207 protein-coding genes, 1 tRNA gene, 2 other RNA genes, 1 pseudogene, 2 CRISPR repeat arrays and 2 riboswitches are annotated in these 230,686 nt (G+C 38.1%); of the genes and pseudogenes, 50 read left to right on the top strand and 161 right to left on the bottom strand.

All coding sequences use genetic code 11. The features are described 5' to 3' along the window. The first annotated feature begins 19 nt into the window (after window positions 1–19). Complete coding sequence (locus tag BN1243_RS18710) at window positions 20–1,015, top strand: NAD(P)/FAD-dependent oxidoreductase (RefSeq protein WP_062109404.1); 996 nt, start codon at window positions 20–22, stop codon at window positions 1,013–1,015. Between the two features lie 231 nt (window positions 1,016–1,246). Here the strand turns inward: BN1243_RS18710 and BN1243_RS18705 are convergent, their stop codons facing one another. Continuing rightward, window positions 1,247–1,609, bottom strand: coding sequence for a HesB/IscA family protein (locus BN1243_RS18705; protein ID WP_062109402.1), 363 nt, complete (start codon window positions 1,607–1,609; stop codon window positions 1,247–1,249). 183 nt (window positions 1,610–1,792) lie between these two features. Further along, the gene (locus BN1243_RS18700; RefSeq protein ID WP_062109400.1) at window positions 1,793–2,029 is read right to left on the bottom strand and encodes a YuzB family protein; all 237 of its coding nucleotides are present in this window, start codon (window positions 2,027–2,029) and stop codon (window positions 1,793–1,795) included. Window positions 2,030–2,236: 207 nt separating this feature from the next. Here BN1243_RS18700 and BN1243_RS18695 point away from each other — a divergent pair, with 207 nt between their 5' ends. Beyond that, window positions 2,237–3,304, top strand: a complete 1,068-nt coding sequence (locus BN1243_RS18695; protein ID WP_062109398.1) for an NAD(P)/FAD-dependent oxidoreductase — start codon at window positions 2,237–2,239, stop codon at window positions 3,302–3,304. 128 nt (window positions 3,305–3,432) lie between these two features. Here BN1243_RS18695 and BN1243_RS18690 read toward each other — a convergent pair whose 3' ends face one another. Next, a complete protein-coding gene (locus BN1243_RS18690; RefSeq protein ID WP_062109396.1) occupies window positions 3,433–3,756 on the bottom strand; it encodes a YuzD family protein in 324 nt (107 codons plus the stop codon). Between the two features lie 104 nt (window positions 3,757–3,860). Between BN1243_RS18690 and BN1243_RS18685 the strand changes: the two genes are divergently transcribed. Then, window positions 3,861–4,097, top strand: a complete 237-nt coding sequence (locus BN1243_RS18685; RefSeq protein ID WP_062109390.1) for a NifU family protein — start codon at window positions 3,861–3,863, stop codon at window positions 4,095–4,097. Between the two features lie 112 nt (window positions 4,098–4,209). Here the strand turns inward: BN1243_RS18685 and yutH are convergent, their stop codons facing one another. Continuing rightward, complete coding sequence (gene yutH / locus BN1243_RS18680) at window positions 4,210–5,211, bottom strand: spore coat putative kinase YutH (protein WP_062109389.1); 1,002 nt, start codon at window positions 5,209–5,211, stop codon at window positions 4,210–4,212. 101 nt (window positions 5,212–5,312) lie between these two features. Between yutH and BN1243_RS18675 the strand changes: the two genes are divergently transcribed. Further along, window positions 5,313–5,813: a phosphatidylglycerophosphatase A family protein gene (locus BN1243_RS18675; protein ID WP_062109387.1), complete on the top strand. Its 501-nt coding sequence runs from the start codon at window positions 5,313–5,315 to the stop codon at window positions 5,811–5,813. A gap of 921 nt (window positions 5,814–6,734) precedes the next feature. On the opposite strand, the gene BN1243_RS18670 is transcribed toward BN1243_RS18675, so the two are convergent. Both BN1243_RS18670 and BN1243_RS18665 read right to left on the bottom strand, forming a co-directional pair. Beyond that, a complete protein-coding gene (locus BN1243_RS18670; RefSeq protein WP_062109385.1) occupies window positions 6,735–7,502 on the bottom strand; it encodes a TIGR01457 family HAD-type hydrolase in 768 nt (255 codons plus the stop codon). A gap of 22 nt (window positions 7,503–7,524) precedes the next feature. Continuing rightward, entirely contained in the window at window positions 7,525–7,962 is a 438-nt protein-coding gene (locus BN1243_RS18665) for a DUF86 domain-containing protein (RefSeq protein WP_062109383.1), read from the bottom strand. A gap of 114 nt (window positions 7,963–8,076) precedes the next feature. Here BN1243_RS18665 and BN1243_RS18660 point away from each other — a divergent pair, with 114 nt between their 5' ends. Beyond that, a complete protein-coding gene (locus BN1243_RS18660; RefSeq protein ID WP_062109381.1) occupies window positions 8,077–8,376 on the top strand; it encodes a hypothetical protein in 300 nt (99 codons plus the stop codon). A 491-nt stretch (window positions 8,377–8,867) separates the two neighbouring features. Here the strand turns inward: BN1243_RS18660 and BN1243_RS18655 are convergent, their stop codons facing one another. Then, window positions 8,868–9,140, bottom strand: coding sequence for a YutD family protein (locus BN1243_RS18655; protein ID WP_062109380.1), 273 nt, complete (start codon window positions 9,138–9,140; stop codon window positions 8,868–8,870). 112 nt (window positions 9,141–9,252) lie between these two features. Between BN1243_RS18655 and BN1243_RS18650 the strand changes: the two genes are divergently transcribed. Then, entirely contained in the window at window positions 9,253–9,921 is a 669-nt protein-coding gene (locus BN1243_RS18650; protein WP_062109377.1) for a YhcN/YlaJ family sporulation lipoprotein, read from the top strand. A gap of 60 nt (window positions 9,922–9,981) precedes the next feature. Then, window positions 9,982–10,956: a M23 family metallopeptidase gene (locus tag BN1243_RS18645; protein WP_062109376.1), complete on the top strand. Its 975-nt coding sequence runs from the start codon at window positions 9,982–9,984 to the stop codon at window positions 10,954–10,956. A gap of 16 nt (window positions 10,957–10,972) precedes the next feature. On the opposite strand, the gene BN1243_RS18640 is transcribed toward BN1243_RS18645, so the two are convergent. The 16 genes from BN1243_RS18640 to BN1243_RS18570 all read right to left on the bottom strand — a co-directional run bounded on the left by BN1243_RS18640 (window position 10,973) and on the right by BN1243_RS18570 (window position 28,998). Further along, window positions 10,973–12,556: a Na+/H+ antiporter NhaC family protein gene (locus BN1243_RS18640; protein ID WP_062109374.1), complete on the bottom strand. Its 1,584-nt coding sequence runs from the start codon at window positions 12,554–12,556 to the stop codon at window positions 10,973–10,975. A gap of 698 nt (window positions 12,557–13,254) precedes the next feature. Continuing rightward, window positions 13,255–13,439: riboswitch (Lysine riboswitch) on the bottom strand. 76 nt (window positions 13,440–13,515) lie between these two features. Further along, window positions 13,516–14,274 carry a sporulation protein YunB gene (yunB, locus tag BN1243_RS18635; protein WP_062109372.1) on the bottom strand — a complete coding sequence of 253 codons (759 nt, stop codon included), beginning with the start codon at window positions 14,272–14,274 and terminating at the stop codon, window positions 13,516–13,518. Window positions 14,275–14,351: 77 nt separating this feature from the next. Next, on the bottom strand, window positions 14,352–14,654 hold the full coding sequence (locus BN1243_RS18630; RefSeq protein WP_062109370.1) for a YunC family protein: 303 nt from the start codon (window positions 14,652–14,654) through the stop codon (window positions 14,352–14,354). A 55-nt stretch (window positions 14,655–14,709) separates the two neighbouring features. Further along, window positions 14,710–16,077, bottom strand: a complete 1,368-nt coding sequence (locus BN1243_RS18625; RefSeq protein ID WP_062109368.1) for a bifunctional metallophosphatase/5'-nucleotidase — start codon at window positions 16,075–16,077, stop codon at window positions 14,710–14,712. Between the two features lie 144 nt (window positions 16,078–16,221). Then, window positions 16,222–17,619 carry a Fe-S cluster assembly protein SufB gene (gene sufB, locus BN1243_RS18620; protein WP_062109365.1) on the bottom strand — a complete coding sequence of 466 codons (1,398 nt, stop codon included), beginning with the start codon at window positions 17,617–17,619 and terminating at the stop codon, window positions 16,222–16,224. 20 nt (window positions 17,620–17,639) lie between these two features. Beyond that, window positions 17,640–18,074, bottom strand: a complete 435-nt coding sequence (gene sufU / locus BN1243_RS18615) for a Fe-S cluster assembly sulfur transfer protein SufU (RefSeq protein ID WP_062109363.1) — start codon at window positions 18,072–18,074, stop codon at window positions 17,640–17,642. Next, on the bottom strand, window positions 18,064–19,293 hold the full coding sequence (locus BN1243_RS18610) for a cysteine desulfurase (RefSeq protein WP_062109361.1): 1,230 nt from the start codon (window positions 19,291–19,293) through the stop codon (window positions 18,064–18,066). Before BN1243_RS18610 ends, sufU begins: the two co-directional genes overlap by 11 nt. Next, on the bottom strand, window positions 19,293–20,603 hold the full coding sequence (sufD, locus tag BN1243_RS18605; protein WP_062109359.1) for a Fe-S cluster assembly protein SufD: 1,311 nt from the start codon (window positions 20,601–20,603) through the stop codon (window positions 19,293–19,295). The genes BN1243_RS18610 and sufD overlap by 1 nt, the downstream gene beginning before the upstream one ends. Before the next feature lie 15 nt (window positions 20,604–20,618). Continuing rightward, window positions 20,619–21,404: a Fe-S cluster assembly ATPase SufC gene (sufC, locus tag BN1243_RS18600; RefSeq protein WP_154669965.1), complete on the bottom strand. Its 786-nt coding sequence runs from the start codon at window positions 21,402–21,404 to the stop codon at window positions 20,619–20,621. A gap of 220 nt (window positions 21,405–21,624) precedes the next feature. Next, on the bottom strand, window positions 21,625–21,777 hold the full coding sequence (locus tag BN1243_RS22395; protein ID WP_195892135.1) for a YuzK family famiily protein: 153 nt from the start codon (window positions 21,775–21,777) through the stop codon (window positions 21,625–21,627). A gap of 229 nt (window positions 21,778–22,006) precedes the next feature. Next, a complete protein-coding gene (locus tag BN1243_RS18595; RefSeq protein WP_062109355.1) occupies window positions 22,007–22,318 on the bottom strand; it encodes a thioredoxin family protein in 312 nt (103 codons plus the stop codon). 103 nt (window positions 22,319–22,421) lie between these two features. Then, entirely contained in the window at window positions 22,422–22,805 is a 384-nt protein-coding gene (gene gcvH / locus BN1243_RS18590; protein WP_062109353.1) for a glycine cleavage system protein GcvH, read from the bottom strand. An 81-nt stretch (window positions 22,806–22,886) separates the two neighbouring features. Continuing rightward, window positions 22,887–23,246: an arsenate reductase family protein gene (locus BN1243_RS18585; protein ID WP_062109352.1), complete on the bottom strand. Its 360-nt coding sequence runs from the start codon at window positions 23,244–23,246 to the stop codon at window positions 22,887–22,889. 228 nt (window positions 23,247–23,474) lie between these two features. Further along, window positions 23,475–25,265, bottom strand: coding sequence for an acyl-CoA dehydrogenase family protein (locus BN1243_RS18580; protein WP_062110777.1), 1,791 nt, complete (start codon window positions 25,263–25,265; stop codon window positions 23,475–23,477). Between the two features lie 163 nt (window positions 25,266–25,428). After that, window positions 25,429–26,604 (bottom strand): acetyl-CoA C-acetyltransferase, encoded by a 1,176-nt coding sequence (locus BN1243_RS18575; protein WP_062109350.1) that lies wholly within the window; start codon window positions 26,602–26,604, stop codon window positions 25,429–25,431. A gap of 21 nt (window positions 26,605–26,625) precedes the next feature. Further along, on the bottom strand, window positions 26,626–28,998 hold the full coding sequence (locus tag BN1243_RS18570; RefSeq protein WP_084782099.1) for a 3-hydroxyacyl-CoA dehydrogenase/enoyl-CoA hydratase family protein: 2,373 nt from the start codon (window positions 28,996–28,998) through the stop codon (window positions 26,626–26,628). A 249-nt stretch (window positions 28,999–29,247) separates the two neighbouring features. Between BN1243_RS18570 and BN1243_RS18565 the strand changes: the two genes are divergently transcribed. The 5 genes from BN1243_RS18565 to BN1243_RS18545 all read left to right on the top strand — a co-directional run bounded on the left by BN1243_RS18565 (window position 29,248) and on the right by BN1243_RS18545 (window position 31,717). Next, window positions 29,248–29,517, top strand: a complete 270-nt coding sequence (locus BN1243_RS18565; RefSeq protein ID WP_062109347.1) for a hypothetical protein — start codon at window positions 29,248–29,250, stop codon at window positions 29,515–29,517. 15 nt (window positions 29,518–29,532) lie between these two features. Further along, a complete protein-coding gene (locus BN1243_RS18560; RefSeq protein WP_230200255.1) occupies window positions 29,533–29,889 on the top strand; it encodes a spore coat protein in 357 nt (118 codons plus the stop codon). A gap of 142 nt (window positions 29,890–30,031) precedes the next feature. Then, window positions 30,032–30,238: a helix-turn-helix transcriptional regulator gene (locus tag BN1243_RS18555; RefSeq protein ID WP_062110772.1), complete on the top strand. Its 207-nt coding sequence runs from the start codon at window positions 30,032–30,034 to the stop codon at window positions 30,236–30,238. Continuing rightward, complete coding sequence (locus BN1243_RS18550; RefSeq protein ID WP_062109345.1) at window positions 30,238–30,702, top strand: DUF2178 domain-containing protein; 465 nt, start codon at window positions 30,238–30,240, stop codon at window positions 30,700–30,702. The genes BN1243_RS18555 and BN1243_RS18550 overlap by 1 nt, the downstream gene beginning before the upstream one ends. 103 nt (window positions 30,703–30,805) lie before the next feature. Further along, on the top strand, window positions 30,806–31,717 hold the full coding sequence (locus BN1243_RS18545) for a CPBP family intramembrane glutamic endopeptidase (protein WP_062109343.1): 912 nt from the start codon (window positions 30,806–30,808) through the stop codon (window positions 31,715–31,717). A gap of 258 nt (window positions 31,718–31,975) precedes the next feature. Here the strand turns inward: BN1243_RS18545 and BN1243_RS18540 are convergent, their stop codons facing one another. Further along, window positions 31,976–33,160, bottom strand: coding sequence for an FtsW/RodA/SpoVE family cell cycle protein (locus tag BN1243_RS18540; RefSeq protein ID WP_062109342.1), 1,185 nt, complete (start codon window positions 33,158–33,160; stop codon window positions 31,976–31,978). A gap of 169 nt (window positions 33,161–33,329) precedes the next feature. Here BN1243_RS18540 and BN1243_RS18535 point away from each other — a divergent pair, with 169 nt between their 5' ends. Next, a complete protein-coding gene (locus tag BN1243_RS18535; protein ID WP_062109340.1) occupies window positions 33,330–33,647 on the top strand; it encodes a thioredoxin family protein in 318 nt (105 codons plus the stop codon). Between the two features lie 437 nt (window positions 33,648–34,084). Here BN1243_RS18535 and opp4A read toward each other — a convergent pair whose 3' ends face one another. From opp4A to BN1243_RS18510, 5 genes are read right to left on the bottom strand one after another with little or no spacing between them, the layout of a single operon-like run. Beyond that, on the bottom strand, window positions 34,085–35,896 hold the full coding sequence (opp4A, locus tag BN1243_RS18530) for an oligopeptide ABC transporter substrate-binding protein (protein ID WP_062109338.1): 1,812 nt from the start codon (window positions 35,894–35,896) through the stop codon (window positions 34,085–34,087). Window positions 35,897–35,913: 17 nt separating this feature from the next. Further along, window positions 35,914–36,816, bottom strand: coding sequence for an ABC transporter permease (locus BN1243_RS18525; protein WP_407638898.1), 903 nt, complete (start codon window positions 36,814–36,816; stop codon window positions 35,914–35,916). 23 nt (window positions 36,817–36,839) lie between these two features. After that, window positions 36,840–37,802: an oligopeptide ABC transporter permease gene (gene opp4B / locus BN1243_RS18520; protein WP_062109334.1), complete on the bottom strand. Its 963-nt coding sequence runs from the start codon at window positions 37,800–37,802 to the stop codon at window positions 36,840–36,842. A 5-nt stretch (window positions 37,803–37,807) separates the two neighbouring features. After that, window positions 37,808–38,740 carry an ABC transporter ATP-binding protein gene (locus tag BN1243_RS18515; RefSeq protein ID WP_062109333.1) on the bottom strand — a complete coding sequence of 311 codons (933 nt, stop codon included), beginning with the start codon at window positions 38,738–38,740 and terminating at the stop codon, window positions 37,808–37,810. Continuing rightward, window positions 38,727–39,740 (bottom strand): ABC transporter ATP-binding protein, encoded by a 1,014-nt coding sequence (locus tag BN1243_RS18510; RefSeq protein ID WP_062109331.1) that lies wholly within the window; start codon window positions 39,738–39,740, stop codon window positions 38,727–38,729. Before BN1243_RS18510 ends, BN1243_RS18515 begins: the two co-directional genes overlap by 14 nt. 608 nt (window positions 39,741–40,348) lie before the next feature. Between BN1243_RS18510 and BN1243_RS18505 the strand changes: the two genes are divergently transcribed. From BN1243_RS18505 to opp4C, 5 genes are all read left to right on the top strand, one after another. Then, window positions 40,349–41,332, top strand: a complete 984-nt coding sequence (locus tag BN1243_RS18505) for an ABC transporter ATP-binding protein (protein WP_062109329.1) — start codon at window positions 40,349–40,351, stop codon at window positions 41,330–41,332. After that, complete coding sequence (locus BN1243_RS18500; protein WP_062109327.1) at window positions 41,329–42,336, top strand: ABC transporter ATP-binding protein; 1,008 nt, start codon at window positions 41,329–41,331, stop codon at window positions 42,334–42,336. The genes BN1243_RS18505 and BN1243_RS18500 overlap by 4 nt, the downstream gene beginning before the upstream one ends. A 77-nt stretch (window positions 42,337–42,413) precedes the next feature. After that, on the top strand, window positions 42,414–44,120 hold the full coding sequence (locus BN1243_RS18495) for a peptide-binding protein (RefSeq protein ID WP_062109325.1): 1,707 nt from the start codon (window positions 42,414–42,416) through the stop codon (window positions 44,118–44,120). 193 nt (window positions 44,121–44,313) lie between these two features. After that, entirely contained in the window at window positions 44,314–45,276 is a 963-nt protein-coding gene (locus BN1243_RS18490) for an ABC transporter permease (protein WP_062109323.1), read from the top strand. Continuing rightward, entirely contained in the window at window positions 45,276–46,169 is an 894-nt protein-coding gene (gene opp4C / locus BN1243_RS18485; protein WP_062109321.1) for an oligopeptide ABC transporter permease, read from the top strand. The genes BN1243_RS18490 and opp4C overlap by 1 nt, the downstream gene beginning before the upstream one ends. 85 nt (window positions 46,170–46,254) lie before the next feature. Here opp4C and BN1243_RS18480 read toward each other — a convergent pair whose 3' ends face one another. The 9 genes from BN1243_RS18480 to BN1243_RS18440 form a co-directional block, all read right to left on the bottom strand. After that, on the bottom strand, window positions 46,255–48,090 hold the full coding sequence (locus tag BN1243_RS18480; RefSeq protein ID WP_062109319.1) for an ABC transporter ATP-binding protein: 1,836 nt from the start codon (window positions 48,088–48,090) through the stop codon (window positions 46,255–46,257). Further along, window positions 48,087–49,808 carry an ABC transporter ATP-binding protein gene (locus BN1243_RS18475; RefSeq protein WP_062110770.1) on the bottom strand — a complete coding sequence of 574 codons (1,722 nt, stop codon included), beginning with the start codon at window positions 49,806–49,808 and terminating at the stop codon, window positions 48,087–48,089. Before BN1243_RS18475 ends, BN1243_RS18480 begins: the two co-directional genes overlap by 4 nt. Window positions 49,809–49,930: 122 nt before the next feature. Then, entirely contained in the window at window positions 49,931–50,953 is a 1,023-nt protein-coding gene (locus tag BN1243_RS18470) for a LacI family DNA-binding transcriptional regulator (RefSeq protein ID WP_062109317.1), read from the bottom strand. Between the two features lie 54 nt (window positions 50,954–51,007). Then, window positions 51,008–52,732, bottom strand: a complete 1,725-nt coding sequence (locus BN1243_RS18465) for an ABC transporter ATP-binding protein (RefSeq protein ID WP_062110768.1) — start codon at window positions 52,730–52,732, stop codon at window positions 51,008–51,010. A 122-nt stretch (window positions 52,733–52,854) separates the two neighbouring features. Beyond that, window positions 52,855–53,877 carry a LacI family DNA-binding transcriptional regulator gene (locus BN1243_RS18460; RefSeq protein WP_062109317.1) on the bottom strand — a complete coding sequence of 341 codons (1,023 nt, stop codon included), beginning with the start codon at window positions 53,875–53,877 and terminating at the stop codon, window positions 52,855–52,857. Window positions 53,878–53,959: 82 nt separating this feature from the next. Continuing rightward, on the bottom strand, window positions 53,960–54,799 hold the full coding sequence (locus BN1243_RS18455; RefSeq protein ID WP_084782096.1) for a sugar ABC transporter permease: 840 nt from the start codon (window positions 54,797–54,799) through the stop codon (window positions 53,960–53,962). After that, complete coding sequence (locus BN1243_RS18450) at window positions 54,796–56,160, bottom strand: sugar ABC transporter permease (protein WP_326569852.1); 1,365 nt, start codon at window positions 56,158–56,160, stop codon at window positions 54,796–54,798. Before BN1243_RS18450 ends, BN1243_RS18455 begins: the two co-directional genes overlap by 4 nt. Window positions 56,161–56,225: 65 nt before the next feature. Then, on the bottom strand, window positions 56,226–57,569 hold the full coding sequence (locus BN1243_RS18445) for a sugar ABC transporter substrate-binding protein (protein WP_062109316.1): 1,344 nt from the start codon (window positions 57,567–57,569) through the stop codon (window positions 56,226–56,228). Between the two features lie 66 nt (window positions 57,570–57,635). Continuing rightward, a complete protein-coding gene (locus tag BN1243_RS18440; protein ID WP_062109314.1) occupies window positions 57,636–59,219 on the bottom strand; it encodes an alpha-amylase family glycosyl hydrolase in 1,584 nt (527 codons plus the stop codon). 185 nt (window positions 59,220–59,404) lie between these two features. Here BN1243_RS18440 and BN1243_RS18435 point away from each other — a divergent pair, with 185 nt between their 5' ends. Continuing rightward, window positions 59,405–61,132: a glycoside hydrolase family 13 protein gene (locus BN1243_RS18435; RefSeq protein WP_062109311.1), complete on the top strand. Its 1,728-nt coding sequence runs from the start codon at window positions 59,405–59,407 to the stop codon at window positions 61,130–61,132. A gap of 152 nt (window positions 61,133–61,284) precedes the next feature. Here BN1243_RS18435 and melA read toward each other — a convergent pair whose 3' ends face one another. Both melA and BN1243_RS18425 read right to left on the bottom strand, forming a co-directional pair. Then, a complete protein-coding gene (gene melA, locus BN1243_RS18430; protein ID WP_062109309.1) occupies window positions 61,285–62,586 on the bottom strand; it encodes an alpha-glucosidase/alpha-galactosidase in 1,302 nt (433 codons plus the stop codon). Between the two features lie 165 nt (window positions 62,587–62,751). Next, window positions 62,752–64,476, bottom strand: a complete 1,725-nt coding sequence (locus BN1243_RS18425; RefSeq protein ID WP_268258075.1) for a glycoside hydrolase family 2 protein — start codon at window positions 64,474–64,476, stop codon at window positions 62,752–62,754. Between the two features lie 125 nt (window positions 64,477–64,601). Here BN1243_RS18425 and BN1243_RS18420 point away from each other — a divergent pair, with 125 nt between their 5' ends. Beyond that, on the top strand, window positions 64,602–65,507 hold the full coding sequence (locus tag BN1243_RS18420) for a helix-turn-helix domain-containing protein (RefSeq protein ID WP_062109306.1): 906 nt from the start codon (window positions 64,602–64,604) through the stop codon (window positions 65,505–65,507). Between the two features lie 87 nt (window positions 65,508–65,594). Here the strand turns inward: BN1243_RS18420 and BN1243_RS18415 are convergent, their stop codons facing one another. After that, window positions 65,595–66,617 carry a Gfo/Idh/MocA family protein gene (locus BN1243_RS18415; RefSeq protein WP_062109304.1) on the bottom strand — a complete coding sequence of 341 codons (1,023 nt, stop codon included), beginning with the start codon at window positions 66,615–66,617 and terminating at the stop codon, window positions 65,595–65,597. Between the two features lie 15 nt (window positions 66,618–66,632). After that, a complete protein-coding gene (locus BN1243_RS18410) occupies window positions 66,633–67,715 on the bottom strand; it encodes a Gfo/Idh/MocA family protein (protein WP_062109302.1) in 1,083 nt (360 codons plus the stop codon). A 104-nt stretch (window positions 67,716–67,819) separates the two neighbouring features. On the opposite strand from BN1243_RS18410, the gene BN1243_RS18405 reads away from it, so the two are divergent. The 3 genes from BN1243_RS18405 to BN1243_RS18395 are packed head-to-tail and all read left to right on the top strand — an operon-like array spanning window position 67,820 to window position 70,914. Next, entirely contained in the window at window positions 67,820–68,740 is a 921-nt protein-coding gene (locus BN1243_RS18405; protein WP_062109300.1) for a DoxX-like family protein, read from the top strand. Further along, window positions 68,670–69,359, top strand: coding sequence for a DUF4166 domain-containing protein (locus tag BN1243_RS18400; protein ID WP_326569851.1), 690 nt, complete (start codon window positions 68,670–68,672; stop codon window positions 69,357–69,359). The genes BN1243_RS18405 and BN1243_RS18400 overlap by 71 nt, the downstream gene beginning before the upstream one ends. Continuing rightward, window positions 69,328–70,914 (top strand): YndJ family protein, encoded by a 1,587-nt coding sequence (locus BN1243_RS18395; protein WP_062109296.1) that lies wholly within the window; start codon window positions 69,328–69,330, stop codon window positions 70,912–70,914. Before BN1243_RS18400 ends, BN1243_RS18395 begins: the two co-directional genes overlap by 32 nt. Before the next feature lie 688 nt (window positions 70,915–71,602). On the opposite strand, the gene BN1243_RS18390 is transcribed toward BN1243_RS18395, so the two are convergent. The 12 genes from BN1243_RS18390 to BN1243_RS18335 all read right to left on the bottom strand — a co-directional run bounded on the left by BN1243_RS18390 (window position 71,603) and on the right by BN1243_RS18335 (window position 81,325). Continuing rightward, on the bottom strand, window positions 71,603–72,244 hold the full coding sequence (locus BN1243_RS18390; RefSeq protein ID WP_062109294.1) for a hypothetical protein: 642 nt from the start codon (window positions 72,242–72,244) through the stop codon (window positions 71,603–71,605). Between the two features lie 223 nt (window positions 72,245–72,467). Further along, the gene (locus tag BN1243_RS18385; protein WP_062109292.1) at window positions 72,468–72,728 is read right to left on the bottom strand and encodes a metal-sensitive transcriptional regulator; all 261 of its coding nucleotides are present in this window, start codon (window positions 72,726–72,728) and stop codon (window positions 72,468–72,470) included. 60 nt (window positions 72,729–72,788) lie between these two features. Next, the gene (locus tag BN1243_RS18380) at window positions 72,789–73,589 is read right to left on the bottom strand and encodes a multinuclear nonheme iron-dependent oxidase (RefSeq protein WP_062109285.1); all 801 of its coding nucleotides are present in this window, start codon (window positions 73,587–73,589) and stop codon (window positions 72,789–72,791) included. Between the two features lie 16 nt (window positions 73,590–73,605). Then, window positions 73,606–74,205: a YdcF family protein gene (locus tag BN1243_RS18375; RefSeq protein WP_062109282.1), complete on the bottom strand. Its 600-nt coding sequence runs from the start codon at window positions 74,203–74,205 to the stop codon at window positions 73,606–73,608. Between the two features lie 22 nt (window positions 74,206–74,227). Then, entirely contained in the window at window positions 74,228–75,523 is a 1,296-nt protein-coding gene (gene murA, locus BN1243_RS18370) for a UDP-N-acetylglucosamine 1-carboxyvinyltransferase (protein WP_062109279.1), read from the bottom strand. After that, on the bottom strand, window positions 75,520–76,320 hold the full coding sequence (locus BN1243_RS18365; protein WP_062109277.1) for a DeoR/GlpR family DNA-binding transcription regulator: 801 nt from the start codon (window positions 76,318–76,320) through the stop codon (window positions 75,520–75,522). Before BN1243_RS18365 ends, murA begins: the two co-directional genes overlap by 4 nt. Window positions 76,321–76,705: 385 nt before the next feature. After that, entirely contained in the window at window positions 76,706–77,161 is a 456-nt protein-coding gene (locus tag BN1243_RS18355) for an NUDIX domain-containing protein (protein ID WP_062109272.1), read from the bottom strand. Window positions 77,162–77,458: 297 nt separating this feature from the next. Then, a complete protein-coding gene (locus tag BN1243_RS18350; protein ID WP_062109270.1) occupies window positions 77,459–78,067 on the bottom strand; it encodes an alpha/beta hydrolase in 609 nt (202 codons plus the stop codon). A 15-nt stretch (window positions 78,068–78,082) separates the two neighbouring features. Further along, on the bottom strand, window positions 78,083–79,069 hold the full coding sequence (locus tag BN1243_RS18345) for a ring-cleaving dioxygenase (RefSeq protein WP_062109268.1): 987 nt from the start codon (window positions 79,067–79,069) through the stop codon (window positions 78,083–78,085). 188 nt (window positions 79,070–79,257) lie between these two features. Beyond that, a complete protein-coding gene (locus BN1243_RS18340; protein ID WP_062109267.1) occupies window positions 79,258–79,713 on the bottom strand; it encodes a MarR family winged helix-turn-helix transcriptional regulator in 456 nt (151 codons plus the stop codon). Window positions 79,714–80,010: 297 nt separating this feature from the next. Then, on the bottom strand, window positions 80,011–80,094 hold the full coding sequence (locus BN1243_RS23110) for a putative holin-like toxin (RefSeq protein ID WP_407638897.1): 84 nt from the start codon (window positions 80,092–80,094) through the stop codon (window positions 80,011–80,013). Window positions 80,095–80,269: 175 nt separating this feature from the next. Further along, window positions 80,270–81,325 (bottom strand): Gfo/Idh/MocA family protein, encoded by a 1,056-nt coding sequence (locus BN1243_RS18335; protein ID WP_062109265.1) that lies wholly within the window; start codon window positions 81,323–81,325, stop codon window positions 80,270–80,272. A 219-nt stretch (window positions 81,326–81,544) separates the two neighbouring features. On the opposite strand from BN1243_RS18335, the gene BN1243_RS18330 reads away from it, so the two are divergent. From BN1243_RS18330 to BN1243_RS18320, 3 genes are all read left to right on the top strand, one after another. Next, entirely contained in the window at window positions 81,545–82,309 is a 765-nt protein-coding gene (locus tag BN1243_RS18330) for an ABC transporter ATP-binding protein (protein WP_062109263.1), read from the top strand. Next, complete coding sequence (locus BN1243_RS18325; RefSeq protein ID WP_062109261.1) at window positions 82,299–84,230, top strand: ABC transporter permease; 1,932 nt, start codon at window positions 82,299–82,301, stop codon at window positions 84,228–84,230. The genes BN1243_RS18330 and BN1243_RS18325 overlap by 11 nt, the downstream gene beginning before the upstream one ends. A 395-nt stretch (window positions 84,231–84,625) precedes the next feature. Next, window positions 84,626–85,051: an LAGLIDADG family homing endonuclease gene (locus BN1243_RS18320; protein ID WP_230200254.1), complete on the top strand. Its 426-nt coding sequence runs from the start codon at window positions 84,626–84,628 to the stop codon at window positions 85,049–85,051. 328 nt (window positions 85,052–85,379) lie between these two features. Here the strand turns inward: BN1243_RS18320 and ssrA are convergent. The 24 genes from ssrA to BN1243_RS18200 all read right to left on the bottom strand — a co-directional run bounded on the left by ssrA (window position 85,380) and on the right by BN1243_RS18200 (window position 112,246). After that, window positions 85,380–85,722, bottom strand: a transfer-messenger RNA (tmRNA) gene (gene ssrA, locus BN1243_RS18315). A gap of 207 nt (window positions 85,723–85,929) precedes the next feature. Further along, window positions 85,930–87,159, bottom strand: a complete 1,230-nt coding sequence (locus tag BN1243_RS18310) for an MFS transporter (RefSeq protein WP_062109259.1) — start codon at window positions 87,157–87,159, stop codon at window positions 85,930–85,932. A 21-nt stretch (window positions 87,160–87,180) separates the two neighbouring features. Further along, window positions 87,181–87,378, bottom strand: a complete 198-nt coding sequence (locus BN1243_RS18305) for a Gfo/Idh/MocA family oxidoreductase (protein ID WP_062109257.1) — start codon at window positions 87,376–87,378, stop codon at window positions 87,181–87,183. Window positions 87,379–87,398: 20 nt separating this feature from the next. After that, window positions 87,399–88,196 carry a sugar phosphate isomerase/epimerase family protein gene (locus tag BN1243_RS18300; RefSeq protein WP_062109255.1) on the bottom strand — a complete coding sequence of 266 codons (798 nt, stop codon included), beginning with the start codon at window positions 88,194–88,196 and terminating at the stop codon, window positions 87,399–87,401. Window positions 88,197–88,409: 213 nt separating this feature from the next. Next, window positions 88,410–88,877, bottom strand: coding sequence for an SsrA-binding protein SmpB (smpB, locus tag BN1243_RS18295; RefSeq protein WP_062109252.1), 468 nt, complete (start codon window positions 88,875–88,877; stop codon window positions 88,410–88,412). Window positions 88,878–89,047: 170 nt separating this feature from the next. Further along, entirely contained in the window at window positions 89,048–91,357 is a 2,310-nt protein-coding gene (rnr, locus tag BN1243_RS18290; RefSeq protein WP_062109250.1) for a ribonuclease R, read from the bottom strand. 21 nt (window positions 91,358–91,378) lie between these two features. Beyond that, on the bottom strand, window positions 91,379–92,125 hold the full coding sequence (locus BN1243_RS18285) for an alpha/beta hydrolase (RefSeq protein ID WP_062109248.1): 747 nt from the start codon (window positions 92,123–92,125) through the stop codon (window positions 91,379–91,381). A gap of 237 nt (window positions 92,126–92,362) precedes the next feature. Continuing rightward, entirely contained in the window at window positions 92,363–92,593 is a 231-nt protein-coding gene (gene secG / locus BN1243_RS18280) for a preprotein translocase subunit SecG (protein ID WP_062109245.1), read from the bottom strand. Window positions 92,594–92,709: 116 nt separating this feature from the next. Continuing rightward, window positions 92,710–94,569, bottom strand: a complete 1,860-nt coding sequence (locus BN1243_RS18275) for a discoidin domain-containing protein (protein ID WP_062109243.1) — start codon at window positions 94,567–94,569, stop codon at window positions 92,710–92,712. A 332-nt stretch (window positions 94,570–94,901) separates the two neighbouring features. After that, a non-coding RNA gene (gene ssrS, locus BN1243_RS18270) (6S RNA) lies at window positions 94,902–95,097 on the bottom strand. A gap of 91 nt (window positions 95,098–95,188) precedes the next feature. Next, complete coding sequence (locus BN1243_RS18265) at window positions 95,189–96,871, bottom strand: extracellular solute-binding protein (protein ID WP_195892134.1); 1,683 nt, start codon at window positions 96,869–96,871, stop codon at window positions 95,189–95,191. Window positions 96,872–96,967: 96 nt separating this feature from the next. Next, complete coding sequence (locus BN1243_RS18260) at window positions 96,968–98,569, bottom strand: extracellular solute-binding protein (RefSeq protein ID WP_062109239.1); 1,602 nt, start codon at window positions 98,567–98,569, stop codon at window positions 96,968–96,970. Next, complete coding sequence (locus BN1243_RS18255) at window positions 98,569–99,462, bottom strand: metallophosphoesterase family protein (protein WP_062109237.1); 894 nt, start codon at window positions 99,460–99,462, stop codon at window positions 98,569–98,571. The genes BN1243_RS18260 and BN1243_RS18255 overlap by 1 nt, the downstream gene beginning before the upstream one ends. A 341-nt stretch (window positions 99,463–99,803) precedes the next feature. Continuing rightward, entirely contained in the window at window positions 99,804–102,098 is a 2,295-nt protein-coding gene (locus BN1243_RS18250) for a helix-turn-helix domain-containing protein (RefSeq protein ID WP_062109235.1), read from the bottom strand. Window positions 102,099–102,164: 66 nt separating this feature from the next. Further along, on the bottom strand, window positions 102,165–102,989 hold the full coding sequence (locus BN1243_RS18245) for a sugar phosphate isomerase/epimerase family protein (protein ID WP_062109233.1): 825 nt from the start codon (window positions 102,987–102,989) through the stop codon (window positions 102,165–102,167). A gap of 328 nt (window positions 102,990–103,317) precedes the next feature. Further along, window positions 103,318–104,601: a phosphopyruvate hydratase gene (gene eno, locus BN1243_RS18240; RefSeq protein ID WP_062109232.1), complete on the bottom strand. Its 1,284-nt coding sequence runs from the start codon at window positions 104,599–104,601 to the stop codon at window positions 103,318–103,320. A 50-nt stretch (window positions 104,602–104,651) separates the two neighbouring features. Continuing rightward, on the bottom strand, window positions 104,652–106,190 hold the full coding sequence (gene gpmI, locus BN1243_RS18235) for a 2,3-bisphosphoglycerate-independent phosphoglycerate mutase (protein ID WP_062109230.1): 1,539 nt from the start codon (window positions 106,188–106,190) through the stop codon (window positions 104,652–104,654). Beyond that, a complete protein-coding gene (gene tpiA, locus BN1243_RS18230) occupies window positions 106,183–106,944 on the bottom strand; it encodes a triose-phosphate isomerase (protein ID WP_062109228.1) in 762 nt (253 codons plus the stop codon). Before tpiA ends, gpmI begins: the two co-directional genes overlap by 8 nt. Window positions 106,945–107,039: 95 nt before the next feature. Beyond that, on the bottom strand, window positions 107,040–108,224 hold the full coding sequence (locus tag BN1243_RS18225; protein WP_062109226.1) for a phosphoglycerate kinase: 1,185 nt from the start codon (window positions 108,222–108,224) through the stop codon (window positions 107,040–107,042). Window positions 108,225–108,324: 100 nt separating this feature from the next. Continuing rightward, window positions 108,325–109,332: a type I glyceraldehyde-3-phosphate dehydrogenase gene (gene gap / locus BN1243_RS18220; protein WP_062109224.1), complete on the bottom strand. Its 1,008-nt coding sequence runs from the start codon at window positions 109,330–109,332 to the stop codon at window positions 108,325–108,327. Window positions 109,333–109,396: 64 nt separating this feature from the next. Further along, window positions 109,397–110,431, bottom strand: a complete 1,035-nt coding sequence (locus BN1243_RS18215; protein ID WP_062109222.1) for a sugar-binding transcriptional regulator — start codon at window positions 110,429–110,431, stop codon at window positions 109,397–109,399. Window positions 110,432–110,656: 225 nt separating this feature from the next. Beyond that, window positions 110,657–110,896, bottom strand: coding sequence for a glutaredoxin family protein (locus BN1243_RS18210; protein ID WP_062109215.1), 240 nt, complete (start codon window positions 110,894–110,896; stop codon window positions 110,657–110,659). 175 nt (window positions 110,897–111,071) lie between these two features. After that, a complete protein-coding gene (locus BN1243_RS18205; protein WP_062109213.1) occupies window positions 111,072–111,974 on the bottom strand; it encodes a dihydrodipicolinate synthase family protein in 903 nt (300 codons plus the stop codon). Window positions 111,975–112,174: 200 nt separating this feature from the next. Then, window positions 112,175–112,246, bottom strand: a tRNA-Arg gene (locus tag BN1243_RS18200). A 330-nt stretch (window positions 112,247–112,576) separates the two neighbouring features. On the opposite strand from BN1243_RS18200, the gene clpP reads away from it, so the two are divergent. Beyond that, window positions 112,577–113,179: an ATP-dependent Clp endopeptidase proteolytic subunit ClpP gene (gene clpP, locus BN1243_RS18195; RefSeq protein WP_062109211.1), complete on the top strand. Its 603-nt coding sequence runs from the start codon at window positions 112,577–112,579 to the stop codon at window positions 113,177–113,179. Window positions 113,180–113,277: 98 nt separating this feature from the next. Here clpP and BN1243_RS18190 read toward each other — a convergent pair whose 3' ends face one another. The 11 genes from BN1243_RS18190 to hprK form a co-directional block, all read right to left on the bottom strand. Continuing rightward, the gene (locus tag BN1243_RS18190) at window positions 113,278–114,996 is read right to left on the bottom strand and encodes an ABC transporter ATP-binding protein (RefSeq protein WP_062109208.1); all 1,719 of its coding nucleotides are present in this window, start codon (window positions 114,994–114,996) and stop codon (window positions 113,278–113,280) included. 304 nt (window positions 114,997–115,300) lie between these two features. Further along, window positions 115,301–115,552 (bottom strand): HPr family phosphocarrier protein, encoded by a 252-nt coding sequence (locus tag BN1243_RS18185; RefSeq protein WP_062109206.1) that lies wholly within the window; start codon window positions 115,550–115,552, stop codon window positions 115,301–115,303. A gap of 6 nt (window positions 115,553–115,558) precedes the next feature. Then, window positions 115,559–116,524 carry a DNA-binding protein WhiA gene (whiA, locus tag BN1243_RS18180; protein WP_062109204.1) on the bottom strand — a complete coding sequence of 322 codons (966 nt, stop codon included), beginning with the start codon at window positions 116,522–116,524 and terminating at the stop codon, window positions 115,559–115,561. 63 nt (window positions 116,525–116,587) lie between these two features. Beyond that, window positions 116,588–117,556: a gluconeogenesis factor YvcK family protein gene (locus BN1243_RS18175; RefSeq protein ID WP_062109202.1), complete on the bottom strand. Its 969-nt coding sequence runs from the start codon at window positions 117,554–117,556 to the stop codon at window positions 116,588–116,590. 102 nt (window positions 117,557–117,658) lie between these two features. Further along, window positions 117,659–118,561 carry an RNase adapter RapZ gene (gene rapZ / locus BN1243_RS18170; RefSeq protein WP_062109200.1) on the bottom strand — a complete coding sequence of 301 codons (903 nt, stop codon included), beginning with the start codon at window positions 118,559–118,561 and terminating at the stop codon, window positions 117,659–117,661. 677 nt (window positions 118,562–119,238) lie between these two features. Further along, on the bottom strand, window positions 119,239–120,186 hold the full coding sequence (gene trxB / locus BN1243_RS18165) for a thioredoxin-disulfide reductase (protein ID WP_062109198.1): 948 nt from the start codon (window positions 120,184–120,186) through the stop codon (window positions 119,239–119,241). Window positions 120,187–120,303: 117 nt separating this feature from the next. Beyond that, complete coding sequence (locus BN1243_RS18160; protein WP_062109196.1) at window positions 120,304–121,809, bottom strand: tetratricopeptide repeat protein; 1,506 nt, start codon at window positions 121,807–121,809, stop codon at window positions 120,304–120,306. Between the two features lie 165 nt (window positions 121,810–121,974). Continuing rightward, a complete protein-coding gene (locus tag BN1243_RS18155; RefSeq protein ID WP_062109194.1) occupies window positions 121,975–122,520 on the bottom strand; it encodes an acyltransferase in 546 nt (181 codons plus the stop codon). Beyond that, window positions 122,517–123,167, bottom strand: coding sequence for a pyrophosphatase PpaX (gene ppaX / locus BN1243_RS18150; protein WP_062109192.1), 651 nt, complete (start codon window positions 123,165–123,167; stop codon window positions 122,517–122,519). The genes BN1243_RS18155 and ppaX overlap by 4 nt, the downstream gene beginning before the upstream one ends. Window positions 123,168–123,192: 25 nt before the next feature. Next, on the bottom strand, window positions 123,193–123,999 hold the full coding sequence (gene lgt, locus BN1243_RS18145) for a prolipoprotein diacylglyceryl transferase (protein ID WP_062109190.1): 807 nt from the start codon (window positions 123,997–123,999) through the stop codon (window positions 123,193–123,195). Window positions 124,000–124,022: 23 nt separating this feature from the next. After that, window positions 124,023–124,964 carry an HPr(Ser) kinase/phosphatase gene (gene hprK, locus BN1243_RS18140; RefSeq protein WP_062109188.1) on the bottom strand — a complete coding sequence of 314 codons (942 nt, stop codon included), beginning with the start codon at window positions 124,962–124,964 and terminating at the stop codon, window positions 124,023–124,025. A 287-nt stretch (window positions 124,965–125,251) separates the two neighbouring features. On the opposite strand from hprK, the gene BN1243_RS18135 reads away from it, so the two are divergent. Continuing rightward, window positions 125,252–125,935: an N-acetylmuramoyl-L-alanine amidase gene (locus BN1243_RS18135; RefSeq protein WP_062109187.1), complete on the top strand. Its 684-nt coding sequence runs from the start codon at window positions 125,252–125,254 to the stop codon at window positions 125,933–125,935. A gap of 67 nt (window positions 125,936–126,002) precedes the next feature. Here BN1243_RS18135 and BN1243_RS18130 read toward each other — a convergent pair whose 3' ends face one another. The 14 genes from BN1243_RS18130 to BN1243_RS18065 all read right to left on the bottom strand — a co-directional run bounded on the left by BN1243_RS18130 (window position 126,003) and on the right by BN1243_RS18065 (window position 142,942). After that, window positions 126,003–126,359 (bottom strand): phage holin family protein, encoded by a 357-nt coding sequence (locus BN1243_RS18130; RefSeq protein WP_062109186.1) that lies wholly within the window; start codon window positions 126,357–126,359, stop codon window positions 126,003–126,005. A gap of 2 nt (window positions 126,360–126,361) precedes the next feature. Then, window positions 126,362–127,543: a DUF4097 family beta strand repeat-containing protein gene (locus BN1243_RS18125; RefSeq protein ID WP_062109184.1), complete on the bottom strand. Its 1,182-nt coding sequence runs from the start codon at window positions 127,541–127,543 to the stop codon at window positions 126,362–126,364. Window positions 127,544–127,714: 171 nt separating this feature from the next. Then, a complete protein-coding gene (uvrA, locus tag BN1243_RS18120; RefSeq protein WP_062109182.1) occupies window positions 127,715–130,591 on the bottom strand; it encodes an excinuclease ABC subunit UvrA in 2,877 nt (958 codons plus the stop codon). A gap of 6 nt (window positions 130,592–130,597) precedes the next feature. Further along, a complete protein-coding gene (gene uvrB / locus BN1243_RS18115; RefSeq protein WP_062109180.1) occupies window positions 130,598–132,577 on the bottom strand; it encodes an excinuclease ABC subunit UvrB in 1,980 nt (659 codons plus the stop codon). Window positions 132,578–132,861: 284 nt separating this feature from the next. Further along, window positions 132,862–133,101 carry a DUF2198 family protein gene (locus BN1243_RS18110; RefSeq protein ID WP_084782089.1) on the bottom strand — a complete coding sequence of 80 codons (240 nt, stop codon included), beginning with the start codon at window positions 133,099–133,101 and terminating at the stop codon, window positions 132,862–132,864. A gap of 90 nt (window positions 133,102–133,191) precedes the next feature. Continuing rightward, complete coding sequence (gene phoU, locus BN1243_RS18105) at window positions 133,192–133,848, bottom strand: phosphate signaling complex protein PhoU (RefSeq protein WP_154669897.1); 657 nt, start codon at window positions 133,846–133,848, stop codon at window positions 133,192–133,194. A gap of 17 nt (window positions 133,849–133,865) precedes the next feature. Next, on the bottom strand, window positions 133,866–134,654 hold the full coding sequence (gene pstB, locus BN1243_RS18100; protein WP_154669964.1) for a phosphate ABC transporter ATP-binding protein PstB: 789 nt from the start codon (window positions 134,652–134,654) through the stop codon (window positions 133,866–133,868). Window positions 134,655–134,689: 35 nt separating this feature from the next. Beyond that, window positions 134,690–135,568, bottom strand: coding sequence for a phosphate ABC transporter permease PstA (gene pstA / locus BN1243_RS18095; protein ID WP_062109176.1), 879 nt, complete (start codon window positions 135,566–135,568; stop codon window positions 134,690–134,692). After that, a complete protein-coding gene (pstC, locus tag BN1243_RS18090; protein ID WP_062109173.1) occupies window positions 135,568–136,515 on the bottom strand; it encodes a phosphate ABC transporter permease subunit PstC in 948 nt (315 codons plus the stop codon). Before pstC ends, pstA begins: the two co-directional genes overlap by 1 nt. A 50-nt stretch (window positions 136,516–136,565) precedes the next feature. Continuing rightward, on the bottom strand, window positions 136,566–137,567 hold the full coding sequence (locus BN1243_RS18085) for a PstS family phosphate ABC transporter substrate-binding protein (RefSeq protein WP_062109171.1): 1,002 nt from the start codon (window positions 137,565–137,567) through the stop codon (window positions 136,566–136,568). 215 nt (window positions 137,568–137,782) lie between these two features. Then, window positions 137,783–139,555 (bottom strand): two-component system histidine kinase PnpS, encoded by a 1,773-nt coding sequence (pnpS, locus tag BN1243_RS18080; protein WP_230200253.1) that lies wholly within the window; start codon window positions 139,553–139,555, stop codon window positions 137,783–137,785. Beyond that, on the bottom strand, window positions 139,555–140,250 hold the full coding sequence (locus BN1243_RS18075) for a response regulator transcription factor (RefSeq protein ID WP_062109169.1): 696 nt from the start codon (window positions 140,248–140,250) through the stop codon (window positions 139,555–139,557). Before BN1243_RS18075 ends, pnpS begins: the two co-directional genes overlap by 1 nt. 254 nt (window positions 140,251–140,504) lie before the next feature. Next, a complete protein-coding gene (locus tag BN1243_RS18070; protein WP_062109166.1) occupies window positions 140,505–142,607 on the bottom strand; it encodes a heavy metal translocating P-type ATPase in 2,103 nt (700 codons plus the stop codon). A gap of 20 nt (window positions 142,608–142,627) precedes the next feature. Next, on the bottom strand, window positions 142,628–142,942 hold the full coding sequence (locus BN1243_RS18065) for an ArsR/SmtB family transcription factor (protein ID WP_062109164.1): 315 nt from the start codon (window positions 142,940–142,942) through the stop codon (window positions 142,628–142,630). Window positions 142,943–143,207: 265 nt separating this feature from the next. On the opposite strand from BN1243_RS18065, the gene BN1243_RS18060 reads away from it, so the two are divergent. Together BN1243_RS18060 and BN1243_RS22780 are read left to right on the top strand one after the other, a co-directional pair. After that, window positions 143,208–143,450, top strand: coding sequence for an indolepyruvate ferredoxin oxidoreductase subunit alpha (locus BN1243_RS18060; protein WP_195892132.1), 243 nt, complete (start codon window positions 143,208–143,210; stop codon window positions 143,448–143,450). Window positions 143,451–143,648: 198 nt separating this feature from the next. Beyond that, on the top strand, window positions 143,649–143,858 hold the full coding sequence (locus tag BN1243_RS22780) for a hypothetical protein (RefSeq protein WP_230200252.1): 210 nt from the start codon (window positions 143,649–143,651) through the stop codon (window positions 143,856–143,858). Between the two features lie 1,931 nt (window positions 143,859–145,789). On the opposite strand, the gene BN1243_RS18055 is transcribed toward BN1243_RS22780, so the two are convergent. Further along, window positions 145,790–146,539 (bottom strand): class I SAM-dependent methyltransferase, encoded by a 750-nt coding sequence (locus BN1243_RS18055; RefSeq protein WP_062109160.1) that lies wholly within the window; start codon window positions 146,537–146,539, stop codon window positions 145,790–145,792. A gap of 211 nt (window positions 146,540–146,750) precedes the next feature. Between BN1243_RS18055 and BN1243_RS18050 the strand changes: the two genes are divergently transcribed. Continuing rightward, the gene (locus tag BN1243_RS18050; RefSeq protein ID WP_062109158.1) at window positions 146,751–146,993 is read left to right on the top strand and encodes a DUF2642 domain-containing protein; all 243 of its coding nucleotides are present in this window, start codon (window positions 146,751–146,753) and stop codon (window positions 146,991–146,993) included. A 93-nt stretch (window positions 146,994–147,086) separates the two neighbouring features. Here BN1243_RS18050 and BN1243_RS18045 read toward each other — a convergent pair whose 3' ends face one another. After that, window positions 147,087–147,422 (bottom strand): metal-sensitive transcriptional regulator, encoded by a 336-nt coding sequence (locus BN1243_RS18045; protein WP_154669896.1) that lies wholly within the window; start codon window positions 147,420–147,422, stop codon window positions 147,087–147,089. A gap of 204 nt (window positions 147,423–147,626) precedes the next feature. Between BN1243_RS18045 and BN1243_RS18040 the strand changes: the two genes are divergently transcribed. Then, complete coding sequence (locus BN1243_RS18040; protein ID WP_062109149.1) at window positions 147,627–147,830, top strand: hypothetical protein; 204 nt, start codon at window positions 147,627–147,629, stop codon at window positions 147,828–147,830. A gap of 33 nt (window positions 147,831–147,863) precedes the next feature. Here BN1243_RS18040 and BN1243_RS18035 read toward each other — a convergent pair whose 3' ends face one another. From BN1243_RS18035 to BN1243_RS17950, 18 genes are all read right to left on the bottom strand, one after another. Next, on the bottom strand, window positions 147,864–148,304 hold the full coding sequence (locus BN1243_RS18035; protein WP_062109147.1) for a disulfide oxidoreductase: 441 nt from the start codon (window positions 148,302–148,304) through the stop codon (window positions 147,864–147,866). A gap of 4 nt (window positions 148,305–148,308) precedes the next feature. After that, window positions 148,309–148,974: a DsbA family protein gene (locus tag BN1243_RS18030; RefSeq protein ID WP_062109145.1), complete on the bottom strand. Its 666-nt coding sequence runs from the start codon at window positions 148,972–148,974 to the stop codon at window positions 148,309–148,311. Window positions 148,975–149,101: 127 nt separating this feature from the next. Beyond that, window positions 149,102–150,286 (bottom strand): PDZ domain-containing protein, encoded by a 1,185-nt coding sequence (locus tag BN1243_RS18025; RefSeq protein ID WP_062109143.1) that lies wholly within the window; start codon window positions 150,284–150,286, stop codon window positions 149,102–149,104. A gap of 167 nt (window positions 150,287–150,453) precedes the next feature. Beyond that, on the bottom strand, window positions 150,454–151,887 hold the full coding sequence (locus tag BN1243_RS18020; protein ID WP_062109140.1) for a S41 family peptidase: 1,434 nt from the start codon (window positions 151,885–151,887) through the stop codon (window positions 150,454–150,456). 123 nt (window positions 151,888–152,010) lie between these two features. Continuing rightward, window positions 152,011–152,985, bottom strand: a complete 975-nt coding sequence (locus tag BN1243_RS18015; protein WP_062109138.1) for a homoserine dehydrogenase — start codon at window positions 152,983–152,985, stop codon at window positions 152,011–152,013. Window positions 152,986–153,155: 170 nt separating this feature from the next. Further along, window positions 153,156–154,454, bottom strand: coding sequence for an O-acetylhomoserine aminocarboxypropyltransferase/cysteine synthase family protein (locus tag BN1243_RS18010; protein WP_062109137.1), 1,299 nt, complete (start codon window positions 154,452–154,454; stop codon window positions 153,156–153,158). A 115-nt stretch (window positions 154,455–154,569) separates the two neighbouring features. After that, a riboswitch (SAM riboswitch) is annotated at window positions 154,570–154,682 on the bottom strand. 90 nt (window positions 154,683–154,772) lie between these two features. Further along, window positions 154,773–155,375, bottom strand: coding sequence for a peroxiredoxin family protein (locus tag BN1243_RS18005; RefSeq protein WP_062109135.1), 603 nt, complete (start codon window positions 155,373–155,375; stop codon window positions 154,773–154,775). After that, complete coding sequence (locus tag BN1243_RS18000) at window positions 155,368–155,982, bottom strand: hypothetical protein (protein ID WP_062109133.1); 615 nt, start codon at window positions 155,980–155,982, stop codon at window positions 155,368–155,370. The genes BN1243_RS18005 and BN1243_RS18000 overlap by 8 nt, the downstream gene beginning before the upstream one ends. A 33-nt stretch (window positions 155,983–156,015) precedes the next feature. Further along, window positions 156,016–157,470, bottom strand: a complete 1,455-nt coding sequence (gene cls / locus BN1243_RS17995) for a cardiolipin synthase (RefSeq protein WP_062109132.1) — start codon at window positions 157,468–157,470, stop codon at window positions 156,016–156,018. Window positions 157,471–157,880: 410 nt separating this feature from the next. After that, complete coding sequence (locus BN1243_RS17990; RefSeq protein WP_062109131.1) at window positions 157,881–159,197, bottom strand: murein hydrolase activator EnvC family protein; 1,317 nt, start codon at window positions 159,195–159,197, stop codon at window positions 157,881–157,883. Between the two features lie 72 nt (window positions 159,198–159,269). Then, a complete protein-coding gene (ftsX, locus tag BN1243_RS17985; RefSeq protein WP_062109130.1) occupies window positions 159,270–160,160 on the bottom strand; it encodes a permease-like cell division protein FtsX in 891 nt (296 codons plus the stop codon). Further along, window positions 160,150–160,836, bottom strand: a complete 687-nt coding sequence (ftsE, locus tag BN1243_RS17980) for a cell division ATP-binding protein FtsE (protein ID WP_062109129.1) — start codon at window positions 160,834–160,836, stop codon at window positions 160,150–160,152. Before ftsE ends, ftsX begins: the two co-directional genes overlap by 11 nt. Window positions 160,837–161,320: 484 nt before the next feature. Further along, window positions 161,321–161,641: a cytochrome c551 gene (gene cccB / locus BN1243_RS17975; protein ID WP_062109128.1), complete on the bottom strand. Its 321-nt coding sequence runs from the start codon at window positions 161,639–161,641 to the stop codon at window positions 161,321–161,323. Window positions 161,642–161,851: 210 nt separating this feature from the next. Beyond that, window positions 161,852–162,950 (bottom strand): peptide chain release factor 2 gene (gene prfB, locus BN1243_RS17970; protein ID WP_154669895.1). Its coding sequence is split into 2 segments (ribosomal slippage): window positions 161,852–162,877 and window positions 162,879–162,950, totalling 1,098 coding nucleotides; the frame shifts between segments, so codons are not numbered across the junction. An 83-nt stretch (window positions 162,951–163,033) separates the two neighbouring features. After that, complete coding sequence (gene secA, locus BN1243_RS17965) at window positions 163,034–165,550, bottom strand: preprotein translocase subunit SecA (RefSeq protein WP_062109124.1); 2,517 nt, start codon at window positions 165,548–165,550, stop codon at window positions 163,034–163,036. A 130-nt stretch (window positions 165,551–165,680) separates the two neighbouring features. Further along, window positions 165,681–166,208, bottom strand: coding sequence for a chromate transporter (locus BN1243_RS17960; protein ID WP_062109122.1), 528 nt, complete (start codon window positions 166,206–166,208; stop codon window positions 165,681–165,683). Continuing rightward, window positions 166,205–166,771 carry a chromate transporter gene (locus BN1243_RS17955; RefSeq protein ID WP_062109120.1) on the bottom strand — a complete coding sequence of 189 codons (567 nt, stop codon included), beginning with the start codon at window positions 166,769–166,771 and terminating at the stop codon, window positions 166,205–166,207. Before BN1243_RS17955 ends, BN1243_RS17960 begins: the two co-directional genes overlap by 4 nt. A gap of 31 nt (window positions 166,772–166,802) precedes the next feature. Further along, entirely contained in the window at window positions 166,803–168,413 is a 1,611-nt protein-coding gene (locus tag BN1243_RS17950) for a gamma-glutamyltransferase family protein (protein WP_062109118.1), read from the bottom strand. A gap of 130 nt (window positions 168,414–168,543) precedes the next feature. Between BN1243_RS17950 and BN1243_RS17945 the strand changes: the two genes are divergently transcribed. Beyond that, the gene (locus tag BN1243_RS17945; protein WP_062109116.1) at window positions 168,544–168,732 is read left to right on the top strand and encodes a hypothetical protein; all 189 of its coding nucleotides are present in this window, start codon (window positions 168,544–168,546) and stop codon (window positions 168,730–168,732) included. 34 nt (window positions 168,733–168,766) lie between these two features. On the opposite strand, the gene hpf is transcribed toward BN1243_RS17945, so the two are convergent. From hpf to flaG, 6 genes are all read right to left on the bottom strand, one after another. Then, window positions 168,767–169,321 carry a ribosome hibernation-promoting factor, HPF/YfiA family gene (gene hpf, locus BN1243_RS17940; protein ID WP_062109114.1) on the bottom strand — a complete coding sequence of 185 codons (555 nt, stop codon included), beginning with the start codon at window positions 169,319–169,321 and terminating at the stop codon, window positions 168,767–168,769. A 469-nt stretch (window positions 169,322–169,790) separates the two neighbouring features. Then, a complete protein-coding gene (locus BN1243_RS22775; RefSeq protein ID WP_230200250.1) occupies window positions 169,791–169,943 on the bottom strand; it encodes a hypothetical protein in 153 nt (50 codons plus the stop codon). A 344-nt stretch (window positions 169,944–170,287) separates the two neighbouring features. After that, window positions 170,288–170,638, bottom strand: a complete 351-nt coding sequence (locus BN1243_RS17930; protein WP_062109111.1) for a flagellar protein FliT — start codon at window positions 170,636–170,638, stop codon at window positions 170,288–170,290. Next, window positions 170,638–171,042: a flagellar export chaperone FliS gene (fliS, locus tag BN1243_RS17925; RefSeq protein WP_062109109.1), complete on the bottom strand. Its 405-nt coding sequence runs from the start codon at window positions 171,040–171,042 to the stop codon at window positions 170,638–170,640. The genes BN1243_RS17930 and fliS overlap by 1 nt, the downstream gene beginning before the upstream one ends. 44 nt (window positions 171,043–171,086) lie before the next feature. Further along, window positions 171,087–173,132: a flagellar filament capping protein FliD gene (fliD, locus tag BN1243_RS17920; RefSeq protein WP_062109107.1), complete on the bottom strand. Its 2,046-nt coding sequence runs from the start codon at window positions 173,130–173,132 to the stop codon at window positions 171,087–171,089. Between the two features lie 34 nt (window positions 173,133–173,166). Next, complete coding sequence (gene flaG, locus BN1243_RS17915) at window positions 173,167–173,553, bottom strand: flagellar protein FlaG (protein ID WP_069201803.1); 387 nt, start codon at window positions 173,551–173,553, stop codon at window positions 173,167–173,169. Between the two features lie 269 nt (window positions 173,554–173,822). Here flaG and BN1243_RS22390 point away from each other — a divergent pair, with 269 nt between their 5' ends. Continuing rightward, window positions 173,823–173,966: a hypothetical protein gene (locus BN1243_RS22390; RefSeq protein WP_195892131.1), complete on the top strand. Its 144-nt coding sequence runs from the start codon at window positions 173,823–173,825 to the stop codon at window positions 173,964–173,966. Between the two features lie 66 nt (window positions 173,967–174,032). Here BN1243_RS22390 and BN1243_RS17910 read toward each other — a convergent pair whose 3' ends face one another. Continuing rightward, window positions 174,033–176,099, bottom strand: coding sequence for a sensor domain-containing phosphodiesterase (locus BN1243_RS17910; protein ID WP_062109105.1), 2,067 nt, complete (start codon window positions 176,097–176,099; stop codon window positions 174,033–174,035). 634 nt (window positions 176,100–176,733) lie between these two features. On the opposite strand from BN1243_RS17910, the gene BN1243_RS17905 reads away from it, so the two are divergent. The 5 genes from BN1243_RS17905 to BN1243_RS17890 all read left to right on the top strand — a co-directional run bounded on the left by BN1243_RS17905 (window position 176,734) and on the right by BN1243_RS17890 (window position 181,161). Then, entirely contained in the window at window positions 176,734–177,729 is a 996-nt protein-coding gene (locus BN1243_RS17905; protein ID WP_195892130.1) for a Gfo/Idh/MocA family protein, read from the top strand. A 27-nt stretch (window positions 177,730–177,756) separates the two neighbouring features. Continuing rightward, on the top strand, window positions 177,757–178,689 hold the full coding sequence (locus BN1243_RS17900) for an aldo/keto reductase (protein WP_062109101.1): 933 nt from the start codon (window positions 177,757–177,759) through the stop codon (window positions 178,687–178,689). Window positions 178,690–178,969: 280 nt separating this feature from the next. Then, window positions 178,970–179,278 (top strand): Gfo/Idh/MocA family protein, encoded by a 309-nt coding sequence (locus tag BN1243_RS22960; protein ID WP_326569850.1) that lies wholly within the window; start codon window positions 178,970–178,972, stop codon window positions 179,276–179,278. A 20-nt stretch (window positions 179,279–179,298) separates the two neighbouring features. Beyond that, window positions 179,299–179,958 carry a Gfo/Idh/MocA family protein gene (locus BN1243_RS17895; RefSeq protein ID WP_326569849.1) on the top strand — a complete coding sequence of 220 codons (660 nt, stop codon included), beginning with the start codon at window positions 179,299–179,301 and terminating at the stop codon, window positions 179,956–179,958. A gap of 222 nt (window positions 179,959–180,180) precedes the next feature. Further along, window positions 180,181–181,161, top strand: coding sequence for an NAD-dependent epimerase/dehydratase family protein (locus BN1243_RS17890; protein ID WP_062109099.1), 981 nt, complete (start codon window positions 180,181–180,183; stop codon window positions 181,159–181,161). Window positions 181,162–181,249: 88 nt separating this feature from the next. Here BN1243_RS17890 and BN1243_RS17885 read toward each other — a convergent pair whose 3' ends face one another. Next, window positions 181,250–182,014, bottom strand: coding sequence for a hypothetical protein (locus BN1243_RS17885; protein ID WP_062109097.1), 765 nt, complete (start codon window positions 182,012–182,014; stop codon window positions 181,250–181,252). Between the two features lie 317 nt (window positions 182,015–182,331). On the opposite strand from BN1243_RS17885, the gene BN1243_RS17880 reads away from it, so the two are divergent. Beyond that, window positions 182,332–182,793: an NUDIX hydrolase gene (locus tag BN1243_RS17880; RefSeq protein WP_062109095.1), complete on the top strand. Its 462-nt coding sequence runs from the start codon at window positions 182,332–182,334 to the stop codon at window positions 182,791–182,793. A 56-nt stretch (window positions 182,794–182,849) separates the two neighbouring features. Here the strand turns inward: BN1243_RS17880 and BN1243_RS17875 are convergent, their stop codons facing one another. The 20 genes and pseudogenes from BN1243_RS17875 to BN1243_RS17780 all read right to left on the bottom strand — a co-directional run bounded on the left by BN1243_RS17875 (window position 182,850) and on the right by BN1243_RS17780 (window position 209,208). After that, window positions 182,850–183,254 carry a globin domain-containing protein gene (locus tag BN1243_RS17875; RefSeq protein WP_062109093.1) on the bottom strand — a complete coding sequence of 135 codons (405 nt, stop codon included), beginning with the start codon at window positions 183,252–183,254 and terminating at the stop codon, window positions 182,850–182,852. Between the two features lie 197 nt (window positions 183,255–183,451). Further along, entirely contained in the window at window positions 183,452–185,203 is a 1,752-nt protein-coding gene (locus tag BN1243_RS17870) for a methyl-accepting chemotaxis protein (protein WP_062109091.1), read from the bottom strand. 33 nt (window positions 185,204–185,236) lie between these two features. Then, window positions 185,237–185,572 (bottom strand): hypothetical protein, encoded by a 336-nt coding sequence (locus tag BN1243_RS17865; RefSeq protein ID WP_062109089.1) that lies wholly within the window; start codon window positions 185,570–185,572, stop codon window positions 185,237–185,239. A gap of 274 nt (window positions 185,573–185,846) precedes the next feature. Continuing rightward, window positions 185,847–186,407: a DoxX family protein gene (locus BN1243_RS17860; protein ID WP_062109087.1), complete on the bottom strand. Its 561-nt coding sequence runs from the start codon at window positions 186,405–186,407 to the stop codon at window positions 185,847–185,849. Window positions 186,408–186,558: 151 nt separating this feature from the next. Then, window positions 186,559–188,382 carry a sensor histidine kinase gene (locus BN1243_RS17855; RefSeq protein ID WP_062109085.1) on the bottom strand — a complete coding sequence of 608 codons (1,824 nt, stop codon included), beginning with the start codon at window positions 188,380–188,382 and terminating at the stop codon, window positions 186,559–186,561. Between the two features lie 124 nt (window positions 188,383–188,506). Beyond that, the gene (locus BN1243_RS17850) at window positions 188,507–189,154 is read right to left on the bottom strand and encodes a response regulator (RefSeq protein ID WP_062109083.1); all 648 of its coding nucleotides are present in this window, start codon (window positions 189,152–189,154) and stop codon (window positions 188,507–188,509) included. A 143-nt stretch (window positions 189,155–189,297) separates the two neighbouring features. Beyond that, window positions 189,298–190,677 (bottom strand): sensor domain-containing phosphodiesterase, encoded by a 1,380-nt coding sequence (locus BN1243_RS17845; protein WP_062109081.1) that lies wholly within the window; start codon window positions 190,675–190,677, stop codon window positions 189,298–189,300. Between the two features lie 25 nt (window positions 190,678–190,702). Continuing rightward, entirely contained in the window at window positions 190,703–190,846 is a 144-nt protein-coding gene (sda, locus tag BN1243_RS21880; RefSeq protein WP_084782087.1) for a sporulation histidine kinase inhibitor Sda, read from the bottom strand. Further along, on the bottom strand, window positions 190,839–192,338 hold the full coding sequence (locus BN1243_RS17840; RefSeq protein ID WP_062109079.1) for a GGDEF domain-containing protein: 1,500 nt from the start codon (window positions 192,336–192,338) through the stop codon (window positions 190,839–190,841). Before BN1243_RS17840 ends, sda begins: the two co-directional genes overlap by 8 nt. Window positions 192,339–192,662: 324 nt before the next feature. Next, window positions 192,663–194,417, bottom strand: a complete 1,755-nt coding sequence (locus tag BN1243_RS17835) for a methyl-accepting chemotaxis protein (RefSeq protein ID WP_062109077.1) — start codon at window positions 194,415–194,417, stop codon at window positions 192,663–192,665. A 1,170-nt stretch (window positions 194,418–195,587) separates the two neighbouring features. Then, window positions 195,588–195,788, bottom strand: coding sequence for a YjfB family protein (locus BN1243_RS17825; protein ID WP_062109073.1), 201 nt, complete (start codon window positions 195,786–195,788; stop codon window positions 195,588–195,590). 30 nt (window positions 195,789–195,818) lie between these two features. After that, window positions 195,819–196,715 carry an HNH endonuclease gene (locus tag BN1243_RS17820; protein ID WP_062109071.1) on the bottom strand — a complete coding sequence of 299 codons (897 nt, stop codon included), beginning with the start codon at window positions 196,713–196,715 and terminating at the stop codon, window positions 195,819–195,821. A gap of 89 nt (window positions 196,716–196,804) precedes the next feature. Continuing rightward, on the bottom strand, window positions 196,805–197,425 hold the full coding sequence (locus BN1243_RS23105) for a methyl-accepting chemotaxis protein (RefSeq protein WP_407638896.1): 621 nt from the start codon (window positions 197,423–197,425) through the stop codon (window positions 196,805–196,807). 949 nt (window positions 197,426–198,374) lie between these two features. Beyond that, complete coding sequence (locus BN1243_RS17810; protein WP_084782084.1) at window positions 198,375–198,830, bottom strand: DUF2269 family protein; 456 nt, start codon at window positions 198,828–198,830, stop codon at window positions 198,375–198,377. Window positions 198,831–199,025: 195 nt separating this feature from the next. After that, a pseudogene (locus BN1243_RS22770) lies at window positions 199,026–199,259 on the bottom strand (Crp/Fnr family transcriptional regulator); the annotation flags it as partial. A 670-nt stretch (window positions 199,260–199,929) separates the two neighbouring features. Beyond that, the gene (locus tag BN1243_RS23100; protein WP_407638896.1) at window positions 199,930–200,550 is read right to left on the bottom strand and encodes a methyl-accepting chemotaxis protein; all 621 of its coding nucleotides are present in this window, start codon (window positions 200,548–200,550) and stop codon (window positions 199,930–199,932) included. Window positions 200,551–201,499: 949 nt separating this feature from the next. Then, on the bottom strand, window positions 201,500–201,955 hold the full coding sequence (locus BN1243_RS17795) for a DUF2269 family protein (RefSeq protein WP_084782084.1): 456 nt from the start codon (window positions 201,953–201,955) through the stop codon (window positions 201,500–201,502). Window positions 201,956–202,150: 195 nt separating this feature from the next. After that, the gene (locus tag BN1243_RS17790) at window positions 202,151–202,657 is read right to left on the bottom strand and encodes a DoxX family protein (protein WP_062109058.1); all 507 of its coding nucleotides are present in this window, start codon (window positions 202,655–202,657) and stop codon (window positions 202,151–202,153) included. A 389-nt stretch (window positions 202,658–203,046) separates the two neighbouring features. Next, window positions 203,047–204,960, bottom strand: a complete 1,914-nt coding sequence (locus BN1243_RS17785) for a beta-N-acetylhexosaminidase (protein WP_062109056.1) — start codon at window positions 204,958–204,960, stop codon at window positions 203,047–203,049. A gap of 267 nt (window positions 204,961–205,227) precedes the next feature. After that, complete coding sequence (locus tag BN1243_RS17780) at window positions 205,228–209,208, bottom strand: carbohydrate binding domain-containing protein (RefSeq protein ID WP_062109054.1); 3,981 nt, start codon at window positions 209,206–209,208, stop codon at window positions 205,228–205,230. Window positions 209,209–209,512: 304 nt separating this feature from the next. Between BN1243_RS17780 and BN1243_RS17775 the strand changes: the two genes are divergently transcribed. Further along, window positions 209,513–210,880 (top strand): extracellular solute-binding protein, encoded by a 1,368-nt coding sequence (locus BN1243_RS17775; protein WP_062109052.1) that lies wholly within the window; start codon window positions 209,513–209,515, stop codon window positions 210,878–210,880. Window positions 210,881–210,931: 51 nt separating this feature from the next. On the opposite strand, the gene BN1243_RS17770 is transcribed toward BN1243_RS17775, so the two are convergent. Further along, window positions 210,932–212,167, bottom strand: coding sequence for a hypothetical protein (locus BN1243_RS17770; protein WP_062109051.1), 1,236 nt, complete (start codon window positions 212,165–212,167; stop codon window positions 210,932–210,934). After that, window positions 212,154–212,711 carry a sigma-70 family RNA polymerase sigma factor gene (locus BN1243_RS17765; protein ID WP_062109049.1) on the bottom strand — a complete coding sequence of 186 codons (558 nt, stop codon included), beginning with the start codon at window positions 212,709–212,711 and terminating at the stop codon, window positions 212,154–212,156. The genes BN1243_RS17770 and BN1243_RS17765 overlap by 14 nt, the downstream gene beginning before the upstream one ends. A gap of 246 nt (window positions 212,712–212,957) precedes the next feature. Between BN1243_RS17765 and BN1243_RS17760 the strand changes: the two genes are divergently transcribed. Beyond that, window positions 212,958–214,010: a 2,3-butanediol dehydrogenase gene (locus BN1243_RS17760; protein ID WP_062109047.1), complete on the top strand. Its 1,053-nt coding sequence runs from the start codon at window positions 212,958–212,960 to the stop codon at window positions 214,008–214,010. 177 nt (window positions 214,011–214,187) lie between these two features. Here the strand turns inward: BN1243_RS17760 and BN1243_RS17755 are convergent, their stop codons facing one another. Next, entirely contained in the window at window positions 214,188–214,484 is a 297-nt protein-coding gene (locus tag BN1243_RS17755) for a helix-turn-helix transcriptional regulator (protein WP_062109045.1), read from the bottom strand. 121 nt (window positions 214,485–214,605) lie between these two features. Continuing rightward, on the bottom strand, window positions 214,606–216,219 hold the full coding sequence (locus BN1243_RS22765) for a GIY-YIG nuclease family protein (protein ID WP_230200249.1): 1,614 nt from the start codon (window positions 216,217–216,219) through the stop codon (window positions 214,606–214,608). Window positions 216,220–216,546: 327 nt separating this feature from the next. Here BN1243_RS22765 and BN1243_RS17745 point away from each other — a divergent pair, with 327 nt between their 5' ends. From BN1243_RS17745 to BN1243_RS17725, 5 genes are all read left to right on the top strand, one after another. Continuing rightward, window positions 216,547–216,909: a lmo0954 family membrane protein gene (locus BN1243_RS17745; RefSeq protein ID WP_069201802.1), complete on the top strand. Its 363-nt coding sequence runs from the start codon at window positions 216,547–216,549 to the stop codon at window positions 216,907–216,909. 17 nt (window positions 216,910–216,926) lie between these two features. Next, window positions 216,927–217,592, top strand: a complete 666-nt coding sequence (locus tag BN1243_RS17740) for a PspA/IM30 family protein (protein WP_062109044.1) — start codon at window positions 216,927–216,929, stop codon at window positions 217,590–217,592. A 199-nt stretch (window positions 217,593–217,791) separates the two neighbouring features. Then, window positions 217,792–218,508, top strand: coding sequence for a cell wall-active antibiotics response protein LiaF (gene liaF, locus BN1243_RS17735; RefSeq protein ID WP_062109043.1), 717 nt, complete (start codon window positions 217,792–217,794; stop codon window positions 218,506–218,508). Further along, on the top strand, window positions 218,505–219,536 hold the full coding sequence (locus BN1243_RS17730) for a sensor histidine kinase (RefSeq protein WP_062109042.1): 1,032 nt from the start codon (window positions 218,505–218,507) through the stop codon (window positions 219,534–219,536). The genes liaF (BN1243_RS17735) and BN1243_RS17730 overlap by 4 nt, the downstream gene beginning before the upstream one ends. A gap of 13 nt (window positions 219,537–219,549) precedes the next feature. Next, a complete protein-coding gene (locus tag BN1243_RS17725; protein WP_062109041.1) occupies window positions 219,550–220,185 on the top strand; it encodes a response regulator in 636 nt (211 codons plus the stop codon). A gap of 23 nt (window positions 220,186–220,208) precedes the next feature. Here BN1243_RS17725 and BN1243_RS22195 read toward each other — a convergent pair whose 3' ends face one another. Continuing rightward, a complete protein-coding gene (locus BN1243_RS22195) occupies window positions 220,209–220,361 on the bottom strand; it encodes a hypothetical protein (RefSeq protein WP_154669893.1) in 153 nt (50 codons plus the stop codon). Window positions 220,362–220,485: 124 nt separating this feature from the next. Continuing rightward, window positions 220,486–222,133: direct repeats of the CRISPR family, unit length 33 nt; unit sequence ATTTCAATCCACACTCCCAATACAGGGAGTGAC. Window positions 222,134–222,328: 195 nt separating this feature from the next. On the opposite strand from BN1243_RS22195, the gene liaF (BN1243_RS17720) reads away from it, so the two are divergent. The 3 genes from liaF (BN1243_RS17720) to BN1243_RS17710 are packed head-to-tail and all read left to right on the top strand — an operon-like array spanning window position 222,329 to window position 224,722. Next, a complete protein-coding gene (liaF, locus tag BN1243_RS17720) occupies window positions 222,329–223,045 on the top strand; it encodes a cell wall-active antibiotics response protein LiaF (protein ID WP_062109043.1) in 717 nt (238 codons plus the stop codon). Further along, entirely contained in the window at window positions 223,042–224,073 is a 1,032-nt protein-coding gene (locus BN1243_RS17715; protein WP_062109042.1) for a sensor histidine kinase, read from the top strand. The genes liaF (BN1243_RS17720) and BN1243_RS17715 overlap by 4 nt, the downstream gene beginning before the upstream one ends. Before the next feature lie 13 nt (window positions 224,074–224,086). Further along, complete coding sequence (locus BN1243_RS17710) at window positions 224,087–224,722, top strand: response regulator (protein ID WP_062109041.1); 636 nt, start codon at window positions 224,087–224,089, stop codon at window positions 224,720–224,722. Window positions 224,723–224,745: 23 nt separating this feature from the next. Here the strand turns inward: BN1243_RS17710 and BN1243_RS22190 are convergent, their stop codons facing one another. The 5 genes from BN1243_RS22190 to cas7c all read right to left on the bottom strand — a co-directional run. After that, complete coding sequence (locus BN1243_RS22190) at window positions 224,746–224,898, bottom strand: hypothetical protein (protein ID WP_154669893.1); 153 nt, start codon at window positions 224,896–224,898, stop codon at window positions 224,746–224,748. Between the two features lie 124 nt (window positions 224,899–225,022). After that, window positions 225,023–227,758: a CRISPR direct-repeat array (repeat unit 33 nt; unit sequence ATTTCAATCCACACTCCCAATACAGGGAGTGAC). Between the two features lie 159 nt (window positions 227,759–227,917). Beyond that, window positions 227,918–228,208, bottom strand: a complete 291-nt coding sequence (gene cas2 / locus BN1243_RS17705; protein ID WP_062109038.1) for a CRISPR-associated endonuclease Cas2 — start codon at window positions 228,206–228,208, stop codon at window positions 227,918–227,920. A gap of 9 nt (window positions 228,209–228,217) precedes the next feature. Continuing rightward, entirely contained in the window at window positions 228,218–229,249 is a 1,032-nt protein-coding gene (gene cas1c / locus BN1243_RS17700) for a type I-C CRISPR-associated endonuclease Cas1c (protein ID WP_062109036.1), read from the bottom strand. After that, on the bottom strand, window positions 229,246–229,875 hold the full coding sequence (cas4, locus tag BN1243_RS17695) for a CRISPR-associated protein Cas4 (protein ID WP_326569848.1): 630 nt from the start codon (window positions 229,873–229,875) through the stop codon (window positions 229,246–229,248). The genes cas1c and cas4 overlap by 4 nt, the downstream gene beginning before the upstream one ends. Before the next feature lie 16 nt (window positions 229,876–229,891). After that, window positions 229,892–230,686 (bottom strand): type I-C CRISPR-associated protein Cas7/Csd2 (cas7c, locus tag BN1243_RS17690; RefSeq protein WP_062109040.1); only part of this gene is annotated, 795 nt, incomplete at its 5' end.

Raw genomic sequence — 230,686 nt, 5'->3', positions numbered from 1 at the left:
ATTATGGGAGGGACTTTCTTTGAAAGAAGATCAACAAATATATGATATAACAATTTTAGGCGGAGGGCCAACTGGACTGTTTACTGCCTTTTATGGCGGGCTCAGAGATGCAAGTGTGAAAATCATTGAAAGTTTGCCAGAACTTGGTGGACAACTTGCTACTCTTTACCCTGAAAAATATATATACGATGTCGCTGGTTTTCCCAAAATCAAAGCCAATGATCTCGTTCATAATTTAAAAGAACAAATGGCTATGTTCTCCCCAACTATCTGCCTCGGCCAGTCTATTACAGAGGTCGAAAAGTTGGAAGACGGTACATTTAGGTTAGCTTCAGAACAAGAAGTTCACTATTCAAAAACTGTTATCATTACTGCCGGAATTGGCGCTTTTCAACCAAGACGCTTGGAATTAGAACAAGCTACGCAATTCGAGGGTCGCAATCTTCATTATTTCGTAGATAATATGGAACAATTTAGAGATCAGAAAGTTGCGATATTAGGCGGAGGAGATTCAGCAGTTGATTGGGCGCTAATGCTCGAGCCAATTGCAGAAAAAGTTACTTTGATCCACCGTAGAGATAAATTCCGTGCTCATGAAAGTAGTGTAACTCAACTACAGAATTCACGAGTAGAAATTTTAACTCCTTTTATAGCTGCTGATCTTGTATGTGATGACGAAGCAATTCGCGAGCTTCTTCTTGAAGAGGTTCGAGGAGAACGAAAGCTATCTGTCGAATTAGATTCATTAATTTGTAACTACGGATTTATTTCCTCTTTAGGTCCTATTAAAAATTGGGGGCTTGAAATTGAGAAAAACTCGATTGTAGTCAATAGTCGCATGGAAACGAATATCCCTGGTATATATGCTGCAGGCGATATTACGACCTACCCTGGAAAAGTGAAGCTGATTGCCACTGGTTTTGGTGAAGCTCCAACGGCTGTCAGCAACGCCAAAGCATTTATTGACCCTAAAGCAAGACTACAGCCGATGCACAGCACCTCAATGTTTGAGTAAGAAAAGCGCAAGACGACGTTTAGCGACGTACAAACTTTCTAGGATTCTGACGAGATATAGGAAATACGGCGAAGAATGAGCCGATGTTGACTTATCGTAGGATGAAACCGAAAGTTTGCTAGGCGCTGTCGTCTGAAGCTAGACACAGAAAAGCGCAATACGACGTTTTGCGACGTATAAACAAAAGGGTTGAACCCCAAAATCAGGTTCAACCCTTTAATATATTAATCATTAACATTTCTCTGGTGTACCTGTTACCTTTGCGGTCCGGAATGAAGAACCACAGCCACACGAAACGAGTGCATTGGGATTATCAATGGTAAAGCCGCCACCCATCATGGATTGTTTATAATCAATAACTGTGCCTGTGACAATGGGTGCACTTTCTTCATCGATTACCACAGGAATTCCATTTATTTCAAAAGATTGGTCTGATTCGGCTTTATCATGATCAAGACTCATTCCATAAGATAGTCCACTACAGCCACCACCATTTATGGAAAAACGGAAAAATGCATCTTCTTCTCCATTCTGCTTCATCATATCTTTAATTTGCATGACCGCCGCATCTGTCAAAGTAATTATGGCACTCATATCTTACACCCCCAATATGTTTGTGCTTAAGAGCTTGCTCCTGTCAGATTTAAAATTTTATCTGAGAAGCTTCCACTTTCTTTAAGTATATAACATCTTAATCCGTATTCTCAACTAACGAAATCATTTTGCTGAAATCCCCTAAGGCAGTTCTCAACCAAGTTGGGATTTTCTATAAGCTAATTAGAACATTGGATTTTCTTCTAAATATTGATAAATGGCTTTCACAAGCAATTCAGGTGTTTCGCCTGTGACAACATCACCATTGACAAGGGCATATAGAGATTCTGCACATTGATCACAATGATCTAGACATCCATATTCGATCACATCCAAATTTGGATCCTCTTCTAGCACTTGCATTGCCTCGTAACTCCCCATGCCCAAATTGCTTATGCAAAATTCAATAATCGGATTCATAAGCATCACCTCATCTACACCATAATCCTACTCGTTCCGCACCTTCTAGTCAAAGATGATGCCTTAGTTTTCGCCGACGTCTATTTTACAAGTTTGGTTGTATATCCCAATCGAATTCTGTATACTATTACGTGGATATATAACGTTTTCAACGGTTGATTAAGTTTTACCCCACCTCAAAGATAGATGGCAAAAAGGAGAATTTTGATGAAGAAACTGGTATTGCTCGGTGGCGGATATGGAAACATGCGCATTTTGCGTGAACTGTTGCCTAATCATCTTCCAGACGATTATTCTATTACATTAATTGACAGAGTTCCCTATCATAGTTTAAAAACAGAATATTATGCTCTTGCTGCTGGGACTGTTTCAGACCAAGAAGTTCGTGTACCTTTTCCAGAAGATGCCAATGTAAATATTCAATATGGAGAAGTTACTAAAATTGACCTAGATGACAATTTGGTCCACCTCGCTAATTCTTCCCCTATCGAGTACGACCAACTAATTATTGGCCTTGGTTGTGAAGACAAATATCATAATGTTCCTGGTGCTGATACGTTTACACACAGTATTCAAACCATTGCTGACGCAAGAGATACATACAAAAAGTTAAATAACTTACAAGCAAATTCCATTGTTAGTATCGTTGGCGGAGGACTCAGCGGTATTGAATTAGCTAGTGAACTCCGTGAGAGCCGTCCGGACTTAGTGATCAAACTTTTTGATCGTGGCAAAACAATTCTTTCTTCATTTCCAGAACGAATTAGCCTTTATGTGCAAAATTGGTTTTCTAAAAATGGTGTGGAAGTTTATAATGAAGCTAACATTACTAAAGTAGAAGAAGGCTTTTTGTACAATCATGATGAACCGGTTCCAACTGACGTCGTCGTATGGACAGCAGGTATTCAACCAAGTAAAATTGTTCGCGATATGGAAGTTGAAAAGGATCGACAAGGACGAATTGTCTTAACTAAACATCATAATATCCCAAACTATGAAGGCGTTTACGTTGTCGGTGATTGTGCCAGCTTGCCTCATGCCCCGAGTGCACAACTCGCTGAGGGACAAGCAGAGCAAATTGTTGAGGTGATGACAAAGCGCTGGAAAGGTATTGAACTCCCTGAAGAAATGCCAACAATTAAATTAAAGGGTGTGCTCGGCTCACTTGGAAAAAAGCGAGGATTCGGAATGATGGCTGACCATGCCATTACAGGGCGAATTGCACGCATTTTAAAATCAGGTGTGCTGTGGATGTATAAGTTCCATAAAGGATAAGCTAAAATTCAACAGCAGTAAATAAGGTATAACACCTCAAATCGAGGGATTATACCTTATTAAAAACTATTGATTTGAAGGAAACTACCACGGGGTCTGGAGCGCGTATCATTAGACGGTTAAATCATTTAGGATTCATATCCACACTCTTCCAATTGTTGATAGACGGATTTTAATTTCGGATTCCCTTCCCCCACTACCACTCCATTTATCGTAACAACTGGGTAAAAGAATTCCTCATTTACAACTCGCCTTGCAAAATCAACTTTTTCCTGATCTTCAGTAGGTGGATGAAAAATATCCACATAAGTCATAATGAAAGGTTGATTAGGAAATTTTCTTGCAATCGCTGCTTCTAACCACTCATACGTTTCAACGGAAGACGGCATTCCTACACAACTTGCACAAATTTGTTCGGCACCATAAACGACAATTTCCGATTGCTTGTTCATCAACTTTCCTCCGTTCCTACACAATCTAGTCAGATCCCAGTCCACTCTGTAGATTTTTTCTCTTAATCTGATTATAATGGTATAAAGGAAAGGAGTCGATAGCAATGAACGAAGAAACGATGATGGAACAAGTTCAGAGTGTCTTAGATAAATTACGCCCATTTTTGCTTCGCGACGGAGGCGATTGTGAGCTCGTTGATGTCGATGAAGGTATTGTAAAGCTCCGCCTGCTAGGTGCATGTGGAACTTGCCCAAGTTCAACTATTACATTAAAAGCCGGTATTGAACGTGCATTAGTTGAAGAAGTACCTGGTGTACTAGAAGTTGAGCAAGTATTTTAATAAAAGTTATGTTTCCAAGCGTCCTTTAAGGGTCGCTTGGTTTTTTTATCCCCGCAAGATAGGTTACAAAGGCCCGGGTATAGTGGGAGTTCCCCTTTATGAAAACCTATAGCTAATAGGATAACCACTCCACTTCTGGAATTTCTCCAAGATTTCCACTAGCTAGATGGAAAAAATGACCGAGAAATAATTCATAATCCCGAGTATCCCTGATCAATCTACTCAGTCTTTCTTCAAGCTGTAACTGAGACCATTGCGAGTGAGTGAGAAAATAATCCTCTACACATAAGAAATAGTGAAGCGGAAATAAAAGCCGGGCATAAATTAATCTCCAAGAGAAACGTGACAATGGGAATACACTTTGATATTCTTGGATAAATTTTTGTAGTTCTGGTTTAAAAGTACGCGGGTTGTTAAAATAACAATTTCTAATCCATTCAGCAATATCACGTGCATGATGATCGTAAACCCAATCGAAAGGACTTCTTATTTGCCATTCACCTGACCAAGTAGCTTCGGTATATCGATGGTGAGTAATCGTACCGTGATCCATTGGTCCAGGCTCTTCATCCAGTACAGTATCTGTAAAGTATTGGATAGCATTCTCACAAAGCCCTAAAAAATACGGGAAAGAATCTGTAAACATCTTTTCAAACTTTTCGCTTCCAGGTTCACGAACCAACCCTCGCCAAACTTTTTCCATTTGTTCTAATCTTTGAATCCAATAGGATTTCCATTGCCCATAATGATTTAATTTTGAAATAGTGGATTGTAAATATGCTCCCCGTAAATGAAATCTGGCTAGTCTTCTCCCAGAATTTTTATTTCGGGATAATGGCCAATAGTGGTTATGCAGTAATACATAGTCTTGATCATCATGCGTGATAAGGAACTTTTGATTATTTCCAGCAACAAATGTAGAAACTTTCTGATCCCCATTCTTTGCCATATGCTCAGACATCTCATATAATTCAATTAATCCTTCCTGTTCCCAATGGGTCACTTGAACAGTAGTATAAAGTGAGTCTTCCGAAAGATAACGGATTATATTTCCATCTTTAATCGTCTGCACGGGGTTGATACCGAAATAGGATTCTAATATTTCTTCAGACATGATGCATCCCTCATTTAGTTGATATGTATATACATTTATATGATTTGTTTTTGTCGATCATTCGGAAAGAACAAATCAAGATATGAAAGGATGAAAATAATATGGAAGAAAAAAGAATTATAAGTAAAACAGAAGAAACAGCCCGCCGCCTTCTTAAAGAACGTGGCGTAACCATTGAAGATATAGGTGAGCTTGTCATGTATTTGCAAAATAAGTATCATCCCAATCTGCAAATGGAGGATTGTATTTATAATATTGAGCGCGTTCTTCAAAAAAGAGAAGTACAAAATGCAATTTTAACTGGTATTCAATTAGACGTATTGGCTGAACAAGGTAAATTGGCTGAACCGCTCCAATCGATAATTGCTGATGACGAAAGTCTTTATGGTGTAGATGAAATCCTCGCTTTTTCCATCGTTAATGTATATGGATCGATTGGTTTTACGAACTACGGATATATTGATAAGCAAAAGCCAGGCATTCTAAAAAGATTAAATGACCACACAACTGGTGAATGTCACACCTTTTTAGATGATATCGTCGGTGCAATTGCCGCCGCAGCATCAAGCAGACTGGCGCACAGTGCAAAGGGAGAGCAATAACGCTATTAAAATTGTGGGCTTGGGGAATTTTAACAATAATTTCTAGTGAACATGCGCTTATTTATTTGGAAAAGAACGTCCCTATTCGACCGTTGATGCGGTCTATTCGACCATTGACGTGTATTTCCTTTTCTTCGGGTGAATTGGGGCGATCTATTCGACCATTGACGTGTATTTCCTTTTCTTTGGGTGAATTGGGGCGGTCTATTCGACCGTTGACGAGTATTTCCTTTTCTTCGGGCGAATTGGGGCGATCTATTCGACCATTGACGTGTATTTCCTTTTCTTCGGGTGAATTGGGGCGATCTATTCGACCGTTGACGAGTATTTCCTTTTCTTCGGGTGAATTGGGGCGATCTATTCGACCGTTGACGTGTATTTCCTTTTCTTCGGGTGAATTGGGGCGGTCTATTCGACCGTTGACGTGTATTTCCTTTTCTTTGGGTGAATTGGGGCGGTCTATTCGACCTTTGACGTGTATTTCCTTTTCTTCGGGTGAATTGGGGCGGTCTATTCGACCGTTGATCGGTATTTCCTTTTCTTCGGGTGAATTGGGGCGATCTATTCGACCATTGACGAGTATTTCCTTTTCTTCGGATGAATTGGGGCGGTCTATTCGACCTTTGACGTGTATTTCCTTTTCTTCGGATGAATTGGGGCGATCTTTTCGACCGTTGACGTGTATTTCCTTTTCTTCGGGCGAATTGGGGCGATCTTTTCGACCTTTGAAGTGTATTTCCTTTTCTTCAGGCGAATTGGGGCGATCTTTTCGACCTTTGACGTGTATTTCCTTTTCTTCGGATGAATTGGGGCGGTCTATTCGACGGTTAATTGGTATTTCCCTCCATTAAGATGGATGAATCCCCTCCCCTTTGAAGCCCAATAAAAAGAGCTACCCCCTTTCAGAGATAGCCCTTACCTTCACACATCCCAATCCGCCAATGTATCCAATACATAAGTTGGCTGTACTTCTTTTAAACTTAATATTTCTTTCGTCGTAACACCCGTATGAACGAGCAATGTATCTAGACCAGCATTAATTCCCGCCATAATATCTGTGTCGTAATTATCTCCAACCATTAATGTTTCCGCCTTAGATGTCCCGAGCTCTGCCAAGGCTTGTTCCACAATAATCGAATGTGGTTTTCCTATAAAAATTGGTTCCACTTGAGTGGATACAGAGATAACCGATGTGAGAGAGCCATTTCCTGGGAGTAATCCTCTTTCAGAAGGCAAAGCGATATCGCCATTGGTAGAAATAAAAGTTGCTCCATTCCTTACTGCCAAGCAAGCTTTCGCTAATTTCTCGTAATTAATTTCTCGATCAAGTCCGATGACAACCGCATCCGCTTTTTCTTCATCGACTATTGTGAAGCCTTTTTCTGAAAGGGCTGAACGAACTCCCTCTCCCCCAATTACATACACACTTGCTCCTGGCTGTTTTTCAACTAAAAAATTGGCTGTTGCCATCGATGTTGTAAAAACCTCTTCAGCCTTTGTTTCTAGACCAAAGCTTTGTAAATGCTCGGCAAATTGTTCTGGGCGCTTTGATGAATTATTCGTCACAAATAAATAAGGGATGTTTTTCCTTTTTAATCGTTCTACAAATGTTAATGCTTCTTCGATTTTTTCCGTTCCTCGATACATCGTACCATCGAGATCAATCAGATAACCTTGATAATTTTTCAATTTATGTACTCCTTTATACTGTTTACTTCCCAAAAGCAGAGATTGGACCTAATTCATTTATTAAATAATCCCTTACTTTATGAGGAAATGTTTCTAATAGAGGCAGTTCCTCTGTAAATACATCTAAAATCTCACGATGATTGACAGCCTCATATTGTTGAACAAGCATTTTTCGATAAAAAATTACTTTTTTCAATGTATCGGATAACTCTAGATCAATTACCTTTTCATCAGTAAGAATATCCACTATATCTTCGTAACTGCCAGGGTCTCTCATAATAAACCCATCGATCATCGCATTTCCTGTGTCCAAAACAGCTTCAATTACAGTGTGGGCTACCCGTTCAAAAGCAGCCTGCTCGATAGCTGAATCCCAGTCTTTATTTGTTTTCAAAAGTTGAAGTTGTTTTTCCATAAAAGCGAGCTTTATTTCGAGCTTATCTCGATCAACAAAATACATAAGATCCCTCCTCACTTCATCATGTCTTATTTTATCAGAATAGATGAGAAACCGTCCAATTCCCGCATGAGTACTTTCCATTTGGGAACTCTAAACTAAAAGGAGATGGTTTAAATGGCTCGTGAAAAAGATGATGTAACTGGAATTCCTTATACAGATGTTTCCAATGTGGAGACTCAAAAAAATTACTTAACGGCCGAAGAATTTCCCGAAGGAGCTTTTGGATCAGCTCGAGGAAAAAATACACCCGTAGAAAATAAATCAACACCTTGGAAAGAGGGGCAACGTAAATATAGTGCATTTAATTATGAATTTAAATCGATGCATCAAAATATTCCCCGTCAGTTTCCAGGTGCCCATCCTACCCATGATGATCCTAAGAAAGATACACAAACTCCTTATGAAGATAGCTAAAAGCATGGCAAGATTGCCATGCTTTTTATCAGGCCAACAGGATGTTGGTCAGAACGGCGTTGCGCCAGGACGGCGCGTTTTTAGCCGTTCATCCTTATAACAAAAGTTCGTACGTCGCTAAACGCTGACTTCCGCTTTTTTATGGCCAGCTTCAGGCAGCAGCGACTAGCGAACTTTCAGCTTCTTCCTACGATAAGTCAACATCGGCTCATTCTTCGCCGTGTTTCCTTTATCTCAGGCCAACAGGATGTTGGTCAGAACGGCGTTGCGCCAGGACGGCGCGTTTTTAGCCGTTCATCCTTATAACAAAGTTCGTACGTCGCTAAACGCTGCCTTCCGCTTTTTTATGGCTAGCTTCAGGCAGCAGCGACTAGCGAACTTTCAGCTTCTTCCTACGATAAGTCAACATCGGCTCATTCTTCGCCGTGTTTCCTTTATCTCGTCAGAAGCTTAAAAAGTTCGTACGTCGCTAAACGCTGCCTTCCGCTTTTTTATTTGTCCACTCTTTTTAAAACAAAGTAAGCACAGCCGAAATTACAATATTCGTACAGATATTCATATAGGGACTCAATTTTGGATTCTTCTGGGGCTTTGTGGTGATCGGAGAAAAATCCTTTAAGCCGTAGTTGACCGTATCCCCAATCTCCGACGATAAAGTCATATTTTGTTAATATATCGCTAAAACGGTTTCGAAATGCTTCCTCATTAAAGCCATTGCGAAAGTCGTTTACTAATTCGTACTTTCGATTGCTAATAATAATCACGAACTTCCCTCCACTTTTTTCAATTCCTATATAGATTATAGCTTAATCCCCAACAATTACTAAGAAAAAATTATATATAACTGCACACGCTAACAAAAGAGGGGGTGTATGAATGAAATTTAGATGGGCTGTTTTATTAACTACTATCGTAACACTTTCGGCTTGCGGTGTGAATAATGCTGATGAGAATAGAGGGATCTATCCAAAGGATGGTAACTCCATTAACATCAACGAACAAGCTGATAATTATAATGATCATAAAGATGATGATCAGTTTGGGTATGTCCGCCAAGTTAAAAGTCCTGTCCCTGGTAATGATTCGGGAGAAACACAAGTAAGTTGGATGAATAGGGAAAAAGCTGCTCTTGCCCTTAGTCAAATCCTTGTTGCACTTCCGAATGTAAATGATGCAAGTGTCATTGTAACCGACCAAGAAGTGTTAGTTGCCTACACAACTGATCAAAACGATGAGAAAGGTCGTTTTGAAACGGCTGATCAAGTTAAAAAATCAGCGCTAAATGTTGTTCCCCGTTGGTATCACGTTTATATAACGGATGATACAGCTTTAAGACAAGATGTTGAAAATATCGGTTCCATGAATGCAGATTCAGCTAATAAAGACGAATCTGTCAAAAATGTAGTAAATCGGATGCTCGAACGTTCACCGCAAGGAAGAAAACTAAATGATGGTGAAAATCCCAACGGTGAAACATTTGGGGGACCTAACGATAATATCGATCGAACAAAATACCGCCAACAATTTGATGAAAAACAGAAATAAAAAGGTGATGCTTGGTCTTCACCATAAGACCAAGCATCTAATGAAACGAGGTAAGTCACGATGAAAAAAGTTATACCCCTGGTCATCTTTTTTATTTTATTCGGTGTAGGAAAAGCGAGCGCAAAGGAATTAACACAGGATGAAATTTTTGAAAAAAGAATGGATCTCTATAAAAAGACAGAGGCGACTACCCAAGTACCATGGTATTATTTGGCGGCTATTGATCAGTTTGAGCGCAGTATTCGGGATGTAAGGAAAGACTTGCCTGACCCACCTGCGATTACAGGTTATTATATACCACCTGAAATTTGGTCAGGAGCACTTAACTCTACTCTCGAAGATATCAATCCTATGACGATTGAGCTTTTTGGAGGAATTGGAGTAGACGGAAACGGAGATGGGAAGGCGGATCGTACAAATAATGAGGATCTTCTGTTTCTTCTAGCCCAGTATCTTTCTAAATACGGGATGGATGATCAAAGTTTTAGATTAGCGCTTTGGGATTATTATCAACGAGATCAATCTGTACGCTCCATTATGGGCAATGCTAAAGTATACCGTACTTTTAAACGTATTGATTTATCTGAAAAGGCTTTTCCCATTCCGAAAGGGTATAATTACTCCTACAAAAATACTTGGGGAGATCGCAGGGGATGGGGCGGAAGGCGAATTCATGAGGGTACAGATATTTTTGCAAACTATGGAACACCAGTAAGAGCAGTCGCTTATGGAGTTGTCGAGTTAAAAGGATGGAATAAATATGGCGGTTGGAGAATCGGTATTCGCGATTTAAACAATACGTATCATTATTACGCCCACTTAAACGGTTTCGCGAAAGGCTTAAAAATTGGAGATGTTGTAGAGCCTGGAATGATCATCGGTAGTGTGGGTAGCTCTGGCTATGGGCCACCTGGAACAGCAGGAAAATTCCCTCCACATTTACACTTCGGAATGTATAAAGATAATGGCTTAAATGAGTGGTCATTTGATCCTTATCCTCATTTAAGGTTATGGGAAAGGTCCCAAAAGAAATAGAGGAGTTCCGGGAAAATCACCGAAACTCCTCTTGATTTTTCACTACAGCCTTATTGCGAAGCTCAAGCCAGGTAAAAAAGAGTATTAATAAAAGTGCAATTGTTAGTAAGCCAAAGATTACCGAGCTTGTTATTCCCATAATGAGATAACCGATCGCTGAGAACAATCCTGCCATCAGTGCATAAGGAAGCTGAGTCATAACATGGTCCATATGGTTACAGCCTGCACCAGTTGAAGACAAAATCGTCGTATCTGAAATTGGAGAACAATGATCCCCCATCACGGCACCTGCTAAAACTGCAGCAAGCCCTGGTAAAAGTAACGATATATCGGTTGCCGAAATGATTTGGCCAGCGATCGGTAATAAAATTCCAAACGATCCCCAAGAGGTTCCAGTAGCAAAAGCCATACCCGCTGCACCTAAAAATAAGATAACCGGCAGAAAAGCTGGATTTAAATTCGATTGTTCCACCACATTGCCGAGATAAATCCCCGTTCCTAATTGATCAATAAGAGTAATAATTGTCCATGCAAACAACAAAATTAATACAGCTGGCAACATGGATTGAACTCCAACTTTTAACCCTTTAAAAAATAAAGTTCCTTTTAGTAATTTAGATTTTTTTGCTTGAACAAGGAATAAACTTGCAGCTACTGCGAGCGCAATAAAACCACCAATAATCAATGAAAGTGCAACATCTGCATTTCCAAAGATATCCATGATTGTTGCTTTCCCTTTCGTCGCATTTACACCACTAATAATGATCGCACCAATTGTCCCAACGAATAATGCAACAATAGGCCATAATAAATCGCCAACTGTCCCACTTTCACTAACAGGTAAGTTTTCTTTTACTTCACCCGGAATGACTTTATTAGGATCATAAGGTACACCCGTTTCGATTGTTCGATCCTCATGCTTTTTCATAGAACCAAAATCAACTTTACGAAATGAAATGATTATAACAAAAGCAAGTGTTGTCCACACATATAGGTTCATTGGAATCATTTCCATAAATGCTGTAAATGGGGAAATATCGGTTAAACCGTGATTGATCAAAACGAGCCCTACAATTCCAATAATATAAGCTCCCCAGCTCGATATCGGAGAAATAACACATATAGGTGCAGATGTTGAATCAATAATATAGGCTAGCTTGGCTCGCGATACTCTATGTCGATCTGTTATCGGTCTTGCCACTTGGCCAACAGCTAATGCATTAAAATAATCATCAATAAAAATAATGATTCCTAAAGCAACTGCCAGTAATTGTGCCCCTGCTCTACTTTTAACCTTCGTCATTGCCCATTCACCGAATGCTCTACTTCCTCCAGCCATATTAATTAAAGAAGTAATAGCACCTAATAAAAACAGGAAAAGAACAATATAAAGGTTCCACGTATTTAGGCTACCGTCATCAATTACAATTCCCTTGATCGCTTCCCATAAAATCGCTAATGTCTCAATAGGTTGTCCCTTTGCTAATAGTAATGCTGATGCAACAACCCCCGTTCCGAGTGATAAGAGGACTCTTTTTGTTAGAATAACCATCACAATCGCCAGAATCGGCGGCAGAATAGATAAAATTGAATGCTCCATAATAATTCTCCTTTTGAAAAGTCTTTTCCTAATTTTAAGCATATACTTAGGATTTCGAAATTTCGGGCGTACATTTCGAAGTTCGCTCATTTATCGCGATTCGCGCTCATTTATCACGATTCTCGCTCATATAGCGCGATTCTTGCTCATACATCGCGATTCGCGCTCATATAGCGCGATCCTCGCTCATTTATCACGATTCTTGCTCATATATCACGATCCTTACTCATATATCGCGATCCTCGCTCATTTATCACGATTCTTGCTCATATATCACGATTCTCGCTCATTTATCACGATTCTTGCTCATATATCACGATTCTTGCTCATATATCACGATTCTCGCTCATATATCACGATCCTTGCTCATATATCACGATCCTTGCTCATATATCGCGATTCGCGCTCATATATCACGATCCTCGCTCATTTATCACGATTCTTGCTCATTTATCGCGATTCTCGCTCATTTATCGCGATTCGCGCTCATTTATCACGATTCTCGCTCATATATCACGATTCTTGCTCATATATCATGATTCTTGCTCATATATCATGATTCTCGCTCATTTATCACGATTCTCGCTCATATTTTTCAAAACTTTCTTGGGAGCCCCCGTCCAAGTGCAGTCATTTTTGACAAAACAAAAAGAGCAATGATAGAGGACTACCATTACTCTTGTAAAGGTATCTCCATCGTGATCTGTAGCTCCCCATTTTTTGCAAAAAAACTGCAAAAATGAGAGTGTTACTCTTCTTCAAAGCAACACCAGCATGAAATTGATTGACGCAACTTCAGCTTCGGCAAAAAAACCTTTCACATGTGATCATCGTTGTCATCCTTACACATGTTACTGATTTTTTTTGCACCTCTACCTCATCCGATATTGATAAGGTTATATATTCAATTGATGTTGTTATTATATCACTATAATTTCAAAATAACAAGTTTACCAAGGTTATGGATTTGTAGGCAATTGAATAGATGGACTAGTACTCCCCTGCCCATTATAAAACTGTGGCACATCTCCGTGGTAATAACCAATCGCAATTGGAACATTTTGCTCTACGACAGCCATTTCAGTCGCAAAAGGGATGATGATTTGTACATTTACTTTTACATGGATAACGACAGAGATAAAAGCATTATTAATTGGGTAATGCTCAATTTTAGTTTCTACATCTGTTTCAACACTACCGATCGCAGTAAATTTTATTGGAATTCTAGGACCGAGATTTCCGAGAAGTGCATTATTAGTCGCTTGCCCTAATGGAAAAGAATAGACAATACCTTCACCTTCACTTGATTTTTCATAATCTATCTCAACCCCTGTTTCTTCCTCAAGTAACTCTAAATTCCCTTGTTCTGCCTGCTTCAGGCTTAACTGGATGGATCTATTTAAATCTGCTGTAATTTCATTAATAACATCTGTTCGAAATTGGACTGATGTCCCTCCAACTCCATTCGGAACCTGCTGAGTAACCTCCGATAAATCTTTTGCTTCGGGGATCACGTCTTTAATGGCTTTATTGACAGCCATTGGTGCAACTTTTCTTGTCTGGGACTCTGCATATCTTATTAATGTAGGCTTTATACCTGCATTCACAATCCAAAGTCCCAATGAAGTAGATAGGATAAAAAATACAAATGATAACAATAAAACGTATCGAAACGGCAACGGGCCACGCCGATAATTTCTCGCACGGAATCTAGCCAAAAAAATCCCCCCTCAATGACAATATATGCATTGATAAGGGGAGTTAGGGCAAATTTTTTTGCCAGTACGATTTCCTTCTATATCATTTTTAACAAAGCGTCCTTGCCGATCATTCCCGCTGTTATGCCCTTTTTTTCTGCCTCAACTGTCACTGACTCTAGCGGTGCTTCTAATAATTGCTCAATCGTCTTTACCCCGACTGCCCGCCCAGCAATGATTTTTCGATCTCCTAGCTTATTGTTTAAAAGTGCAACATCAAGTGCACCGCACATGATATAGCCTTTATCATTAGAAATGGTAAGCAATGTCGTTTTGGGCAATAAAACCGATGTGGCAATAAAGGTTTTTCCCTCTATAAACAAGGGTTCAATTGATACCACAATAACCACTCCTTCCCCTTCTTTATATGTATGTGAAGGCGTTGGATTAGTTGACTTAACTAAGGTAAACTTGCTTTAATTTCCACTCCATAATATCGCGAAGAAATTCTGGCATGAAATATTGTTTTTTCGGGGAACGTTGTATTTCAGGAAAAAATTTTCCGAATGTAAACATGTCAACTGTCCCTAATTTATAGAGGCGCTCTGGATCAAGCAGTTGACCATTTATTTTTACTTGCAGTTGGGCTTTATCGAGTTCAATCCCTCGAAAAACGAATATCCCCATTACTTTTCCTCTAAAACCAAGTCCTTTAACGGCAAAGTCTGACCAACCATCTTCTGTAGCGTGAAGAATAATTTCTTTTAATTCGGCACCAGATAATTCGACCATACAAGGATTGATTGGATGAGGCAGCATTTTATGCAAATCATATTTCGTCACCCTCCCTGCTTGAAGTTCTGAGAGTACCAGACCAGAATTAATGATCGTACATTCTGCATTCGACCATTCATGTACAGCATCACAAAGCAGTTGAGAAAGCTCTGAAGGCTTCTCCCAAGAATAACTTAAGACTTTGTTAATTTCTGCAATCTTAGTATTTAGTTGTTCCTTCCCAGTCTTCTTAAAGTGATGCACACGGGCTGCCTCATTAGGAAGATAAGGCAAATCGCTCGTTTGTACTAAGCTTGGTTGGATATGACTCACTTTCCTTTGATGGATTTCCACCTGAACTTGTCCGATCAATTGCCCATACTTCCCTGCTGCTGCCATCATCGTCTTGCCTAATTTCTTACCTTCTGGAAAAAAATGATGGGTATGAGCTCCAATAATTAAATCAATTTGTGGGAAAAGCTTCGTCATTTTTTCATCTTCATGAATACCTAAATGAGAAAGAACAATGATCATATCAACTTGCTCTTTCATCCTATTCAGTTGAATTTCAAGTTCCGTAAAAGGCTCACTTACATGCCAACCGAGCAGTTCATATAATTTCTGATAGTAGGTCGTAACAGCTGTAACCCCTATTCTTGTTCCCAGTTTCGTTTCATATATTTTGTACGGTTGCAGCCAGTTAGGATGTTCGTTTTCTAATGTATATAGATTTGCGACGATTAGATCAAATTGCGCATCTTCATAAAGAACTGCTAGATCTTCATGTGGAAGTGTAATTCCTTCGTTATTTCCAATCGTTGCAGCCGTATACCCCGTTTCATTTAACAGTTTCGTATTTCCCTTCCCCATTGTTCCCTCAGTAAATGGATGAAAACGATCAGTAAAATCACCGCAATCAAAAATAAAAACATCTTCCTTAGCAGCTTCATGGTAAGACTTTTTCTCTTTTAAAAAGGCCTCGATTTTGGGCCAATTTTCAAAATGGCTGTGAAAGTCATTTGTATGGTATATATATATCGTTTCTTTCAATAGTACACTTCCTAACGATTAGACAATCAGTGATACTCAAAACTTTATCAAATCTATTAAAGAAATTGAAGAGATAGAACTTTAAAAATGGAAAGAGCCCGCCCAGCATAACTGGACGGGCAAATTTTGACATAGTCTATATTATTAACCGATAGAACCTTCCATCTCAAACTTGATAAGACGGTTCATTTCAACGGCATACTCCATCGGTAGTTCTTTTGTAAATGGCTCGATGAAGCCCATAACGATCATTTCAGTAGCTTCCTGTTCGCTGATTCCACGGCTCATTAAGTAAAAAAGCTGCTCCTCAGAAACTTTAGAAACTTTTGCTTCGTGTTCCAATGAAATATTGTCATTATAAATTTCATTATAAGGGATCGTATCTGATGTAGATTTATTATCCATGATGATTGTATCACATTCGATATTGGAACGAGCACCATCAGCTTTACGGCCAAAATGAACGATTCCACGATACGTTACTTTTCCACCATGTTGGGAAATCGATTTAGAAACGATCGAGGAAGATGTATTTGGCGCTAAATGCATCATTTTGGCACCAGCATCTTGATGTTGACCTTTTCCAGCCATTGCGATGGAAAGAGTCATTCCTCGTGCACCTTCACCTTTTAATAAAACAGATGGATATTTCATTGTTAATTTAGAACCGATGTTACCATCAATCCATTCCATAGTCGCATTTTCTTCACAAACTGCACGTTTAGTAACTAAGTTATAAACGTTATTTGCCCAGTTTTGAATCGTTGTATAACGGCAATAAGCGTCTTTTTTAATAATAATTTCAACAACCGCACTATGAAGAGAGTTTGTTGTATAAACAGGTGCTGTACATCCTTCAACATAATGAACGGAAGCTCCTTCATCAACGATGATTAGCGTACGTTCAAACTGTCCCATATTTTCAGAGTTGATACGGAAATAAGCTTGAAGTGGAGTATCCACTTTCACGCCTGGAGGCACATAAATAAACGAACCACCAGACCAAACAGCTGAATTTAGCGCTGCAAATTTATTATCTGTTGCTGGAATAACTGTAGCCCAGTGTTTACGGAAAATATCTTCGTTTTCCTTCAAAGCTGAATCAGTGTCTTTAAAAACGATCCCCATGTCCTCAAGATCTTCTTTCATGTTGTGATAAACAACTTCTGATTCATATTGCGCAGAAACCCCTGCAAGATACTTCTGTTCTGCCTCTGGAATCCCCAATTTATCAAATGTTTGTTTGATTTCCTCAGGAACTTCATCCCATGAACGTCCAGCTTGTTCAGATGGTTTTACATAATAAGTTATTTCATCAAAATTTAAGCCGTTTAAATCTCCACCCCATTGTGGCATTGGCATTTTATAAAAATGCTCTAAAGATTTCAAACGAAATTCGAGCATCCATTCTGGTTCTTCTTTCATTTTCGAGATTTCTTCGACGATTTCTTTCGTCAATCCACGTTCTGAACGGAAAATGGAGACATCCCGATCTCTAAAGCCATATTTGTAATCGCCAATTTCTGGTGCTTTTCTGGCCATTGTTCATTCCTCCATTCTTTCTATTGCTCTTTAATTCCCTTTTCCATAGCCTTCCATGCGAGTGTTGCACATTTAATTCGAGCGGGAAACTTGGAGACTCCTTGTAAGGCTTCAATATCGCCTAGATCAAGATCTTCTTCATCATATTCTTTCCCCTGAATCATTTCCGAAAAAATTTGGGAAAGTTTAAATGCCGTCTCCACGTCTTTTCCAATGACCGTTTGTGTCATCATTGAAGCAGATGCCATAGAGATAGAGCAACCTTCGCCATCAAATTTTGCATCTGTTACCTTTCCGTCCTCCACCTTCATGGTTAGATGGATCCGGTCTCCACATGTCGGGTTATTCATATCGACAGTCAGGTTTCCATCACTTAAGGACCCTTTATTGCGCGGGTTTTTATAATGATCCATAATTACTTGGCGGTAGAGTGCATCTAGGTTACTAAAAGACATTCGTGAAATACTCCTTTGTTTTGACAAGACTGTCGGCTAGTCTGTCAATGTCTTGTTCGGTGTTATATAAATAAAAGCTTGCTCTTGCTGTTGCTGAAACATTTAACCATTTCATTAAAGGCTGAGCACAATGATGACCAGCACGAACCGCAATTCCTTCCGCATCCAAAACAGTTGCTACGTCATGAGGATGAACATCATCCAAATTAAACGTAATAACCCCTGCACGCTTTTCCGCTTCTTCTGGACCATAAATGGTCAATCCTTCAATCTTGGACATTTTTTCAAGAGCATAAGCTGCTAGTCGATGTTCATGTTCCAAAATTTGATCAGGGCCGATTTCTTCTAAGAAATCAATCGCCGCACCTAGGCCAATCGCGCCAGCAATAATCGGTGTTCCAGCTTCAAACTTCCATGGAAGTTCTTTCCAGGTTGACTCGTATAAACCAACGAAATCAATCATCTCGCCACCGAATTCAACTGGCTCCATTTTTTCTAAATGCTCTTTCTTACCGTATAAGACTCCGACCCCAGTGGGCCCGCACATTTTATGAGCTGAAAAGGCATAGAAGTCGCAATTTAAATCGCGCACATCCACTTTCATATGCGGAACACTTTGCGCTCCATCTACGACCATGACTGCACCTTTTTCATGTGCGAGTGTTGCCAATTCCTTAATCGGATTAATCGTACCGAGTACATTGGACACATGCATAATAGATACAATTTTTGTCTTATCCGTTATTGTATTTCTTGCATCTTCAAGACTGATTGTACCATTTTCTTGAAGCGGCATATATTTAAGGGTTGCCCCTTTTTCCTTAGCAAGTTGTTGCCAAGGTATAATATTACTGTGGTGCTCCATATGAGTGATGATAATTTCATCACCTTCACTAATATTGGCTCTTCCAAAACTAGCCGCAATTGTGTTAATGGAAGTAGTTGTTCCCCTTGTGAAGATAATTTCCTCCGTTGAAGCAGCATTAATGAATTTTCGTACTTTTTCACGCGCCCCTTCATACCTGTCTGTTGCTTTCGTTCCAAGTGTATGGACACCGCGATGAACATTGGAATTATATTCACGATAATATTGTTCTAGTGTTTCAATTACCTGCACAGGCTTTTGAGAGGTCGCAGCGCTGTCCAGATAGACAAGCGGATGCCCGTTGACTTCTTGGTCTAGAATAGGAAACTGTTTGCGAACCTCCAAAACATTCATTATCTAACTTTCCTTTCGATAATGTCGACAAGTTGATTTTTAACAGCTTCAATTGGAAGTTTTTCAACAACAGGTGCTAAGAAACCATGAATAATTAGGCGCTGTGCTTCTGGTCTTGCAATTCCACGGCTCATTAAATAGTAGAGTTGCAGTTCATCAATCCGGCCAACAGATGCGGCATGTCCTGCCATTACGTCATCTTCATCAATTAAAAGGATAGGGTTGGCATCTCCACGTGCTTTCTCACTAAGCATAAGAACACGGGATTCTTGTTCAGCATTCGAACCTGAAGCTCCCTTTTCGATTTTACCGATTCCATTAAAGATCGATGATGCAGCATCTTTCATAACACCATGCTTCAAAATAAAGCCTTCTGTATTTTTACCAAAGTGAACAATGCTTGTCGTAAAGTTTTGGGTCTGCTTGCCTCTACCAACAACTACGGTTTTAGCATCACTGTTCGATCCATCACCAATCAAATTCGTAATATTTTCAAAAATAGTGTCACCATCGTTCATCATACCAAGTGCCCAATCTAGAGTGGCGTCCCGACCTGTAATACCGCGTCGATTCACATAAGTTGTCGCACCTTGTGCAAGCGTGTCAACAGCGCCATAAGCTACTTTTGAATTATTTCCAACGATCACTTCTGAAATGATGTTAAAAATGCTTTTTACTTCATCATTTGCAGCTATATAGTTCTCAACATATGTGACTGAACTATTATCATCTGCTACAACGATTACATGATTAAATACCGCTGCATCTTTATCATCAAAGATGAAAACAGATTGGATAGGGTCTTTTACTTCAACATTTTTTGGAATGTATAAGAAAGCTCCTCCATTTAGTAAAGCAGCGTGAAGTGCAGTTAATTTATGCTCATCAACTTTCACAGCGTCTTTCATGAAATATTTTTTCAATAAATCGCCATGTTCTTTCGCTGCTGTGAATATATCTGTAAAGATAACACCTTGATTTTTCAGTTCATCTGAAAGCGTCAAATAGGCAGCTGTCTGATTATGCTGGATATAAAGGTTTTGATTACTTTCATCTGCGTGGACAACTGTTTTTGCCGCTTCTGGAATTTCATTAAGGGAGTTATAAACTGAACCTTCTGCTGAATGTTTTGTAAACTCAGTGAAATTCCAATTTAAAATCCTTGTTTTATCAGGTTTTGGCAGTGGTTTTTCATCAGAAAGAGCGAACGCTTCAACACGAAGATCACGAAGCCATTCAGGCTCTCCTTTTTCTGAGGAAAAAGAGCGAATATACTCTTGATCAATTGCCATTTTAGTCTCAATAGTCATTATGATCCTCCTAACTTAAGCTTCTTGACTAACTGTTTCGTCTTCAATTCCAAGTTCTGCTTTAATCCAGTCATAGCCTTCTGCTTCCAGTCTTTGTGCAAGTTCTGGACCACCGGATTTTACAACCCGTCCTTGCATCATAACATGGACTTTGTCAGGAGTTATATAGTTAAGAAGACGTTGATAGTGTGTGATAATCATGCAGCCGAATTCACTAGAGCGCATTTCATTAATTCCTTTAGAAACAATCTTCAATGCATCAATATCAAGACCAGAGTCGATTTCGTCGAGGATAGCAATCGCTGGCTGAATCATCATCAATTGAAGGATTTCGTTACGTTTCTTTTCTCCACCAGAGAATCCTTCATTTAGATAACGTTGAGCCATATCTAGATCCATTTCAAGCAATTCCATTTTGTTATCTAATTCTTTAATAAACTTCATTAATGAAATTTCTTTACCTTCCTCACGACGTGCATTAATAGCTGAACGAAGGAAATCTGCATTCGTAACACCAGTAATTTCGCTTGGATATTGCATTGCAAGGAAAAGTCCTGCACGTGCACGGTCATCTACTTCCATTTCTAAAACATCTTGGCCATCAAGTGTGATAGATCCGCTTGTAATTTCATATTTTGGATGTCCCATAATGGCAGAAGCTAATGTCGATTTTCCTGTTCCATTCGGACCCATAACTGCGTGGATTTCTCCACCTTTTATTTCAAGGTTTACACCTTTTAATATCTCTTTACCTTCGATCTCCACGTGAAGATCCTTGATTGTCAACGTTGAAGCCATGATCATACCTCCGTATCGAGATTGTGATTTTTTTATTTTAATGAGTTATTCCCAATTTATACTCAATTTACATCTTAAACCATTTTAAAATTATTATCAACTAGGAGAGATTTTCAGTCTGTTTTTATCAAAAAAACGCATGTAAAAAAAGCCAACGTATAAAATACGCCAGCCCTATATGAATCAAGTATTCATTCCACTTCTTATTTAATTATAAAGTATGTTATACATAAATTTTTCGTTCGATATCTGAAGCCACTCTTTGAGAACGCAAGTATTCTTTTTCTCGTTTCATCTCGATTGTCATACGGATTTGATGCTGCCGTTTATAAACCTCATAGCCTACTCCATGTGCCGCATGCATCGCCTTTTCCATACCATTGGTGTACTCAATCTTCAGGGGATTAATAAAGAACCAATCCTTTCATTTTGGGGGCCTTCTATAAAGGCCGTATTTTTGATCCGACCCCTATTATATACACATTTCATTTATTTATAAAACATAGCTTTCTAGGAAAAACAAGCGATGAACCGCGCTATACATGGGATCGCTAGAGGATTTGTGCAATAGTATTCATTTCCAAAACTGATACAAATGAACTGTTTTATTCGGAAAAAGCCTTAATGGTTGAATAAAGATAAGGTACAGATTGAAAAGCGTAGATTTTCTCCAGTACTATTCCTTCTCTAATCACCAACAAACATGGAACACTTTCTATTGAAAATAGCTTAGCAACTTCCGGCATATAATTTAAATCTGACTTTCCAAACGACCAATCATGAATCATCTGTTCAACTACATCAAGCATTCGTCCTGCTACTTGGCAAGTTCCACATAGAGGGGTATAAAAATAAAGTATTGCAGACTTCTTTTCTTCTAATATATGTAAAATATCTTCCTGTGAGTAAAGGTCCATAATAACAAATCCTTTTATAGTAAATGTATATTGTTGATAATTTTATCACCAATAAGTAAGAAAATACACCTTAGCAAACAGCCAAGGTGTATTTTTGGGAATTTTATTCTTCACTTATTAATTGCTCATATTGTTCCACAGACATGAGCTTGTCCATTTCACTCGGATTAGTAGGTTCAATAACGATCATCCATGCTTTTTCATATGGTGATTCATTAACAAACTCTGGACTGTCATCTAGATCTTCGTTTACTTCGACAACTTTTCCACTTAGTGGAGCGTATAATTCCGATACAGTTTTAACAGATTCAACACTACCAAATGGCTCATTAGCTGTGACTTCATCGCCAATATCAGGGAGCTCAACGAATACAATATCTCCCAATTCGGATTGAGCAAAATCCGTAATGCCGATTCGAACTTTATCCCCTTCTTCTTTTACCCACTCATGTTCTTCTGAATAACGCAATCCTTTTGGTGTATTCATCTTTATCCCTCCAAGAAAGTATAATTCAAATGTACAAAAAGAGCTTAGTGAAATCAAGAAATCCCTCTTTATAATATGAAACTAATTGGACCAAGCTTGTTCAAAATCCGCTTCCTTGAAACCAACAGTTACTTTTTTACCATCTGTCACGATCGGACGTTTTATTAACATACCATCGCTCGCAAGAATCTCAAGGAGTTCCTCTTCAGAAGCCGTCCCTACTTTATCTTTTAAGCCAAGTTCTCGATACTTCATCCCGCTCGTATTAAAAAACTTCTTTAATTCAAATCCACTATTGTGATAGAGTTCTTTTAATTCTCCTGCAGTAGGAGGGTTTTCAACAATATGAATCTCATCAAATTGAATGTTATGTTCCTCCAGCCACTTTTTAGCTTTGCGGCATGTTCCGCATTTCGGGTACCAATAAAAGCGTAAAGCCACCTATATTCCTCCCATCTATTATGACAAGATCATTATAGCATTTCCCATATGAGAAAACCTCTCCAATACCCGAATTTAAGCGGGAAATGATAGTAAGAACGGTTAAGGAGAGTGGGTTCATGACACTTTAGACTTGTTTTACGACGAGAAAGTGCCATGAGGAGTGATCTCATGACACTTCGGGATCGTTTTACGAGGAGGAAATATCATAACAGAGCCTCGTGGGTATTACACTACGTACTTTTCCGCATCAATCAGCCGTTCAGCAGCCTTCCGTTTTTTCGCGATCACATTAATAGGTGTATGACGAATCAATTTGCGTAAAGCAGAGTTCATCATGCGGAATGTATCTCCCTCTTCAATCGCGGATAAGCATTCCCTAGCCAATTGTTCTACCTTCACAATGGCATCTTGGCAATAAATTTCCGTATATAGAAGCTTCTGTTTATGACGATCTACTCCCGTTTTAGCAATTGCCTTTTCCGTACGAACAACAACTGATTCCATCGCATACGCCATCGACACGATATCAGCCAGTTTTGCTAAAACTTCTTGTTCTTTCTCAATGGCATGCCCAAATTTTTGTACTCCAAGTCCTGCAATCATAAGTGCCACTTTCTTACTTCCACGGACTAAATATTTTTCCTGCTCTAGAGGTTCATTTCCAGGTTCTTCTGGCATCATCATCATTAACTCCTCTTGCAATGCCTGTGCTTTTTGCAAAAGAGGAAGTTCCCCTTTAAAAGCCTTTTTCAAAAACGTACCAGGTACAAGCAAACGATTTATTTCATTCGTTCCTTCAAAAATTCGATTAATTCGAGAATCTCGATAGGCCCTTTCAATCTCATATTCTTCCATATATCCATATCCACCGTGAATTTGTACACCTTCATCGACTACATGGTCTAGCACTTCAGAAGCAAACACTTTATTTAGTGAGCATTCAATTGCATACTCACGTATCGAGTTTGCTACTTCCGTCCCATCTTTCACTTGTTCATTTGTTAACTGGCTCATTCGTTCTTCAAATAAGCCTACTGTTCTGTACACCGAGCTTTCTGCTGCATAGATTTCTGAACCTAACGTACCGAATTTTTCTTTCGTTAAGTTAAATTGGGAAATAGGAGTTTTAAATTGTTTCCGCTGATTAGCATATTGAAGCGTAATTTCCAAAGCTCGCTTAGAACCGCCAACAGCGCCCACTCCCAATTTATACCTGCCAATGTTTAAAATATTAAAAGCGATACGATGACCTTTCCCCTTTTCACCGAGTAAGTTTTCAACAGGAACTTCCGCATCTTCCAATATTAATGTACGAGTTGACGAAGACTTAATCCCCATTTTCTTTTCTTCTGGTCCTGTCGATACGCCCAGAAAATCACGTTCAATGATAAAAGCGGTAAAATGTTCTCCATCAATTTTCGCATAAACAATAAAAACATCAGCAAACGCAGAATTTGTAATCCACTGTTTTTCTCCATTTAAAATATAATGGGTTCCTGAATCATTAAGTTTAGCTGTTGTTTTCGCGGCAAGTGCATCAGATCCTGAACCTGGCTCTGTCAGAGCATAGGCCGCCAGCTTTTCACCCGTTGCAAGTGAGGGCAAATACTTCTGTTTCTGTTCTTCATTTCCAAACAAGACTATTGGAAGGGAACCAATTCCAACATGAGCACCGTGAGATATGGAAAAGCCGCCTACTCTGGACATTGCTTCCGAAATCAAGGATGAACTCACTTTATCTAGCCCTAATCCACCATAATCTTCTGGGACATCCGCTCCGAGTAGCCCCAGGTCACCTGCTTGCTTCAATAGCCTTACTGACCGATCAAACTCATGATTTTCTAAATACTCTACTTCAGGAAGCACTTCATTGATGACGAAATCTTCACTCGTTTTATAAATCATTTTATGCTCGTCTGTACAATCCTCAAGTGTAAACATTTGTTCCGGACGAATTTCCTCTATTAGAAAGGCTCCACCTTTAACCCACTTTTCAGTTTTGTTTTCCAATGTCATCCCCCGTTCTTTTTTGGTCCAGCTCCATCGCCTAGCGACTTGCAAACTTTCAGCTTCCTCCTACGATAAGTCAACATCGGCTCGTTCCTCGCCGTGTTTCCTTTATCTCGTCGGAAGCTTAAAAAGTTTGTTCGTCGCTAAACAGGCGATTACGCTTTTCTATTTATACTAATTCAAATACCCCTGCTGCACCCATTCCTCCGCCAATGCACATTGTTACAACCCCAAACTGGACATTCCGACGTTTCATTTCATGGATAAGGGACAATGTTAATTTAGTTCCTGTGCAGCCAAGCGGATGCCCTAACGCAATCGCCCCTCCATTAACATTAACGATGCTTTCATCAAGGCCCAGTTCGCGAATAACTTGAATCGATTGTGAGGCAAATGCTTCATTCAGTTCAAACAACCCAATGTCAGATAATTCCAGCCCCGCTAACTTCAAGGCCTTAGGTACAGCTTCAATGGGTCCAATCCCCATTACTTCGGGGGGCACACCTGCAACAGCAAACGAACGGAACTTTGCCATTGGTGCTAGCCCCAATGATTTTGCTTTTTCTTGCTCCATAACCATAACGGCAGCTGCTCCATCACTCATTTGCGAAGAATTCCCTGCAGTTACAGTTCCTTGCACAGAAAAGGCTGGTCGTAAAGTTGATAAAACTTCCATATTTGTATTTGGCCGAACTCCTTCATCCATAGCAAACTCTATGATATTTTCCTGAAGTTTATTGTTACGGTCCACACTTCTTTTGTTCACTACGACAGGTACGATTTCATCATTGAATTTACCTTCTTCAATCGCCTTTGCTGCTCTTTGATGACTTCTAACCGCAAAAGCATCCTGATCCTCGCGAGAAACTCCATACTTTTTAGCAACTTCCTCCGCCGTGTGTCCCATACTCATGTAATATTCTGGATTCGTTTCTGCAATCTTTATATTGGGTCGAACGACATGACCCATCATTGGAACTAGACTCATAGATTCTGCTCCTCCGGCAATAATCGTATCTGCTGAGCCAAGCATAATTCGTTCAGCCGCAAAGGCAATTGATTGTAAACCTGATGAACAATAGCGATTCACTGTAATAGCTGGCACGGTATTCGGTAAACCTGCCAAAACACCAATATATCTCGCCATATTCATTCCTTGCTCTGCTTCTGGCATAGCGCAGCCAATAATGAGATCATCAATATTTCCATCATAATTTCCCGCTCGTTTTAATGTTTCCTTAACCACTAGTGCCCCAAGATCATCTGGTCGCGTCTGAGCGAGTGTTCCCTTTTTCGCTCTACCAACAGGGGTTCTCGCACCTGCGACAATCACTGCCTCCCGCATGAAATTCCTCCTCATAGTTTTCTAATTTCGAAGTGGTTTTCCTTTCACGAGCATATGTTGCATTCTAGCTTGCGACTTTGGCTCCATGACTAAGCTTAAAAATGCTTCTCTTTCCAAATCCAATAAGTATTGTTCATCTACTTCTGTTCCATATGGGACACTTCCCCCAGCAATGACATAAGCAAGCTTTTTGGCAATTTTCATGTCGTGTTCAGATATATAGCCTGATAAACGCATTCCTTCCGCACCAATTAACAATGTTGCATACCCTGTTTCACCGACAACGGGAATCTTTTCTCGTGCAGGTGGTTTATAGCCACGTCGATGCAAAGTAAGAACTGCTTGCTTTGCGTCAAATATTAAGTGATCCCCATTCACGCTAATGCCATCATTGCGATCAAGAAAATGATTTTCTACAGCTTCCTCCGCCGACGTAGATACTTTTGCAAGTGCGATCGTTTCGAATACTTGATTTGCGACTTTCTGTAAATCAAATTCAATTCCTTTTGCCATGTTTCTTAATACTTTCAAATATAATTCTTTATTTCCGCCGCCACCTGGTATTAGTCCAACCCCCGTCTCAACAAGCCCAATATACGTTTCCATAGAAGCTTGAATATGTGCTGCAGGTAAACTGACTTCTGCTCCTCCTCCAAGTGTCATTGCAAATGGAGCTACTACTACTGGCTTTTCACTATACTTAATGCGCATCATTGCTTCTTGAAACTTGCGAACAACAAGATCTATCTCAAACATATCATCATCCTGTGCAGCCATTAAAATCATAGCTAGATTGGCACCGACACAGAAATTTTTCCCTTGATTAGCAATCACAAGACCTTTATAATTTTTTTCCACCTCATCGATTGCACTGTTAATCATTTGGATAATATCAAAACCAATTGCATTATTCGGAGATTGAAATTCAAGTAACAGAACCTCATCTCCAATATCAATTAAGTTGGCTCCGCTATTTTTCTTAACAATCTTTCCTTGCTTCTTCAACAATCGTAAATCAATTTCTTTTAGATTTCTTTCAATTGATTTATATTCGCCATCAGAATAAAAGCTTTCTTCTTTGTAAAACGAAGTATGCCCTTTTTCAAGCATTTCATCGATCCATACAGGTAACCGAATTCCTTCTGCTTTCATTTTCTGAACAGATTTTTCAAGACCGATTGCATCCCACATCTCAAACGGCCCCATTTTCCAGCCGAAGCCCCATTTCATCGCATTGTCGATCGAAACAACCGTATCCGCGATTTCTCCAAGCAGTTCCGCTGAAATTGCGAGAACAGGAGCAGTGATCTTCCATAGTAATTCCCCTGCGCGATCACCAGAATATAAAAGGGCTTTTAGTTTTTGTCCTGCCCCTTTAGTTTGCTTTGCCATCTCAATGCCAGGTGTTGTTAATTTCTTTCTCGGTTCATAGTCAAATGACTTCGGATTTAATTCCAAAATTTCCTTTCCCTTTTTCCAATAAAATCCTTTTCCAGTTTTACTGCCTAGCAATCCGTTCTCGTGCATTTTACTCATAAAATCTGGTACATCGAAGACCTGTTTTTCAGCTCCATCTACTTGGGCATAGACATTATTTGCGACGTGAATGAATGTATCAAGCCCTACAATATCCAATGTCCGAAACGTTGCACTTTTTGGCCTGCCAATGAGCGTGCCAGTAATAGAATCGATTTCTCCGATGCTAAAGTCCCCTGCGAGCATTTCTCGCACAGTAACAAGAAGTCCATAAGTTCCTATTCGATTGGCAATAAAATTCGGTGTATCTTTTGCGATGACAACTCCTTTACCAAGGATATCTTCGCCAAACTTTTTCATAAAACTTAGTACTTTAGGTTCTGTCTTTGTTGTTGGAATGATCTCAAGTAGTTTTAAATAACGTGGTGGGTTAAAAAAATGAGTTCCTAAGAAGTGTTTCTGGAAGTTTTCAGAACGGCCTTCTGCCATTGATTCGACAGAAATTCCTGAAGTATTCGAACTAACAATGCTATGTTTTCGGCGATAGTGGTCAATCTTTTCAAAAATCTGCTTTTTAATTTGCAAATTTTCTACGACAACTTCAATGATCCAGTCTACTTCTCGTAATTGTTCTAGATCATCTTCCATATTGCCTGGAGTGATGAGGGATAGGTGGCTTTTATGTGTTAATGGAGCTGGCTTTTCTTTTAATAATTTTCTTAAGGCATTATTTGCCAATCTATTGCGGACTTCTCTATCCTTAGTCGTCAGTCCCTTTTCCTTCTCTTCAGCATTTGTTTCGTTAGGGACTATGTCCATTAACAAAACTGGAATCCCTACATTAGCTAAATGTGCCGCAATTCCTGAACCCATAACACCTGAGCCAATGACAGCAGCCTTTTTAATCTGAAGTGTCAAAAAAATTCCTCCTCACCTTTTGAATGAATAGTCATTCATTTTTTACGCAAAAAAATTTCTCTAAATTTAATGACTACTGTAGATACTATAAATATATCCAACTTTTTCTTAACTTGCAATTAGAAAATATTTAAAATTCCCCATTTTCGGAAAGGCAGTGAGAACAATACGTTTGCCAAAAGTAAAGCGATACATAAAAACCTAACGCCAAGCCAAACTAACTTTGTAACTAGTAAAGGAGGTAATATTATGCAAAATCAACCAATGAATCAGCAAAATCAACAACCAGTCATGCCACAGCCGCCTCACGTCATTACTACCAAGGACTTTTCCTACATTAATGATATGCTTGCATGGAATTTGCTTGCAATGAAAAAAGCTCATCACGCAGCATCTCAATGTCAGGATCAGCAGCTAAAAAATAAGCTTGATGCATGTGGGCAAATGCACCAACGTCATTATATGAAGATTTTAGCTCACTTAGAAGAAAAACAATTCAATAATTCCATTACTCAATAAGAGAGGAGCCGGAAAATGCAAAATTCTAATATGCAAAATCAGAATCAAAACAAGATTCAAAACCCAAGTACACAAGTTCCGAAAACTCCGCAAATGAATGAACGAGATTTTGTTAATGATATACTATCGACGGAGAAATATATGACAAATGCTTATTCTGTGGCACTTAATGAAGCGAGTCATCAACATCTCTATAACGATTTGTTAGGGATCTTCAATGAAACACAAAATATGCAACACGAGTTGTTTGATCTTATGTTCCAAAAGGGCTGGTACAAGCTAGAAGCTGAAAGCGCGCAAAAGATCCAACAATCATATCAACAGCACTCAGGATATATGAATCAATTCCCATATCAAGGAACAATTCAATAATCAAGATCTTGAAGTAGAGCGGCCATCATGCAGGCTGCTCCTTTTCTTTATATTTAATGTTAAATATACTTTACATTTTGTTTAATACACTATACAATATATGTTAAGTTAACTTGACATAAAGGAGGAACATTATGTGGTCATCCAAAACCGAGTGAAGGAGCTGCGCGCTCGCTACCATTACTCGCAAACAGATCTAGCGGACCGGGTTGGAGTAACTCGTCAAACGATTGCTGCTATCGAAAAAGGCGATTATGTCCCATCTTTATTACTTGGTTTATCCATCTGCAAAACATTTAATCTTCCTATGGAGGAAATATTTTGGCTTGAAGCAAAGGAGGAAAAGTGATGAAAACACCTATCTATTCAATGGTTTTGAGTTTAGTTACACTAGCTTTAATGGGTTGGGCACTTGGAGCGATGTATGATGTGTATGTTCAATTCGCAGAGATTATTAAGGATCCAACTCCGCCATGGGAGATTAATTTTTACGTACTACCTATCTTCGTCTTTCTTATATATAGCTTGATCATGTTTTTCCTTTATCGCCGGAAAAAGAAAAAAGGTGAGAAAATTTCAATTTGGCTATTCCCTCTTCAATTTTCAGAAAGGGATGAGCGTGAACGGGAAATCTCCGGAGAAGCTTGCAGAAAAGCCTTTATTTCTTGTTGGATATCAGCACCCATTGTTGCTGGGTTGCTTGCCTTTTATCCGTTGTTTGAAGAACATTTTCATTATTTTCCGATTTTAGTTGTCTTAATCATCCCGGTTATCCAAATCATTGCCTACTTTGTTAATATCCGAAAAATATAATATTTTCGTCTGAGAATAAACTTGGCGATGCAAGAATAGAACCATATTACGAATGCTTTTCGATACGCTAATTTACTTTAACTAAAGAAACGGGGAAATAAACATGTTTAAAAATCAAAACGATCAAATTCGATCGGGATGGATTATCCTTCTAGCCTTTCTTGCTATGTTCGCGGGACAAATTCTTTTTCAAATACCAGGATCAATCATGTTAGCGGTAGTTGAACTTACAGGGCAATCTGGATCAATTACGATTGATTTTGAAGCCGCTTTGTGGAATCGCCCATGGATTTTGCTACTCACTCAAGGTGGGGGAACTGTTGGCGGAATTATTGCGACTCTTTTACTTTGGAAATATTTGAATAAAAAGTCACTTAAAGATCTAGGGTTTCAAGGTAGCTTAAAAGATCTCCTTTTTGGACTTTTTCTAGGGGCAATCTCGATTACATTGATTTTCCTTCTTTTACTCGCAACCGGAAATATTGAGCTTTTAAACACTTTATCTGAACCTAAATTTAGTGCCTTTACAATTAGCTTCTTAATTATGTTCATTCTTGTCGGATTTTTCGAAGAAATATTTTTCCGCGGGTATGTTATGAAAGTGATGGCTTCCCGTGGGAATAAACAGTGGGTTATTTACATTATTTCAGCGATCATATTTAGCGCCGTTCACGGCACAAATCCAAACGTAAGTGTAATTGGACTAATTAATATTGTTTTTGTCGGACTACTATTCGCTTATATGTTTATCAAAACAAATAGTTTATGGTTGCCAATTGGCTATCACATCACTTGGAATTACTTTCAAGGAAATGTCTTCGGATTTGCTGTTAGTGGAACAGCTCCACATGGTCTTTACCAAATTGATATTGAAAAAGGCAATGCACTTCTTACGGGTGGAGCCTTTGGCCTCGAAGGTGGGATTATGGCTACAGTTTTCATTCTGCTCGGCTTCTTTGCTACTAAGCTATACAATAGGAAACAACATCATGCAGAAACAAATTTTACTTCTTAAAAAAAGCGGCCGTTCCACTTCCATGGAACGGCCGCTTACGCTTTTCTTGTCTAGCTCCAGCGCCTAGCGGCTAGCGAACTTTCAGCTTCTTCCTACGATAAGTCAACATCGATTCGCCTTGTGGGCTCATCGTGTTTCCTTTATCTCAGGCCAACAGGACGTTGGTCAGAACGGCGTTGCGCCAGGACGGCGCGTCTTTAGCCGTTCATCCTTATTACAAAAGTTCGTACGCCGCTAAACAGGCGCTTACGCTTTTCTTTATTCCTCATTCGAGGCAAACATATATTTTTTAAAATGATAACGGACCGATAAGATAATACCAATTCCCATCATATTCCCTAATAAGGCACTACCACCATAACTAATAAACGGAAGCGGAATACCCGTAATAGGCATTAACCCGACAGTCATACCGATATTTTGAAAAACATGGAATGCTATCATCGCGATGATTCCTGCACAAATATAGGAATAAAATGGATTTTTCGTTTCTAATGCTGTCCTTGTAATTTGATAGATTAACAAAAAGAATAAACTGATGACAACACTTGAGCCAATAAAACCAAATTCTTCACCAATGGTGCTAAAGATAAAATCAGAATGGCTTTCTGGCATATAGACTTCCCCGTTATAAAATCCCTTTCCGACCGTTTGTCCGGAACCTACTGCTTGCAAAGAGTTCACAAGATGGTAACCTTCATCTGTACGGAAATTATAAGGGTCTAACCAAGAATATATTCTTTTATATTGATGGGGTTCCAAAATGCCCTGTAAAAGTTCATGATAATAGATGGCAATGTAAAGGACGACCCCTCCAGCCGTACCAAGAAAAGCAAACATCGGCACAAGTATCTTCCAAGTAATACCCGATACGAGAATGATGGCTAATAATATACAGACCATTACGAGTGCAGTTCCTAAGTCAGGCTGCTCTAAAATAAGAATGGTTGGTACTCCAGAAATAATACCGATTTTAAGCAGTAACCACATATCCGTTTTTATCGTTTTATTTAGGAACTTTTGATTGTGACTAGCCGTTATTTTTGCTAATAGTACAATCAGAAATATCTTCATAAATTCAGCTGGTTGAATTAACCCAGCTCCCGGTATTAGGTACCAACTACGTGCGCCATTTCTCTCAGGAGCTAACGGAAAACCCGGGAAAAATTTAGCAATTAAAAGTAAACCTAATAATGATAATGCACAAAGAGCATAGGCATACCACGAAATTTTTTTCATTTGATCAGAGTCTAGTCTCATAACAACGTAGGCGGCGACTGAGCTAATGACATACCATTTAATTTGTTGCGGAACAAAATTTGTCTTATACTGCCCTGTTTTCTGTGCGCTATATATTGAAATTAAACTGACCAATGCCAGTAACATAAGCGTTAAAATAATACCATAATCGATTTTTGGAATTGTTTTTTTGGATGAAGTCATTTTTTCTCTTCCTCTATTCAAAGGTTCATCTTACTATTATACTGAACTTCGCTGTATTAAAAAAGGAACAATTTTTGGCGATTTTTTAAATAGCTATTTTTGGGCAAGAAATTTGAAAAAAGAGGCTGTAAATACGTACAATGGAGAGAATAGATAGGAGGTTATTTAAATGATAGAAATTAAAAGTAACGATCAATTTGAAGAAATTATCTCAAGCAATGATCCTGTTATCGTCAAGTTTGAGGCAGACTGGTGCCCTGACTGTAAACGAATGGACATGTTTATCGATGAAATCATTGAAGCGAACAAACAATATACTTGGTACGAAATCAATCGTGATCAGTTCCCTGAACTAGCGGAAAAATACCAAGTAATGGGTATACCGAGCCTGCTTATTTATCAAAACGGTGAAAAACTAGCGCACTTGCATAGTGCCAACGCCAAAACACCTGATCAAGTGAATGAATTTTTAGCAGCACAAAAATGAAATTATGAAATGTCCTTCATCGAGCTATGAAGGGCATTTTTTTCGGTATATGTATTTCCTTTATCACCACGATAAAATGACAGACAAGTATCATGAGATCTTTTTTCGTGGCGCTTTTCACGTAAAATACAAAATTTTGTCTATCAGAGACATTCTTTACATAAATTACAATTTTTTGTCTCTGAGAACACCTATCAGAGACATTTTCACCTGTTCCCGCTTGATTTTGTCTCTGATCGCCCCTGTCAGAGACATTTTTTACTAAAATTACAATCTTTTGTCTCTGAGAACACCTATCAGAGACATTCTATACATAAAATACGAATTTTTGTCTTCGAGAACACCTATCAGAGATATTTCCTCCTTTATCTATATTAGTTTTGCTTTCACACTCACAAAAAGGCCGCCCCATTCGGAACGACCTTTTTCACTAAAATTTATTTATCTGCTAATGGTTCTTCTTGTGTAACTCCGATTTCGTATAGATACATTCCTGTTCCATCACCGATAGAGTAATTTACAACACGGTTGTTAACAGGTACTAATACAGAACGGTACAATGTTGGGAATACAGGAACTTCATCAATCATCATTTGTTGCCATTCGTTATAAATTTCTTTACGCTTTTCAACGTCAAATGCTTCTTCAGAAACACCTTCCGCTAAAAGACGATCGTTTTCTTCGCTGGACCAGCGGGTGAAATTGAACAATACATTACGTCCATAAAGACCAGTCGGATCAACATCAATACCTACGCCCCATGCAGCAGCATATACATCAATTTGTGGATCATCTTCTCCACCTCTACCAACACGGTCATAGAAGGAATTCAACTCATGTAAACGACCATCAAGTTTTTCAACTTTAAGACCAATTTCTTTCCATGCTTGAATGTAATAGTTTGCAATTGGTTCAGCAACTTCGTCCCCAGACATAGAAGCGAAATTAATGACTAACTCTTTACCCTCTTTATCTTCACGGATACCATCTCCGTCGACATCTTTAAATCCAGCTTCGTCTAGTAGTTGTTTTGCTTTTTCCGGATCGTATGCTACTCCAGGATTAGATGCATCATGGAATTCAGGATGGGATGGCGGAATTAGTGTAGTCGCATTCCAACGAAGACCATGGTAAAACTTCTTACCTACAGTGTCATTATCAACTGCTAACCACATTGCTTTACGTAAATTAACATCAGCCATTTTTGCATCAGGGTTTGTTACAACTTCTTTTTTCTCTTTATCCCATGTTCCGAGTTTAAAACCAATATAAGAATATGCACGATCAATATCGCCTAAGAATTCAACATTAGACATATCTGCATTGGCAGGGAATTGGTCAACAGGGAATTCACTAACAGTGTCGACTTCTCCTTTTTTCAACGCTTGAACAACAACATTTGGATTAACAACTTTTACCGTTACTTTATCAAGTTTCGGTTCGCCGCGCCAATAGTTTTCGTTCTTTTTCAATGTTACAGATTCACCAGGTACGATAGATTCAACGATAAATGGTCCAAAACCAATTGGATGTTCACGGACTTCAGGTGAAGAAGACATATCTTTTACAGGGATATCTTTAAAAATATGTTTTGCAAGCGGGTATGTCCAAATTCCACCTGTTATTAAAGATGGAGTAGATTCTTTATAAGTAATTTTCAAAGTTTTCGCATCAACAACTTCAATACCGGAAATTGTTTCTGCTTTACCTTCATGATATTCATCCATACCAACAATGTTAGAAACATCGCCATAACGAACACCATCGTAGTCAGGGTGACCAATTACTTCATGAGCAAATAACCAGTCTTCCGCTGTTACAGGCTCGCCATCTTGCCAGTTAACATTATCACGAATTTTAAATGTAAATGTTTTTCCATCTTCTGAAGCTTCATAAGTTGCAGCACCATCGTTTGTGTAAACATAGTTTTCATCCCATGTTAACAATCCTTCATCAAACCAGCTCAACACTTGTGCATCAGGGTTACCAGCATAAAAGTTCCAATTCAACGTACCTTCAAATGCAGTACCGGAAACAAGTCCGAATGTAAAGGAACCTCCATCAATTGCTTCGCCTTTATTCTCTTTGATTTTATTAAAATCTTCAATCGAATAAAGATCTTCTTCCTTTTTACCAGAGTCCTTATCTGATTTAGATTCGCCGCTATTGTCCTTGCCACATGCACCTAGTGCAAGTACAAGTACAAGCATTGCCGCGAAAACTATTTTGCCAAGATGTGTTTTCTTCATCTTATTTCCTCCCTTTCTTATCCTCTTCTTTGTCTTGCATCGGTTGCACGTTTTAACGCTTGACCGACATTATTTATACTCAACATCAATACTAGAATGAGTAGTGATGCGGGTAACCAAATCCACCATCTAGACTGTAATGTCTGTGGGTTTCTTGCATAGCTGACAAGGGTTCCCAGACTTGGAGTATCTTCTGGAAAACCAAAACCTAGAAATGAAAGCCCTGATTCTAAACCAATATTAGCTGCCAAATTTAATGTCATCGTAACGATGATAATGGAACTTAAATTAGGCAACACTTGAGTAAACATAATTTTCAAATTAGAGGATCCCAATGTTTTTGAAGCTTGTACATAATCCAGCTCCTTTTCCTGTAAGGCTTTAGAGCGAATTAACCTTGCAATCCCCATCCATAAAAAAGCAGTCATAATTAATGAAAAGGTAAAAATATTATATTTAGGAACAATTGCAACGAAAGCAATAACAACCATTAAAAATGGGAGAATCATGAAAAAGTCAAGGACTCTCATAAAAATGTTATCAACAGTTCCACCGAAATAGCCTGAGGTTAACCCAAATACAATTCCAATAATACCTGTCATTAATGTAACTAATAAGCCAATCGATAATGAATTGCGAGTTCCTATAATTAGCTGACCAAAGATATCTCGACCACCTTGGTCTGTCCCCAACCAATGATCACTGGATGGTGGAAGATTAATGGAAAACGGATCAACACTGACAATCTCCTCTTGATTAAGAAAGAGAGCTATACCGTATACAAATGCCATGATTAAAATGAGAAAAATAAATGAAATAAACGCCAATTTATCACGAACAAGTTCTCGCCAAATAATTCGTAAACTTGATGGACTCTCTTCTACTTCTACAGCCTCATTAGGCGATTGAACATTATTTATTTCCAACTGAATCACCTCACTTCTTATTTAATCCTAATCCGTGGATCAATAAGACTTAATATAATATCCGAAATTAATGCTCCAAGAATTGAAGCCACACCAAACAATAGAACGAGCGCTGTTACAACACTGTAATCACGTAAATTAAGCGACTCTAAAAATAATTGCCCCATTCCAGGATAACCAAAAATATTTTCAACAAATACGGTTCCCCCGATTAAGCCTGTAAGCTCATAACCTAAAAATGCAGCAATTGGCAAAAGTGAATTTCGAAGGATATGGCGATTATAAACTCTTGATTCCGATGCACCCTTTGCTCTTGCAGTTAAAATGAAGTCTTTTTGTTTCGTATCAATAATTTCATTCCGCAAATATTGAACGGTTGAAACTGTCGCGATTAAGGCCATTGATAAAGCTGGAAGTAGTAAGTGGTAAAATTTACTTATGACATACTCAAAGCTTCCTTTTGCAATGCCTGGTTCAACACTTCCTCCAGTTGGAAACCATCCAAAATGGAAACCGAAAACCCACAGCATTAATAAAGCAAAGATAAATAATGGTGCGGCAAATCCAACATACGTATAACCAGTAATTAAACGATCTGCCCACGTATCGTTATAACGGCCACTCGTAATCCCGAGTGGAATCGCAATTAAATACGTAAAAATCAATGTCGCTAATGATAACCAAAATGTATTGACAAGCCGTTCGCCAATTATATCTGTAACATCCATTTTAAAACGGAAGGATTGTCCTAAATCACCTTTTAATACACCTTGTATCCAGTCCCAATATTGGACATACCAAGGGTTATTAAGACCTAATTTATCAGCGAGTTCCTCTATTGTTTTAGGATCAATATTCGGATCCACCAAGCCGCTTAAAGCATCACCTGGCATTAACTTTGCTAATATAAACACTAAAACACTCAATAATATAATCTGAGGAATCATTATTAATATTCTTCGTACAATGAATTTCCACATACCGTTCAACCTTTCTCAGGCAATGCCACTAAATGTGTATCCGAAATAGCCTTTAATGGATAAGCCAATCCTTCACGATCAAAGTAATGATTAAAGGAATTTGCGTATTCTTTTTGGACTTCTTCGCGAAACTTTAGCTGTTGCTCTCGTTTTCTTGGATTAATATCTGGAATCGCTGCAACGAGTCGTTTCGTGTAAATATGCTGGGGATTATTAAAAATTTCTTCTGTTAACCCTTGTTCAACGTAACGCCCTTTATACATAATCCCGATTTGGTCACACATATGTTTTATAATTCCCAAATCGTGGCTAATAAATAGATAAGTAAGACCTAATTCCTTTTGAATATCTTTCATAAAATTAAGTACCTGTGCTTGAACAGAGACATCTAATGCTGATACTGGTTCATCCGCGATAATTAACTTCGGCTTTAGAGCAATTGCCCGAGCTATCCCGATTCTCTGTCTTTGTCCTCCAGAAAATTGATGCGGATACTTGTAAATGCTATCTGGGCTTAATCCGACCTTTTCCATTAACTCCTGAACCCGTCTTTTTTCCTCATCTTTTGATAGATTCTCATAGTTTCGAATCGGCTCCGCAACAATATCAATCACACGCTTCTTAGGATTTAAAGACGAGTAGGGATCTTGGAAAATCATTTGAATATCTTTACGTAAACTTTTATCTGCTTTACGTAAATTCGTTATATCACGATTTTGGTAGAGAACTTGTCCAGAAGTAATCCGATTAAGACCCATAATCGCTCGTCCAGTTGTTGATTTTCCCGAACCAGACTCTCCGACTAATCCATATGTTTTTCCCTCTTCGATCGTAAAATTAACACCATCAACTGCTTTAATATGGTCAACTGTTTGTCCAAAAATTCCGCCCTTAATAGGAAAGTGAACTTTCAGATTTTTTACTTCAAGATATGCCATGATGTTCCCCCTCAATTTCATCAGGAAAGTGGAAATGTTTATAACATGTACATCGCACAAAATGCCCTGGGCTTACTTCACGCAACTCAGGATGTTCTTCATGTTCCTTTGCATCCATCCATGGAATTCTTGCGCTAAACCTGCATCCAGTTCTTGGCAATTTTTGCAAGGTAGGTACAATCCCTTGAATTACATGGAGCTCAGATTGTGCTTCATTTGTATTTGGTACTGAGTTTAAAAGCGATCTTGTATAAGGATGTAACGGATTTTCAAAGATAGTGTACACATCGGCTATTTCCACAATTTGCCCGGCATACATGACCGCAACACGATCGGCCATTTCTGCAACAACACCTAAATCGTGTGTAATCAAAATAATCCCTGCATTTGTATCTTCTTTCAGTTTTTTAATGAGATCGAGAATTTGAGATTGAATCGATACATCCAAAGCAGTTGTCGGTTCATCTGCAATAAGAAGTTCAGGATCATTCGCAATTGCCATCGCAATTACAACCCGTTGTCTCATTCCACCAGATAATTGATGCGGATACTGCTCATAAGTGTGTTCAGGCCTTGGAATACCAACCTTATTTAATAATTCAATAACTCGCTTTTTCCGTTCTGCTTTCGAAATATCTTTATGATGAAGGAAAATGGTTTCCCCTATCTGGTCCCCAATAATCATTAATGGATTTAATGCTGTTAAAGGATCCTGAAAGATCATACCTACATCTTGACCACGAAGCTTATTTAAGTTATCTGGAGATAAATTAGCAAGATCATGTCCTTTAAATTGGATATTCCCTTCAATTTTTGCACGACTATGCAAACCCATAATAGAGAATGCTAAAGCACTTTTCCCACAACCAGATTCACCAACAATAGCAAGCAGTTCATTTTTGTTCACAACGAGTGATACATCATCAACTGCTGGATAATATTTATCTTTAATTCGAAAGGAAGTTGTTAAATTTTTTATATTAAGTAACTCTTCACTCAACCTAATCACCCGTTTTTCCTATTATCGTTATCTTTTTATTTTGTCTAACAACAGAGACATTATCCTGCATTTAAAAATCAACTGTGTTTAGACATTTTTCTTCAGTTCAGTTAAATAAAATAAATTTACTGAATATTCAGTTCGATAAAATTAAATATTTTTCAGAAAAGTAATAACACGGTTAAACCATCTCTTTTGTTATTATTTTCTGATATTTTTTATCATTTAATTAATATCCTAATATATTAATATATTTTAATAAAAGAGTTTGAGGAAGTCAATTCACTTTTATTAATATTATTCAATCTAATTAAACAAGAAGTTATTTATGTAATTTTCATTCAAATCGCATAAATAACCAGTGTAAGCGCCAAACCATACATTATTCCAGTATAGTCATTTCTCCCTAAATCGCTTTCATTTCAAAGGATCTTAATAATTATACTGGAATATTTTTATTTTTAAAAACGCATAAAAAAACCGCTCTTTCTTTGTAAGCGTTCAAATAGTTATATTAAATTTCCTAGAAAGATAATTTTTTTACTAGTCTGTCATATCATTAATTAAAGGAATATTCTGTCGGCAATTAAAAGGAAGGTGATCACTTAATGTCAGTTTTACTTCAAGTAAAAAATTTAAAAACTCATTTTTTTAATAGGAATCATGTAATTCCTGCTGTAGATGGAATTGATTTGAATATCGAGCAAGGCCAGACTGTTGCTCTTGTTGGCGAATCAGGAGCAGGAAAATCCATTGCTTCCTTATCGATTCTGAAACTCATCCCCAATCCTCCTGGAAAAATAGTAGAGGGTGAAATTTTATTTAATGGCACCGACTTAGTTTCTTTATCAGAGAAGCAAATGTGCAAAGTCCGGGGAAATGATATCTCCATGATTTTCCAGGACCCCATGACCTCTCTCAACCCCGTATTAACGATTGGGGAGCAAATTATTGAAGTGCTTGTTTACCATAAAAAGATGACGAAAAGAGAAGCAAAAGAACAGGCGATTGAATTATTAAAGTTAGTAGGATTTTCTCGGGCTGAAGATTTGATATCCGAATACCCCCACCGGCTCTCGGGAGGAATGAGGCAGCGCGTCATGATCGCGATTGCTATGAGTTGCAATCCAAAACTTTTGATTGCGGATGAACCTACAACTGCTCTTGATGTGACCATACAAGCACAAATATTAGACTTAATGCGCGATTTAAAAGAGAGAACGAACACGTCGATTCTTATCATTACTCACGACTTAGGTGTTGTATCCGAGATCGCCGACAAAGTCCTCGTCATGTATTGTGGTCAAGTTGTAGAAGAAGCACCTGTTGAAGAACTTTTTTCAGAACCGCTTCACCCCTATACCGTTGGATTAATTGACTCTATTCCTACTCTTGATAGTGATACGGATCGACTCATTCCAATTGAAGGACATGTTCCATCACCAGAGCAATTTCCTAAAGGTTGTCGATTTGCACCACGTTGTCCCCATGCCTTTGAACGTTGCTTTACAGAAACGCCAGATTTAATAACGATGAATGAAAAGCATTCTACACGCTGCTTTTTATATGAGGGGAAGGGGCGAAAAAAGTGACAGACAGTGCAGCTGGTCAGAGTTCTGAAAATCTATTAGAAATTCGGCAATTAAAAAAGTTTTTTCCTATTAGAGCAGGCATCTTTCAAACAACAGTTGGTCATGTTAAAGCCGTTGATGGCGTCTCCTTTTTTGTTAAAAAAGGTGAAACATTAGGAATTGTCGGCGAATCAGGCTGTGGTAAATCGACGATAGGCAGAACCGTTATTAGACTTTATAAGCCGTCATCGGGAAAAATAATTTTCAAAAATCAGGATATTACCCGGATGAGGGAATCTGACTTAAGAACTCATATTAGGAAAGACATACAAATGATTTTTCAAGATCCTTATGCTTCTATGAACCCGAGAAAAACATTGAAATCGATTTTAAAAGAACCGCTCGCTACCCACGGACTGTTGGATGACCATAGCGACGATAGAATCGCAGAACTCCTTAATCGTGTTGGATTAAGCCCTTCTTATATGAATCGTTATCCTCATGAATTTTCCGGTGGACAACGTCAGCGAATTGGCATTGCTAGAGCACTTGCCCTTAATCCCGAATTAATTATTGCAGATGAAGCTGTTTCTGCATTGGATGTATCGATTCAAGCACAAATTATTAATCTACTGGAAGATTTGCAAGCTGAATTTGATTTGACTTACATCTTTATTTCTCATGATTTAAGTGTCGTTCGTCATATTAGTGATCGGGTAGCCGTTATGTATCTAGGCAATATGATGGAAATTGCACCGAAATCCACTATATACGAGGAACCACTCCATCCTTATACAAAGGCTCTACTCTCTGCCGTCCCTGTTCCTAGAAAAAAAGGAATGGCGAAACGTGAACGAATCGTTCTAAAGGGAGAGATTCCAAGTCCAGCAAATCCGCCAACCGGCTGTGTATTTCATACAAGATGTCCGTTTGCAATGGATATTTGCAAGCAAACTACTCCTATATTCCAAGAGTTAAAACCGGACCATTTTGTTGCTTGTCATTTGTATAACACGGGCAGTTAGTGCTTGAAAGGGGTGATACATGAGGCACAAATATTGAACTGAGAATCAAATAAACAATCAATAGGGGGAAAAGTTTAATGAGAAAATCGGTTTGGCTATTACTAGCTATGATGCTTGTCCTGTCTATGTTTCTAGCAGCTTGTAAGGGAGGCGATCCAGAAAGTACAGGGACTCCTGGAGATGATCCAAATACTGGCGAAGAACAAGAAGAACAAACAGATGATAATGAAGAAGAACCGCCAGTTGTTGAGGATACTGGACCTGTCGACGGAGGAGACCTTATTATCGGAACAGGTGGAGATCCAACACTCTTTAACCCGCTCTATTCCAATGATTCCATCAGTTCAGATATTGAAGGTATGCTTTATGTTGGACTTGTCGGCTCAGAGCCTGAGGAATTTAATCCTACAACAGAAAATGGATTAGCTGAGAGTGTTGAGCAGTCTGATGACGGTCTCACATATACTGTTAAATTAAAAGAAGGTATTAAGTTTCACGATGGTGAGCCTTTGACTGCAGATGACGTTGTTTTCACCTATAACATTCCACTACACGAAGATTACGATGGACCCCGCAAATCTAATTTTGAAGCTTTGGAAAGTGTCGAAAAGAAGGATGATTTGACAGTCATCTTCCATATGAAGCAAGTAGATGCTCAGTTCCCGAGTGTAGGACTTAGCTACGGGATCTTGCCAGAACATATTTTAAGTGATGTACCAATTGCTGACTTAGGTGATCATGAGTTTAACAGGAAGAATCCAATTGGATCTGGTCCATTTAAATTTGTTGAATGGGTAGAGGGGCAATATGTAAAGGTAGAAGCGTTTGATGAATTTTATCTTGGTCGCCCCCACTTAGACTCGCTAACTTTCAAAATCATTAAAGATGCTAATGCGATGCTGACACAGTTGCAAAATGGCGATATTAACTTTTGGTCTGGCGTTCCACAATCTGATATTGAAGTTGTCAAAGAATTCTCCGATAGCATCGGAATAAAAATTGAAGAAGGACTCGCTTTATCATATACCTTCTTTGCTTACAACTTACGAAACGATCTTTTTAAAGAGAAAGAAGTCCGTCAAGCGATTACTCATGCGATTGACCGGCAATTAATCGTAGACACGATCATGGAAGGTTACGGAGAAGTCGCCGATGTTCCAGAAAGTCCGTTAAGCTGGGCATATAATCCGGACGTACCAAGCTTTGAATATGATCCTGAAAAAGCAAAGGAGATGCTTGCTGCAGCTGGTTGGGAGCCAGGTAATGACGGTATCCTCGAAAAAGATGGTAAGAAATTTTCTTTTGAAACAAAAACAAATCAAGGAAACAAAGTTCGTGAAGACATTGTCATTCTTCTCCAAGAACAACTTAAAGAAGTGGGCATTGAATTAAAACCTAGAATCGTGGAGTTCGGCTCATTAATCGCTGATATCGATCCTGGTGTATGGAATTTTGATGCGATCGTTCTCGGATGGAGTCTTGCGACAGATCCGGACCCAAGCGGAATCTTCCATACAAAAGAAATTGAGAAAGGCTTAAACTTTATTGGCTATTCCAATCCTGAATTAGACAAATTAATGGAGGCACAACTGCAACAGCAGGATAAAGAGAAACGCAAGGAACAAATTGGAGAAATTCAAGCAAAACTCGCCGAGGACCAACCATACACGTTCCTATATTATCCAATTGAATTTCGCGCAATGCCTGCTGAACTTGAAGGTTATGTGTTCCATGCAAAGGATGAACTTTATAACATCCATGAATGGTGGATAAATAAAGAATAGATTGATAATCTAGGTTCTCTTGACGACCGTTAATAGTGAAGTTTGCACTGTTCGGTCGTCATGAGACTTTATTGACTACCGTTCTATGTGGAATTGCTTTATTACGGGAGTCATAAAAACTTCTTGACTACCATTCCCTGGAAAAAGTTATAAATAACCTTCATAACTAACAATTACAGAAAGGAGGATCAAAATGGGTGCCTATATTATCCGCCGATTACTTATTGCCATCCCTTTATTATTCGGAATTAGTATAATTTCGTTTGGTATCATTCAATTTGCTCCGGGAGATCCAACTACATTGTTAATGGATCCTACACTAAAGCCAGAAGATCAAATAAAGTTCCGTGAAAAATACGGCTTAGATGATTCAATCCCTACCCAATATCGGAAGTGGCTTGGCAACATGTTGAAAGGAGATTTCGGTACATCCATAGTTCGACGTGGCGAACCAGTAAGCGATTTGATTGTAAAACGTCTCCCAAACACCCTATTACTCATTGGAGTTTCCACAATATTAGCATTTATTATCGCTATACCAATGGGGATTATTTCAGCCATGCGCCCCTACTCGAAACGCGATTATTCATTAACCGTTTTTTCTTTCTTAGGTGTTGCAACACCTAACTTTTGGCTAGGAATTATGATGATTATTTTATTCGGAGTAAAACTTGGCTGGTTTCCAACCGGAGGAGTTGCAACATTGAATTCCCCTTTTAATATTTGGGATAGAATTCATCATTTGATCATGCCGGCATTCGTTTTAGCCACTGCCGACATGGCGGCCCTTACCCGTTATTCACGTTCAAGTATGCTTGATGTTTTAAAACAAGATTATATTCAAACTGCAAAATCAAAAGGATTCAAAGAAGGGAAAGTTGTTCTAAAGCACGGTCTACGGAATGGGCTTATTCCCATCATCACCATTTTTGGCTTGATGCTCCCTTCCCTTATCGGTGGAGCAGCGATTACGGAAGCGATTTTTAGTTGGCCAGGGCTGGGAAGTCTATTTATTGATTCTGCTTTCAAGCGTGATTACCCTGTCATTATGGCTTTAACGACCATTTCCGCAGTTTTAGTTGTACTTGGAAATTTAATTGCGGATATACTTTACGCTATTTTTGATCCGCGGATTGAATACAAAGGAGGGTCATAATGGCACAAGTCAATTCTGTCGATCTCCACACTAATTTTCAGGATAAGCCTGAAACCTTAACAAATATTTTTTTCAGGAAATTCTTTAAAAATAAATTAGCCGTGATTGGAGCAATTATCTTATTCATTATTATATTAGCAGCGATTTTAGCCCCTTTAATTGCTCCTTATAATCCAGGTGAAACACATTTAACAGACAAGCTTAAGCCACCAAGTAAAGATTATTGGCTAGGAACTGATCGCTATGGCCGAGATATTTTCTCCCGTATCCTTTATGGTGGAAGGGTTTCCCTGCTCGTGGGTTTTGTCTCAGTTGCGGGCGCCCTTCTTATCGGCATTCCCATTGGAGCATTAGCTGGCTATTTCGGGGGGATAATAGACGGAATCTTAATGAGATTTGTCGATATGATTATTTCTATACCAAGTATCTTTTTACTGTTTACAGTGTTAACCATTTTTCAACCAAGCATCGATAAACTAATTTTAATCTTTTCTCTTACGACTTGGACAGGAACAGCAAGGCTCGTGCGCGGTGAATTTTTATCCCTTAGAAGCAGAGATTTTGTACTAGCATCGAGGACGATCGGAACACGTTCTTCAAAAATTATTTTTAGCCATATTTTACCGAACGCCATCGGACCAATTATCGTCGCAGCCACTTTATTAGTTGGATCTGTCATCCTTGCAGAAGCAGCACTAAGTTACTTTGGTTTAGGCGTTCAGCCACCGACGGCAAGTTGGGGGAATATGCTGGAAGATGCCCAAAATTTTACTGTTCTTGTAAAAGCACCATGGTATCCCGCCTTTCCAGGACTATTCATCTTAATCACCGTGCTTTGTTTTAACTTTGTAGGTGATGGGTTACGTGATGCTCTTGACCCAAAAGAAAACTGAAAAAAGACCCACCATTTTAAACTTTGGTGGGTCCTGCTAAGTACTAGATCAAGCCTAGACTAGACACTGGCGCGAACAACACTCGCTATCCAGCCTGTACAACAAACTGACTCTGATACAGATCCGCATAAAATCCATGCTGTGCTAGCAATTCTTCATGCGTTCCTTTTTCGATAATATCGCCTTCGTTCATGACTAAAATTAGATCTGCGTCTCGAATCGTCGATAGTCTGTGGGCGATAACGAAACTTGTTCTTCCTACCATTAGATCGTTCATCGCTCTTTGGATATTCATTTCAGTCCGTGTATCAACACTACTTGTCGCCTCATCTAAAATGAGAATTTTCGGATCTGCCAAAATAGCACGAGCGATCGTAAGCAATTGTCGCTGACCTTGAGAAATATTCGAGGCATCTTCCCCAAGCACCGTTTCATACCCATCAGGTAAAGTTCGAATAAAATCATCGGCATAGGCACTTTTCGCCGCCTGCACAATTTCTTCTTCACTCGCTCCTTCACGACCATAAGCTATATTTTCACGAATCGTCCCTTTAAATAACCAAGTATCTTGAAGGACCATTGCAAAAAGAGACCTCGCTTGTTCTCTTGATAAATCGGTCAAACTCTTGCCGTCAATACTAATACTCCCGCTATCCAATTCGTAGAATCTCATTAATAAATTAATAATCGTCGTTTTTCCAGCTCCGGTTGGACCAACAATAGCGATCGTTTGTCCCGACTGAACATCTAGACTTAAATCTTTAATAATCGGAGTTCCTTTTTCATAACCGAAACGAACATGATCAAATGTAATATGGCCATCTAGCTGATCGATATTTACAGGCGCCAGTTCTTCTTTCTTTTCTTCTTCTTCATCGAGTAAAGCAAAGACACGCTCTGCACTCGCTAAAGCTGTTTGAATCATATTAGCAATCCCCGCGGCCTGGGCCATTGGTTGCGATAACTGTTGTGAATACTGAATAAAGGCTTGTACATCCCCAATATTAATATGACCCGAGAGTACTCGAATTCCACCAACGATACTGACAAATACATAACCTAAGTTACCAACAAAGGTCATAAGTGGCATCATGATCCCACTAACAAATTGGGCTTTCCACCCGGATTCATAAAGCCGCTCATTCATTTCATCAAATTGCTTAATCGCCGCCTTTTCATAACCAAAAGCCTTCACTACTTGGTGACCCGAAAACATTTCTTCTATATGGCCGTTCACATTCCCCAATTCTTTTTGCTGATCGCGAAAATGCTTTTGGGAAAAAACTGCAATATAGCGAATGACCAAAGCACTTAAAGGAAATGTAATTAAGACAACTAAAGTTAATAAAGGACTTATATAAAGCATCATGACGATCGTTCCGACAATCATTATTGTTGATGTAATGATTTGGGATAGAGCTTGCTGAATCGAATTATTTATATTATCAATATCATTGATTACTCGACTAAGGACATCACCATGTGGATGCTGATCATAATATCGCAGCGGCAGCCTTGTTAACTTTTCATTCACTTGCTTCCTAAGTTCAGCAGTAGTTTTTTGGGCGACACTAGCCATAATATACTGCTGTAAATAAGAGAATAAGGCTGATAATATATATAATCCGAGCAAGATAAGCAATAACCTTTGTAGAAATGCAAAGTCTACACGAGTTCCGCTCGTAATACTATTAAAAATAGAAGTTGTCGCATCTCCAAGCACTTTCGGACTAATTACATTAAATAAAGTGGCAAAAAGGGCGGCAATTGAGACAAATATAATCTGATATTTTCTCGGCTTTAAATAAGATGTTAATCTTAAAAGAGTCTTTTTGAATTCTTTTGGTTTTTCTCCGTGCATTCCATGTGGTCCACCACCATGACCTCGAGGAGCTGGATTCGTTTGAGCTTTTCGACTCATGCCCCTTCCACCCCCATTCCTTGTGAGGCAGCAATTTCTTGATAAATCTTATTCCCTTCTAATAATTCGCTATGAGTACCGACTCCCGCCACTTGTCCTTCATTTAATACAATGATTTGATCAGCTTGAGTGACTGTGCTAACTCGTTGAGCAACCATAATTATTGTCGCTTCGTCGGTAACATGATTAAGAGCAGCTCTTAACTTCGCATCCGTTTTATAATCAAGTGCTGAAAAACTATCATCAAACAAATAAATTTCCGGTTTACGAATAAGTGCACGTGCAATCGAAAGTCGTTGCTTCTGACCACCCGAAAAATTAACGCCTCCTTGTTCGACGACAGCGTCAATCCCCTCTACTGTTTGTTGAACAAAATCAGCTTGAGCAATTTCAAGCGATTCTGCCATTTCTTCATCGCTTGCATCTTCTTTACCAAAGCGAAGATTATCGGCAATCGTTCCACTAAATAAGGAAGCTTTCTGAGGAACATAACCAATTTTCTCTCTAAGTGTTTCCTGCGTCATATCCCTAACATCGACGCCATCAATTAAAACCTTGCCTTCTTCCACATCATAAAATCTTGGAATTAACTTGAGCAGTGTTGATTTTCCCGCTCCAGTACTTCCAATGATCGCTGTTGTTTCCCCTGGCTTTGCAGAAAAGGAAACCCCACTGATTACAGGCTTTTCCGCACCGGCATAACGAAATGTCACATTTTGAAACTCTACATATCCGTGCTTACTAGAACCTTTAGGGTTTTCTGGATCCATAATTTCTCTTTCCATCTGAAGGACTTCGTTAATTCGCTTCACTGATGCTTGAGCTCTAGGTATCATAATGAGCCCCATAGACATCATGACGAGTGACATTAAAATCATCATCGCATATTGCAAAAAGGCCATTAAATTTCCAACTTGCATGGCACCTTGATCAATACGAATAGCACCAAACCAAACGATCGCTAAATTAGTAAAGTTCATGACAATCATCATGATCGGGAATAATACCGCCATCATCTGATTAACTTTAATTCCCGTATCTCTAAAATCCTCATTTGCCACATTAAATCGCTTTTTCTCAAAATCGACTTTATTAAATGCACGAACTACACGGATCCCGTTTAAATTTTCTCGAACAATCAAATTCAATTTGTCTGTCTTCTTTTGTAAAGAAACAAATAACGGAATCGCTTTTCGAGAAATGATGAAAATAAGAATAGATAAAACTGGTAAAGCTCCTAAAAAGACTAGTGAAAGTTTAGGGTCACGTGAAACCGCAAGGATAATCCCCCCGACCAACATTAATGGAGCACGTGTCATCATTCTTAATACCATATTTAAAACATCTTGGATTATCTTCACATCATTGGTTGACCTCGTAATTAAGGATGCAGGTCCAATTTTCTCAAATGACTGTAAAGAAAACTCTTCAACATGGGTAAATATGCTGCGTCTCACATCACGCCCAAAACCTTGAGAAGTCTTCGAGGCAAAATAAGAAACCCCGATTGTAATTGCGACAGCCGCCAATGCAGCAAGAATCATCCAAATTCCTGTTTTAATTATGTAAGGAATGTCACCGTTTACAATCCCAACATCTACTATATTGGCCATTAGCGTTGGCAAAAGTAATTCCAGGAGAATACCAGCCAATGTTAGTATGATGACCGCTCCTATTTGCCAATTATATGTTTTTAATTGCTTAAACACGTTCAGAATCACTTCCCTCTGCCCATTTATAATCTTTATCGTAGTGCTAATTTTTCATAAGGTCAATTGTTATTTCTTATGAATTTAAAAAGCGAATCTATCTAATAATAGACTCGCCTTTTTCAATACCACTATTCTAGTTTTTGACAGGAAGACCTGACAACCAGTTTATGAGGTATAATTATTCGCTTTACGGGCTCCCTCGGATTTTCGATTTTAAGAATGACGTTTTTCGCTGCTTCATAACCTAGAGAAAAGATATTAATATCAATGGATGTTAAAGGCGGTTGTGCCATCCTCGCTAATAAAACATTATTAAAGCTGACAATTGAAATATCTTTACCGACCGTCATTTCCATTTCATCAAGCATATGCATTACACCAAGTGCAACCAAATCGTCCGTAACGACTAATGCAGTTGGAGGTTCATCAAGTTTCAATAACTCTAAAATTGCTCCTCTGCCACTTTCTTCAAGAAATTCTCCATGAACTACATATTCATCTCTTAGTGTAATGTTAGCATCTCTTAATGCCTTCTCATAACCTAGCAAGCGGTCAACTGTAACAACTAGCTCAAGACTTCCACCTATAAAAGCAATTCTGTCATGATTTAGCGCTAGTAAATATTCTGTAACTTCCCTAGCAGCTCGGAAATTATCATTATCAATATGAGTTATTTGTTCCTCATTTTTATAAGGTTTACCAATAACAACGAAAGGGAAATTACTATTCATTAGATAAGACATAAGTTTATCTTCCACACGTGAGTTTAGAAGAACTAAGCCATCCACCCGTCCTCCCTGCACCATTTGAACGACTTCTTCATAAATTTCTTCCTTCGTCTTTCCCGTTGTCATTTGCAAAGCATACATTTTCTCATGGGCACTTTCACTAAGTCCTTGGAGGACACTTGAAAAAAATGGATTTTGAAAAATAACATCAGCTGATTCCGGCATGACAAGCCCAAGGACACTTGTTGATTTACTTGCGAGACTTCTAGCGATTAAATTCGGATGGTATCCTAATTCCTTCATTGCCTTCCTTACTCTTTTCTTTGTTTCTTCACTAATTCTTGGATTGTCGGCAATGACTCTAGATACAGTAGATGGAGCAACATTTGCAAGCTTCGCTACATCCTTGATAGTGATTGACATGCTAACCCTACTTTCATTTTCGTAAAAAATTTAGTAATAACGCGCGCTACCTCCTTATCCGTGGATGTTTNCCCCCATTCCTTGTGAGGCAGCAATTTCTTGATAAATCTTATTCCCTTCTAATAATTCGCTATGAGTACCGACTCCCGCCACTTGTCCTTCATTTAATACAATGATTTGATCAGCTTGAGTGACTGTGCTAACTCGTTGAGCAACCATAATTATTGTCGCTTCGTCGGTAACATGATTAAGAGCAGCTCTTAACTTCGCATCCGTTTTATAATCAAGTGCTGAAAAACTATCATCAAACAAATAAATTTCCGGTTTACGAATAAGTGCACGTGCAATCGAAAGTCGTTGCTTCTGACCACCCGAAAAATTAACGCCTCCTTGTTCGACGACAGCGTCAATCCCCTCTACTGTTTGTTGAACAAAATCAGCTTGAGCAATTTCAAGCGATTCTGCCATTTCTTCATCGCTTGCATCTTCTTTACCAAAGCGAAGATTATCGGCAATCGTTCCACTAAATAAGGAAGCTTTCTGAGGAACATAACCAATTTTCTCTCTAAGTGTTTCCTGCGTCATATCCCTAACATCGACGCCATCAATTAAAACCTTGCCTTCTTCCACATCATAAAATCTTGGAATTAACTTGAGCAGTGTTGATTTTCCCGCTCCAGTACTTCCAATGATCGCTGTTGTTTCCCCTGGCTTTGCAGAAAAGGAAACCCCACTGATTACAGGCTTTTCCGCACCGGCATAACGAAATGTCACATTTTGAAACTCTACATATCCGTGCTTACTAGAACCTTTAGGGTTTTCTGGATCCATAATTTCTCTTTCCATCTGAAGGACTTCGTTAATTCGCTTCACTGATGCTTGAGCTCTAGGTATCATAATGAGCCCCATAGACATCATGACGAGTGACATTAAAATCATCATCGCATATTGCAAAAAGGCCATTAAATTTCCAACTTGCATGGCACCTTGATCAATACGAATAGCACCAAACCAAACGATCGCTAAATTAGTAAAGTTCATGACAATCATCATGATCGGGAATAATACCGCCATCATCTGATTAACTTTAATTCCCGTATCTCTAAAATCCTCATTTGCCACATTAAATCGCTTTTTCTCAAAATCGACTTTATTAAATGCACGAACTACACGGATCCCGTTTAAATTTTCTCGAACAATCAAATTCAATTTGTCTGTCTTCTTTTGTAAAGAAACAAATAACGGAATCGCTTTTCGAGAAATGATGAAAATAAGAATAGATAAAACTGGTAAAGCTCCTAAAAAGACTAGTGAAAGTTTAGGGTCACGTGAAACCGCAAGGATAATCCCCCCGACCAACATTAATGGAGCACGTGTCATCATTCTTAATACCATATTTAAAACATCTTGGATTATCTTCACATCATTGGTTGACCTCGTAATTAAGGATGCAGGTCCAATTTTCTCAAATGACTGTAAAGAAAACTCTTCAACATGGGTAAATATGCTGCGTCTCACATCACGCCCAAAACCTTGAGAAGTCTTCGAGGCAAAATAAGAAACCCCGATTGTAATTGCGACAGCCGCCAATGCAGCAAGAATCATCCAAATTCCTGTTTTAATTATGTAAGGAATGTCACCGTTTACAATCCCAACATCTACTATATTGGCCATTAGCGTTGGCAAAAGTAATTCCAGGAGAATACCAGCCAATGTTAGTATGATGACCGCTCCTATTTGCCAATTATATGTTTTTAATTGCTTAAACACGTTCAGAATCACTTCCCTCTGCCCATTTATAATCTTTATCGTAGTGCTAATTTTTCATAAGGTCAATTGTTATTTCTTATGAATTTAAAAAGCGAATCTATCTAATAATAGACTCGCCTTTTTCAATACCACTATTCTAGTTTTTGACAGGAAGACCTGACAACCAGTTTATGAGGTATAATTATTCGCTTTACGGGCTCCCTCGGATTTTCGATTTTAAGAATGACGTTTTTCGCTGCTTCATAACCTAGAGAAAAGATATTAATATCAATGGATGTTAAAGGCGGTTGTGCCATCCTCGCTAATAAAACATTATTAAAGCTGACAATTGAAATATCTTTACCGACCGTCATTTCCATTTCATCAAGCATATGCATTACACCAAGTGCAACCAAATCGTCCGTAACGACTAATGCAGTTGGAGGTTCATCAAGTTTCAATAACTCTAAAATTGCTCCTCTGCCACTTTCTTCAAGAAATTCTCCATGAACTACATATTCATCTCTTAGTGTAATGTTAGCATCTCTTAATGCCTTCTCATAACCTAGCAAGCGGTCAACTGTAACAACTAGCTCAAGACTTCCACCTATAAAAGCAATTCTGTCATGATTTAGCGCTAGTAAATATTCTGTAACTTCCCTAGCAGCTCGGAAATTATCATTATCAATATGAGTTATTTGTTCCTCATTTTTATAAGGTTTACCAATAACAACGAAAGGGAAATTACTATTCATTAGATAAGACATAAGTTTATCTTCCACACGTGAGTTTAGAAGAACTAAGCCATCCACCCGTCCTCCCTGCACCATTTGAACGACTTCTTCATAAATTTCTTCCTTCGTCTTTCCCGTTGTCATTTGCAAAGCATACATTTTCTCATGGGCACTTTCACTAAGTCCTTGGAGGACACTTGAAAAAAATGGATTTTGAAAAATAACATCAGCTGATTCCGGCATGACAAGCCCAAGGACACTTGTTGATTTACTTGCGAGACTTCTAGCGATTAAATTCGGATGGTATCCTAATTCCTTCATTGCCTTCCTTACTCTTTTCTTTGTTTCTTCACTAATTCTTGGATTGTCGGCAATGACTCTAGATACAGTAGATGGAGCAACATTTGCAAGCTTCGCTACATCCTTGATAGTGATTGACATGCTAACCCTACTTTCATTTTCGTAAAAAATTTAGTAATAACGCGCGCTACCTCCTTATCCGTGGATGTTTTTTTCAAACGACCTATCCCTTGTTTGCACCAGCCTTTAGCCCCTCCACTAAATGGTCTTGGAAAATAAAGAACAAAATAGTTATAGGAAGCGCAACAAGAACAGCTCCAGCGGCAAAAGTAGTAAATTCAGTATTTCCGCGACCAGTAACCATTTCAAACAAACCAATAGCCAATGTTTTCTTTTCACTTGTTCTTAATACAAGTCTAGCAAAGATAAAATCCATCCAAGGTCCAATAAAATTATTTACAGCAATAAAAACAAGGATTGGCTTTGAAAGAGGCATCATAATTTTATAAAATATTTTCACATGACTAGCCCCATCAATTTTTGCGGCCTCCTCTAAACTACGTGGGAGCCCGTCAAAATAACCTTTTACAAGCCATGCTCCGAACGGGATTGATCCACCAGCATAAACTAATATTAATCCCCAATGATTATCTAGTAAATCTAGCTGCAATAGCAAGATATAAATAGCGATCATCCCCATAAATCCAGGGAACATTTGCAATACAAGCATCGCCATTAATCCTTGACGCCTACCAGGGAAGCGGAATCGCGAAAAGGCATAAGCAGCAGTTACTACGAGAACAGTAGAAATAATCATATTCCAAAAGGCAATCTTCAAAGTATTTTTATACCAGATCAAATAATCTGTTTCTTGGAAAAGATACGTATAGTGATGAAAAGACAAGGATTCCGGGAAAAGTTTTGTTGAAAATAAGGAGTCCCCCGGATTAAGAGAACCTGTTACCACCCAGATGACTGGGTATAAAACAAAAATGGCAGTAATGACAAGAAGTGTATAAATAAGACCACTTGTTAGTTTTTTCCTTAAGGACATGCTAATCATGACATCATATCCTCCTCTTTAAACGCTCTTGTATTTCTAAAGTTAATAATCGAGAAGGTGGCAATGACGATAAAGATCAAAATCGAAACAGCTGAAGCGACTGCAAACTGATTATTATCCAATGTCAATTTATAAATCCAACTAATAAGAATATCTGTTGAACCTGCATAAGTGTATTCCATATTAACAGGTCCACCTTGAGTCATAAGATAGATGATATTAAAGTTATTGAAGTTACCAGCAAATTGCATAATCATTAATGGTGCAGTAGCAAACATAATTAATGGCATCGTAATTTTCCAAAACTTTTGGCCTGGAGATGCGCCATCCACCTCAGCAGCCTCATAAAGTTCTTTATCAATATTGGTCATAACCCCACTCATCAATACCATCCAGAACGGGAAACCAAACCACATATTCACGACAACTAGAGTAATCTTCGCAAGCAGCGGATCTGATAACCAAGGGATCGCTGTCTCAATAATTCCCAAATCCATTAAGTAGCGATTAATCGGGCCGAATTGACCATTGAAGATATTTCTCATAATTAATATCGAAACAAACGATGGGATCGCCCAAGGTAAAATAAAAATACTTCTCCACAACTTTTTCAATTTAACCCCGCTATGATTAATGAATACCGCAAAAATCAATCCTATAAAAAAAGTTGTGATTGTCGCGAGAATCGCCCAGATAATTGTCCAGCCAAATACCCCGTAGAAGGTCGTGCTCCATGTTTTCATTTGGAATAGCTTAATGAAGGTTTCAAATCCAACCCAATCGACTAAATGTTTCGGGGGCAAATGATTGGGAGCTGAGTAATTCGTAAATGCAATCAAAACTCCAAACAACAATGGCAAAATCGTTAAAAACGAAGTGAATAGCACTGATGGGGTCAATAAAAGATAAGGAAATCCATTTTCCCAAATATTTTTAAACATCTCTTTTGCATTATTCGGTTTAATCCCCATTTCCTTCTTCTTCGCTACTTTATACGCATCACGAATATTTAAATAGTAAAACCAGATTAGTAATAGGAAAGAAATTAAAAATAAGATCCCTTCAATTAATAGAAAAATAGAATGATCTCCTTGGACAATTTCAAATCCTTTTCTCGACTGCGGTGTATCACCTAATGTTGTCAGTCCCCACATTGCCCATTGAAAAGGAACGGTCCAAAAGATTAATAGGTACGCCTCTACTATTAAAAAACCTAGCCCCTTAATAAACTGCCGATTATAGATTTGTCCTAGGCCCATAAAAAGAATTGATAAAAGTGCGGCAATAACAGGCTTGGAAAAGAACATTTTTTTAGAAGGCGTTTCTGGCATTCCTTTTCTTTCTTTCACTGCTACAGACATCATTACCCCTCCTTATTGTGTTGAGCTAACACCTCTAAAGGTATTAGCTCAACAAGATGATCTTTTTACTGCTGTGATTCAATTCCATCCTTTATTTGCTGAACACCTTTATCGAGGGCATCTTTCGGTTCAGCTTCTCCGTTCCAAATTGCTGTGAAAGCAACTTCCATCGCCCCCCATACTGGTTGCATTTCGGGGATATTCGGCATAGAAACGGAATATTGAGCTTGATCTAGAAAAGCTAACATATTCGGATTAGATTTGATTTTTTCATCTTCAAGTAGAGCTAAAGATGGCGGCAATTGACTAGTCATCTCATAGCGCTTTAATAACATTTCATCACTCGTTGCAAACTTAGCAAATAATGTTGCTGCACGAGGATATTCACTATATGAGTTCACAAAAAATGCTTTAACTCCTGAGAATGTAGTCGGAACCTCACCATTATCTAAAGCAGGCATTGTCGTAACACCAAAGTTTACACCTGAGTTTATATGTCCCTGCAATGCCCATGGTCCTGAAATATAATAGAGGAGTTTTCCTTCATCAAAATAGGAGGTCATTACATCTCCCGTAATATCTTCCTTTTTTAAAGGTAATAATTCTTTTTGAATCCGTTGCATTAATTCTCCAGCTTTTACAGCACCTTCATTATTCAAGCCTAAATCATCAGGGTTCGTATTATCATCACCAAAGACATAGCCGCCATAACCTCCTACAAATCCGTGCAAAAAGTAAAAGTCACTTGGCGGGAACATAAATCCGTATGATCCAGCATTTTTTTCCATGAATGCTTTTGACTGTTCTATCAATTCATCCATTGTTTTTGCTGGCTCAAATCCCATTTCTTCAAGCAAATCTTTATTATAATAGAGAGCTGTTGTTTCAATCGCTAAAGGGAAACCGAAAGTAGTAAATTCCCCGTCAGAGACCGCTGAAACCCCGTTAAATGCTCCTTCCATAAATCTTTCTTTATATTCTTCAGCATAATAGTTATCATAAATAAGTCCCGCAGTATCCATATTCCCAACATGATCATGTGGTCCCATAAAGACGTCTCCCCCTAAACCTGCTGGGCCATCTGTTTGTAGTTTGCCTGGGGCATCTGTATGACCAACGTCCTCATACGTTACAGGAATCCCAAGCTCATTTGTAAATTGCTCTGCAACAAATTTGATCCATTCCCCTTCTTCATCCCCATTTCCCCATACGATTAATTCAGCACCTTCTTCAGGTTCTAAGTCAGCAGATTCTTCCGGAGGGGCTTCGTTGTTCTCCTCTGCTTCATTCTGACCAGTTGTTTCTTTCTTATTATTTTCTTTAGGAGTAGTAGAACTGCCTGGCTTACTACATGCCGCTAATCCTAATGCCAACAAGGCAATAAAGAAAAGATAAAACAGTTTTTTCATTGATATTCCCACCCTTTTTTAATTTTTTATATAAACATCTGATGGTAATAGTCATCTAGATGCTTATTAACTTTCGCTTAAAATAATCGTTGAATAGGCTGGCAACGTAATACTCAATGTGTTGCTCATCTTCTCAATTTCCGTTAGATCACTAGTCTTAAAGAATATTTCTGAGAAATTTGCTTCTTTCTCATGTAAATCTAAGCTCTGTTCTTTATTCGCCAAGTTATGGATAACTAATACAGGTTGCTCACTATCATCTCGCTTAAAAATCACCATACCTGAATGTTTAGTTAAAGCGTTTTCAATTTCACCTGCAATCAGAGCTGGGTGAGAACGTCTTGCATGAATAAGTTGTCGGTAATGATTCAGTATAGAGTTAGGATCCTGCAACTGAGCTTCCACTGATTTTTTACTAAAGTCTTTATTATGTTTAATGACACGCCAACTTGTTTGTTCAGCTACATTATTGTCTTCACTCCATATAAAAGGTTCCCGTATTTCTTCATCTGGCTTCGATCCATCAAGCCCTGTTTCTTCACCATAATAGATGAACGGATTACCTGGTAATGTTAGAAGCAATGATGCAGCCATCTTAGCTTGATCTTCATTTCCTTTTACCTCAGTCATAACTCGTGGCATATCATGATTCGTAATAAAAGTAGAGTCTATATAGTGGCCATTCGATATTTTTTTGAAATAATCCCTTGTTCTCTTTAATGATGAAACAATCCCTGCATCACTTTCCGCCTTTACAGATTCCAGAATTTTTTCTGATAGATCAAAATTGAAGGCTGATGTCAGACCCTCATCAAGATATGGACCGACAACCGTAGCAGTATCCCAAACTTCCCCAACTAAAATCACATCTGAATTTACCTCCGTCATAGCTGAACGAAATTCTTTCCACCATTGATGATTTTCTTCTTCAGGATTTTCACTGCTTGATGGTGAAAAAATATGTTTAGCAGCATCAAGTCTAAATCCATCGACTTTCATCTCATCTAACCAAAACTTTCCGATTTCAATAATCTCCTTCCGAACATCTTGGTTATCAAAATTAAGATCAGGCATGCCATCCCAAAAAACTCCTTCATATTTTTCGCCTTTAGCATCATGCCACACTTTCTGACCCCATTCTCCTAATTCTGAAAGATTCGTATTTTCATTAGACCAAACATAGTAATCTTTATATTTTGGATCATTCGTCAATGCTTTTTTAAACCAAGGATGCTCGTTACTTGTATGGTTTACAACAAAATCGATAATGACCTTCATGTCTTTTTCATGTGCTTTCTCAATGAAAAGCTTCATATCTTCCAAATTCCCATAATCAGAATGGATGTCTTTATAATCCGTCACATCATAACCGTGGTAGCTCGGAGATGGATTGATTGGCATTAACCAAACTCCTTCAATACCCAAATCCTTTAAATAATCAAGTTTCTCCATAGCCCCTTTTAAATCGCCGATACCATCTGCGTTGGAATCAGCAAAAGAACGAATAAATATTTCATAGTAGACCCCGTGAGATTCTATATTAAGCAGCTCTCGTTCCTTAGTGACGGAATTCTTAGGTGCACAACTCGTCAAACTAATTAAGATAAACATCAAAACAAATACTTTCACGAGCCTAACAGTACGCTCCAATCCCTTATCACCACCTTAATCTCGCTTTGCGCAAACGGTTTCACAGATTTACCTATCATTATATTTTATTTATAAATTCTGTCAACACTTTGTTTTTAGAAATTTCATTTACTTTCTAATTGACATACTATTATATATGCTCTACATTAATATTTAACTTAAACAATTTCGAGGAGGGGTATAAATTGAATAAGCTAGCAATCTCTCATAGGTCAACTGATCATTATGCATACGCTTGCGCAAACAACGAGATACATATTATGTTAAAGGCTGAAAAGAATGATCTTAAAAAGGTCCAAATCGTTTATGGAGACCCCTATGACATGCCTGCTGGAAAGTGGAGCATTCAGAAAGTCGAAATGAATAAAACCGGATCAGACAGATATTTTGATTATTGGCAAACCGTCGTCAAACCACCATATCGTCGACTCCGATATGGCTTTGAACTGGATGATGGAGAAGATAAGTTGTTTTTTGGGGAAGGCGGCTTTTCTCATAAGAGGCCTGATGATATCGCATTTTATTTCGCTATGCCTTTTGTTCATGCAAGTGATGCTTTTCAACCGCCTCATTGGGTGAAAGAAACAGTATGGTATCAAATATTCCCCGAACGGTTCGCGAATGGTAATAAGAAAAATGATCCTGCCAGTGTACTGAAGTGGGGTAGTCGCGATCCAGAAGCACACCACTTTTTTGGCGGGGACTTGCAAGGCGTCATAGACCAGATTGATTACCTGAAAGAACTTGGAATCACGGGCATATATTTCACCCCTATTTTTAAAGCGTTTTCAAACCATAAATATGACACAATCGATTATCTAGAAATTGATCCTCAGTTTGGAGACAATGAAACTTTGAAAAACTTAATTGCAGTTTGTCATCGAAATGGGATAAAAGTGATGTTAGATGCTGTTTTTAACCATTCGGGTTTTTACTTTCCACAATTCCAAGACGTTTTGGAGAAAGGAGAAGATTCCCCTTATAAAAATTGGTTCCATATCCGCGAATTTCCCGTTGTAACTGAACCAATGCCTAGTTATGATACATTTGCTTTTACACCATTTATGCCGAAGTTAAATACTCAAAATGAAGAAGTAAGACGCTATTTACTTAATGTAGCACGTTATTGGGTCGAGGAATTTGATATTGATGGTTGGCGACTTGATGTTGCAAACGAAGTAGATCATCAATTTTGGCGAGATTTCCGTCGTGTCGTCAAAGAGGTCAAGCCAGATCTTTATATTTTAGGAGAAATTTGGCATGATGCGATGCCATGGCTCCGAGGAGATCAATTTGATGCGGTGATGAATTATCCTTTTACACGAAATATATTAGATTTATTCGCAAAAGGTACGATTACGCCAAAGGATTTTATTGAAAATATGACTTCCGTGATTCATATGTACCCTTCAACTGTTAACACAAGTGCGTTCAATCTCGTAGGAAGTCACGACACTCCAAGAGTTCTAAACGAATGCTCAGGAAATAGTGATAAGGTCCGGCAAATTTTCACCTTCCTACTCACATTTATTGGTACACCTTGTATTTACTATGGGGACGAGATTGGTTTGGATGGTGGTCATGATCCTGGCTGTAGAAAATGTATGGTATGGGAAAAATCAAAGCAAGACCAAGATATGTTTAATCATGTTCAAAAGTTGATTAGACTTCGGAAGGAATATCCGTTGCTTGGAAATGAGGGGCGACTATCCTTTTTACCAGTCCAATCTAACTGCTTTGCCTTTATGAAGGAAGATAATGATCAAAAAATACTTGTTGTCTTTAATGTCTCCGATCAATTAGAGCCATATACTCTTCCGGCTCCGGCTGTAGTGGACTTATGGACAGGCAAGGAACTGCGCAGCAACGAAGTAAAAATAGCTGGCCAAGGATTTGCGATATTAAAGTATTAGTTTGGGCTTTTTGCATTATTAGAAGATCTCGTGGCACTTTGGAGCGAATTTTTGCTGTATATATGCCACGAGAAAGTAATCCCTGTTCGAAATCCAGGTATGCAAGAAATAAAATCCACGCCTCCTGTATGAAGGTGTGGATTTTATTATAATTATTTATATTTTGGCAACCAATCACCATGGGCTTCTATTAGATCATCACAAAGAGAGACAATATCATCGATAGAAAGTTCTGCAGCTGTGTGCGGATCTAACATAGCCGCCTGATAGATGTGCTCTTTCTTTTGTGTAACAGCAGCTTCAATTGTTAACAGTTGAGTATTAATATTCGTTCGATTAAGTGCAGCCAATTGTTCTGGTAAATCACCTACGTATGTGGGTGTTACACCGCTACTATCAACAAGACACGGAACCTCAACTACAGCTTTTTCTGGAAGGTTACTAATTAATCGTCCTGTATTTAAGACGTTGCCGCCAATTTTATACGGGTTATTAGTTTCCATCGCTTCAATAATATAAGATCCATATTCATGTGTCCGGTCATGTTGTAAGTTCTTATTATTCACGAGATCTTCACGCATTTTCTTCCAGCCTGCAATTTGATTGACGCAGCGGCGTGGATATTCATCTAGTGGAATATTAAATTTCTCAATCAATTCTGGATAGCGGCTCTTAATAAAATATGGATGATACTCCGCATTGTGCTCAGACGACTCAGTTACGTAATAGCCGAAACGTTTCATTAATTCATAGCGAACCATGTCATGATGCTTCGTTTTCTGCTTTTCTTCAGCACGACGCTTAATTTCTGGATAAAGGTCTTCCCCGTCGCGAGTAATCTCCAGTAACCAAGCCATATGGTTGATCCCTGCAATTTTCCATTGAATATTATCTGTAGGCATGTCCAAAGAACGTAGTAAATGCGGTGCACAAACTTGAACACTATGGCAAAGTCCGACAGTTTTGATACCGCCATATCGAATCATTGCACCTGTCAGCGCAGCCATTGGGTTCGTATAATTTAGGAACCATGCATCTGGACATACTTCCTGCATATCTTCAGCAAAGTCAAGCATAACTGGGATCGTTCGCAAGTTACGGAAGATCCCTCCGATTCCAATCGTATCAGCGATCGTTTGACGGAGACCATATTTTTTCGGAATTTCAAAATCAGTGATTGTACAAGGATCATAGCCGCCAACTTGAATAGCGTTGATCACATATTTAGCTCCACGAAGCGCTTCTTTACGATCAGTATACGCTTTAATCTGAACCGTTGAGCCAGAAGTCTCCTTCATATTATTCAGCATTTTTTCGGAATCTCTTAATCTTTCATGATCAATATCAAATAAAGCGAATTCAAAACCTTGAATACTTGGAACGAGCATACAGTCACCAAGAACATTCTTTGCAAAAACTGTACTACCTGCACCTAGAAAAGTGATTTTTGACATCTGACAATCCCCCATTTTTATGGATAGCAACTTCTTGCTATTCCGGAATTTTCATCATTCATCATTTAAAAATAAAATAACCTGTTAAGACCATCATAAAAAGAACCTTCTAAAGTTACAATGGTAAAAAGACATTAAACCAGGGTAATTTATTGCTCTTATTCATCAGAGCTTTTCAATCGCTGCTTTTTGACTATTAATCTTATGAATGATTTTTGGATCAAACTTCGCCTTACGATCATACGTATATAATCCATTTACTTCTTGTTCGATATCATAAAGTTGGGTATAGCAAAATGCACAAATAGAGGGGTTGTTCAATAAAACTTCTGTCAATCCTTTGTATCGTTCCAAAAAGGCTTCCTCTGATTCTGGTTTATCTCCGTATCCCCAACCATCCTTCTCTTCAGGGTTCCACCAAATCCCACCATACTCACTAACAAAATATGGCTGGTCTTCATAGCGCTGGCGATCTGAGAACGTTACATACACTTCTTCCCCTTGAGCCATTTTTTCAAATTTTGCAGCAAACTTTTCAACATCCTGTTCATAGTCATGAATATCAAAAACATCCGTTACTACATGGAAATTGCCACTCGTATCAATAACTGGCCGTGTTGGATCCATTCTTTTCGTTACTTCATAAGTAATTCTTAATACTTCATCATTTTGCCTCGTTCCATTTTGATCCCATGTTTCATTAAATGGACACCAGCCAATAAGTGCAGGACTATTAAAATCTCTTTCCACTGCCTCCATCCATTCTGGCAGAAAACGCTCTAGCCCTTTCGAACCTGTTATATCTAATCCCCAATTTCCATGTTCTCCCCAAACAAGATATCCTAGCTGATCCGCCCAATAGAGAAAGCGTGGTTCGAATATTTTTTCATGCAAACGGGCACCATTAAACCCCATTGCCATAGCTAGTTCAATATCTTTGCGTAAATCTTCATCTGACGGTGCTGTATAAATACCATCTCGGTAAAAACCTTGGTCTAATACTAGGCGTTGAAAGACCGGTTTGTCGTTAATTAAAATCTTTTTATCTTGAATGGAAACAGATCTTACACCGAAATAACTTTCGACATGATCAACCACGGCTCCAGCTTTTTTAAGAGTAAGAGTTAAGTCATAAAGTCGTGGTTTCCCTGGTTCCCAAAGGTGAATCTCAGATAGCTTTAAAAGGGAATGGACGCTTGATCCCGCGACATCGGCAATTTCCGACGCTACTATTTTCCCATCATAATACGCTTCAAGTTCTACAGTTAGATTTTGTTCATACTGATTTAGTTGCAAATCAATAGCTACCGCTCCATTTTTCGGATTCGTTTGATAGGTTGATTTTTTTATATAAGTAGGAGAAACAGGTTCTAACCAAACCGTTTGCCAAATACCTGTCGTCCTCGTGTAATCACAACCAGCCGAATAATATCCCCCGCTTTGCTTCCCACGCGGTTGCAACCCAGATCGGTTATCATCCTCTGCACAAACGACGATTGTCGCTGCTTGACCATCTAATAAATCTGTAATATCGAAGGAAAAAGGAGTATATCCACCTTTGTGTTCCCCTGCTCTTTGCCCGTTCACCCATACAATGGTCTGATAATCGACAGCTCCAAAATGAAGAATGATTCGATTTCCTAACCATTCCTCTGGCACTTGGATTGTTCTTTTATACCAAACAGCTGCCATAAAATCAGTGTAGCCAATACCTGAAAGTTTACTTTCTGGACAGAAGGGTACTTGAATCGTTTCTGTAAAAGGACCTTCCTCGTAAAATTTACGGTCTATCCCACTTTTACCATGATCAAAAGCAAACTGCCATTCTCCATTTAAATTCATCCATTCATTTCGGACAAATTGTGGGCGCGGGTATTCATTTCGCAACATGTTCATAATCCTCCATTCCGATTAGTATATAGGCTTACTTATATACTATTTCTCTACTAACTAGCCACATTCCTTTCTATAGTAGAATCTAAATGACCATGCTACAATAGGAAAAAATAAAGAAAGTGGGTAAAAAATTGCTTAGCGATGGTATTCACAAAAAATTTGAATCCTTTGGTTTTCGTTTTAATGGGGAACATCAAGATAATGTCGTCGGGATTTATTCCATTGGATGGGAACTAGTGAATACGACTAGTTATAATTGGAACGGCATGAACCGTAGCGAAGTTGGGAAATTTGTTTTTCAATACACATTAGCTGGCAAAGGGATGATTGAAGTTAATGGGAAAAACCGCACCTTAACTTCTGGACAAGCTTTTCTTGTAGAACTTCCTAGTAAACATCGATATTTTTTCCCTGAAAATAGTGACAATTGGGAGTTTATTCACATCACTCTGTACGGAAATGAAGTGAAAAAGGCCTTTCATTTTATTACAGAAAAAATAGGCCACGTTATTTCATTCCCACCTGATTCAGAACCGATTAAAGTATTATTAGCTATTTTTCAACAAGCAGTCGAAAAAAATATAACAGATTCTTATCAAGCTTCATCCCAAGGCTATGCCTTTATTATGGAACTTTATCGTTTCTTGCAAAATATTGGTGCGCCGGTTCAATTATGGCCAGAACAAATTACGAAAGCAGCCCTATTTGCCAAAAAAAATTACGCTAAACCAATTGGTCTGGATGAGTTAGTTCAAGCGTCCGGACTATCTAAATACCATTTTACAAGGCTCTTTCACAAAACAACGAATACGACACCATTGCAATATTTAACGAAGGTACGGATTGACCGCGCCATCGAATATTTACGTTCTACCGATATGACCATTGAAGAGATTGCGAGATTCGTAGGTTATTCTAATGGAAATTATTTTAGTAAAGTTTTTAGTAAACGAGTTGGCATGCCTCCGGGGCAATTCCGAGAAAGCAAGCATGCCGTCCCAGTTGATTATCTATTCATTGATTAATCATACAGCTAGTTATTGCAAGCCAAAAAGCCAATCTTTTTATATTGGCTTTTTGGCTTTTCTATTTAGCCTGTTTAGCGGCACATCTCATCGATTAAAATATATTTTCTTACCGGTTTGCGCACTTTCTATCGCCTTATAAACCATTGAGATACTATGGAGATTATCTGTACAATCAGTTTCAGCTTTCCGACCCTCGATCAAAGCGTCAAACATCTCATCAAGACAACCAAAATGCCCTTCTCGTCCACTCCACTTGGAAGTTGTTTCCACTTTCTTTACTTTATAGTGAGATGGATTAGATTCATCAGGAGAAGCAATTTCAGCAAATGGACGGTTGGCCCCATCCCAAATAGCTGTGCCTTTACTTCCGATTACTCTCCACGCCGACTCCCATGAAGTCGGTGCTCCGATTGCACTCCAAGACCCCCGATAATTGAAAACCATTCCGTTATCCATTTCGAATATACAGATGGCAGATGCATTCCCGTCATACCATGACCCAGTCGGATTAAATTCATGACAATACACAGAAACTGGATTAGCACCTGATATGAACCTAGCTTGATCAAAAGTATGAATAGCCATATCAAGAATTAAAGGGCTTTCCATTTTTTCCCGAAAACCACCAAAGTGTGGATCGAGGAAAAAATCGGCTGTAATCCAACCTTGTTCGCCAATTTCACCAGATTGCACAAGATGATGGAGTTCCCTAATTTGGCTATTATAACGCCGGTTTTGCATAACGTTATATTTTTTTCCAGTTTGTTTGGCAGCTTCCACCATCATGAGAGCCTCTTTCATTGAGGTGCCCATTGGTTTCTCTCCAAAGACATCACAACCTAGATTCAAAGCTTTGACAGTAATATCGTTATGACTTTCTGGAATAGTGACATCAAAAACTAAATTGGCTTCAGTTTCTTTAATGGCTGATGTAATATCTGAAAAAGTCTGACAGGCTAATTGGTATTTTTCAGCCATTTTCTTTGCTGTATCCTGAACGACATCGACTAGAGCAACAATTTCAACATCTTTTCTTGCAATAGCATATTCAACCCATATATTCGCCATACTTCCACATCCTACTAGTGCGACTCGAAACTTAGACATTTTATCACCCTTATTCTATATATTAACTGGCAATGGTTCCGGCTTTTTACAAGTACTTGAAAGCTCAAAATGAATTCCTCTCTCGGAGGATTCGATAAATGCATGCATCGCATCTAATACATGAAAAGCCAGTTCCCCATTTGCACGATGCGGGCGACCAGTTTGTAAAGCTTCAGCCATATCCGCTACGCCAATTCCTCTACTATTATTGGTAAATCCATGAGTCAGTGGCACCTCTTCCCACTTAAGGCTGCCATGTTTCCGCAACAAAACGGGACCGCCAAAAGTGTTCGGATCCGGTACGATAATCGAACCCTTTGAACCATAGATTTCCATATGAGGTAGTTTAGAGCCTGCTATATCAAAACTAGTAATAATCGTTCCAACAGCACCATTTTCAAAATCAAGCACGCCAGCAATGTGAGTGGGAACTTCCACTTGAATCGTTTGTCCAAATCTCGGTTCACTCGTTATCTTTCTTTCTGGAAAACTAATTCGAGCTGATCCCGTCACTCTCCGAATCGGACCGATTAAACTAATCATCGCTGTAAGGTAATATGGGCCCATATCAAACATTGGACCACCGCCCGATTTATAATAAAACTCTGGATCGGGATGCCAGTTTTCATGCCCAGGACTCATCATAAAGGCAGTTGTTCCGATCACTTCACCCATAACCCCATCGTCAATTAATTTGCGACATGTTTGTAAACCGCCACCTAAAAAAGTATCAGGTGCACCGCCAACACGTAAACCTTTTTTATTAGCCAGGAGCAGGATTTTCTCTCCGTCCTCGCGAGTTATCGCCAACGGCTTTTCCACATAAACATGCTTGCCTGCTTCAAGTGCTGCTAGACAAACTTGCGCATGTGCCTGCGGTATTGTTAAATTAATGACAATGTCAATATCAGAGTCTGCTAATAGTTCTTCAACCGTATAGGCATTAGGTATATTGTATTGCTTTGCACGTGTTTTTGCCCGCTCAAAGTCCAAATCAGCGCAAGCAACAATATCGAGAATCGGGAATTTCTCTCCTGCTTCACAATAGATAGAACTAATATTTCCACAACCGATAATTCCGACTTTTACTTTACTCATTTGTAGCCTCCTAGTACTCGAAACTAATACACTAATTAATTTCTACTAGAATTTCATTATTCCTTCCAATTTTCTATGGTAAGCTACTAACAAGAGGTGTTCTTATGAAAACTAAACCTATTTACGTAGAAATCCCGATCGAAGCAGAAATGGATCGATTATGGGAGGCAACGCAAAATCCGCAGATGCATGAACAATGGGATCTTCGCTTTTCATCGATTACTTACAAGCCGAAGGAAGAAGGGCAACCACAACACTTTGTCTATGAAACGAAGATTGGCTTAGGACTAAAAATTGCTGGTTGGGGCAAAAGTGTTGGTGAACACCATGCAAAAGACGGATCACGAACATCTTCCTTGCATTTTGGAACAGACCAGGCACTTTCGATTATTCGAGAAGGGCGCGGTTACTGGAAATACGAACCTAATGGGAACTCTATCAAATTCTTCACACAATATGATTATGATGTGAATTGGAGAATAGTAGGAAAAGTTATCGACAAATGGCTATTTCGTCCAATAATAGGCTGGGCAACAGCGCTTAGTTTTGATGTTGTGAAAAGATGGCTGGAAAAAGGGGAAACACCCTCCTCTCAATATATTCGATTCTTTTGCAGTTGGTTGATTACATTCCTTTTCCTATTCATTTGGCTTTATCATGGGCTCGTTCCTAAGATTACGAATGCGAATCCGGAAGAAATTGCAATGCTAGAAAACCTATTACATTTGAACACAGATTTAGCACAATCACTAACAGCGATTTTTGGTGTTGGGGAAGCTTTATTTGGAGTCATTTTATTACTTTATCCCCGAAAAAGGATTTTATTTGCACTACAAATGATCGCTTTTCCATTGTTAGGTGCATCGGCAATTCTTTCTAATCCAGAATACTTAGCCCATCCGTTTAGCCCTTTAACTTTTAATCTAGCATTAATTGTTCTATCGATTATTGGCTATGTATTATATAAAGACTTACCCACTGCAAAAAATTGTAAGAGAAAGCGAGTGCGCCATGTCCATTTATAAGGAAGTGATGGGGAAAGATTTTGTTCATCTTCATCCAAAGCTACAAAAGAGATACGAACAATTGGAATTCACTCCTTTTCAAGCGAAAGGCGTGATGAAGAACATCCAGGGCGGGCCAAAATATTTGTATCCATTTTTCCAATTAGGTGTTATGTGGAAACTGCTTTTTCCAGAGCGAGGAGAAGATATCCCCTTTACAATCGCAAACACTCCTCTCATTGGTCAGAACGGTGAAAAACAGATTCATTGGGAGCGGATCTTCTATTTTAAGAAAAAGAAGCGCTATTTTAATGCCTTAATGAGTCTTGATGCAAAGAGGAAGATTATTAAAGATTATCTTGGTGAACCTAGTTTGATATATTCGGACTTAGTTATGACAGCAATGGCGGATGGTAGTTTGCAAATCGATTCAAAAGACCAGCGTCTTGTTCTAGGCAAGATCGAAATCCCTTTACCGCAGTTGTTCCAAGGATTGGCAACTGTGAATGAATGCTATCTTGAAGAGGAAAAAGTGTTTCAGATTAAAGTCGTTGTGACAAATCCAATTATCGGAACTGTTTTTGCGTACGAAGGAGAATTTAAACCATATGACACTTCGAACATTTTCATGGATTCATAGTTTATTATTTTTAGTTATTGCTTATTTTAGTGTGCAACCGTGGCCATCACTTATGTTAACACTCGCACAGATAGTATTTATTCCAATCGTTCTACAATTAGTTCAAAACAAGGGAGATTGGTTTTATAAAAATTATTTTTTATTCGCCATTCCCGCTTACATAGCCGTCGCCATTCTTCAATGGACAGATCGGACAGCCTTTGATGGTGGTTTGGCAGCGATTTATTTATTATTCACTTTAGTTGTTTCATTATATGGGGTAGCAAGATTTTTACGAAGGGGCTTTCGAGCTTTAGAGGAATTTACGATCGACTTAGGACTCATTTATTTAGCGATTGGCGGAATGTGGTTTTTTGCTTCAGAAGCTAATATTGATACAGGGTTTTCTGCTCTAATTACATGGCTAACAGCAATCCACTTCCATTATTCAGCTTTTTTATTGCCGATCTTTGTAGGTTTTCTAGGGAGATTAAGAAAACCCCGCTTGTTCCGACTCGTGTGCTTTCTTATTCTCATTTCACCGCTCGTTGTCGCAATCGGGATTACCTTTTCACGTTGGATCGAGTTATTCTCTGTCATTTTCTATATCATCGGCATTATAGGATTACTAGTTATCACTCTCCAAGCCCGCTTTAAAACGGCTTGGCAAAAAAGCATAGTTTTGATTTCATTTGCCGCATTACCTGTTACGATTGGCTTTTCGCTCCTATATGCACTAGGAAATTTAGGAAGCTCCTTTTATGTTACGATTGATTTCATGCTTCGCTTTCATGGGGTTATGAATTGTCTCATTTTTGGGTTGCTCGGTGTGATCGGTTGGTCTCTTTGTGTTCCAATTTCTAAGGTGCGTGCTTTAAATTTCCCTGTTAGTCGGATGCGCGGGAAAATAGTAGTCGGGGAAAGGCTGCTGAAAAAGAAAATTGATAACAGGAAAAAGTATCGTGGACTTGTCGATAATATGGAGATATATGAATCTGTCTCCCCTTCTCCAAGTGTTCGAGATTTTTATGAAAATACATTAGACTATCGACTTTTTGCAATAGTAAAGTGGAAAGGCTGGTTTAAACCTCTCGCCTACGTGTACCGATTCGCGAGTCGCCACGTAAAACAGCTTAATTTACCTTTCTCCAATAAAGAGGTAGAAATGATCGGCGGGATTTATCCTATTCACGATGATGCTGACGGAAGGAAAGCACCAAGGGCCTGGGTGCGAAAAGTCAGAGATGAAGTGGTCTTTGTCGCGATTTATTCCGAACATCAAACGGAAACAAAAACGTATATGAATATCGCTCTACCCCTCCCTTGGTCGTCCATGATTGGAATTTTGGAATTAAAACAAATGGGTGAAGGACTCCAATTATCAAGTAAAGGTTGCCATGAATCTGATGCAGGGATTTACCTCGCTTGGAAACAATTTTTATTCAAGTTACCTTTATCAGAAGTTTTCCATGTAGATGAAGTGGCAAGTGGAGAGTTGAAAGCTCATCATAAAATGCGGATTTTAGGTGTGCCGTTTTTAACGATTGATTATCGGATCGTTAAGAAGGACGGCTAAATAAAGAACTTTCCATAAGTCACTGAACAACCAATATTGAAATCCAATATGACGGTCAATTGATTGGGTTGATCAATGACAGAAGGAGTATGTAATTTAGTGTTACGAGTAATGTTCTGGCTGAACAAGTGACGCTTCTATTCGACCGAAGAAAGAAAAAAAGCGGAAATGGGCGAATAGAGACTTTCTATTCGACCGAAGAAAGAGAAAAAGCGGAAATGGGCGAATAGAGACTTTCTATTCGACCGAAGAAAGAGAAAAAAGCGGAAATGGGCGAATAGGGTATTTCTATTCGACCGAAGAAAGAGAAAAAAGCGGAAATGGGCGAATAGGGCGTTTCTATTCGACCGAAGCAAAAGAAAATCACAGAAATGCGCGAATAGGGCGTTTCTATTCGACCGAAGGAAAAGAAAATCACAGAAATGCGCGAATAGGGCGTTTCTATTCGACCGAAGGAAAAGAAAATCACAGAAATGCGCGAATAGGGCATTTCTATTCGACCGAAGGAAAAGAAAATCACAGAAATGGGCGAATAGGGCTGTGGCATGAGAAAAGGTTAGCTATCGTTTTTTGGAAGCTTCTTTTTGTTTAATTCCTTTAGCGTGGAAAAGCAAATGGAGAAAAAACGAATCGATTTTCTCCATTTGCTTTATTATAGGATTTTAAAACAGGGCTTATGTATGCCCTATTAAGATCGAATCGTTGACATTAACTCTTTTTTCATATTCTTCATTTCCTGCCAGATCGCATCTTTTTCCAGGTTATGTTTTTTCGCAATCTCTTTCAGAGTTGTACCTGCTTGATGTTCGTTCCATATCTCTACTACAGGACGATTGCTAAGTTTTGCAATGACAGCTGCCTTCATGAACTTTTGAATGCAAAATTTTTCAGTGTTAGCTTTTAACTTCTGTAATTCTGCCACAGGCGTATTCGTATATTCAGCTAGAAATTGAAAAATAGCCGCTTCATTTTCTTTGTAAAACTTTTTCATTTCCTCATGTTTAGCTTTCATTTCTTCATGCTTTGCTTTTACCTTTTCATAATCGACTTTGAAATCAGCTGCCGTTTTTTCCCATGAACCACTCTGTTTGTAATGCTTCAAAATGACAGCAATATCAAGCTTTTCACTGGCAACCATTGCTATTCCCTTTGCCTTAAAAATTTCTTCTTTCGTATACCCTTGGTCAACGAGGGATTTCCAATCTGTTTTCTCCATTTTCGAATGATCAGGCTGCGAAGGGCCTGGCTCATGAGCCGATACACTCGCCACTGTCATCATTCCCATAAGCAAGAAAGTTAACGAAACAACTAACAATTTACGTTTAAACAAAAACAATCACTCCTTTTCTTCTATTGTCGCGTGTTAGTTTAACCAGAAAAGGAGGAAAAATGAGTATTTGTTAAATTTTTACCATTTAAATGTTCGATAGGAAAAGGTTCAGTACCAAGCTCCAATTCCAGTCTTTACGTTACAAGCAATCTCATAAGAATCTTTTTGTCAATTTATGTTGATAAATAAAATAAAAAGCCCTATTATACCCCTAGGACTTTTCTTATCTACTTTTCACTAATAAATTGACTGCTTCTTTCACAATTTCTTCTGTGCTCTCGCCATTTTCAATATTTTGTCGAACACATTGCTCTAGATTATTACTAACAATTAAACCAATAGTGCGATCAATCGCATTACGTGATGCAGATAACTGTGTGACGACATCCCTGCAATCCTTATTTTGCTCAATCATATTTAAAACACCTTTAATTTGACCTTCAATGCGTTTTAAACGATTGACAACTGATTTATCATAATCCACTTGTATTCTCCTTCCGTTGTTATCTAACTTCACTAAGAGTATACCCCTGTGGGTAAGATGTCAAGTGGATGATGATTTAAACTTTAGTATTGTACTTAACTGCTTTAACTGTCTTTCTAGAACATCGACTTCACTACGCCATTCAAATTTCGGTCCCGTTCCTCCATATTCCAATGTGACGACTTTTGGATTTGTTATCCGTAGTGTCCGAGTTAACAGTTCATAATCGATATCTTGCATTTCCAAATGGCGATCACGTAAATGGCCTTTGTCAGGATCTGGCGCTAGTCCACATACATGAATCTCTCTCACTCGATCGAGTGGAAGTTTTTGCAGATACTCTATCGGATCTTCTTGTCTGTGCCAGGTGGCGACTCTAAGATGGGCTAAATCCAACAATAGATCCACATCTGCTTGCTCACAAATTTCTGTTATCACTTCTGGATCAGTCGCAGGGCGGAGTGTCCCTCGAAATCCATAATAAGGAACATTTTCTATAAGTAAGTCGACATCCATTTCTGCTTTCCACTTAAGGACATTTTTTAGCATTCTATCGATAATTTCTTCATCACTAATATTGTCCGTGTCCCAATCTTCCTGTTTCGCAAGTAAATGCAAAGCAATATGAGGAGATTTACATGCTGCTACCGCTTTATTTATATCAGGAAAATCAAATGCGGAAAAATCAGTGAGACTTGCATGGGGCAAAGTATGCAAAAGCATAGGGGCATAGGGCCTGCATATGTCTATTTCCTTCCAAACCGTATCCTCTTTAGAAAGCTTAATCCAATCGATCGTGACAGCTCTTTTATCCAATAAAGAAAGTAGTTGCGGTGAATAATTACAACCTAATTGAACCAAACCAATCCACTCCTTTTTACAATTCTTCGTCCATCAATGCCCCCCAACGGACATATTTAATTATTTTTTTCGCTTCTTCTGTAGCCCGTGCTCTTCCCTTTTCGCTTAAAAACCAATTATCTTTTTTCGTAGATTGGTTCTCCGCAGGGCAAAAGGAATACTCAATCCAACTCGGCATATACGTTTTTAAAGTCAAAAAGGTTCTCCGCATATGATAGTTGGAAGTGACAATTAATAAGCGATTGATATGGTGAAGTTGAAAATATCTATCTAAAACTAGTAATGATGCAAGGACGTTTTCTTTTGTATTCCGTGATTGGGTTTCAACTAAAATATCTTTCTCCGGTATACCAAGCTTAATTGCTTCATTCTTAAGTAAAACAGCCTCAGGATGAGGGCTACCTTCCCAAACAGAACCACCCGAAAACAAGATTTTATTTGCCCGGCCTTCCCGATATAATTGAAGCGCCTTTGGCAGTCGGTATTTAGAAGCGATTCGACTGCCAAATACAAAAATACAATCTCCCTTTTCTACATCATCATCCATATTTGTATATAGCAGTTTATGAATCTCTTTATCTGATAACTGGTCTGGATTTAGTTCGGAAATTTCCATTTGACCATCTTCCCTTTAAAGTTTATCGAACATCAAAATAAGGAATTTCTTCATCAAAAAGAGGTGTTTCATGCAAAGCAATCTTCGCTCCAAGCGACTGAAATGCTTGCACTGCGTTTTCATAGCCTCGTTCAATATGATGGACTCCCGTAATTTTTGTCTGACCTTCTGCAGCCAATCCCGCAAGAATTAAACAAATCCCTGCTCGAATATCTGATGCATGAACGAGAGAACCTTTCAAAGCTGTTTTCCCTTTAATAAAAGAAACACCTGAACGCACTTTAATATCGGCACCCATTTTTCTTAATTGATGAACATGATTAAAACGATGAGGATAAATTTTATCGGCAATAATACTTTTACCATGAGCTTGGGTTAACAAAGCCGCTAATGGTTGCTGCAAATCCGTTGCAAAACCAGGGTACATCGCTGTTCTTACTCTCGTAGCTTTGATGATGCCATTTGAATGGGCCGTTACCGAGTTGTTGCCTTCCTCAATATCGAATCCGATTTCGGATAGCTTTAATAAGCATGATTTTAAATGCTCAGGGATTACGTCTTCCACTGTTACAGTTCCACCTGTTAGCCCTGCAGACATTAAAAATGCCCCTGCGATTAAACGATCAGGAATGACTCTATGGGTACAACCCGTTAAATATGTCACTCCCGTTATCCGAATTGTATCTGTCCCAGCGCCACTTATCTTTGCCCCCATCTTATTTAATAAAATAGCTGTATCAATGACTTCAGGATCCCGTGCTGCATTTAATAAAATCGTCGTTCCTTTTGCACGAACGGCAGCTAACATGATGTTGATTGTCCCACCGGAAGTTATTTTATCGAAAAAGATGGTTTCGCCTCTTAACTCATTTGCCTCTACCACATAATAATCTTTATGATAGTTGAACTTGGCGCCCATCATTTGTAAAGCTTTGACATGTTGATCAATTGGCCGACTAACAAAATCATCTCCACCTGGATAGCCAACTTCAACTTTTCCATATTTAGCCAATAAGGCACCGACAAAATAATATGCCGTTCTAAAAGTTGATGTCTTTTTAGGATCGAGGGATGTATGAACGATCTCTCTGGGATCGATCCGAACGACACCGTTAAGGTCACGACTAATTTCACAGCCAATTTCATCACAAATTTCACTAATCACACGAAAATCAGCAATATTAGGTATTCCATATAACGTCACAACCTCATCACTTAAACAAGCTGCAGCTAGTAAGGCAAGTGAGCTATTTTTAGAACCTGGAATACTTACAGAACCATGTAATGTTGGCGATTGTTCTACACTAAGCCATTTCAAAGGGATTCCACTCCATTCTCTTCATCCGCAAAAATAATCTCTACATTTCTTTTTCTAATTTCCTGAACAGCCGTCTCAGGTGCAGCTTGATCTGTAATGACGACATCCATTTTTTCAATCGGTGTTAATGTTATAAACATTTGTTGGCCTAGCTTTTCATGTGGGGCTAAACAAATATTTTTACGAGAAACTTGTGCCACCATTCGCGCAAAGGCTGCGCCTTCCGGAGTTGCAGTACTGATCCCATTTGCAGCAATTCCCCCACCTGTTATAAATGCGATATCTAATGTAAATTTACTCATCATTTCGATTGCAAGAGTATCAATTATGCTTCCAGCTGACTCTGCACGAAGTTTTCCTCCAATTAGGTAGGACGTTACATTTTCCTGTTTTCGAATGAGTTCAGCAATCTTCATTGAATTGGTTATGACAGTAAAAGGAATATCATTCGGAAGATACTTAAGCATCCCATATTGAATTCCAGCACCGCCGATATATACCGTTTCATGCTCTTTTATTAAAGAAGCAGCCAACTTGGAGATCGCATTTTGATGCGGGGCTCCATCGCCATATCTTCGTGATTCTGGCTGTGGCATTGTGCGAACCTTAGGAGTCGGGATTTTGGAGATCGCACCTCCATAGGTTTTTTGCAACAAACCTTGATCCTCCATGATCGTTAAATCTCTGCGGATCGAATCAATCGATATTTGGAACATCTCCGAAAGATCTTTAGCAATCACTCGCCCTTCCTTTTGCAAGATTTCTACTATTTTCTGTCTACGTTCCTCGGCTAACATGACTTTCATCCTCTCGAAAGAGTTATTGTTACATCATATTATGCCTGATTATTCATTATTGTCAATGCATGCATTCATGTTTATTCATTTTGTTTCATTTTACCCTCTAGATGTTGGAGTGTTGAAGATGAAAAGTGTTCGAAAAAAACTCAAGCATTATAATGGAGAGAAAGCTTTATATTAGCGTTCTCCCGAAGGATGAAGGAGTGGGAATATATGAGTGGCGAAAACAAGATAAGCAACTTTCATTTCAATAATAATTGAATCAGCCCATTTGTTAATATAAAAAGAGCCTAACTATACAAGTTTTATATAAAAACTTGCATAGCTAGGCTCTTTAATTTTTTTAGTTCGCATGTTGAGAATAATATTAGCAATTACAACATCACCACTTCCCATGTTTAGGATATTCTTCGTTTATGTATTCTTGGATTCTTTTTTTACTGCCAGGCGAAATATCCTTTGGTAAATCATCAACCTCAAATAAATTAATCTTCTCTATTTCATTATTCTTTTTTGGTTGTAAAGTGAAGTTTGTACAAATAAATACAGCGATATGATCATTTTTATATTCAAAGAAATTACTATAAACACCAAATAGTTTAATGTCGTAAAGGTTAGCACCTAGCTCTTCTTCACATTCTCTTCTAATTGCCTGTTCCAAAGTTTCATTTTTTTCTACGCCCCCGCCGGGAAGATACCAATGATTCTGATAAGTGTGCTTCACTAATAATATTTTTTTATCTTGAATTAATAAAATTCTAACTCCCATAGTAATTGGTCTAGTAATATACCATTTTAACTTAGCCGCTTTATATAATGTTTTCTTAATTAAACTCAATTAGTTTCTCCTTTCTAAATACTTTATACAAGTTTTATTCTGCAGAAAAATTAAGAATCCTGCACTTTAACTTCACTTATTGAAGTCCACATAATTTGGAAAATCGATGGCAATCCCTAAAAATTCTATTCAGGTTTATTGGATTGATCGTTTAAAAAGAACTCTCCTCCTTTTTCAATATTTTCATCTAAGTACAGTATCGATTCAAAAGAAAAAAACGCCACATGAAAGGCGTTTTCTATTAGAGAAAGTTACTACTTTATATTAAGTAAGCTTACATTTGTAGATTTTCCATCCCTACAGCACATTCTCCCGATACCACTTACCTGCTGCTTCCACTTCACTCATTGTCAACTGGTGGCCTCTATTTTCCCAATGAAGTTCAACATCCGCACCAGCATTTTCCAATAACGATTTGAGATCTTCCGACTCTTTCGAAGGACAAATCGGATCATTCGTACCAGCTGCAATAAAAATAGGTTTGCCTGATAATTCAGGAAGCTCAATTCCTCGTCTCGGTACCATTGGATGATGCAAGATCGCTCCTTTTAGGGCACCTTGATAATGGAAAAGCAAGCTTCCTGCGATATTAGCACCGTTTGAATAACCGATCGCCACGATGTTCTCGCGATCAAATCCATATTTTTCAGCTGCTTCATCCAAAAATTCATTTAACTCTTTTGTACGGAAAACCAAATCCTCTTCATCAAAGATTCCTTCGGCTAAACGTCGGAAAAAACGCGGCATTCCATTTTCTAACACATTTCCTCTAACACTTATCACATTTGCATCTGGATCAATTCTTTCTGCCAATGCTAGTAAGTCATGCTCTGTTCCACCTGTTCCATGTAATAAAAGTAGAGTTGGTTTTGCCGAATCATTTCCTTTAATAAAAATATGCCTCATGGTTAAACCTCCCCCTTAGTTCTCATATTCTTTTTGGAATTCTTTTGTACTTCTAACAGTATCAATTGGACGAACTAGCTTCTCAATTTCATCCCGCTGTGCTTCAAAGTATGGCGGCAATGATAATTTTTCTCCTAAAGTTTCGTATGGCTCATCTTCCATAAACCCAGGTCCATCTGTGGCGATTTCAAATAAAATTTGTGGAGTCACTCTAGAATATAAGGAGCCAAAATAGAACCGCTCGACAAATCCAGAATTCGGTAAACGGAAGGACTGCAAACGTTTTGTCCATTCATCTAAATGAGCACGATCTTCTACACGGAAAGCCGCGTGATGAACTGTTCCAAATCCTTGGCGGGCACTAGGTAGCATCGTATTGTATTCCACAACTACTTGCGCACCGTTACCACCCTCGCCCATTTCAAATAAATGGAAGGAACCATCTTCGGCAACTTCCTTAAACATAAAGACTTCTTCAAGAAGTGCCTTAAAATAATCAAATTGAGAAACCCGAACGAAAATGGGACCTAAACCAGTAATCGCATATTCCAATGGAACCGGACCTTTTTTCCATGGTGTACCAGACACCACCCCTTTATTATGTTCATCAGATATTAATTGGTATTGTTGGTCATCAAAATCTGCGAAAGAAAGTGTCTTCCTGCCAAATTGTTCTTTGATCTCTGTATGTTTTACATTCAATCGGTTAAATCGCTTGACCCAATAATCTAAAGCCGCATCAGTTGGAACGCGGAAAGAAGTTTTAGAAATTTCATCTGTGCCATGTACCCCTTTTGGTATTCCTGGAAAGTCAAAAAACGTCATATCTGTACCAGGTCCACCAACATCATCCGCAAAAAACAAATGATATGTTTGAATATCATCTTGGTTCACTGTTTTCTTAACTAAACGAACTCCTAATACATTTGTAAAAAAATCATATATCTTTTCCGCACTGCTTGTAATGGCTGTAACATGGTGAATTCCTTTTAATTCGTTCATTGTTGATTCCTCTCCTTTATCTTAGTACTGTTATAGGAACTAGAGACTCATTAAGATTCGCTTAAATTATCTCTAATTTATATATCTCTAATATGAGATATATAATAATATATTTTTCTAGTTCTGTCAATTATGCAGGCTACAAAAAAAACAAACTGCTTTTACGAACAGTTTGCCCTAATAATTGTCTAAGATTCTGGATTAAATTTACCTAACTTTTTTAACTGCTCCACCATAACTTGCTTTTCACTCAGGTTTAATCCGCCCATAATTTCAGTCATCGTTTCTGCGTGTTTAGGAAAAATTTCTTCCATTAATTCTTTTCCTTCATCTGTAATAGCAGCATAAGTCACCCTTCGGTCAGTCGGACAAGCCACCCGCTTTACATACTTCTTTTTCTCCAACTTATCAACAACATAAGTTATACTACTTGAAGCAATTAATATTTTTTGGCCAATTTTTTGGATTGGCTGATCTCCCTTATTGAATAACAACTCAAGAACCGCAAATTCTGTTGGATTCATGCCATAACTTTTATAGTTATTGGCCATTTTCTTATCAATCGCTTGCAATGCGCGGTATAAAACAACATATAGTTTTAAGGATAATTCCTGGTCTTGATTTAAGCTTTCTGAACTATTCATATAATCATCACCTATTTTAAAATTCTCTAATTTGTATATCTCTAATTAGTGTTATTCTAATATATTCTTTAGTAATAATCAAATTTTCATTACATTAAATTATAAATATTTTTCTCAAAACCATATTTCAATAAGTGAACCATTATTTCATTTTATGTTATAATAAATATGAAAATGGAATATATTAAAAACGACCGTACGGCGCTGGAACGCCGAACGGTCAGTAATAGAATCGCTTTAAAGGCGATCAGCAATTTGCGGATAATCCGCCCATCGCTTGCTAGGCTCAAGGGCGGATTATTTCTTATGGTTAAATGACAGGATTGCCAGGATTAAACTTGAAAAAGCGATTGCAAGCATTAACCCCTCGAATACAGTCATCATAACAGCATCTCCCTCCATCTCAAATTGACCGAGACAGGGACAATGGAATGGTGCTGACCACCCTTGAAAACCTATTCTATTACATACTCATTATACCATTAAATCCCTATACAAATTTAAAAAAGCAAGGCTATAAAAGATCATTACAGCCTTGCTTTTGTTTCCCAAGTTACTATAACTCCACTTCTTTTCCTTTTTCGGAAGACTCATAGATCGCTTCCATAACTTGAGATGTAATAAGGACATTATCAATATGTGAGCGAATTTTTTCATTTTTAATAGCTGATTTAACGAAACCATCAATCTCCTCATAGAACATGTCACTGTGAGAGTAGGATGGAGTGACTTCTAGCAGATTCCCATTTTCAGCTGTAAAGAATTTAAAGTCGCCGCCATATTGCAGTTTGATTCCACCTTTATCACCTAGGAATTCAATATACTGCGCAGCTTCTCCGATATTTTGTGCCCAAGCTCCATTGAGCGTAAGTGTTGGCCCGTCTGTGCGAATAAAACCAGTTACAAAATCGTCTACATCATAAGTACCGTTATAGTTAGGAGGACCAGCCCACATGCCTTTATACGTATAATTTTCCATATCCTTACCCAATTGACAATGTGCTGTACCTGAAACAGTTTTAATTTGTGGATTACTTAAGCAATAGAAAATGAGATCTAGGTAATGAACTCCCCAGTCAATTAATACTCCTCCACCCGACTCGGCTTTTGTTGTAAATGGACCGCCAAGCCCTGGAATTCCGCGATGGCTTCGGAAAGAACAATACACATGATAAATATTTCCAAGATCACCTCGGTCAATCATTTCTTTCACTTTGTTAACAGATGTGTGAAAGCGATTAACAACACCGATATTCAAAATCCGATTATTACGGTTGGCTGCTTCTTGCATTGCGTAAACTTGCTCCATATTCATTGCCGCAGGCTTTTCACATAAAACATGTTTGCCAGCATTTAAGCAATCAATGGAAATCTGAGCATGGGTACCGTTTGGCGTACAGACCGAGATCGCAACAATTTCGTCATCTTCCAAAATTTTACGATAATCTGTCTCTGTGTATGGGACACCATATTTTTCAGCGTAATTTTCTGCACGCTCAGGGATAATATCTACAAAATACTTTATTTCAGTTAACTCGTTCTTCAAGTAAGCCTGGATGTGGCTTGGTGCTATCGTCCCACAACCAATAACCGCAACTTTAATCTTTTCCATTACTGTTACCTCCTGTTATCGCAGCTGTTTTTTTATATTTAACCGCTAAGTTTGTACACTAGATAAATTTCGACAAAAGCAAAACTTATCCTGCTAATTTTTATAAACAACTTTTATATTTTTTCCTTCACTGAATTGTAAGATATTTCCCAATAATAAAGGTTACAAATTATTTTTGTGGATTAAAATAATAATATGTCATGACTTGGAGGAGAAAAGGTGCTCATTTTAGATGCTAGTCATATCGTCAAAGTTTACGGCGAAGCAGGAGAGGCTAGTTCCACGGCTGCGTTAGGAGGAGTAAGCTTGTCCATGAACAAGGGTGAGTTTATAGCCATAATGGGTCCATCCGGAAGTGGAAAGACAACTTTCTTAAATATTTTAAGCGGGATCGACCAACCAACTTCGGGCGATGTAGCTATCTCCGGTCAAGATTTGAACAAAATAACTGGAGATCAAATTGCGCTATTTCGCCGTAAACAATTAGGCTTTGTCTTTCAAGATTTTAACCTTTTAGATAGCCTCACAGTAAAAGAAAATATTATTCTACCAATGATTCTTGAAAAGAAATCAGCAAATGAGATGGAAGAAAGGGTTAGAAACCTTGCAAAACTTTTTGAAATCGAATCCATCTTAAATAAATATCCTTACGAGGTCTCTGGAGGGCAACAACAGCGAACAGCCGTTAGTCGAGCATTAGTGAATAAACCAAACATCATATTTGCTGATGAACCGACTGGAAATTTAGACTCTAAATCTTCAGCTGTTATTATGGAATGCTTTGAAAAAATAGTGTATGAACTTGCGACAACTGTACTCATAGTAACACACGATGTTTTCGCTGCAAGCTACTGCCAAAAAGTAATTTTTATAAAGGATGGACTTATCCATTCCTCAATTGTAAAAAAGAGTAACAGGAAGGAGTTTTTTAATCAAATTATGGATAACCTCGCTATTTTAGGAGGGAGAACGTATGACGTTTAGTCAAATTGTCTGGAAAATGGCTAAAGCTCATTATAAGAAATACCTATTTTACTTTTTGTGCAATAGCTTTGCTGTAATGTTCTTCTTTATGTTTTCCACAGTCTATTTCAATGAGCAAATCAGTGAGGCAAAACAGTTAGACGGCGTCCAAGATGCTTTAAAAATACCCACTGCAGCCCTGATAGTGTTTACTATTTTTTTCATCTATTATGCCCATTTTATTTTTATGAAGCAAAGAAAAAGTGAGTTTGCGCTTTTCATGACATTAGGAATGTCAAATCGCGACATTAGTAAGCTGTTATTGTTAGAAAACGGGGTTATCGCTCTCTCCTCCATTATTACTGGGATTATTGGAGGTACTGTCTTTTCTAGACTTTTCTTTTTGGTACTAATAAATAGCGTGGGATTACAAGCTGTTTCCTTTCATTTAACAAGTAATATGTTTCTTTATTCCATTATTGCTTTTGTCATTGTTTTTTTCATAGCAGCTGGAAATTCACTGTTTCTTACTCTGAGAAGAAATATTGCTCAAAATTTGAAGAGCGATAAAGTTGCTGAGACAAACAAAATGAAAAGTCCATTGATTGGTGGGATCGGACTAGCTTTTTTAACTGGATCACTCTTGTTTCTTTATTTGACTTATTCTGATTCTTCTGGGGAATATCTATTCATGTGGACGATCGGCGTATTTACTGGATTGTATATTAGCCTTTATCAATCGATTAGCCTTTTTATTGAGCTTTTTAAAAGAAATAAAGGTTTTTATTTTCGCAAACTATTATTATTGGCGAGTCTTGAGTATAAGTTTAAACAACTTACATCTCTGTTTATGCTTATAACAGTAATGGTCATGATCACGATTCTTTATAGCAGTTTATTATTAACCTTTTACAACTTATCTGAAAAAGAAGCAATTGAAATTAATCCATATGATGTCGCCTTTCTGCAAACTGAAACTAAAAATTTTTTACCTGAAGACGAGGTTGGTTCTATATTGAACAATAAGGAGCACCTTGTCATCCCGATTTATTACTACTATGAAAAAAGCGCCTATCAGGATCTGTATGAGCGCTATAGCTTTATTCCGGTAAACGAATTTAATAAACTGACATCTACTCAAAAAAGTTTAGAGGATGGGGAATTCATTCATTACATAAATGACCATCCTGAAAACATTATAGGTCTAGATGAATATAGCGAAACCCTTACATTTGGGGAGGAGAGCTATAAAATGAAGGAAAAAATAGCTCAAAGTAGGATAAACTTATTCGTTTCCAACTTCGAATATATTGTTGTTAGCCCTGCCGATTTTGAGTCATTGAAACATCAGTTAGATGGTTTTGAAGCTAATCTTCATTTAATTAATCTTGATAACTGGAAATCCTCGGCTGCGGCTGTAGAGGAACTATCGGAGAAATTTAAGTTATTAAATGCGTCTAGTCCGCCATTTATCGGAACTCAAAATCAATATATGTTTGAAGAAGACTTTTTTCAAGTTGCCTCAAAAGTGGAAAATTATAATTTCAAGAAAAATTCCAACGGTCTCTTATTTTTCGTTACAACTTTTTTAAGTATCCTTTTTTTCTTTGGCTCATTTGTTTTGTTATATCTCAATCTATTTTCTGACATTGATAAGGAGAAACTTAAATACAAAAAATTAACTAAGATCGGAATTACATCACAGGAAGTAAAGAAAACGATTTCCCAGGAATTAATGGCTCTATTCTTTATCCCAACTATTACGGGCATTATTTTAGCCTTTCTGTATATCGTTATTATGGCAACAGATATTGGTGGGATCACACAAAATCCAGTGATACTCGCCCATTTCTTTATCATTGCTGGAATCTACTTTTGTATTCAGGTTGGGGCCTTCTTATTTGCTAGGAGGAAAATGGCTTCGCATATCATTGGATCATGAGAACAATGGAACGATGTACAGGTATTCGGGAAGCATGAAATTTGCTGCAGTTTTTGATGCTTCCTTGAGATTTTATTATCATCAGGATTTATAATTGCGCCTTTTCACCTTTGAAGCATCTTCTTGTGTGAATGACCGTTCAACCTAACTTGTTCGTTATCTTCAATAGAGGTGGAGACAGAGTTACTTTCAGCAAGTCCATTAATAAAAAACACTGTGATTAAAGCCTTCTAAGGGTTGAGCCTGCTATGCCACTGTTTAAAAATTTTGCATCTCGACATAATCATATATAGTCCTATGAATTTTACTTCTACATTTTTATAGAGTTGCTTAATAATCTATTTAATATTATAATCAAAATAAGAACACACATTCCCTCAGAAACTATTATTTGTATGATTGGAGGAATTAAAATAAAAGATTGGGAGTCCGCTTATTTAGCGGGTATTGTTGATGGTGAAGGATCAGTTACTTTAACAAGAATGCATGAAGGGGAACATCGAAGACCTTGTATCACCATTTCTTCAACAGATATTGAACTTCTAAAATACATTCAAACTTTAACAAATGGATATATTATTACTAAAAAGAACTATAACCCTGAAAAACATAAAGATTCCTATACTTTAAGTATAAAAAATAAGGAATGCGTACTCATTATATTAAGGAAAATTTCCCCTTACCTAAGGGTAGATCAGAAAAGAATGCGCGCACTTCATATTATAAATAATTATGAGAAGGTTACTCCAAGAAATGGAAAATACAATGCAGAAAGTCTAAAAAGGAAATTACTATTTGAGGAAGAGTTTTTCCAATTTTAATTTAAAAAAGTAAAAACCACCAAATTATGTATTTGGTGGAGACGGTGGGACGTGCATTTCCATGCTTTCGTCATGGCACTGACTATATCTTGAACCTGATTTATAACCAGGTCCCTCGGCGTATTATGTGAAAAATAGATTTACCTTATTCAAAGACAGCTTTTCACATCCTAGTACTACCCTTTGATGGCAGCCTATAAGTCGATACACGGCTGTTGGATTGCTCCACATACCGCTCGGGGTTGCCTTATCGTGATTTTCACGACTTAGGTTTCACCGATCAAGCCGAATTTTCACTTATGTGTTACCACATAAGGCGACTATTAACTAATCGAACCCACGTCCAGAAATATCGGCACTTAAGCGTCTACGAGTGTAGTCGATATATTATTATTTCGCGACTTCTTCCGCCTATCGACAGGCATCCGAAACGCTAGCCTGATTAGTCTCTTCCTTGGTCCCCAGGCGGAGGACTTCCGGCGTATCCCACTAAGAGTGAGTCCCTTACCCTACCACATGGGCGATGGAGGGAGGAACCGCATTAGGCCTTAATTAGGCAGCTAGTGCGAAGTTGTTGTTTTCTTTGCCAGTTATTATTGGCTTTGACGTTTTTACGAGGCCGATCCCCTCGACTCGCAACCTAAGCTCGACCTATCCCTGTCGAATCCGTAACGTCCCCATATATAAAAGGTTGAGTATTTAATACTCGTTCCTATCCAAGTGGGAACTCGGAATAGATAAAGCTCAAATCACTTACGGTTATTATTATAACACATCGAAATAAAACATCAAGGATGCAAATGGGATTGGCATCAATTGCCGGTTATGGATAAGTTAAATGAAAATGCTACAAAATGTTTTTTCAACTTTAATAAATTTCATTCCAGACCACCAGACATTGCCTTTCCATGTTCTACCTTATATTGCGAGTCTTTCCTAATCCATATCCACAGCATTGCAAAGCCAATAACACCGCATGAAGCAATTAGTGTACTAACTTGATACATTGTTTGCGGACCGAGATTTTGAAACATCCATCCACCAAAAACACCTGCGATAATTCCAGATATTCCACCCCAAGTTAAAGCGTAAATCGCTTGTCCACTCGCTCTAAGTTCCACTGGGATGAGCTCAGCTGTTAGCGTTGTTCCAATATAATAATACCCTCCAAAACTGATGCTATGAAGCATTTGAATGAAAATAATTTGCACTGGACTTGTCGCAAGTGACATAAGAAACCAACGTAATACAAATAATAGACTGACAAACACTAAACAGCCGATCATCGTTGGGATATTCTTTTTTAAATACTTATCAAACAATAAAAACACAGGCACTTCGAAAATTGCAGTTAGGAAGGCTGCCCATCCAATTAATACGACTGATCCACCTAATTCATCAATATACAATGAGCTAAAGGTTTGGTTCATCGAATTAGGGACAGAAATCATTACTCCTAGAAGGACAAAAACTAAAAAATATTTATTCCCGAACAACGCTCTAGAATAACCACCTTTTTCCACCTTTTTCGAACCTTCCACCTTCCCAGTTGGTAATTTAAAACTAAAAAGAATGGTTAGGAACAGCATAAAAGTGTATATAACCCATAAGTTATTAATGCCCACAACATCGATAAGTGGACTTGCTGCTATAGCCATAATGGCCCAGCCTAAAGAGCCCCACAATCGGAATGTCCCAAATTTGTACGATGTCCCTTCGATCGTATTCAAGATAAGACTATTACTTTGCGAAAATAAAGGCGTTTGAAAAAGAAAAAAGCATAACATCGTAATAAAAACTAATGTTAAAGAGTTCATCTGAAAAACAAACTGTACAACAATAATATTCCCTAACAACATAATCATTAAGATGCGTCGTATATTTTGCAGGCGATCACTCCAATACCCCCAAAAAGGATTGGCAAAAATCGAAACAAACGGACCACCCGCCATCATCATTCCGATCGCAACAGTACTAAACCCGCTTTCTTGAAAGTAAAGTGGAAAAAAAGACATTAATATGGAAATGGAGCCGTAGAGGAAAAAATTAAAAAGTTTGACAGTTAGAAATGTGTGCTTTGTGTTTAACAATGTTATGTTCCTTTCCATTCTTCTAGCATGACCACCATACTAATGGTGGTCACGCCCAATTTTTATATCATTGCGGCTGTAGACTTGGATATTTCTATGATTTTCAACCTTTTTAGCTTCCTGTTCATTTACATCACAAATGGCAACAATTTCTGCTCCTTCGATTTTTGAATATAATTCAAGATGTGTTTTACCAATTTTCCCTACTCCTGTCACACCAATTCTTATATTCCGCATACTTTTGCCCTCCACATTAACTACAAATTACTTAGTAGTCGTTTTACCGTTCCTAGGAGCCATTCAACTTCTACATATTGATTTCCTTCTGCATTATGCTCAATACTCCAATAGCCGTCATAACCACTCGCTTTTAACATCTGAATTTTTTCTGTTGCTTCCTCAGCAACTGCCGTTCTAGCATCAAAATGAGTATGACAGACCCAAGGTGCGACCATTTCATCCCCAATTTCCTTTTCTTCTTTCCAACGTCCAATATGAAGAAGGATGCCAAAATTAGGATGATTCACAGCCTCAGCAATTTTTTTGATTCCGACCGGACTTAGAGAAGGACCTGTATGGTTTTCGGGCCCAATTTTATAACCATTATTTGCAGCACGTTCACAAAACTCTTGATAACGATTTACGATAAAATCGAACTGCTCATCACTCATTTCCATAGTAAAATCAGAGGCAGAACCAAAGGAGCCGCCAGTATCAATGCGAATTGATTGGGCACCTAAAATTTCTCCTATTTCGAGGTGCTTGAGAGCATTTTGATATAGTTGCTCCCTTTTTTCCGGGTCTGGGTCCCAAATGTGAGCACCATCAACCGCATAGTTAATTAAGGTGAGCTCCCTTTCATCCAAAGCCTCGCGAATTTTTTTCACATAATCAAGATCTGGGGATTCAAAACTTCGATTCGCGAATTGACCGTTCCACAAATCTACGGTATTTAATCCATATCGATATTTTACCGTTTCCAAGTAACCGAAAATATCCATTTTCCCTTGATTGATTGTGTGATTAAAAGAATAGCCTCCAATTGACAGTCTCACATAACCCCTCCTAATTATTACGTTTATCTAATTACCCAATATATTCGATCATCATTCTAAATCTCCTTTATATAGGGATCGAATTCATTGAATCTATTAGGCAATTTATTCGTGAAATTGGGGGATTATTTCATTAACATGAAAATATTTAACTTGTGTCGGTGAAATAAAAAAGTTGTCCAACCTTTACTTTGGACAACTCTCATTGTATATTCACATTTTCTGTCGTTCACGAAATGCTCTTTCAATATCACGTTTCGCTTCTTTCCGTTTTAAATCTTCTCGCTTATCATATTTCTTTTTCCCTTTAGCAAGCCCAATTAAAACTTTTGCGTATCCGTTTTTAATATAAACTTTTAACGGAATAATGGAGTAGCCTGCTTCTTTGGATTCTCCGATTAGTTTACTGATTTCTTTACGATGAAGTAATAGTTTCCTCGTACGTAAGGGGTCATGGTTATAACGGTTCCCTTGTTCATACGGACTAATATGAACATTGTGCAAGAATAGTTCTCCATTGTGGATCCGTGCAAAAGAATCTTTTAGATTGATGCGTCCGGCTCGTATCGATTTAATTTCCGTTCCTTGCAAAACCATTCCTGCTTCATATGTTTCTTCAATCGAATAATCATGCCGCGCTTTTTTATTCTGGGCGATTAGTTTTCCTTCCCCTTTTGGCATGTTTCACTCTCTCCCCTGTTTTCTGTTTGTTAATCATTATACAAAATTTGAATCCTCTTTTCATTTAATTCTGTATGATTCGAACCTAATCGTTACCGTTTCACATGAGAACATCACATTTCGGGAACGATTCAGAGCCATTTGTATTCCGTTTCATCCTACTTTTGTCATTAACGACGCTTCTTTCCTGGTTTCGTACTTTGATTTCGATATGTTTTTTTCTTTTTCTTCCTTGGGGGTTTTGTTGACCATTCTCCACTTTCTTCAAAGCCTTGAGGTCCCTTTGATTTGCTCTTTTTCAGTTTAACTACTTTTGGCTTCGGATCTTCACGCTTTTCTTGTCGGTTATTTTTCATACCAACGATTTCGAAATCGATGTCATGTTCATCTTTGTTGACTTTAATAACACGAACCGTTATTTCATCACCAATTCGATAAACATTTCCTGTTCTCTCGCCAATCATCGAAAATTGACGTTCATCATAGTGATAATAATCATCAGTCATATAACTAACATGGACAAGACCTTCAATCGTATTTGGCAGTTCCACAAATATACCAAAGTTTGTGACCGAACTTACGATACCGTCAAACTCTTCCCCAATTTTGTCTTCCATATATTCAGCTTTCTTCATTTCATCTGTATCACGTTCAGCGTCAACCGCACGACGTTCTCTTTTTGATGAGTGATCGGCAATTTCGGGAAGTTGAGTATCCCATTTCACCCGCGTTGTTTCATCCAATTTTCCTTGGAATAAATACGTACGAATTAAACGATGAACAATTAAATCTGGATAACGGCGAATCGGTGACGTAAAGTGCGTGTAAAACTTTGTGGACAACCCAAAGTGACCAAGACTTTCTGGATCGTATTTCGCCTGTTGCATAGATCTTAGCATAACCGTTGAAATAACCATTTCTTCCGGTTTTCCTTGAATCGCTTCCAATATTTCTTGTAAAGCACGCGGATGTACGGAATTCGCTGTACCATGAACAATTAATCCAAAGTTTGTAATGAACTCAAAAAATCTTTGTAGCTTTTCCGCCTTCGGATCTTCGTGAATTCGATAAATAAATGGAACATCCAACCAATGGAAGTGTTCCGCAATCGTTTCATTCGCTAGAAGCATGAATTCTTCAATAATCCGCTCTCCTATAGAACGCTCTCGAATGACAACATCAGTCGGCTTGCCGTCTTCATCTACTAAAACTTTTGCTTCCTTAAAATCAAAATCAATAGCTCCACGTTTCATTCGCTTCGATTGGAGAATTCCTTGCAGTTCTTCCATCAACTCAAACATCGGAACTAGCGGATCATATTTTTTGCGTAATTCTTCGTCCTTGTCAATAAGGATCTTATTTACTGCTTCATACGTCATTCTTTCTGTCGTTTTAATTAACCCTGGGAAAATTTCATGATTAACAACTTCTCCCTGACGATTCACTTCCATCTCACACGAAATCGTAAAACGATCAACCTGAGGATTAAGCGAGCAGATTCCATTCGACAAGCGGTGAGGAATCATTGGAATAACACGATCAACCAAATAAACGCTTGTCCCACGTTCAAAAGCTTCACGATCTATTGCAGAACCTTCTTCAACATAAAAGGTAACATCCGCAATATGAACGCCTAATTTATAGTTACCATTTTCAAGTTTGGTCAATGTTACTGCATCATCTAGATCTTTCGCATCTGCTCCATCAATCGTTACAATCGTTTCCCCGCGCAAATCACGCCGGTTTGGAAAATCACTTTCATCCACTATCTCCGGAATTTGATTCGCCTCTGTCATGACTTCCTCAGGGAAAGCAAGCGGTAAATCATGTTGATGAATAACCGATAATATATCGATTCCTGGGTCATTTTTATGACCGAGAATTTCTACAACTTCCCCTTCCGCATTTTTTCGATCTTCTGGGAATGTCGTAATTTTCACAATAACTTTATGCCCATCAATAGCACCCATACTTTTATTTTTAGGAATAAAAATATCATCTGCTATTTTTTTATCATCTGGAATAACAAAACCGAAATATTTACTTTCTGAATAGGTGCCCACCATTTTTTGTGATCCACGCTTCAGAATTCTTACAACTGCGCCCTCTCTCCTAGAACCGCTACTCTCAGAAGAAACTCTAACTAAAACTTGATCACCGTGCATAGCACTATTTTTTTCATGAGGAGGGATGAAGACATCATCAAGGTTTGAATCCTCTGGTATTAAAAATGCAAACCCCTTCGCATGTCCTGATAACGTTCCGCGCACCAAATTCATTTTTTCAGGGAGTCCGTAACGATTACTTCTCGTTCGAACTACTAACCCTTGTTCTTCCATTTGGACAAGAGCTTTTACCAGGTTTTTAAAATCCTCTGCATCCTCAATTTCAAGTGCTTGTTCAATATCATTAACGGTCAGCGGCTTAGCTTCTTCCTGTAAAAAATCCTGTACCTTGTCTATAAAAATGTTTTCTTCCATTTTATCTTCCCTCCTCCATGTCTAAACAGTCCAATCAAGTTCCTCTAAAAACCGATAAATATCTTCATGAAGAGTTTCCTTTTCCGGCCCAAGGGTTATGACATGAGTTGAATTTTCATACCATTTTATATCTTTATACGTTGATTCCGTTTCTTCATATATAATGTTAGCACTATTTGGATTGATCATTTCATCATGCCGTGCCTGGACAACAAATAGTGGTGCATAAATAGTTTCAACCTGATCACGAACATCCGAAATTAAATGTTGCAAAGATTTTAACGTGTTCATAGGGGTTTTTCGGAAGTTCTCCATTTCTTCCTCAATTTGTTCCTTCGATTTTCCTTCGAACTGTTTATATTCTTTTGCGTATTTTAAAATACCATCATACATACTTTTTTCTGATTTAAAATACATCGGTGCACACATGGGAATGATTCCCTTTATAGGTACAGTGTAACCGAGTTTTAAAGAAAAAACCCCTCCAAGTGAAAGTCCTGCCACTGCAATTTCTTCATGACCATTATCTTTTAAAAATTGATACCCATTCATAACGTCCTCCCACCAGTCATCTGGACCAGTGTGGACGAGTTCTTCTGGAGGAACTCCATGACCTTTATATTGCGGTGCATGGCAAGTATAGCCTTGATTTTCAAGATATCGACCAAGCATTCGAACATCCGCGCTATTACCTGTAAATCCATGGAGCAGAAGAACAGCCCTTTTTCCAGCTTTAAACGTAAATGGTTGTGGTGGTTTAATTCTCATTTTACATAACTCCTATTCTGAACATCTCAGCAGTTTATATCTTAATTTATTTTTAACAAAGTCTAACGGAACAATCCAGAAATACGATTTTATAATATTCATCACGCCAACAAAATGAAGCAAATTAACATAAAGATTATGTTGGTAGATCTTCTTGATTGGTTTTAATCTGTATATGTAATCATTTTCAAAAAATGAAAAAACCCGGCCTAGTAGACCAGGTTTATCTATTGATTATTATTCAACCATAATCACGGCAATCGCAAATAGAAAAAACAAAACAGAAAGTACTACTGTAATTCGATGGAGAATTAAGTCCATTCCCCGAGCTTTTTGCTTCCCAAATAATTGCTCTGCTCCGCCGGAAATCGCACCAGAAAGTCCTGCACTTTTCCCTGACTGAAGTAAGACAACACCAATTAGAGCAACAGCGTCAATAATTAATAAAGTTATGAATAAAGCATGCATCGAAATCCCTCCCTGCAAACGAGCATAAAACGATAACATAAATGTACCATAAAGATGAGTTAGGGACAAGATGGATTTTATACAAGTGTGTCTATTTATTTGATAACATTAACTCTTTACTTTCGATGAATCTTAATATCAGCAGCAGATGCCACTAAGCCACTAGATGCAATGGCCTCAAGCCTAATATAGCGAACGTCAGACGCTTCAAATTCAGCAATCTTTAACGCATAATCTTCTTCCCAAGTGCCACTCGCTACTTTAGCAAACTTTTCCCCATCCGTGCTTGCATAAATATTGTACTCAGTAATAATTCCATCTGGCTTAAAGTCAGCACGTGTTTGATAGCTTAGTCCCGTAACATCATAGGTGTCACCGAGATCTAAAGTAATCGCTTGTGGCAGTGGTGGACGTGGGTCCCATTCAGAATGCCAAAATGTTTTTAGATTACCATCAATTGCTTTCGATGCTTCATATCCGACATGCTCACTAGTCGAAGTTGCTTTCATTTGATCTTGCGGGACGTATTTAATCTCAGGCTCCTCAGGTTGCGGGAGGTTTTCAATATCTCGAATCATCATATCTGTTACGACTGCTGCGTGATCTGAGTAAAATGGATGCTCCTCGTTTTGATGCTCAGGCAATCGCTTGTCTAAAACGGTCGAATCAAGGATTCTCATTTGCTCACCAGAAGTCCAAATGTAATCAATCCTTCCGGGTGCTAATCCATTGCCGTGATATGGACTCCATGTATTCCCTGGGAATCTTCCTGCATCCGGATAAGCCCAGCGGTAGGAATCCTGAAAACCAGCTTCCTCCATTAATTGTGTAACCGGCCATTGCAATACAAGTCCTTCATGTCCCGGAGCATCAGCGAAACGCTCACTCCAATCCTCATGAGAAAGTGTATTAAAATCACCCGCCATAATGATCGGTGAAGAATCATCCTTCAAATAAGCAGGAATTGTTTCATTCAAGATTGTTCTAATATGCTTTATCCTCCGAACAAGATCTGTCGCGACAACCTCGGCATTTGTATAAGTTCGTGGCAAGCCGTATTTTATTTCCCCTACCGTTGTGTTTGTATGCCCCCATGCCCAATCTTCATGGTAAATCCAAGTATTAAAAACATTTACTTGCTGACCATTCGGTAATGCAATCTTCCCTCCACCAAAATGGAAATCATTCATTAGCCCGGAATAATGTGCAACTGGATATTCTTCCACGATTGGATACCGGCTATAAATCCACAAATTATCATTTTCTGGTTGATGGACTTCCTGTCTTGTTACTTTGAAGGCATGATACTGTCGGTCTTCTGGAAGTCTGGCGTTCAATCCATCTAGTATTTTTTCACCGGACTGGTATGTTTCAATTGTGAAAAGAACATCTGGATCTGCTTCACTAATATACTCGATTAATTGCTCCACATTCTCATTACCACCTGCTTCGCGACCACCACCCCAAATATTCCAGGACATAACCCGAAGTTCCGTTCCAATCTCTCCATTGATGAATTCATGAGTTACATTCACTTCAATTTCACCGTTAGGAACGGTAAAATCAGTTGATATCGCCTTTTTCCCCTTTGGATACGTAACCTTCTGAGCTAATACCTCTCCATCCTGACTAATAGTGAATGTGACTTCATCACCTATAATTTCGTTCTTTTTTGCATCGATGCGAATTTCGCAAAGCTCGCCTACTACAGAATGTTTCTTTGTTATCGATTTATTGCCAGGAGTTAAATTTCCTTTTGCTGCTGTTGTATCGCCACATACTAATTCGATTGTAGATTTTGGATTTTTAGGGATTTTTCCCCCTTTTAAATCTACAGAAAAAGTTACTTTATCATCATTACTGGATTTGTTATTATTTTTTGCTGAAGTTATTCCGATTGATTGGCTACCAATTCCAATTAATAACACGAGCATGATAATAGCTGCTAAAAACAATCCCTTCTTAACAATTGACATTAAAGCAACTCCTTATTATTTGATATTACTTAACTAAGTATCATGTGTAAAAATAAAAAACGACGTTCTCTCCATCGCATTCTCCTTTCTTTCTAAATAAAATCCGACATATCTTGATGGATAGACTATGTAATGGCTGAAGCTAGCCGGTGTTACACTTAGTAATATTACGAATACAGAAACGACTATTTGCTAGATTCTCGACTATTCTAAATAGAATAATATATAGAATAATTGTAATATTCAATAGGCAATCAGTATCGGTTCTATCAATGTTTCTCTTAGAAAAGTAAAAAACCAGCCCCGTAAAGAGACTGGTTTGATTGACTTGTTTAGAAGCCACATTTGCCGTATCTTGCTTAATGAAGTTTTAAACACCACTTTTTTAAAGTGGGTGTTTGCAGAAACCTTCCTGCCTGTCCTCCATGTCTTATAGACAGAGATTTGTCATTTCAGTTTCAATGTAAAACTCCCTAAATTCTAACTAGGTGAAAAACTTAATTAAAGTTACGAGCAACGTAGCTTGTATATTTATAGTACTCTTTATTCTGGAAAAAATCAATGCTACATTTTTTAGCAAATTTACTTTTTGTTGTCAGCTACTGACTTTGGGGTTAAATTAACTGTTTTTGTATCTTTCATAAGCCTGTTTTTGGATTTCCATATATTTATCGAGGCCCATTCTTTCTATCGTCTCAACATATTTATCCCATTCGGAAAAGGAAGCATCACCTGAGATGAATTTATCCCTCATTTCATCCGCATACTTATGAATATCTGTTTGCAGTGGAATAAGTTTATCATATTCATCTGAAGTATACGTGAAATCCGGCCAAACATCATCGATAATATATTTTTCAAATTCCTTGGTTGCCTCAATTGAAGAAGGTAGACTTTCTGCACCTTTGAAAAATTCTTGTTTCACTATTCCGGGATATCCGCCCCCTAAATAAGTTAAATAAGGTCTTTGTGCTTGTTGCATCGTAATTCCTTCCGGGGGATCGGTAATATGATCCATATACTCTATTTCTCCATCGGCTGTTACTTGATAGGTCTCTCCTTCTATCCCCATAAAATATAATTTGGTTCCTTCATCCCCATAAAAATAATCCATCCAACGAACCGTTGCTTCCGGATTATTATTTTTATCCGTAATGGCAAATCCGCCTTTATTAGCTAGTGAAGATGTGACATAAACCCATTTTTGATCCCCTTTTGGACCTTTAAGAGCAGGCATACCTACATATTCATCCTTTACTCCCCAACGTGTTTCAGGATTTGTTGTTACAGTACTGCCATAGAATCCTTCCGATCCGGTTGCCTGAAATTGGTTTTCATCAATTGAAAAAATTTTTTCTTCAATTAATCCCTCCGAAAAAAGCTTATTCATGAACTGCAGTAACTCTTTATAACTTTCTGATATTCGGAAAAAGCGCAAATCTCCTCTTTCAGGGTCTACGTCAAGGAAGGAATGCCTACTGCCTCTGTTCCCAACGTCAAATGATCCTTTTAAATAAAACTCTAAAGTTGCTATATTAGTAGAGCCAAACGGAATTTCATCATGTTTTCCATTCCCATTTAAATCCGTTTCTTTAACTTTTTTTAGATATTGGTAAAATTCCTCTGTCGTTTGAGGAACTTCCATTCCAAGCTGTTCCAACCAATCCTTCTTAATATAAGGCTTTGTATGACTCGTAACAGAGATAAAATCGGGAGAGTAAATTGTTGGCAATGAATAAATACTTCCATCTGGAAAGGTCATTCCCTTTTTAATTTCTGGGTACTGTTCAAATAGAGCTTTTAAATTTGGCATATACTCATCAATTAAATCATTTAACTGAATAAAAACACCTTGTCTACCATATTTATATAGATCCGTATCAAGAAGACCCGATGAATAAAATACTTCTGGATATTCCCCACTCGCCAAAGACAAGTTCCTTTTTTCCTCAAGTCCTTCTCTTGGAGTTAACCCCCAATCAATATTAATATTTGTCATTTCCGCATACTTTTTCCATATTAAAACTTCATTGTAATCTTCTGCTGTTAAAGGCGGCTTTCCTGTCATAAAATGGAGTGTGATCGGTTCATTCACTATAGGCATACCCATCTCATTAAAATTTTCTTGTACCTCAGCAGTGCCCTCTTTTGTAGGGTTAGTAGTATTGGGTTCGTTTTTCTCATTATCCACCTTTTCCGAATTGCCATTACTACAAGCACTAACAAGCAATAACAATGTAATCCCTACTAAAAATAATAATTTACTTACGTTCAATCCTTTCACTCCCTTTAATATTTCCATTAATCTTTCAAAGGTTGGAATGCATTACTATCATTCTGAGTAGTAGCGATATTATAGTCGTATTTTGGATTAGGAAGACCGTCCCCTTCTCCAACGCTAACTATTTTTATATCTTTCGTACGCTGCATTTTGGATTTTCATATATTCGTCTAAGCCTAATTTTTTTATTTCCTTAACGTATTCATCCCATTGTTCAAAGGAAATAGTCCCGGTTATAAATTTGTCACTCATTTCATTGGCGTATTTTGCAATATCAGTTTCTAACGGCAATAACTTTTTGCCTTCTTCTTGTGTATAGATAAATGTAGACCATACTTCATCAATTAAATAGGGCTTTAATTTTTCGGTTGCCTCTAATGAAGAAGGCAAACTTTTGAAGTAATCTTTTTTTACAATACCTGGATAGCCTCCACCTAGCCAAGTAAAATATTCACTTTGTGCCTGTTGAATTGTTTTTCCATCTGGATTATTTGTGATTTCATCAACATACTCAAGTTCACCATTTTCATCTTCCTTATAGGTCTTGTCTTTCAACCCCATAAAAAATAATCTTGCACCTTCATCACTATAAAAATAGTCCATCCAACGGGCTGTAGCTTCTGGATGTTTATTCTTATCTGTTATGATAAAACTTCCCGTATGGGATAATGGGGAACCTATATAAGCATGCATTTTATCGCCATGTGGTCCTGTTAACGGCTCCATGCCAACATATTCTCCTTCAATTCCCCATCGACTTTCTGGGTTTGACGTAACAGAGCTGCCATACAATCCTTCTGATCCAGTTGCTTGGAACTGCATTTCTTCTATTGAATATATATTTTGCTCAATTAACCCTTCCTCATAAAGTTTGTTTACATATTGCAAAAGTTCTTTATATCGATCCGAAATACGATAAAAACGTAATTCATTCGTTTCGGGGTCCATATCTAAAAACGAGTGCCTTATCCCTCTATTCCCAACCCCAAAGGAACCATTTAAGTAATATAACAATGTCGCAATTGTAGTAGAGCCAAAAGGAATTTCATTATTGCTGCCATCACCATTTAAATCGGTTTCCTTAACTTTCTTTAGGTAGTTATAAAACTCATCCGTTGTTTGTGGTATGTCCATGCCTAACTGTTCAAGCCAATCTTCTTTAATCCACGGCCTGTTAACAACAAGGATGGAGGTATAATCCGGCGAATAAATAGTGGGTAGAGAATAAATTTTCCCATCTGGAAATGTAAGTCCCATTTTGATTTCCGGATATTCCTCAAATAACCTTTTCAAATTAGGCATATGCTCATCTATTAAATCGCTGAGTTCTAGGAAAATACCTTGTTCCCCGTACTTTAGTATATCTGCATTTGGTACCCCTGCACTGTAAAGAACTTCAGGATATTTCCCAGTTGCCAGTGAAATGTTTCTTTTTTCCGCTAATCCTTCATTTGGAACTAGTCCCCAATCAATATGAATATTGGTCATTTTCTCGTACTCTTTCCAAACAAGGACTTGGTTGTAATCATCAGATGTTAGCGGAGATTTTCCCGTCATAAATTCAATAGTAATTGGTTTGTTTACAACTGGAAATCCTGTTTTATTAAAATTCGCAACCTTCTCTTCATTTACATCTGACCCTGCCTCTTTATTGCTACATGCCGCTAATATTATTAATACTGCCGCTATAATTATAATCATTAATTTTCTGGATCTCATCATAACCCTCCTCGTGTAATCTGTTGGCGCATCTCTAAATCCATCACTAACTCCCGATCTTGTTCCCTTCCTTGCACATACTGCCTTTCATGATTATACTCAGCTACAAAATCCAATTCAGATGGATTAATTCTGCATGTTGAAATTTTTATATGACTTTTATCAACTTCAACCAATTTGTACTCGAACGGTGTCTCTATAAAGGAACTCCCCGTCATATAAACGCAATCATCTGATACTTTTAATGTATTAAGATGATTATGTCCCGATAACACTACCTTCAAATGAGGATATTTCTGTGTCAATTTTGTTATGGAATTTCGAAATGATGCGGGTGGTTCATGGATCACTTGACTAAGTTTACTTTGTTCCGTACTCATTCCGAAAATTGGACTATGTGTTACTAACAGGTGAACTTTATCCATATTTTTTTGTAAATTTGCTTCTAATTGTTTAATTTGCTCTTCGGATAAAAAAGGTTCCTGTATTTCTCCCCAATAAAATGCTCTTTCGCTTTCCCAATGATTTGGATAAACATGAATAACACATGTATCAGTCACAATCTCATAATTTGGAGAATCACTTATAAATAATTCAGATGCATAATTTAGCCAAATATTTAATGCATTGGGATCGTCTAAATCATGATTACCTAAACATAAATATGTTGGAACAGAAAACTTAAACAAGTTATACGCCTCACGAATAAATTGCGGCTTGCATGTGTGAACAAGATCGCCACCATGAATGATGAAATCAATAGAGCAGTTCTCAATTTGCTCTCTAAGATGGAAAAGCAGTTGCTTAACTTTTTTCGCATAGGCCGGCTGTTGATGAAATTCCATTGAGTCAGCTCCGATATGTGTATCCGTGATAAAAAGAAAGCGAATCATTTTGTTGTATTCCCCCTTAACACCAGTTTGTTGAGTGAAAAATACCTTTTATACTCTTTTGTATTTTCAGAATTCACTCAGTGTGCATAGTCTATCATGACCTAATTGGAAATGACATGAGCCGTTCATATTCTTAATATGCCAATTTTGCTACTTGCAAAACGAGTTTGCAAACGGCTTTTACCCTATTTACAAATCTAGAAAGTGTTAATAATCAAGCCTATGATGTAACAAATTGCACAGTCACCTTAAAATTGGCACAGGTCTAATATACAAAAAAGGCTTTCCATGCTTGTCCGTTTCTAGCAAGCATGAGAAGCCTTCTCGATCATAATAATATTCTATAGTGCCTTTTTGCCATCCGAATTCTGTCTATGAAGTTCCCGAAATTCGGTCGGAGTTAAGCCTTCAGATTTTCTAAATTTTCTAGTGAAACTAGATACATCTAAATAACCAACATCTTTGACGATATCTTTAATTGGACGAGTTGTATTTGTTAATTGATCTTTGAATTTCTTAATACGTAATTCCCATACAAATTGTGTAAATGTTGTCCCGGTCTGTTCTCTGATGAAGCGGCTAAGATAGGAACTGGAAATTTGAAAATACTCCGCTACGCTTTCTAAACTTAAATGATGCTGTTTGAATTGTTTTTGAATATAGTCCATAATGTTGTCACGCAATCGATAATTACGGCTTTCCTTCTTATTTTCAACTGCCGTACAAACTTTTTTTATAATAGTAACAGCGCTTCTCTCTAAACCTTCTAAAGACTGAAATTCAGATAGAGACTTGATATCATCCGCTTCAAGGTCTATTTCCAATTCAGAACTGGTTTTCAAAATCGAATTTATAATATCGTAGCATGTGCATTTCAACAGATAATTTGATTTGCTTGTTTTCACTAAAGTGGAGAAAATTTCCGCCAATGTTTCCTTAGCTACTATATAATCTCCTTGTTTGAGGCTTTGGATTAATTTCAACTTTCTTTCCTCAGAGAACCAGACCATCTTGCCATGCTCTTCAGAGATTTCTTCAAAAAAGACAGGATTCTGTGAGTTATTTAGTAAATTATTTTCTATGGAAGAGATCGCCTCGATAAATGAACGGTTGATCTTCTGAACCCCGTCATACATTTTGCCGATTCCAACACTGGGCATAACAGAACAATTATTTCTTAATCTATTTGTTAATTCATTTATAAATAGATAATGATTATCTTTAGTAGTGCGCTTTAAGCCATTCTTTAGCATGACAATAACAGCTATTGTATAATCATGAGTTAATTCTACTCCATATCCATTACATTCTTGAAATGATATTTCTTCTAACATTTCTACAATCAGTTCCCATTGGCGAATGGTATCCTGGGTTTTAATCTTTCCCTTATAGGAAACCGCTACCACAAAAAAGGCACATCCATCAAAGGGTATTTTTAACTCATTTACTAATGCTTGATCTAATTTTTGATGACTATTTTCACCCTTGAGCAAGCTAGACAAAAATTGAGCTTTTACAAAAGGTTTATGAGCGATTATTTCCTTTTTTAACCTTTCACTACTTTCGTACATCGATTCAATTCTATTGCGGATTAAATCGATTTCACTTTTTTTGCCATTGCTTGTTTCAGAACGATCTTTATTCCTAAGAAATTGCGCTAAATGCCCAATCGGCTTATAGTGTTTGAAGGATGAGTAGCAAACGACTGCAATACCTATTAAGGCTATTACAAGCAAGATAATAAAAATTGAATTTTTTAACGAAGTCATTTTCCCATAAAATTGTTCAGTTGGCAGTACTGTAACAAACGTCCAATCACTAATAATTGAACGGACAATAGAAAAGGAATAGTTTTTATTATTAAGTTCTTTACTTATTATGCCTGATTCTGTTAGAGAAACATTTTTCACAAAGTCTAAATCAAGCATTTCTCCGTTTCCCTCAACGGCTAGCAGATCATTCTGTCCATTTAAAATAAAGGTATTTCCCTCAAAGTCCCCCAACGCATTTTGGATTAACTTTGATAATGTTGCTTCCTTTATTAAAAAAGTTACACTGCCATATGAAGATACACTATTGATTGGCAAAGGGTAGGTATACGCCAATAGATGATGATTTTTATCATTGTCGGAAGCACTATCAATTGTTTGGATTATCGGATCAGCTTTTGTTTGCATCCCTGTTTTTAATTTATTGATATTCTCTTCATCCAACTTGTAATTACTATTAATAAAGGTGTAAAAATTACTCGTACCCTTCGTAGAATAAATCAACTCTTGATTTCCCTGGAAATGCAAAAATAACTCATCAATAAAAGAACTATTCGCTTTATAGCGGATTAGCTCTTCTATCGCTTGCCCATCCAAATAAGGCTGAGTTAGTCTATATGGGGTTAAGCGATAATCAAAAGAAATCCTTGTAGCCAGATTATTTAGCTCTATTAATCTTGAATCAGTTATATCCCTTATCTGTTCAATCTGATTAATATTAGCCCGAATTATTTGCTTTTCAAGATTTCCAACAGCTATTTGAAAAAAAATAATACTGATTGTTAAGTAAGGGATCATAAAGACAAGCAAATAGGACAAGAAATATTTATAAAATAACCTTGGTCTTACTTTGATTCTTTTAATCATTGCTCCTTCCCCCCTTTTTGATTGATCTTGTTTTTCTCAGATCATAAGAAAATTTGTATGATGACCTCAAGTTTCTTTATACTCTACAAGCAAGCCGTTCCAACATTCGGATAATTGTTTTGGGTCATTCTCATCCTCCCTAACCTCAAACATAAAAGGCCCTTCATACTCAGATTGCGCTAAAGCATTTATAACTTCATTCCATTTTATAATTCCTTTCCCAGGAAGCCAATGCTTTTCATCTATTCCGTCATAATCTGAAATGTGCACCGTCGCTATACTTTTACCAAGCTGTTTTATAAAATCAACCGGGGATTCTGATAATAAATGATTCGTATCACAACAAACTTTCAAATTATTATGCGCCTTCAAAAGCTCCATCATTTCTTGAGTCGTATTGCCTAAACATGTACGCGGCAAATCTTCAACACAAATATGAATATCTAGCAACTTAGCTTTTTCAGCCAATAGATTCAGAGAATATTGGCAAGCCTTTATACGCTCTAGTCTTTCATTCTCTGGGATCGGCTCATAACTAGGATGAATAATCACACGCTTAATTCCCCACTCACTTACCCATGTTAACCATTCGTAATGAGATTCCAGTATTTCATTTCTTTTGTGAATGTCGATTGTAGAAATATCCCACTCTGATCCAAAAGGCAAATGGACGGACCATACTTCTAATCCCAGTTCTCCAACTCTTTCAATATAAGGATCGAATCTTTTTTTCAAACCTAGATAAGTTAGATTAAGTTCATTACTGGAGAGTACGAATTCGATACTATCCAATCCCGCATTTTTAATTTCTTCTAATTGCATAAGTGATCCTGGTAAAAAAGAAGTACCTACTTTCCAATTTTCAGGATTTGTTTTTTCTATTTCAGTCACTTCTATCCCTCCTCAATATCTATCTATTTTTCTCTTTATATTTTAATACGACTTTTCTCTCGTTTTTCCTTTATCTTTCCAATACCCATGTTCTTCTTTCCTAAGCGAAATGAAATAACATTTTACAAAAGCAGTCAAAACAATGCCATTTCAAGAGATACCTTCTTGATTGTAATTATCCTATTAGCCGGTGTATTTCATTTATTAGCTGTTGCATAATGTTTATTAGCCGTTGTGCATACTTTATTAGCCGTTGTCTATTTTTCTTTAAATAAAAAGGGTATCCCTAGGTCAAAATCTGCCCCGGGATACCCAGCTAATCCATTATTTATTTTATATTATAGAACGTCTTAGCACCCAAGTATTGTGCAGTTTCTGCCAATTGATCTTCGATACGAAGCAATTGGTTGTATTTTGCAACACGGTCTGTACGAGATGGTGCACCTGTTTTGATTTGGCCAGCGTTTGTTGCAACAGCAATATCTGCAATTGTGCTGTCTTCTGTTTCACCAGAACGGTGGGAAATAACAGCTGTGTAGCCTGCGCGTTTTGCCATTTCGATTGCGTCAAATGTTTCTGTTAAAGTACCGATTTGGTTAACTTTAATTAAGATTGAGTTTCCAACGCCTTCTTCAATACCACGAGCTAGTTTTTTCGTGTTTGTTACGAAAAGGTCATCCCCAACAAGTTGGACTTTTTTACCGATGCGATCTGTAAGAAGTTTATGTCCTTCCCAGTCGTTTTCATCTAGTCCATCTTCAATTGATACGATTGGATATTTGTTAACCATTTCTTCGTACCAATCAACCATTTCTTCAGAAGTACGAACGATGCCTTCGCCTTTAAGGTTGTATTTACCATCTTCATACATTTCAGAAGAAGCTACGTCCATTGCTAGTTTTACTTCTTCACCTGGTTTGTAACCAGCTTTTTCGATGGCTTCCATAATTGTTTGAAGAGCTTCCTCGTTAGATTTCAAGTTCGGAGCGAAGCCGCCTTCGTCACCAACTCCAGTGTTATAGCCTTTTTCTTTCAATACAGATTTTAGGCTATGGAAAATTTCTGCTCCCATACGAAGAGCTTCTTTAAAGTTAGGAGCACCAACAGGCATAACCATGAACTCTTGAATATCTACATTGTTGTCAGCATGTTCCCCACCATTTAAGATGTTCATCATTGGAACTGGTAGTTGTTTCGCGTTGAAGCCACCAAGATATTGGTATAATTCTAATCCAAGGAAATCTGCAGCAGCACGTGCAACAGCCATGGATACACCAAGAATAGCGTTAGCTCCTAGTTTACCTTTGTTTTCTGTTCCATCTAATTCAATCATCGTTTGGTCGATGCCCACTTGATCTGTTACATCAAAACCAATAATTTCTTCTGCAATGATGTCATTGACGTTATTAACCGCTTTTTCAACACCTTTTCCAAGGTAACGGCTTTTATCACCATCGCGAAGCTCTACAGCTTCATATTCTCCAGTTGAAGCTCCACTTGGAACTAAAGCACGGCCAAAAGCGCCTGATTCTGTATACACTTCAACTTCGATCGTTGGGTTACCGCGGGAATCCAATACTTCACGTGCGTACACTTGTGTAATGAATGGCATGAATAATCTCTCCTCAAAATAATTTTTTTAATTGAACATCTTTATTATGCTTAACGATTAATCAAAGTATTTCCTGTCATTTCTTCTGGCTTTTCAACACCTAATAAATCAAGCATCGTTGGAGCCAAATCGGCTAGGATACCGCCATCTCGTACTGTGATACCTTTTTCCGTAACAATTACTGGAACTGGGTTAGTTGTATGGGCCGTCATTGGATTGCCCTCTAACGTAATAACTTCATCCGAATTTCCGTGATCAGCAGTAATGATCGCTTTTCCACCTTTTTCTACGATCAAATCGACTATTTTGCCTAAGCATTCGTCAACTGTTTCAATAGCTTTCACTGTTGGTTCTAACATTCCGGAGTGCCCAACCATGTCAGGGTTTGCGAAATTCAAAATGATTGCATCAAACTTTTCTGCGTTAATGGCATCGAGAAGTGCATCCGTTACTTCATAAGCACTCATTTCTGGTTTCAAGTCATAGGTGGCCACCTTTGGAGAATTAATCAAAATTCGCTCTTCACCAGGGAATGTTTCTTCTCGTCCACCACTCATAAAGAAAGTGACGTGCGGATATTTCTCAGTTTCAGCAATTCTTAGCTGAGTCATTCCATTATCAGAAATTACTTCACCTATCGTCTTGTCCAAATTAGTTGGTTTAAAGGCTACGTATCCTTTTACCGTTTCCGAAAAGTGTGTCATACAAACGAAATCAAGATTTTTCGGACGGTCGTCACCGCGGTCAAATCCAGAAAACTCTTCATTTGTAAAAACGTTAGAAATTTGGATAGCACGATCAGGTCGGAAATTATAGAATATTACAGAATCCTCATCATCTATCGTAGCAACTGGCTTGCCTGCTGCATCTGTCATAACAGAAGGAATGACGAATTCATCATAAATTTTATGCTCATAGGAATCTTTTAGCATATCCAACGGATTGACATAGGATGGCCCCTCACCAAATGCCATAGCACGATAAGATTTTTCAACGCGATCCCATCGTTTATCACGATCCATTGAATAAAAACGTCCGGAAATCGTTGCAAACTGCCCTACGCCATATTCATTCATTTTCTCTTGTGTTGCTTTTATATAACCTTCAGCAGTTTGAGGGCCAACATCACGTCCATCAAGGATGCCGTGCACATATACATCCTTTACACCCTGATCTGCTGCAAGTTTGAGCAAAGCAAATAGATGATTGATATGGCTATGAACACCACCGTCAGATAAAAGCCCCATTAAATGTAACTTTTTACCCGTCTTTTTCGCGTGATCTATTGCTTGTTGGAAAGTATCATTTTCGAAAAACTCTCCATTTCTAATCGCAACATTCACACGGGTTAAGCTTTGGTATACAATGCGACCCGCACCAATATTCAAATGACCTACTTCAGAATTTCCCATCTGACCTTGTGGCAAGCCAACTGCTTCACCACTAGCTGTCAATTGATTATGCGGGTATGTGTTCCAGTATCTGTCAAAATTAGGCTTTTTCGCATGAGCGACTGCATTCCCTTTCGTTTCGCCACGCAAACCGAAACCATCGAGAATAATCAGTGCTACAGGTGCTTGCTTACTCATTGCTTGACGCCTCCAATAGTTGTAAAAATGATGCTGCTTCTAAGCTTGCACCACCAACTAACGCTCCATCAATATCTGGTTGTTGCATATATTCTGCAATATTTTCAGGTTTTACGCTTCCGCCATACTGAATACGAATAGCTGCTGCTGCATCAGCTGAAACGTTTTTCTCTACTACTTGACGAATATGAGCACACACTTCATTCGCATCTTCTGAAGTTGACGATTTTCCTGTTCCAATCGCCCAAATTGGTTCGTATGCAATGATTGATTGCTTCACTTGATCCTCAGATAAGCCTTGCAATGCTTGCTTGACTTGATTTTCAACTAAGTCAAAAGTTTCGTTATTTTCTCTTTGTTCAAGAGTTTCACCAACACAAATAATTGGAACTAGTTGATGTTCAAAAGCTGAATGTGCCTTTTTATTAACAGCTTCATCTGTTTCATTGAACATTTCTCTACGCTCAGAATGTCCAAGAATCACATAGGAAACTCCAATATCATTTAGTGCTACTGGGCTTATTTCACCAGTAAAAGCTCCACTTTCTTCAAAGTGCATATTTTGTGCACCAATTTTGACATCACTATTTTTTACAGTTTGAACTAATTTGTCTAAAAATAGCGCTGGTGCGCAAATGACGGAGTCTACTTGATCCACTGCAGGTACACGGTCTTTTACTTCATTCGCAAAACTAACGGCTTCCTGAAGTGTTTTGTTCATTTTCCAGTTTCCAGCAATAATTGGTTTACGCATTAAACAAACCATCCTTTCCTTAAAAAGGCACAGTTCCATAAAAGAAGTACAAAATACTTCCTTAAATGCCAAATTGTGCTACTATTCGTATCTTACTATTTATCATCAAGAGCCGCAACGCCAGGTAATACTTTACCCTCCATAAACTCTAGGGAAGCTCCTCCACCTGTTGAAATATGACTCATTTGATCAGCTAAACCAAATTTCTCAACTGCAGCCGCGGAGTCTCCACCACCAATAACAGAGTATGTATCTTTAGCTTCTGCTAAAGCATCGGCAACGGCTTTCGTTCCCTTGGCAAAGGCATCCATTTCAAAAACGCCCATCGGTCCATTCCAGATAACTAATTTAGAATCTTGAATAACTTTTCTATACGTTTCTGCTGTTTTTGGTCCGATATCCAAAGCTTCCCAATCTGCAGGTATTTCTTGAATTGAAACAACTTCTTTGTTCGCTGTTTCAGAGAAATCATCGGCAACTACTACATCTTCAGGCATATAAAAGTTGACGCCCTTTTCTTTTGCTTTGTCCATAAAAGAACGAGCGAGATCGATTTTATCTTCCTCAAGTAAAGACTTTCCAACTTCATAACCCATAGATTTTACAAATGTATAAGCTAGTCCACCACCGATAATTAGATTATCAACTTTATCTAATAGATTTTCGATGACACCAATTTTATCTTTTACTTTGGCACCGCCAATTATCGCTGTAAATGGGCGTTCAGGATTCGATAGTGCTTTTCCTAGTACAGAAAGCTCTTTTTCCATTAACAATCCGGCTGCTGATGGCAAATAGTTAGCAATTCCCTCCGTAGAAGCATGAGCACGATGAGCCGCTCCGAAAGCATCATTAACATAAAGGTCCGCTAATTCAGCAAATGCTTTTGCTAATTCAGGATCATTTTTTTCTTCCCCAGGATAGAAACGCACATTTTCAAGGAGGATCACATCTCCTTCATGAAGTTCAGCGATTTGCTTTTTCACTGTTTCTCCGTAAGCATCATCAGCTTTATGTACTTCTTTTCCTAGCAATTCACCAAGACGCTTAGCTACTGGTGTAAGTCTTAATTCTTCTTTAACTTCCCCTTTAGGTCTGCCAAGGTGGCTTGCTAACATTACAATAGCACCTTGTTCAGTTAAATATTGAATGGTCGGTAATGCAGCGCGAATACGTGTATCATCGGTTACTTTCCCATCCGCCATCGGGACGTTGAAATCAACTCGGCAAAAAACACGTTTTCCTTTGACGGCAAGATCTTTAATCGACTTCTTTTCCATGGTATAACCTCCCTAAATAGTTAAAGGGAAGGGGCGTATGCCCACTCCCCCAATCGGGTTCATCGTGCTGGACTTATATAAGCCAGAGATTTAAATAAGATTACAAACCTTGTTTTGCAATATATGCTGCAAGGTCAACAACACGGTTAGAATAACCGATTTCGTTATCATACCAAGAAAGAACTTTTACCATGTTACCTTCCATTACCATTGTGGAAAGTGCATCAATAGTAGAAGAATGAGTATCACCGTTGTAATCTGTAGATACTAGTGGTTCTTCTGTATAAGCAAGAATTCCTTTCAATTCACCTTCAGCAGCTTCTTTGAAAGCAGCGTTAACTTCTTCAACTGTAACTTCTTTACCAAGTTCAGCAACAAGGTCAACAACGGATACGTTTGGTGTAGGAACACGCATTGCCATACCGTTTAGTTTTCCTTTTAACTCAGGAAGAACGAGGGCAACTGCTTTTGCTGCACCAGTAGATGTAGGGATAATGTTTTCAGCAGCTGCACGAGCACGACGATAATCTTTATGTGGAAGATCCAAGATTTGTTGGTCGTTTGTATAAGAGTGAACAGTTGTCATCATTCCACGAACAATACCAAATTTATCATTCAATACTTTCGCGAAAGGAGCTAGACAGTTTGTTGTACAAGATGCATTGGATAGTACATGATGGTTAGCTGCATCATATTTATCTTCGTTAACACCCATAACGATTGTAATATCTTCACCATTTGCTGGAGCAGAAATGATTACTTTCTTAGCACCTGCATCAATGTGTTTTGCAGCATCCTCACGTTTTGTGAAACGGCCAGTAGATTCAACAACTACGTCTACGCCAAGATCTCCCCATCCAAGTTGAGCAGGGTCGCGTTCAGCCAAAACTTTCACACGATGATCGCCGACAACAATTGTATCGCCGTCTACAGAAACTTTTTCTGATAGTGTGCCATGAACGCTATCGTATTGTAGTAGATGCGCAAGCATGTTAGCATCTGTTAAGTCATTAACCGCAACTATTTCTACTTCAGGATTATTAAGTGCTGCACGAAATACGTTTCTTCCAATACGGCCGAAACCATTAATACCAACTTTTACTGCCATGTTCATTTCCTCCTTAGTATCTTGCAAAATTAGTTTTAATATATATCTTTAAAAGGATGCATCTTTAGTGAGATGACCCTTTTAAAATCATTTTTGCTGCGCCTTCATCCGTTATAAGGATCGTTGAGTCTGGCGCTGTTTCAAAATAAGACTTAATAGCTTTTGACTTTGAGTTTCCACCAGCTGCTGCAATGACAAATGGTTTGTCATACAGATCAGAAACTTGTAATCCAATAGTGGGTACTTTATGTACTATTTCCCCATTTTCATTAAAATAATAACCAAAAGCTTCGCCCACTGCTTTTTTTTCTAAAATTTTTTTCATCGTTTCTGGGTTTGCGCCCCGTCTTTTCGCCATAGTGATAGCATCCCCAATACCATGAAGAACAATAGTTGCCGATTTAATTTTATTCAAGACTTCGATAATCGTCGGCTCCTTTAAAAGAGAATCATGAACTGCTTGACTAACCTGATCTGGAACATATAAAACTCGATGAGTTCCTTTCGTTTTTTCGGCCATCGTTGCACAAATGACATTGGCCTGGTTTTTCACGTCTTCACCAATACCTCCACGTGCAGGAACAAAAAGCAATCTTTTTCCTTGGCCCATTTCTTTCGTAAGCATTTCTGCGGCACAGGCCATCGTTGTACCACCCGTAACAGCTATGATACTATCCTTTTCAAAGCACTGACTCAACATTTCTGCACAAGCCTTGCCTATTTCTTCTTTTACAATCAAGGATTCATCACTGTCACCAGGTACTATAACCACTTTTTTTATCCCAAGTCGCTTTCTTAACTCTTGTTCAAGTTGGCGAATACCCGAAATTTCCCTCATCATATCTTCCAGTTCAAGCAAAAGCTCTTGACCCTTTGCTGTCACTGCCATACCAGCAGTTTTAACTTCAATCAGTTGAAGGGATTTTAAAACTTCAGCTTCACTTCTAAGTACTCGTTCTGTCATACCGAGCATATCAGCAAGTGTGCGACGTCCAACGGGTTCTGTTAAACTGATGGAGCGAAGTATTTGATAGCGTTTCTGCATAACAGAAAGCATATCGGGCACAATTTGAGATTGAACTTTAAAAAATGTGTGCATTGTTTTGCTCCTTTGTTCCTTAGGTCGCCATACGTCCCGTATAGACGTATTATGTCCCATCACAGATAAAAAAATTAGCAGTGGTTTAACTAAATTCTAGCATTCTAGCGCTTATCAAGCAATTTTTACCTCAGGTCACCACAGGTCCCACCAAGACATTAAACGTCCCATTCGAGATAAAAAAAATAAGCACTACAGTTATTTTATCACTATAGTACTTACGAATCAACGTTGTTTTAAGCTTTTTTCTAAATCTAACATGTCGATTATTCCAGATTGAATAATTTCTCCATTTAGTTCTATAACAGGAATGATTAGTCCATATTTTTCAATCCACTCGTCATTTGTTTCGATATCCCGCTCGTCGATTTGAAAGGAGTATTCACTTTGCAACAAAATCAGCAGGTTTTTGGCGTCTAAGCAAAGCTCACATTGATTTCTTGTATAGAAAATAATCTTCTTCATAGTCATCAACCTCTTCTATTTAATACAATTATATAATAACATACACAGTTTCTCATTGTGAAAGGCACCCCCTTATCATAAAGAAGTGCCTCCCCTATTTTTTAGACAGCTGATACATTTGTGATTATTTTCACATACGGAGGTAAATAAAAAAGCAGATCCCGTTATAATATAGTTACTTTAATAGATTTATGTCCATTAAAAGCTTTGTCATCTTCCCTTTTAAATTAGTCGGAATTGCATTAAAAGGCGCTCGATGGTTGGCTTGAACAGAAGAAAACCACCTTTGATGAACAGCTTCCTTGATAGATGTAAAATTCGTTGGGCAATACTCGTAAAATTCCATTAAATAAGATAACTGCTTGTGCAATTGCTCTGCCTGTTCATAATCATGCCTTTGATAAGCTTCATAGAGTCCAACCGAAATTTCAGGTGCAAATGAGGCACATGAGTTAATACTGCCTGCTGATCCAAGCATAAGGGCAGGAAGCAAATGATCATCGAAAGCAGAAAATATCGTAAAATCACGGCCCACTTTTTCCATTTCTCGAATAACTTCGCCAATATGGCCAATATTACTTACCGTTTCTTTTACCCCTTGAATATTTTCATAATCAGCAGCTAACTTAATCATGAGTTCAGTAGACAAAAGCTGCCCTGAATATTGAGGTATGTTATATAAAAAGATCGGTAAATCTGTTTTTTCCGCTATTAAGGCATAATAATTATATAACTGTTCCTCTGATAGCCTCCAATAATAAGGATTCACGATAAGTAATCCGTCTGCTCCCGCTTCTTCGGCACAGGTAATCATTTCAAAAACATCTTTCATTGATGTATGCCCGACCCCTACTAATACAGGGACACGATGGTTGACATGCTTAGTCATACTTTCTACATAACTTTTCCTCTCACTCAAAGTTAAGCAAGCAAACTCACCTGAACTTCCGAGTAATAAAAGCCCGTGAATTCCACTGTCAATTAAATGATCTAAGTACCGCTTGTTTAACTCCAAATCAATTTGATCATTGTCATCAAATAATGTTACAACAGGGGGAATGATGCCTTTAAGTTTCATCTAAAAACCTCCCAACCATATTTTCACACTAGTCTTTCTCCGTAATTTTCTATCAGCCTATCTATATTTACTATAACATCAAAACGAAGGGCTGAATATAAAATAATCATTTTCAAAAACTGATCTATACAAAATTCGTTTCAAACAGAAAAAGACATCTCCTTATGTAGAAAAGAGATGTCTTTGATAGTGTTTATGTACGCCCTCGGCAGGAATCGAACCCACATTTTAAGAACCGGAATCTCACGTGTTATCCGTTACACTACGAGGGCAAATTAGAATCGTACGATATAAAATTATAAGTTATATTTCGGGAAATTGCAAGCAATAACTTTATAACGAATCGGTATATGATAGACTCCCTTTTTATATACTAATTCTAAGTCAAATTTGTTTAAATTTGGCAGAATTGGATAATATGATATTTTAAAGGTGTTAACAGCTTTCTCTCCATATGCATACTAGCATGAAAATATTCGATGATTTTTCTAAAGCTGATAATTTGACCTTCATTGACCATTGTTGTATGATAAAACTACATAATTGCTTTGCTTCTACAAATTGCAGATATTTATGCTATGTTCAAAAGAGGAGGAGAAAACATGAATTTAATTCCTACAGTTATTGAGCAAACAAGCCGAGGCGAACGAGCCTACGACATTTATTCCAGGTTATTGAAAGACCGCATTATTATGCTTGGAAGTGCGATTGATGACAACGTTGCGAATTCAATCGTTGCACAGCTTCTATTTTTAGAAGCAGAAAATCCTGAAAAAGATATTTCCATTTACATTAATAGCCCAGGTGGAAGCATTACTGCTGGAATGGCCATTTATGACACGATGCAGTTCATTAAACCGAATGTCCAAACGATTTGTATTGGGATGGCTGCTTCTATGGGAGCTTTCTTGCTCGCTGCTGGTGCAAAAGGCAAACGTTTTGCTTTACCGAACAGTGAAGTGATGATCCATCAACCATTAGGTGGCGCACAAGGGCAAGCAACTGAAATTGAGATCGCGGCTAAGCGGATTCTTTTCTTACGTGAGAAATTAAATAATATTCTTGCGGAACGTACTGGACAGCCTATCGAGGTTATCCAACGCGATACTGACCGTGATAACTTCATGACAGCTGACAAAGCTAAAGAATATGGTTTAATCGACCATATTATTCAACGCAACGAAGGAATTACAGGAAATAAATAATATAAATGAAACGGTTCTTCAGAAGTTAGTCTTACTAACGCTCTGAAGAACCTTTTTTTCAGAGAAAATAATTGGCCTTTACGATTATTCAGCCTCTCCTAAGCTTCTTGGAACTGAATATTGTGCAACCTTGCAAATATCCCGCCTTGCTGAACTAATTGCGAGTATGTTCCATCTTCGGCAATCCCGTCTTCTGTTACAACGATCACTCTGTCAGCATCGCGAATCGTTGCGAGACGGTGGGCAATCACTAGTGTCGTCCGATTGACAGCTAATTCATTCAATGCTTGTTGAATGATTTTTTCCGTTTCCGTATCGAGTGCAGATGTCGCTTCATCCAAAATAAGGATTGGTGGATTTTTCAAAAACATCCGAGCAATCGCAAGCCTTTGCTTTTGTCCTCCTGAAAGCTTCAGACCACGTTCACCGATTTCTGTTTCATATCCTGCAGGTAAAGAAGCAATAAAATCTTCGAGATGTGCCTTCCTAGCGGCTTCATAGATTTCTTCATCACTAGCATCTTGTTTTCCATAAGCAATGTTTTCTCGAATCGTTCCAGTAAATAAAAATACGTCTTGTTGAACAATACCGATTTGCGAACGAAGGGAATGTTTCGTCATATCACGAATATCAATTCCATCAATAGAAATCCCGCCTCGATTCACATCATAAAAACGAGGAATCAACGAGCAAATTGTAGTTTTCCCTGCACCAGAGGGACCAACGAATGCGACGGTTTCTCCAGCACGAATGTGAAGGTTAATTCCATTTAATACTTGTTTATGATCATCATATTGAAATTGGACGTCTTCAAAATCAATATTGCCTAGTAAACTATTTACTTCCATAGCGTTAGGCCTGTCCTTAATCTCTGGTTCTTGATCAATCAACTCTAGGAAACGTTTAAAACCTGCCATCCCTTTTGGATACAATTCTAAAAGGGCACTAATTTTATCAACTGGTTTAATTAAGACATTTACATACAAGACGAAACTAACAAGCTCTCCGTATGTTAGATTCCCTCGAAAACTGAACCACGCACCGACAACAAGTACTAATAAAGTTACAAGGCGCGTCATCATATAAATGCTTGAATGTGTTGCGGCCATCACTTTATAAGCAACAAGCTTAGCTAAACGGAATTTTCCATTATCCTTTTTAAAGCGATTAATTTCAAATTCTTCATTTGTAAAAGATTGTACAACTCTGACACCCGAAACACTATCTTCTACTCTGGCATTCACATCTGCAATGCGGCCATACATATTTTTCCAGGCATTGTTCATTTTCACATTACAATAGGTTACTAACCAAATGAGAAACGGTACCATAATGCAAGTAACGATCGCGAGCTGAGGATTAATGTTAAACATAATTGCAAAAGCACCAACAAAGGTCATAATAGCAATGAAGAAATCCTCTGGACCATGGTGGGCAAGCTCACCGATATCAAATAAATCATTTGTAATCCGACTCATAATATGGCCTGTCTTCGTATTATCAAAAAAACGGAAAGATTGCCGTTGCACATGATTAAATAATTGTTCACGCATATCTGTTTCTATATTAATTCCTAGTTTATGCCCTAAGTAACTAACAATATACTGTAATACAGTACTTAAAACATAGACAAGTAATAATAAAATACTTACTGTAATTATTGTATTCCATTCTCCACTAGGGAGTAGTTTGTCAATAAACCACTGAACAGCTATTGGAAAGGCCAACTCCAGAATAGCCACAACAACAGCACTTGAGAAGTCAATTATAAAGAGCCGCTTGTGAGGTTTATAGTAAGAAAAGAATTTTTTTATCATCGTATACTCCTTCTCGCTGATCATTCAAAATATCTAACTACGATCATACCATTTTAACAAATAGGTTGAAAAGTGGAAAGACTTAGATTGAAAGTCAGATTCGATTATATTAAAAAGCTACAAATCAACAGAAACATTCAACCCTTCAATCGAAAAAACTGGAGATAGCCGCTTTAGTTTAAATTTTGTGGCTTTGGGACTTGAGACAGTTATTTCCCCCCTTCACTTCGAGAATTACTCAAAAAGGAGCCTCCCAAAAAGGTAATTACTACCTTAATGGGAAGCCCCTCTCAATAAAAGTTATTCAATTTCCAACTAACTTTGATAAAGCTTCAACAGCTTCTTGTTCATCTGTTCCTTTTGCGGATATTCTAATTAGTGTACCTGGACCAATCGCAAAGCTCATTAACCCCATGATACTTTTAGCATTAACACTTTTCCCATCCTTTTCTAGAAAAATCTCAGATGAAAAGCGGCTTGCCTCTTGAACAAATTCAGCTGCATTTCTAGCTTGGAGACCAGCCTTTAAATTAACCTCCACCTCTTTTACCACCATTCTCCCTCACCCCTTCATATTATTTATATGTGTTGCTTGTTCACCTTTGCGTAATTTTTCTGCGATTTCATCAATTTTTCTTAAACGATGATTAATGCCAGATTTACTAATATTTCCCCCAGACACCATCTCACCTAATTCTTTAAGTGTGAGATCTTGATGTTCCATCCGAAGTACGGCAATTTCTCGCAGCTTTTCTGGAAGTATATCTAAACCAGCAGTTTCCTGGATATAACGAATATTTTCAACTTGCCTTAATGCAGCACCAATTGTTTTATTTAAATTAGCTGTCTCACAATTAACAAGGCGGTTAACAGAGTTACGCATATCGCGAACAATTCGGACATCCTCAAATTTGAGAAGTGCAGAATGTGCACCAACAATTCCTAGAAAATCAGCAACTTTTTCAGCCTCTTTTAAATAAGTTATAAATCCATTTTTACGTTCAATCGTTTTACTATTTAAAGAAAAATCATTCATCAATTCACAAAGAGAATCGTTATGCTCCTTATATAAAGAAAAAATTTCAAGATGATAGGATGATGTTTCAGGATTGTTAACAGACCCACCCGCTAAAAAAGCACCTCGTAAATAAGCCCGCTTACAACAATCTTTTTGAATTAACCCTGCTTCAATATCATGGATAAAGGTAAAACCTTCACCTAGTATTTTCAAGTCCCGCAACATGAATTCTGCTGCTTTCTTCAATCTAACGATATAAATATTATTCTTCTTCAATCGCATCTTTTTTCTGACTAACAATTCTACTTCAGCATCGTAAAGTCTTTTTAGTAATGTATAAATTCTTCGAGCAATCGCTGCATTTTCGGTCTGAATGTTAACTACAAGTAAACGATTTGAAAAAGATAGCGAGCCGTTCATTCGAATGAGTGCTGATAATTCAGCTTTGACACAACACTCGTTTGATTCAAGAGTGGTGAGCTCTTTCTTTGTTTCTGAGGCAAATGACAACCCCGCCACCTCCATATAGTGAAACTTTATTACTGCAAATTATTGCGGGATAAGTTGGCCCCTTTAACGAGGGGGATTCATCATTAATGAATAGAGAATATCAGATAATTTCTCTGTATCATGTCTAACTAGCCCCTTGTCAAAACTAATAATTTCATCGACCATAACTTCAAGTCCCATTTTTACTAAATTATCAATATCAAAGACTACAGGTCGTGCCTGTTCCTCTTGATATCGATATTTCAAGTCAGAAGGTACTGGCTCATTATTAACGAGGATGCTATCGATAAAAGGTGATCCCATGTGCTGATATAAAGCAGAAACATGATCACTCGCAGCAAAGCCAAGTGTTTCCCCTGGTTGTGTCATGATATTACATATATAAACTTTCTTTGCTTTTGCTTTACAAATTTCTGCACCAATTCCCGGTACAAGCAAATTAGGAAGAATACTTGTATAAAGACTGCCTGGTCCAATCACAATTAAATCTGCTTCACGGATAGCTTGGACAGCCTCGGGTAAAGGTTCAATAAGATCAGGTGTTAAGTAAACCCGTTTAATCTTTTTCCCGGATTCAGGAATTTTTGATTCTCCGCTAATGATAGAACCGTCTTCCATTTCCGCGTGTAAAATAACACTTTGATTCGCTGCGGGTAGTACAATGCCACGAACGTTCAGAACTCGGCTCATTTCTTGAACAGCTTGAACAAAGTTACCTGTTATCGATGTAAGAGCAGCAATAATTAGATTTCCTAAAGAATGACCAGATAGTTCGCTGTCAGAATTGAAACGGTGCTGGAACATTTCAATGATTAAAGGTTCCTCATCAGATAATGCTGCTATGACATTTCTTATATCACCCGGTGGTGGAATTTCCATTTCTTTTCTAATCCGACCAGAGCTGCCACCATCATCAGCGACAGTAACGATTGCCGAAATATCAATTGGTAGTTTTTTCAATCCGCGCAAAAGCACTGGTAAACCTGTTCCTCCACCAACGACGGCAATCTTTGGCCTAATTGAATCTGTCATGTCGTAAAACCCTTTCTTTCCTGTGGAAAAGGGGTAGAGCGATGCCTAAAAGACAGTCTGATGCAATGCTCCACTTCAACCACCTTAATTTTACATTAAAAATTATTGCTCAGGTACTGCTCCCATATTTTTCTTCTTAATATCTCTATGTGTGATATGAACACGATAGTCATTTTCGTAAAATTTACCAATATATTCTGAAAGGGCAACTGATCTATGTTGACCACCTGTACATCCAATCGCAATGACAAGTTGACTCTTACCTTCACGTTTGTACAACGGAAGCATAAATGTAAGGAGATCAGTCGTTTTGGCTAAAAACTTTTGCGTATCGTTCCATTTCAGAACATAACTTGAAACCTCTTCCTCCAACCCAGTTCTAAGTCTCATATGTTCAATATAATGCGGATTCGGTAAAAATCGTACATCGAAGACTAGATCCGCATCAATCGGAATTCCATGTTTAAAACCAAAGGACATAACATTCACCGTAAAAATAGGTTTCTTATCAATAGAAAACTCTTCTATGATTTTTTCCCGTAATTCTTTCGGCTTCATCAATGATGTATTATATATAGATTGGGCTCGCCCTTTCAATTCATCAAGGATGCTTCGTTCTCGTTTGATCCCCTCTAATGGCAATCCTTCTGTCGCAAGCGGATGTGATCTACGCGTCTCTTTATACCTGCGTACAAGCGCATCATCGTTCGCATCAAGAAAAAGTATTTGCGGTGTTACCCATGTTGAATCGGAAAGTTCATCAAGCACGCGCAAAAGCGTATCAAAAAATTCTCTTCCCCGTAGATCCATCACAAGGGCTACTTTATTCATTTTATTACCTGATTCTTTCATCAATTCAAGAAATTTAGGCATTAAAGCAGGCGGTAAATTATCGACACAAAAGAATCCAAGGTCTTCAAAACTGTGGATGGCAACCGTCTTTCCAGCACCGGACATTCCGGTTATGATCACCAATTGTATCTCATCTGATGCAACAGTGTTCATTAAATCCACTCCTGTTATTTATAATTATCGATACATGTTTTAACTGTTCTTTATATTATACTATTTACGATTATTAAATAACAGAGTTAAACTATATTCACATTTTACCAACATGCTTTATCCCGCATTAACTGGCTGTAAGACCCCCACTTCAAGAATTCGAGGTGAATCCAAGAATTGTAAGCGGGGGATCAACAGCCAGTAAAAGCCCGATTGGTTCAACTAACAATCAGCGGGGGATGAGGAAAACCCCCACTGATTGAAGTTTCACTTTATTTTGTAATGTTTATTTGTCAATAAACTAAATAACCCTATGATCCATAGACAAAAAAAATAGCACAGGCTTCACGCCTGTGCGTTTCAAAAAAGGGATATTGTATAAAAAGGGGGTCAATATCTCATGTATATAATGTAACCTAAAATCATTTCACTACTGTTACAATCACATTAAGTACCTGTTACGATTTTATAAAAGGCGGAAGCGCCTGTTTTTCGACGTATAAATTTCACAGCTTCTGACGAGATAAAGGAAACACGATGAGTCCTAACAGGACGAATCGATGTTGACTTATCGTAGGATGAAGCGAAGAAATTTACTAGTCGATAGGCGCTGCAGCTAGATTAATAAAAAGCGGAAGCGCCTGTTTTTCGACGTATAAATTTCATTTTTCGTTGCTTTATTTCGCTTCTAGCTTTTCTTTTAAGTTTTCGATGTATCCTTGAGCACTCTGAGCTGCGATGCTGCCGTCGCCTGTAGCTGTTACAATTTGACGGAGCAGCTTTTCACGAACATCTCCAGCGGCAAAGAAACCTGGAATTTTTGTTTCCATATTTTCATTTGTCTCAATATAACCATTCGCATTAGTAATTCCAAGGTTTTCAAACGGTTTAGTAAGAGGATCCATTCCGATGTATACAAACATGCCATCCGTTTTGAAATTTCTCTCTTCACCATTTTCAGTTGAAACGAGTGTGACAGACTCAACTTTTCCATTCTCTCCATTTACTTCTTTAACAGTGTGATTCCAAATGAATTCAACTTTTTCATTTGCAAAGGCACGATCTTGGAGAATCTTCTGAGCACGTAATTCATCACGGCGGTGAACAATCGTCACTTTGCTTGCAAATCGAGTTAAATAAACTCCTTCCTCGACTGCTGAGTCTCCTCCACCTATTACGACCAACTCTTTATTTTTAAAGAAAGCACCATCACATACTGCACAATATGAAACTCCGCGGCCAGTCAACTCAGCTTCTCCGGGAATTCCGATTTTACGATATTCAGCACCAGTTGCAATAATAATAGCACGTGCTTTATATTCCTTATTACCAGCTTTAATCGTCTTATAGGCTTCACCATCTACAACTTCTTTAATATCGCCATAAGCATATTCTGCTCCGAATTTCTTCGCATGATCAAACATCTTCGTTGATAAATCTGGACCTAATATAGAATCAAAGCCAGGATAGTTTTCAACATCTTCCGTATTCGCCATTTGCCCCCCAGGGACACCCCGTTCAATCATAAGTGTTGATAAGTTAGCTCGGGACGTATAAACAGCTGCTGTCATTCCAGCGGGACCTGCACCTATGATAATCACATCATATATTTTGTCTTCAGACATGGTTGCACTCTCCTTCTATATAAAAGCCTCGAAGAACACAAAAGTTCCCGAGGACATTGAATAACTTTTCCATACTTATATCGTATTAAAGAACGACGCTACAGTCTATAAAAATGCTCATGTTAAACTGTCTAATAGACGAATATATTTTCTTAGCGTGGAAGTCGAAATATTAAATTCAGTTGAAATCTCTGATTGTGTTTTTTTAGTATCTCTTTCTCGGAACCAAATATACTCAGTTGCCGCAGCGATTGCCACTTGGTTGTTAAAAGTTTTTCCAACTTTTAATAATTGAACAAAAAGTTCAAACCAGAGATTGAGTAAATTTGGAAACTTCTCCACTTGATCTTGATTGCGTTTATATAAAATGAATGCAATGTCATGGGCTTGTAATACGTAATTATTAGAATCTACTAAGTTATTTATATCTGGATAAAAAATATAAGTTATATATTTTTTCTCAATATGTGTTAGTTGGTCAACATTCACGTTAAGTTGGGCAAGGATTTCACACTTTTTATGAGTTAATGAAAGAAGAAAAAGAGCGTAAAGTCTTTCCTCTAATTTCTTACTCCTCATCCATTTAGAGATAGCTGTTTTCTTTTCTTCTAAAATTTCGTATTTAGATTCAACCTTCCAAGGTTCAACCACAGCCTGCTCGGGGTTAATTTTAACAAGTTTTTCCCATGCCGCAGCTGCCACTTTTGTACGATTAGTATAATAAGCTGACTTTGTAAGCCAATAATAATAGGCTGCGTCTCCCTCATATCCATAGGATTGAATTTGTCGAAGCCATTGATATGCCTGCTCATATCTACCCGTAACGGCAAAAGTAGCTCCAAGCTTGTAACGATGTTCAAAATGAATAGGCTGGACTTTATCCAAGGCGGACAGCAATTCTTCAAGCTGTTCAGTTTGATCCTCATAAAATAAAAAAACAGCCAAGTTACAAAGTGCATGTAGATTGCCTGGACTTTTTTTCAAGACTTCTTCAAGTATATGAAAGGCTTTTTCAGTTTGCCCTTCATAATAATAGGCTAATGCAAGATTATTACGAGCAGACCAAAGTTCCGGAAAATTTGCTACTGTTTGTTCTAGAAGTTCCACTGCTTCGCTAAAATCACCAGACTCCAAAAGCTGCTTTGCCGCTTCAAGGTTATCGATCATTTCGTCCTGCTCAACTAACTCATCGAATTTTACATCTTCTTCAATACCAATCAAATCCAATAACTCTTTAGCCTCTTCCGTAAATTCTCCCATTTTGTCTTGTTCGAGATACAGTTCGGCATATTTATATGCTTCTGTAAACATACCCATATGGGCAAAATTATTGGCTAGAAAATAATGGCATTCTGTCATTTCTTCATCCAACTCTGCTAAAATATGAAGTAATAACTGGTTTGATTTCTCATATTCCCCGGTCTCAGTATGAACGATAGCTAGTTGGCAAGCAATGATAGGTTCAAACGGTTCAAGCTCCAAAGCCCTCTGCAAATATTTCTTCGCCTTTTTCATATCGAAACGATCATATGCCTTAATTCCTCTATTAAAATAATATTCTCCTGTTGGAACAAATGAGAATATTTTTGCTTTATCCAATCTACCTTTCGGATTTTTTACCATCGAGATCCTCCGTTGCTAAATTCCTATGTCGCTTTTTGTAGTATATCATACGTTTCGCTTGTTGACACACAGCGAATCCTGGAAATTTCAAACGTAATATGAATTATTATGTAGAAATCCAAAAGTTGCCCTCAAACTATACCCTAAATTAAAAAAATAAAACACCTATTTAGAAAGTGTTTTATTTTCGCCATATATTGGGTCATCCATTCTTCTTTTAGCTAGTTCCTCTTTTGTATAAATGATCCGCATTGGATTACCGCCTACAAATGCTCCGGCTGGAATATCTTTATGAACAAGAGTACCTGCAGATACAATCGCATTTTCCCCAATTTTAATCCCTGGCAATATCGTACTGTTAGCACCGATCATCACTTGGTCACCTATTTGAACATGACCAAGACGATATTCCTTAATCAAATATTCATGTGCCAAAATCGTAGTATTATAGCCAATCACTGTATTTTTCCCAACTGAGATTTTTTCAGGAAACATTACATCAAGCATAACCATTAAAGCAAAAGAGGTTTGCTCCCCTATCTCCATGCGAAGAAAGGTACGATACATCCAATTTTTCAAACGTAGAAAGGGAGTATAACGAGCAATTTGGATAATGATAAAATTTTTAACAACTTTCCAAAACGGTACAGTTTTATAAACATGCCAGAGCGAGTTCACTCCTTCTACTGGATACCGCTCCGTCCTCCTCATTGAACGCTCACTCCAACAATCTCCAATAGATCTGACATTTTGTCTAGCATATAATCGGGATTAAATTCTTGTAAATAATCTTTCCCCTTTAAAGACCAAGCAACACCGCATGTTAAAGTCCCTGCATTTTTTCCGCCTAAAATATCGTGGTAATTGTCACCGATCATCATCGTTTCTTCTGGTTTTGAATCAAGTAGTTTCATCGCTTTATTTAATGGTTCCGGATCTGGCTTTGGATTGTCAACTTCATCAATAGAAATGATACATTCAAAAAATGGCATTAATTTCGTTAAGTTAAGACCTTTGATAACAGTATCTCGCTTTTTAGTCGATACAATTGCCAACTTAAACCCATTTTTATATAAGGATTGAATTGTCTCAAAAACACCATCAAATTCTTTGACTAAAATATCATGATGTTCAATGTTATGCTTTCGATATACATCCACCATTTCTTCTGCTTTTTCAGGGTCAATACCCATAAAAACATCAAGTAATGGAGGACCCATAAAGGGAAGAATATCTTTAGGACCATATTGCCCAGGCCGATACTTTTCTAATGTATATAAATAAGATGCTGTAATTAAATCATTTGTATCAATTAGTGTTCCATCTAAATCAAATAGTAGCGTCGTTATTTTCTTCATCTATTACGCTCCTCCAAGATGACGATTATGATTCTTTATATTTTTTATCTGCTAGACCAACTTTTCTTCGGTATACCCAAATTATAATAGCAACGATAATTAGTACGATTGAAATCACTTGTGCCATTCTTAAAAAGTCCGTCAGCATTAAACTATCTGTTCGCATTCCTTCGATAAAAAAGCGGCCAATCGAATACCAGATAATATAGCTTAAAAAGAGCTCTCCGCGGCGAAGACTACTTCTCCTTAACACGATCAAAATAATAAAACCAATTATGTTCCAAATGGATTCATAGAGAAAGGTTGGATGATAGTAAGCGCCATTTATGTACATCTGGTCAATAATAAACTGCGGGAGATGCAAATTTTCCAGAAAAGCCCTTGTTACTTCTTCCCCATGAGCTTCCTGATTGATAAAATTCCCCCAACGTCCAATCCCTTGCGCAAGAATCAAACTTGGAGCAGCAATATCCGCAAGTTTCCAAAAAGAGATTCCTTTCTTTCTTGCAAAGACAATAGCTGTTAAAACTGCACCAATTAATGCACCGTGGATCGCAATTCCGCCTTCCCAAATGGCAATAATTTGTTCAGGATGCTGAGAATAATAATCCCATTGGAAAACAACAAAATAAATTCGTGCACATATGATGGAAATTGGAATAGCCCAAATCAACAGATCTGTAAACGTATCTTTAGGCAGACCCCTTCTATTAGATTCACGTGTTGCTAAAATTAGAGCGATTGCAATTCCCGCTCCTATAATGACTCCATACCAGTGAATCGGAATAGGGCCAAGCTTAATGGCTATTGGATTAATCGGTTCTATATCCATACTCTCCTCTCCTTTAAATAAATTTAGATAGGTAAATCATCATTATTCCCACTTTGAATAACTTGGGCAAGTCTCTCTGTAAATTGCTGAGCAGCATTAACACCCATATTTTTCAATCTAAAATTCATCGCAGCTACTTCAATAATAACAGCTAAATTTCGGCCAGGTCGAACGGGAATTGTCAATTTTGGAATTTCTGTATTAATAATCCTGATCGTTTCTTCATCTAGACCTACTCGATCATAATGCTTCGTTTCATCCCATGTTTCCATATGAATCGACAATGTAATTCGCTTCCTTGACCTAACTGCACCAGCGCCAAAAAGAGTCATTACATTAATAATTCCTAAGCCACGAATTTCCAATAGTTGTTCCAATAAATCTGGAGCAGACCCGACTAATAAATTTTCTTCCACTTCACGAATTTCGACGCAATCATCGGCAACTAACTGATGGCCACGTTTTATTAAAGCAAGTGCTGTTTCACTTTTACCAACGCCACTTTGGCCCGTAATAAGAACTCCAACCCCATAAATATCAACTAGAACACCGTGAACGGCCGTTGTCGGGGCCAGTTTAGTTTCCAAATAGTTTGTCAGTTTACTGGAAAAACGTGTCGTCTTCATAGAAGTACGAATAAGGGGGACACTATTTCGTTCTGCAGATTCAATTAATTCTTTTGGGATGTCCAATCCCCTAGAAATTACAATTGCCGGTGTAACATCATTACAAAGAAGTTCCATCCGCTCTTTTCTTTCACTTTTGAGCAATCTTCCACTGAAGTCAATTTCAGTTCGTCCAAGTAGTTGCACCCGTTCAGCAGGATAATAATTAAAAAAACCAGCCAATTCCAATGCAGGACGAGAAATATCTGTCGTTGTAATTGGTTTATGAATCCCTTCTTCTCCACTAATTAATTCAAGATCAAACTCTTTTATAATATCTTCTGTACGAACTGTAGACAACTTAACGATCACTCCTTGTAGTTTAGGTAGTCATTCCATAGCTGATTTTCCACAAAACTATTACGGATACTTATTTACAATGAAGGTATTGAGGTGAGAAATGTGCTTTTAAGATTAATACATCATAAACTTGGCTAGCTCCACACCTCTTCCCTTTTCAATTTCCTATTTTATCACTTTAATTAGGCGAAACTCCACCTTTGTGAATAAGAAATTAGATTCAGGGTGTCGATTTTCAATTTCTACCTATATATATCTAATGAAAACATTGGTGAGGAGGGATACGGATGAAGTTTATTATTGATGCTGGACATGGTCCAGAAACAGCCGGAAAACAAAGTCCAAATGGAATGAGGGAATACGAATTTAATTCGAGTGTTGCGGCATTTTTAACGGAGAAATTATTAACTTTGAACGGCATTTCAGTCACTCATGTCCATTCAGACCAAAGGGATATTCCCCTAAAAACAAGGACAGATCAGGCTAATAAATTAAAGGCCAACTGCTATATTTCCATTCATGCTAACGCCTATGGAACAGGTTGGAACACAGCCCAAGGTATCGAAACGTACGTTTATCCAAGTAAACCGCGTGAAGCATGGGAACTTGCAAAAAAGATCCAAGATGAATTAATAAAAGCTACTGGCCGAAAAAACCGCGGAGTGAAAACAGCCAATTTTCATGTACTGCGAGAAACGGAAATGACAGCAGTCTTAATAGAATGTGGATTTATGACAAACAAAGAGGAAGCAGACCTCCTTCAAACAACGGCTTATCGTAAATTATGTGCCCAAGCGATATTCTCTGCTTTAATAGAATTTTATCGATTGGAATGGACAGAAATCCCTACAACTAAAATATTATATCGTGTCCAAGCAGGCGCCTTTACGCAATACCATTCAGCTGAAAAGCTAGCTAAAGAACTAAAAGCAAAAGGCTTTGACTCTTATATTACTAAAACTACAGAGTAATTATTCAGTAATGGTCGAAAAAAAAGATGATCATCTGCATACATGAGGCAGTGATCATCTTTTTTGACTATTTCTGCTTTCTTGGTTCTACTACGGTTTTTTGGATAACCAGATTGACAATGGACATTATGATGGCAATCAACAGTGCCAGACCAAAACCGGAAATTTCGAAATGACTTCCCATTAGTGCATCTGTCATTAATAAAGTACAGGCGTTAATGACAAACAAAAATAAGCCTAGAGAAATGATCGTAACAGGTAAGGTTAAAAGGATTAACACTGGACGGACGAGCATATTTAAAATTGACAAGATGAAACTAGCTCCGATTGCTGACCATATACTTGAAACTTCAAAGCCTTCAAAATATCCGGAAAAGGCCAGGAACAAAAGAGCATTAACGAGAATTCCTATCCACCATTTCATTATTACTGTCCTTCAGATTCCGTTTCACTTACATGGACAGAACCTGTTTTTGTATCTGCCACGAGTTGAAGAATACTTTCATTTACTCCTGCCCTCTTAAACTTCACCTGTTTTTGAATAATTTCTTGTTTTTCATGCATGATGTTAATATCATTTAGCTGCAATCTATAATTTCCAATATTTGATCGGACTTCACCATCAACTCCAGCATCTTTCGGAATAGTGAGGTCGATATTCCCGGTAATTGTTTTTGCACCTAGATTTCTCGGTACTAATTTCAAAAGTTTGCAATCAATGTTACCGTTTAGGGATTGAAGTTCCACATCATCATATCCACCAGTAACTTGAATTGAACCGTTGACAGTTTCTGCTTCGACTTTTTCAATCGTTGAATCAACTAGTTTGATTTGTCCATTTACTGTATCAATATCCAAACTTTCCCCCTGGATATTAGATAACTCCACTTTACCATTGGTCGTTTTCACAACAAGCGTATCGGAGTGGACTTGTTCACCTTTCACTCCGCCATTAAACGCCCGGATAGAAATTTTATTATATGTTTTTTTAGGAATATAGAGGATTGTTTCAACTTTCATCCATTTGGACTGAGTACCGAAAACAAGCAACCCATTTTCATAATTAAAAACAGTGTGATCAAGGAAATAATTTCTTGCTTCCTCTCGGTCGTCTGTACGATACACTTTTGCATTACATTCAACTCGTATTTCTGGTTGATCCCAGCTTTTAATCTTCACTGGTCCGTTTGCAATGTCAATATCAATTTTTTCCGCTTCAGAGGCGGACTGCTGGAATGTATGAGGAATTTCAACTGATTGATTAAATTGAAAATCGATATCTTTAATTTTATTAAAGGCATTTTGAACAAAATCAAATAACCGTTCACCAGCATGTTCTAATTGTGTATAGATTGATTCGCTTGAACTACTAGTTTCTTGTTTTTTATTTGTGTCATCCTTAGAAGTTTCGTCCGTGGCCGTGTTATCATTCGTATTGGAATCTTCCTTTGCATCGGAGGTCTGCTTTTCCTCACCTTGTTCCTGATTAGTTTCAGCTGTTTGCTTCGGAGCTTCCTCCTCTAATGCTTCTAGTAAAATAATTGCTTCTTGGGCAGACAGCTTACCATTTTGTACTAATTCAAGTATTCTTTTCTTTTCTTGATTCACGTCGACTTCCTCCTTTGGATACTCGATCTAGCTAAGTGCCTATCGAGGACTTTTCCCCTGACAAGTCAAAGTCCCACATAAAGACATCTCCGCTCTTCTTACAGATTTTACGTATAAGGGTGAGAATAAGTTTCATAAGAATTTAGTTTATATTAGGATAGGTCAAATTCTTTATGATTTTTCCACTAATTCACGTTCAGCAACTTTCTCACTCATTCGTTTTTTATCTCGTTCAAGAATAGGCTTTAAGTATTTACCCGTATAAGAATTTGCATTTTCTGCTATCTTTTCAGGTGTACCTTTTGCCACGATCGTTCCACCTTTATCTCCGCCCTCTGGACCTAAATCGACTAGATAGTCAGCTGTTTTAATGACATCCAAATTATGCTCAATTACAAGGACAGTATCCCCATTCTCTACGAGCCTTTGCAAAACATCTAGTAAACGGGCAATATCATCAACATGAAGGCCTGTTGTCGGTTCATCCAATATATAGAGTGAACGCCCATTGGATCGGCGATGCAATTCAGAAGCTAATTTCACACGTTGAGCTTCTCCTCCGGATAGAGTAGTTGCTGGTTGCCCAAGCTTCATATAACCAAGACCTACATCTACAATCGTTTGTAGTTTTCTTTTGATTTTAGGTATATTGGCGAAAAACTCAAGTCCATCCTCAATGGTCATCTCTAATACTTCAGCAATATTTTTCCCCTTATATTTTACTTCCAATGTTTCCCTGTTATACCTCTTACCATGACAGACTTCACACGGAACATAGACATCAGGTAGAAAATGCATTTCGATTTTGATAATCCCGTCACCACGACAGGCTTCACACCGTCCACCTTTTACGTTGAAACTGAATCTTCCCTTCTTATATCCACGTACTTTTGACTCGTTTGTCGCAGCATAAATATCACGGACATCGTCAAAAACACCTGTATATGTCGCAGGATTCGACCTTGGTGTTCTTCCGATTGGAGATTGATCAATGTTAATAATCTTTTCCAAATGGTCGATTCCAATAATCTCTTTATGCGCCCCTGGCTTCGCTTTCGCTCTATGAAGCTGCTGGGCAAGTGTTTTTTGGAGAACTTCATTGACTAAAGTGCTTTTACCAGATCCTGATACGCCTGTAACGGCAATAAACAAGCCAAGGGGAAGTTTGACATTAACATTTTTCAGATTATTTTCTTTAGCCCCTTTTATTTCCAGAAACCTACCATCTGGTTTACGTCGTTCTATCGGCAATGGAATAAACTTTTTACCAGATAAATATTGACCTGTTAAAGAATGTTCATCTTGAGCAACTTCTTCAGGAGTTCCACTAGCGACAATTTCCCCACCGTGAACACCAGCTCCTGGACCAATATCAATTAAATAATCGGCGGCTAGCATCGTATCTTCGTCATGTTCAACGACGATTAGCGTGTTGCCAATGTCCCTCATACTTTTTAGTGTATCAATCAATCGGTCATTATCACGCTGATGAAGACCAATAGAAGGTTCGTCCAATATATATAAAACTCCTGTTAATCTAGAACCGATTTGCGTTGCCAGCCTAATCCGCTGGGCTTCGCCGCCTGATAATGTCCCCGCAGCACGACTTAACGTTAAATAGTCCAACCCAACGTTTTTTAAAAAACCAAGACGCTCCTCAATTTCTCGTAAAATGAGATTGGCAATCTGCTTATCTTTTTCCGAAAGAGATAAATTTGTAAAAAATTGATTAGCCTCTAAGACAGATAACTCTGTAATCTCACTAATATGGCGCTCAGAGATTTTCACCGCTAAACTCTCTGTTTTTAACCTGTGTCCTTTACAATGAGAGCACGGTTGTTCAGCCATATATTTTTCCATTTGCTCCCTAATGTAATCGGAACTTGTCTCTCGATAACGGCGTTCAACATTTCGAAGTACACCTTCAAATTGAATCCGGTTTTCTCTAACTTGACCGAAATCATTTTCATAACGGAATTCAATATACTCATTACCAGAGCCATAAAGAATTTTCTCGATATCCTTTTTCGGTAAATCCTTTACAGGTATATCCATATCGATTCCATAGTGCTGGCAGACGGTTTTCAAAAGTTGTGGATAATATTGAGAACTAACTGGAGTCCACGGTACGATAGCATCTTCATTTAATGAGAGCGACCAATCAGGTATGACTAGTTCAGGATCCACTTCTAAAGTCGAGCCAAGTCCATCACAATCCGGGCAAGCACCGAATGGACTATTAAAGGAAAACATCCGCGGTTCTAGTTTATCGATTGAAAAGCCACATTCTGGACATGCATGATTTTCACTAAATAGTAATTCTTCTTCGTCAATGATATCGATCACTACTTTTCCTTCACCAAGACTAAGAGCTGTTTCTAGTGAATCTGCAAGCCGTGCTTCGGCCCCTTCCTTAACAACAATTCGATCGACAATTACTTCAATTGAATGTTTTTTATTTTTTTCGAGATTAATTTCTTCCCCAAGGTCAAGAATATCTCCATCAACACGGACACGGACAAATCCTTGCTTTTTGATATCTTCAAAAACTTTAACGTGTGTTCCTTTTCTACCAGAAATAACAGGTGCTAGTACTTGTAATCTTGTTCGCTCTGGATATTCCATAATTCGATCGACCATTTGTTCAATCGTTTGTGAAGATATTTCAATACCGTGATTTGGACATATTGGTTTTCCGATTCGAGCATAGAGTAAACGCAAGTAATCATAGATTTCTGTAACTGTTCCAACAGTTGAACGCGGATTTCGGCTCGTAGTTTTTTGATCAATTGAAATTGCTGGTGAAAGTCCTTCTATCGTATCTACATCCGGCTTATCCATTTGTCCTAAAAATTGTCGCGCGTATGCAGAAAGCGATTCTACATACCTTCGCTGGCCTTCTGCATAGATCGTATCAAAGGCCAAAGATGATTTGCCCGATCCCGACAAGCCTGTCAATACAACAAGCTTATCCCTTGGAATCGTGACATTAATATTTTTCAAATTATGAGCCCTTGCTCCTTGTACTATAATTTCATCTTGTGCCACTGATCTTCATCCTTCCGCTTTTAACTCGAATAGCGCATCACGAAGCTCGGCCGCACGTTCAAAATCGAGTGCTTTGGCGGCTTCCTTCATCTCTTTTTCCATAGTCATGATTAATTTTTCTCTTTCTTGCTTAGACATTTTCTTCGTTTTCGCTTTAGCTTGATATCCTTCAGCTTCCTCTGCTGCAACTGTTGCCCGAATGACATCACGAATCTCTTTTTGGATTGTTGTCGGCGTAATTCCATGTTCTTTATTATATTTCTCTTGGATTTCACGACGCCGTTTCGTTTCACTAATGGCTTTTTCCATTGAATCTGTCATGCGATCCGCATACATGACCACATGCCCATTTGCATTTCGAGCTGCACGCCCAATGGTTTGAATTAAGGACCGCTCTGAACGAAGGAATCCTTCTTTATCTGCATCCAAGATGGTAACAAGTGAAACTTCAGGAATATCAAGACCTTCTCTTAAAAGGTTAATCCCGATTAATACATCATAAGTTCCAAGCCGAAGCTCACGAATGATTTCAATTCGTTCAAGTGTTTTTATTTCAGAATGTAAATATTGCACTTTAATACCAATTTCTTTTAAGTAATCTGTTAAGTCTTCTGACATTTTTTTCGTTAAAGTTGTGACTAAAACACGCTCATTTCTTTTAACACGCGCGTTGATTTCGCCAATTAGATCATCAATCTGTCCTTCAATCGGACGAACATCAATATTTGGATCAAGCAAACCAGTTGGACGAATAATCTGCTCGACCATTTTAGGTGTATGCTCTAATTCAAACGGACCTGGTGTCGCCGATACGAACATAATCCGGTTAATATGTTTTTCAAATTCTTCAAAGGTAAGTGGACGATTGTCTAATGCTGAAGGAAGACGGAAACCATGATCGACAAGTACTTGCTTTCTTGCTCGGTCACCATTGTACATTCCCCTAATCTGTGGAAGAGTAACATGCGATTCATCAACGACGATTTGAAAATCATCTGGAAAGTAATCTAATAATGTGTAAGGAGTGGCTCCTGCTGGTCTTAATGTCAAATGTCGGGAGTAGTTCTCTATTCCAGAACAAAAACCCATTTCCCGCATCATTTCTAAATCATAGCGAGTTCGTTGTTCTAGCCGCTGTGCTTCAAGAAGTTTATCATTTTCCTTCATTTCTTTAAGGCATTCTTCTAATTCTTTTTCGATATTCGCGATCGCTTGTTTCATTTTTTCTTCACCGGTAACAAAGTGGGAAGCAGGGAAGATTGCTACATGCTCACGATCACCAATGATCTCTCCAGTTAATGCATCGACTTCACGAATTCGGTCAATCTCATCCCCAAAAAATTCAACCCGAATACAATGCTCATCTCGCGAGACAGGGAAAATCTCAACTACATCGCCGCGAACTCGAAATGTACCGCGATGAAAATCGATATCATTCCGAGGATATTGAATATCAACCATCCTGCGTAATAATTCATTCCTTTCAATCTCCATACCTGTACGTAAGGATAAAACATGTTCACCGTACTCCTCAGGAGAACCGAGTCCATATATACAAGAAACGCTCGCGATAATGATGACATCCCTGCGCTCAAACAAGGAGGATGTAGCTGAATGTCGCAACTTATCAATTTCATCATTAATGCTTGCATCTTTTTCAATATACGTATCAGTAGACGGTACATAAGCTTCTGGTTGATAGTAATCATAGTAACTAACGAAGTATTCAACTGCATTATTGGGGAAAAATTCCTTAAATTCACTATATAATTGTCCAGCTAAAGTTTTATTGTGAGCGATAACTAGAGTTGGTTTGTTTACCTCTTGAATAACGTTAGAAACCGTAAATGTTTTCCCCGTTCCAGTAGCACCCAATAATGTTTGATATTTCTTTCCTGACCGAAGTCCCTTAACAAGACTGTCTATTGCTTTAGGCTGATCTCCTGATGGCTGATACTTTGATACAAGTTCAAATCTATTCTGCAAATGGGACCCTCCCATCTAATAAATTAGTATTATCTATTATAGACTTTCTGCTTTCCGCATTTCCATGATTTCATATTATCACACTTATTATACGAATATCCAGCAAAAAGCGAACGTATTTTCGACAAGGCCGAAACTAAAAATGGGCAGGTGACAAGCAAATGTTCGGAGATAAAGTAAGGCGAGGGCGAATATACTTAGGACATTCTGAAAGGAATAGGAAACATATTTTCTTAAGCAATAAAAAAATCCAGCTAAAAGGTTAGACTGGATCTGAAATATTGTTATGAAGCTTTTTTCGGGTTCTTCCTCTTCACCATAAAATAGTTGGTGAAACAAAGACCTAGTGTTAAAGAAGCTGCTTCAATTAAAATCAGCCACCAAGAATTAAGGTAACCCTTATAAGCTGATACAACGATTAATGCCAATGTTAAGATAAATCCTACTGTTCTTCTATACGTAATTCTTGTAAAAAAAATCATCATGAGTGCTGGCAAAAAAATAGCAGAAAAGATTTTATCCACTGTTCTATCAACCCCAAGGTTTAATTTCTACTTTCAGTTTTTCGCAAAATCCAAAAAAAAGCAAGTATTATTTCCCTCGGTAGGTTCAAGTTAATTCAATTCCACTGATTCCCCTGATGAAAGATAAATAATGGACTCACAAATATTTGTGACATAATCCCCTATTCGCTCCAAGTATTGGGCAACTAAAAGCAAATGGCTAGCTTGATTGATTAACATTTTTTCCTCATTCATAATCCGAACTAAATCATTGAATACTTTCTGATAATAGGAATCTACTTCATCATCTTTATCGGCAATTTTAACAGCACTTTCCTGATTTACCTCAATATAAGCCTCAAGAACATCACGAATCATTCGTTTGACAAGCTCTGCCATTTTGGGAATATCAATTAACGGTTTTGCATAAATCTCATTTTGAAGTTTGATCGTTGTTTCAGCAATATTGACAGCGTGGTCGCCCATTCTTTCAAGATCGGTTGATACCTTTAATGCTGTTATAATTTTACGTAAATCGCTCCCTACAGGTTGCTGTAGGGCAATCAAATTCAAGCAAATTTTTTCGATTTCCATTTCTGCTTGATTAATTTCTTTATCGCGGATCATCACTTGATGAGCAAGTTTAACATCTTTATGAATGAGTGACCGTACAGCATTATGAACAGATTCTTCCACCATCGTTCCCATTTTTAACAGATAACCATGCAGTTTCTGGAGTTGCTCTTCAAACTGGCTTCTTGTCACCATCTATACTCCTCCTTGGATCATCCGAATCTACCCGTAATATAATCTTCCGTCCTCTGATCATTTGGGTTAGAGAAAATTGTAGATGTGTTATGATATTCCACTATTTCTCCGTTTAGAAAGAAAGCAGTTTTATCAGAAATTCGTGCTGCTTGTTGCATATTGTGAGTAACAATAATAATACTGTAATCTTCCTTTAATTCTTGAATAAGCTCCTCTACTTTTAAAGTAGATATCGGATCAAGTGCAGAAGTCGGTTCATCCATCAATAAGACATCCGGCTCTATAGCAAGACATCTTGCGATACATAATCTTTGTTGCTGACCACCCGATAGGCCATATGCATTTTCATGTAATCGATCCTTCACTTCATCCCAAATCGCAGCTCTTTTTAGACTCATCTCGACTATGCCGCCCAAAATCTTCTTATCACGTATTCCATGAATTTTAGGACCATATGCAACATTTTCATAAATAGATTTTGGAAAAGGATTCGGCTTTTGAAAGACCATTCCTACCTTAGTCCGTAACTCTTCCACTTGATATTTTTCCTGTAGTATATTTTCATCCCTATAGAAAAGTTTCCCTGTCATTTTAACGGATGGCACTAGCTCCACCATCCGATTAAGTGATTTAAGAAATGTTGATTTCCCGCAACCTGATGGACCAATGATCGCTGTTACATTATTTTCGTATATGTCAAAATCAATATTTTTTAATGCATGATCTTTTCCATACCAAAGATTTAATTTGTCAGCTTGAAAAACTTTCTTTCCTTCTAAAAGTTGATCTGAGCTAATTTTATCCATTTCCTGAACTAAAGTGGCTTCCAAATTAGCACCCCCTAATATCGTTTGGAAAATTTATTTCGAATGATTACTGCTATGGAATTCATCACGATTAGCATGAACAGTAAAACAATAATGCCAGCAGCTGCTACTTCGTGGAATTCCGTTTGTGGCCGACTCATCCAGTTGTATATTTGAATAGGCATAACTGTAAATCCGGACCAAATATTTTCGGGTACAAAGGAAACGAAGGTTAATGCCCCGATCATAATGAGTGGTGCTGTTTCTCCAACCGCTCGTGATAGCGCCAAAATTCCACCTGTCAAAATACCGGGAAGAGCCGCTGGCAAAACAATCCTACTAATCGTTTGCCATTTTGTCGCCCCCATTCCATAGGAGGCTTCTTGAAGTTCTTTAGGAACAGCTCTCATTGCTTCCGATGAAGCAACAACAATAATCGGTAAAATGAGTAAGCTCATAGTCAATCCACCTGCAAGTACACTCCTACCCATTTCCAGCATCCGAACAAATACTGTAAGACCAAGTAACCCGAAAACAATCGAAGGGACACCTGCGAGATTAGCAATATTCATTTGAATCATAGAAGTGAGACGGCTTTTTTTAGCATAAAATTCGAGATAAATAGCACAACCAACACCAAGAATGATTGACACGGGAGCCGTTACAGCAATTAACCAAATGGTCCCGAATATGGCAGCTTTAATACCAGCCTGTTCCGGCTTACGCGAAGCAAAGCTTGTAAAAAAGTCAAAATCCAGATAACTCCAGCCTTGTGTGACAATCCGATAAATCAATATAATTAATACGAGTAACGATAAACCAGTTGCGAGTCCAAACAACCATTTTAGCAATCTATTAATCCAAAGCCGCTTTTCAATGCGGTTCTTTACGGTTTGATGATCGATTACCTTCATTAGTAAACCTCCCTAAAACGTTTCGAAATCCATTGAGCAAATAGGTTCATTATGAAAGTAAAAAGAAAGAGAGTCATTCCCACCGCATAAATGCTATAGTAAATCGTGGAACCATAGGTCGCATCTCCAAGGCTGACTTGGACAATGTAAGCTGTCATCGTTTGAATCGTTTCGGTTGGGTCTAATGTCAAATTCGGTCTAGAACCCCCAGCAATAGTTACAATCATCGTTTCGCCAATCGCTCGTGAAATAGCAAGGACAAAAGATGCGACTATACCTGATAATGCTGCTGGCAAAACAACCTTAATTGTTACCTCTAGCTTAGTTGATCCCTGAGCTAAAGCACCTTCTCTTATAGAATTCGGTACAGCCCCCATCGCCTCTTCCGATAATGAAGCAATCATGGGAACTATCATAATTCCGACGACAATTCCCGGGCTTAATGCATTGAAAAAATTCAAATCGGGAATGATCTTTTGCAAAACAGGTGTAACAAATGTCAAAGCGAAGAATCCATATACAATAGTTGGGATGCCCGCTAATACTTCAAGAACTGGCTTTACAATCTTTCTTACACGTTCACTTGCGTACTCACTTAAATAAATAGCAGCAGCCAAGCCAATTGGAATCGCAACAGCCATCGCAATCACCGTAACAAGCATCGTTCCTGATATAAGGGATATGATCCCGTATTGTGGATCACTTTCAAAAAAAGGAAACCATTCCTTACTCGTTAGAAAGTGAAGAAATTCGACTCTTTGAAAAAACGTAAACGTCTCGACAAGCAAAGTGGCAACAATTCCAATCGTTGTGAAAATTGATAGAATGGCCATCATAAACAGCAACACGGGAATTGATTTTTCAATTAGTCGGCGTTGAAAGCGTCTCTTTACCTTGCCTTTTTCAATCAGGCTACTGATAGATATTTTTTCAGTATTCCCATCCATGACAGTTTCACCACCTTAAAAATTGAACATTTTAGAGAAAAGAATCGTTCCTATTGAACGATTTCTTCTAATTTTTCTAATGCTTCATTATATTCATCTTGATTTAGGCTAATATAACCAACTTCTTCCGCTAGCGGTCCGCCATTTTCAAGTGCAAATTTAACATAGTCATAAACATGGGGTTTTCCTTGTAGTGAATCATTACGAACATAAATATAAAGTGGTCGAGATAGTGGTTCGTATTCCCCATTCATAATCGTTTCATTACTTGGTTGTACCGCGTCGCCCTTACTATTTACAATTGGAACGACTTTCAAATTATCTTGATTTTCGTAATAATAAGCATATCCGAAGAACGCCATTCCACCTTTATCTCCCATAACACCTTGTACAAGAACATTATCATCTTCTGAAAGAACAGCATCTTTTCTCATTTGTTCATCTTCCAAAATAACTTCATTCCAGTAATCATATGTTCCCGAATCTGTACCAGGACTATAGAAAGAGATCGGTTCTTCCGGCCATCCTTCACGGACATCTGCCCATGTTTTAACATTTCCGCTTTCTGTCCACATCTTTTTCAATTCTTCCAAAGTTAAATGATCAACGAAATCATTATCCTTATTAATAACAACTGACAGACCGTCATAGGCTATGGCAAATTCAGTATAGTTCGTTTTTGCAGCCTCTAGCTTTTCGATTTCTTCATCTTTTATAGGGCGAGAAGCATTGCTAATATCAGTTTCACCAGCAATAAATTTTTTAAATCCTCCCCCTGTACCAGATACGCCAACTGGAGCCTTAACATCTGGTTCCTTCCCTAAATATTCTTCTGATATAGCTTCCATAATCGGAAATACCGTGGAAGAACCATCAATACCGACTGTACCAGACAATTTCTCTTCATCAGTTTTACTTGTTGCTTCAGTACTATCTGATTTAACAGGATCAGAATTAGACCCATTTGTTGCTGATCCATCCCCATTCCCACATGCAGCTAGGAATAAAATCATTATGAACGCCCAGGCACAGACTACTAATTTACGATTCATCCAAAATCCCCCTATGAATATATTTTTTCTCTTTACAAGGCTATCTTACAGCGGGTATATAAATTTTAATTGAATACTTTGTAAAGCTTTTGTAAAAATCGACTAAAGTAAGAGACGAGAAATTTTAGGGCGGATGTTTGCTTTTGCTCAAAGTTCGAGAAAAAATGCAAAAAGAAATGGAGAAAAACGTATTGTTTTTCTCCACTAAGCTATAATTATATTTGTTTATTAGGAAGGATGATGAGGAAGGTTGTACCTTCTCCTTCTGTACTATCTACTCGAATAGTCCCATTGTGGGATTCAACCAAATGTTTAACGATGGCCAATCCCAGGCCTGTCCCGCCTGAACTACGAGATCGAGCTTTTTCGACTCGATAAAAGCGTTCGAAAATTCTTGGCAGATCATTCGCTGAAATTCCAATCCCTGTATCAGAAACTTGTATATAAATTTTGTCCTTTTCCTTCCACGTCTTAATCGAAACTTCCCCACCCTCAGGAGTATAGGCGATCGCATTCGAGATCAGATTCAGTGCAATTTGCTCGACTCGATCCTTTTCACCTTCCATCCATGTCTCAACCTTGTTAGGAACAAAACGTATCTTCTGTTGCTTTTTCTCAGCTGCCTTCTGAACAGATTCTATTGTGTTTAAAATAGCTTGATCTAAAGAAAAACTCTCTATTTTCAACGGCATTCTTTGATGCTCAATCTGCGATAAGTAAAGCAAATCTTTAATTAATCTATGTATACGTTCACTTTCCTTATAAATAATTTGCAAAAAGTCACGACGCAAATTTGGATCATCCATGGCGCCTTCTAGTAAAGTTTCTGTAAAACCTTTAACTGAAGTCACGGGGGTTTTTAATTCATGAGACACATTGGCAACAAACTCACTGCGCATTCTTTCAAGTCTGCGGACCTCGGTTACATCATGAAGTACCGCAATCAATCCTCTCATTTTCCCATTAAAATATACATAAGGCGCAATATGTGCATCGATGATTCGTTCCTTTGGATAAAAAAACTGAATCTCCTTCCGACGTTCAACACCATTTTTTAAACATTGTTCTAACAGTCTGGAAAAATCGGAATTTCTTCCTACTTCTAAATAATGTTTATCTTTTAATGTGTTTGGGTCACGTGAAAATAAAGCCCCCATAGCAGGGTTCGCTAATAAGATCTTCCCTTGTAAATCAATGAGCAGAATACCACTCGTCATATTCGTCATAACACCAGAAAGGCGCTCCTCATTTTCCTGAATCTCCTCCAATTGCTTTTCTAAATTAGAGGCGAGGTTATTAATGGAATTAGCTAATTGCCCTAGTTCACCTTTCGATTTCCGATTTACGCGCACACTATAGTCTTTTTCATTCAGCTTTTTTGAAACATCGATCATTTCTTCAATAGGCTTTGAAATACCTTTCGCCAACTTCATTCCAACTAAGCCAGTTAAGAGAAAAGTAGATATTTGAAAAAGAGCTATTCGTTTCCATAATTCTTGTATAGCCAGATTCATTTGTTCCATTGAAAGAGAAATTCTAACAACACCGGATATCTCCTTACCACTTTTTACTGGAATTGTTACATACATCATGTCCTCTTTTAAAGTATCACTATGACGGACGGATAGTCCGACTTCCTCATGATCATTTAAGATCGCCTCCACCTCAGGACGTTTAGCATGATTCTCCATTTGCTCCCGCTCATCTTCTGAATCTGCTAATACTTCACCTGATCTATGAATGATCGTAATTCTGGAATCTAATGATTGAGACAACAGTCTAATTTTTTCCTCAAGATCACTAGAAGCTAGGGATGTATCGTCTAAAGTATTTAATACTATCATTGCTATTTCCACTAAGTGGTCTCTCTTTGATTCGTAATATGTATCTTTCATTTTATCCGTCATAAAAAGGCCAGAAACTAGAAGAAGAAAAGAAATAAGGATAAGAAAATAAAAAGTCATACGAACCCAAAGTTTATGAATCATCACAGTTTCTCCAATTTATAACCGAACCCTCTAATTGTCTTAATGTAAACAGGTTTTTTTGTATCATCCTCAATTTTATCTCGTAAATTACTTATATGGACATCCACAATTCGCGAATCCCCGACAAAATCATAATTCCACACTGAATCCAGTAACTGTTGACGGCTTAATACTTTCCCTTGGTGTTGAGCTAAATACAATAAAAGTTCAAATTCCTTCGGCGTTAAATCAAGGAGTTCCCCAGAACGTTCCACTTTGTATTCATCGGGATAAATCTTTACAGTACCAAATTGAATAACTTTTTCAGTTTGTTCTTCTTGATCTAAGCTAGGGGTCGCTCTCCGTAAAATAGCTTTGACTCTGGCGATAACTTCTCTAGGACTGAATGGCTTCGTCATATAATCATCGGCGCCCAATTCTAGTCCCAGTATTTTATCAAGCTCATCATCTCTAGCTGTTAGCATTAAAATAGGAGTTTTAATTTTTTCTTGTCTTAAAGTTTTACATAGATCAATTCCATCCATACCTGGAAGCATCAAGTCTAAAATAATGATATCCAGTTTTTCATTTCTGGCGATTTCCAATCCAGTAATCCCATCACTAGCTGTTATCACATCAAATCCTACTTTTTCCAGATTATATTGTAAAAGAGTCATAATTGAAGGTTCATCTTCCACAACTAAAACTTTCCCCATTAAAAATACCTCCTTTCAGAACAAAAAGTGCAGGTCTATGGCTAGTCAACTTTAGACTAAAGCCTAGAAGTTTGCTAGTCAATGTACGCCTCCTTTAGGACGTCTGTCCGTCGGAGCTAGACGAAAGCACTACATAGTTTAAACTTATCTCCACTGTCCAATTTAATTATTTACTAAATAACTCAAAAATGCCAGACTTCTCCACGTATAGTTTATTCGCCATATCTGTGGAGGAGTCCAGCACTTCATAACCCCTATATCTTAAATGTACGTTTTTCTACAAGAACTGTCAAACTGATTAAAGTAACGAGAATTGTTGCACCCATATCCGATAAAATAGCAATCCATAAAGTGAGTAAGCCTGGAATTGTTAATAATAAAGCAATTAATTTTAAACCGAGCGCAAGAGATATATTGAGTTTTATAATGGAATTCACTCTCTTTGCAACTTTAATAGCCGATGGAAGTTTTCCAAGATGATCTTGCATGAGGACAATATCAGCAGTTTCAATCGCACTATCTGTCCCTTTTCCCATTGCAATTCCAAGATCAGCAGTCGCTAAGGCTGGAGCATCGTTAATACCGTCACCCACCATAGCTGTTTTGCCCTTTTTCGTTAATTCCTTTACTTTTTCAACTTTCATATCGGGTAGGAGACTAGCGTAATACTCAGTTAATCCAATTGCATTTGCTACCTTTTCAGCTGTCTTGGAATGGTCGCCTGTCAGCATAATTGTTCGCTTAATCCCGGCATGATACAGTTCAGAAACAATTTCTTTACTCTCCGGTCTGATTTCGTCAGCAATTCCAAACATACCTAATACGTTACTTTCATTCGAAACAATAACCAGTGTATAACCTTCTGCTTTTAATGTTTCTATATCAGCTAACACCGATTTTGAGGCAGCTTCATGCTGAATACTTTTTTCATTTCCTAACCAATATTTCTCACCATTTAAAGTAGCTTCCACGCCTTGCCCTGGAATAGTTTCAATTGATGATGGTTCTATTAATTCGATCGAATAGTCTTCTACTTTCTTCATAACCGCTTTCGCCAAAGGATGGGAAGATGTTTTTTCAATTGAACCTGCGATTCGTAAAAACAACTCCTCCTCATAGGAAATCATTTTCTCGACATGTGGTTCGCCTTTCGTTAATGTTCCCGTTTTATCAAAGGCAATCGTATCAATCTTTCCAAGCTGTTCTAGAAAAGCACCGCCCTTAATTAGAATGCCATGACGAGCATTTCTAGTTATCCCTGAAATTAAAGCAATCGGAGATGAAATGATAAGCGCACAAGGACAACCGACGATTAAAACTGCAAGGCCTTGATAGAACCAATCTCCCCAACCTCCTCCAAATAACGGAGGGACAAACATAACAACTAGAGCAATAATCATAATCGCAGGAGTGTAGTATTTAGCAAAATGATTAATAAATTTTTCTGTTGGTGTTTTTGATTCTTGAGCTTCCTCCACTAGATGAAGGATTTTCGCTAATGAAGAATCTTCATATGCTTTTGTAATTTGTACCTTTAGAACTCCTTCATTATTAATACTTCCGCCAAAAACGGCTTCACCAATAACCTTATCAACTGGTAATGCTTCGCCCGTGATCGCTGCTTCATTAACGGAACTTTTTCCTTCAATAACTAGACCATCTGAAGGGATCTTTTCTCCTGATTTAACGAGTACGACATCCCCAACACACAGATCCTTGATCGGGATTACTTTTTCCGTTTGTCCATTAATAATAATCGCTTCTTTTGGAGCAACTTCCAGTAAGGTTTGCATCGATTTTCGAGCCTTTTCCATCCCGAGGCCTTCAAGGTACTCATTAACGCCAAATAAAATGGCGACTAGTGTACCTTCTTTCCACTCCCCTATTCCGAAAGCACCAATCAAAGCAATCGTCATGAGTGTATCAATATTAAATTTTAATCTAAATAGATTTTTAGCACCTTTAATAAATGTCGTATACCCGCTAAGTGCCGCCCCTACTACATATAAAATGACGGCAATCATTTCGTTCCAGTAGTGTTCTGTAACAATGGCACTTGCAAATAAAGCAACTGACAAGCTAATGAGAACGATTAGTTTCCTTCCACCCTCATGACTATGATCATGGGCATGAGCATGGTCATGCGCTGATTCGTTATGCTCATCTTTTATAAGCATAGCTCCATCACTTGAGAGAATTTTTTCTACTTTTTGCAAAGATATTTCATCAGAAACAACAAGCTTACTTGAGTTAAATAAAATTTTCGCATCTTCTCCGTGATCAAGCCGTTGTATTTCTTCTTCCATTTCCCTAGCGCAATTCGCGCATGAAAGTCCTTTTAATTTATATTCAGCCACTTTTTACACCTCAATCATTGTCAAGTGTGTCTAGCATGGTCAATCGTATGTTCTAAAACATTCATCACGTGATCATCATCATGGGAATAGTAAATGGTTGTTCCTTCTCTCCGATACTTCACGAGTCGTAAATTTTTTAAAAATCGTAGCTGATGAGATACCGTTGATTGTAATAACGATAATTTTTCAGATATTTGGTTAACGGAATATTCCTTTTCAGATAATAGATGTAATATCCGAATACGAGTCGGTTCAGATAATGCTTTGAACGTTTGTGAAACAATAAAAAGCGTCTCTTCATCTAGATCATCATGCTCAGTTGGTAGATTTTCCACTTATTGTCAATCCCCCTACTTCATTATATGTATATATATTCATATATCAATGTCATTATATGCTTCAATCATTAAAATTGTCAACATTTTCACGAAATAGTCATCTTCTCGTGAAGATTCTCCTTTATTGACTAATTGAAAATGAAGTTTGGATTTGCTATATTGGTAATGTATCATTATTGCATTCAATTTTTGTTAGATAGCGATCCGCATCCGATACAATCTTTTTATCGCGCGAGATATCAATATAAAGGTGGTTGTTTTTATGTCATACGTAATAGTAGCTCCATGCATCGGCGAAAAATTCGGCGAATGTGTGGAAGTTTGTCCAGTAGACTGCATCCTTGAGGGTGATGATCAATACTTTATCGATCCAGATCTATGTATCGACTGTGGAGCATGCCAAGCAGTTTGCCCAGTTGAAGCGATCTACCATGAAGAGGACATGCTTCCTGAAGACAGTAAATATTTAGAAAAAGCAAAAGCATTTTTTGCTGCAGCTGAATAATAAAAGCGGAAGCGCCCGGTTAGCGACGTACAAACTTTTAGGCCTTTGACTTATCGCAGGGAAAAGGACAGGAAGTTTGCTAGCCGCTGGGCGCTAGAGCTGGGATTAAATACCAATATTCCTAAAAGGCAAGTTCAGAAAAATGGATTAGTTTTCTGAACTTGCCTTTGTCTTTTTTGAAAGGATCTCTTTTCAGATGTGAGGTATGCTTGGGATTTAATCGTTACCGTTTTACTTGAGAACATCGCATTGCGGGAACGATTCAAGACTTATCGTTACCGTTTTTCCGGAGTTCATCACATAACGGGAACGATTCAAGACTTATCGTTACCGTTTTTCCGGAGTTCATCACATAACGGGAACGATTCAAGACTTATCGTTACCGTTTTTCCGGAGTTCATCACATAACGGGAACGATTCAAGACTTATCGTTACCGTTTTTCCGGAGTTCATCACATAACGGGAACGATTCAAGACTTATCGTTACCGTTTTTCCGGAGTTCATCACATAACGGGAACGATTCAAGACTTATCGTTACCGTTTTTCCGGAGTTCATCACATAACGGGAACGATTCAAGACTTATCGTTACCGTTTTTCCGGAGTTCATCACATAACGGGAACGATTCAAGACTTATCGTTACCGTTTTTCCGGAGTTCATCACATAACGGGAACGATTCAAGACTTATCGTTACCGTTTTTCCGGAGTTCATCACATAACGGGAACGATTCAAGACTTATCGTTACCGTTTTTCCGGAGTTCATCACATAACGGGAACGATTCAAGACTTATCGTTACCGTTTTTCCGGAGTTCATCACATAACGGGAACGATTCAAGACTTATCGTTACCGTTTTTCCGGAGTTCATCACATAACGGGAACGATTCAAGACTTATCGTTACCGTTTTTCCGGAGTTCATCACATAACGGGAACGATTCAAGACTTATCGTTACCGTTTTTCCGGAGTTCATCACATAACGGGAACGATTCAAGACTTATCGTTACCGTTTTTCCGGAGTTCATCACATAACGGGAACGATTCAAGACTTATCGTTACCGTTTTTCCGGAGTTCATCACATAACGGGAACGATTCAAGACTTATCGTTACCGTTTTTCCGGAGTTCATCACATAACGGGAACGATTCAAGACTTATCGTTACCGTTTTTCCGGAGTTCATCACATAACGGGAACGATTCAAGACTTATCGTTACCGTTTTTCCGGAGTTCATCACATAACGGGAACGATTCAAGACTTATCGTTACCGTTTTTCCGGAGTTCATCACATAACGGGAACGATTCAAGACTTATCGTTACCGTTTTTCCGGAGTTCATCACATAACGGGAACGATTCAAGACTTATCGTTACCGTTTTTCCGGAGTTCATCACATAACGGGAACGATTCAAGACTTATCGTTACCGTTTTTCCGGAGTTCATCACATAACGGGAACGATTCAAGACTTATCGTTACCGTTTTTCCGGAGTTCATCACATAACGGGAACGATTCAAGACTTATCGTTACCGTTTTTCCGGAGTTCATCACATAACGGGAACGATTCAAGACTTATCGTTACCGTTTTTCCGGAGTTCATCACATAACGGGAACGATTCAAGACTTATCGTTACCGTTTTTCCGGAGTTCATCACATAACGGGAACGATTCAAGACTTATCGTTACCGTTTTTCCGGAGTTCATCACATAACGGGAACGATTCAAGACTTATCGTTACCGTTTTTCCGGAGTTCATCACATAACGGGAACGATTCAAGACTTATCGTTACCGTTTTTCCGGAGTTCATCACATAACGGGAACGATTCAAGACTTATCGTTACCGTTTTTCCGGAGTTCATCACATAACGGGAACGATTCAAGACTTATCGTTACCGTTTTTCCGGAGTTCATCACATAACGGGAACGATTCAAGACTTATCGTTACCGTTTTTCCGGAGTTCATCACATAACGGGAACGATTCAAGACTTATCGTTACCGTTTTTCCGGAGTTCATCACATAACGGGAACGATTCAAGACTTATCGTTACCGTTTTTCCGGAGTTCATCACATAACGGGAACGATTCAAGACTTATCGTTACCGTTTTTCCGGAGTTCATCACATAACGGGAACGATTCAAGACTTATCGTTACCGTTTTTCCGGAGTTCATCACATAATGGGAACGATTCAAGACTTATCGTTACCGTTTTGCCGAGTTCATCACATAACGGGAACGATTCAAGACTTATCGTTACCGTTTTTCCGGAGTTCATCACATAACGGGAACGATTCTAACTCAAGCGACCAATATTAAAGGACCAACCCAATAATTGAGCGTTGTCATCTACCTCTAGGCACCGAATTCCCTTTTTTTGCCTCCAACACACGATGTCCAATTTTCTCAGCATATTTAGCTAACAATAAGCTGTGTTCCCCTAATATAGTATCAATCGATTCATCGTAAACAACCGCTCCCGCATTATCATGTAACATCTCTTCCCCATATTCAAAAAGTTCTTCAAGAATTGTTCGCGCTTTAAGTACTTGCACATTTTGAAAACCTACACTTTTAACTGTCTCGATCCAGTCTGATTCTGTCAAAATCTGATCGATTTGATAAAACTCCTTTAGTTCTAATTCCTCCTCCTGAACTAAATGATCCTCTGCTGTCATCTCATTACATAGATAAGTCCCTTCAGTTTTTAACACCCTGTATAATTCACCTAGTGATTTTTTAATATTCGTAAACGTAATAACAGACTCTGATATCACTAGATCAAAGTAAGAGTCTGGGAAGGGCAACGGTCCTTCAATATTCGCTTCCAGTATTTCTATAGGTAGTTGGTTTTGATTTAGCCACGTTCGAAAATGTTTAATCATTTGCGGATGTTTGTCAACAGAAACAACAGAACAGCCAAATGTTTCTGCAAGATATCTAGAGGTTTGCCCCATTCCACAACCTGCATCGAGAATTTTGCTATGTTTTCCAATATCTCTTCCTTCAAATAATTGTTTTGTCAAAAAAAAGCCTCCAGGGTGGGCTCCGGCTATTTCCCCTTTAGCTAATGCATCATGGTAATTAATCGTCATATCTAATCCCCCAATTTTTAGCTACTACCGTTACTTTATGATAAGAAGTTCCAAAGGGAAGCTACCCACCTAGTAAATATGACAAAAATTCGGAGTCCACTGTTTGTAGCGATCTATTTCCGCATCTGGCCAATGGTTTTTGTCCATTCAAAAGCTATAAATTGAACATAGATTAATGAGAGAGTTAGATACCTAATTAGGGGGTGCTGTCATGTCAGCCAGGTATTACGATGCTTGCCAACGCGGAATTGGCCGTCCTGTTATGATTAGAACTAGGGATGGGCAAGTACATCGAGGAATTATCGATAGAGTCTCTCCGAGTCATGTATATCTTCGGCCTTTAGCTCGATCCAATTACGGTGGTTATGGATACGGTTGGGGTTGGGGCTGGGGGTTTGGTTGGGGAGTCGCACTTGGAGCCATTGCGACCTTAGCTTTCTTCCCGTTCTTTTAAGAAAGAAGGGTTCCCATAAAATTACTAGGGAACCCTCCATACATATATTAAAATTCCATTACGTGTCAACCACACATTAGTTGGAGTATCACTTTATTTCTTCATCAATTTCTGGATCGTCACTAATACTTCATCCAGGACATCCATATCCCCATCTTGGATTCTCTCAGCTACACAGTTTTTCATATGACCTTCTAGCAAGATTTTTGCTACGCTATTCAAAGCTGCCTGTGTAGCAGAAATCTGGGTAATGACATCATCACAATACGTATCTTTTTCAATCAATCCTTTTATTCCTCGAACCTGTCCCTCGATTCGATTAAGCCTTGTAACCAAATTTTTCTTTATCTTATCGGAATGATGACTTTTTCGTTCTGACGTCGATTCACAATGAGGCTCTTCGTTAACTAGCTTGGGATCTTTAGCCACATATATCCACCTCGTTTTCTAAAATCATATCATACCCCCACACCGTATGCAATGAATTTTAAAATACAACTTCTAATCTGTATCATTATTCGCCTATACACTTATTCCTATCATGAATATGATACAAAGAAACTTTAATCAGTGAGAGTTTTTCCGCCTTTTCATGTTAGAAAAATCTATATCACATAGGCAAGGAGGGTCGAAATGTCAAAAGGTAAAAAGCCAAAAGAAATACATGTAGAAAATTTGATCATCCATGCGAAAAATGTAGAGATCATTGAAGAGCAACGGGATAAGGAACATAGAAGAAATCCGTGGGACTTCTTTTGGGGTAGACCATTGAATGTTGAAGACGAAGATACGTCGACCAATGAGCATCTAGAAGCCGAGAATGTAAAAGAAGAATAAAATAAGAAGGTGAATTCCTGAGAATTCACCTTCTTATTTTTTAGCATCTCTTTGACGAAGCATGAACAATAATACCGTAATAATAGTAAATGCTGTTAATGCTAAGAATGGAATCGTAATAAACCCAAACCAATTGATGTATTGTGCATTACAAGGAACACCTTGTACACATGGCTTGATCGCAGCAAACCCTGGAACTTTTTGCACTAAATAATGATAAAGCGAGATCGAGCCACCAATAATGGTGATAGGCAGCATATATTTTTTAATTCGCGTATCATCACAAAAGGCAGCAATTCCAAGAATAATCGTCAACGGGTACATAGCTATTCGCTGATACCAACAAAGTTCACATGGAATATAGCCCTTAATTTCACTAAAATATAAGCTTCCTAATGTAGCAATGATCGATACAACCCAAGCAAAATAGAGAATATATTCTTGAAAAAAACTAACTGTTTTTTCATTTCTCATGAGTTTATTTCAATCCTTTTTCAATTAATGCCTTAAGCGCCTCATAATCAAATGGCTCATTAACCAAGACACCATTGACGATAATGGATGGCGTCGATTTAATATTGTGCTCAGTGACTAGTTGATTATCCATTTCTACCGCTGCAAGGGTACCTTGCTCTACTATATCCTTTTTTAATTGATCTAGATCAATGTTCGGGGCATGTTCTTTAGCAATATCTAGTAGTAAGTCAGGTGTAACCCATTGCTCATCATGCTGTTGGTTAGTAGGCTGTGCTGCAAATAAAGCATCGTGAAAATCCCAAAATGCTTCAGGGTCTTGATTATAGACTGACTCAGAAGCTAGAGAAGCAAGCAGTGATTCTGGCCCATGAAAAAGAACATTAATAAATGCGAATTTTACTTTACCCGTATCTATATAATCCTTTTTGAGCTTCGGATAAATACTCTCACTCCACCCTGCGCATCCAGGGCATTTGTAATCTCCAAATTCAACAATCGTAACTGGAGCATCAGGATCCCCGATCGTTGGTTGATTTTTAATAGAAACTTCTTTCCCTGCATTCTGTTCTTGATCCGTTTTCTCTAGCTGTTTATTCAAAATGACAATTGCTGCAACAATGACAGCAAATACAAGAACTGTAACAATCATCAACGTCTTTTTGTTCATATGACACCTCTTTAGCTTATATCTATTGCTTCTTATCCTATCATACCCCTAGACGGTACGTAAATATTAGGTAGCAGTTTGGCTGTGTCAGCTTTGTGAAAATATATTTAGCGTATGAACTGTTAACTCATATTGCCTTAGGTGAATGTGATTTATTCCTTTTATCAATAAAAAGGATACCTAGTTCGTGATGATCACCTTCATAAAGTGCTCCTTGAACAAAACGAATTTCTCCATTTTGATCAAAAACTTCTAATTTACAATAAGCACGGTTTTTTAATAATGCCCTATATAATTCATCTTTATTGTTTATTTTTACCTGGTTACAAGTTTGAATGATTTCTCCCGTTTTCAACCCTAACTTTTCTGCCGGTGAATCAGGAAGAACTCCTAAAACCATAACACCATTGTTTCGAGGGGCAAAATAATAAGGTGTAGTATTTTCCTTCACTCGATGACGATAAGCAATCCAAATCCTTCCCAAGATGGCAATCGCAGTAGCAGCGCCCGATATATATATTGGCGAGAAAATACTTGTAGCAGCAATGACTGTTACAATGATCCCAAGTAACAATATTTGTTTACCAAGCCGTTCAATAGCTTTTTCTGGAAGAGTCGTTTGAATTTGTTGTTGAAAACCTAATAAAAAGGGCAAAAGAATCAAGCTATAACTTTCCGTCCCCCAATGAATAACTGGCCACCATTCAAATGGAGCGACAATTGAACCAGTTGGCAGAAATAAAAAAAAGGGCAAAAGCCAAAAGCGCTTCGCTTGCATTGCACCAACCGTAAGTCCTCTTCTGCTTGTCCGAAGCTTTGGTGACACATCTACCTTTCCATTTTTCAACATTAAGATTCCCTCAACCATAACCAACACACCCATTAAAAGAGCAGCCCCTATAAAATAATTCGTTTCCAAAACGGGGAAAAATGAAAGGTTAAGAGAAAGTAACTGGATGATCAAGACCGCTACAATTGGTAAGCCGATGGTGAATGCTGGAGATAATAGACGTGCATTTCCGATAACTGTTAGTACCATAGTAGCAATGGCAATTGCTGATAGAAATGACAACGGAATCGTCATCCCGATTGCGATGAAAAGAACGGTAAGAATAACCCCCACCACAATTCCTGCTGGAAATAAAGATCGCAACTCGTGTAAAGGTTCTTGAATCCTAATATGAAAATCCCGCCGCTCCCTTTTTATTCTAAAAAAACCAGCCGCCATAACCCAAATGATAGAAAAATAGAAAACAGGATGAAGAAAGAATTTCCCAAGCCCCTTACCTATTTCTAATACAAGTTCCAACATTCTGCCACACCCCTTCCTGAACGATAAAGTTACTCCTATTTTAGCAGAATCTCACAACAAATCATATGTGAAATAGCTCAATTCTATTGAAAATATAAGGTTCCAGCAGAAAAAAATAAGGCCAGGCTTCTAATATTTGATTAGCCTGACCCTATCAATCTATATATTTATTGTAGTATAGTTTTCAAAGCTACTTGTAATTGCAAATCATTTTTCTCATTCTGAACGAGCTCTTCAATCTTTTCATCTAATTTCACCGCAGTTTCTTCATTCACCTGTCCAGTAATTGGAAGTTTCTCCATCGATTGAAAAGCTCGTACAGCATTCTCTGTTTGTTTATCAAAATATCCATCTGTCCGTCCGGGTCCATACCCTAAACCTTGTAGTAATTCTTGGGCAATTTTCACATTCTCATTATTCATATCAAGTACTAACGGTTCTTCTAACTGTAGGGCATGGGAATAATAATAAGCAGGTTGCCGAACATCAATCGTCGGAGCGATACCTTTACCATGAATCCAATTTCCATCAGGCGTCAGCCATTTAGCCATCGTTAATTTTATATTACCCCCGCCTTCTAAAGGAAGTGCTTGTTGAACAGTTCCTTTACCAAATGTTCGCTTTCCAATGAGAGAATACCCGTTGATTTCCTGTAATGCTGCCGCTAATATTTCCGAAGCAGATGCACTTCCTTCATCAATTAATACAGTGATCGGATAGGGTTTCTCTTCTTTTAGTTCTGAAAAATAAGTACTTTTCTTTCCAGATCGCTCTTCAATTTGAATATACGGTTTTGCTCCTGTCGCAAGTTCAAGAAGGATTCCTTCGACACTCGTAAGCATGCCGCCAGGATTACCACGTACATCAATAATGAGCCCTGCAATATCTTGTTCTTCTAAATGCTTTAGTTCAGTTGAAAAATCTTTTGCTGTATCTCTAGCAAATGATGTTATTTCAATATAACCGATCTTCTCTCCTGAGCTTTCTTTCACTTCGGAAAAAACGGTTAAAAGAGGCACTTCATCCCTTGTAATTTCGATTGTCATTGGCTTAGGTAAACCACTTCGAATAATTTCAAGTTTGACTACAGTACCTTTTTTTCCGCGAATCCTTTTAGAAGCCTGATATAAATCAAGACCTTCGACACTTTCCCCCTCAATTTTAATAATCTGGTCTTTTGCTTTTAATCCTGCCTTTTCTGCTGGAGAATTTTTAATTGGAGAAATAATGACAAGCTTACCGTCCTGAATTGCGATTTGTGCACCAATCCCATCAAAACTAGAATCTAAGCTTTCATCAAATTTTTCAGCTGTTGCCTCATCCATATAAACGGAATATGGATCTTTTAATGTCCCTACCATCCCTTGGATCGCGCCTTGTATCAAATTTTTTTCATCCACTTCTTCAACGTAAAGCTTTTGAATTAACTGATAGGCTTCTGACACTTTTTCTAAATTTGGTAAAGGGTTTTCCCCTTCTAACTGTACTTTTGCATCATTCACTCCCCCAATAGGGAAAAACCAAGTAAAACAAGCATATACACCGCTCGCCCCTAAGAAAAAGGAGCAAAGGGAAATGATCATTACCCACCTACGCTTCATACACTTCCTCCTCGCAGCACCTTTTAAGCATCTTCCATACATACTATGCGGCAGAAGGACAAGTTATGAAATAAAAGCAAATTCGGGGCGTGACAGGCACGCCCCGAATTTTGTCGAATGGTATTAAACGAGTACTGATGTCGCTTTTTTACTCTGAAAGATATGGATAAAATCTTCAATCATAGCACTTGCTGTTGGTTTGCTTCCCGCTCCAGGTCCTTGGATTGTAATCTTGCCGGCAAGATTTGTCTCGAGGACGATCGCATTGTCGACTCCCTCTACATTGTACAGAGGATGGTTTTCATCCGTAAGAACTGGCTTTACAGATGCTTTAATTTCATTACCAACTTTCTGTATTTCAGCAATGTGCTTGTAGCGACCACTAGCTGTGCGAATTTGTTCATTTGGGATACTAGCAATCCCCGATAAATCAACTTCATCCCAATTTGGTTGGCGCCCAAAGGCTAACTGACTTAAAATCATTAATTTATAGAAGGCATCATAACCTTCCACATCATTGGTAGGATCTGCTTCTGCATAACCAAGCTCCTGAGCCTGTTTTAAAACGTCTGAAAAAGGAAGCTGGTTCTTTCTCATTTCCGTTAAGATAAAATTTGAAGTTCCATTCAATAACCCTTGAATTCTCTCAATCTTGTTTATTTGTAATTGTTGTTTAATCGTGCGAATGATCGGTACGCCAGCAGCAACCGTTGCTTCAAAAGCAATTTCCACATCATGTTCGAGTGCTTTTTGTTGTAGGACCGCACCGTGTTTAGCAAACATCGCCTTATTAGCTGTAATAATATGACATCCTTGCTCAATAGCACGTTTTAAATAAGAAACTGTTGGATCATCTCCAATGATCGATTCAAAAATCACGTTAAGCCCTGGAATAGCTAGGATCTCTTCAAAATCAGTTGTGACTAAGACATCCTTTGCTACTTGCCGCTGCTTTTCTGGATCTTGAATTAATATCCCAACGACTTTCACTTCGGCACCTAGAAGTTTTTTAAGTTGCTCTTGAGAAGTCTGAATCACTTCATAGACTCCTTCTCCAACTGTTCCAAGTCCTAGTAATGCCGCTTTAATGATTGGCATTTCAAATCCTCCCTTAAATAATTATGCATGTACCTTGATAGTAAGAAGAACGCGATAATATAAAGAAAAAGCAAAGAAAATAAATACTGACCTATCTCTAGCGGATTGCTCTCTAAAAGAAAAAGGCTGCAACGCTTTGCGCCCAGCCCCTTATTAATAAATCCAGCTACTTATTTCACAGAAGTTGCTTCTACTGCTTTTGCAATGGCTTGCTCAAGATCAGCAATGATATCTTCAATGGCTTCAAGACCAATAGATAGACGAATAAGTTCTTCTGTAGCACCGACCAGCTTCAACTCTTCCGCACTTAATTGCTGGTGGGTAGTAGATGCAGGATGAATAATTAACGACTTGGCATCTCCAACATTCGCTACATGTGAAAATAACTGCACGTTATCAATAATGAGTCTACCTGCTTCACGGCCGCCTTTTATGCCAAAAACAATCATGGAGCCAGCACCTTTAGGTAAATATTTTTGGGCAAGTTTATAAGATGGATGATCTTCCGAGCCTGGATATGAAACCCACTCAACGGCATCATGTTGTTGTAAAAATTTCACAACCGCTTTGGCATTTTCAACGTGCCTATTAAGTCTTAAATGCAATGTTTCCAAACCTTGAAGGAGTTGAAATGCATTATCAGGACTGAGGCAAGGACCGAAATCACGAAGTAACTGTACACGAAGTTTTGTCGCGAACGCGGCATTTGGTACATCAATACCATAGCGAAGCCCGTGATACGTTTCATCTGGTTCGACAAAATCAGGGAATTTCTCTGAATTCCAATCAAATTTTCCAGCGTCGACAACGACACCGCCAATTACTGTACCGTGACCGCCAATCCATTTTGTAGCCGAATGGATAATAATATCTGCTCCCCATTCAATTGGTTTGCAAAGATATGGAGTTGCAAAAGTGCTATCGATCATTAAAGGAATCCCATTTTCATGGGCGATTTCCGCTACAGCTTCCACATCAAGAACATGAAGACTAGGATTTCCGATAATTTCTCCAAAAATTGCCTTTGTTTTCGGAGTAATCGCTTTTCTGAAATTTTCTGGATTTTTTGGATCGACAAATTTCACATTAATACCATATTTAGGTAAAGAAACGGCAAATAAATTATATGTTCCACCATACAGATCACTAGCTGCGATAATTTCGTCACCGGCACGAGTAATATTCAAAATAGAAAAAGCTATTGCTGCCATTCCTGACGATAATCCAACTGCAGCAGTTCCACCTTCAAGTAGAGCAACCCGCTTTTCAAATACATCAACCGTTGGATTCATAATCCGTGTATAAATATTACCTGTTTCCTGTAGGCCGAATAGCTTTTGAGCATGCTCCGTATTTTTAAATACATAGGAAGTCGTTCTATGAACTGGTACTGCACGAGCACCTGTTTCATCCGGATCCTGGCCGCCATGCAAAAGCAATGTTTCTGGTTTTAAGTTTCCTTGCGTCATAATTTTCCATCCCCCTTAAATTTAAAATATTTGTTTTAGATTCGAATAACGAGTGGAAAAGGATATGTATAAAGCCCTCTTCCAAAATAAGAAGAGGGCTTGATTTCATTTCCTCCCCTTATCTCTCAGACCATTAAGATCTGTAGGATTTAGCACCTTTTCAGATAGAACCCTCTGAAGGTTGCTGGGCATCGCAGGGCCTAATCCCTCCGCCGCTCTCGATAAGAGTATATTTACGATTAAACTTATTGGAAATAAGTATAGCTATTAATCTTTTAAAAGTCAATGAAATGGGAAAATTTATTTAAGCGTGATATTTCACTTAAGCTCTTTCACAAGCTTTTCCATCATTTCCTCATCCATTGGGCCAACAATTTTATTTTGTATAACTCCATTTGTTCCAATAAAAAAAGTTGTTGGAATGGCTATAATTCCATACTGCCTCTCCACATCTCCATCTATATCTAACAGTATTGGGAACGTTAAGCCATATTCATCTTTAAATTTTTCTACTTTCTCACGTTTATTCCCAAGCTTTTCTGACTGTGTCATATTCACAGCAATTACTTCTACATTAAGTTGTTCAGCCTTTTTTTGGAAGAAATTTTCCATATGCGGCATTTCGGCTTTACAAGGGCCACACCAACTAGCCCAGAAATTGAGTAGTACCTTTTTTCCAGAGAGATCTGATAACTTTATCGTTGTCCCATCCAACGTCTCTAATTCAAAATCCGGAGGGATTTCTCCTTTCGCCACCCCTTGAGATATGATTCGTTCTGCATCAAAACCGTCCGCTTCTGTAAGCATATTTTCCATTTGTTGCTTGGCCTCATTTTTCGCACGTGCATCTTGAATAATATTAATGATTAATATACCAGCCAATATTCCGATAATCGCTAGCCCAAAAAACCTTTTATTCACGGAAAAACCTCCAATCTCTTAATGGCAAGCTAAATATAATAACCATTAAGATATACGTTCCCATCTCTGTTGTAAACAATTCTCCACGAAGTGAAAATTGGATTGCCTGTATTCCGGTGAACAAAACAAATAATTGTTCACTCCAATATTTTTTATTTCCTTGTTGTAAATAGAAGAAGAGAAAGAGAGCACCTATGGCTAATTGAATGATCGTCCAAACATAAGATTCTTGTATTAGAAAAGCCGATGCTGCTTCATAGGAAATAATCGCGCATACCCAAGCTGCAACAAAGGAGGACTTTTCATGAGGGTGCTTCCTTAACTTGAAGTAGGCATAAGCAAAAGCTATTGCCATTCCTAGCCAATATCCCTTTATCCCTCCAGAAAAGTAAAGGATGGAAAGCGGATTAGAGAGACTTAATTTAAATTGGAATAAAACAACACTAAACTTCCATATGAAAAACCATATAAAGACGGCGTTTCCAAACAAGTCAGAAACAAACTTATTTTTTCGAAAGTATAGAAATATCGATGTAAGTAGCACAGCAATCAAAATAGCAATCCACGAAGCAGAAATGGATGCTGATCCTACTGTATACCATTTCATTTCATCTCTCACTCCATATTCTTAATCCTTTTCTTACAAAATGGGGGATAGAAGCCTAGAAAAGGATTCCTTAAAGCGAATGTAGAGCGAACGATTTTGATATTGCTCCCATGTTAATTCATTCGACAACTTCATATCTTCATGAAATATATCCACCAATTGCTCGACGAGTACTTGATCGTATAAAAATGCATTAACTTCAAAATTTAATCGAAAACTTCGAACATCTATATTTGCAGTTCCAATAGTAGCAATTTTCCCATCAGCAATAATCTTTTTCGCATGAATAAAGCCATTATCATAAATATAGATTTTTGCACCCGTTTTTAATAAATCTCCTACATAGGAATAGGTAGCCCAGTAAACAAAGGGATGATCAGGTTTATTCGGGATCATCAATTTAACATCTACACCTGAAAGAGCCGCTATTTTCAATGCATCAAGCACACTCGCATCTGGAATAAAATAAGGTGTCTGTATATAAATATATTTCTTCGCTGATGATATTAATTTAATCACACCATATTTGATCTGCTCCCATTCGGAATCAGGTCCACTGGAAACAATTTGAATATCGGTATCACCCATTGGCTCCATCACAGGAAAAAGCCGATCTTCGTAGCTAATCTTGTCAGGTGAAGCTTGATTCCAATCAAGAATAAATCTTGTATGCATTCCATACACGGCTTGTCCGGTTATTTTCAAGTGGGTATCTCGCCAATACCCAAATTTTTTATTTAATCCTAAATACTCATCCCCAATATTAAATCCCCCTACATACCCAAGTTTGCCATCAATAATGACTAATTTCCGATGATTACGGAAATTTACTTGCAAATTTAGATGGGGGATTACAGAGGGAAAAAACGCGCTAACTTTCCCGCCAGCATCAATTAATGGTTTGAAAAATTTCCTCGGCAGTCTTCTCGAACCCATTGCATCATATAAAACTTTAACCGCTATCCCTTCTTTAGCCTTTTTTACAAGTACTTCTAAAAGTTCATTAGCAAGTTGTCCCTTACGGATAATGTAATATTCTAAATGAATATGATCTTTCGCCTCGTTCAAGTCCTTAAAAAGGGAACGAAATTTATCATTACCGTCTGTAAAAATTTCTACATGATTGTCTTGAGTGAGGACGGATCGATCGTTGACGAGCAACATATAGATAAGATCCTTGTATCGAACTGTCCGGTTATCATGAAAAGGAAACTCTCCTCTTTGAAGGAGTTCAATTTGATTTTTCGTAATCTCCATAATGCCGATTTTATTTTTATCTTTCCATTCAAAAATTTTTTTACGACTTAAGTTTTGTCCAAAAATGAGATACAAAATAAATCCCGCAACTGGAATAAAAAACAACACTAAAAGCCAAGCCCAAGTCGCCCCGGCATCACGCCGCTCTAAAAAGACAACAAAGACAGCCAATATAATATTTAATAATAGGACCAAACTTAACAAAGCAGCTGTTAACGATGTAAATGTCATAATAGCTCCTCGCACCCTAGTTTTCCAACTTTTTTTCTATCAGTATTCCATATTTTAGCATACTTAACCAAAACGGGATAGACAAATCAATCTTCCCCTCTCGAACTTTATACCTTCCAATGAATAGCCGCTTATCACATAATTCAAACTAACTTTCTTTTCACATAAAAAAAAAAGTGAATGTCAGATCAAAAAACGCACCAAAGAACTCGGCATTCTTGGTGCGTTTTTAAAAGGTAGCTGCCATAAGTATGGTCTGCTCCCAATAGTATATGAATATGAATTACTTTTAATGAGTATACCACATTACTAAACAACTATTTTTTATCCCGCAGGGTCAGAAAAAGGCGTTGCAACTATTGCAACACCTTTTCTTTATTGATCAGTGTCTCCACTGAGTATTATTTACTTTATTTCAAGAAACCCATTGGATTTAGTCCTCCATGGTAGCTCCATCCACCACGATGAACTTCAAAGTGTAAATGATTACCGAATGAGTGTCCAGTATTACCTACCGCACCAAGTTTCTGGCCAGAATTCACTTTTTGACCCAATGAAACAGATCTTGCTGACATATGGGCATAAACAGTTGTTAAATTCAATTCTGGGTGAAAGACATAAACAACATTTCCATAACTCGATGAGAAATCAGATCTTGTAACTACTCCAGATGCAGCAGCGTAAATAGGGGTACCCTTAGGAGCTGCAATATCAATTCCAAAATGTTGACCTAAACTTCTACCACCATATCCCGAAGAGATATATCCGCTAGCAGGCCAGTTCAGAACTCCACTCCCACCAGCACTTGGTGTTTTCGAGCCAGATGACGATTGTGATGGAGATGAAGCTTGTCCACTATCACTAGATTGATTTGATGTCTGAGCTTGAGCCTGGGCTTGAGCTTGTCGTTGTCTTTCTTCTTCCCGTTTACGCTCTTCTTCAGCAATTCGTGCTTTCTCACCATTTATTGCTTTTTGAATAATTGCTTCTTGATCTTTTAGAACCTTAGCTTCCTCTTCTAAAGACATTTTTTCGCCTTCAATATGTTTCTTCTGTTCAGCTAATTGCTCAGATAGTTTTTTCTTTTGAGCATTTTGTGTCTTTAAATTTGCTTTTAAGTCTTCTAATTCTTTCAGCATTACTTCTAAATTATTAAGCTCTGTTTCTACTTTTTGCTGATCAGATTCTAACTGCTCTTTATCAGCTTGTTGTTCTTCTAATATCTTCTGATCTGCACTAACAAGAGTAGTTACAGCAGAAATACGGTCAATTAAATCTCCAAAACTACCAGCCCCAAGTAAAACATCAATAATTTTAACAGAGCCGCCATTTTGTTGAATATTTCTTGCTCTTTCTCGAAGAACTTCATTTCTCTTTTCAATTCGCTGTTTCAGTTCCTCTATTTCAGCTTTTAATCTTTCAATTTCAGCTTTTGTTGCAACAATTTCCGATTCTTTTTCTGTAATCTTTTGATCGGTATTGGCAATTTCTGCCTCTAGTTTTTTCATTTCCTCAAGCAATGTATCTTGTTGATTGTTAATGTTCGAAATTTCCCCGTCCTTTTCCGTAATGGACTGGTTAATAATAGACTTTTGATTTTGTATATCTGATTTCTGCCCTTGTAGCTCGTCTAATGTAGAAGCACTAGCATCTCCCGTATGGATAAACAATCCGCCCAAAGCAAGTGTAGCCGCCAGCGTCACTGAGAGTAATGAACGTCTTTCCAAGAATGGTTTCCCCTTTCTCCCTTTGCATTTTCTACTTAAAGCTTTTTCTGTGTTGATTTCCAAGTGTGTTCCTCACACTTTTAAGAAACGTCTTACTGAAATAAAACTTCCCCATGCACCAATCAAAACGCCAACTAATAAAAGAAGTAAGCTAACCTGATAGACAAATGGACTAAATTCAAGTGGACTTAAAAAGTAATTTTCAGGTATGCGGATGACCAAAAAGTCATAGGCATAGTAATAGCCAGTTGCAACGGCTGCAATTGGAATAAAAGAGCCGAGTATTCCTAACCAAATTCCTTCAAAAAGGAACGGCCAGCGAATAAACCAATTAGTTGCTCCTACTAATTTCATAATCTCAATTTCTCGTCGTCTCGCAAAAATAGTAATTTTAATCGTATTTGAAATTAAAAACATAGCTGTAAATAAAAGGCCTATTACTAGGACAAGACCAACGTTACGACTAATCTTTAATACACTAAAGAGGTTTTCTACCTTTTTCTCTCCATATTCAGCTGAATGAACCCATTTAAGTTTTCGAATATCCTTTGCAATAGTAGGTGTATCTTCCGGATTCTTAATTTTGACAACAAATACGTTATGCAACGGGTTGTCCTCGTCTCCAATGGCGCTCCATGCTTTCCCCATTGTATCGACGAGATTTTCCCACTCTTTTTCTTTAGAGGAGAAAGTAATCGATTCAACTAGCGGTATTTTTCTGAGGTTATTTTCTAATTCCTGTTGATCTTCCTTCGTAGCTGTCAAGTCGATATGTACGCGAATTTCAACATCATTTTCTATATCAGTTGCAAATTTATTCATATTCATCATAATGACTAGAAAAACGCCAACTAATAAGAGTGTGACTGTAACAGCGCTAACTGAGGCAAAGGTCATCCAACCATTGCGGCGAAGGCTCTTGAAGCTTTCTCTTAGATGACGGCCGATGGTTTTAGCCTTCATATCCGTATTCCCCCCGCTGCTCGTCACGGACAATTCTTCCGTTTTCAATGGCTACAACTCGATGTTTTATCGTGTTGACAATTTCCTTATTATGAGTTGCCATAATCACGGTCGTTCCTTGTAAATTAATCTCTTGCAAAATACTCATGATTTCCCATGCTGTATCAGGATCCAAATTACCTGTTGGTTCATCAGCAATAATTAATTTAGGATTATTTACAATCGATCTTGCAATTGAAACACGTTGCTGTTCACCGCCAGATAATTCCGTGGGCAACATTCTCATTTTATGTTTAAGTCCAACCAATGAAAGAACATCCATGACTTTTCTTTTTATATCTTTTGGACGATTTTCCGTTACTTCCAAAGCAAAAGCAACATTCTCAAAAACTGTTAATGTTGGAAGTAGTTTAAAGTCCTGAAAGACAACCCCAATGCTACGTCTTAAATAGGGGACTTTCCTGTCTTTCAATGTTGCTAAATCTATACCATTAACGAGGATTTTTCCCGATGTCGGCTTTTCCTCTCTATACATCATTTTTACAAAAGTGGATTTACCTGCTCCACTAGGTCCAACAACATAAATAAATTCACCTTGTTTAATAAGGATGTTCAAACGATTTGCGGCCATGATGCCGTTCGGGTATTTTTTTACCACATCCTGCATTTCAATCATATTCTCACCCGGTTCTAATGAATTCGCCTCTATCCTTAGCAAAAAAAATAGCCTATTTTCGTAACTAGAATCTATTCATTTGACAGTCGAAAAAGAAGAAAGCGTGCTGTCATTCCGTGACGAAATTTAAGGTCAAATCCATTATAACATCAGATAGTGGCTTTTATGTTACAGTTATATTTCATTTTTAGAGCTTTCGTTCTAACTTTTTACATAAATCCATACCTCCACCTATGTCTTTTTACTTATTTTTCTTTTCGAAAAAAATAGGTAATTTCTAATAGTTCGATTTAGATTTGTATTGCTAGACTTAAAAAAATAAATGGCAAATTTAATAAATTACTAATCAATGTTAAAAGATTCCACCCGGAAATTATGAAATAAAAGGATGACTTGGTAAATTCCACTACAAAGTCGCGAGATTATGAATAAAAGTTATAAAAAAATGTGGGAGCTTAGCTCACCACATTTTTTAAAAAGATATTTATTTTTTCTCCGATAGCCATTGGGCTACCTTTTCTGCATCGTCACCTTTAATTAAGTTACCCGGCATACCAGGGCGTCCTTCTTCGATGACGGCCAGAATTTCATCTTTTGATAATTCGGATCCAATATTCGCTAATCGTGGTCCATTTCTACCTTCTAAATTATCACCGTGGCAGGATAGACAGTTCTTTTTAGCAATTTGTTCTGCATCACTGACAGATTCGCCACCGTTGTTATCAGCATTATTTCCACCACCACATGCCGCAAGTCCGATTGCAAGCATGGTACCCATTAGAATCATTAACCAGTTTTTCTTCATTCCATGCATCCCCTTTGTTTATCTATTTAGCTTTAGTATACCAAGATTGACTTTAGATTAAACGAATAAGGAATCCCGAGATTTTAGCAAAAAATAGGGAATAACAGTGGAAGTCATTGCCACTATTGACTTTATCAATTTATCACAGATTTATGAAATGTGAAAAAGGCCAGAAGAAAAGCATCGCTTCTTCTGACCTTCTTAGGTTTTTCATAGCCTGGATCTTAAATAGGCGTTAATAAACATATCTATGTCTCCATCTGCTACTGCTTGGACATTACCTGTTTCCTCATTAGTTCGATGGTCTTTTACCATAGAGTATGGGTGAAAAACGTAAGAACGGATTTGGCTGCCCCAACCAATTTCTTTCTGCTCCCCACGTATTTCTGCCAATTCTTTTTCCTTCTGCTCAATTTCCCTTTGATAGAGTTTAGCTTTTAACATACTCATTGCTTTTTCACGGTTTTTAATTTGAGAGCGTTCGTTTTGACAAGTTACGACGATACCTGTTGGTAAATGGGTAATACGAACTGCAGAATCAGTCGTATTGACGTGCTGGCCACCTGCACCACTTGAGCGGTACGTATCAACTTTCAAATCTTCTTGTCGAACATCAATTTCGACATCATCACTAAATTCCGGCATCACATCACATGAAACAAACGATGTATGTCTTCTTCCCGAAGAATCAAATGGGGAGATCCTAACTAGACGATGAACCCCTTTTTCCGCCTTCAAATAGCCATAGGCATTATGGCCCTGAATAAGCAAAGTAACACTTTTAATTCCTGCTTCATCCCCAGGAAGATAAGCGAGAGTTTCCACTTTAAATCCTTTTTTCTCTGCCCAGCGTGTATACATCCTTAATAACATCGAGCCCCAGTCCTGCGACTCCGTACCGCCAGCACCTGGATGTAGTTCGATTATCGCGTTATTTTTATCATATGGATCACTTAATAATAGCTGAAGTTCAAATTCGCTTAAACGCTCGATAAGCTGTTTTAATTCGGCTTCTAGTTCCAGCTCTAAATCTGGATCACTTTCCTCTTTAACGAGTTCATGTGTCAGTTCTAGATTTTCTTGTATTTCCGATAACTCATTATATTCATTTACGAGATCTTTCAAGCTATTCGCTTCATTAATGATCGTTTGGGCGGTTTGCTGGTCATCCCAAAAGCCTGGTTCAAGCATTCTTTCGTCCAATTCAGCAATTCTTGTTTCCTTTTCTTCGAGGTCAAAGAGACCCCCTAAACTCAGCTAATAATTTAGCTGTTTTTTCAAGTTCCGCACGTACTTCAAATAATTCCATAACAACACCTCAAAAATTGGTTTCTATTTAAACAGGGACGCCCATACAGAGATTGTAAGGGCGATTCTGCTGGTCATGTCTGTTTATGCAAGTCTTCCGTGACAGTTTTTATATTTTTTACCACTGCCACATGGGCACGGTTCATTACGACCGACTTTTTCTTCTTTGCGAATTGGTTTTTTCTTTACTTCGCCGCCTTCCCCTTCTTTCGGGTTAACAGCTTGTCCTTTCGCTACTTCTTCACGTTGAAGGTTGTTACGAATTTGTGCCTTCATCACATATTTTGCCGTATCTTCTTCAATAGATGTAACCATCGCTTCAAACATGGCAAAACCTTCGCTTTGGTACTCTCTTAAAGGATCTATCTGGCCGTATGCCCGTAAGTAAATCCCTTGTCTAAGCTGATCCATGGAATCAATATGATCGATCCATTTCGTGTCAACTGAACGTAGTAAAATAACTTTTTCAAATTCACGCATTTGTTCAGGTGTTAATTGCTCTTCCTTCTCATCGTAGCGAATTTTCACCTTATCAATTATTAATTCAGTGATTTCTTCTAGATCTTTCCTTCTAATGTCATCAACAGTAATATCTCCCTCTGGAAGAAGAGTAGCATTCACATAGTCGATTAGCCCTTGTAAATTCCTTTGTTCCTCATTCTCCTGAGTCGATACATGTGTTGAGACTGCTCGCTCAATTACAGAACGGATCATGTTTTCAATAATACTGCGGAGATTCTCTGATTCCATAACGTCATTACGTTGTTGATAAATAATTTCCCGTTGCTGACGCAAAACATCATCATATTGTAAAAGCTGTTTCCGCGCATCAAAGTTATTACCCTCAACCCGTTTTTGCGCAGATTCGACCGCTTTGGATACCATTTTACTTTGGATCGGCTGGGTGTCATCCATTCCAAGTTTTGCCATCATCGATTTCATATTCTCAGATCCGAAACGACGCATCAATTCATCTTCCATCGAAAGATAAAATTGCGTAATCCCTGGATCACCTTGACGTCCTGACCGGCCTCTTAACTGATTATCAATTCGGCGTGATTCATGGCGTTCTGTCCCTATGACGGCAAGTCCGCCTAGTTCTTTTACACCCTCACCCAATTTAATGTCTGTACCACGACCAGCCATATTCGTTGCGATCGTAACCGCTCCTTTTTGACCAGCCTCGACAATGATTTCCGCTTCACGTTCATGGTTCTTCGCATTTAAGACATTATGCTTAATCCCTTTTTTCGTTAATAGCGAAGACACTAACTCTGATGTTTCGATGGCCACTGTACCAACTAGAATTGGTTGCCCCTTTTTGTTGCGTTCGGCAATATCTTCAACTACTGCACGGAATTTCCCGTCCATGGATGCATAGATTAAATCAGCACGATCATCACGAGCAATCGGTAAATTCGTAGGGATTACAATAACCCTCATATTATAGATGTTCCGAAACTCTTCTTCTTCCGTTTTAGCTGTACCAGTCATACCAGCCAACTTTTTATACATACGGAAGTAGTTTTGGAAAGTGATTGTAGCCATTGTCATGGATTCACTTTGGATATCTACTCCCTCTTTTGCTTCAATCGCTTGGTGCAGACCATCACTAAATCGACGTCCTTTCATAAGACGACCTGTAAATTGGTCAACGATTACAATCTCGCCTTCCTGCACAACATAATCAACATCAAGATGCATACTAACATGTGCTTTCAAAGCTTGATTAATATGGTGATTCAATGTCACATGAGAAAGATCAAAAAGGTTGTCGATTTTAAAAGCGCGTTCAGCCCTATTAATCCCTTCTTCTGTAAGTTGAACACCTTTAGTTTTTTCGTCATAAGTGTAGTCTTCATCTATTTTCAACATACTAACAAAAGAGTTAGCTTGTAGATATAATTGTGTTGATTTTTGTGCTTGCCCCGAAATGATTAATGGCGTTCTTGCTTCATCAATTAAAATCGAGTCCACTTCATCGATCACGGCAAAATGTAAAGGACGTTGAACCTTTTGCTCCAAATATAACACCATGTTATCGCGCAAATAATCAAAACCAAATTCGTTATTTGTCCCGTATGTGATATCGGCCGTATAAGCTTCGCGTTTCTCATCCTTCGACATACTGTTCAAGTTAAGCCCAACCGTAAGACCTAAGAACTGATAAAGCTCACCCATTTCTGTCGCATCACGACTGGCTAAATATTCGTTTACTGTAACAACATGAACACCTTTTCCAGTAATAGCATTTAAATAAACAGGCATAGTCGCGGTCAATGTTTTACCTTCACCTGTTTTCATCTCTGCGATGTTACCTTCGTGAAGGGCAATCCCTCCCATTAATTGAACTGGATAAGGATAAAGTCCAAGAACGCGTCGGGCTCCTTCTCGTACAACTGCAAATGTCTCAGTAAGTAGGCTGTCTAGAGATTCACCTTTCTCATACCTCTGTTTAAACTCTTCTGTCTTATTACGCAATTCCTCATCGGATTTACTTTCCATTTCTGAAGCCAAAGACTCAATCTTCTCTGCCATTTTTTCAAGACGCTTAATGTCACGTTTGTTAAGATCAAACATTTTATTGAGAAAAGCAACCATAATGAAAGCTCCCCTATCTATATGGAATACAGATGGATTTTTTCAAAAAAAGCAAAATCCAATCTAAATATTTTTCGAACCTTTTACCTAATAATCTATCTTATCACTAACAGTTTTTCATGACAATAGTCTACAGAAAAGCAGCACCATATACGAGTGCCCCTCCAATAACATAGGCTGGATGGACATTCCACTTTTTAAGTAAAAGTAGACTTACAATTCCAATAAAAACTGTATGAAAAATGCCTGATCCTTCAAAGGAGTTAGTAAAAAAATCAATTGTAAGAATGGCAAGTAAAATTGCGATAGTTGGCCGCACAAGTAAGGTCATTCTCTTCACCTTTGGGGACTCTTTATGTTTTAAAAGTAAACCCAATAGTGGAATCATAAGGATGAGTGAGGGGGCAACCGTTGCAAATAAAGCAATGATTGCTCCTAATATCCCGCCCTGTTGAAAGCCTATGTAACCGGCTATTTTTGTTGCAATTGGGCCCGGAAGCGCGTTTCCTAAGGCAATGACTTCACTGAACTCTTGGACACTTAGCCAATCATATCGATCCACAACCTCATGTTCAATCAGTGGAATGGAAGATGGTCCCCCTCCATACCCAAGAATTCCAGGGATAAAGAATGCCAAAAAAATATGCCAATAAATCATGGTTGATTCCTCTCAATATCTTTTTTCTGCTTTTGTTTACGGGATAAAAGGGCGATACCAAGAAGAGCCGCAATCACAATCGCGGGGTGGATTCCAAGGAATTCCATTGCAATTAAGCTCGCCCCTAGTAGAAAAACGGTCCATAGCCACCCTAGATTTTTTTTTGATTTATGAATAAAATCCCACGTTAACATCCCCATCATTACACCTGCTACTGGTAAAACCGCTTTTGTCATGCCTGCGACCCATGGTTTATCTTTATACGCACTAAGCAGCGTGAGAAAAACAATCATCATGACTACTGTTGGAAAAGCAGTTGCTACAATTGCATTAAACAAACCAAGATAACCGCCAACCCGATAGCCGATATATCCAGCCATTTTAGTATTTATTGGACCCGGGAGCGCATTAGCAAGTGCCAATACATCTCCAAACTCTTCATCGCTCATCCATTTAAAAGTATGGACCACTTCTCGATGAACTAAAGGAATCGCTGATGGTCCACCGCCAAATCCAAGAATACCAGACCGAAAAAAGGCAATAAAAATATCTTTTTGCTTCATTTAAAAATTCATCTACCTTTTCTAGATTCAATCACCATGATGCTATAGATCCATCTGTACGAGATTCGGTACCACCCATTAATACACCTGATTCTGAATCCCTCCAGATTACCTGTCCGCGGCCAAAACCGCCTGAATCAACCGCAATTTGAACTTCATGTCCTTTTCGTGTTAAAGCTTGCGCGATATGAAGTGGGAAATTAGGCTCAACTAGAATCTTTTTCCCTTCTATCCATTGCCAACGTGGAGCATCAAGGGCGGTTTGAGGATTCAGATGGAAATCAATCGTATTTGAGATTAATTGAAAATGTCCCTGCGGCTGCATAAAGCCACCCATAATTCCAAATGGACCAACTGCTTTGCCGTCTTTCGTTAAAAAGCCAGGAATAATAGTATTGTACGATTTCTTCCCAGGCTTCAGAACGTTCGGATGTTTTTCATCAAAGGAGAAATCATGTCCCCGATTTTGCATAGCAATCCCAGTGCCAGGGATGACGATCCCAGAGCCAAACCCCATATAATTACTTTGGATAAATGAAACCATATTTCCTTCCCCGTCAGCTGTAGCTAAATAGACCGTACCACTTGTCGCCAGTTCCATCGGTTTTGGTTCTAGTGCAGTCGATCCGATAAGGGTGCGGCGTTTTTTTCCATACTCCTCAGATAGGAGTTCTTCTTGTTTTAATGGCATATGTGATGGATCTGTAATAAACGCTTTTCCATCGATAAAAGCTAGTTTCATAGACTCTATTTGTTGATGGTAAGTTTCGACATTTTCTTTTCCAGCGAACTGAAATTCCTTGGCAATATTCAGAGCCATTAATGTTATAATCCCTTGTCCGTTAGGGGGTATCTCCCACACATCATAACCACGGTAGTTGACAGATATAGGCTCTACCCACTCTACCTTATAGTTAACTAAATCCTCTTTCGACAAAAAACCGCCATATTGTTGAATATAATCGGATATTTTCTGTGCTAATTCACCTGTGTAAAAGCTTTGCCCATTCGTCTGAGCAATCGATCTTAACGTTGCAGCATGGTCAGGCGAGCGCCACATTTCCCCTATTTCAGGAGCACGACCATCTGGAGCAAATGTTGCAAACCACGGTTTGAATTCATCTGCTAATAAATGTTCTTTAAAACGATTATAAGCTATTTTCCAATACTTACCTAAAGTCGGGGTTAACGGAAAACCTTTTTCAGCATATTGGATAGCTGGTTCCAATACTTCTTGGAGAGGAAGCTTTCCAAACCTTTTAGAAAGCTCTGCCCACGCCGCTGGCACACCCGGTACAGTGATCGGGTTTACACCATAAGTAGGCATTTTCTCGTATCCTTGAGCTTTTAATGCATCAAGTGAAATTGATTGTGGAGAAGGTCCACTAGCGTTTAAACCATGTAGTTTTCCATCGGTCCACACAAGAGCAAATGCATCCCCGCCGATTCCATTGGAAGTCGGTTCGACAACAGTAAGCGTAGCTGCCGTCGCAATTGCCGCATCAATGGCATTTCCACCCTTTTTTAATATATCCAAGCCAGCCTGTGCAGCTAAAGGTTGTGAAGTGGCAACCATTCCGTTTTTCGCAAAGACTGTATTTCGTTGTGCAGAAAAAGGTTGATATAAGTAGTCAAATTTCATCATCATTTCTCCCGAATTATCCGTATTTAATTAATAGTAAAATTATAGAATAACAGTGTCAGCTCTTCAAGGAAGAATAAACGTTTCATTCCTACTAGGGAAGAACGAACGACATAGTGGTTGCTCTCGTTTGTTAGACGGTTATTTATCGTTGAGTGTTTTATTAGCTGTTGAGCGCGGTTTATTAGTCGTTGGGTGCAGTTTATTAGCCATTGAGCGCGGTTTATTAACCGTTGAACTTGACTTATTTGCCGTTACACTTGTTTTCATCCGAAATACTTGCTCTTTTCACAAAGACTTCGGAACAACAAAAGCATGAGCCCAACAAGACTCATGCTTTGTACTATTATTATTTAATTCGTTTCAATTAATCCGTATTTACCGTCTTTTCTGCGATAGACGATGTTAGTTTGGTTTGAATCGGCATCTGTGAATACATAGAAACTATGACCAAGCATATTCATTTGCAGAACCGCTTCTTCACTATCCATCGGTTTTAAATCAAATCGTTTCGTACGGACGATTGTCAATTCATCGTCTTCCTCAGCTGCCACAGGTGTACCGTTGACACCAGTATTGAAAATATCCATTCCCCTACCCTGATCTCTGAACTTACGGTTCACTTTCGTTTTATGCTTACGAATTTGCCTTTCAAGCTTATCCACAATGAGGTCAATCGCCGCATACATATCTTCGTGAACTTCTTCTGCACGGAGAACAAGTTGAGGAATCGGGATTGTAATTTCAACTTTTGCTTTTTTATTAGGGTTCACTTTTAAGTTCACATGAACAGTTGCTTCAGGAGTTTCATTAAAGTAACGCTCTAATTTACTAACCTTTTTTTCAACATAGTCACGAATAGCTTCTGTGACCTCGATGTTTTCACCACGGATTTTGTAATTTAGCATGTAAACTCCTCCTTCAATAAATGCTATGTGTATATACTTCTACATACGACATAAATAATCCTCTATTTTCATGTGAAAAATTTGTCGATTTTGTTAAATAATTAACAAACGAGTTAATTTCACAATTGTTTCTGGATTTCAGTTAATAAATATTCCCTATGGCAAAGAAACAAACCTTTATTAATCCGTAAGCATATTTTATATTAAATCCCATTTTGGAAGGGTGAGATATTATGGAGCATCATTCTTTCCATAACTTTGGTTCTCGAAAAGGCAGCTCATGTGGATCAGTACATGTTTCAAATTTCAACTTTAATGGCGGACAGGATGTCCCATGTGGTGGATCAGCAATAATTCATGAAATGGAAGGCGTTTGTGCAACTATTACTGGTCGAACTTTTGTTTTCATTCCACCAAATAATCCATTTACACCCTGTGATGGAGTCTTAGAGTTTGAAACTTGCGACGGTCATGTAATAAGAAAAGCAGTACCTAATCCAGCCCCGGGAGAATCTAATTCGTCTTCCCCATATTTTACAATTGCTTGTGTGAAAAGAATTGTATTCCGCTGTAGATCAACTGATGGAGGGGATTTCTGTCGTTTTACTTTTTCATACGGCATTAGTTATTGCGATTCCACTTGCAAAAAATCAGACTGTTAATTTTATTTAACTAATTATGAAAGAAGCGCGAATAGATAATGCTCTTACTCTATTTACAATTGCTATTTCATCTGTTTTAAATACGGAGATCTAAGTATAATTCGGGTCTTTCTACAAGTATCTTCCCTCAATATAATTAGAAATAGATCACTGTACATTTAGTGATCTATTTCTAATTTCAATTTGAAGCTTTTGCCATGTGTGATGGTCTTAGAAATATCGCTTCAATCTGATAAGCCTATATGCTACCTTATTGGACACAGGTTACTTTTTCTCCGCCAAAGCTATTGAAGCGCTAGGGGCTTTATCGCCGTTTATCATAAAATGCCCCATCCAATTCCTCAGCAGATGCATATGGATTATGATAACGTGTAGCTGTTTGCTTCTTTTTTTCTAACATTTGTAGATCTTTTCGAATTTCTGTTTTTATATTCATTAAAGATTGCTCCATCACTTGGTTTCGTATGAGAAGCCTTTTACCAGTCATCTGCTCTTCCTCAGAATAAGGCTTCTGGAGCAGAGATAGTAATTCGAGTCGTTGCTCCAATAATGTTTCAATCTCCTCTATACTTTGATCACGATTCGCTTCAGTTACCTTTTGAGCAAGTTCGACAATCTTTTCTGTTAGATCTAGACATTTTTCGACAGTATTCATTAAATTCCGCCACCGCTTGCTTTATGTTGAAGCTGTCTATTCAATTGAATTGCCTGTTTCCAGGTATCACGAAATTCTGTAATAATTTCCTCAACTTCAATAAGGGTACTTTCGTCATTGCGAATATTGGCTTCGATTAAACGACGGTTCGCAAAATCATATAAAGCCATCATGTTTTTAGAAACGTCCATGTCCATATTAAGGGTCACCATTAACTCTGTAATAATATTTTGTGCTTTTTGGATATTGACATTCTTGTCTTCAATTTTATTAGTTTGCATCGCAACTTTTGCCAAATGAATAAATTTCAAACAACCATTATAAAGCATTAACGTCAGATCTCCTGGCGAGGCTGTCGTAACGGTATTTTTTTGATATGTTTGATATGGGTTAGCACTTGCCATTTTTATTACCTCCGGATATAAATCCTAGTCTTTACTACTTAAAATTAATAACCACCAAATTGCTGCATTAAATACGTTGATTGTTGGTTTGCCTGCTGAATAGCCTTTTCCATTGCCGTAAATTGGCGCCAGTATCGATTTTCTACCTGTTTCATTCTTTCTTCAAAGCGATCAATACTATTATCGACATTATCCAATTCTTTCCCTATCGTAAATTGCTGGTTCGTTGAGGTTGCACGCCCCGCCTTTTCTTGCAGCTTTTTCATAGACGAGTCCACAGTGTCATAAAGTCTGTGTACGATCCCTTTACCCGCTTCACTATCATTCCCACGGAATAAATTTTCGACCGCTTCCGGATCCTCTTCTAAAGCTGCTTTTAACTTGGCCTCATCAATTTCCAACTTACCGCCTTCTAGATAATTAGCTGTTGTCTTTATCCCAATGCTGGCTAATTGCTTAAATAAACCATTCGTTTCCACCGTGCTATACATATCCATCCGCATCTCTGACAATACGCTAGATAAAACCGAATCTCCACGGAGCAAACCACTTCTTGCCATCTCTTCCCATTTTTCTTGCTGCTTTTCAGAAAGCTCTTCACGCTCTTCGTCAGTAAGTGGTTTATAATCTCGATAACGTTTTTCGTCAAGCTTACCGCCAATTTCCTTGATTAACTCGTTGTATTGAGTGACGAATTCTTTAATGTTTTCAAGAACTCCTTCTGTGTTGTTGCTGATCGTGATGGATGGTGGTTGGATGTTGTCAGCTTCAGCAAAGGTTTGTTTTAAAGTAATGGTAACGCCGTTCATGTCGAAAGTGTTGGAGTTGCGTTCGGTTTCTAGGCCGTTGATGGTGAATTTGGCGTTTTGACCATCAGTCAGCTTCATCGGGTTATTAGCATCTACATTATTAAACATTAAGACTTTTTCCAAAAACTGACCAGAAACCTTAATATCAGCATCATCAATATTAAACTTTCCCGTTTCCTTTCGGGTAAAAGTTACCTTATCAGAAAAAGAATCATAAAACATCGTTACTCCCGCTGATGATTCATTGACTTTGCGGATTACATTATTCAATGAATCATTTCCTGTAATAAAGATCTTTTCATTTACTTCGCCTTTGGATGTGTGGGTATTAATTCCAATGGAAGAGTAGTTTTGAGTATAAGTTAAACTGAACTTCTCTCCTTCTGATATACCCCCAGTAAATGTTATCGTTCCGGTATCATAGTTTATTTTACCGATACTTTCCCCATTTCTTATAACATTATCGCCTTCAATTGTTAATAATTCGCTCTCAGTTTCGCTTTTCTCGACTGTTATGCTAGCTGTAGCAATTGCCCCCCCACCAATATTCCAAATCACCGATGATTTCCCTTCGTCATCTGGATAGGTAAAATCTACTGACTTCTCATTAAGAACATAATCGACCTTAACAACGCTATCTTTGGTTAACGGAGTGCCAAATGTGAGAGTTCCGTCATTTTTAACAAGCACTTCATTCTTACCGAGATTAGTTTCATCATCACCCATCTTAACTACCAATGCTTGTCCGTTTACTTTTATATTGATACTTTCCATAGAGCCATCACTAAGTGTCTTTAATTGGTTAATATCAAGTTTAATTTCTGTATTACCATTATATGTCTTCGACTCTATGACACCTTTTTCCCAACTAATATCTTCTAAAAAATTACCGCCCTGGTCCATCAAACTTCTTGTTGGATCAATTTTTTTATCTTGAGCTGAAATCTTTCCAGCATTAACCAACGTCGCTGCACTCGCCAACTGCTTCACTTCTGAAATCGAATACGACGCTTGCGCTGCACCGCTTGTTACTGTTGCACTCACATAGGCATCATTGGAGGAAGTGGCGGTTCTAGCTCGGTAATTAGTTGTGAGCTTCAAATTAGCTAATTTGTCTCGGAAACTGAGCAATTTCGTATTAAGTGCTCGGTAATCATCACGTTGCCATTCAAGTGTTTGTTTTTTCTGTTTTAGTTTATCTAATGGCACGCGTTCAGCTCTCATTAAGTCCTTAACCATTTGGTCAATGTCCATACCACTTGCCAAACCTGCAATTCTCATTGTCCTATCACTCCATATCTAACGAATGTTATTGTTAGATTTTTTTATCAACCATTAATCCGATATATTCTGTCATTGCTGCAAACATGTCCAGCATTTTTTTGGGAGGTATTTCCCGCACGATCTCCTTCGTTACATCATCAATAATAGTTACATAATATTCATTGAGTTCATCGTGAAATTGAAACTTTAAATGAGTATTTGGAGATGCTTTCAAAAAGTCATTCATACCATTTACAACTTTTTCTAGTTCCTCTTTTGGATTCACTTTATTTTGAAGTTTTTGGTTCGCTTCTTGTGCTATTACTCCATCTTGTTGGTTTTGTTTATTTATAGTTGGTACTTCCTCTGATCTTCTCGTCGTAACCCCATTCATTTGGGAGGAAGTAGCCGATTGCCCAGCTCCAACTTGTCCAACCATTGATTGACTCCCCTTCGCTATTCTTTAGTAATAATATCGACATGACTGTCTAATTGTTTAACGAAAAACAGCAGATTAACAATATTATTCATGCTGTTTTTGTTGAATTTCCCGGGAAATGTCGAGATATAGGTACCGCCAAACAACTGAACTTTATGTACCTTTATATGATCAAGCTTGAAATATTTTTCATTAATATATAAGATTAATCACCAAAAAAGAGGGAATACCAAAGGAGAAGGGAAAATCAACGCAAAGGAGATGCTAACATGAAGAACAAGGCGATTGTGGCAACAACTGTGGCTTTAGGGGCTGCTTACCTTCTCCGAAATGAAAAATCCCGCAACAAGTTAATGGATCAAATGAAAAATATGGGGACAAAGTTTAATAAAGGAAATTCATTTTCTGAATGACGCTGAATGAATAGGTCTTGCAAAGGGACAAGTAAGGGGCCATCCGACTTGGACAGCCCCTTATTCCTATTTTTGCAAAGCACTTAGCCAGTCTGAAAGTTCACTGATTGGTTTTGGTTTAGAAAAATAATAACCTTGTAAAATGGGACAGCCAAGCTCCTTCAAAATTTGCCATTGTTCCTTTGTTTCCACACCCTCGCTCACAACATTTAATTGAAGTATTTTGGCTAAATCAATAATCGTTTTCGCAATCCCCATACTCACATTATCGTTGGCAATATTACGAATAAACTGACGATCTATCTTTATCTCTTGCACAGGAAAGTGTTGTAAGTACTGAAAGGCAGAAAACCCTGTTCCAAAATCATCAATGCTTACTAAGAAACCAAGAGATCGAATTTCAGTTATCCTTTCTTTTACCGATTCAAAATCCTGTAACGCAACGTTTTCAGTAATTTCAATGACTAATTGCTGAGGATTAATTTTATATTTTCTTAAACATGAATGTAAAAATCGAGTAATTCCAGAGTGTAAGAAATGTCGTGGAGAAATATTGACGGATATCGTCAAGTTTTGCTCTCCTATTAAATACCACTTTTCCAATTGGCTACACGCTTGTTCGATAACCCATTCACCGATTGGCACGATCAAACCAGTTGACTCTGCTAAGTCAATAAAGAAATTAGGAAATATTAAGCCCTTTTCGGGATGATTCCAGCGAATCAAGCCTTCAAGCCCACTTATCTTCCCAGTATAGCTATTAATTTGCGGCTGGTAATAAAGCTCGAATTCATTTAAATCTAGACCTTTACGAAGGTTCATTTCTGCTAATAGATTTTCCTTTGTCTCGCTCGCCATTTCATTTGAAAATTGAACCTTAACCGAGCGCAAATTATGCCTTTTTCCACTGTTCAATGCAACTTGGGCATGTTGCACACACATTTTCACACTATCCCCATGATCAGGATAAATACTGATCCCGTAACTATATGTAATATAAACATCCTGACCTTGAACATACATTGGTTTAAGAAGGTCTTTAGACACCTTGTTTATCATTGCTTCCGCTAAATCTTCTTCAATATATACGGCAAAATGGCCAAAACCGATTCTGGAAACGAGCCCTTTATCGGCCATTGCCTTTTTAAGACGGTCCGCGGTAATCTTAACCACTTCTTCCCCGCTTCCATACCCTAAGGCATCTTGAATATGGTTAAATTGATCAAGCTCAAAGTAAATAATGGTACTTTTTTTACCAGGTTTTAGCTTTCTTGCTTCTTTTTCAATCTGTTCTAGAAAAGTATGATGGTTTAAAAGCCCAGTTTGGGGATCAAAATAAGCCAGTTGCATCATCTTTTCTTCTACTTCCATTCGATTTGACCGTTCTAATAAAAAACTGATCATATCGGCGAGCATCCCTGCCCATATTTGATCAAATTCCGACCATTCTTTTTTATCAAAAGTCTCGCAACAAATTACGCCGCCTATTCCAGAGCTTAATACGATTGGTACGTCTAACAAAGATTTTACATCCTTTATAAAATCTTTCGTTCGATAGTCTAATTCAACATCGCTAATCGCCATAAATCGAGCTTTTTCTATCTGTTCGAAATAGATAGGATGCCCCGCTTTCTGTAGTTCAGCACCAGCTATATGTTCCGTTGTCGCAGTCAAAAATGCATTTTTACATTGTAAAATGCTTTTGTCTTCATTAAAAACCCAAATACTTACACGATCACATTCTACTAACTTTGCAAGCGTAACACATATTTCTTGATACATATCCTTAACCATACTGTCAGAAAACGACTTTAACTTTATAAATTCGAACAGACTCTGTTGTTGCTCTCTAATAATTTGATCGATCCCCGCTTTTATAAAAGTAGCCTGAGCTAAGCGCGGCATAATGAAAATAAAAGTATCTCCCTTTTCAGTTGGAATCCTCGACAATTCAAACTGTTCTCCATTGAGTGATAAAGGATATGTATTTTTATGATCAAAATTCTTATCGCTAAGAAAGTCCAATATAGCAGGCTTGAGCTCATGAAACTTACCTGCATGATCCATAACAGGGGTAAGCACACGACTTTTTTCACTATATATAAATAGGTACGGGGATGTTTGTAGATCCATTTGAACACATCCTTGTGTTGTAATAAGAAAAGCGGAAGCGACCGTTTAGCGACGGACAAACTTTTCTAGCTTCTGACGAGATAAAGGAAACACGATGAGCCGATGGCGAATCGATGTTGACTTATCGTAGGAAGAAGCGGAAAGTTTGTTAGTCGCTGGGCGCTGGAGCTAGACAATAAGAAAAGCGGAAGCGACCGTTTAGCGACGGACAAACTTTCTAATAAGGATGAACGGCTAAAGGCGCGCCGTTCTGGCGCAACTCCGTTCTGACCAACATCCTGTTGGCCCGAGATAAAGGAAACACGATGAGCCAATGGCGAATCGATGTTGACTTATCGTAGGAAGAAGCGGAAAGTTTGTTAGTCGCTGGGCGCTGGAGCTAGACAATAAGAAAAGCGGAAGCGCCTTTTTGACGAAAAACGTGCTACATCCGGGCGAATGAAGCTAGCTCCAACACTAACCAAATCTATACTTTCCTTTTATTCAATAATCACCTTATTTTATTTATCGGATTTATTTCGACAAATTTTACAAAACCTTATTCATAAATTATTTTTTCTAATATTAAAAGTACCTTAATATATCTGAATTTTCTTCCGTATGTTATACTAATCTCGTAATTTATATAGGAGGGATGGAATTGGTTGATCAGAAAGTTCGTTGGGGAATTTTAAGTACAGCAAGTATCGGTAAGCGCTCTGTAATTCCAGGTATACAAGAATCTGATAGAAATGAAGTTGTAGCTGTTGCAAGCCGCAATTTAGAGAAGGCTCAAAAATTTGCAGAGGAATTAGGAATTGCAAAAGCTTATGGGAGTTATGAGGATTTATTAAGTGATCCCGATATTGATGCCGTTTACATTCCACTTCCGAATCACTTACATAAACCATGGACGATTAAGGCAGCTGAAGCAGGAAAGCATATTTTATGTGAAAAGCCCATTGCTTTAGATGAAAATGAAGCAGCTGAAATGGTAGAGGCATGTGAGAAAGCAGGAGTTATTTTAGTGGAAGCCTATATGCACAGGCATCAACCACGATTTGCCGATATTAGATCGAGAATCAAAAATGGCGAAATTGGTGATATTCGCGGTATTCATGGCGTCTTTACCTTTGATAGCTCAGGGAGTCACGGTAATATACGCTTTACAAAAGAATGGGGCGGCGGATCTATTTATGATGTTGGTTGTTACCCAATTAGCACAGCTAGACTTATTCTCGATGAAGAGCCTAGCGCTGTGACGGCCCATGCCTTCTTCTCACCGGAACATGGTGATGTTGATATGATGGCTTCTGGTTTAATGGAGTTTTCGAACGGAGTTGCACTAACTTTTGATTGTGCTATGTGGGCAGCAGGACGAAACGAACTAGAAATTCTTGGTTCAAAGGGAAGAATTATTTTAAATCCAGCTTTTCTTGGTGACCAATCTTATACAATTGTAAAAAATGGTGTAAGTGAAACGATTCCAGACGAGAACGTAAATCCATATAAATTGCAAGCGGATGATTTTGCTGATTGTGTCTTAGATGGGAAACCGTTGAAATTCTCTTATGATAATTTAATAAATGGAATAAAAGCAGTAAAAGCTGCACTCGATTCGGCTGAAAAACGGGAAAGAATCGTTCTCTAGAATATAGATTGGAAGGATTGATTTTTTATGAAAAGTATCCAAGTAAATGGATTGAATCGAGAAATTTCGAGCTTAGTTATGGGGTCCGATTATTTCACACCCGAAACGATTGATAAAGTAACCGAAGTTTTAAACGACTTTATTGAAATTGGCGGTAATACGATTGACACTGCCCATATTTATTGCGGTGGAAAAAGTGAAGCCGCCATCGGAATTTGGATGGAAGAAAATAAACGTCGTGATGATGTTATTATATTAACAAAAGGTGGCCACCCCAATCAGGAAGGTCCGCAAATAAATAAAAAGGCGATTGATCAAGAACTGCAAATTAGCTTGGAACGATTGCGCACAGACTATGTTGAATTATATGCACTTCACCGCGATGACCCGAATGTTCCTGTAGGTGAAATTTTAGAAATCCTAAATGCTCATGTAGAAGCTGGGCGGATCGGAGCATTCGGTGGTTCGAATTGGTCGGCTGAGCGTCTGCAGGAAGCAAATGAATATGCGGAAAAACATAGTCTCATCGGATTCTCTTTTAGCAGTCCTAATCTCAGTTTGGCCAAAGCTCAAGAACCGTATTGGGCTGGTTGTGTATCAGTAGACGAGCCTATGCTTGCCTGGCATGAGAGTAGTAAGTTACCGCTCTTTTCCTGGTCATCCCAAGCTCGCGGCTTTTTTACGGGGCGTTTTTCACCCGAAGACCGTTCGAATGCTGATTTAGTTCGCGTTTTTTACAATGATGAAAATTGGGAGCGCTATCGCCGCGCTGAGAAATTGGCTAAAGATAAAGGGGTAGAAACGATTCAAATAAGCTTAGCCTATGTCTTAAATCAATCATTCCCGGCAGCCGCCATTATCGGCCCGCAAAATCAACAAGAAATGAAATCATGTCGGGAAGCTGCCAACATTCGGCTTACCGAAGATGAAATAAAATGGCTTGATTTGCGGATATCTTGATTCGTAACTGGTGATTAAAGCGGAGCGCATGATGGACATTCTTAAGAAAAATCACCGTGTTTGTGTCCCTCTTCAAACCAATCTTAAAGACAACATGCGAATATTCGCATGTTGTTTTTAATTAGCTGAGAGCGGGCTCACCTTCCTTTTGATTTTCGACAAATTTCGGGGCGTGCCAGGCACCCATTTAAACTTCATTCTATATAACGGAAGTTAAGATATCTGAATTTTCTACCTTACGTTATACTATTCTTGAAATTTATTACGAGGAGGAATGGAAGTGACTGAGAGGAGAGTTCGTTGGGGAATTTTGAGTACAGCAAATATCGGTAAGCGCTCTGTGATTCCAGGTCTGCTAGAATCTGACCGAAATGAGGTTGTAGCTGTAGCAAGCAGGAACTTAGAAAGAGCTCAAAAGTTTGCTGGGGAATTAGGGATTGCCAATGCTTACGGAAGTTATGAGGATTTATTAAATGACCCTCAAATTGATGCCGTTTACATTCCACTACCGAATCACTTACATAACCATGGACGATTAAGGCTGCGGAGGCTGGAAAGCATATTCTCTGTGAAAAGCCGATTGCCTTAGATGAAAAGGAAGCAACGGAAATGGTGGCAGCATGTGCGAAAGCTGGAGTCATTTTAGTGGAAGCCTATAAGCACAGGCATCAACCTCGACTTGTCGATATTAAATCGAGAATAGAAAATGGAGAAATTGGGGATATTCGTGGAATCCATGGCGTCTTTACTTTCGATAGCTCACAGAGTCAGAACAATATCCGTTTTACAAAAGAATGGGGCGGTGGATCTATTTACGATATTGGTTGCTACCCAATCAGCACAGCCAGATTTATTCTTGATGAAGAGCCTAGCGCTGTCACAGCCCATGCCTTCTTCTCACCTGAACACGGTAATGTTGATATGATGGCTTCCGGATTAATGGAATTTTCAAACGGAGTTGCACTAACTTTCGACTGTGCTATGTGGGCAGCTGGGCGAAACGAACTCGAAATTTTAGGCTCGAGAGGAAGATTTATTTTAAATCACGCTTTTCTTGGTGATCAATCTTATACGATTGTTAAAAATGGTGTCAGTGAAACAATCCCAGATGAGAATATAAATCAATATAAATTACAAGCCGATGATTTTGCCGATTGTGTTTTAGATGGGAAACCATTGAAATTCTCTTATAGCAACTTGATTAATGGCATAAAAGCTGTCAAAGCTACACTCGTCTCGGCTGAAAAACAAGAAAGAATCATTTTATAAAATTTAGATAAGTTTGGCTTGATAGGTGCCTGGCACGCCCCGGATTTTGTCGAATTACTTGCGTTGGAGGTTTCTCCAACGTATTTTTTATGCAAAAATACTTTTATACACTTGTTCAACACTTCACAAATAATACATATTCCTCCTCATAAAACCGTGCTATAATAAAATCATAAAGATATTGTTAATTATTTCACAAACCTTATTGGAGGGATGATCTATATGAAAAATGTATTTATCCTAGGCGGTACTGGGCTACTTGGTTACCATACTACACAAGAATTATTGAATCGTGGCTATCATGTTTCAACCGTTTCTTTGCCACCAATGCCGGCTGCTGAATTGTTACCTTCTGACGTAGAGTGCCATCTTGGTAACATCAATGAAATGAGCGATGATCAGGTATTAGACCTATTAAAAGGAAAAGATATGTTTGTCTATGCTGCTGGTGAGGATGAACGCGTTGTACCCGATGCACCTGCTGCCCACTATTTTTATAAAGCCAATGTATTACCAACACAAAGAATGGCACGTTTAGCACGAGTAGCTGGAGTAAAAAGATTTGTCCTCTATGGTTCTTACTTTGCTCACTTTGCTGAGAAATGGACAGACTTAGATTTAAAATCGGAAGCCTATCCAAGAACAAGATTATTACAGGAACAAGTAGCTTTTCTTGAAGGTGAAGGACAAATGGATGTCATGTCACTTCGACTCCCTTATATTTTCGGCTTAATGCCAGGACGCGTCCCTCTATGGAAAATGTTTTTACCGCAAATCCAAGGAAAAGACTTCGTTCCAGTACTTGGCGGTGGGACTGCCATGGTAACTGTTAAACAGGTAGCCCAGGCAACAGTCGGGGCTTTAGAACATGGAAAGCATGGTGGAAAATATGCGATTTCCGATACGAATATGAAGCATGCAGAATTCTTCCAAATGATTGCCGATGTTCTTGGACAAAAAGACACAGTTATCCAAGCTGTTCCTATAGAACAAATGAAACCAGCAATGGCTCAGCTTGATAGCCAGACAGCTGAAGCTGGAAAAGAACATGGCATTCATCTCGCAACAACAGCAGACATCCAAAGCCGAGATGCCTACATTGATCCGAATGATACAATGCCAATTTTGAAATATGAAAAGGACGACGTTAAAGCTGCGATTATCGAGACGATTAAAGCCTGTTTAGCAACGGATAAAAATTAAAGTAGTTCTAACACTAAAACAACATGCGAAATTTTTACAATTTCACATGTTGTTTTTTAGTAGCTTCTTCATAGACTAAAGACACACCTTACTCCCCTTTCACTTTCGACAAATTTCGGGGCGTGACAGGCACCCATTTAATCTCGACAGGTGTCCATTTGCCTTTTGTGTAATACCATTGGGTTTCTACTGTTCCAAGTCGATCCGCGTGGTAAGCTCCACTAATTTGACGATAACCTTTCAACCCATAACCTTTTTTCAAAGGAATAATTTCATATACCGCTATTGGATCAATCATTAGTTCCGTTGGTTCGTTTAACATACCGTTTTCTTGATATAATCCAAGTGATAAATAATCCTTTTTCCGATTCCAGAGATCAAGTAGAATTGGCTTTTTAAGACCCTCAATCTTAATGACTGCTTCGAAGTCTTCTTCAAAATAACCGTCAATCTGGAGTGATGGCAGATCTATTTCTTGTACTTTCCCATTCGCAACTGTATGGAGAGCATAATTATTTAGGCCCCCACTGCCACCCGTTGCACTTGAGAATAAAATATCGTCAATGCCATCATGATTCAAATCCCTAAAATCTAATTTCGGTTCAAAACCTCCTTCATAGTCAATCCTTAGCTTTTGTCCATTAGACTGTTCGATTTCAACCCAAACTTCTTGATAAAAATTTTTATTTTCCTTAATTGGCACACCATAAACAATTAAATTATCAGGCTGTCCGTCCCCTGTCACATCATGTTTATATTCCAAAATCGCAGAAGGTTTGCCAGTTGCCCCAACATATGGTGCAAACCCGATACAAATCATCACTGAAATCAAAATAAGAATCGATTTTCTCATAAAATCACTCCCGGAAGATGTTAGTCTATTTTTTACCAACTTGACTAAAATTATGAGGATTATAGAGAGATTAACGAATTTTCAAGTAAGGATGAACGGCTAAAGACGCGCCGTCTTGGTGCAACGCCGTTCTGACCAACGTCCTGTTGGCCTGAGCTAAAGGAAACACGGTGAGCCAATGGCGAATCGATGTTGACTTATCGTAGGAAGAAGCGGAAAGTTTGATAGGCGCTGGGCGCTGGAGCTAGACAATAAAAATCCTACATAATAGAATAAGATTAGAATCTTTTTTATTTTCAGAAGGGTGTGGAAAAAGGGTGGGATACGTTGAAGAGTTACGAAAAATCGTTGGACATCGCCCGCTCATTCTAGTTGGTTCCATCGTCATCATTTTAAACAAAAATAATGATGTGTTATTACAACAACGAAAATACCCACATGGTGTATGGGGGCTTCCTGGAGGGTTAATGGAGTTAACGGAATCAACTGAGGAATGTGCACGAAGAGAAGTATTTGAAGAAACAGGATTAACAATTGGAGAATTAGAACTAATATCCATCTCATCTGGAGCGAAAAATTTTGTAAGAGCCGAAAATGGGGATGAGTTTTTTGTTGTAACGATCGTCTATGCGACTAAGGATATTTTGCATGGGAGAGCAATGGTTCATGATGATGAATCTCTTTCGATCGAATATTATCCAATTGATCGTCTTCCAAATGATATGATTGGCAGCCATCGAAGGGCAATCGAAGGATATTTGGAAAAATTGAAATCATAAAAAAAACAAGTCAGCCCATTTTCTAAGACTGACTTGAAATAAAGATATTTCCTAGTTTATGACTCAACCGTTTCGTCTTCTTCTGTATTAACCATAATAGCCGCAACTTGAGTCAATCGCTCAAAAAACATTCCCCCAGCAGGATGGTCAATTAATCCTGTTTCTTCAAAAGCCTCATGCATGCACCGTAGCCAACTTTGCGCACGCGTTGGCGTAATTTCAAACGGTAAATGACGTCGTCTCATAGCTGGTGGGCCAAATTCTTCACTGAAAAGGGGCGGCCCACCAGTAAACTGAGTAAGAAACATTCGTTGCTTTCTCATAATTTCTCTCATATCCCCTTGGAAAATTGGAATTAAATTCGGATCCGAATACACTTTCGGATAAAAGGCATTGACCAACTCTTCTATCTTTTCAGCACCAATTTGACTGTAAAGGGTTTGTAAACGTGGCTCAGTCATATACTCCCTCCTAATATGACGGGTTTTCCTATATCATAGGCCTTTAAATAAATATTACTGTGAGATTAATCACACTTTAGCATGTTTCTTATATTAAGGACATACACAGACATTTAAAATTCATTATTTCCTCTTTACGACCATTATACATGTTCCTTCGTACATCTATGAAGATTTTCGCTTCCACAACTTTCCTACTACAGTCTAAATTTCCTTACTTGATTGTTCAAACTCTCCGCTAAAGTTGCAAGTTCTACAGCACCATTAGCAATTTCCTCCATAGAACTGCTCGATTGCTCTGCAGATGCGGCTGTTTGTTCAACTCCTGCTGCTGCTTCTTCTGACACTGCTGCTACGTCCTCAATTGCTTTGGACATTTCGCCGCTTTTGTTTGTCAATTCCTTCAGGTTTTCGGAAATCCCTTGGATTTTTTGAACCATATCTGAAACGGACTGGGTGATTTCTCCAAAGGTACGTCCTGTAGTTTCTATTTGCTTTGTTCCATTTTCTACTTCTACATAACTGGATTCCAATGAATCAACTGTTCTATCAGCATTTTGTAAAATATGGTTTACGATCGTTGTTATTTCACCGACAGAACTTGTTACTTGTTCGGCCAACTTCCTTACTTCCGATGCAACAACAGCAAATCCCTTTCCATGCTCCCCTGCACGTGCTGCCTCAATAGCTGCATTTAACGATAATAAATTCGTTTGTGCTGCAATATCTTCAATCACGCTAACGAGCTTAGAAATTTTTCTCGTCTCTTCGTTTAAGTCCCTAACATTTTTTACAGCGACATTCACTTTATGATGAATGTTTTCCATCTGGTCGACCGACTTATCCATTAGTCCGCTTCCATCTTCAGCCATTTTCAACACACTGGCAGAAGCGATTTCTACGGATTTTCCATGCTGATTGGCTTCAAAAATCCGGCCATTTAATTCATCCATTTTTTCGTTCAGCGTTGTAGCACTATCGGCTTGCATTTCGGCAGCAGTCGCTAATTCCTGCATTGTTCCTGCTATTTGTTCGCCACCCTCTTTTACCTCGTTGGCTGATTGAGAAAACTCTTCACTCTGACTTGTAATCGTCTCAGTTGCTACAGAAACACTATAGATAATTTCCTTTAATTGGCTTTGCATCTCATTCATCGCTCTTGCCAAATTTCCGATTTCATCTTGAGACTTAATTTCGAGGGGATCATGTGTTAAATCACCATTTGCTAAATAGCCCATTTGTTTTGATACTTTATTAACTGGTTTAGCAATACTATTGGCAAAAATCCAAACAATGAATGTTCCTGCTAGCAATGTAATACCGATGATCAATAGCACTAGTTGTAGTAGATGTGTGGCTGGTTGATTGAAGTCCGTCATATATGTACTTCCATTAACAGTCCAGCCCCAATTGGGATCTGTTTTTGAATAAGTGATCTTTTTATCAGTTTCTTTACTATCCGGAAGATACCAATCGTAATATGTGTATCCACCACCATCATTGCCCGTTTCAATCATTTTTTGGACAACTTTCTCACCGCTCAAATCTTTCAAGTCCCATAAATTTTCCCCTTCTGCATACGGGTCTGCAACTTGAATCCCATTTGGATCTAAAATAAAAACATATCCATTTTCACCTAAATTAAGGTTCGGATTAATCTCTCTTTTACCATCCGCCTTCTTTTCTCCAATAACTGCTACCTTTACTTTTTCTTGAGCTTCTTCCAAGGTTAGAGTTCCTTTTTCAACTTCCTTGTTTAGGGAATCGATGAAGGAGATCGTCATTTCCACACTATTTTTTAAATTTGTTGCACCTAGTTCATCTAAGCTTTTCGAACTACTTTTATATGTCATAATTCCCGTTATTATAAGAGGAATTGATAACAAAAGAAATGATATGGAAATTAATTTTACTTTTATAGATGAAGAGAAAAAATTAAATAATTTCAATGATTACACCTTCTCCAGAATATTGAGCAACTGTTATAATTCGATCCACATATAAATATTTTTAATACTAAAATCAATTTGTAATTCGCGATTAATCTCTTTTGTATTTCTAATAAAACATAGAAAAATTTTAATATCCTTTATCGCTTGTAAAAAAGAGATTGATTCAAAACTAGTTGAAGCATGATATTTTAAATAATCCCTTAAAATTGTTTCACGAACGAACGCTAAATAATAAACATCTGAGTGTTCATATAGGAAACAAAACAGTCTATCCAAAGACTTTTTCTGATCGTCATCAAGATGCAAATGATCAGTTTGAAACTGCGAGTACAAAACGGCATAGCGCGGAAGCTCGTTAACTGCCATTTATAGTCATTTTCCTTTCTCTTTATGATATAAGTGATTTGCCTTTCATACAGAGTGTAGCCCCTATCTACTCAAGCACGTAAAGGACTTTCCTATTATAATTTATATTTAGTAATTTGTTTATTGGGATCTTTATCCAAATGGTGACTATTGGATAAAAATCCCTAAGTGATCTTGATAGCAGGGTTCACTCTTAAAGTAAAATATTTAATCATAAAAAAACTATGCTTATTTTTACGAACAATAAGCATAGTTTTTTTATTAGAGATTCTTTTTAATTTTCTCTTCTCGGCTTCCATGGTGTCCCTAAAAATGGGAGTGCCCAACGATCCACACCATACCAACCAGCAACTTTCCACGCCATAATTAATATGATGGCTATGATAAACATCACTGGATTAGAGCTGACTGTCCCCGCTAGCAAAAATGAGATATTCATCAATGCCCCGAAAAAGGCAGCAATTCCTGTTAAACAACCGATAATTAGACCAATGCCTACTAGTACTTCACCGTATGCCACCATGTAAGAAAATGGGACAGCATTTGGCATCACTACGTTTTCCAAAAACCAGGCATACCATGTCGATACATCACCGTCTGCAGCTTTAGCTACCGCTCCACCAGTGAAACCTTTAATCGCAGCACCAGCATTTGCTCCCGTCCATGCATCTGCACCAATTTTCCCTAGACCCGATGTTAGCCATGAGTAACCTAAATATACACGGAGAATCAACCAAAGCCATGATAATCTAGTACTAACAAACAACAATCTTGAAAATCGATTTTCCTCTACTATTACTTCTTGTCCAAAAGGACCACGTTTTACTTCAACCACTGGATCACCTCATTTTAAAAAGCGTAATGTAATAAAAATTTAATCTTCTATAAAGACATTACCCATTATCTCCGATTTTTATCGCTAAAATCTATAGGGTTTTTCCCACATTTCCAACGAAAAAAACCATATTTTTTTAAAAGTGACTATACTATTTTGATTGATTCTTCGGAATGCGCACCTTGATAGTTGTCCCTTGATTTAATTTTGAACTGATTTGAAATGAACCCTCTAATCCTTCTGCACGCTCCTTCATACTAAATAATCCGATTCCCTTTCGCTGGCTGTCTTGTACAGATTTGTCCACATAGAATCCCTGTCCGTCATCATAAACCGTTAATAATATTTCCTGCTCGTAATCGTGGAGACATACATAGACTGAATTTGCTTGAGAGTATTTCGCTACATTTGTTAATGATTCCTGACAAATCCGATACAATACAGTCTCGATGTCGGGATTAAACCTGTTTTGATCACTGGGCAAATCATGTATTACTGAAATTCCATGTGTTTTTTCGAATTCCTCAATAAATGATTTCAAAGCAGGGACAAAACCCAAATCATCCAATGAGCTGGGGCGCAAGGAACGAGCAATCTGCTTAACTTCTTTCATCGCATTAGCTGCTATCGCTTTTGCCTTTTTAATTTTATCTGTTCTCCAATCATCTAAATTCTCTAATTCTATCAAATTTAAAAGGACGATAATACTATAGATTGTTTGACCTATTCCATCATGCAATTCTCTAGATACACGCTTTCTTTCATCTTCGTGAGCTTGAAAAACTTGTTGAGACATTTTCTTTTCAACCTCATAGAGTCTCTGCTCAGTTTCTTCATATTTTAACTCTACTCTTTCCTTGCTATCAGCTATTTGTTTAAGCTGTGGAAAAAACAAATATTTGTAAGTGAAAAAATATCCAGCCATTTTAGCTTCCTCAGTCGTTCTATGCATGGACAAGTAAAAGACGATAAAAAAATATAGTGTTAGACTTGCAAATAAAACAGAAAGTATAATCATCAACAGCCTTTTCTTCTTTAACTCGTTCATCTGCTCGATCATTATTTTCTCTAGCTCATTTGTTTCAATATCATATAAATGAAAGCCTGCATCAATCATTGATGTAGCCGCTTGAAAAAACTCTTCCGGATCACTAGTAAACTCTGGTGTTTGGTGCAAATTCTGTTTAGCACTAAGTAGGAAATTCCCCGTATCTATCAGGACAGCTTGACTCACATCCTTAAAGCTATTTCTCAATAATGGCTTTTCCGCTAATATTATATTAATTCCGTATTCAATTTCCTTTAGGGATTGTTCAACAGAAGCCGATAGGGTGATGTACTGATCCCTTTGCTCTTGTGAGATTTCTTTTTTCACAAGAACATTCATCGCTTCGCCCCGAATTCGTCCCAAGTCATCTGTAAATTGAGGGAGTGTCTTCGTTACATGTTCAATCATATAATAAGTCCCATTACTTTTTGATTGGTATAAACCGGAGTTTTCAGCGTTTGTTACCATTAGATCAGTAATCAACACAATGAGCTCATTATGGGTAGATGTTGTTTCATGTACTTGGATCCTTCCGATCCGCGAATTTACCTCCTCCCATTGGTCTTGAATCAATTCCATTGTTTGGTTTATGTTTAGCGCCTCATCATACTCATTTATTGTTTTAAGTTCTTTAGATATAGATAATTGCTTTTCAGCCAAAGCGGCTTTTACTGATGTGTCTCCACTTAAATAACGAATGGATAAGCCACGATGAATCTGCACATCCCTTAACAGTTCTTTTAATGAAGCGTTGTAATTTGCTCCTTTTTTCCGTACCTCAATAATTGTAATCTCCTTGTTTATCGTATGAACCAGCATTAGACTCATTATAATAATAGGAATTCCGACTATTGTCCCGATTAGGTTAAACTTCTGAATGTAAGTAAAACGGTTTATGAAAGCAACAACCGGTTCAAATAGTTTCATTTAATTCCCCCATTCTGCTCTCCAACAAACGATAAATGAACAAAACCAACTTAATGTGTATTAACCGGCATGGAGCCCCTTACATGAAAAAGGCAGACCATCAACGAATATAGATGACCTAACCTTAATCAACAAAGTCGAGAAGACCATTCTTTATAGCGTATTTAACCAAATCAGGACGTGATTTCAAATCTAATTTTTCCATAATTTTAGAACGATGTGATTCAATTGTTTTTATGGACAGAAATAGTTGTTCAGAAATTTCTCGGTTTGTATATCCCTTAGCTAAATAGGATAAAACTGCCTGTTCACGACCTGTCAATATTTGAAGATTCTTCATCTCCTCATTTGACTTTCTTATGTAATCTTCAAGTAAATGTTTTGTAGCTTCGGGATATAAGTAGGCGCCTCCCTGATGAACCGTTCTAATTGCCTCTATCAAATCATTATCGTGATTACTTTTTAATAAATAACTTGATGCACCCGCTTGCAAAACACGAAAGATATATTCTCTGTCATCATGCATAGTTAATACTATGATTTTTATATCACTTTTCGTTTCCTTTATTTGCCTTGTTGCCACAAGTCCATTTATTTTCGGCATATTTAAATCCATAATGACAATATCAGGATTCTTTTCTAACGCTATTAAAACAGCTTCTTCCCCGTTTTCCGCCTCATAATTTACTTTCATATCAGTCTGGCTATCTATTAAAAGTTTTATTCCCGATCGAACTATAGAATGATCATCTGCTAGTAGAATAGAAATCATATTTCTCCCTCCTAAGTCGCAATTCCCACTATATTTTGTATCCCCATACAGAACATGATGATCATTAAAACTGCTCTACATACTGGAATTTATTATTATATATGTCTGACCATATTCGTGCATCGATTTTTATCCTTTGTTATTTAAAAATGATGTGTAACAAGTTCTTTTATTTGTTGAAGATTTCCTTTTTTGAATTTTGAAAGTGGTAATGGCTTACTAAATAAGAATCCTTGAACCTTATCACAATGCATTTCCTGTAACAATTGAAATTGCTTTTTTGTTTCTATACCTTCACCCACTATTTTCAAATTAAGTTGGTGCCCAAGCTCAATGATCATTTCTACAATCTTTTGCTTATTTAAATCCATTTCCATATTATCAATAAAACTTCGGTCAATTTTTAGTTCATCTACTGGCAAATCCTTTAAATACTGAAGAGAAGAATACGAAGTTCCAAAATCATCAATTGAAATTCTAATTCCCAACTCTCTCAGTTTTCGAACGGTCTCAATATTTTCAAGGTTAATAAGAAATCGTTCTGTAATTTCCAAAATAAGGTTCTGAGGGTTGAAAAGTGAATATTGGAGAATTTGAAGTACTCTTTCAGGGAAATTTGGATTTTCTAATTGCTTTGCGGAAATATTGACAGATAATGTCATATTTTTCAAATCATGATTTTGAAAACTTTGCACATCCTTAATAGCTTTGGTTAACACCCATTTTTCTAGCTCTAATATAAAATCCGTTTCCTCAGCTATGTGTAAAAAACGATTAGGAGCTAAGATTCCTAAATTAGGATGATTCCAACGGATTAAAGCCTCCAAGCCTACGCACCCTAGTTTTAGATCAAAAGATGGTTGATAATAAATTTTAAACTCTTCTTTTAACAAAGCTTCTTGCAACTCTCTATTCCATTGTCTATTTTCATTTTGGGTTTCTGTGGTAAACTGCCGTTCACTTCTTGGAGTAGAAGGTACTGCTTTCGAGAAACATTTTTCCTTATTAAATGCAAGCTGAATAGCAAGCGCTGTAAGATGCTCGTATACTTGTAATTTTTGAATTAGCCCGGTATGGGGGTGATAAACTTCTTTAAAATACAATGCTAATGTACCCATTAAGTCATTTTTCGATGACAAGATTGGAGTCGACCAACAAGCTCTATAACCGTTTTGATTCGCTAAATTACGATACTTATCCCAAAGAGGATCTTCATCGATGTCAGCTATAATAACTGGCACTTTTAAAAAAGCAGCCGTACCACATGATCCTTCATAAGGGCCAATATCCATCGGTTCAATCGACTTAATATAATTTTGCGACAGAGAAGGCCCAATCATACTTCCAAGCTTTTTCCTAATGGGATCATATAGCATGATAGATGCATGCACCTGAATAGGATAAAAAGATCTTTCAATGGTTTTTGTAATAAATTCTAATACTTTGTTGAGTGCTGCACCAGAATAGATCATGCTGATTATTTCAGCCAAGTCATTCTGGGTACATTGATCATTCGTATTCATTCCATTTCCTCTTTTCTGAAGGGCTTTAGCACGTTAAGCTCATTTCTTCATCTTTAAGATTCCTTTTGTTCATTTCTTCCAAAAGCAGTTGAATAAATGATTCACTTAAACCTAACCGCTTAGCCTTCAGGTATGTCTCTACTAACGATTGATTTGATAACCTATCCATTATTAGAAACCTCCTTTAGCTTGTTACCGCTATAGAAATGGTATTGATTTTTCCCTTTTTCTTTAGAAGCATATAAAGCCATATCTGCTCTTTTATATAGCATTTTGGCATCATGATTATTTTCTTTAGAAAGAGAAATACCAATACTAGCCGAAACCCGTAATCCAGTTAGTTCCCTTTTTCGATGAATGACATTTTCAATCTCAGTGATCAAAGTCATGGCTGTTTTTTCTGCTTCTGTCTCTGAAATCGAATGTAAAACCACGATAAATTCATCTCCGCCATATCTATACACTGTACCCTTGTTCCTAACAGTCTCACAAATGCATTCCGCCACGCATCTCAGTAAATTATCGCCTTCATCATGCCCTAAATAGTCGTTAACCATTTTAAAATTATCAAGATCTATCATCATTAAAGCTGTGGTTTGATTAGCTGGTAATTTTGAAGCTAAAAATTCATCAAAAGCCGTCCTATTTTTAACACCTGTCAAACTATCATGAAAAGCTAGATGCATAGGTTTGGAGACCCATCTAGAAATAATGAATGAAATTAAGGTAGTAACGGCAAAAATAATTATTAATTGTAAATAATAAGCTTTTTTGTTATCGTTAAGGACTGCTTGTAATTCCTTCTCATTATAAATAATTTCTATTACTTTATTTTTCGTAGTTCCTTCGTCAAATTCTGAAACAAAATGAACATAACGATAAATAGCTTTTTCATTCTTCCATACGCCGTTTACTTCTGTTGTCTGTTTATCTTGAAGCGTTTTTTCAAATGCTTCTCTTCTTGCCTTTGTTAGGTTTTTTTCTGCTACAGGAGTTCCTAACGAATAGCCTCCGATGTTCAATACGTTTATTTCATTTACAGCTGGATATTTTCGAACGAGTTCCTCATTAACATGCAGAAAGTTAAACTCATTAAATATTGTTCCTCTTTCAAGTGAATATCCAAGTTCAACCAAGTATTGTTTATCATGTGTAGCCATATAACTGTATTTTTTTATCGAGCCTGTTTTCTGCTCAATATCCATCCCATCATGATAAAAACTCCCAGTGCTTCTTCTTTCATTTAAGACTGAAACAAGCTTTGAACAGCATAATGAAAAATCCATGCCGATATCTTCTTCAAAATTGCTATGCGTAATTACGTTTTTATCATTAATGATATAAATATCCATTCCAAGGAATTGTTGTAATTTGTGAAAATCCCACTTATCAAAATTAGGATTTTTTTTATATTGCTCTAAAATATATTGTGTGTTCTCTTCCATTTTTACAGCTGTTTCATTATCAAAAAAGAAATAAGCTTTGTCGATTGTTTTTAATGAATATTCAACTGTATCTTCTATTTTCTGTATCTGAAACTGATTGTTATCAATCGCCTGTTCTCTAAGCCTTAAATAGTCAATTGTTACGATTGTAAAAGAAATGACTATCGCAAATGCAATCATTAAAATAAACAATTTTAACCCAAAACGAGTCTTCACATATACACCTCCTGCCACCCTTTATCTCGAAACTGCCAATTATTTTAATTTCAAAATGTCCTCCTGCCTTTAGCTAAATTTCACTTTAGACAGGAGTTTACAAGCACTTTTAGGTATTTAAACCCCGTTCTTTTCTCCTATGAAGATCACGAACAAATCCTATATAGTCGATTATCATATCTCTTATTATGACAAAATTCGGTATAATTCACTATCAGGAAAAACCCTACAACTTAAGATCGAATTTTGAAATTGTAACCGCTTGATACGATTTTACTAGTGTTCTCTTTTAAACTTATAATGAATCTTCCAAATTGGTTATTATCAATACTTGAATTGCCTAACTTGTGCGTTTAATTTTTCCGCAAGAGTAGCAAGTTCTTCTGCTCCGCTCGCAATTTCCTCCATGGAACTGCTGGATTGTTGCGCGGATGCAGCTGTCTGTTCAACTCCTGCGGCCGCCTCTTCTGCCACAGCTGCCACTTCTTCAATCGCCTTGGACATTTCTCCACCATTTTGAGACAAATCTTTCAGGTTAGTAGATATCTGTTGTATTTTCCGAACCATTTCTGACACAGACTCATTAATATTCCCGAACGTAAAACCAGTTTGTTTAATTTGATCTGACCCAACTTCTACTTCCTCATAACTAGACTGCAATGAATGAACCGCTTTATTAGAATCTTCGAGGATATGTCCAACAATCTCCGTAATCTCCCCTACAGAATCTGATACTTGCTCTGCCAACTTTCGAACTTCAGAGGCAACAACTGCAAACCCTTTACCATGTTCACCTGCTCTTGCAGCTTCGATTGCTGCATTTAAGGATAATAAATTGGTTTGCGCTGAAATTTCTTGGATCACTTGAACAAGTTTTGAGATTTTCTGCGTTTCTTCATTTAAGCCTTTGACATTATCTACTGCTTGGCTTACTTTTTCATGAATATTTTCCATTTGAACTACAGATCGGTTCATAAGGGTACGTCCTTCTGCCGCCATTGACAAAACTTCATTAGATGAACTCTCAACAACTTCCCCATGTTGATAAGCTTCCCTAATTTTTATATTGAACTCTTCCATTAGTTCATTCAGTGTTGTAGCACTATCGGCTTGAGTTTCGGCAGCGGATGATAGTTCTTGCATCGTTGCCGCGATTTGTTGTCCACCTTCATTCACTTCATTCGCTGATTGAGTAAATTCCTCACTCTGACTAGCAATTGTTTCTGAAGCATCAGAAATATTGAGAACCATTGCTTTTAAACGAGTTTGCAGCTGATTCATGGATTGAGCAAGTTCCCCAATTTCATCCTTTGTTTTTATTACAAGTTGCTCTTGGGCCAAATCACCGCTTGAAAGAACATCCATGCGCTTTGTTACTTTGATAAGAGGTTTAGCAATACTATTCGAAAACATCCAAATAATAAAAAGGCCAATTAGTAATGTCATAGCGATCACTAGTATAACCAAGTTTAATATTTCTTTTGCTGGCTGATTAAAATCCATCATGTAAGTACTGGCATTGACAGTCCAGCCCCAATAAGGATCTGCTTTCGAATAGGTAACTTTTTGTTCAATCCGATTCTCATCATCCGGGAGTGGCCATTCGTAGTAGGAAATGCCTCCGCCAGCATTACCAACTTTAATAAACTCTTGAACAAACTTAACTCCATTTGAATCTTCAACGTCCCAAAATTTATTTCCTTCGAGATTTGGATGTGCAACTTGATACCCTTCTTGGTCTAAAATAAAGATATAGCCATTTTTCCCTAAATCTAAAAGTGGGTTTATTGGGCGTGTCCCATCGGTTGCTTTTACACCTAATATAGCAACTTTTACTTCCTCTTGCGCTTCCTCCAAGGTAAGATTCCCTTTTTCGACCTCCTTATTTAAAGATTCAATCAATGATATCGTCATCTCTACACTGTTTTTTAAATTCGTAACACCTAAACGATCTAAACTGTTACTGCTTTTTTGAAAGGCTAAAACGCCTACAACAATTAGCGGTATACTTAAAAGTAGAAAAGAAACAACTATCAATTTTGTTCGAATTGTTTTTGACAGAAAATGAAATAATTTCATATAACACACCCACTTTTTTATTTAAATTGCTGGATCACAAAATATGTCATAAACACTTACTATAAATTAATCCACAGTTTAGAATTTTGTAAGGATAAATCAACCTCTAACTCATAATTTATTTTTTTATTATTCTTCAGAAATCTTAAGAAATATTTTACATCTCTAACAGCCTGGACAAATGATATGTATTCAAATTGTTGAGCATGATGTATTTTTAAATATTGAATTAATGTCTCTTCACGTATGAATGCCAGATAGTAAATATCTGTATTATTGAATATGAATAAGAATATTCTTCTCAACGATTCTTTCGTATCCTGTTCAGCAGGCAAGTCTTCTAACTGGAATTGTGATAACAATACTTCACATCGAGAAAGCCCTGTTATGGTCAATCTTGAACAACTCCTAAATTCCCTATAAAGTGAACTTTAATGAGTAGGGGTTTTCCTTCACTACTCATTGTTAGAGGAACAAATAAAGGACAGGTACGTAACATCCTATTGCAACTCCTTTCTGACCATTAACCCCTAGGTTTTTCCGCGAAATCTAGAAGTAGGAGCCTTACAGCCAATTGATGCTGAATAAAATTTCCGTTTACCAATGAAATTTTCAATATTATACTGTTTAGCACGATAAACTAGTCCTTATCATGCATTCTTACAATCTAGAAAGTAGCCACCTCCTACAATTTCCAATAGCTCATAACTGAATACCCATCTTCTCCAAGTGACAAAATCTTCAATTACTTTATAGTAAATAATGAAAGCAAGGATTGAATGCAAAATACTAGGATCATAAATACAAAAAAAGACTATTCCATGGATCCCAAAATAGCCAAAAAGTAGTTATTAATAAAAAACTTGTTTATTAGGCAAGATCTTTATAAAAGTTCTACTCTCAATCTTCCTTTCATACTTAGATGTCTTTTTTAGCTTTTGAACTCAGTAAAAAGCAGTGCTTTTCAGCTAGTTATTTAGAACTATCAGTAAACTATCCTATAACAACCTGTTGTAAAACACAATATATTTCGTCAACATTCAACAAAATATTCACAAAACAGATAATATTTTAATCATATGTCGTGGTTACCTTATCAAAAAAAAGCAACTTCCAACCGCACAAGCGATTCAAGAAGTTGCTTCTATAAATTTCTTCTTAGAATTTTAATTATAATTTCAAATCTACATTCCCACCTAAATGCGGTTCAGCAGCATGTTGAATCGCTTGAACATTTGAGGACTGCAATAAATCTGTCAAGGCTTGTCCTTGTTGGGTAGCGATTGCCATTGCTTTTTTCGTCACCAGGAGTGATGCTTGTTGTTGAAGCTGATTATGACTTAATGCTATTGATAAATTGGCTATATCCAAATAAAATCACCCTTTCATAAAATAGTTCAATTAGCGACTTTCCGTGCCACCCGCCCATAAAGACCGTCCACCTGTGTGTCCTGTCTTTGCATGGGTTTCTTCATCAACTAATTGAAGATTCCCTGGCTCCTCATGATGATGCCATGTATAACCTTCAGGAGTTTGTCCTGTTTGAAGTGCCTGAACCTCTCCCTCTGTTAATCCTAACTCACCGGCAAGTCTTGGGGTTTCCTGAATTTGGTCAAAGAGAGCATGATTAGCATATGTAAAATGAACACTGTCAGTTGCTATATAATCATCCTGAGGCAAAGTTACCTCAAAACCCGAATCAAAAACTGGAAATGTTCCTTCGACTAAACTGGAATCAGGAAGTGTTACTGTTTTTTCTATGAATTCTACTCCTGTATCAGGATGTGTGAGTCCATTTAATTCAGCATTACGTGTGTCAATTTCTTCAGCTGAAACTCCGTCTGCACCGTCCAATAAATCGAGAATACCAATCGCGATGCTCGACACGGCTACTACTTTTCCAACATTTTTTAAGCCCTCTGTCATTTTAGCCTTATCACCTTGGGCTATTCCTTGGCAAGTGCGGCCCGCATTGTTTACTGTATAACTGACTGTAGAGCCTATTCCTTTCACTGTTCGTTCAACAGAATCCTTTATATCTTCTAATCCCTTTTGTTTGGAGTGCGCATCTTTTTTTAAAAGGCCATACGTTCCTTGGAGCGCACCATCAACAAATTGGCCTGCATTATCAAAAGAAACTTTGGATGCTGTGCGAACTCCATCTCCAACTTGCTCTATCCAATCACCAGCACCCTTCCATTGGGAGCCAACTGCTTTCCCGGCTATTTTCACGGAACCGCCAATTAACGTACCACCTGCTGTCCCAATTCCTTTACCAACCATACGGAAGATTCCCATGGCGCTCCCCCTCAAATCATAGCCAGAATCATATCATTAGGCATATTATACTATAATTGGAATCTATTTACATTATGATCATAGCTTCCTTATTCCCTAATAGCCAATGCTTCTTCATGTGTCTCATTTATATATTGAGTTGTCTTTTTCTGTTCCTCGCTAAGCTGTATGAGAGAGGTACGGAATTCCCCAATAGCCGCACTACTTTCCTCCACTATAGCAGCAAATTCATTTGTGCGTTCCTGGATCGTTCCACTATGTTCGGAAACAAGATCGACCTCATGTAAAAGTTGTTCCAATTTCTTTTGTAGATTTTGCGTATCATTTGCAATATCCGTAAAGACAGCGGTCGATTCATTCGTCAAATTAACTTGAACATTGATTTGTCCAAGTCCTTCTTGAAGTTTTGTCACAGCCTCATCATTATAGGCATTAACCTCTTCTAGATTGCCATCAATTTTTTTCAATGTAGCTTCCGTCAGTTCTGAAAGTTTTCGAATTTCTTCTGCAACAACGGCAAATCCTTTTCCATGCTCACCAGCTCTTGCAGCTTCAATCGACGCATTCAGAGAAAGCATATTTGTCTGTACAGTAATTTCTCTTATCGAGCTGGCAAATGAGTTCGTTTCAGCAATTTTTTCAGTTAACGTATTGAACGTATCATTTAGGCCGTTAAAAAATTCAGTGAAGTCGTTGATATTTTCCTTCATATCATTCATTCTCCCTGCACCACTGACTGCCTTTGTTCCCCCTCTATTTGCCTCTGTAACGAGGTGCTCTACATTACTTCTCATGTTTTTAACTAGATCACTAGTAGCATCCGTACTTTCAGCAATATACGTAATATGATCTGATTGACTTTGACTTCCACTACTTACTTCCGACAAAGCAGAAAGCATTTCTTTTTGAGAAGTCTCAAAATGATTGGCATTTTCTCGGATAAGCTTTAAGTTTCCAATTATTGTTGAAATCGCATGATCAAGCTTGTTTGCTAAATTTTCTTCCTCATGCATTTTAGTTTCAGAAGCTGTAGCCATCTCTTCCATTTGGATTAAAACTCGCTTACTTTGGCGGACCATCAATAAGAGTGTAACCCCTGATAGAAAATGGACCAACAAAAAGATTCCATCAATCTTCTCCTCAAAATTCATATAGCAATATCCAGTTGCAATAGAACTAAGAACATATCCATAAAGAAAAGGAACATAAACACCAGGAATTGCCGATAAAGTTAATACTAAAAAAGATAAAGCAACGGTAGCTAAACTAACTTCACCAGCTATAATACTTCCATATACTGTGCTAGAAAAGAGCGTAATTGCGATATATGGAAAAATATGCTCGATTATCTTCATCTTCCTGCTTAAGACATAAAAAACAATTAGTAAAATAAGGGTGATAATTAAAGATATACTAATAGCAAAATCCATTTTCATGAGAATCATTGCTACTAGACCAAATCCTGTTGCTAAACCGCTCGCAATGGCAAGAAGACTATTTCTTCTTTTTCGATCCTCACTTCGCACTTGTTCTATATTCATATATTAATCAATCCTTCCACGAATTTTTATGAAGGCCTTACTACCTATTACTAATATCGGATATTTCTCTAAAATTTTCACAAAAAAATACCACTCTGCATCAATAGAGCGGCATCTTTTAAAACGGTTTTAAGATCATTAAAACAATAATGACTAAAAACAATATATTAGCAATGTTTTCAAAGAGATTCAGTTTTTTATTTAGGCGCAAATATTCTTCTGGAATATCCTCTCCTTCATGAGAAGCTAATATCGCCTTCATCGGTTTTGTTATCGGGGATAAAACAAGCGGGCCCATGGCAAGACCGATAAGAAATAATAGCAAGCTTGTAATATACCAGCCCATTTTGAATAAATATGGATTTATGCTTCCCATCAACAGACCAGAAACGAGTAATAACGTTCCACCCACCATTACAGCGATATGGAGGTTATGCTTAATTTTGAAGGCATGTCTTAACTCTGACATCGTTTTTGCTGACCGCGGGATAATATTTAAAAAGAAACCTGGACCCATACCAAGGATCGCAGAAAAAATATGAATAAAAACAAGAATATTATAGAACGTATTCAATTGACTTCCCCCATCTATCAAAACATTTAGCTATCTAATTTTATCATATATAATAATAATTGTGAGCCGTGTGATCCACATCACAATCTACCCATTTATAGGTTAAACAACACGACCCCATTCCAAGTTTGGAGTGGGGTCCACGAAATTTGTTTATTGCTTTCAACCTTCTTAAAGTCAATTCCCATTGATTTATTAATGAGCTCCTGCTCCACGAATTTTCTTAAAGAAATTCGTGTTTTTAAAGTTTTTAATAGTATTCAATGTTACGAAGTGATCCACTCCATAGTAGACTGTTCCTCTGTGTACGAATAGGAGAATAACTGCGATAGCTAGTAAAGTCGGGTTTGTGCTGATCGTTCCTGCAAGCAAGAAGTTCAAGTTCATGAAAGCTCCAGCAATTAAAGCTGGTACTGTTAACGCTCCGACANTTCGACTAAACTGGAATCAGGAAGTGTTACTGTTTTTTCTATGAATTCTACTCCTGTATCAGGATGTGTGAGTCCATTTAATTCAGCATTACGTGTGTCAATTTCTTCAGCTGAAACTCCGTCTGCACCGTCCAATAAATCGAGAATACCAATCGCGATGCTCGACACGGCTACTACTTTTCCAACATTTTTTAAGCCCTCTGTCATTTTAGCCTTATCACCTTGGGCTATTCCTTGGCAAGTGCGGCCCGCATTGTTTACTGTATAACTGACTGTAGAGCCTATTCCTTTCACTGTTCGTTCAACAGAATCCTTTATATCTTCTAATCCCTTTTGTTTGGAGTGCGCATCTTTTTTTAAAAGGCCATACGTTCCTTGGAGCGCACCATCAACAAATTGGCCTGCATTATCAAAAGAAACTTTGGATGCTGTGCGAACTCCATCTCCAACTTGCTCTATCCAATCACCAGCACCCTTCCATTGGGAGCCAACTGCTTTCCCGGCTATTTTCACGGAACCGCCAATTAACGTACCACCTGCTGTCCCAATTCCTTTACCAACCATACGGAAGATTCCCATGGCGCTCCCCCTCAAATCATAGCCAGAATCATATCATTAGGCATATTATACTATAATTGGAATCTATTTACATTATGATCATAGCTTCCTTATTCCCTAATAGCCAATGCTTCTTCATGTGTCTCATTTATATATTGAGTTGTCTTTTTCTGTTCCTCGCTAAGCTGTATGAGAGAGGTACGGAATTCCCCAATAGCCGCACTACTTTCCTCCACTATAGCAGCAAATTCATTTGTGCGTTCCTGGATCGTTCCACTATGTTCGGAAACAAGATCGACCTCATGTAAAAGTTGTTCCAATTTCTTTTGTAGATTTTGCGTATCATTTGCAATATCCGTAAAGACAGCGGTCGATTCATTCGTCAAATTAACTTGAACATTGATTTGTCCAAGTCCTTCTTGAAGTTTTGTCACAGCCTCATCATTATAGGCATTAACCTCTTCTAGATTGCCATCAATTTTTTTCAATGTAGCTTCCGTCAGTTCTGAAAGTTTTCGAATTTCTTCTGCAACAACGGCAAATCCTTTTCCATGCTCACCAGCTCTTGCAGCTTCAATCGACGCATTCAGAGAAAGCATATTTGTCTGTACAGTAATTTCTCTTATCGAGCTGGCAAATGAGTTCGTTTCAGCAATTTTTTCAGTTAACGTATTGAACGTATCATTTAGGCCGTTAAAAAATTCAGTGAAGTCGTTGATATTTTCCTTCATATCATTCATTCTCCCTGCACCACTGACTGCCTTTGTTCCCCCTCTATTTGCCTCTGTAACGAGGTGCTCTACATTACTTCTCATGTTTTTAACTAGATCACTAGTAGCATCCGTACTTTCAGCAATATACGTAATATGATCTGATTGACTTTGACTTCCACTACTTACTTCCGACAAAGCAGAAAGCATTTCTTTTTGAGAAGTCTCAAAATGATTGGCATTTTCTCGGATAAGCTTTAAGTTTCCAATTATTGTTGAAATCGCATGATCAAGCTTGTTTGCTAAATTTTCTTCCTCATGCATTTTAGTTTCAGAAGCTGTAGCCATCTCTTCCATTTGGATTAAAACTCGCTTACTTTGGCGGACCATCAATAAGAGTGTAACCCCTGATAGAAAATGGACCAACAAAAAGATTCCATCAATCTTCTCCTCAAAATTCATATAGCAATATCCAGTTGCAATAGAACTAAGAACATATCCATAAAGAAAAGGAACATAAACACCAGGAATTGCCGATAAAGTTAATACTAAAAAAGATAAAGCAACGGTAGCTAAACTAACTTCACCAGCTATAATACTTCCATATACTGTGCTAGAAAAGAGCGTAATTGCGATATATGGAAAAATATGCTCGATTATCTTCATCTTCCTGCTTAAGACATAAAAAACAATTAGTAAAATAAGGGTGATAATTAAAGATATACTAATAGCAAAATCCATTTTCATGAGAATCATTGCTACTAGACCAAATCCTGTTGCTAAACCGCTCGCAATGGCAAGAAGACTATTTCTTCTTTTTCGATCCTCACTTCGCACTTGTTCTATATTCATATATTAATCAATCCTTCCACGAATTTTTATGAAGGCCTTACTACCTATTACTAATATCGGATATTTCTCTAAAATTTTCACAAAAAAATACCACTCTGCATCAATAGAGCGGCATCTTTTAAAACGGTTTTAAGATCATTAAAACAATAATGACTAAAAACAATATATTAGCAATGTTTTCAAAGAGATTCAGTTTTTTATTTAGGCGCAAATATTCTTCTGGAATATCCTCTCCTTCATGAGAAGCTAATATCGCCTTCATCGGTTTTGTTATCGGGGATAAAACAAGCGGGCCCATGGCAAGACCGATAAGAAATAATAGCAAGCTTGTAATATACCAGCCCATTTTGAATAAATATGGATTTATGCTTCCCATCAACAGACCAGAAACGAGTAATAACGTTCCACCCACCATTACAGCGATATGGAGGTTATGCTTAATTTTGAAGGCATGTCTTAACTCTGACATCGTTTTTGCTGACCGCGGGATAATATTTAAAAAGAAACCTGGACCCATACCAAGGATCGCAGAAAAAATATGAATAAAAACAAGAATATTATAGAACGTATTCAATTGACTTCCCCCATCTATCAAAACATTTAGCTATCTAATTTTATCATATATAATAATAATTGTGAGCCGTGTGATCCACATCACAATCTACCCATTTATAGGTTAAACAACACGACCCCATTCCAAGTTTGGAGTGGGGTCCACGAAATTTGTTTATTGCTTTCAACCTTCTTAAAGTCAATTCCCATTGATTTATTAATGAGCTCCTGCTCCACGAATTTTCTTAAAGAAATTCGTGTTTTTAAAGTTTTTAATAGTATTCAATGTTACGAAGTGATCCACTCCATAGTAGACTGTTCCTCTGTGTACGAATAGGAGAATAACTGCGATAGCTAGTAAAGTCGGGTTTGTGCTGATCGTTCCTGCAAGCAAGAAGTTCAAGTTCATGAAAGCTCCAGCAATTAAAGCTGGTACTGTTAACGCTCCGACAATAAGTCCAAGTCCTACTAGAATTTCACCAACTGGGATTAGGAAGTTAATAATTCCTACGTTTGGAAGGGCAAAGTTTTCTAAGAATGCTGCATACCAGCCTTGAACGATTGGAGCTTCTCCGCCAGCTTTGGCGATCGCCCCTTGTAAAAAGCCACCTGCATCAAATGCACCTAATTTATGCCAACCAGCTTCTAACCATTGAACACCTAACCATATTCTTAAAGCAGCCCAAACAATTGCTACCCAACGATTTTCATACCATTTTTTCATTTCACTCACTCCTTATAATGTAAAAGTTTTTTGTGAAATCATTCACATAATTTATTAAAAAAATATTAGTGCGCTTAGGGGATGAATTCATCTTTTGTTTAATTGTGAGTTATTTCACTAACTTTCTATGTCTTAATAATACAATGGTTCTTTACATACCGCAATAGGTTCGGAGCAGATGTCACTAAATAGACAAAAGTAGAATATTAATTAATTTTCAATGCTATATTCTTAGTTGGCTATGTAGTTTCCAATGAATTACGTATTATTAAAATGCAGCTTGTCTTATCAATTATGATTTTCCTAGTAGCTTTGAGTTTCTTATCCTTAACTGCCTGGAGCAATCTCTCTTATCTCAACAAGCAAAAAAGGTTGGGAATTTCCAACCTTTAAGCATAATAACCTATATTGGCAATATCTCCATATTTTGCTGAATTAATGGACATAGGTGTTGTTCCTTTTGTAAAAAGCAAACGTTCTTCTTGTAATTCGGGTATTTCTGCAATCGTTCCGGTCAAATAAGCTTGCAGCCTGCTAATTGTAGATTGAAGGCGAACTAACAAGCCGCCATAACGAATATCCAAAGTTTCCCAACCATTTGGCTTGTACGTTTCCATCCATAGTTTTTGATGCATGAGACGTAACTGTTCAACTTTATTTGTTAGTTCTGGCAGGATCTCTTTCGCATAAGTAGTTAAAGTAATGAGATCATCCTTTATATAAGCCGCTCGTAAATGGATGCCGAGCTCACTTTTTTCAACGAGAATCTCAGCCAATACGCGATACTGCTCTTTGATTTCATTAAAAATTGCTACTTGGCCCGTTAAGGAACTGTCCTGAATTTCTTGAGCAAGTTTCCTATAATAATCGCCAAGATTACCTGATTCATTGTAAATGGCAACATGTTGGTCATAAATTCCTAGTAAAGGATCTTGCCAAAGCAGATATTTCGAAGGATTTGCCATAAAATAATTTCCCTCTTCCACACCTGCAACTTCGTCGAGCTTGCGTAATCCGTATAATAATTGATAGCTGCCTTGACCAAATAACTCGTTAAATCCTGCCGTTAGTTCTGCCCCTCTACTTGGCACCCCTTTATAAACTTGATTAGCAAATGCATACATAACAGGAAGCGCATGCCAATGGCTGATTTCTTGACCGTCATCTCCCCATGTAGTCAGCATCACATGTTTCACCTGCATATTAGCAGCAGCTTGCAATCCTACACTCGTTGAGCCATACGACTTCCCATGATTCGGACTCATACTTCCATAAATATGGGCAGCACCTGCATACACATAATGATCTAAATTCGTGAATTGCAAATGACGTTTAATCGCTTCTTCATAACGCGGAAAATCTTCGCCGCCATAATCCCAATGAACATATGTTAAATTCCTAGGTAATTGAGCCGCTTTTTCTTCATCAATCACCGCATTGATGGGATACAATCCAGGCTTATTCTCCTTATCCAACAATCGATAAATAAAGTCACTCCAAATAATCGGCTCTAATTCATATTGAGCAACCAATTCCAAGACTTTTTGCAAATGACGAGCAATTAAAGAAAAACGATCTTCATAACCATGGCGCTCTAAATATTGGCCAAGCCCTGCTTGATATGCTTCATCCATTCCAAGATGAACCTTTCCAGCTGGGAAACATTCCTTCACTGTTTTAAGCATCGCTTCAATCAATCGATATGTCTCATATTCATCAATTAATAATGTATTTTGATCATCACGAACATTTCCCATTGCTGGCCAACGCAATAATTGGGTAATATGAGCCAAAGTCTGAATCGCCGGAATCACTTCAATCCCATAATCCTCAGCATAAGTAACAATTTCACGCAATTCATCTTTCGTATAACGGCCTCGCAAATAACCAAAATATGGATAACCCTCTACTTCATATGTATCTTCCGTATACAAATACAAAGTTGTATACCCCATTGCTGCTAATGATTGGATAAAATATTGAACTACATTCGGCTTCATTACGGCATTACGAGAGGCCTCCAAAGAAAAAGACAAGCTCTCTATTTTTACATATTCCTTTATTTCTTCCTGACCAGTTGCCAATAATTCCGGTAATAGCACACATAACCCGCGGAAAAATAAGGATTTCTTTGAGTAATGGATCTCAATTTGATCATCTAGCCGTTTAATAAAAAGATTTTCTCTATCAGGATTGTGAACAGGCAGTATTTCAAAATTCGTATATTCAGATGATAACAAATTAGCTTGTTCTAATTGTCTTACAGCCTTTATCAGTTTCTGATTCTCGCTTTGAATTCTCACTATATAATCCCCACTTCTAAAATATGGCATTTAGTTAACTCAGAGTTATTGTAGTATCCGTAATAGTTATTAGCAAATGAAATGGCGCTCATGTAAGAAAGAAGTACTGCTCGGTTTCCACTCAGGCGGATGCACTATAATTCGACTAGGATGTTGTCAATCTATTATGATTATTGTAGTTTCTTGTAATATACTGCTTTTTATAGGGGATTTTTCATACTTAATTGCAAAAAAATCAGGCTTACTTGCAAGCCTGATTTTCATTTGCTATTTTTTTAGCATCGTTTCAGCTTCAGCTTTTAACTCAGAAAATGCCCGATCAGAAATAGAACCTTTCTTTCGTAATTGCTCAAGTAATCGCAGAAAAGCTTCCATATGCTTAGCGACTTTTACATCGTCTCCCTTACTTTCAAACTGGGATACAGATGTAAGATGAAGTTTCAATGTTCGAATGGATTGTTCATCATTGAATTCACCTTCTGCTTCGAGCGACTCGACCGTTTCTAAAATCTTTTTAGCCGTTATCTCTTGATCGCCTGGATCTTCGCCATCATCCCATTTAATTGTATATTGGAGAGAGGATTTCTTATCAGTTGCTGTCACTGTGATAACTGTTTTATCCCCTTCGTCTAAGATTTCAAATTCTGCCCCCAGTTGGGTTGTTTCTACTTCTACTTCCTTTACGGAGTCGGAGGAAACAGTATAAGACAGCATGCCTGGCGAAAATCCGTTTACTTCTTTGCCGCCAACTTTAATAGTCGATAAAGTCGCATCCGTTTCTGGCACTTCAATTTCAAATAACTCATCGCCGAGGGCATAAAAGATACTGCCATTTACGCCGACTGTCATATTATTCATAAACTGATCCTCAAGCACTTTATAGTTCAAGCTTTCAGGGTCAATCACGATCAATTTGCGTGATAAAGTTGTATACAACATACCATCTGGGCCCCACTCCAAGCGATATGGGAACCATTTGCTAGAATTATATAAGCTTGGCTGAATCGTTTTACTTGCTAAAATTTCATATGTGTCTGGATCCATTTTGAAAATAGTTCCTTCGACTGCTCCCCACAAATTGCCATCAGGACCGATTGATAAATCACCGATCATTCGTGGAGTTTTATCGATTCCCGGAATTTCAGGTGTGAATTCCGCGATTTTTTCACCCTTCTCAACATCCCAAACGAACATTTTTGCTTCAGTTGCTTTCGGATCTGTTCCGAGTCCGCCCCAGACAGATGTTCCGCCATAAAGTTTGCCATTGTGATAAACAAGTCCGATAATACTTTGATCTTTCACGACATTACGATGCTGAGTCCATGTATCTGTTTTCTCGTCGTATATCGCGAGCACCCCACCGAGTATGCCGTAATCAGGCACCGTTCCGACAAACAGTTTATCGTCTCCGGAAGTGATCGCAAAAGGACGATCCTGCTGGTCCGTAATATCATATTCAAACTTCGGATTGTTATTTAAATCAACAGGCTTCGTCGGGTCGTAGCTATACATAATCGCCCCTACATAGGTGCCGTAATAAACTTTGCCATTCAAAAAGCCAATTCCTTCTGGTTGAGCAAACGCTGATAAATTGACTGTAACATCCTGTGTATAAGGGTTAAAAATACTCATCCCCCTTTGATACCCGCCCATATACAAATTGCCATCCTCGCCCGTTTTCAAAGCTTGAATTGCAACAGATGTCGCAGCGAGGTCCAAATTGATGAACATCATATCGTTTGTTTCTGGGTGATAAAGCATGTACTCTCCATATTGCGTAATCATCGCAAGTACTGTATCACCATTTTCGACCGTCAGCCATTGCATATCTTTTACACGAACTGTATCAGGGAGTAGTGGCAAGTTCTCGATCACTTTCGATTCATTCGCCTCAAAATCGTATTGATAAAATTTCTCCTGAAACTTGTAATAAATGATGTTTGGCTTATTAGGGTTTGGTTGTGAAACGTTATTGCTATATTGGAATGTGTTTAAAATCGAATAATCGTCAGGATCAACGACTAACATATTAATCGAACCGACGGAAAGTAAAAGCTTCCCATTAATCAAATGAATATCTTCAAAAAACCCATCCTCACCAGAATGACCGGCGATAATGATTTCTTCCTTTTCACCTGATTGCCGATCAACCTTGTACAAATGTTTTTTCGAGCCGATTCCAACGTAAATGGACTCATCACTTACCGCTATTCCGCGCGCGTATTCTTCAGTATCAGAAACTCTTCCATAATCACGGAATTGCCCTGTCTCAATGTCGTATTCAAATACACTTGCATGCGGATAAGTGGAGCCATAAATTTTACCATCCTCTGTTGCTTCCAAATCCCAAATCCAAGTATCAGAAGGATTCGCACCTAATTCCTCTACCTTTTTCAACTCAGGAAGATAGCGATACAATTTTCCATCAGCTGTACCTGCAAAGTAAACATTTTTATCAGGGCCAATTGTCATTGCCCAAACTGCTTCTGTATTTGGAATGACTTGCGAAAATTTCAACTCACCTGTTTCTGCATTTAATACAGAAAACGTCCCTGGAAGTCCATTCGAATGATAATAAATTTCGTTTTCTCCAAGACTATTTTCACCGATTTTCCCCGCTTGCCCAAGCTGTACATGAACCATCGGACCAAGCTTTTTTGCCTGCGCATACTCTCTTTCAAGAGGCTCTTCTTCTTCTAATAACTCAAATGCCACTTCATCAAAGTATGCTTCCGTCAAGCTTATCCCACCTGAATAAAATACTAATCGTGCATATGCTGCATTAGCTGGGGCTTCCGCTAATACTTTCAAATCAGTCCATGTGTTTTTCGGTAAATTCCCGAAAAGTTCTTGTTTATGACCAACTTGCTTACCATCACCATTGTAAAAATAAACTTCGTAAACGATGTTATGAGTCTGTGAAACTGTATTGACAAACACTGATGCCAAATAAGACTTCTTAGGTGTAACAGCAACTGGATCACTCCATATCCGCAAACCTGCCTGATCAGACGTATCATGGAAATGAATACTCTGTTTCCCTTCCTTCGCTCGGTCTGTTGATAGCTTCACTCCTAAAAGATCCCCCTCAACTGTCCAACCCGGAATAACACTAGCTTCCCCCACATCCTCAAAACTAGGATTCGTAACTTCTGTCGGGTACTCCGTTACAGGTGGTTCTTCTTCCTCACCTGAAGTTTTCAAAGCAACATCGTCAATAAAGGCTTCTGTTACAGCGACTTTTCCCGAATTAAAACGCAATTCAATTCGTGTAGCACCCTCTGGTACAGTGAAAGGTACCCGAATTTCCGTCCATTGATTTTTCCCTAAATCAGCTTCCCTAAATAATTTGAACTCAGCATTTCCAACTTTTTCGTTAGCATCATTAAAAAAGTGAATTTCATAGCCTAAACTATGTGTTAATTTCACAACATTGACTGACGCAACTGCCTCATAGCTAGTTCCTGCCGTAACGGTAATTTTCTCACTCGCCACTTGTAGTTGTTCTTCATTGCTAGAGTTATTAAAATGAAGACTGCTAGTCCCCGAATGAACTGTTTCGCTTTCTAAAGCAACTTCACTGACCGTATTCGTTGTAACAAGGCGCCAACCAGGAATTTCAACCGCTTCTTCAAAGCCATTATTCGGCACAGTGATTTCTTCTCTCTCAGCTGATTCGATTAAGACGTCATCAATATACGCTTCCGTGACGGCAATCTTTCCCGAATTAAAACGCAATTGTACATGCGTTGCTGATTCTAGCATTGTAAAAGGCACTTCCAATTGATTCCATTCATTTGCTTTTAAAGTCCCTTTAGCAAAATTTATAAATGTAGCTGCACCAACTTTTTCACCTGCTTCATTGTAATAGTGGATTTCATATCCAAGGCTATGTGTTTGTTGCACAACATAAGCATTTGCTTTCGCAATATAGTCTTGTCCTGCTGTCAAAGGAATTTTTTCACTAGAAATTTGCAACTGCTCTTCGGCACTCGAATTATTGAAATGAAGACTGTTTGTACCGGAAAGAGCTTGGGCTGAGCTTACAGTCAACGTACTTTCCAGATGATTCGTGACCGGATTCCAACCAGGAATTTTAACGGGCTCTTCAAATCCGCCATTATAAATATCGATTGTTCTTTCAGTTGCCTCTTCTGCCGATGACATACTTGGTAATGTTGTAAACATGCCTAAAATCAACGCAATGCAATAGCTGATCAGTAAGGCTTTCTTTCGTTTTTCCCTCAATATCTTCCACCCCTTGTCCAATTTCTCGATATGATACATCTGGAGCAAAATGTATTCTAGGGTGTAGGAATATTTCGGCAGTGCAAATATGCAATCGAACGTTTCACCATTGTTAGCGTTTCCAAAAAACGCCCTGAATATTTACATAATATTCTAAACATGTGTATCATATCTGTATCACACCCTTTATTATAGGTGATACAACTAGTTATTTATTGAGTATTTGGACTTATTTTTCCATTTGGACAGGCGCGTCAAGTTCACGTATAATAATGTCAATCATTTTGTAAAGGACGTATTGAACTTGTCACAAAAACCTACCCGCATGATTTTCGATCAACGAATGGGGAAAATGCTCACTTCGATTCGTCATGATATTCAGTCTGGAAAACTGCAAAACGGAGATTATTTACCATCTATTAACCAGCTGTGCGAAATCTATCATCTTAGTAAAAATTCGATCCAAAAAGGACTTGACCAACTGGTGAGTGAAGGACTCATTAAAAAAATCCCTCGTGTTGGTATACAAGTCCTTGGAAACAAATCGATCATCCGTTTAGGCTATTATTCCTCTTTAATGAGAGATGCTAATCTTGCTCATCAATTAGAAGCCTTTCAAAAAGAATATAACGATATCCAAGTAGAGCTAGTTCCTCTTCCCTACGGAAATTACAAAGAAGTCGTCACCCATTATTTATTGAATGACCATCTAGACGTTTTGTTTATTAACGATAACCATTTTTCGCAACTTACAGAAGGTGAGGAAAAGCTAAAAGACTTACTTGCGCCGCAAAATATGAAAACGGAAATCTATCCGTTTTTGCATTCATCTTTTATAGATTCTGAAGCTGTTTATGCCCAACCATTTGTCTTTTCGCCAGTTGTTTTCTGTTATAACCAACACCATGTACAATCAAAAGAACTTGATGAATGGGCTCAAACATGGGCACAATTCTCCACTTATTTAGATCAGTTGCATACGAAGCAAAAATATCCATTTTACTTTTATCCAGCATCAACAAATCGTTGGCCGATTTTCTTATTACAAAGCGGCGTTAATTTCCAAGCTTTTCTAAAAAAAGATATAGAGCGCCTCATGGATGGAGTAGAAGCATGTCATACTTTAATTCATAATCAAAAAATCCCGCCAGCTTTTTTATTAGATACCGATACAACCGTCGAGCAACTTTTTGCTTTAGGCAAGATTTCAATTATGATGACGACTTATTTCGGTTTAAACGAATTAAAAGATGTCGATTTTGCTTTTGATCTTGCCCCTCTTCCATATGTCCATGAGCCTGGCACATTACTGTTAACGATTGGACTTGCCTTAAATCAGCATTCCAGTCAAAAAGAGGCCGGACAATTACTAATTGATTTCTTAACATCTTTCAAACAGCAAAAGGCACTACGTGAAAATACACTTTCTATACCTGCTAACGCAGAAGCAGCAGAAAAAACGAGTTTCAAAGCGGGAACAGAACCTTTAAACTATCGACTTTATCAACAAATCCACTCAACCTATCGTAGTTTAGCGGACCTTGGTATCCGAAAAGCAACTCGTCAACAACTGCTAGACAGCTTGAAGTACTACTGGATGGGATATGAAAATAAACAGACGACAAAACTATTGATCGCGGATATATTTCAACAAACAGTAACTCGATCTTAGTCTTACAAAGAAAAGAACGAAAGACTTTTTGTCCTACGTTCTTTTCTTACTTTAAGGCGCATAAATATCTTCCCCTTCAAAATGGCGTATGTAGATTTCCGGATGATTGGGCATTTTATATCCGATCGTCCAGCCACCGTATTCTTCTTCGCTTTTTCCATTTAAATAGAGCGGATTCAAGTGGTAATTGACTACTAAGCCAAAATCCGATGTTTCATAATAATTTTCTATTTCGGCGATTAGTTGGCGGACAGCTTCTTCTTGTCCCGCTCGATTTAATGGGATTTCCGAGAAAATTCCCAGATGGCCAGCTAATAACTTTTTTTCATTTCCTTGAGTATTAAATTGATCCGGCGGATTCAAAAAGTACCCGCCAAACGTCAATGTTTTATAGGCTCTTTCCGTATCCGATAAATCATTTGCACCAAGGGAATTTGTTTTATCCACAAATTGTTGATTCGTTTTTGCGAGATCCAATGTGGTCTCTACATTATCCGAATACGTAGCAGTAACAAGATCTTGGACATACGTATAGTCGTTCAGCCCATAACCGAATGAGTACGGGACAAGAATGTGTTGGTCAGATGTTTCCGCAACAACGTTAGAATAAATAATGGCAATCGAGATATTTGGATAAAGCTTTTGAAATTCCTTGGTAATTTCCTCTTTATGAGCGAGATCACTTTCTGATCCAACAACAACAGCAACTTGGATCAGCTCATCATTATAATAAATCCCTGCGGGTACCCAAACACTCACTTCAGGGAACTTTTGATGAACACTCTCAATTTCGCTGCCGGTCATTAAAAACTTAGTTTCCGTTATCTCTGTATAGCTCAAATCAATGAGTGGGAAATTATGATGTGTCGCAAACGGCTTCTCCGTCAAAGGATAAAAACCTGATAAATCAGCATAGACTGCTGCCCCCACAGTTGCTGGGTCAATCCCGTATGTCTGGAACGTCTTTTCTTGAGACTGTACTAAATTCTTATCTTCAGCAGCTGTTCCTGGCCCTTCTTCATTTTGCATTTCAGCACTATGTGGGATAACTTGAGGGTCTCCGGAGAGTTTTCCGTAAACGAATGATCCGATTGCGAACACGATTCCTATCGATACTGCAAAGGACAAAACAAGAGGTATCAGCCTTTGAAATGGACTCCAGCTTGTACTCCCTCTTTTATTTTCGATATGTTGCAAGATTCGCTTTTTACTACTAGCATCAAACGGACTATTTTGAAATATTTCCTGTTCCAATGCTTCTTTAATCGACTTCTCAGACTGATTCACATCCTTCTCCTCCTTCCAACCTTTCCTTCAAAAGATTTCTTCCCCTTTGCAAACGGCTCCGAATCGTCGAATTGTTTATACTGAGCAACTGACTGATTTCCTTTGTATTCATTTCATCATAATAATAAAGGATAATGACCTCTCGGTATTTGACCGGTAAGGATAAAACGGACTTCGCCAATTGCATAGAATCCACTGTCATGGAAAACTGCTCCTCGGAGGAGTAAACCGTACCACCCATAAATAAATGGATTTTGTCCGTTATTACAGTTCTCTTTTTATAACTGCTACGGAGCAAATCCTTACATCGATTCGCCGTTATGCTATACAACCATGTTTTAATAGAAGAGCCGCCCTTAAAGGTAGAAATTTTTTCATAGACTGTCAGAAAAACTTCCTGAACAATTTCCTCCGCCTCGCCCCAATCATGTAAATATGTATAAGCAAAATTCGTCATCCCTTTTCCGTAAAGATCAATATATTCTTCAACCAGTGCGATTCGGTCTTGGTCACTGATCTTTTCTCTCTTTAAAAAATTTAACATGAGCCCAGCTACCTCCCTTCCCTACTTTGACGAGATTCGATTACATTCTGACGCATAATTAATAAATTTTCCCTTTAAATTTTCACACGAAATAGCTCTATGCGAATATAATGTGCATTCTACACTTTTCTTCAAATTATGACATTTGACCGACACTTTTTGTAATTTATTGATGTTTTCCCACATAATTTATAAAGTGAAAGTATAAACATCATTTTCCAGTTATTGAATCAGGAGGGGTCTATTATGAAAGCAGCAGTATGGTATCAAGCAAAAGATATTCGTGTTGAAGAGCGCGAGGTTCCATCCGTTTCTAGTAATCAAGTAAAAGTGAAAGTAGCTTGGGCAGGTATTTGTGGTAGTGACTTACATGAATATAATGTTGGCCCTGTTATCATCCCAGCTAATGCACCAGATCCTTTATCAGGTGTACAAGCACCACTAGCAATGGGACATGAATTTTCCGGCGTTGTTGAAGAGGTAGGTTCTTCTGTTAGCGGATTAAAAATTGGCGACAAAGTAGCGATTAATCCGTTACTCATCAGTGGTACTCATAAAGATCCATTAGTGGATATGTATAAAGGATTTGGGTTTGTTGGGTTAAATTCTGATGGTGGATTTGCCGAATTCGTCGTTGTCGATCAAAAGAATGTTGTTAAACTTCCAGATGATATGTCTCTAGAAATCGCGGCACTTGTTGAACCAACAGCAGTTGCGGTTCAAGCAGTGAAAGAATCTGGATTCAAATTTGGCGAATCGACTGCTGTCTTCGGTGCAGGACCAATCGGTCTACTAACCATTATTGCCTTAAGAGCGGCAGGTGCACGAGACATATTTGTATTTGATATTTCTGAACCACGTTTGAAAAAAGCTAAAGAACTTGGTGCAACTCATGTTGTCAATTCAGCTGAAAAAGATCCTGTTGAATACGTTAAGTCTTTCTATCCAGATGGTGTTGATCGCACGTTTGAAGTGGCAGGAGTTCCGCAAACATTTAACCAATCGATTGCGGTTACCCGTGCAAGAGGTGTCAATACAATCGTTTCCATTTTTGAAGCGCCAGTAGAGTTTAATCCAATGCTCTTAACAGCGAGCGGTGTCCATTTGGCCTCTTCCCTCGCCTATGAACCAGATGTGTTTGAAACAACTGTGAAACTGATTGCCAGTGGACAACTTGATCCTTCTCCAGTTATCACTGATCATATAGAATTGGAAGAGATTGTAGAAAAAGGCTTTGAAGCTTTACTTCACGATAAAAGCCAAGCAAAAATCTTAGTGAAATTAAGTGGGGAGAAATAAGGGGTTTATATAAATAGAAAAGGATTCTAGTTTATGCTAGAGTCCTTTCTTATTTTTTGATATTGTCCAATGTTGATTCCCCAGGAGGGAATTGTTGCTACTCTTTTGAGGAGATTGGAGTCAAATTCTATTCTTCTGTCTCAACTTTTCACCTTCAGCTAATTATAACGTCTCATATCATAACTTGATAGTATTTTCTTGCTGTCCTCGCTCATTCCTTCCGTCTATCACAAAAGGAATATCGAGTATTTTTGAGATTTCATAAAGAGTTTCCAATTTAGGGAATGTTAGCCCAGCCTCTATGCGACCGATTGTCGATTTCGGTTTACCGACCAATTCAGCTAACTGTTGTTGAGATAACTTTAATTGACGCCTTCTTTTTTTTATTTGCGCGGCAAAATACCCTTGCATTCTTAAATGGTCTACCCTGTTTTCACCGACAATATCAGCATATTTCCTATAGAATTCACTCAACTATCTCACCCTCTCATATTTTAGTATAGGTTAGGGTCTTTCCTACAATAGTTCATCATATGTTATATAAAACGATAGCATATACGCCATCAAACTACAATTTATATAAACCGCTTTCTCCTCACACCGCAACAGACTCTTTAATGGCAAGGCTTTGCCGATATTCTTCAGCCAACATCGTTGTTACAAATTCTGCTGTTGGATCAATATCTTCAACCATATCTTTTAAAGCATTAATGTCTGTCCTAAAGAATTCCTTTCGATAGTTAACTTTATTTACCCTATTATCATTGAGCTCCTTATGCAACTGCTGTTCCAATCCTACTGCATCATCACTAAAAATCATTGCATGCACATCAAATTTAAAGGGAACTGAAGCGCTTCCTAGTTCATCTATTCTATCTTGCGGAATCATTCTTCTTGTCATACCAATTTTAAACATGTTCTGACCAAATGACCCTAGATTGGAGATAATATATACATAACCGGCTTTTCCTAGAGTAAGACTAGCAATCTCTTCTTTCTTTTCCTCAATATTCATCATTTGCTGTTCCAATTCTTTGAGGCGATCTTGTAGCTGGCCTATCTTCTCTTTGTCAGTTTCCTTTAAAAGTAATTCTTTATTTCTTTCCATCTCTACTTTGAATTTACGTTCCTCATTATCAAGTTTCTTTTGTTCTTCAGCAAGAAGTTTCCTCTCTGCCGCTTCTTGTTTCATTTGTTCTTTAATCATTCTTTGTTCTTCTTTTTCCTGCTCCCTGTATACATAGTACTTATATTCAATATTAATAAGTTCTATATATAACGGTTCAATTTCTGTCAAGAATTTGGTTATCGTCGAAAGAATATTACGATTCCCTTCTCCACAGATGGCCAAATATTTAGTGATAATATCCTGGACAGACTGAATGGATTCTTCTAATTTATTATATTTTAATTGAAATAGCAGAATTTGTATTTCAGCTTGAAGTCCTATGATCATTAAATTGTAAATCGTTTTATTTGCTTTAGTGGTATATCGGTCCTCGTAATTAACTAGTACGTTTTTTATTTCTTTATTCGTAGCACTCGATAATTTCCTTAATTCCTTAGAATGATCAGAGTGAAGGTGAAGTCTAAGTACTGTTCCAAGAATTGAATCCTCAGATAGCTCATTTCGTAATTCCTCTATTTTCTTTTCTACACCCTCAAAATTAATTGTATATGGAAATCTTTCATGAAAGTTTTTTAAACCTACAATCTCTGACTTAAACTTTCTAGCTTGATTTCTATATCTATTTACTTCACGAAGTAAACTTTCATGTTCCTCTGATAAATTATTAATATTTGCATTGTATTCTACTGTTTTATCAACTACGTCTTTCAGTGCTTCCTCAGCATCTTTTGCTATACGCTCAGCTTCGAGTTTTGCATTTTCAACAATCTCCGTTTTTTCTTCGTACGTTGATGCATCAAACTCTTCCCGAAGCTTCCTTATGAAACCTTCTTGATCATCTAAAATTTTGCCTTTTTCTTTTATACCTGCATCTAACCTTGCTACTATTTCCCTTTTTTCTTTAATTGGTGTACTCAGCAACTCATCTTCATGAATGAAGGTATAGAATTCTTTCCTTTTTATTACTTGAACAACTAATAACGCAGTTGCCACCAATGCCGGTACAATCAAGACTCCAAATAGTGCAAGTCCGAAAATCATTGGAGTCGAATACCACCATTTATCCTTGTAGGTTGACAATCTATTACCCCTCCCGACGTAGATATTTTTGCCTATTTCCATTTTACCAAATTATACTGACGTTAAATAGTACATTTGACTATTTCGTCGGGCATACCTTTTCCATTGTTTCAATATATTTATAGATTCCTGTCTATATACTTCCCTTTAATACAAGCCAAAACTGATTGTCAGCTAGGGGTCACTTATCTAGTGAAACGAAATCATTCGTAGTAAAACCTAGCCTCCTCCGCCTCAGGTCTGAGAAATAAATCAAGCTGAGGCTGGTTCTTTCGTCTTTCATTTTTCTTTAAAGTAGAGGTACAAGGATGAAAGGAGGAAATTAAATTGAAAAAGTTTTGGCTCGTTGTACTCGCGATTATTATGGGGATCGTGGCTCTATCCAATTTAGGAGCAATGATCGGCATGGCGATTTGTGGAGTGATTGTCTACTTTTCGCTAAAGCAATTTTTAGCAACAGATTCAACAGCTGGAAAAATCATCTGGGCCATCATTGGCTTCATCGGTCTATCTGGTTTGTTCCACAGTCTCCCAGCCCTGTTTGGAATTGCCGCTGTGTATGTTCTATACACGATTTATAGAAATTGGGATAAAGGACCAAAAAAGAGCCCACAACCCCCTACTGAGGAGAAAGTTGATCCTTTCGAAGGATTTGAACGCCAATGGGAAGAGTTACAAAATAACCGATAAAAGGAGCGCACAATATCATGAATCAATTTTTTGAAAAAGTAAAATCAACTATTATGTCTGATCTACAAACTGTATCCGAAGTTGCAACAGATAAAAAAGACCCGGTTTCGTTGCTAAATAAATACTTACGTGAAAGCGAGGCTGAAGTAACTAAAGCCGAAAAATTAATTGAGAGGCAACGAATTTTAACAGAGGAATTTAAAAAAGAATTGAAACTGGCCCAAGACCTTGCTGACAAGAGAAGAGAACAAGGTAAAATTGCGATGAATGCGGGTGCAGAAGATTTAGCAGAGATTGCTCTTAGATACCAGGCGCAAGCAGAGGAACAAGTAGAGCGTCTAACTCGTTCTTACGAAACAGCAATTGAGCAATTAAGTGAGTTGGAACAAAAACATGAAGAGATGAAACTGAAAGTGAAAGACATGCATTTTAAAAGAATGGAACTAATGGGGCAAGAAAACGTCCTTTCTATGAAAGAAAAGATGAATAAACTGCTTGATGAAACAGAGTTTGGTGAAACAGCAGATAGAATCGACACTCTCCAAAGATCCATGAAGCAACAGGAAAATGACATGGATGACGAATATGCGATTACCATTTTTGATGCTAAAGTAAAAGAAATCGCAAAGGAAATGAGTCGCTCTGAAAAAGTGAAAATTGAAGATGAAAACGTGGTACAATAAAGTGAAACTTCAAGCAGTGGGGGTTAGGTATGTGAACATTGTTCATGGAGACTTTACTACAAGAAATTGTGATTAGCCCCACTGACTGTTAGTTAAACCAATCGAGCTTTTACGAGCAGTTAACATATGAAACGAGAGGCAGTTGTTACATGCCTTTCTTTTTTCACTACTCTATGAAATGAAAGGGGGATAAATTAAAATGAAAAAAATGAGTAAAACAAGCGTCATTGGCTGGATTTTCCTCATTACAGCTATTGGAGTCGGTTTGGAAATTCTCTTTAATTGGCGGCTATTTATCCCCCTTTTAATTGGGAGCTTTCTGATTTACCAAGGAAGGTATTTGAAAAAAAAGCAAAACACTTATTTCATTATTGGGATCATTCTCATCGCTATACCTGTTTTATCTTCTGGTTTTCTAAAATTAATTGTGATCTTTGCCGTCGTGTACGGATTATATGAATACAATAAAACGAAGAAACATCCGGAAAAGATTGTTGTCCAAACAGTGGAACCAGGGGACACTTCCTCACACCTTCATAAGAAGATTCCCTATTTTAAAAACAGCTTCATCGGCAGTAAGCAAAAAAACAATGGAGTGTATGAATGGGATGACATCAATATTCAATGTGGCTTTGGCGATACGATCATTGATCTTAGTATGACGATGCTTCCCCATGGCGAAAATGTCGTTCTCGTCAGAAGTTTCATTGGAAACATAAAAATACTCGTTCCATTTGATGCTGCGGTCGTTGTCAATCATTCGTCCATTAGTGGCAAAATGAAAATTTTCGATGAAGAGATGGAACTCTTTAACTCCAATATCATTTACGCTCCTGATTCCGCTCAAGAATCGATTAGAACGATTAAAATTATGACAAACGTCATGATTGGAGATATAGAGGTGAAGCGAATATGAGAATTAGAAAAACATTCTCCCTCTATTTCGCCTCTGTCTCCCTTATTTCCGCTCTCCTAATCGGGACGGCATTTTTGTTTTTTGTTGATGATGTAGAATGGTATGAAATATTGCTGAAAAAGACGTTTTTTTGGATTCCGAGCGGTATTTTTTTAGTAGTGCTTTGTATTGTTTTAGGAGTTGTAACAGGATGGATCATTGGTGGTACGATCCAAAAGAAAAACGACGACTTAGCAGCCGGTTTATTTGAAATCGAACAAGGAAATTACGAAATTCAAATAGAAAAACAAAAACAGGACGATGAATTTTCTATCATCTGGCAAAGACTAGAAACGATTGCCAGCCGTCTAAAAGAGCAAGCGATTGTTCAACAACGATTCACTAGCGAAAGAGTCGAATGGAATCAGCAGTTAAAAGAAGAAGTGCTGACAAAAGAACGAAATCGACTTGCCCGCGAATTACACGACTCTGTCAGCCAACAACTATTTGCGGCAACGATGCTTTTATCCGCCATCAACCAAAATCCTGACCCTGCAAGTGAAACAGCTTTAAAACAATTAAAGCTCGTCGAAGGGATCGTAAATGAAGCACAAACAGAAATGAGAGCACTTTTATTACATTTACGGCCTGTTCAACTTGACGGAAAAAGCTTAAAAGCCGGAATTGAAGAAGTTCTATCAGAAGTAACAGCAAAAATCCCAATTAAAGTGATTTGGAATATTCAAGACGTCCATCTTGAAAAAGGAGTAGAAGATCATTTATTCCGAATTGTTCAAGAAGCCGTCTCCAATACTTTAAGACATGCGAAGGCAACCGTATTAGAAGTTAGTTTAAAACAAATTCATCCCTTTGTTTACTTGAAAATCACCGATAATGGGAAGGGATTTGACACAAGCAATAATCATGTCGGCTCCTACGGATTATCCAATATGAAGGAAAGAACGGCTGAAATTGGCGGCAACTTGAAGATGATTAGCATAAAAGATAATGGAACAAGCATTGAAATAAAAGTACCGATTTTAATATAAAGGAATGAAAATCATGATAAAGGTGCTATTAATAGATGATCACGAAATGGTGCGCATTGGTGTTTCTGCCTATTTGTCCGTGCAAAAGGATATTGAAGTAGTTGGTGAAGCGAGTGATGGTGCAGAAGGTGCGGAAATGGCTTTAGCCCTTCGCCCCGATATTATTTTAATGGATCTCGTCATGGAACCGATGGACGGAATTGAATCAACAAAATTAATCTTAAAACAATGGCCGGAAGCAAAAATCATGATTGTCACGAGCTTTTTAGATGATGAAAAGGTCTACCCCGCTCTCGAAGCGGGCGCGAGCAGCTATATATTAAAAACCTCCACTGCCAGTGAAATTGCAGATGCGATCCGCTCTACATATAAGGGGCAATCTGTGCTCGAACCGGAAGTAACGGGGAAAATGATGGCTAGAATGAAAGAAAAGCATCAACCGCTATTACACGAACAGCTGACTAATCGCGAACATGAAATCCTACTTCTCATTGCTGCCGGAAAAACAAATCAAGAAATCGCCGATGAACTTTTTATCGGATTAAAAACCGTCAAAACCCATGTGAGCAATATTTTAAGCAAACTGGAAATCCAAGATCGCACACAAGCAGCGATTTATGCATTTAAGCATGATTTGGTGAAGAAATAAAGTGAAACTCGAGCTTTCGTGTTTCACTTTTTTCGTTTCAATTCACGTAATTCTGTTTCTTGTTCTAGTGATCTCATTGCTAACGACGCAAGAATTTTGTCCTGGCGAACTTGTCCCTTTTTTATATCTGAATTGTCAGATTGCAGAGGATCCACTTTCGTCTCTGCCGTTGACATTCTTTGCTCTAATTTGTCAAAACGATTGTTCATTTGGGCTTTTGGGCTTTTGGGCTTTTGGGCTTTTGGGCTTTTGGGCTTTTAGATCTTAGGCTCACTTCTCTCGCTGTTCTCCATTCTTTTTGTTTCAATCCACACCCCCTATACAGGGAGTGACCCTTCAAAGTGCATATTGTGCACAGTGCATACATAATTTCAATCCACGCTCCCAATACAGGGAGTGACTCGCAAAGGAAAAATGGTGAACGGTGTATTTGTATTTCAATCCACACTCCCAATACAGGGAGTGACGTTAATCTTTTGGGATACTAACGAGCTGAAGCGAAATTTCAATCCACACTCCCAATACAGGGAGTGACTTTCTTTCCCTCGCCTAGAAATGTTGCACGTTGTATTTCAATCCACACTCCCAATACAGGGAGTGACTTTAATAGTATGCGTACATCACTTTCTAATACTGCTATTTCAATCCACACTCCCAATACAGGGAGTGACTGCAAAAAATAAAGATAACATATCACGATGGTGATTTCAATCCACACTCCCAATACAGGGAGTGACTAAATACCATTAAAGATATTGTCTCATCATCTTTTATTTCAATCCACACTCCCAATACAGGGAGTGACTAGACCAATGACCGAACCAACGTGCGACATGTGCATTTCAATCCACACTCCCAATACAGGGAGTGACTTCACTTTATTAGCAACAATTAACCCACCGATAATAATTTCAATCCACACTCCCAATACAGGGAGTGACAGAAAAGGTTAAGTGAAACATCACTCACAATTGTTATTTCAATCCACACTCCCAATACAGGGAGTGACAAGTAAGAAGGAAGACGAACCAGTTGAAGAAACTATTTCAATCCACACTCCCAATACAGGGAGTGACTAAGATTGTAAAAAAGTCTGAGGGAGGAGGGCTATTTCAATCCACACTCCCAATACAGGGAGTGACGCCTTTTACGTGTCCGTATGGCCCGAACCTAAGTATTTCAATCCACACTCCCAATACAGGGAGTGACGAGCTTATTCTAAGAGGTTTGATAAACAAGCATATATTTCAATCCACACTCCCAATACAGGGAGTGACGATGTTTTATTGGCAAGTAGCATAAAGGAAGAATTATTTCAATCCACACTCCCAATACAGGGAGTGACTATGATAGATGAGTGGAAAGCAATGAGCATTATATTTCAATCCACACTCCCAATACAGGGAGTGACGCTTATACGTAAACTGTCTACTGTATTGGGGGCAGATTTCAATCCACACTCCCAATACAGGGAGTGACGCGGTAGGGTCAGGTAAGAGTTACCACGGAATAATTTCAATCCACACTCCCAATACAGGGAGTGACAAGATTAGCTCCTTCTATGGTAGTGTAGTTCGTAATTTCAATCCACACTCCCAATACAGGGAGTGACCAACTCTATTCTTGATCTGCCATAACTCATATGTAATTTCAATCCACACTCCCAATACAGGGAGTGACGGTATTAAAGTGTCCACTTACAGTTTTAATTGTTATATTTCAATCCACACTCCCAATACAGGGAGTGACCGAATTTGTGCATTCGATCTACGGCCGACAAACATTTCAATCCACACTCCCAATACAGGGAGTGACAAAACGTCCCGATAGGCACTAGCACATTTTCTAATTTCAATCCACACTCCCAATACAGGGAGTGACTCTCAAATCCATCGAAGCTAGGAAAGCAGAAATTATTTCAATCCACACTCCCAATACAGGGAGTGACCGGTGATACCCNGTGGGGGTTAGGTATGTGAACATTGTTCATGGAGACTTTACTACAAGAAATTGTGATTAGCCCCACTGACTGTTAGTTAAACCAATCGAGCTTTTACGAGCAGTTAACATATGAAACGAGAGGCAGTTGTTACATGCCTTTCTTTTTTCACTACTCTATGAAATGAAAGGGGGATAAATTAAAATGAAAAAAATGAGTAAAACAAGCGTCATTGGCTGGATTTTCCTCATTACAGCTATTGGAGTCGGTTTGGAAATTCTCTTTAATTGGCGGCTATTTATCCCCCTTTTAATTGGGAGCTTTCTGATTTACCAAGGAAGGTATTTGAAAAAAAAGCAAAACACTTATTTCATTATTGGGATCATTCTCATCGCTATACCTGTTTTATCTTCTGGTTTTCTAAAATTAATTGTGATCTTTGCCGTCGTGTACGGATTATATGAATACAATAAAACGAAGAAACATCCGGAAAAGATTGTTGTCCAAACAGTGGAACCAGGGGACACTTCCTCACACCTTCATAAGAAGATTCCCTATTTTAAAAACAGCTTCATCGGCAGTAAGCAAAAAAACAATGGAGTGTATGAATGGGATGACATCAATATTCAATGTGGCTTTGGCGATACGATCATTGATCTTAGTATGACGATGCTTCCCCATGGCGAAAATGTCGTTCTCGTCAGAAGTTTCATTGGAAACATAAAAATACTCGTTCCATTTGATGCTGCGGTCGTTGTCAATCATTCGTCCATTAGTGGCAAAATGAAAATTTTCGATGAAGAGATGGAACTCTTTAACTCCAATATCATTTACGCTCCTGATTCCGCTCAAGAATCGATTAGAACGATTAAAATTATGACAAACGTCATGATTGGAGATATAGAGGTGAAGCGAATATGAGAATTAGAAAAACATTCTCCCTCTATTTCGCCTCTGTCTCCCTTATTTCCGCTCTCCTAATCGGGACGGCATTTTTGTTTTTTGTTGATGATGTAGAATGGTATGAAATATTGCTGAAAAAGACGTTTTTTTGGATTCCGAGCGGTATTTTTTTAGTAGTGCTTTGTATTGTTTTAGGAGTTGTAACAGGATGGATCATTGGTGGTACGATCCAAAAGAAAAACGACGACTTAGCAGCCGGTTTATTTGAAATCGAACAAGGAAATTACGAAATTCAAATAGAAAAACAAAAACAGGACGATGAATTTTCTATCATCTGGCAAAGACTAGAAACGATTGCCAGCCGTCTAAAAGAGCAAGCGATTGTTCAACAACGATTCACTAGCGAAAGAGTCGAATGGAATCAGCAGTTAAAAGAAGAAGTGCTGACAAAAGAACGAAATCGACTTGCCCGCGAATTACACGACTCTGTCAGCCAACAACTATTTGCGGCAACGATGCTTTTATCCGCCATCAACCAAAATCCTGACCCTGCAAGTGAAACAGCTTTAAAACAATTAAAGCTCGTCGAAGGGATCGTAAATGAAGCACAAACAGAAATGAGAGCACTTTTATTACATTTACGGCCTGTTCAACTTGACGGAAAAAGCTTAAAAGCCGGAATTGAAGAAGTTCTATCAGAAGTAACAGCAAAAATCCCAATTAAAGTGATTTGGAATATTCAAGACGTCCATCTTGAAAAAGGAGTAGAAGATCATTTATTCCGAATTGTTCAAGAAGCCGTCTCCAATACTTTAAGACATGCGAAGGCAACCGTATTAGAAGTTAGTTTAAAACAAATTCATCCCTTTGTTTACTTGAAAATCACCGATAATGGGAAGGGATTTGACACAAGCAATAATCATGTCGGCTCCTACGGATTATCCAATATGAAGGAAAGAACGGCTGAAATTGGCGGCAACTTGAAGATGATTAGCATAAAAGATAATGGAACAAGCATTGAAATAAAAGTACCGATTTTAATATAAAGGAATGAAAATCATGATAAAGGTGCTATTAATAGATGATCACGAAATGGTGCGCATTGGTGTTTCTGCCTATTTGTCCGTGCAAAAGGATATTGAAGTAGTTGGTGAAGCGAGTGATGGTGCAGAAGGTGCGGAAATGGCTTTAGCCCTTCGCCCCGATATTATTTTAATGGATCTCGTCATGGAACCGATGGACGGAATTGAATCAACAAAATTAATCTTAAAACAATGGCCGGAAGCAAAAATCATGATTGTCACGAGCTTTTTAGATGATGAAAAGGTCTACCCCGCTCTCGAAGCGGGCGCGAGCAGCTATATATTAAAAACCTCCACTGCCAGTGAAATTGCAGATGCGATCCGCTCTACATATAAGGGGCAATCTGTGCTCGAACCGGAAGTAACGGGGAAAATGATGGCTAGAATGAAAGAAAAGCATCAACCGCTATTACACGAACAGCTGACTAATCGCGAACATGAAATCCTACTTCTCATTGCTGCCGGAAAAACAAATCAAGAAATCGCCGATGAACTTTTTATCGGATTAAAAACCGTCAAAACCCATGTGAGCAATATTTTAAGCAAACTGGAAATCCAAGATCGCACACAAGCAGCGATTTATGCATTTAAGCATGATTTGGTGAAGAAATAAAGTGAAACTCGAGCTTTCGTGTTTCACTTTTTTCGTTTCAATTCACGTAATTCTGTTTCTTGTTCTAGTGATCTCATTGCTAACGACGCAAGAATTTTGTCCTGGCGAACTTGTCCCTTTTTTATATCTGAATTGTCAGATTGCAGAGGATCCACTTTCGTCTCTGCCGTTGACATTCTTTGCTCTAATTTGTCAAAACGATTGTTCATTTGGGCTTTTGGGCTTTTGGGCTTTTGGGCTTTTGGGCTTTTGGGCTTTTAGATCTTAGGCTCACTTCTCTCGCTGTTCTCCATTCTTTTTGTTTCAATCCACACCCCCTATACAGGGAGTGACCCTTCAAAGTGCATATTGTGCACAGTGCATACATAATTTCAATCCACGCTCCCAATACAGGGAGTGACTCGCAAAGGAAAAATGGTGAACGGTGTATTTGTATTTCAATCCACACTCCCAATACAGGGAGTGACGTTAATCTTTTGGGATACTAACGAGCTGAAGCGAAATTTCAATCCACACTCCCAATACAGGGAGTGACTTTCTTTCCCTCGCCTAGAAATGTTGCACGTTGTATTTCAATCCACACTCCCAATACAGGGAGTGACTTTAATAGTATGCGTACATCACTTTCTAATACTGCTATTTCAATCCACACTCCCAATACAGGGAGTGACTGCAAAAAATAAAGATAACATATCACGATGGTGATTTCAATCCACACTCCCAATACAGGGAGTGACTAAATACCATTAAAGATATTGTCTCATCATCTTTTATTTCAATCCACACTCCCAATACAGGGAGTGACTAGACCAATGACCGAACCAACGTGCGACATGTGCATTTCAATCCACACTCCCAATACAGGGAGTGACTTCACTTTATTAGCAACAATTAACCCACCGATAATAATTTCAATCCACACTCCCAATACAGGGAGTGACAGAAAAGGTTAAGTGAAACATCACTCACAATTGTTATTTCAATCCACACTCCCAATACAGGGAGTGACAAGTAAGAAGGAAGACGAACCAGTTGAAGAAACTATTTCAATCCACACTCCCAATACAGGGAGTGACTAAGATTGTAAAAAAGTCTGAGGGAGGAGGGCTATTTCAATCCACACTCCCAATACAGGGAGTGACGCCTTTTACGTGTCCGTATGGCCCGAACCTAAGTATTTCAATCCACACTCCCAATACAGGGAGTGACGAGCTTATTCTAAGAGGTTTGATAAACAAGCATATATTTCAATCCACACTCCCAATACAGGGAGTGACGATGTTTTATTGGCAAGTAGCATAAAGGAAGAATTATTTCAATCCACACTCCCAATACAGGGAGTGACTATGATAGATGAGTGGAAAGCAATGAGCATTATATTTCAATCCACACTCCCAATACAGGGAGTGACGCTTATACGTAAACTGTCTACTGTATTGGGGGCAGATTTCAATCCACACTCCCAATACAGGGAGTGACGCGGTAGGGTCAGGTAAGAGTTACCACGGAATAATTTCAATCCACACTCCCAATACAGGGAGTGACAAGATTAGCTCCTTCTATGGTAGTGTAGTTCGTAATTTCAATCCACACTCCCAATACAGGGAGTGACCAACTCTATTCTTGATCTGCCATAACTCATATGTAATTTCAATCCACACTCCCAATACAGGGAGTGACGGTATTAAAGTGTCCACTTACAGTTTTAATTGTTATATTTCAATCCACACTCCCAATACAGGGAGTGACCGAATTTGTGCATTCGATCTACGGCCGACAAACATTTCAATCCACACTCCCAATACAGGGAGTGACAAAACGTCCCGATAGGCACTAGCACATTTTCTAATTTCAATCCACACTCCCAATACAGGGAGTGACTCTCAAATCCATCGAAGCTAGGAAAGCAGAAATTATTTCAATCCACACTCCCAATACAGGGAGTGACCGGTGATACCCGATGATAATCGAATTAAAAGAAGTAATTTCAATCCACACTCCCAATACAGGGAGTGACCAAACAAACGTCACCGATCTACAAAAGGCAAATATATTTCAATCCACACTCCCAATACAGGGAGTGACACCAATCCCGATGTTTCAGGTGTTCACCCTATTTTATTTCAATCCACACTCCCAATACAGGGAGTGACAATGTACGGCTATCGCGTCAGTGAGGTTAGAAAGCCATTTCAATCCACACTCCCAATACAGGGAGTGACGCACTTTGATTCATACGCTAGGGGAATCATTATTATTTCAATCCACACTCCCAATACAGGGAGTGACAGTAAATTGAGTAAGCTTTTTCTGATAATCCCATAAATTTCAATCCACACTCCCAATACAGGGAGTGACCCTCGGATTTACTCGGACGATGATCGACTTGGGAATTTCAATCCACACTCCCAATACAGGGAGTGACCAGATTGCGCATGGGCAGAATCGCAACGCTCAAATCATTTCAATCCACACTCCCAATACAGGGAGTGACGATCCTTCTTAAAAAGCTTGGATGCATTAGAGGATTTCAATCCACACTCCCAATACAGGGAGTGACACGGAGTGTAGCAATTTATTTTTTAAAAAAATTATTTCAATCCACACTCCCAATACAGGGAGTGACTCGAATATATGATATGCTCATCCCCTTGATTGAGATTTCAATCCACACTCCCAATACAGGGAGTGACTTATCAAAATTTACGACAGGAAGCTTGCCATCTTCAAATTTCAATCCACACTCCCAATACAGGGAGTGACGGAAAAAGATCTAAAAAGGATCGAAGAATTTAAAAATTTCAATCCACACTCCCAATACAGGGAGTGACGACCTTTAACGATTGAGGGGGGAAAAAATTGAGCATTTCAATCCACACTCCCAATACAGGGAGTGACGGTGGTGCCAGCACTGGAGTTGAAATGGCCACAGGACTATTTCAATCCACACTCCCAATACAGGGAGTGACCAAAATGATTATCGAGTATGAGGACGGACGTAAGATTTCAATCCACACTCCCAATACAGGGAGTGACCGCAAGATATAGAGATTACTTCTACCACCATCACTATACCTTGTTTTTCAAACCATTAACTAAATATTTTTAAACAAGTTTTATCATACTATAAGGCATCTTTTGCTCAAAAGTTGCGCGAACCTCCCAGGGATTTCATGTTCACTTCAGGTTCGCACATCAGAAAATCAGTGGATCCTCTACTTTTATCGATGGCTTTGCACCTATATGCCTAACTTTTGTATCATGGTTATTACCTAAGCGGTAATATCGTAAACTATCAACATCTGGATCAATGATTTCTTCAAGTGCAAATTCGAGTTGGCGTAATTGTGTGCTATCCACGATACATTCAAAAACAGAGTTTTGTACTCGAACACCATATTCTTCACATTTTTTGGCAATTTTCCGCAAGCGTCTTTTGCCACTATCTGTTTGTGTCTCCACATCATAGGTAACGAGAACAAGCATTGTGAACACCTACCTAATTAGAATTGGGGGATATGCATCGAGATCCCCACGAAGATAACGTGCTAATAATAACGCTTGAACGTGTGGGATAAGCCCCCAAGGTATTTTTTCCTTTAAGAAAGGATGTGTAATAGATTGTTGCTTTTCCTTTTGCCATAATTGTAAAAAATTCTTACGTGCATCATCCTTTAAAATGACAGCATTATTTTCTTTTACAATAAAGTCATGGCTGCTTACTTGCTTACGGTTGATTAACTTTAGGATAAATCTATCTGCAATAATAGGCCTTAATTCCTCCATTAGATCAAGAGCAAGCGAAGTTCTCCCCGGACGATCTCGATGTAGGAAACCTACATATGAATCCAAGCCTACTCCTTCAAGAGCAGCAGCTGTTTCCGATGCTAGGAGCGAATATGCGAATGAGAGCATAGCATTTACAGGGTCTAAAGGTGGTCTCCGATTTCGTCCACGAAAGAAAAACACGTCTTTCTGTTGCAGAACACATTCTCCAAAGACACTATAATAAATACTAGCTGCATTCCCCTCGATGCCACGCAATCCATCTAGATTATCGCATTCACTGACAGCCGCTCTTGACGCTTGCAACCTTTCAATCGCCCTATTAATCCGTTCACCATCTACCCTTAAAGCATGGTCTCTTATATTCCTCTTTAACAGCTGTTCACTGTTAAAAATTTTTCCTATAATCATATGCTTTGAAATACTGGCAGACTTTTCTTCATCATCAGATATCCTGTATTGTTTTTTCCGTAAAGTGACGTTCCCGTTTAGCTCCCCGGTGAGACGCCCCCGAAAGCGACCCCTACCGGAAAAGAAGGTTAGGCTAATATTCTGTTCCAAACATTCATTCATTAAGGCTGGGCTTGCTCCTTGATATCCAAACGTACATATCGCCTCAATATTATGCAAAGGAATCCGGGCAATAGACTCCTCTGATTTTAATAGATTCAAATTCTTACCTTTTAATGCGAGATACACTTCGGGATCAGAAACATAAACGGTATTTAATAATTGTTTCACTCTGCCAACATCCTATTCATGTAAGTTGATACTTTCTCTCGCTCTAAAAGTTCTGGCATGCACCTATTGCGTAACGAACAGCGCTGGCAATGTTTTCCGGTCTTCACCCGTGGTGTATGCCTTTGCTTATAGTAATGATGCATTTCCTTTGTCATCACTCTAACCCGTTGTTTCATTTCCTCAGTAATTGTTAAAGTTTCACGTCGTTTCACTTCATGATAATAAAGGGCCGCTTCCTCAATCTTTGTCCCAAGCATTTCTTCAAGACATATCGTTTGAGCAGTAAGTTGGAAAATATCTGCATCGTGAGTTTTTGGTTTACCGCGTTTATATTCAATTGGTTTCGGTTGATAGAGTCCCTTTTCTTTAGCCAGTGGTATGCCTTGTTCATGTAATGAGAATTCAACCATATCACATATTCCACTAATTCCTAATTCTCCAGAGTGAATTGGTAGTGCACGCACATAGATTGTATCTCCTCTTTTTTCCCGCAAAAATGGATCATCTACTTTTTCGTGAAGGTAATTTCCTTCAATAGTTAAGACATTTTCTTCCCACTCCTGTTCAATATGAATAAGTGCCCACTGCCTTCTACAAAAGGCAAAATGCTGGATACCTGACAACATCAGATAATCCTCTTCCTCATAGCCCGTCATATTCTTCTACTGACAGTCCTTCCAATGGTTCTACTGTAATTTTGTAGTTTTCAATAGACGATGGCCAGCTATCCTTTACCTTTTCCACTTTCATTGAGCGATGCACGGCAGCGGATGAATATTGCCCTAACTTGGAATTGTGTTCCCACCAAAATAATTTGTTCACTTCCATGCTGCCATCCGGTCTTGCTGATGAGGCATCATTAGCAAATAAAGTTTTCAGCGCCTCTTTCAATTTCTCTGCATCTTCATAAGTAAAGCCTGTCCGCTCAGCAAGTTGCGGGTTGATGCTGCCGCAAAATACATACACCCCAAAATCTACGCGGTGCTTCATCCCCATTGTGTCCGCTGTTTTTTGACTAGGATCCTTTTCATTTGTAGTGGAGTTCACGCTTTTCGTAATTTGCATACTCGTTACATCAACTGGTTCAATACTTGTTGCCGTATGGATTGAGACAGGCCCTCGTATACCAATGGACATTTTCGCTCCCTTAAATGCGAACACCTGCCCAAATGCACGTACGTCATACCATGTCTGACTTGCTATCACCTCTGCAGTTTGTTCATCTGTTCCAGTTGCTTTGGATTTGGTCAACAATTTCTTCAATTCCTCAACAGAATCAACCCTATCTTTAATACTGCGATATGAATCGGAGCGTCTTTCATCCGATTGCACTAGAATCGATTCCCCTTCATCTTGGAGACGATTTCTAAGCTTACGTTTAATGGCAACATCCGAAACTTCACCATGCCCATAAAAATCTTGGCGGGGACGGTTCCC

The organism is Bacillus niameyensis, from assembly GCF_001375535.1.
In the GTDB taxonomy this organism is placed as follows: domain Bacteria; phylum Bacillota; class Bacilli; order Bacillales; family Bacillaceae_C; genus Lederbergia; species Lederbergia niameyensis.
Note: the sequence above shows the minus strand (reverse complement) of the source record. Positions and strands in the feature narration are given on the sequence as shown.

What these genes read in the sequence shown, in the direction of transcription:
- BN1243_RS18010 (WP_062109137.1), bottom strand. Translation starts at nt 154,454, where the DNA reads ATGACGCAAGGAAACTTAAAACCAGAAACATTGCTTTTGCATGGCGGC.
- BN1243_RS18000 (WP_062109133.1), bottom strand. Translation starts at nt 155,982, where the DNA reads ATGAAATGGTATACAGTAGGATCAGCATCCATTTCTGCTTCGTGGATT.
- BN1243_RS18640 (WP_062109374.1), bottom strand. Translation starts at nt 12,556, where the DNA reads ATGGAGCATTCAATTTTATCTATTCTGCCGCCGATTCTGGCGATTGTG.
- BN1243_RS18075 (WP_062109169.1), bottom strand. Translation starts at nt 140,250, where the DNA reads ATGGGGAAAGTTTTAGTTGTGGAAGATGAACCTTCAATTATGACTCTT.
- sufB (WP_062109365.1), bottom strand. Translation starts at nt 17,619, where the DNA reads ATGGCCAGAAAAGCACCAGAAATTGGCGATTACAAATATGGCTTTAGA.
- BN1243_RS18250 (WP_062109235.1), bottom strand. Translation starts at nt 102,098, where the DNA reads ATGATTAAAAGAATCAAAGTAAGACCAAGGTTATTTTATAAATATTTC.
- BN1243_RS18675 (WP_062109387.1), top strand. Translation starts at nt 5,313, where the DNA reads ATGGAAGAAAAAAGAATTATAAGTAAAACAGAAGAAACAGCCCGCCGC.
- BN1243_RS18395 (WP_062109296.1), top strand. Translation starts at nt 69,328, where the DNA reads ATGACACTTCGAACATTTTCATGGATTCATAGTTTATTATTTTTAGTT.
- BN1243_RS18665 (WP_062109383.1), bottom strand. Translation starts at nt 7,962, where the DNA reads ATGTATTTTGTTGATCGAGATAAGCTCGAAATAAAGCTCGCTTTTATG.
- BN1243_RS17715 (WP_062109042.1), top strand. Translation starts at nt 223,042, where the DNA reads ATGAGAATTAGAAAAACATTCTCCCTCTATTTCGCCTCTGTCTCCCTT.
- BN1243_RS17740 (WP_062109044.1), top strand. Translation starts at nt 216,927, where the DNA reads ATGAATCAATTTTTTGAAAAAGTAAAATCAACTATTATGTCTGATCTA.
- BN1243_RS22775 (WP_230200250.1), bottom strand. Translation starts at nt 169,943, where the DNA reads ATGCCGTATGAAAAAGTAAAACGACAGAAATCCCCTCCATCAGTTGAT.
- BN1243_RS18190 (WP_062109208.1), bottom strand. Translation starts at nt 114,996, where the DNA reads ATGATAAAAAAATTCTTTTCTTACTATAAACCTCACAAGCGGCTCTTT.
- BN1243_RS18335 (WP_062109265.1), bottom strand. Translation starts at nt 81,325, where the DNA reads ATGGAAAAGATTAAAGTTGCGGTTATTGGTTGTGGGACGATAGCACCA.
- BN1243_RS17910 (WP_062109105.1), bottom strand. Translation starts at nt 176,099, where the DNA reads ATGGATCTACAAACATCCCCGTACCTATTTATATATAGTGAAAAAAGT.
- BN1243_RS18275 (WP_062109243.1), bottom strand. Translation starts at nt 94,569, where the DNA reads ATGTCAATTGTTAAGAAGGGATTGTTTTTAGCAGCTATTATCATGCTC.
- BN1243_RS18020 (WP_062109140.1), bottom strand. Translation starts at nt 151,887, where the DNA reads ATGAAGCGTAGGTGGGTAATGATCATTTCCCTTTGCTCCTTTTTCTTA.
- BN1243_RS18035 (WP_062109147.1), bottom strand. Translation starts at nt 148,304, where the DNA reads ATGAGAAATGAAAAAACAGTTAGTTTTTTTCAAGAATATATTCTCTAT.
- BN1243_RS18400 (WP_326569851.1), top strand. Translation starts at nt 68,670, where the DNA reads ATGTATTATATAAAGACTTACCCACTGCAAAAAATTGTAAGAGAAAGC.
- yutH (WP_062109389.1), bottom strand. Translation starts at nt 5,211, where the DNA reads ATGTCTGAAGAAATATTAGAATCCTATTTCGGTATCAACCCCGTGCAG.
- BN1243_RS18660 (WP_062109381.1), top strand. Translation starts at nt 8,077, where the DNA reads ATGGCTCGTGAAAAAGATGATGTAACTGGAATTCCTTATACAGATGTT.
- cls (WP_062109132.1), bottom strand. Translation starts at nt 157,470, where the DNA reads ATGACATTTACATCGTTAACAGCTGCTTTGTTAAGTTTGGTCCTATTA.
- BN1243_RS17820 (WP_062109071.1), bottom strand. Translation starts at nt 196,715, where the DNA reads ATGGGAATCTTCCGTATGGTTGGTAAAGGAATTGGGACAGCAGGTGGT.
- BN1243_RS17885 (WP_062109097.1), bottom strand. Translation starts at nt 182,014, where the DNA reads ATGAGAAAATCGATTCTTATTTTGATTTCAGTGATGATTTGTATCGGG.
- BN1243_RS17875 (WP_062109093.1), bottom strand. Translation starts at nt 183,254, where the DNA reads ATGACTGAGCCACGTTTACAAACCCTTTACAGTCAAATTGGTGCTGAA.
- BN1243_RS18645 (WP_062109376.1), top strand. Translation starts at nt 9,982, where the DNA reads ATGAAAAAAGTTATACCCCTGGTCATCTTTTTTATTTTATTCGGTGTA.
- BN1243_RS17765 (WP_062109049.1), bottom strand. Translation starts at nt 212,711, where the DNA reads ATGTTAAATTTTTTAAAGAGAGAAAAGATCAGTGACCAAGACCGAATC.
- BN1243_RS18515 (WP_062109333.1), bottom strand. Translation starts at nt 38,740, where the DNA reads ATGGCATATCTTGAAGTAAAAAATCTGAAAGTTCACTTTCCTATTAAG.
- BN1243_RS17905 (WP_195892130.1), top strand. Translation starts at nt 176,734, where the DNA reads ATGGAATTGGTTGATCAGAAAGTTCGTTGGGGAATTTTAAGTACAGCA.
- BN1243_RS18205 (WP_062109213.1), bottom strand. Translation starts at nt 111,974, where the DNA reads ATGAAACTTAAAGGCATCATTCCCCCTGTTGTAACATTATTTGATGAC.
- BN1243_RS18450 (WP_326569852.1), bottom strand. Translation starts at nt 56,160, where the DNA reads ATGTCTGTAGCAGTGAAAGAAAGAAAAGGAATGCCAGAAACGCCTTCT.
- BN1243_RS17790 (WP_062109058.1), bottom strand. Translation starts at nt 202,657, where the DNA reads ATGAAAAAATGGTATGAAAATCGTTGGGTAGCAATTGTTTGGGCTGCT.
- BN1243_RS18480 (WP_062109319.1), bottom strand. Translation starts at nt 48,090, where the DNA reads ATGAGTCGAAAAGCTCAAACGAATCCAGCTCCTCGAGGTCATGGTGGT.
- BN1243_RS22190 (WP_154669893.1), bottom strand. Translation starts at nt 224,898, where the DNA reads ATGTCAACGGCAGAGACGAAAGTGGATCCTCTGCAATCTGACAATTCA.
- BN1243_RS18650 (WP_062109377.1), top strand. Translation starts at nt 9,253, where the DNA reads ATGAAATTTAGATGGGCTGTTTTATTAACTACTATCGTAACACTTTCG.
- BN1243_RS18550 (WP_062109345.1), top strand. Translation starts at nt 30,238, where the DNA reads ATGAAAACACCTATCTATTCAATGGTTTTGAGTTTAGTTACACTAGCT.
- BN1243_RS17725 (WP_062109041.1), top strand. Translation starts at nt 219,550, where the DNA reads ATGATAAAGGTGCTATTAATAGATGATCACGAAATGGTGCGCATTGGT.
- BN1243_RS17865 (WP_062109089.1), bottom strand. Translation starts at nt 185,572, where the DNA reads ATGGCAGTTAACGAGCTTCCGCGCTATGCCGTTTTGTACTCGCAGTTT.
- secG (WP_062109245.1), bottom strand. Translation starts at nt 92,593, where the DNA reads ATGCATGCTTTATTCATAACTTTATTAATTATTGACGCTGTTGCTCTA.
- BN1243_RS18560 (WP_230200255.1), top strand. Translation starts at nt 29,533, where the DNA reads ATGCAAAATTCTAATATGCAAAATCAGAATCAAAACAAGATTCAAAAC.
- BN1243_RS18565 (WP_062109347.1), top strand. Translation starts at nt 29,248, where the DNA reads ATGCAAAATCAACCAATGAATCAGCAAAATCAACAACCAGTCATGCCA.
- BN1243_RS18305 (WP_062109257.1), bottom strand. Translation starts at nt 87,378, where the DNA reads ATGCGGAATATAAGAATTGGTGTGACAGGAGTAGGGAAAATTGGTAAA.
- clpP (WP_062109211.1), top strand. Translation starts at nt 112,577, where the DNA reads ATGAATTTAATTCCTACAGTTATTGAGCAAACAAGCCGAGGCGAACGA.
- BN1243_RS18580 (WP_062110777.1), bottom strand. Translation starts at nt 25,265, where the DNA reads ATGACATTGGAAAACAAAACTGAAAAGTGGGTTAAAGGTGGAGCCTTT.
- BN1243_RS17835 (WP_062109077.1), bottom strand. Translation starts at nt 194,417, where the DNA reads ATGAAATTATTTCATTTTCTGTCAAAAACAATTCGAACAAAATTGATA.
- rnr (WP_062109250.1), bottom strand. Translation starts at nt 91,357, where the DNA reads ATGGAAGAAAACATTTTTATAGACAAGGTACAGGATTTTTTACAGGAA.
- BN1243_RS18185 (WP_062109206.1), bottom strand. Translation starts at nt 115,552, where the DNA reads ATGGTGGTAAAAGAGGTGGAGGTTAATTTAAAGGCTGGTCTCCAAGCT.
- BN1243_RS22390 (WP_195892131.1), top strand. Translation starts at nt 173,823, where the DNA reads ATGAAGAACAAGGCGATTGTGGCAACAACTGTGGCTTTAGGGGCTGCT.
- BN1243_RS18455 (WP_084782096.1), bottom strand. Translation starts at nt 54,799, where the DNA reads ATGATTAGCATGTCCTTAAGGAAAAAACTAACAAGTGGTCTTATTTAT.
- opp4B (WP_062109334.1), bottom strand. Translation starts at nt 37,802, where the DNA reads ATGTGGAAATTCATTGTACGAAGAATATTAATAATGATTCCTCAGATT.
- BN1243_RS17710 (WP_062109041.1), top strand. Translation starts at nt 224,087, where the DNA reads ATGATAAAGGTGCTATTAATAGATGATCACGAAATGGTGCGCATTGGT.
- BN1243_RS17950 (WP_062109118.1), bottom strand. Translation starts at nt 168,413, where the DNA reads ATGAAATTTGACTACTTATATCAACCTTTTTCTGCACAACGAAATACA.
- BN1243_RS18690 (WP_062109396.1), bottom strand. Translation starts at nt 3,756, where the DNA reads ATGAACAAGCAATCGGAAATTGTCGTTTATGGTGCCGAACAAATTTGT.
- BN1243_RS18575 (WP_062109350.1), bottom strand. Translation starts at nt 26,604, where the DNA reads ATGCGGGAGGCAGTGATTGTCGCAGGTGCGAGAACCCCTGTTGGTAGA.
- BN1243_RS18085 (WP_062109171.1), bottom strand. Translation starts at nt 137,567, where the DNA reads ATGAATCGTAAATTAGTAGTCTGTGCCTGGGCGTTCATAATGATTTTA.
- cas2 (WP_062109038.1), bottom strand. Translation starts at nt 228,208, where the DNA reads ATGCTTGTTCTCGTTACCTATGATGTGGAGACACAAACAGATAGTGGC.
- BN1243_RS17850 (WP_062109083.1), bottom strand. Translation starts at nt 189,154, where the DNA reads ATGATTTCTATTCTACTAGCAGATGATCATTCTATAGTTCGATCGGGA.
- gap (WP_062109224.1), bottom strand. Translation starts at nt 109,332, where the DNA reads ATGGCAGTAAAAGTTGGTATTAATGGTTTCGGCCGTATTGGAAGAAAC.
- pstB (WP_154669964.1), bottom strand. Translation starts at nt 134,654, where the DNA reads ATGGATAAAATTAGCTCAGATCAACTTTTAGAAGGAAAGAAAGTTTTT.
- sufU (WP_062109363.1), bottom strand. Translation starts at nt 18,074, where the DNA reads ATGTCTTTTAGTAACCTAGATGCACTCTACCGCCAAGTAATTATGGAT.
- BN1243_RS18595 (WP_062109355.1), bottom strand. Translation starts at nt 22,318, where the DNA reads ATGGACCTTTACTCACAGGAAGATATTTTACATATATTAGAAGAAAAG.
- BN1243_RS18225 (WP_062109226.1), bottom strand. Translation starts at nt 108,224, where the DNA reads ATGGAAAAGAAGTCGATTAAAGATCTTGCCGTCAAAGGAAAACGTGTT.
- liaF (WP_062109043.1), top strand. Translation starts at nt 217,792, where the DNA reads ATGAAAAAAATGAGTAAAACAAGCGTCATTGGCTGGATTTTCCTCATT.
- BN1243_RS18040 (WP_062109149.1), top strand. Translation starts at nt 147,627, where the DNA reads ATGTCAAAAGGTAAAAAGCCAAAAGAAATACATGTAGAAAATTTGATC.
- BN1243_RS18215 (WP_062109222.1), bottom strand. Translation starts at nt 110,431, where the DNA reads ATGCACACATTTTTTAAAGTTCAATCTCAAATTGTGCCCGATATGCTT.
- BN1243_RS17855 (WP_062109085.1), bottom strand. Translation starts at nt 188,382, where the DNA reads ATGAAACTATTTGAACCGGTTGTTGCTTTCATAAACCGTTTTACTTAC.
- cas4 (WP_326569848.1), bottom strand. Translation starts at nt 229,875, where the DNA reads ATGTTGTCAGGTATCCAGCATTTTGCCTTTTGTAGAAGGCAGTGGGCA.
- BN1243_RS18345 (WP_062109268.1), bottom strand. Translation starts at nt 79,069, where the DNA reads ATGAACGAATTAAAAGGAATTCACCATGTTACAGCCATTACAAGCAGT.
- sufD (WP_062109359.1), bottom strand. Translation starts at nt 20,603, where the DNA reads ATGACTATTGAGACTAAAATGGCAATTGATCAAGAGTATATTCGCTCT.
- cccB (WP_062109128.1), bottom strand. Translation starts at nt 161,641, where the DNA reads ATGAAGAAAAACTGGTTAATGATTCTAATGGGTACCATGCTTGCAATC.
- BN1243_RS17900 (WP_062109101.1), top strand. Translation starts at nt 177,757, where the DNA reads ATGAAAAGTATCCAAGTAAATGGATTGAATCGAGAAATTTCGAGCTTA.
- BN1243_RS18610 (WP_062109361.1), bottom strand. Translation starts at nt 19,293, where the DNA reads ATGAATGTTTTGGAGGTTCGCAAACAGTTTCCTATTCTAGACCAAGAA.
- BN1243_RS18210 (WP_062109215.1), bottom strand. Translation starts at nt 110,896, where the DNA reads ATGAAGAAGATTATTTTCTATACAAGAAATCAATGTGAGCTTTGCTTA.
- BN1243_RS23110 (WP_407638897.1), bottom strand. Translation starts at nt 80,094, where the DNA reads ATGACTGTATTCGAGGGGTTAATGCTTGCAATCGCTTTTTCAAGTTTA.
- BN1243_RS17760 (WP_062109047.1), top strand. Translation starts at nt 212,958, where the DNA reads ATGAAAGCAGCAGTATGGTATCAAGCAAAAGATATTCGTGTTGAAGAG.
- BN1243_RS17960 (WP_062109122.1), bottom strand. Translation starts at nt 166,208, where the DNA reads ATGATTTATTGGCATATTTTTTTGGCATTCTTTATCCCTGGAATTCTT.
- pstC (WP_062109173.1), bottom strand. Translation starts at nt 136,515, where the DNA reads ATGGATGGGAATACTGAAAAAATATCTATCAGTAGCCTGATTGAAAAA.
- BN1243_RS18060 (WP_195892132.1), top strand. Translation starts at nt 143,208, where the DNA reads ATGTCATACGTAATAGTAGCTCCATGCATCGGCGAAAAATTCGGCGAA.
- BN1243_RS23100 (WP_407638896.1), bottom strand. Translation starts at nt 200,550, where the DNA reads ATGAAGGAAAATATCAACGACTTCACTGAATTTTTTAACGGCCTAAAT.
- BN1243_RS18425 (WP_268258075.1), bottom strand. Translation starts at nt 64,476, where the DNA reads ATGTTGCGAAATGAATACCCGCGCCCACAATTTGTCCGAAATGAATGG.
- BN1243_RS18260 (WP_062109239.1), bottom strand. Translation starts at nt 98,569, where the DNA reads ATGAGATCCAGAAAATTAATGATTATAATTATAGCGGCAGTATTAATA.
- BN1243_RS18050 (WP_062109158.1), top strand. Translation starts at nt 146,751, where the DNA reads ATGTCAGCCAGGTATTACGATGCTTGCCAACGCGGAATTGGCCGTCCT.
- BN1243_RS18285 (WP_062109248.1), bottom strand. Translation starts at nt 92,125, where the DNA reads ATGAGAATTAAACCACCACAACCATTTACGTTTAAAGCTGGAAAAAGG.
- BN1243_RS17895 (WP_326569849.1), top strand. Translation starts at nt 179,299, where the DNA reads ATGGTGGCAGCATGTGCGAAAGCTGGAGTCATTTTAGTGGAAGCCTAT.
- phoU (WP_154669897.1), bottom strand. Translation starts at nt 133,848, where the DNA reads ATGGTGACAAGAAGCCAGTTTGAAGAGCAACTCCAGAAACTGCATGGT.
- rapZ (WP_062109200.1), bottom strand. Translation starts at nt 118,561, where the DNA reads ATGAACACTGTTGCATCAGATGAGATACAATTGGTGATCATAACCGGA.
- BN1243_RS18470 (WP_062109317.1), bottom strand. Translation starts at nt 50,953, where the DNA reads ATGTCAATCACTATCAAGGATGTAGCGAAGCTTGCAAATGTTGCTCCA.
- BN1243_RS17955 (WP_062109120.1), bottom strand. Translation starts at nt 166,771, where the DNA reads ATGAAGCAAAAAGATATTTTTATTGCCTTTTTTCGGTCTGGTATTCTT.
- pstA (WP_062109176.1), bottom strand. Translation starts at nt 135,568, where the DNA reads ATGAAGGTAATCGATCATCAAACCGTAAAGAACCGCATTGAAAAGCGG.
- BN1243_RS18540 (WP_062109342.1), bottom strand. Translation starts at nt 33,160, where the DNA reads ATGACTTCATCCAAAAAAACAATTCCAAAAATCGATTATGGTATTATT.
- pnpS (WP_230200253.1), bottom strand. Translation starts at nt 139,555, where the DNA reads ATGATTCATAAACTTTGGGTTCGTATGACTTTTTATTTTCTTATCCTT.
- smpB (WP_062109252.1), bottom strand. Translation starts at nt 88,877, where the DNA reads ATGCCAAAAGGGGAAGGAAAACTAATCGCCCAGAATAAAAAAGCGCGG.
- BN1243_RS18325 (WP_062109261.1), top strand. Translation starts at nt 82,299, where the DNA reads ATGACGTTTAGTCAAATTGTCTGGAAAATGGCTAAAGCTCATTATAAG.
- flaG (WP_069201803.1), bottom strand. Translation starts at nt 173,553, where the DNA reads ATGGTTGGACAAGTTGGAGCTGGGCAATCGGCTACTTCCTCCCAAATG.
- secA (WP_062109124.1), bottom strand. Translation starts at nt 165,550, where the DNA reads ATGGTTGCTTTTCTCAATAAAATGTTTGATCTTAACAAACGTGACATT.
- BN1243_RS18310 (WP_062109259.1), bottom strand. Translation starts at nt 87,159, where the DNA reads ATGGAAAGGAACATAACATTGTTAAACACAAAGCACACATTTCTAACT.
- BN1243_RS17930 (WP_062109111.1), bottom strand. Translation starts at nt 170,638, where the DNA reads ATGAATACTGTCGAAAAATGTCTAGATCTAACAGAAAAGATTGTCGAA.
- BN1243_RS18460 (WP_062109317.1), bottom strand. Translation starts at nt 53,877, where the DNA reads ATGTCAATCACTATCAAGGATGTAGCGAAGCTTGCAAATGTTGCTCCA.
- BN1243_RS18175 (WP_062109202.1), bottom strand. Translation starts at nt 117,556, where the DNA reads ATGACAGATTCAATTAGGCCAAAGATTGCCGTCGTTGGTGGAGGAACA.
- BN1243_RS18505 (WP_062109329.1), top strand. Translation starts at nt 40,349, where the DNA reads ATGTCAGTTTTACTTCAAGTAAAAAATTTAAAAACTCATTTTTTTAAT.
- opp4A (WP_062109338.1), bottom strand. Translation starts at nt 35,896, where the DNA reads ATGAAGAAAACACATCTTGGCAAAATAGTTTTCGCGGCAATGCTTGTA.
- gcvH (WP_062109353.1), bottom strand. Translation starts at nt 22,805, where the DNA reads ATGAATACACCAAAAGGATTGCGTTATTCAGAAGAACATGAGTGGGTA.
- sda (WP_084782087.1), bottom strand. Translation starts at nt 190,846, where the DNA reads ATGGATAGGTTATCAAATCAATCGTTAGTAGAGACATACCTGAAGGCT.
- BN1243_RS18685 (WP_062109390.1), top strand. Translation starts at nt 3,861, where the DNA reads ATGAACGAAGAAACGATGATGGAACAAGTTCAGAGTGTCTTAGATAAA.
- BN1243_RS18490 (WP_062109323.1), top strand. Translation starts at nt 44,314, where the DNA reads ATGGGTGCCTATATTATCCGCCGATTACTTATTGCCATCCCTTTATTA.
- BN1243_RS18160 (WP_062109196.1), bottom strand. Translation starts at nt 121,809, where the DNA reads ATGGTAAAAAATCCGAAAGGTAGATTGGATAAAGCAAAAATATTCTCA.
- BN1243_RS18340 (WP_062109267.1), bottom strand. Translation starts at nt 79,713, where the DNA reads ATGAATAGTTCAGAAAGCTTAAATCAAGACCAGGAATTATCCTTAAAA.
- BN1243_RS18365 (WP_062109277.1), bottom strand. Translation starts at nt 76,320, where the DNA reads ATGTTAGCCGAGGAACGTAGACAGAAAATAGTAGAAATCTTGCAAAAG.
- BN1243_RS23105 (WP_407638896.1), bottom strand. Translation starts at nt 197,425, where the DNA reads ATGAAGGAAAATATCAACGACTTCACTGAATTTTTTAACGGCCTAAAT.
- fliS (WP_062109109.1), bottom strand. Translation starts at nt 171,042, where the DNA reads ATGGCAAGTGCTAACCCATATCAAACATATCAAAAAAATACCGTTACG.
- BN1243_RS18545 (WP_062109343.1), top strand. Translation starts at nt 30,806, where the DNA reads ATGTTTAAAAATCAAAACGATCAAATTCGATCGGGATGGATTATCCTT.
- BN1243_RS18415 (WP_062109304.1), bottom strand. Translation starts at nt 66,617, where the DNA reads ATGTCTAAGTTTCGAGTCGCACTAGTAGGATGTGGAAGTATGGCGAAT.
- BN1243_RS18405 (WP_062109300.1), top strand. Translation starts at nt 67,820, where the DNA reads ATGAAAACTAAACCTATTTACGTAGAAATCCCGATCGAAGCAGAAATG.
- BN1243_RS17890 (WP_062109099.1), top strand. Translation starts at nt 180,181, where the DNA reads ATGAAAAATGTATTTATCCTAGGCGGTACTGGGCTACTTGGTTACCAT.
- BN1243_RS18015 (WP_062109138.1), bottom strand. Translation starts at nt 152,985, where the DNA reads ATGCCAATCATTAAAGCGGCATTACTAGGACTTGGAACAGTTGGAGAA.
- hpf (WP_062109114.1), bottom strand. Translation starts at nt 169,321, where the DNA reads ATGCTAAATTACAAAATCCGTGGTGAAAACATCGAGGTCACAGAAGCT.
- BN1243_RS17845 (WP_062109081.1), bottom strand. Translation starts at nt 190,677, where the DNA reads ATGAATACGAATGATCAATGTACCCAGAATGACTTGGCTGAAATAATC.
- BN1243_RS18695 (WP_062109398.1), top strand. Translation starts at nt 2,237, where the DNA reads ATGAAGAAACTGGTATTGCTCGGTGGCGGATATGGAAACATGCGCATT.
- BN1243_RS18135 (WP_062109187.1), top strand. Translation starts at nt 125,252, where the DNA reads ATGAAGTTTATTATTGATGCTGGACATGGTCCAGAAACAGCCGGAAAA.
- BN1243_RS18375 (WP_062109282.1), bottom strand. Translation starts at nt 74,205, where the DNA reads ATGGAAATTTCCGAACTAAATCCAGACCAGTTATCAGATAAAGAGATT.
- BN1243_RS18055 (WP_062109160.1), bottom strand. Translation starts at nt 146,539, where the DNA reads ATGACGATTAATTACCATGATGCATTAGCTAAAGGGGAAATAGCCGGA.
- BN1243_RS18410 (WP_062109302.1), bottom strand. Translation starts at nt 67,715, where the DNA reads ATGAGTAAAGTAAAAGTCGGAATTATCGGTTGTGGAAATATTAGTTCT.
- BN1243_RS18445 (WP_062109316.1), bottom strand. Translation starts at nt 57,569, where the DNA reads ATGAAAAAACTGTTTTATCTTTTCTTTATTGCCTTGTTGGCATTAGGA.
- BN1243_RS18255 (WP_062109237.1), bottom strand. Translation starts at nt 99,462, where the DNA reads ATGATTCGCTTTCTTTTTATCACGGATACACATATCGGAGCTGACTCA.
- BN1243_RS22195 (WP_154669893.1), bottom strand. Translation starts at nt 220,361, where the DNA reads ATGTCAACGGCAGAGACGAAAGTGGATCCTCTGCAATCTGACAATTCA.
- BN1243_RS18700 (WP_062109400.1), bottom strand. Translation starts at nt 2,029, where the DNA reads ATGAATCCGATTATTGAATTTTGCATAAGCAATTTGGGCATGGGGAGT.
- BN1243_RS18025 (WP_062109143.1), bottom strand. Translation starts at nt 150,286, where the DNA reads ATGTTGGAACTTGTATTAGAAATAGGTAAGGGGCTTGGGAAATTCTTT.
- BN1243_RS18155 (WP_062109194.1), bottom strand. Translation starts at nt 122,520, where the DNA reads ATGAGGAGGACGGAGCGGTATCCAGTAGAAGGAGTGAACTCGCTCTGG.
- liaF (WP_062109043.1), top strand. Translation starts at nt 222,329, where the DNA reads ATGAAAAAAATGAGTAAAACAAGCGTCATTGGCTGGATTTTCCTCATT.
- BN1243_RS18030 (WP_062109145.1), bottom strand. Translation starts at nt 148,974, where the DNA reads ATGAACAAAAAGACGTTGATGATTGTTACAGTTCTTGTATTTGCTGTC.
- BN1243_RS18265 (WP_195892134.1), bottom strand. Translation starts at nt 96,871, where the DNA reads ATGGAAATATTAAAGGGAGTGAAAGGATTGAACGTAAGTAAATTATTA.
- BN1243_RS22395 (WP_195892135.1), bottom strand. Translation starts at nt 21,777, where the DNA reads ATGGAAAAGGCGATGCATGCGGCACATGGAGTAGGCTATGAGGTTTAT.
- eno (WP_062109232.1), bottom strand. Translation starts at nt 104,601, where the DNA reads ATGCCATTCATTACACAAGTGTACGCACGTGAAGTATTGGATTCCCGC.
- opp4C (WP_062109321.1), top strand. Translation starts at nt 45,276, where the DNA reads ATGGCACAAGTCAATTCTGTCGATCTCCACACTAATTTTCAGGATAAG.
- BN1243_RS18130 (WP_062109186.1), bottom strand. Translation starts at nt 126,359, where the DNA reads ATGAAATGGTGGATAGGAATTCTCGTTAATGCTCTTTTGTTCCTGGCC.
- ftsE (WP_062109129.1), bottom strand. Translation starts at nt 160,836, where the DNA reads ATGATTGAAATGCAGGATGTGGTAAAAAAATACCCGAACGGCATCATG.
- lgt (WP_062109190.1), bottom strand. Translation starts at nt 123,999, where the DNA reads ATGGATATAGAACCGATTAATCCAATAGCCATTAAGCTTGGCCCTATT.
- BN1243_RS18535 (WP_062109340.1), top strand. Translation starts at nt 33,330, where the DNA reads ATGATAGAAATTAAAAGTAACGATCAATTTGAAGAAATTATCTCAAGC.
- fliD (WP_062109107.1), bottom strand. Translation starts at nt 173,132, where the DNA reads ATGAGAATTGCAGGTTTGGCAAGTGGTATGGACATTGACCAAATGGTT.
- BN1243_RS18495 (WP_062109325.1), top strand. Translation starts at nt 42,414, where the DNA reads ATGAGAAAATCGGTTTGGCTATTACTAGCTATGATGCTTGTCCTGTCT.
- ftsX (WP_062109130.1), bottom strand. Translation starts at nt 160,160, where the DNA reads ATGAAGGCTAAAACCATCGGCCGTCATCTAAGAGAAAGCTTCAAGAGC.
- BN1243_RS18705 (WP_062109402.1), bottom strand. Translation starts at nt 1,609, where the DNA reads ATGAGTGCCATAATTACTTTGACAGATGCGGCGGTCATGCAAATTAAA.
- BN1243_RS18350 (WP_062109270.1), bottom strand. Translation starts at nt 78,067, where the DNA reads ATGAGGCATATTTTTATTAAAGGAAATGATTCGGCAAAACCAACTCTA.
- tpiA (WP_062109228.1), bottom strand. Translation starts at nt 106,944, where the DNA reads ATGCGTAAACCAATTATTGCTGGAAACTGGAAAATGAACAAAACACTT.
- ppaX (WP_062109192.1), bottom strand. Translation starts at nt 123,167, where the DNA reads ATGAAGAAAATAACGACGCTACTATTTGATTTAGATGGAACACTAATT.
- melA (WP_062109309.1), bottom strand. Translation starts at nt 62,586, where the DNA reads ATGTCAAAAATCACTTTTCTAGGTGCAGGTAGTACAGTTTTTGCAAAG.
- trxB (WP_062109198.1), bottom strand. Translation starts at nt 120,186, where the DNA reads ATGTCTGAAGACAAAATATATGATGTGATTATCATAGGTGCAGGTCCC.
- BN1243_RS17730 (WP_062109042.1), top strand. Translation starts at nt 218,505, where the DNA reads ATGAGAATTAGAAAAACATTCTCCCTCTATTTCGCCTCTGTCTCCCTT.
- BN1243_RS18320 (WP_230200254.1), top strand. Translation starts at nt 84,626, where the DNA reads ATGATTGGAGGAATTAAAATAAAAGATTGGGAGTCCGCTTATTTAGCG.
- gpmI (WP_062109230.1), bottom strand. Translation starts at nt 106,190, where the DNA reads ATGAGTAAGCAAGCACCTGTAGCACTGATTATTCTCGATGGTTTCGGT.